Genomic DNA, 225951 nt, shown 5'->3' on the forward strand with positions numbered 1-225951 from the left:
ATCAGGGCGGCAATGGCAAGGCGGCCAAGCTGGCCGGTGGCTGCGGTCACGGCGATGGTGGTCATGGAGATCTCCTGAAATTGCGACACGACCGAAGTACCGCCTTTACTTCCTTATCGTAAGTACATACATTTTTGTTAGTATACCGCAGAGGCGCACATGACCCCTTCCACCACAGCACACAACCTGATCGACCAGTGGCGCAGGGGCGATGTTCTGGCAGCGAACTGCCCTTCGCGCGGCATCCTGCAGCACCTGACCAGCAAATGGGGCACGCTTGTCATGGTGACCCTTGCCACCGGCCCGCACCGCTTTGCCCAGTTGCGCCGCCGGATCGACGGGGTCAGCGAACGGATGCTGGCGCAAACCCTGCAACAGCTTGAGGCGGATGGTTTTATCCTGCGCGTGGCCCGCGATGTGGTGCCGCCGCATGTCAGCTACAGCCTGACGCCCTTGGGGACCGAAGCCGCGGCGCATGTCATCGCGCTGACCGCGTGGATCGAAAGCAATCTGCCCAGAATGGGTGCCACCCCGGCCCAGCCAGAACCGGAAGCGGCCCTCTAAGGGTCTTCACCCCGCCGCCGCCCCTTCGGTCGGCGCGCCAAAGCGGCCAATCATCCGCTCGCGGATCTGGTCGCGCGCCTGCCGGTAGGCCGACAGCTTGTGTTCGCGCGACTCCCCCAGACCGGTTGGGTCGAGGACAGGCCAATACTCGATATCCAGATGGAAATGCCGCGTCAGCTCCAGCGCCATCCGCTGGCTGGCGGGCGACAGTGCGATGATCAGGTCGAACTGCGACAGATCATCGCCCCATTCCTGCATCTCCTCAAAGCTGCGGCTGCGATGGCGCGACAGCTCGATCCCCAGCTCTTGGCAGACGGCGACCGAAAACCCGTCCACCTCCATGTCATTCCTGACACCGGCCGACTGCACATAGGCGCGCTGACCGTAGAACTTCTTCATCAGCCCCTCGGCCATCGGCGAGCGGACAGCGTTGTGATCGCAGCAAAACAGCACCGATTGGGGAAACGCAGCCAAAACCCTACCGCCAGTGCAGGACGCAGATCAACGTGAACAGCCGTCGGGCCGTATCGGTGTCCACCCCGGCCTTGCCCTCCAGCCGTTCCTGCAGAATGCGCGCGCCCTCGTTGTGGATACCACGCCGCGCCATGTCGATCGCCTCGATCTGGCTGGGGGGCAGGCGCTTCACGGCCTCGAAGTAGCTTTCGCAGATCTGGAAGTAATCCTTCACCACCTGCCGGAACGGCCCGAGTGACAGGTGGAACGCCCCCACCGCCGCCCCGTCCTCGGCAGCCACATCAAACACCAGCCGCCCTTCACGGATCGCCAGCCCCAGCCTGTACGGCCCCGCAGGCACCGCCCGCCCGTCGCGCGGCGGCAGATCGAACGAGTTCTCTTCCAGCAGATCAAAGATCGCGACCCGCCGCTCCTGCTCGATCTCCGCCGTGGGGCGGGCCAGGCCCTTGTCGTCGATCTCGATGTGGCAGATGCGGTTCGTCATGGGTTTGGGCCTTGCGCGGGGATACACAGGTGATGCCTGACAGTAGGGTGCTGTGCAAGAGACTTGACCGGCTCAGAATCAGGCAGCACAATTTCACAATGCAAAACTGTTGAGGGAAGCCGATATGCTATTTTTGCGCGCCGCCGCTGCATGTTTTCTCATCTCGCTCTGCATCATCCCGCCCGCCACGGCCCAAACCGACGTGACAAGTAGAGCCACCGTCTTTGCTGGTCCCTATGCAGCAACCGTTGTCCGGGTCATCGACGGCGATACTCTTCAAGTCAACGTCGCACTCTGGCCCGGCCTGCGCGCAGAATATGCTGTGCGGGTCAGGGATATAGGTGCGCCGGAACTCTTCCGGCCAGATTGCGAAAAGGAACTCGACAACGCCATAGCGGCCAAAGCTCAGGTCGAAAAACTCTATCCCACCGGGCTAGACGTTCAGCTCAGACAGGTCAGCTATGATGCGTTTTCAGGCCGCGTTGTCGCAGATGTCCGGCGCTGGGTCAGTGACCGCTGGCTGCCGTTGTCCAAGGAGTTGCTGGACCGGCAGCTCGCGGTTGAATGGTCACCACATCAGTCAGCGTTCAATTGGTGCCTCGACTGACAATCACCCGTTCAACCGGTCCAGCCGCGCCCGCACGCTCAACCCATGCGCCTCAAGGCTTTCGCTGATCGCCAGCCGCTCCGCCGCGGGACCAATCGCCTTCAACGCCTCTGGCGTCATCCGCGCCATCGTGGTGCGCTTCATGAAGTCGAGCACGTTCAACCCCGATGAGAACCGCGCCGACCGCGCGGTGGGCAGCACATGGTTCGGCCCGCCGACATAATCGCCGATGGCTTCTGGCGTCCACGGCCCAAGGAAGATCGCCCCCGCATGCGGGATCATCGCGGCCAAAGCCTCGCAATCCTCCACCATGATCTCCAGATGTTCGGGCGCAATCCGGTTGGCCAGTGCCGCCGCCTGCACCAGATCCCTCACCACAATCACCGCACCATTGTCACGCCAGCTGGCCCCGGCAATCTCGCGCCGCTCCAGCGTCTGCAACCGCACCTCGACCGCCGCCGCCACGGCCTTTCCCAAAGCGGCATCGGTGGTGATCAGAATGGCCTGCGCGCTCTGGTCATGCTCGGCCTGGCTCAGCAGATCCAGCGCGATCCAGTCCGGATCGTTGCCTGCATCCGCAATCACCAGAATTTCCGACGGCCCGGCAATCATGTCGATGCCCACCCGGCCAAACACCCGCCGCTTGGCCGCCGCCACGAATGCATTGCCCGGCCCAGTGATCTTGTCCACCGGCGCAATCGTATCGGTGCCATAGGCCAGCGCCGCAATCGCCTGCGCCCCGCCGATGCGGTACACCTCATCCACCCCGGCAATCTGCGCGGCCAACAGCACCAGAGGGTTCACCACCCCGTCCGGCGTCGGGCAGGTCACCACCAGCCGCCCCACGCCCGCCACCTTGGCAGGAATCGCATTCATCAGCACCGATGACGGATAAGACGCGAGCCCCCCCGGCACATACAGCCCCGCCGCCGATACCGGCGTCCAGCGCCAGCCAAGGCTCGCCCCTGCCGCATCGACCCAACTTGCATCCTCGGGCCGCTGCGGCGCGTGATAGGCCCGGATGCGCTCTGCCGCCAGTTCCAGTGCTGCCCGGTCCTCCGGCGAAACCCTGGCCACCTCTGCCGCAATCTCGGCCGCCGAAAACGCCATCCCCGCCGCCGTCAGCTCCAGCCGGTCATACCGCGCCGTCAGCTCCAGCACGGCGTCGTCCCCCCGCGCCCGCACATCGGCGATGATCCCGGCCACCGCCTGATCCACGTCCTCGGCCTCTTCGCGCTTCATCCCCAGAAGCTGCGCAAAGCGCGCCTCGAAATCCGCCTCATCAAAGCTCAGAAACACAGGCATGGCAGCACCCTTTCCACAATCCCGCCCCAGATAGCGCGCCCCCGCCCCCCCCTCAACCCGGCAATTGCGATTGCACCCTTTCCGATTGCTCCGGGGGAGCGCGGCACGCGTGGGGGGCAGCGCCCCCCTCCGCCCTCAGACAGCAGGTGCCGCAGGCAGCCGCGACCAGAACCGCGCCATCAGGCTCACCGCCGCACAGGCAAGCCCGATCACCAGCCCGATCCACAGCCCGACCGCGCCATAGCCCATCGGGAACGCCAGAATATAGCTGGCCGGTATCCCGATCAGCCAATAGCTGATCGCGGCATAGATCATCGGCACCTTTGTGTCCTGCACCCCCGCCAGCAGCCCCAGCGCCATCACCTGCATCGAATCTGCCATCTGGAACACCGCCGCACAGGCCAGCAGCGATGCCCCCACCGCCAGAATCACCCCCCGCGTAGGCTCGTCGGGGCTGATGAATACCGAAATCAGCGGCTCGGGCAGCGTCAGGAACAGCACCATCGTCAGCCCCGCCACCACGACCGACAGCATGATGGCGACCTTGGCCCCCAGCCGCATCGCCGCGTAATTCCTGGCCCCGGCAAAGCCGCCTGTCCGCACCGTCACCGCGTTCGACAGGCCCACATGCACCATGAAGGTCAGCGCGGTAATCTCCAGCGCAATCCCGTGGGCCGCCAGTTCAACCGTCCCGATCCACCCCATCATCAAGGCCGACGCGTGAAACAACCCGCTTTCCGCCAGCCCGGTCAGCCCCATCGGCCAGCCCAGACGGAACACGGCGGCAAAGGCAGACCAGTCCGGCCGCCAGAACCGCAAAAACAGCTGATAGCGCCGCAAGCTGGGCAACAGCGCCGCATAGAGGCACAAAAACAGCAGCGACAGGATCTGAATGGTCACCGTCGCAATCGCCGCCCCCATCACCCCCAACTCCGGCGCGCCCCAGTTGCCAAAGATCAGCGCCCAGTTGATCGCCACGTTCAACGGCACCGCCGCCACCGTGATCCACAGCACCACCTGCGTCCGTTGCAGCGCCGACAGATAGCTTTTGAGCACCATCACCAGCAGCGCCGGGATCATCCCCAGCCCCACAACGCGCAGATAATCCTGTGCCAGCGCCGACACATCCGGGGCCTGCCCCAGCGCCAGCAGAATGGCCTCCGACCACCAGAACACCGGATAGATCAGCACCCCGAATAGGATTGACAGCCACAGCCCCATCCGCGCCACCCGGCGCACCTGCACCTCATCGCCCTGCGACTGTGCATTGGCCACCATCGGCATCACGGCTTTCGCAAAGCCCGAACCCATGATGAACAGCACGAAAAAGCTCGACGCGCCCAGCACCCCCGCCGCCAGCGGCACCACGCCATACCAACCCAGCATGATGGTATCGGTCACATGCAGCCCGAATTGCGCGACATGGCTGCCGATCAACGGCAGCCCCAGCGCCAGCGTGGCGCGGACATGATCCGTCGCAGTTTGCGACGCAGGGGGGGAAACAGGCGCTGAATTCATGGGCAAACCGATACGACGCCCCTTGCCCTTAGGCAAGCGTCAGAACGACCCCGCCAGCAAAGCCAACGACAGGGCAGCAATCACCGCGCCCGCCACCAGTTCCACCCCCGGCAGCACCCGCGCCAGCCCCGCCCCGGGCAGGGTGGCAAAGGCCCCCTCGCGCGCCCAGACCGCCAGGCCCGCCACCAGAATGGTCACCGATGCCGTGCCCAACCCCATGGCAAAGGTGCCCGCCACCCCGGCCCAGCCAATGCCCATGGCGAATGTCAGGATCAGCAGAAACAACGCCCCCGAACAGGGCCTGAGCGCAATCGCCCCGATCAGCAGCGCCGCATCGCGGGCACTCGTGACCTGCGCCACCTGCTCCACACTCGGCCCATGCGCGTGCCCGCAGCCACAGTCCTCGTGGCTGTGATGCTCATGCTCATGCGCCACCTCGGTCACACGCCGACCCGCCCACAACCCCCGCGCCCCCCGCCACACCAGCCACAGCCCCAGCCCGGCGATCAGCCCATGCGACACCGGCACCATCGCGGTCTCGGCAAAGCCCTCCATCCGCACCCGGGTCCAGCCCAGCGCAAAGGCCCCACCCGCCACCAGCACCACCGCGACCAAAGCCTGCGCCAGCGATGACGCCAGCGCCAGCCCGGCCAGCGGCACCAACCGCACCCGCCGCGCCAGCCCGTAACCACCAATCACCGCCTTGCCATGCCCCGGCCCGACCGCGTGAAAGAACCCATAGGCAAAACACACCGCCAGCAGCGCCGACCACGCCCCCGGCTGCCCGGCCCGCAAGGCGCGCACCGCCACGGCCAGCCCCTCCTGCACCGCGCGCTGCTGGCCGGCCGCCCAGCGCGCCACCGGCTCCAACCAGCCAAAGCCCCACAGCGCCGCCAGCACAAGCGCCACCGCCAGCCCCGCCAGCGCAAACACCCCGCCTACGGCGCGCATGAAATCCGCGCCTCCTCGGCATAGGCGCTGCCAATCGCCGGAAACTCGGTTTCGGCATCGGCACTGCCCGCCAGCTCCTGCAGCGCCGCCTCCAGCCGCGCGTCCGCCGCCGCCCGGTCCGGCTCGTACACCTGTACCCGGCAGCCCGTCCGCCCGGTCAGCACCGGCGTTCCGGCAATCAGATAGGATGTGTAAAACGACGGATCATAGACCTGCACCACCAACTCACCCTCCCCCAACGCCACAGGCTCCGACAACCGCCGCAGATGGGTCGACACCAAGGATCCGTCTTGATAGGCCGCCGTCGACTCAACCGGCTGCGACAGCCCCAGCGGCACATCACCCAGCAAGGCATAGGTGTCGCCCGCAAACTCCGCATGCCACTCCATGTCAAACCCCGCCAGCGCCGCCTCTTCCTCCGGCGTCAGCACCCCGTCAAAATCCGGATCTAGCCCCTGCTCGGCCACATAGGTCATCGAAAACAGCGAATCATAGGTCCAACCGATCCGCACCGCCTCGGCCCGGCCCTCCGCGTCGAAAATCACCTCGATGGTGGCATCGATAAACACATGCGGATGCGCCGCCGCCCCGACAGGAGCAGACAGGATCACCGCAACACAGACCGCTCTCAGGGTTCTCATGCCATATGATTAGCCCAAAGCCGCCCGCGCCGCCATGCCCGCAAACGGCCCGAACGCAGCCCCCGGCACAGAATTGCCAGCCCGCCCCGGCTGTCTCTGGCAACGGCCAGCGCCCAAACCCCGCATTCCCCCCTTGCTCGCCCCCCGCGCCCGTGCTGCACTCACATCATCCACAAAAGGACAGACCCCGATGCTGACCATTTACGGCGTATACCGATCCCGCGCGATCAGGCCCCTCTGGGTGCTAGAGGAATGCAAGGCTCCCTTCAGCCATATCCCCGTCATTCAGGCTTACCGACTGACCGATGCCACGGCGGCCAGCGCCGCGCTGAACACCGCCATGCCGGATTACCTCGCCATCAACCCGCTGGGGCAAGTCCCCGCCATGCGCGATGGGGCACTGCTGCTGACTGAATCCCTTGCCATATGCCTGCACATCGCCCGCAAATATGGCGGCACGCTTGGCCCCGCGTCGGATGACGAGGCATCCTTGATGGAACAATGGGCGCTGTTCGCCGCCACCGCAGTCGAACCCGCTGCCATCGAAATCCTCTACACCACCCGCGACGGTCAGGCCGACTCGCCCACCGGTCAGGGCATCATCCGCCTAGCCGCCGAAAAGCTCAAACGTCCTCTGTCGCGGCTGGAACAGCATCTGGCACACCATGACTGGCTCATGAACCGCTTCACCGTCGCCGACATCATGGTGGCCGAATGCCTGCGCTACGGCCAGTCCTACGCGCCCCTGCTCACCGATTTCCCCAAAACCGCCCGCTGGCTCAGCGCCGCCCAAAGCCGCCCCGCGTTCAACACGGTATGGTCCCGGCGCGCAGCCGAACCCGAATAGGGGGGCCAGCCCCCCGGCTTCGCCTCCGCGCGTCCCCGAGGAGACGCGGCGCAGCCGCGCGACGAGGCAAAAACCGCGCGGCGCAGCCGCTCCTTCAGATCAACTCTGGCCCGCAGATCAGCCGTGGCCGGGCAGAATGTCCCGCCAGTCATGCGCGTCCTCAAACCCCAGCACATCGCGGATCTTGCGGTTCGACATCAGGCTGTCCCATGGTCCCAGTTCTTCCGTCACCGGCACGCCCGGAAAATACCGCGCCAGCAACTCCGCATTGGGAATGTTCATGCCATTGGTCGAATTGCAGGCGTTGAACACCTCAAACCCCAGCCCATCCTTCTTCAGGCACAGATCCACGATCTGCCCCAGATCCCGCGCGTCGACATAGTTGAACGCATTCCTGCGCCGCACTTCGGGGTTCGCGAAATACTGCGGAAACAGCGTCTCATACTCTTGCGGTTCCACCACATTGCCGATCCGCAGCGCATAGATATCGGCGCCAGATCGCTGCGCAAAACTGCGCGCCGTCACCTCGTTCACCTTTTTCGAGGTGCCATAGGTGTCCATCGGGTCGATGTCATAGTCCTCATTCAGCGGCAGGGAATGCGGATCGGTCACCCCATCGGCAAAGCAGATGCCATAGGTTGTTTCCGAGGATGCGATGATCACCTTGCGGATGCCCAGCTTCACCGCCGCCTCGATCACGTTATAGGTGCCGACCACATTGACCCGCCAGGTCTCGGTATCCGGGCACATCATCATGCGCGGGATGGCGGCAAAATGCACCACCGCGTCAAACGCCCTTGCCCCCTGCCCGGTTTCCAGCTCGTCATACCCGGCGTGGGAATGCATCGCCGAATAGACCTGCCCCGCATCGGCTATATCGCCCAACAGGTCATGCACCCCCGCGCCGCCCAGCGGCACCCGGTCAAAGTTCAGCACCCTGTGCCCCTGCGCCACCAGATACGGGATCACATGTTTGCCCGCCTTGCCCGATCCGCCTGTGAAAAACACCCGCATGCCCGTTCCTCCCTGTTAGGCCCCCAGACCTAGGGCACGCAGCCAGCCGCGGCAATGCCCCCATATCTTGCGCCTCCACGTCTTGCGCCCCCGGCCCCTTGGGTGATCTAATGCGCGCCAGCCCTGACCCAGAACAAGAATCGAGCATGCCATGGCCAATGACCTCCTTTCCGGCACCACGCCCGTCTACGACGCCTCCTCCATCGAGGTGCTCGAAGGGCTGGAACCGGTCCGCAAGCGCCCGGGCATGTATATCGGCGGCACCGACGAGCGTGCCCTGCACCACCTCGTCGCCGAAATCCTCGACAACGCGATGGACGAGGCGGTGGCCGGCCATGCCACCCGGATCGAGATCGAACTCCACGCCGGCAACACCGTCACCATCCGCGACAACGGCCGTGGCATCCCCATCGACCCGCACCCGAAATTCCCCGGCAAATCCGCGCTCGAAGTCATCCTGTGCACCCTCCACGCTGGCGGCAAATTCGGCGGCGACGCCTACGCCACCTCCGGCGGTCTGCACGGCGTCGGCGCCTCCGTCGTCAATGCACTCTCCGACCACATGCGCGTCGAAGTCGCCCGCAACCGCGAGCTTTACGTACAGGAATTCTCCCGCGGCATCCCGCAAGGCCCGGTCCAAAAGGTCGGCCCCGCCCCCAACCGGCGCGGCACCTCCGTCACCTTCCACCCCGACCCGGAAATCTTCGGCTCCCTCACCCTCAAACCCGCCCGCATGCTCAAGGCCGCGCGGTCAAAGGCCTACCTGTTCTCGGGCGTGGAAATCCGCTGGAAAACCGCCGTCAACGATGGCGAGACCCCGCTGGAAGCCACCTTCCACTTCCCCGGCGGCCTCGCCGATTACCTCACCGACACGCTCGCCAAATCCACCACCTATGCCGACCGCCCCTTCGCCGGCAAAGTCGCCTTCACCGAGAAGTTCCAGGTCCCCGGCTCCGTCGAATGGGCGATCAACTGGACGCCCGCGCGCGATGGCTTCATCCAGTCCTATTGCAACACCGTCCCTACGCCAGAGGGCGGCACGCACGAATCCGGCTTCTGGGCCGCCATCCTCAAGGGCATCCGCGCTTACGGCGAGCGGGTGAAGAACCGCAAGGCCGACCAGATCACCCGCGAAGACCTCCTCACCGGCGGCTGCGCCCTCGTCTCCTGCTTCATCCGCGAACCGCAATTCGTCGGCCAGACCAAGGACCGTCTGGCAACCGAGGAAGCCGCCCGCTATGTCGAACTCGCCGTGCGCGACCACTTCGACACCTGGCTCGCCGCCGACCCCAAATCGGCAGGCAGCATCCTCGATTTCCTGATCCTGCGCGCCGATGAACGCCTCCGCCGCCGGATGGAAAAGGAAACGCAGCGCAAATCCGCCACCAAGAAACTGCGCCTCCCCGGCAAGCTGACCGATTGCACCGCGAAAAACCGCGAAGGCACCGAACTGTTCATTGTTGAGGGCGACAGCGCCGGCGGCTCCGCCAAGGGCGCCCGCTCGCGCGAAACCCAAGCCCTCCTCCCCCTCAAGGGCAAGATCCTCAACGTGCTCGGCGCGGCCTCCAACAAGCTCAACGACAACTCCGAAATCCGCGACATCTGCGAGGCGCTCGGCGTCTCGATGGGCACCCGCTTCAACGTCGATGACCTGCGCTATGACAAGATCATCATCATGACCGACGCCGATGTCGACGGCGCCCATATCGCCAGCCTGCTGATGACCTTCTTTTTCACCCAGATGCGCCCGCTGATCGACAAAGGGCATTTGTACCTCGCCTGCCCCCCCCTCTACCGCCTGACCCAAGGCGCGCGCCGCATGTACGTGGCCGACGACGCCGAAAAAGAGCTGTGGCTGGCCAAGGGCTTGGGCGGCAAAGGCAAAATCGACGTGCAACGCTTCAAGGGTCTGGGCGAGATGGACGCCAAGGACCTGAAAGAAACCACCATGAACCCCGCGTCGCGCAAACTGATCCGCGTCACGATTGACGAGGACGAACCGGGCATGACCGGCGATCTGGTGGAACGGCTGATGGGCAAGAAACCGGAACTGCGGTTCCAGTACATTCAGGAAAACGCGCGGTTTGTGGAGGAGTTGGATGTGTGATGGAAACGGATGGAAAAGCCTAAACGCCGCCATACAATTCATCGGATATATCTAGGGTCAGGACCCATCCGCACAAAACAAAAATTCTCATACGATTGAGTGACTGCAGCAAGAACATATATGCGAGCGTAGGGCGGGGTTCACCCCGCCACCCCGCGCCACATTGGCGGGGTGAACCCCGCCCTACCGCATGCCCCTCGTCCGGGAGTGCCCCGATCAAACGATCCACCCAACTGCCCACCCCCACCCCTTGCCTTCCCCTCGCCAAACGCCCATCTTCGCTCTACAGGCTCCGCCCCCATCGAGGGCCGCCCCTGATGCCTGCCGCTCTGTGGCGCAAAGCCCTCTGGCAGGCAGCGATCCCTCTGGCATGGGCTGGCGGGAACCCTCATCACAAAGGACTGCGCCATGGGCAAGGAAAAGAACAAGGGCGGCAAGGAAGCCAAGAAGCCCAAGAAGGAAGTCGTCAAGGTTCTGGCCACCGCCAACTCGGGGCTGTCCAAGGATGGCACCACGATTGCCGGAAAACGGGTCAAGTAACAGCGTTTGTGCCCCGGCGGGGGGCTTCCCCGCCAGCGGCGCCAGCGTCATGACGTAAGCCATACGTGCGCCATACGCGGGCCACACCCAGACCAGACCCGTTTTGCGCCGGTTGACGCCAAAATCACCCACGCCATCGTGATCGCACCCGCCCGCCATCCGCGCTAGGCTTTGCCATGCGATGGATCATGCCCCTGCTGTTCCTCCCCCTGCCCGCCCTCGCGCAAGAGGTGGATCTGGAACTGGTGCTTTTGGCCGATGCCTCTGGCTCGATTGATCAGGAGGAGGTAGAGTTCCAGCGGCAGGGCTACGCCACCGCCATCACGCATCCCGATGTTTTATATGCGATTTCTTCCACCCTCACCGGCACCATTGCGGTGACTTACGTGGAATGGGCCGCCAATCAGGTGGTGGTGGTCGACTGGGCGGTGATCGACGGACCCGAGGCCGCGCAGGCCTTTGCCGCCCGCCTGCTGATCCCGCCCCGCCTCGCCACCGGGCGCAATGCCATCGGCGCGGCGCTCCTGGAAGGCAAGCGGCTGATCGAGGACAACCAGATCACTAGCCTGCGGCAGGTCATTGATTTTTCAGGGGATTCCATCGGAAACTTCTCTGGCCCCCGCATCAGTGATGCCCGTGCCGAGGTGCTGGCGGCGGGCATCACCATCAACGGCCTGCCCATCCTGCGCGATGCCCGGGCGCAGGATCTGGCACAGGCCTATGCCGATCAGATCATCGGCGGCCCGGGCGCCTTCGTGGTCGCCGCCACCAGCCGCGACACCTTTGCCAGTGCGGTGCGCCGCAAGCTGGTGCTGGAAATCGCCGGCATGCCCGAGGGCCAGGTTATCGCACAGGCCATAAGCCCGTAACTACCTGATCTGAATGGATTTCAAATGCTCGGCAATCTGCACCAACCGCACCGGCGTTGGCGTCATGATCCCGTCGCCGCCATCATAGGGAACCAGCTCACTGTCCAGCAGCGGGCCGAAATTCGGCATCACATCGCTGCCCTTGCCACCGGTATAGCCCCAGATCTTGGCCATCACCTGCGTCGTCGGGAATGTCCCGCCATTGCGCCGCGCCAGCAGGGTAAGATCGGCGGGGCGGCGGGCAAGCGTGCCTGCCAGCTCTCCGGCACCCTTTCCACTAAGCCCATGACAGCCCGCACAAAAATCGGCAAAGTCCTCCGCCCCGGTTGGCACCGGCTCGGGCGTGGTGCCAAGCACGCAGGCCCCCAGACCAAGGGCTGCAAACAGGGATAGTATCGGCAACGGCTGCGCCATGGCGGCCTCCTTTGGGACTTTTGCCGCATGGTGACAGGGCCACAGGCTCGGCACAAGCCCTCAGGCAACGCGCCCCTGATCCAGCCGCACGATCCGGTCCATCCGGGCCGCAAGTTCCATGTTGTGCGTGGCGATCAGTGCGGCCAGCCCGGTGGCCCGCACCAGATCCATCAGCGCGCCAAACACCTGGTCCGACGTGGCGGGGTCAAGGTTGCCCGTCGGCTCATCGGCCAGCAACAGGCGCGGTGCGTTGGCCATCGCCCGGCAAAACGCCACCCGCTGCTGCTCCCCCCCCGACAGCGCGGCGGGGCGGTGATCTGCCCGCGGCCCCACGCCCACACGGGCCAGCAAATCCATCGCGCGGGCCTGCGCCGTGGCCGCATCTGACCCATTAGCCAGTTGGGGAATAACGATATTTTCCAGCGCCGAGAACTCTGGCAGCAGATGGTGGAACTGGTAGATGAAGCCCACATCCGCGCGCCGCACTTCTGTCCGCGCCGTGTCGGCCAGCCCGTTCATGTCACGCCCGTTCAGCCGCACAGTGCCCACATCGGGCGTGTCCAGCAGCCCGGCAATGTGCAGCAACGTCGATTTGCCCGCCCCCGAAGGTGCCACCAAAGCCACCACCTCGCCCGGCTTTACCGACAGTGTCACGCCGCGCAGCACCATCACTTCCGACGGCTTGCCCTTGTTGTAGGTCTTCTCAACCCCCTGCAGGTCCAGTGCCAGATCACTCATAGCGCAACGCCTCCACCGGGTTCATCCGCGCCGCGCGCCGGGCCGGGAAGATCGTCACGACGAACGACAGCCCCAGAGACAGCGACACCGCCGACAACACATCCACCCATTGCAGCTTTGCCGGCAGCGCATAGATGCCCCGGATCGACGGGTCCCAGACCCCGCCCCCGGCAAGATAGTTCACCGCCGAGAACAGCGGGTCGATGTACAGCGCAAACAGGCAGCCCAGCACCACTCCCAGCACAGTGCCGACAATCCCGGTAAAGGCCCCGCACATAAAGAAAATCCGCAGGACTGACCCCTCGGTCAGGCCAATCGTGCGCAAGATGCCTATATCGCGGCCCTTGTTCTTCACCAGCATGATCAGGCCGGAAATGATGTTCATCGTGGCGATCAGCACCAAGATCGACAAGATCACGAACATGATGTTGTCCTCGACATCCAGCGCCCGCAGGAACGCCCCCGAGGAGTCTCGCCACGTCCACAGGATCGCATCATCGCCGCCGGCCTGCAGCAAGGGCGCTGCGTAGCGGTCGACATCATCGGGCTGGTCGACCATCACCTCGAATTCATCGGCCAGCCCTTCGCGGTTGAAATAGCTCTGCGCCTCGGTGAACGGCAAGTAAAGCCGCGTGCGATCAATGTCATAGCGCCCGGCGGTAAAGATATAGACCACCTCATAGGCGTTCACGCGTGGGCTGGTGCCAAAGGCTGTCCTGACCCCATCGGGCGAGATCACGCGGATACGGTCCCCCACCGTCACCCCCAGTTCCCGCGCCAGAACCGAGCCGATGGCCACGCCCTCGTCAAACCGGTCAATATCGCCCTCGGCCTGCGCGCCAAGGCCGACGCGCGGGATGGATTTCAGATCGTCTTCCGACAACCCGTACACCTCGGCCCCGTTGGTCGCCCCCTGGCTGGATACCATCACCTGCCCGCGGATCATCGGGGCGGCCCGGGTCACCCCCGGCACGGCGGCAAGAGCCTGCGACAGCGCCTCGTATTCGGTGAACCCCTTGACCAGATTGCCATTCTCATCCGCCCGCCCGGCGGAATAGACCGTGACATGGGCGTTGGCCCCCAGGATGGTATCAACAAACTCCGCCCGGAACCCCGCCCGCACCGCCAGCGTCGCGATCAGCGCAAATACCGCCAGCGTGATGCCGATCAGGCTGATCCATGTCATTACACTGACCCCGCCCTCGGCCCGTTTGGCGCGCAGATAGCGCCAGGCGATCATCCGTTCAAAGCGGGAAAAGGGGGCTGTCTGGGGCATGTCTGCTCTTTATGTCTTTTGCGCGGACAGTGTCGGTTGCAGCACGTCGCGTCAAGTCAGGCCGGACCACCCTGGCGTCACTTTGGCGGGATCACCCGTGCCCGACAGCAATCGCGATGGCTGTAAAATGCAGGCCAGCGGCAATCGCCACGCACAGGTGCCAGATCGCATTGTGAAACCGCAGCCGATGCCATTTGTAGAACGCCACACCGCTGACATAGGTGACGCCGCCCAGCACGATCAGCCACAGCGACGCATCCGGCAATGACGCACTGGCAGGGCCGATGGCCAGAACCCCCACCCCGCCAAGCGCGATATAAGCGATGACAGCCAGCCCGTCATAGCGCCCCGGCAGTGCCAACTTGACCACCACCCCCAGCACGGCCCCGGCCCAGACCACCGCCCCCAGCAGCCATACAGTCATCCCGGGGTCGAACTGCGCCAGAATGGCCGTGTAGGTGCCTGCGATCATGACATAAATCGCCGAATGGTCGAACCGCCGCAGCAACCATTTCGCCGCAGAAGGCGGGGCCATGTTATAGGCGAGCGAAAAGCCGAACATGAGGAAAAACCCTGCGGCATAGATAGACAGCGCTGCAAAAAGCCCGAAATCAGCCCGCACCAGCACATGATACAGCAGTGCCGAAAAGGCCATGACCCCGACAAGCAGTGCCAAAGCATGCACCACCCCGTCCGCCACCAGCTCACCCAGCGTGAAAGGGCGCTTCATCAGTCGGGGATGTTCGGTCGGCAGGGTCATCATGGGTCCGGATCAAGGGGCAATGCTCAAAGATCGCGTTGCAGCACCAAAGGTCAATCTGTGCCGGGTCTGACGTTGCGTCAGCGCGCGGCCCAGAGCAGGCCGCGCTTCATCAGCTCTGCCGCCGGGCCATGGTCGATGACATTGGCCTGATGCCCCAGCGCATTGTAATACACGCGCCCCTGGCCCCAGCGCTTGGTGTAGACCACCGGCATCGCCACCGGCCCGTTCGGCGCGTGTGGCCCGTCGACCTGTGGAAAGTCGCAGACGGCATGCACTTTCACGGCCGGGTCGATGTGCAGATAGTATTGCTCCGTCTCCACCTCGAAATCCGCGATTCCCTGCACCAGCGGGTCATCGCTGACCGTCCGCACCGTATAGCGCACCCCGTCATCGCCCGGATGCGCCACCCATTGCGCCCCGGTCATGAATTGCCAGGTCACGGATGTGCGGAACGCGTCGCACATGCCACCATGACAGCCTGCCAGGCCCGCGCCCCCCGCGACCGCCGCCGCCACATGGTCGGCCTGTTGCTTGCCAATCTCTGACATGGTCCAGACCGGCACGATCAGGCTCAGATCGGTCAGGGCAGCGGGGTCGTCAAAGCAGGACAGGCTGTCGGTGACCTGAACCGCCATCCCCGCCTCGCGCAACCATCCTGCGATGAGGCCTGCCACAACATCGGGCTGATGCCCGTCCCATCCGCCCCAAGTGATCAATGCGCGTACCACGGCCTGCTCCATTTTCGGTCTTCAAACACCTCTGGGGGTATGCCGTTGGTTCAAGGGACCAAAGGCATGGGGGGCGCGAAGCCCCCGGCCTGTCCCCTAGCGATGACCCTCGTAGATCTGCACAACACGGTCAACGGCGGCTTCTGCCGACATCTCCACGGACTCGCCCGTGCGGCGGCTGGTCAGCTCCACCACCCCGTTTGCCAGCCCGCGCGGGCCAACGGTGATGCGCCAAGGCAGACCGATCAGGTCCATGGTGGCGAACTTGGCGCCCGCACGTTCCTCACGGTCATCATACAGCGCCTCCAGCCCCTTGGCCTTCAGCGCTTTGTACAGCCCGTCGCAGGCGGCATCGGTGCCCGTGTCACCCTGCTTGAGGTTCACGATCCCGACCGGGAAGGGCGTGACACCTTCGGGCCAGATGATGCCCTTGTCATCATGACTGGCCTCGATGATCGCGCCCAGCAGACGGCTGACGCCGATGCCGTGCGACCCCATCTCGACCGGCACTTTCGACCCGTCAGGCGTGACCACGGTGGCGCCCATGGCTTCGGAATACTTGGTGCCGAAGTAGAAGATCTGGCCAACCTCAATCCCGCGACCGACGCGGCGGCGGTTTTCGGGGATCTGGTCGAACAGGGCGGCGTCGTGGGTCTCGTCGGTGCGAGCGTAAAGGGTGGTGAATTCTTTGCAGATGCCCGCCACTTCCTCGCGGTTGTCGAAATCAACGTCGCGCGCGCCCAGTTTCAGGTCGGTCACGGCGGCATCATAGAACACCTCGGATTCCCCGGTGCTGGCGAGCACCAGGAATTCATGGGTGTTGTCGCCACCGATCGGGCCGGAAGCGGCGCGCATCGGAATGGCGGTCAGGCCCATGCGTTCATAGGTGCGCAGATAGCTGACCATGTGGCGATTGTAGGCGTGCAGCGCCGCGTCGCGGTCGATGTCGAAGTTGTAGCCGTCCTTCATCAGGAACTCGCGGCCCCGCATTACGCCGAAACGGGGGCGCATCTCATCGCGGAACTTCCACTGGATATGATACAGCGTCATCGGTAGGTCTTTGTAGCTGCCGACATGGGCGCGGAAGATGTCGGTGATCATCTCTTCATTGGTCGGCCCGAACAGCATGTCACGGTCGTGGCGGTCCTTGATGCGCAGCATTTCCTGCCCATAGTCATCATAGCGGCCGCTTTCGCGCCACAGGTCGGCGGGTTGCAGGGTAGGCATCAGCAGGGGAATGTGACCCGCGCGGGCCTGTTCCTCGTGCACGATCTGCTCGATCCGCTTCAGCACCCGGTAGCCCAGCGGCAACCAGGAATAGATCCCCGCCGCCTGCTGCTTGATCATGCCCGCGCGCAGCATATAGCGGTGGCTGACGATCTGCGCCTCGGACGGGTTTTCCTTGAGGACGGGGAGGAAGTATCGGGAGAGACGCATTTGGGGCGGCCTATCGCTAAAAAGGGGGTCGCAAGGTTCCTACCCGCTTCACTGGGATCAGGCAAGGCTGCTGAGGGTTTCCCCTTGTGTAACAGGGATATCGGGCAATTGATTTCAATGGTTTATGCTTTTTGATTGCATCGATTGATAAGATTTTGGCGCGGTTGGCGCGCCCAACGTGGCGCATTTGCGGGACAACCTGCCCGTGCCGGGCCGAACGTCCCACCCTACGCATGAGTGGGCACGCTACGGGTCTTGCGGTAGGGCGGGGTTCACCCCGCCGCAGGGGTGGCGACAGGGGCCTTTCCCCTCTCTCCCCTTGCACTGCATCGCCCCAGCGGCAATATCAGGGCCGGGCTTACACAGGGCGGCGTCATGGCACTTCCGATCACACAGCAGGCGAAATACTGGGGGATCGCGGCTGCGGTTTTCCTGATCCTTATGTATCTGATGGGGAATGTGCTGGTGCCGTTCCTTGTCGGCGGGGCAATGGCCTATTTCCTTGACCCGGTGGCGGACCGGCTGGAGCGGCTGGGGTTGAGCCGGGTGACGGCGACGGCGGTGATCACGCTGATGATGTTTCTGGTGGTGGTGCTTTTGGTGCTGGCGGTCATTCCGTCGCTGATCCAGCAGACCAGCGCGCTGGTCAACGCAGCCCCCGAGATTTCGCGCAACCTGCAGGCATTCCTGACCGAGCGATTTCCCGCGCTGTCGGACGAGACCAGCATCATGCGCCAGACCCTCGCCGATATCGGTAATTTCATCCAGTCCAAGGGCGGCGATCTGGCGCAAGGCGTGCTGACCTCGGCCATGTCGGTGCTGTCGGCGGTGGTGTTCATCGTGGTGGTGCCCGTGGTGGCCTTCTATCTGCTGCTCGACTGGGACAAGATGGTGGCGCGGGTCGATGCGATGATCCCGCGCGATCATGTGACCACGGTGCGGCGGCTGGCGCGCGAGATCGACGGCGTGCTGGCGGGGTTCGTGCGCGGGCAACTGACGGTCTGTCTGATCCTGGGGGCGTATTACTCGGTGGCGCTGATGCTAGCCGGGCTGCAGTTCGGCCTTGTGGTGGGGGCGATTGCCGGGGCGGTGACGTTCATCCCTTACGTGGGGGCGATCATCGGCGGGATTCTGGCGATTGGCCTGGCGCTGTTCCAGTTCTGGGGCGACTGGGTAGCCATCGGGATCGTGGCGGCAATCTTCGCCTTTGGCCAGTTCATCGAAGGCAATGTGCTGACACCAAAGCTGGTGGGCAGTTCGGTGGGGCTGCATCCGGTGTGGCTCTTGCTGGCACTGTCGGCCTTTGGGTCTTTGCTGGGCTTTGCCGGCATGCTGATCGCGGTGCCGGTGGCGGCCTCGTTGGGGGTCTTGTTGCGCTTTGCGATCAGCCAGTATCAGAACAGCGTGCTGTATCGCGGGGTGGACCCGGTTCATCCGGCCCCGGTTCAGGTTTCTGCCCCGGCCCCGGTGCCGGTGTCTGACCGCGCGCTGCGCGATGAGGATGCGGTGTGACGCGGCAACTGGCCTTCGACCTGCCCGCACGTCAGGCGTTCCGGCGTGCGGATTTCTTTGAATCGGTGGCCAATGCCCATGCCTTGGCGGCGGTGGACGGCTGGCGCGACTGGCCCGGCGGCAAGATGCTGCTGGTGGGGCCTCCCGGGGCGGGCAAGACCCATCTGGCGCATCTGTGGGCCGATATGGCGGGGGCGGTGATGGTGGCGGGCACCGCTCTGGCGGGGGCGGATCTGCTTGCATTGGCACAGGCGGGCACGGTGGTGGTCGAGGATGCCGACGCGGTGGCGGGGGTTCCGGAGGCCGAGGTGGCCCTGTTCCACCTGCACAATCTGGTGGTGCCGCGCGGGTCTTTGCTGCTGACCGCGCGGGGGCCAGTGCGGGACTGGGGATTGGCGCTGCCCGACCTGAAAAGCCGGATGGAGGCAGCGCCGGTGGCGCGGCTGGAGGCCCCGGATGATGCGCTGTTGTCTGCGGTGCTGGTCAAGCTGTTCACCGACCGGCAGACCGTGGTGCCGCCTGCGCTGATCCCCTGGCTGGTGGCGCGGATGGAACGGTCGATTGATGCCGCGCGCGCGCTGGTGGCGGCAATGGATGCGCGGGCGCTGGCGCAGGGCCGCCCGATCACACGGGCGACGGCGCAGGGCTTGCTGGACAGGGATGATTCAGAGTGAGACAGTGGCATAAAACCGCAAGAGTTCCGCAGGATAACACCCGGTCATGACACAGGCAGATTTCCTCAAGGCCCCGTTCCCAGACCCCATTTCGCTGCCCGAGGCCGAAATTACCGGGCCGGGGCGCTTCTTTAACCGTGAGCTGAGCTGGCTGGCCTTCAACTGGCGCGTTCTGGATGAGGCGGCAAACCCCAATGTGCCGCTGCTGGAGCGTTTGCGGTTCCTGTCGATTTCCGCCACCAATCTGGATGAGTTCTTTACCGTGCGGGTGGCGGGCTTGCGCGCGCTGGTACGGGCCAAGAACGCCGGGCTGTCGGAAGACGGCTGCACCCCGGCGGATCAACTGGTGATGATCCAGGCCGATGCGCGCAAACTGATGCAGCGCCAGCAGACGGTGCTGAACTGCCTGAAAAAAGAGATGGAGGCCGAGGGGATCAGCATTGTCACCCGGTCAAAACTGACAGCGGCAGATCTGCGGCATCTGGAGGCGCATTTCCTGCACAAGGTGTTTCCGGTGCTTTCACCGCTGGCGATCGACCCGGCGCATCCGTTTCCGTTCATCCCGAACACCGGGTTCTCGCTTGCGCTGGAGCTGGAGCGGCTGACCGATCACCGCACGCTCAAGGCGCTGTTGCCAATTCCGCAGCAGATTGCGCGCTTTGTGCCCTTGCCAGGCAAGCCGGGGATCCACCGGTTTTTGCCGCTGGAAGAACTGTTGCTGTTGCATCTGAACATGCTGTTTCCGGGCTATACCGACCGGGGACACTGTGCGTTCCGGGTGCTGCGCGACAGCGATCTGGAGGTCGAGGATGAGGCCGAAGATCTGGTGCGCGAGTTCGAGACCGCGCTGAAGCGGCGGCGGCGGGGCGAGGTGATCCGGCTGAAGATGACGGCGGGGGCACCGGCCGATCTGCGCGCGCTGATCATGGAAGAGCTGTCGGTCACCGAGCCCGAGGTGGTCGAGGTCAAGGGTCTGCTGGGGGTTGCCGATCTGAAGGAGCTGGTGCTGTCCAGTCGGCCAGACCTGTTGTGGCCACCCTTTGCCCCGCGCGTGCCCGAACGGGTACAGGACCATGAGGGCGATCTGTTCGCCGCGATCCGGCAAAAGGATATGTTGCTGCACCACCCGTATGAGACCTTTGATCTGGTGATCCGGTTTCTGGAACAGGCGGCGCGCGATCCCGATGTGCTGGCGATCAAGCAGACGCTGTACCGCACCAGTTGGGACAGTCCGGTGGTGAGTGCGTTGTGCGAGGCGGCGGAGGCGGGCAAATCGGTGACGGCGCTGGTTGAGCTGAAAGCCCGGTTTGATGAGGCCGCGAACATCCGCCAGTCGCGACGGCTGGAACGGTCGGGCGCGCATGTGGTGTACGGGTTTATCCACTACAAGACCCATGCCAAGATCAGCACCGTGGTGCGGCGCGAGGGTGAAAACCTTGTGACCTATACCCATTACGGCACCGGCAATTATCACCCGATCACTGCGCGGATTTATACCGATCTGTCGTTCTTTACCTGCGACGCGGCGCTGGGGCGCGATGCGACCAAGGTGTTCAACTACCTGTCGGGCTATGTGCAACCCGAGGGCCTGGAGAATCTGGCGATTTCGCCGATCAGCCTGAAGCCGCGCCTTCTGGGCCTGATCGCGGCAGAGGCGGATCATGCCCGTGCCGGGCGGCCTGCGGAAATCTGGGCCAAGATGAACAGCGTGATCGACCCCGAGGTGATTGACGCGCTCTATGCGGCGTCACAGGCCGGGGTGAAGATCAGTCTGGTGATCCGCGGCATCTGCGGATTGCGCCCCGGCATCAAGGGGTTAAGCGAGAACATCCGCGTCAAGTCCATCGTCGGGCGGTTTCTGGAACACAGCCGGATTGTCTGTTTCGGGTCGGGCCACGGGTTGCCCAGCAAGCAGGCGCGGGTGTTTTTCTCCAGCGCCGACTGGATGGGCCGCAACCTGACGCGGCGGGTCGAAACGCTGGTCGAGGTGCATAATGACACCGTGAAGGCGCAGATCGTCAGCCAGATCATGGCCGCCAATCTGGCCGACGAGGCGCAGAGCTGGGTTTTGAACCCTGATGGCACCTGCGCGCGCGAGTTGCAGCCCAAAGATGGCAAGCTGTTCGCCTGTCACACGTTCTTCATGGAAAACCCGTCTTTGTCGGGCCGGGGCACCGCCGGGGCCAAGGATGTGCCAAAGCTGGCAGCCCTGAAAGACTGACGCGCGTGGTGGATCACATGTGGCACGATATGGCCGCAGCCCGGTTCACCCTGCACAACAACAAGGCGGCGCTTCGCTTGACGCCGCCCCGGACCTTGCGCCAAGGTCCGGCTCATACTGCACTGGGGATCATATGATACGCGACCAGAACCAGACTGCGCCCGACGCAGAGGATGAAGATTTCGGCCCCTTTGGCCGGTCGCTGTTTGAAGACCCTTCGGTGCGGGCGCTGTCCCGCGTGGGTGTGGTCGATGTGGGGTCAAACTCGGTCCGCATGGTGGTGTTTGACGGCGCGGCGCGGTCACCCGCGTATTTTTACAACGAAAAAATCCTGTGCGGCCTTGGCAAGGGTCTGGGCGAGACGGGAATGTTGAACGCGCAAGGCAAGGTGCGGGCGCTGGCCGCGCTCAAGCGGTTTTCGTTGCTGGCGAGCGGCATGGGGGCCGCCCCCCTGACCGTGGTGGCCACCGCCGCCACGCGCGAAGCCAAGGACGGGCCGGCGTTTTCGGCGCAGGTGCTGGAAGAAACCGGCCTGCGGCTGCATGTGATCGACGGGGATGAGGAGGCGCGGCTGTCGGCGCAGGGCGTGCTGCTGGGCTGGCCCGAGGCCAAGGGCGTGGTCTGCGACATCGGCGGCAACTCTATGGAACTGGCCCGCGTGGGCGATGGCAAGGTCGGCAAGCGGGTATCGACCCAGCTTGGACCGTTCCGCCTGCAACAGGTGGAAGGCGGGGTAGAAAAGCGCCGGGCTCTGATTCAGCGGGTGCTGAACAGTGCGCAGGACAAGATCAAGTCCGAAGGCGAGCGGTTTTATATGGTGGGCGGGTCGTGGCGGGTGATTGCCCGGCTGGACATGGAGCGGCGGAATTATCCGCTGACGGTGCTGCACGAATACCGGATGCCAACCAAATCGGCCCTCGATACGCTGGACTGGCTGGAGACCGCCGATCTGACCATGCTGCGCAGCCGCACCGGCACATCGCAGGAACGGATGGAGCTGGTGCCGCTGGCCTGCGAGGTGCTGCGCGAGCTGATCCGGGTGTTCAAACCATCGGAAATCGACATCTCGTCTTACGGGATACGCGAGGGGCTGCTCTATGAACAGATGCCCGACAAACTGCGGCAGCGCGACCCGCTGATCGAGGCAGCGCGGATGGCGGAACTGACCGGTGCCCGCCTGCCCGGCACCGGCAAGACGCTGTTCACCTTTCTGATGCCCCTGTTCAAGGACCACCCCAAGGAGCGTCTGCGCCTGATCAAGGCGGCGTGCCTGCTGCATGACACCACATGGCGGGCGCATCCCGATTACCGCGCCGATGTGTGTTTCGACAATGCGACGCGGGCCAACCTTGGGGGCCTGGATCATCCGGGGCGGGTGTTTCTGGGCCTGTCGCTCTTGCACCGCTACAAGAACAACCGATCCGGGTCGCGGCTAGAGCCGCTGTTCCGGCTGCTGTCGGAAGACGAGATTCAGGAGGCCGAGGTGCTGGGCAAGGCGATGCGCTTTGGTGCCATGTTCGCCGCAGGCGATCCGGCCGAGGCCGGGGCACTGGTGTGGAAGCCGAAAAAGCGCACGCTGGATCTGCAGCTGACCGAACTGGGTGTCGGGCTGTATGGCGAGGTGGCAAAGGCGCGCTTTTCCTCGCTGACACAGGCGCTGCGGGCCAAGGGGCGTGTGCTGCAGCCGGGCGAAGATGATGCTGAGGTTTGATCATCTGGCGGTCAGCTGCACAGCGCTGGACGAAGGGGCTGGGGCAGTCGAGGCAGCACTTGGCCTGCCGCTGGTTCCGGGGGGCAAGCACGCGCATATGGGCACGCACAACCGGCTGCTGCGGCTGGGGGATGCCTATCTGGAGGTGATTGCGATTGATCCGGCGGCCCCTGCACCGGCATGGCCACGCTGGTTTGCCTTGGATGATTTTGCGGGGGCTGCGCGTCTGACCAATTGGGTGGTGGCCTGCGATGATCTGGATGCCGGGCTGGCGCAGGCCCCGGCGGGGGCGGGCGTGGCGGTTGATCTGGCGCGCGGCGATCTTCGCTGGCGGATGGGGGTGCCAACTGACGGGCAGCTGCCGTTCGGCGGGGCGTTTCCGGCGCTGATCCAGTGGCAAGGGCCGCATCCGGCCCCCCGCCTGCCCGACAGCGGGGCACGGCTGGCGCGGCTGGTGGTGACGCATCCCGAGGCGGCGGGCTTGCGCGCGGCGCTGTCCGGGCTGTCCGACGCGCGGGTGGTGGTGGAGACCGGGGCGCTGGCCCTGCGGGCCGAGATCGACACGCCGCACGGGCGGCGCGTGCTGGCATGATCCGCAACGCCACGTCGGGCGACGCCGAAGCGGTGGCCGCGATCTGGAACCACTATATCCGCGACACGGTGGCCACCTTCAATTCGGCCGAAAAGACGGTGGCAGAGGTGATCGCCACCATCTCCACCCGTCAGGTGCAACGTTGTTTTCTGGTGGCCGAGGCGCAGGGCCGTGTGCAGGGCTTTGCCACCTATGACCAGTTTCGCGGCGGCATCGGCTATGCCCATAGCATGGAGCATACCGTGCTGCTGGCACCAGAGGCAGGGGGCCATGGCTTTGGCCGCGCGCTGATGCGGGCGGTAGAGGCGCATGCAACATCTGCTGGCGCACATGTGATGGTGGCCGGGGTGACGGCGGAAAATGCGGCTGGGCAGGACTTTCATACGAAACTGGGCTATGTTCAGACTGGGCTGATGCCGCAGGTGGGCCGGAAATTCGGGCGCTGGATGGATCTTGTGCTGATGCAGAAAATCCTCTCCTGACAACCCGCGCAGTGCGCGCTATCCTGATGCCATGTCGATCTGGACCCGCATTGCCGACGCCCTGTCTGCCCTAGCCACCGGCGAAGGGTTGTCAGTGGTGTTCGACCGGCTGCGCGGCGTGGAAACCGCCCCGGATAAATCGGTCGCCTTTACGATCGCCGTGATCGCCCTTGGGGCCAAGATGGCCAAGGCCGACGGCCATGTCACCCGGCATGAGGTGAACGCCTTTCGTCAGATCTTTGCGATCCCTGATGAGGAAGCGGCCAATGCTGCGCGCGTGTTCAATCTGGCGCGGCAGGATGTGGCGGGGTTCGATGCCTATGCCCGCAAAGTGGCGGCGATGTTCCGCGCCGAGGGGCAGGCGCTGTGCGCTGACGACCGCAATGTGCTGATCGACCTGCTGGAAGGGCTGTTCCACATCGCGATGGCGGATGGTGATTTCCACCCCGCCGAAGATGCGTTTTTGCATGAGGTGGCGCGGATCTTTGGGTTGGATGACCGTTGCTATGGCACGATGCGGGCGCGATTTGTCGAAGGCGCGCCGCGCGACCCCTATGATGTGCTGGGCGTGGCGGCCAACGCCCCGATGAATCAGGTGCGCGCGGCGTGGCGGCAGGCGGTCAAGGACAGCCACCCCGATGCGATGATCGCACGCGGGGTGCCGGCCGAGGCGGTAAAGCTTGCCGAACGCCGCCTGATCGCCATCAATGCCGCCTGGGATGAGATTTCCGGGCAGCGGGCCGCCTGATGGCCCCGCCGGAGCGGCTGCGCATCGCCACCTATAACGTCGAATGGTTCAACGCGCTGTTTGATGATGACGGGCGGCTGTTGGCCGATGCTGCCCCGTCCGCCCGCCACAAGATCAGCCGCGCCGTGCAGGCCGGGGCGCTGGGGATTGTCTTCACCGCAATGGATGCCGATGCGGTGATGGTGATCGAGGCCCCCGATACCGGGTCAAAGCGCAGCTCTGCGCGCGCGCTGGAAACCTTTGCCCGTGCCTTCGGTCTGCGAACCAGCCGCGCCATCACGGGCTTCATGTCGGAAACCGAGCAGGAGATCACCCTGCTGTATGATCCCACCCGGCTGACCCCCCGGCATGATCCGGTCGGTGATCCGGTTGGAAAGAAGGGCAGCCGCGATGCGCCGCGATTTGACGGCACGTTCCGCTATGACCTGAACGCCGATGCCACACCCGATCTGATCCGCTTTTCCAAACCCCCTCTGGAACTGGCGGTGGAAACGGCGGGCGGGCGGGCGCTGCGGATGATCGGGGTGCATGCGAAATCCAAAGCCCCCCATGGCGCGCGCACGCCTGAGGAAATCACCCGCCTGTCGATTGCAAACCGTCGCAAGCAACTGGCAGAATGCATCTGGCTGCGCGCCCGGGTCGAATGGCACCTGGCGCGCAAGGATGACCTGCTGGTGATGGGCGATTTCAACGATGGTCCGGGGCTGGACGAGTTTGAAAAGCTGTTCGGCCATTCCGGGGTGGAAATCGTGCTTGGCGTCGATGTGCCGCCCGAGGCGCGACTGTACGATCCGCATGCCGCCATGGCCCTGACCGGGCGCATGAACCTGACCCCCACCACGGCGCGGTTCTGGCTGAACCCGCAAAAGCGCTATTTCGAGGCGCTTTTGGATTTCATCATGGTCTCGCCCCGGCTGGCCGCCACCCACCCGGCCTGGCGGATCTGGCATCCGTGGAACGATCCGGCCTGCCTGAACACGCCCGAACTCCATGAGGCGCTGTTGCAGGCCTCAGACCATTTTCCGGTGACAATCGACCTGACGCTGGCGTGACCCCACCCCGCGCCGCAGACGTGAATTGCCATCGATTGCACTCTGCGGCATCATTGGGGAATGAAACATCTGGTTATCGCCCTCGCCCTGCCCCTTGCCCTGCTGGTTGCCCCGCCTTTCCATGCGCAAACGCTGCCTGCCCCGCAGGTCGAGGAGGAGGAAGGCTTTGACCTTATGCAGGAAGGCGCAAAGCTGCTGTTCCGTGGCCTTATGCGCGAGATGGAACCGACGCTGAATGAAATGGGCAAAGCGCTGTCCGAGATGGAACCCGCCCTCCAGAACCTGATGGCGCTTGTCGATGACATTCGCAATTACGATGCGCCACGCATGCTCGACAACGGTGATATCCTGATCCCGCGCCGCAAAGATGCGCCAATGCCCCTGCCGTCCACCCCCCTGCCGATGCCCGAGGGCGAAATCGAGCTGTAAGAAGGGGGGCCAGCCCCCCGGCCAGCCGGGGCGCGCGCTTGCCGGATCAGCGCCGTGTCTGGCGGATCAGGCTCAGGATGTCCTTGGCGGCACTGGGGATATTAGTGCCGGGGCCAAAGATCGCCTTGACGCCGTTGTCATACAAAAACTGGTAATCCTGCTGCGGGATCACGCCGCCGCAGATCACCAGAATATCGCCCGCGCCCGCCGCCTGCAACGCCTGCACCAGTTTGGGCGCAAGCGTCTTGTGCCCCGCGGCCTGTGACGAGATGCCGATGACATGCACGTCATTGTCGATGGCATCCTGCGCGGCCTCTTCCGGGGTCTGGAACAGGGGGCCCACGTCGACATCAAAACCGATATCGGCAAAGGCGGTCGCGATGACCTTGGCCCCCCGGTCGTGCCCGTCCTGCCCCATCTTTACCACAAGCATGCGCGGGCGGCGGCCTTCTTCGGCGGCGAAGGCCTCGACATCGGCCTGAATCGCCTCGAACCCGGCATCGCCCTCATAGGCGGCACCGTAAACCCCGGCGAGGGTTTTGACCTCGGCCCGGTGGCGGCCGAAGACCGCTTCCATGGCGTCTGAAATCTCCCCTACGGTGGCACGGGCACGGGCGGCGGTCACGGCGGCGTCCAGCAGGTTGCCGCCTTCGCCCGCGCGGCGGGTCAGTTCGGCAAGGGCGGCCTGACAGGCAGCCTCGTCGCGGGCAGCGCGGGTGGCTTTCAGCCGGGCGATCTGGCTGTCGCGCACGGCGACATTGTCGATATCAAGGATATCTATCGCATCCTCGCTGGCCTTGCGGTATTTGTTGACCCCCACGATGACATCCTCGGCCCGGTCAATCGCGGCCTGACGGCGAGCGGCGGATTCTTCGATCCGCAGCTTGGGCATGCCGGTGGCGACGGCCTTGGTCATGCCGCCCATGGCCTCGACCTCTTCGATCAGCTTCCACGCCTCTTCCGCCAGCTGATGCGTCAGGGTTTCCACGTAATAGCTGCCCGCCAGCGGGTCGACGACATGGGTGATGCCGGTTTCTTCCTGCAAGATCAGCTGGGTATTGCGGGCGATGCGCGCGCTGAATTCGGTGGGCAGGGCAATCGCCTCGTCCAGCGCATTGGTGTGCAGGCTTTGCGTGCCGCCCAGCACCGCCGACATCGCCTCATAGGCGGTGCGGATCACATTGTTGTAGGGGTCCGCCTCTTGCAGACTGACGCCGGAGGTCTGGCAATGGGTGCGCAGCATCAGCGAACCCTCTTTTTTCGGCGCGAATTCCGACATGATGCGGTGCCACAACAGGCGGGCAGCGCGCAGCTTGGCGGCCTCCATGAAGAAGTTCATGCCGATGGCGAAGAAGAACGACAGCCTTCCTGCAAAGGCATCGACATCCATGCCGCGCGCAATCGCGGTGCGCACATATTCCCGGCCATCCGCAAGGGTGAAGGCCAGTTCCTGCACCAGATTGGCCCCGGCTTCCTGCATGTGATAGCCGGAGATCGAGATCGAGTTGAACTTCGGCATGTGCGCGGACGTGTATTCGATGATGTCCGCGATGATCCGCATCGAGGGTTCGGGCGGGTAGACATAGGTGTTGCGGACCATGAATTCCTTCAGAATGTCATTCTGAATGGTCCCCGACAGCAGGCTGCGGTCAACGCCCTGCTCTTCCCCCGTCACGATGAAACTGGCCAGAATCGGGATCACGGCGCCGTTCATGGTCATGGAAACGCTGACCTTTTCCAGCGGGATGCCGTCGAACAGGATTTTCATGTCCTCGACCGAGTCAATCGCCACCCCGGCCTTGCCGACATCGCCCACCACGCGCGGATGATCAGAATCGTAGCCGCGGTGGGTGGCCAGATCGAAAGCGACCGACACGCCCTGCTGCCCGGCGGCAAGCGCCTTGCGGTAAAAGTCGTTTGAAGCCTCTGCGGTGGAAAAGCCCGCATATTGCCGGATGGTCCAGGGGCGGCCTGCATACATGGTCGCCTTCACGCCCCTCGTGAAGGGGGCGGCCCCCGGCACGCCGCCCATATGCGGCAGGTTGGCGGTGTCTTCGGCGGTGTACAGCGGCTTGACCGCGATCCCTTCCAGCGTGTTCCAGATCAGGCTTTCGGGGTCTTTGCCCTTCAGCTCTTTGCTGGCGAGGGTGGCCCAATGTTTCAGCGCGTCGGTCATCTGTTTACTCCGTCCATGCAGGTGGCATCTGCTCTTGGGTTTCCGGCCGCGCCGCCCTATGTTCTGTCACATGGGGAAATGCATGAAACCGCTTTATACTCTTGGTCTTGCAGCACTGCTGCCATTCGTTGCCTTCGCACAAGAGGCGCAGGCGATTGATCCGTCAGTTCAGGTCGAGGTGGAGACCGAAGCCGTCGTGGTGCCGTATGGCCCGCGGGACGCTGCGGATGTGGTTTTTGACGATCTTATGTACAAACAGCGCCCCGTGGTGGTGTTTGGCGATGGGCCGGATGATCCGAATTTCCTGCGCCAGATGGAATTGCTGCAGCGCGATCTGCCTGCGCTGGAACAGCGCGATGTGGCGCTGATCATCGACACCGACCCCGAGGCGCGGGGCGAGTGGCGGATGCGTCTGCGGCCGCGCGGGTTCTCCTTGGTGCTTATGGACAAGGATCTGCGCCCGGTGATCCGCAAACCCCTGCCTTGGGAGGTGCGAGAAATTGTCGCGGCGATCGACAAGTTCCCGTTGCGTCGGCAGGAAATGCTGGAGCGAAACCCGGCGGGACGGCGCTAAATCCCGCTGCTGCGTCGCAGCGGGCATCATTCAAACTCCATGATGATTTCGTCGACCTTGAGGCTGGCCCCGGTGCTGGCGGTGATCTTCTTGACCACGCCCCTGCGTTCGGCCTTGAGGATGTTTTCCATCTTCATCGCCTCGACCGTGGCCAGCGGCTGGCCTTCCTGCACCTCGTCGCCTTCTGCCACGGTGATCGACACGATCAGGCCGGGCATCGGGCAAAGCAGGAATTTCGACGTGTCGGGCGGCAGTTTCTCCGGCATCAGCGCATACAGCTCGGCCTGACGCGGCGATTGCACCAGCACCTTGAGGTCAGCCCCGCGCAGGCGGATGCGGAAGCCCATCGGAATTTTGGTGGTCTTCAGCACCACCAAGCTGCCGTCAACCGTCACGCGGGCCAGGCTTTCGCCCGGCGACCAGTCAGACTGGACCCGCAGTTGTTCGCCATCGTTGAAGGTGACGGTCGATCCGGTCTTGTCGGCGGCAATGGTGACGTGGTGCTGGCTGCCTTGGAGGCTGACAACCCAGGCGTCGCCAACCCGGCGCTGATGATTGTCCATCGTGCCGGAAATGCGGGTGCGGCGGATTTCGGCGACGCGGTTCATCGCGGCGCAGGCGGCGGCAACACGGCGCAGCATCTGCGGATCAAGCGTGGTGCCGTGGAATCCATCGGGGAATTCTTCGGCGATGAAGGCGGTGGTGATATTGCCGCTGGTGAAGCGCGGGTGGTCCATCACCGCCGAGCAGAACGGCAGGTTGTGGCCGATGCCTTCGACCTCGAACGTGTCGAGCGCCAGGCGCATTTCATTGATGGCATCGGCGCGGGTCGGACCCCAGGTGCACAGCTTGGCGATCATCGGATCGTAGAACATGCTAATCTCGCCGCCCTCGAACACGCCGGTGTCGTTGCGCACGATGCCGGTGGCGGTGGGGCCCTCAACTGGCGGACGGTAACGGGTCAGGCGACCGATCGAGGGCAGGAAGTTGCGGTACGGGTCTTCGGCATACAGGCGGCTTTCCATCGCCCAGCCGTTGATTTTCAGGTCATCCTGCGCAAACGGCAGCGGCTCGCCTGCGGCAACGCGGATCATCTGTTCGACCAGATCAACGCCGGTGATCAGTTCGGTCACCGGGTGTTCGACCTGCAGGCGCGTGTTCATTTCCAGGAAATAGAAATTCCGCTCGCCATCGACAATGAATTCCACCGTGCCCGCCGAGGTGTACCCTACGGCGCGGGCCAAAGCGCAGGCCTGTTCGCCCATGGCCTTGCGGGTAGCGGCATCCAGAAACGGCGACGGGGCCTCTTCGATGACCTTCTGATTGCGACGCTGAATGCTGCATTCGCGTTCGTGCAGGTAAACCGTGTTGCCATGCTGGTCAGCAAGCACCTGAATTTCGATGTGGCGCGGTTGGGTCACGAATTTTTCGATGAAGATGCGGTCGTCGCCAAAGCTGGCGGCGGCCTCGTTTTTCGACGACTGGAAGCCTTCGCGCACTTCCGATTCGGACCATGCGATGCGCATGCCCTTGCCGCCGCCGCCGGCGCTGGCCTTGATCATCACCGGATAGCCGATTTCGCCCGAAATCCTGATCGCCTCATCCCCATCCGCGATCAGGCCCATATAGCCCGGAACGGTGGAAACCCCCGCCGCCATCGCCAGCTTTTTCGAGGTGATCTTGTCGCCCATGGCCTCAATCGCCGGGGATGGCGGGCCGATGAAGACGACCCCGATCTGTTCCAGCGCGGCGGCGAAGGTCTTGTTTTCCGACAGGAAGCCATAGCCGGGATGTACCGCTTCGGCTCCGGTCTGGCGCACTGCGTCGAGGATCTTGTCGATCACGATATAGGATTGGTTGGCAGGCGACGGGCCGATGTGTACGGCTTCATCCGCCATGCGGACATGCAGCGCGTTGCGGTCGGCGTCGGAATAGACGGCGACAGTCTTGATCCCCATCTTTTGGGCGGATTTAATCACCCGGCAGGCAATTTCCCCCCGGTTGGCAATCAGGATTTTCTTGAACATCGGCGCGTCCTCCCCTCGGGCAAGGCCGGGCCGGACCTTGCGCCGCAAATGAAAAGGGTCCTCCAGCCGGTATGGCTGAAAGACCCCGTTTTCGAATGATCTGTGCTCAGGCGATCTGCTGCAACACTGGGCCGCGATGCGGCGGGCAGGTCAGTAGCAGTTGTTGGTGCCCGGAATGATGCACGAGCCGCCGCCCGCAACCGCGCCGATAAGCGCTCCTTGCGTGCGCGAGCCGCCGGTTGCGCCTGCGACGAGGGCACCGGTTGCAGCACCACCGACGGTGCGCACGGCTGCGCTGTTGAGTGGCGATGAATTGCCATAGCCGCCCTGCTGAACGCAGCCAGCAAGCGAGAGGGCAAGAAGAGATGCGATGATAGTGTGTTTCGTAACCATTTGTGACTGCCTCGTGTCAGGGTTTTTATTAACGCTGACTCTACTGCATCCATGGCGCTGGAAAAGGGGAATTTTCTGCACCCTGCCCCATCGGCAAGGCTTTGCCGGTGGCGAAAGGACGGTCCGGCCCCGAAAGGACCGGACCGCAAGGCAAAAGAAAGGGTCGTCATGTGGAAGCCGGACCGGGCAGGAAAGCCCCGGGCCGGATACCCGGCAAGGTGCCGGGTGTCCGCGTTGAAATCAAACGCAATTCCGCCGCATGCCGCGCAATGCGCGGGCCTTTGCCAGAGCGGCCGAAAGGTCGGCGGAAGGGCGCGCATCAATCGTCATCCCCATCGTCTTCATCATCCCACATCACGTCTTCGGCATCGGCTGCGAAAACGGCCGGGAAAGACACTTGCGCGATCTTTACGTTTACCCGCAGCAGGGCGTCATAGCTTTCCGGATCGAAGGGATCTTCGGCGGGAATGACCTCGCGCCCCAACAGCCATGACAGGCGACCGGCGTCCAGATTTCCCCGTTCGAACGGTTCTTCGCCAAAGCATTGCCAAAGCGCGGCCATGAAGCCTTCATCCGCCTTGCGGTCAGCCAGCTTGCGGTCGCGATAGCGTTCGCGCTTGATCAGCTTGGCTGGGCCATCCTTTTTATTGGCGCGGCGGATGGTGAACTGAAAATCAGTGCCCGGAAGGCGGCCGGGAAAGCCGCGGTGTTTCAGCATGAGGTGCCCCCTGTGAATGGATGGGCACAGCCATAGGCGCAAGCGGGCAGAACGCCAAGGGGCGCTGCGGCAAAGAGCCGGGGGGTGGCGTGAACCTGTTCAGGGAAAAGCCCGGAAAAGACTGCGCGCTGCAAGGCAGTGCCGCGTGACCGTGGGGCTGAATTTGCGCGGAGGCGCGGGGCAGGCAAAGGGTGAAGGGATGGGGCGGGCCTGGCCAAAAAACCTTTGGCAGCCCGCCCGACCGACTTATTTGTATTTGCCGGTGTAGACAGGCTCAGACGAAACTGGCTGGTCCACATAAACGACTTCAGATTCTTTGGGGGCACAGGCAGCAGCAAAGGCCACAACACATAGCGCCAGGAAAGTTTTCGTGCTCTTCGACATCCTCGTCTCCTATATTCTTGGAAGGTTGCATCGGGATATCCGATAGCACACCGTTCATCTGAGGCAAAGGCCGCTTGGGTCCGGCCTGCTACGACTGTAGCGGATTGCCGCCACGTTTGACATGGGGTCTGCGCCAAGTTTGGCGCCTGTGACTCTGCTACATCAGGAGCGGTTTCGGGCACCTGGACCGCAACCATATCTTGTGGGATCATCAGAACATCTCCCATATGCAGTGGCCATCCTGATGGCTGAAGGATTCAAAAAACTGCGTCGCCTCGGGCGCGCTTTCGCCGAAGGGCAGCGCCTTATCGGACAGCGAGATGATGATCTGGGTCGGCTGCGGGCCAAAGTCGGCCAGCCTTGGCAGGGCATAGGTCTGGCACAGATGAACAATGTCGCCAGCCGCCACCTCATAGGCCACGGAACCGCTGTCGCGCGCGATCTGCGGGGCCACAAAGCGGAAGCGCACGGCAAGCCCTTCGGGACCGGGGGCGTTCCAGATCACATCCTGCAGCACCACCGGCTGGCCCGAGGGCACCGGAATAAACTCCGCCTCCGCGCCTGTCGGACCGGCCGGTTGGGCAACCGGGTCAGTCATGCCTGCCCCGCCCTGCCGTGCCGGAATTTGCCCCACTGATATGTGCCACTGATCCACCCCTTTGCCCTGCCGTGTTCAAAGGGGAATGTTATCGTGCTTTTTCCACGGGTTCGCCAACTTCTTCGTGCGCAGCGAAGCAAAGGCGCGGCAAATGCGGCGGCGGGTCGACGACGGCATGATCACCTCGTCGATAAAGCCCTTTTCAGCGGTCACGAACGGGTTGGCAAAGCGGTCCTCATAGTCGCGCACACGGGCGGCGATCTTGTCCTTGTCGCCAAGTTCGCTGCGATACAGAATTTCCACCGCGCCCTTGGCCCCCATCACCGCGATTTCGGCGGTGGGCCAGGCATAGTTGAAATCGCCGCGCAGATGCTTGGACGCCATCACCACATAGGCCCCGCCATAGGCCTTGCGGGTGATGACGGTGACCTTGGGCACCGTCGCCTCGCCATAGGCGAACAGCAGCTTTGCGCCATGCTTGATCACGCCGCTATGTTCCTGGCTGGTGCCGGGCATGAAGCCGGGCACATCGACCAGGGTCAGGATCGGGATTTCGAAGGCATCGCAGAACCGCACGAACCGCGCGGCCTTGCGACTGGAATCGATATCCAGACACCCGGCCAGCACCATGGGCTGGTTGGCCACCACGCCAACCGACTGGCCTTCCAGCCGAATGAATCCAGTGATGATATTGGCGGCATAGGCGGCCTGAATCTCAAAGAAATCGCCTTCATCCGCGATCTTGGCAATCAGCTCTTTCATGTCATAGGGTTGGTTCGGGTTGTCGGGGATCAACGTATCAAGGCTTTTGTCCACCCGCGCCGGATCATCAAAGAAAGGGCGGACCGGAGCCTTTTCGCGGTTGTTCAACGGCAGAAAGTCAATGAGGCGACGTGTTTCGGCCAAAGCCTCGACATCGTTTTCAAAGGCTCCGTCGACGACCCCGGATTTCTTGGTATGGGTGGCGGCACCGCCCAGGTCTTCCGCCGTGACCATTTCATTGGTGACCGTTTTCACCACATCAGGGCCGGTGACAAACATGTAGCTGGAGTCTTTGACCATAAAGATGAAATCAGTCATCGCAGGGGAATAGACCGCCCCCCCGGCGCAAGGCCCCATGATCAGGCTGATCTGCGGCACCACGCCGCTCGCCATGATATTGCGCTGAAACACCTCGCCATAGGCAGCAAGGCTTGCGACGCCTTCCTGAATCCGGGCCCCACCGGAATCGTTCATGCCGATGACCGGTGCACCGTTCTGGATCGCCATATCCATGATTTTGCAGATCTTGGCGGCATGGGTTTCAGAAACCGAGCCGCCCATCACGGTGAAATCCTGCGAAAACACATAGACCATGCGGCCATTCACCGTGCCCCAGCCGGTGACCACGCCATCGCCTGCGGGGCGGTCTTCCTGCATGTCAAAATCAGTGCAGCGATGGGCGACGAACATGTCGAACTCTTCAAAGCTGCCCTCGTCCAGCAGCAGGTCGATGCGTTCGCGGGCGGTCAGCTTGCCCTTGGCATGCTGCGCGTCAATCCGGCGCGGCCCACCCCCCTGACGTGCGGTGTCGCGGCGGCTTTCGAGCTGGGCCAGAATATCCTTCATCACGAGTCCCCCCTAGGATCTGCGCGAAGCATAGGGGGCAATGCTGCAGGCGCAAAGCAGAATTGGGAAAATTTGCATAATTTGCGGCAACGAACTTTTGCGAATTGCAAATTTGAATAATCAGCGGGATTTGCGCGGTGATGTTTGTGTCGGACCTGCCACGGTACCGGACGATAAAACCGATCAACATGCCGAACAGCAGGGGAGGGCCGAAGCTCAGCCATTCGCAGGCGGAGACGCCCCTTCTAACCTGAAAAGATCTCGCACAGGCGCTTGGTATCCATTGCGGGACAGATGCGACCGGCCGGTTTGACCGTTTCCACGTCCTCTCCCGCGACGAGGGCGTTGATCACCGCTTCCTCGATGGCCTCGACGGCGGCCAGATACAGCGGGTCAAGACGCTCAATGTTCAGTTCTTGTTTGGTCAGCATGGCTGGCGCGCATTGGGGCATCGGACCCTGGTTGGCGGTCGAGAAGGCCAGAAAGATGTCACCCGAGTTGTTGCCGCCGGGCGTGCCGCCGCGGCCGATCCCGATGGCTGCACGTTTGGCCAGTTGTCGCAGGGACAGACCGGACAATGGCGCATCGGTGGCAAGGATGACGATGATCGACCCCATTTCGGCAGACTGCAGCGCGCCGTCCGGCATAAGGTGACCGATGGGGCGGCCCAGTATTGTCAGCCAGGGCCGGATGCCATGGTTCGCCTGCACGAGCGCCGCAACGGTGTAGGCCTGCCCGCTGATGGGAACCCGGCGGGACGAGGTTCCGGTGCCGCCCTTGAACTCGTAGGCAATCATGCCGTTGCCGCCGCCTGTCGAGCCTTCGGCAACTGGTCCCGACGTGCGGGCGCTCAAGGCCGCGATCGCATGGTCGGGCGTAACATGCAGCGCGTTGATGTCGTTCAGCACGCCGTCATAGGTTTCGGCCACAACCGGCATCGCCCAGGCGTGTTCCTTGCGGAAGTAATCGGCGTAGTGGTCGATCATCCACCGCGTCGCCCCGTGATGTGCCGCACCGACACCGTGGGTGTTGGTGATCAGAATCGGTCCCATGAAATAGCCCGCATCGTTGATCCAGTGTGAGCCGGTCATTTCGCCATTGCCGTTCAGGGCGTATTGCCCGGCCCAGACTGGCTGCGGCGTGGTGCCGGGGCGCGGCAAGATGGCGGTGACACCGGTACGCATCTTCCGTGCCGGATCGGTCAGGGTGCAAAAGCCGACCTCTACCCCCGGCACATCGGTGATGGCGTTGAAGCGTCCCGGCGTGCCGGGGAAGGGCAGTCCGAGGTCGCGGGCGCGGGGCTTTGGGGCGGCGGTCATATCAGTCAATCTTTCTGGAACGCAGCCACAGGCCAAGAGCGGCAATGATCACCGATGCAAGAATGATCAGCGTGGCAATGGCATTGATCTCGGGCTTTACGCCCCGTCGGATCATGCCGAAGATGAAAACCGGCAGGGTCGTGTCCCCGACGCCGGAAATGAAATAGGTGATCACCAGATCATCCATCGAAATGACAAAGGCCAGAAGCGCCCCACCCATGATGCCGGGGGCAAGCTGGGGCAACAGCACCTTGCGCAGGGTCGTCCACTCGCTGGCGCCAAGATCCGCTGACGCCTCTTCCAGCGCGGGGTCAAGGCCCGCCATGCGGGCCTGCACGATGATGAAGACGTAGGACGTCAGAAAGGTGCAGTGCCCGATGATGATGGTCAGAAGCGACAACTGCATTCCCAGCGTCACGAAAAAGATCAACAGGCCAATGCCCAGCACGATGTCGGGCATCATCATTGGCATCATCAGAAACCCGTTATAAGCCCCCCGCCCCCGGAACCGGTAACGGGCCAGCGCGATCGCGGTGGCGGTACCGATCACCGTCGAGATCGTGGTTGTGAACAGCGCCACGGTCAGCGAGGTGCGCAGCGCCGCCAGCATCTGGTCGGTGCTTTCGATATAGGCGGCACGGTTGCCCACGCCGGTCGCGCGGTCCGACAGGCCGAAAAGCCCAGTGTACCAGTCAAACGTGAAGCCTTCCCAGATCATCATGTTGACCGGGTTCGAATTAAAGGAATACCCGATGATCACGAAGAGCGGCGCATAGATAAAGGTGAAAAACAGCAGCGAGAAGGCGGTCAGGGCGACCCATCCCCAAGGGTTACGCATGGCCGCCCACCTTTCTTGCCCGCGCGACGGCAATCAGCAGAACCGTCAGGACGACCGCCATGATGATCATTGAAAGCGCCGACCCAAAGGGCCAGTTGCGTGACGACAGGAACTGTTGTTCGACCAGATTTCCGACCATCAACCCCTTCGCCCCGCCCAGCACATCCGGCACGATGAAATTGCCGACCGAAGGGATGAAGACGATCACCGCGCCGCCCAGAATGCCCGGCAGGGTCTGCGGCAGGATGACCTTGACCAAGGTCTGGATCCGGTTGGCACCAAGATCGAGCGACGCCTCGACCTGCGCACGGTCAAGGTTATCAACCGAAGCATAGAGCGGCAGAAACATGAAGGGGATCATGACATAGACCATGCCCAGCACCACCGCCGTCGGGGTGTAAAGAATTTCCAGCGGCTGCCCGATCAGTCCAAGGTTCATCAGAACCGTGTTGAAAAGGCCCGTCGGCTTCAGGATCAGCAGCCAGGCGTAAAGCCGCACGATCAGGCTGGAAAAAAACGGCAGGGTGATCAGGAACAGGAACACCAGCCGCCAGCGGTCCGGCAGGCCGCTGACCCAGAAGGCCACCGGATAGCACAGGATCAGCGTCACGATCACCGTCAGCGCAGCAAAGATCAGCGACCGCAGCAGAATGCGCAGGTAGATCGGCTCGTAAACCTCCATGATCCCGTCTGCCCAGCCGAAGATGCGACCGTAATTCCAGTGATAGAAGGCCCATTCAACCCCGCCATAAAGACCCGGCGTCAGAAACGAGAAGACCGCGATGATAAGCAGCGGCAGCACGAAGAACACGCCGAGGAACAGCGTGACCGGCGCAAGCAAGGCCCCAAGGATCACCGATTGGCGGCGCAGGGCCATCAGGCATCCTCCAGCACATGCACGCGGGCCGGATCATGGGCAAGATGCAGGCGCGTACCTTCGCCAACCCCCAGACCGTCTCGGATGGCAACGCTTATATCCGGCCCCCCTGCCTCTGGCGCAACGCTCAGATGCAGGTCAGACCCAAGATAAACCGCGCGGGTGACAGTGCCGGGTATACCTTGCGCCGCGATGGTAAAGTCGGCGGGCCGCAGGATCGCAGTCAGCCGTTCACCGGCCTTGCGGCCATCCGCGGGCAGCAACACCTCCACCCCTTCGGCCGTGCGGGCCAGGGCGGTGTCGCCCTCCAGCCGGTCCACGGTCACGGCAAAAAGGTTGGTCTCGCCGATGAACTCGGCCACAAAGCGGTTGCGGGGATGGCGATAGATGTCGCGCGGGGTGCCGATCTGTTCGATCGCTCCGGCGCGCATGACCACGATCCGGTCGGACATGGTCAAGGCCTCTTCCTGATCATGGGTCACAAAGATGAAGGCGATGCCAAGCCGGTGTTGCAGGTTCTTGAGTTCGATCTGCATCTGCTGGCGCAGATTGCGGTCGAGCGCAGAAAGGGGTTCGTCCAGAAGCAACAGCTTGGGCTTGGCGATGATGGCGCGGGCCAGTGCCACACGCTGGCGCTGCCCCCCCGAAAGCTGGCTGGGCCTGCGCGTTCCCATGCCGGCAAGGCCCACCTTTTCCAGCGTTTCGGCCACCTCCACGTCACGCTGCGCCTTTGCCACGCCCGCCACTTCCAGCGCATAGCCCACGTTGCGCGCCACAGTTATGTGGCCAAAGAGGGCGTAGCTTTGAAAGACGGTGTTCACCGGGCGGCGGAACGGGGGCAGCGCCGTCAGGTCCGCGCCCCCAAGCTGTATCGTGCCACTGTCCAGCATCTCGAACCCCGAAATGGCGCGCAAAAGCGTGGTCTTGCCGCAGCCGGATGGCCCCAGAAGCGTCACGAACTCGTTTGCGCCGACGTCAAGATCGACGCCATCGAGTGCGCAGATCTTGCCGCCTTCGGGCGTCGCGAAGTCGCGCCGCGCCGCCCGGATTTCCAGAAGCGGTGCCATTTACTGCGCGGTGCGGATCGTGTTCCACGCGCGGTCATAAACCCGCAGCGCAGCGCCGATGTCCTCAAATATCTGCAGCCGTGCCATGGTTTCGGCGGGCACATTGATGTTTGGATTGGCTTTGATGAAGTCAGGCGTCAGCTCGTTTGCGGGCAGGTTCGGGGTGCCGTTGAACTGCTGGGCCACGTTCAAGGCCGCGATGTCGGGACGCAGATAGAATTCCATGAACGTCCGGGCGTTTTCCTTGTTCGGCGCACTGGCCAGAACGCAGATGTTTTCCTGATACATCGTGCCGCCTTCGGCGGGGATGATGTATTTGATGTTCGGCGTTTCGGTGAAGAACACGTTGCCGCCGACAAAGAACTGCCCGGCGGCAATGTCGCCCGAGGACAGGAGTGGTGGCACTTCGTAGGTAAAGGCCGAGATCGCGGCCTTGTGCGACAGCACATAATCGGTCGCCGCCTGCAGCTCGGCCGGATCGGCACTGTTGACCGACGCGCCGGTCATGATGCTGCCAATGGCGATGACCTCGCGCATGTCATCCAGCAGCGTGATCTTGGCTCCGGTCTTTTCCGGGACGGCAAAGAAATCGGCCCAGCCTGTGATGGGGCCGGTCACGTCTTCGTTGTAGAAAATGCCCACCGTGCCCCAGGCATAGGGCAGGCAGTATTCCGAAGCCGGGTCTTCCTTGGCACGCAGGAATGTAGGGTCGATGCGCGCAAAGTCCGGATGCGCGTTGATCCCGGTCTTTTCCAGCAGGTTCAGCTTGATCATGATGTCGTTCATGTGGACGGACGGGAACACAATGTCATAGCCCGTCGCACCTGCCTGAATCTTGGCCAGCATTTCCTCGTTCGAGGAATACGTGTCCAGGGTCACGGCGATGCCGGTTTCTTTGGTGAACGCCGTCAGCACGTCGGGGTTGATGTAGTCACCCCAGTTATACAGCGCCAACGACCCTTCCGCGCCCGCTGCACCCGCCAAAAGCGAAACGGATATCGCAAGACCTGTCACTTTGGTATTCATCGCATATCTCCCTGGTGCTGCCTCTTTGCGTCGGCGCATCGGATTTGTTTGCGGCGGCGACTCGGGCGTGTTAAATTATGACAGAAGGCTAACATTCACAAATAATGCTGTAAACATTGTCATGCACGAAGCGGCCCAAGATCCCGACGAAACCGCACTTGCCGCAAGATTGCGCAGTGTGCAGGCTGATCTGACCAAATCCGAGGCGATGATCGCCCAGTGGCTGCTGTTGAATGAGGCGACGCTGCCGATGGAAACCGGCGCATCCCTTGCTGCCAAGACCGGGGTCAGCGAGATCACCGTCAGCCGGTTCCTGCGCCGGATCGGCTTTCGCGGCATGGCCGAGCTGAAAGCCGAGATCGGCTCGCCTGCGGCCCGGATGCACCTGCATGCGGCAGACCGCTACATGCGGCTGCTGGAAGGAGAGCTTGGCACCCTGTTGCGGCGGGATGCCGATGCCATCCTCAGCCTCGGGGCTCAGATCGGGCGGAGCGAATGGGACGCGGCGATCACGGCGATAGACAGCGCCGACGAAGTTTTCGTCACCGGATTTCAGACGGTGCGGGGCCTGGCCGAGGACTTTGCGCGGCGCCTTGGCATCGTGCGCGGATCTGTCAGGTATGTATCGGCCCATGATGGCGGGCTGGTTGAATGGGTTCCGTCGCGCCGCAGAGACGGCGAGGCAAGGACGCTGGTCCTGGTGGATATGGTTCCCTACGCGCGTGAGGCTGAAATCGTGGTGCGCATGGCGCGAGGCCTTGGCATGGAGGTGGTGGTGATCACGGACGAGCTCAACACCTGGGCGCAGGCGCACACGCCTCTTGTCTTTCACGCTTCCACCAAGGCCGGCGCATTTCTGGAAAGCACCGGCCCGCTGGCCACACTTTTGAATCTGGTCACCCATGCTGTGGCAGCGCGAGACCCGGACAAGGTCCGGCAGCGCATATCTGCATGGCCTGCCGTCCTGCGGGATCTGGGGCTTTACTGACAAGGTGGCTTTGTGTGAAGCCGCATGCGTTGCAGGTTTCAGTCATTTTCGCCCCGGCCCCCCCCAAAAAGTCAGAGGCAGGGTCGCCGGTCGCAAGGGGCCGAAGGCCGCGTGCGGAATGACGGATGAAACGGCATGCCGCCCCAGAGTTCAAAGGCCGACGCTTGCTGCCACAGTGTCCGCATCTTTGAAGGCAGACTCCAGTCAATTGAAACGGGCCTTCGGAAAGGCCTGCGGTTGATCACGCCGCAAAGATGTCAGCAACGCCTCGCGGATCTCGCAGCGTAGATCAAAGGCAAAACTGGCCGACCGGGCACTGGCCACAACCCGCACCTCCACCTGCGTTGCGGTAAAATCGGTAACCTGCACGACAAAACCGGCCTCCCTTTGGCCGTTTCCCGGTTCCCACTCTTGTCTGTCAATGTCCGCTCATCACAGGGTCGCCATGCCTGAGGTCGAGATCTATCAGTCTTCGCCCGGCGGGCGCAGATGAGCCACTTCTGCCGGGGTGATCGGGTCAGGGTAGTCGTTCCCGAAATGGGTCCGCACATAGTTCGTGACAGCGGCGACCTGCGCATCCGACATCATCGGCCCGAACCGCGGCATTCCGTGATACCCGGTCAGGATGACCCCGGCGAGAAAGTGCCGCGAGTTCAGTTTGGGGTTGCCAGCCAAGGGCGGGTGCGCGCCCGCACCCGCATCGCCCGTGCCGTCTTCCATATGGCAGGCCTGACAGGTGGTCTGATACAGCGCCGCGCCATCCGTCTGCGTGAAGTGGTCCGGGCTTTCGGAAAATCGCTGCAGAAGAGCGTCCAGCGCGGCGCCGGGTTGCGGTTGCGCCGTGGGCGCGCTGTCCTGTGCCGTCGCATTTGTGACCGCAAGGCAAAGGAAAACGCCAGTACAAAGGATTGTGCGGAGCATCACGCATTCTCCCTTTGATCCAGACGCTTGATCGCATCCAGCGCCGACAGCAGCGCCCCTTCCAGCCATGCCGGAATGTGCGAGCAGTGCTCGCCCGCCAGCACCAGCCGATTGTCGATCTCGCACAAGGTCTTGTAGTGCGTGTCGCGCAGGTCGTCGGTCCATTGGCCATAGCAGCCAAGCGACCAATCGACCCGGTGCCAGACCCAGGATGTGCCGGACATGAATTCGGCATCATATTGCGGATGAATCTGCCGGCCAAAGGCAAGGGCGGCGTCGATCCGTTCCTGTGGGGTCATGCTGGACCACGAATAGGTAAAGTTCCGCCCCCCCGTGGCCGTATCATAGGCGGCCTGCAGAACGGCAGGGCCCTCGCTCAGGAATCCGTAGCTGGGATAGGCGATCTGCACCAGTGGCAGGTCGGTATAGCTGACCCCGCCCATGATCTGGTCATCTTGTTCCCAGAACCGGCGCCGGAATTCCAATGCGACCTTGAAGGCCGATGCATAGGGGACCGCCCCGATCGCCTGACGCATCTCGTCCGAGCAATCGACCTCAAGCTGCACCAGCACCGACAGCGGAATCGTGCAGATGCACCAGTCTGCGGTTTCCTCCTGCACCAAGCCGCGATTGCCATCCTCATAGGTGACGGTCACGCCGCCATCACCCTGCGCAATGCGGGTGACACGGGCGTTGAACTGGATCACATCTGACACTTCGCGCGCAAAAGCGTCGGTGATCGCATCCATGCCCCCCACCGGCTCGAACATCGGCGGCTCGAAGGAATAGCTGTTGAAATTGAAAAGCTGGTTCCACAGACCCGATTGCAACAAGGGGGACAGATCAATTGGTTGCGATGGCGATTTCTCGGCCATCAGCCCGCCACCCGGGCGGGTATCCCAGCCGCGCACGCCGCCCAGATCATTGCTGGCGCGATAGCGGTGGTGGCGGTCCAGAACGCCCCAGTCCCGCAGCCCCTCCAGCAGCTTGTCGCGATCTTCGGCGCTGACCGTTTCGTCAAGACTGCCCTGATGCAGCGATTTCGCCAGAAGCTCCGATACATGGCCCCGCATGTCTTTTTCGACATGGCCGATCCGCTGTGGCTTGCCGTCAAAGGCGCGCGACGAATGCAGGTACGCCCGGTTGTTCTTGATGATGAACGGCTGCAGCGGCACGCCCAGCTTGCGGCAATAGTCGAACACCGCACGATGATGCACCGGCAAACGCCATGGGCCGGGGTTGAAGAACCCGTCGCCTTCGAAATCACAGGTGATTTCATGGCCACCCATCTCGGTATGGCGATCACCGCCCCGGATGGTCAGACAGCGCCCGCCGTGCCGGTTCTGATATTCCAGGATCTTCACCTCATATCCCGCCCGACGCATCTCATACGCCGCCGCCATGCCCGCGATCCCCGCGCCAAGGATCAGCACGCGCCGCCCTTGGCGCGGGCCTTGCAGCCCGGGTTCGGCCGTGTAGCCGGATTCGGCGGCGAACCCCAGACTGGTCATCGCCTGATACATCGCCCCCGCCCCGGCGACCTGCCCGATCATGGCCAGCAACTGGCGACGCGTGGGGGTATAAGGTATCTTGGTCATGATCTTGGTCCTCCTGCCGTTCTGGCGCGCTGCCGCCGTGCCACCACCCACCAGACAAGCAACGTCAGAACCAGCCCCGCCCCGGCCAAGCCGACCCAAGCCAGTATCTGCAGCAGACGCAGCGGCGCGGGCATCTCGGTTTCGGGCGACACAACAAGCCTGACATCCTGCGCCGTCACGGCGCTGTCCGGACGCCCGCCAAAGGTGGTTCGGGTATAGTTGGCCAGCAGGGCGATCTCGTCGGCGCCCAACTCATCGGCAAAGCCCGGCATGGCGGGGGCGCGGTACAATTTGCCCGGCTCCACGCCATACAAAAGCACCTGCAAAAGATTGGTCGGGTCGGTGCGGCGCAGCGCGGCATTCTGGATCAGCGGCGGGTAGAAGGCTTGCGGCTGCCCTTGCCCGGTGACGCCATGGCAGGCAGCGCAGTGACCGACATACAACCGTTCCGGCTCTGACAGGTCCGTCCGCGCCAGCGCCGTCACCAACTCTTTACGGATCTGGCTAAAGCGGTGCTGCGGGTTGGCACGCTCGGCCTCGGACGGGATGATGGGGATGTCCTGCACCCCGCTGGTGATGGCGGGAAGTGTCCGCAGGTAGGCGGCAATGGCCACAAGGTCGCCCTCCTCCAGATGGCTTGTGCTATGCCGCACCACGTCGGCCATCGGCCCGGCAGCCTGAACGACATTGCCGGCAAATCCGGTGCGCAGATAGTCCACCATATCCTTTTCAGACCAGACGCCGACACCTGTCACCGCGTCCGGCGTCAGGTTCGGGGCAAGCCAGCCCGCCATTTCCTCACCTGAAAGGTAGCTGTCATCCTGCACGGCAAAAAAGTCGTTGCGGGGCGTGTGGCATTCGCCGCAATGGCCCAGATGATTGACAAGGTAGGCTCCACGGCTCAGCACCGGGTCGTCGGCGGGCGGCAGGTCGCGGTCGGTCAGGTACAGCCAGTTCCACGCCATAACTCCGGTGCGGATGTTGAACGGAAACGGCAGATCGGTTTCCTGTTCAGGCGGCTCGTCGACCGGGTCCTGATCCTGTAGCCACGCGTGAAGCGCGTCAATATCGGGGTCGGTCATGCCCCGGTATGAGGCATAGGGCATGGCTGGATAAAGGCGCCGGTCGGGGGCGACACCGCGGCGCAGCACCCGCTCCAGATCATCCCGACTGTAGCCGCCGATGCCATATTGGTCCGATGGACTGATGTTGCTTGCAACGATCGTGCCCATCGGGGTTTCAACCTGGTACCCACCGGAAAGATCTTCCTGATGGCAAGACATGCACCCCGCCGCCCGCGCGACATATTCGCCGCGCGCGATCAGATCATCAGACGCGGCTTCGGTCTGCGCGACGGCCAGCGATGCACTCAAAGCGACAGGCAATGCGACCAAAGAGACCAGAAGCCGGTTATGAAACTGTGTTTCCGTGGTTCTGTCATTACCGATCTGTGTCATCATCAGAAAAATCCCCCCTGCCCCGCCAGACCCGGTGGCCCAACTTGGCGCAAATACACTGTGCGCAACCCAGGCGCGGCGCAGGTGCCTTTACGTGCAGCATTTTGCGCTTTGTCGGGCGTGCGTCACTTTGGTTAACCCTGTGCGGCGCAATTTGTTCCGGTCATGCATCCGGAACCGGGCCGATCAGCCGATTTCCGGGTTCAGGTCAATGCGCGCGCAAGACCCCGCTCTGGAACTGGGGCGTCACGGGCTAAGGCCGCGAGGGGCCGGTTTGCTTGCAGCAAAAGCGGCAAAGGTCGCGCTCTGCACTGCCACCGCAGGTCCACAGCCGACGGCACAGAGCCCTGAGTCTGGCCAATGGATGCATCTTCAAGTCCGTCCGCGCGCAGCAAGATGCGCCGTCAGGGCGCGCACATTCGGCGCGATCTCATCACCCTGCAACGGTGGCGTCGGGCAGGATCGCATCACCTGCCGGCACAACAGGCCGCAGTCCCGAAGCCTCAGGCCAGCGCCAGAACCGGACCGTCAAGCAGGCGCATCAGATCGCCGAAATAGCCCCCGGACCGGGCGGCCTGCGTCGGGTCTGATGTGATGGCAACGGCAAGCGACCGCGCGGGATGGCTTGCGATGATCTGGCCGCCATACCCGCGCGCGATGACCCAGCCGGAAGCGCTGATGAACCAGCCCAGACCATAGCCCAGCCCGGAATAGGGCGAGGCGGTCTGCGCCACCTGCGAGGCGCTGACCCAGTCCGCATCGATCACCTGCGCGCCATCATAAAGCCCGCCATCGCGCATCATCAGCGCCACGCGCAGCATCGCCTCTGGCGACAGCGCCATTTCATTGCCGCCAAAGTAATAGCCCTGCGGATCGCGGGTCCACGACGCCACATCAATGTCCAGCGGCGCCCCCAGCCTTTCGCGCGCAAGTGCGCGCAGGCTTTTGCCGGTTGCCACGGCAATGGCCGCCCCCAGCACATGGGTGGTGCCGGTCGAATAGATCATCCGCCCGCCCTTCGGCGCAATCCGGGGCTGGCGCAGGGCATAGGCAACCCAGTTCGACGACCCGACCCAGGCCCCGTAGCTGCCGCCCGAGGTGCCCTGCAGCCCGGCACGCAGGGTCACCAGATCTTCCATCGTCAGATCGGCCACCCCTTCGGTCGCATCAGCGGGGATCAGGCGCGGGGCCACATCGCCCAGACGAGCGTCCAACCCGGCAATCTCGCCCCGCGCAAGGGCGGTGCCAAGCAGCAGCGCCAGAATGCTTTTGGAACAGGATTTGATGTTGGCAGCCGCCGTCAGCCCCCGGCCCCGCGGCGCTTCGGCCAGCAGTTGCTCATCGCCGCGCTGGACCAGAATGGCGTGCAGTTGTGGCAACCCGGTGGCAGTGTCACGCAAGTCGGACAACGTTGGTGCCTGCGCCCGCAACAGCGCAGGCGCGCACTGGGCACCGGCACAGACCAGAGAGGCGGAAAACTGACGACGAGAGAGCATGTGGCCTCGGGCTTGCGCAGGAACTGGCAGTCGCACTTGACATTGGGCAAACACCGCCGAAAACGCAAAGCACGTGCGTTCACAAGGCCGGGATCGCGGGGCCACAGCCGGATATGGCAGCCCGAAACCAGATCGGCTAACGCTCCGGACAACGTCGATTTTCCCGATCAGGCCCCCCAACCATGCCCTTGCCGCTTTCCGTTCCGGGGCTGACCATCGGCCTGTTGCTGCTGTCGAATATCTTCATGACGTTTGCCTGGTATGGCCATCTGAAGTTCAAGGACACCCCGATCATCGCGGTGATCTTCATCAGCTGGAGGATCACCTTCTTTGAATATGTGCTGATGGTGCCCGCCAACCGCATCGGCCATGGGCAGTTCAGCGCGGCCGAGCTTAAGACCATTCAGGAAGTGATTACGCTGTCGGTTTTTGCCGTGTTTTCGGTGTTTTACCTAAAGGAGCCGCTCAGCTGGAACCATCTTCTGGGCTTTGCGTTCATCGGGCTGGGAGCATTTTTCATTTTTCACAAATGGGCGTAGACGCACAACTCGCCCTGCCCGAACGGCATGGACAGGGTGCGTAGGCCCGTCTAGCAAGGCGATATGGCTGACAGCACATTTTTGAACCGCGGTACACCGCCGCATATCGCGACCCTGATCTTGCTTGCCGGGCTTTCCGCCCTGACCATGAACATCTTCCTGCCATCTCTGCCCGGAATGGCGGCGTGGTTCGAGGTGCCCTATGCGCTGATGCAGTTGTCAGTGGCGCTGTATCTGGGTCTGTCGGCGGTGTTGCAGATTCTGATCGGGCCGATTTCCGACCGCTACGGGCGGCGCAAGGTGCTGCTCTGGTCGCTGGTCCTGTTCCTGATTGCCACCGTGGGCACGCTGCTGGCACCGAATGCGACCGCGTTTCTGGTGTTCCGCATGGCGCAGGCGGTGATTGCGGCGGGCATGGTGCTGAGCCGCGCCGTGGTGCGCGACATGGTGCCCGATGATGCGCAGGCCGCCAGCATGATCGGCTATGTCACCATGGGCATGAGCATCGTGCCGATGATCGGCCCGGTCATCGGCGGCGTGCTGGAGGAAGCCATCGGCTGGCAGGCCAATTTCGGGCTGCTGCTGGTGCTGGGGCTGGTCACGCTGTGGCTGACATGGGCCGATCTGGGGGAAACCGCAACGATCCGCCCGGTCACCTTGGGCGCGCAGATGCGGCAATACCCGCAACTGCTGCGGTCGCAGCGGTTCTGGGGCTATGCGCTCTGCGCGGCCTTTGCGTCGGGGTCGTTCTTTGCCTACTTGGGGGGGGCACCCTACGTCGGGACCGAGGTATTCGGTCTGTCGGCATCGGGCGTGGGGGCGCTGTTTGCGCTGACGGCGGTGGGCTATGCGGCGGGCAACTTCGTGGCCGGTCGGTTTTCGGTGCGGATCGGGATGAACCGCATGGTGTTCATCGGCGCGCTGGTCACATTGGGCGGTCTGGGCACCCTTGCGGTGCTGACACTGGCGGGCCTGCATTCGGCCTTTGTGTTCTTTGGCTTCACCACCTTTGTCGGCTTTGGCAACGGCATGACCCTGCCCAATGCCAATGCCGGGTTGTTGTCGATCCAACCTGAACTCGCCGGCACCGCCTCGGGCTTGGGCGGGGCGATCATGATCGGTGGCGGCGCGGCGCTGGCAGCGCTTGCCGGGGCTTTGCTGGGGCCGGGCGCGTCCGAGACGCCGCTGGTACTTCTGATGCTGGCCTCTTCTGTCGGGGCGCTGCTGTCGATCCTTTGGGTGATGCGGCGGGCGCGGTCTTTGGGTCTGTCGGCCTGACCCCGTGGTGGCTTGACGGAACCTTTGCAAAGGCGACAATGGCTTTGCAAAGCGGGGGGACAGCATGGCAACGCAAAAGCTTTATGCCGGGGCAAAGCTGCGGGAAATCCGCGGGCGGCTGGGCCTGACGCAGAAACTGTTTGCCGACCGGCTGTCGGTATCCTTGCCCTACCTGAACCAGATGGAAAACAACCACCGCCCGGTCTCGGCCGGCGTGGTGCTGGCACTGGCGCAGGAATTTGGTCTGGATGTCACCGAACTGACGGTGGGCGAAAGCGAACGGCTGGTCAGCGACATGAAAGAGGCGCTGGCCGATCCGGTGTTCAGCGGGGCCAGCCCGCCGCTGGCCGATCTGCGGCTGGTGGCATCAAACGCGCCCGCTCTGGCCCGCACCCTGCTGGACCTGCATCGCGCTTACCGCCAGACCCATGAACGCCTGGCCTCGCTGGACGAAGCGCTGGGGCGTGAAGATGCAGCATTACGGCCGTCGCCCTGGGAAGAAGTGCGCGATTTCTTTCACTATTGCGACAATTACCTTGATGCGGTGGACCGCGCCGCAGAACATTTCATCACCGGCCCGCAGGGTCGCCGTGATGTGATCGCAGCCGCGCGCGAGGCACTGGACCGGCGCGGGATCAGCCTGCACTTCGGCGACACGGGCGCCATGCGCCGCTATGATCCGGCCACCCGGCAGTTGCACATCTCGGCCCGCAGCGCAGAGCCGACGCAGCGGTTTCAAGTGTTGCATCAGGTGGCGCTGCTCACCCAGAACGACCTGCTGGATGCCACACTGGACCTTGCGCGCTTTCACACGCCCGAGGCACGCGAGATCGCCAAGATCGGGCTGGCCAACTACTTCGCGGGGGCCGCCCTGCTGCCCTACCGCGCCTTTCTCGACGCGGCAGGCACCACCCGGCATGATCTGGAACGGCTGGCCGATCTGTTCGGGGCCAGCATCGAACAGGTCGCGCACCGGCTGTCCACCCTGCAACGCCCGGGGGCCAAGGGCATTCCGTTCTTTTTCGTGCGGGTCGATCAGGCAGGCACCATCACCAAACGCCATTCGGCCACCCGGCTGCAATTTGCGCGCTTCGGCGGGGCCTGTCCGCTGTGGAACGTGCATCAGGCTTTTGAAACCCCGGGCCGTTTCCTGCGTCAGCTGGCGGAAACGCCCGATGGCGTGCGCTACCTGTGCCTGTCGCGCGACGTGTCAAAACCGGGCGGCGCGTTCCACGCCCCGACCCGGCGCTATGCCATCGGGCTGGGCTGCGAGGTGCAGCACGCATCGGCGCTGGTCTATTCCGACGGGCTGGACCTGAAAGGCAGGTTCGAGCCCATCGGCATTTCCTGCCGGATCTGCGAACGCCCCGATTGCCACCAACGCTCGGTCCCGCCGCTGGAACGCCGGTTGCGCGTCAACCCCGACCGGCGCGATGTGCTGCCGTATGAGATCTTGTCCTGATCCGTGAAACGCCCGTGGCCGAGTTGGGTCAGGCGGCACCGCCCCCTGACCCGGCAAAGTCAGCCGTGACTGTCGGCACCATGCGCCAGATGATGCGCGATGTGGTCCTTGAGATGCAGGCGCTGACGGCGCAAGGCGGCCTCGGCCTCTTCCGACAGCGTGTCGACGCGGGTTTCGGCCCGGTGCACGGCGCGGTTGATGTCGGTGTATTGCACCAGCAATCCGGCAAAATGCGGATCTGCCAGTTTCAGCGCGTGAATCTTGTCGGTTTGACCCGGGAATTCCTCGGCCAGTTCGTGCGGGGTGTTGGACATCTGCGCCTCCTGTTGCTTGTGTCGGGGCCAGTTTAGCAAGGCAGCGCGCCGCGTGCCTTGACCCTGATCAAATCAACGGCGCGCGGGACGGAAGCCTGCGGCCCTTGCCTCGGCCTCGGTGCAGAACCATGCCTCGCCCTTGCGGGTGTCGATGCGGGTCGCGGCATAATCGCGCTGGCCGGGGCGGTGGTAGATGCGGCCTGACTGGCCGATGTTGCCCTTGATGGCACAACCGCCGGGGGCTGTCTGTGCGGCGGGGGCCACAGCGCGCCGGTGCGCTTCCGGCGTGGTCATCCGCCCTGCCCACAAGCCAAGGCCCGACGATCTGGCGGCAGCCTCGTCCCGGACATAGCGGTCGGAATAGCGCGGATAGGCCTGCGCCGCCCCGGCCAGCACCATCGCACGCGACAGGTCCATGCCGCCCGCCGTGCAGGTGGCGACCATACGGCCATAACGGTCGGTGTCTTCGCGCATGCAGGTTACTTTACGGTTGCCGATCGTGCGGGCCAGCATTTTGGCCGACCATGCGCCACAGTCCCAGCTTTGCCCCGCACGCACGCAGCTTTGCCCCCGCTCCGGTGCGTCGATGCCGAACAGGCGCACGCGCTGGCCCTGCAGGTCCAGCGTATCGCCGTCAATCACCCGCGCTGCGCCATCGCGGGTGACGGCAAGGGCGTGAGGGGCCAGCGAGAGGGCCAGCAGAACGAGAAGGGAACGAAAAATTAACATGGCCCAGAGTTCGGGCCATTCCCTCAGCGTCGCAAGCTAAAAGTTAACAGATGGTTAACGCGCGTTAAGCTTGTTGCCCGAAGCCATCACCGCTGCGCCACCTGCCAAGCCGGATTGATCCACGGGCCAAGGTTCATCGGGGCCAGCGGCGTGCGGCCCAGAATGTGATCTGCCGCCTTTTCCCCCACCATGATCGACGGCGCGTTCAGGTTGCCATTGGTCACCTGCGGGAACACCGAACTGTCCGCCAGACGCAAGCCATCGACCCCGATCACCCGGCATTCGGGATCGACCACCGCCATCGGGTCGCTGCGCCGCCCCATCCGGGCGGTGCCGCAGGGGTGGTAGGCAGATTCGACATGCTCGCGCAGGAACGCGTCGATCTCATCATCGGTCTGCACCTGCAACCCCGGCTGGATCTCGGATTTGACAAAGGGGGCCATGGCGGGTTGGGCGAACACCTCGCGCGTCAGGCGGATGGCGGCGCGGAATTCAGCCCAGTCGTCGGGATGCGACATATAGTTGAACCGGATCACCGGGTTGTCCTTGGGATCGGCAGACCGCAGCGTGACCGACCCGCGCGATTTCGACCGCATCGGCCCGACATGGGCCTGAAACCCGTGCCCCCCCGCCGCGACCTTGCCATCATAGCGCACCGCAATCGGCAGGAAATGATACTGAATATCGGGATACTCGATCCCCGCGCGCGACCGGATGAAGGCACAGGCTTCGAACTGGTTGCTGGCCCCCAGCCCCTTGCCGGTAAACAGCCATTGCGCCCCGATCAGCGCCTTGCTCCAGATATTCCAGTGCTTGTAGAGGGTTATCGGCTGCGACGCGGCGAACTGGAAATAGATTTCCAGATGGTCCTGAAGATTGGCCCCCACGCCGGATCGGTCCGCGATCAGCGGGATGCCGTGGCGCGCCAGCTCTGCTGCCGGGCCAATGCCGGACAGCATCAAGAGTTTCGGGCTGTTGAGCGAGGAGGCGGCGATGATCACCTCACGCCCCGCCTGCACCACAAAGGGCGTGCCGCCCTGATCCACCTCGACCCCGGTGGCGCGGCCATTCTCGATCACCACGCGGCGGGCGTTGCCGCGCAACAGCTGCACATTGCCCCCCGCCATCGCGGGCTTGAGGTAGGCATTGGCGGCAGACCAGCGACGCCCCTTGTAGATCGTGGCCTCCATCGGGCCAAAGCCCTCTTGTTGCTGGCCATTGTAATCGTCGGTCACCGGATAGCCCGCTTGCGCCCCCGCTTCGATGAAAGCGTTGAACAGCGGGTTGTCGCGCGGGCCACGGGTGATGTGCAGCGGCCCATCGGTGCCGCGATATTCGGGCCCCGATCCACCGTGCGACTGCTCCATCCGCCGGAAATAGGGCAGCACATCGGCATAGCCCCAGCCATCGGCCCCCATTTCGGCCCAGGTGTCATAATCGCGGGCGTGGCCGCGCACATAGACCATGCCGTTGATGCTGCTGGACCCGCCGATGACCTTGCCGCGCGGCGTGGCCAACCTGCGCCCGCCAAGATGCGGCTCAGGCTCCGACTGCAGACCCCAATCGTAGATTCCCATGTTCATCGGGTAAGACAGCGCCGCCGGCATCTGGATGAAGGGGCCGGCGTCCGACCCGCCCGCTTCGATCATCGTGACGCGCCGGCCGGCCTCGGCCAACCGATACGCCATGGCGCAACCGGCAGAGCCTGCCCCGATGATGATGTAATCCGCATGCATGTGTTTGTTTCTTCAGTGAAAGGCTTCAGTAAGGCGCATCGACCGGGCCCATGCCGACATAGACCGACTTGACCTGCGTATAATGCTGCACCGCCGCATGGCCGTTTTCACGACCCACGCCTGAGGCTTTCATGCCGCCGAACGGGGCCTCTACGGGCGTCAGGTTATAGGCGTTGATCCAGCAGGTTCCGGCTTGCAACTGGCCGATCACCCGGTGGGCGCGGGTGATGTCGGCGGTGAACACCCCCGCCGCCAGCCCGAATTCGGTGGCATTGGCACGGGTGATCGCCTCTTCCTCGGTGTCGAAATCCAGCACGGCCATGACCGGGCCGAACACCTCTTCCCGCGCAAGTGTCATGTCATCGGTGACATCGGCAAACACCGTCGGCTGCACGAAATAGCCGGTGTTCAGCGCCGCGCGCGCCCCACCGGTGACCAGACGCGCGCCCTCAGTCTTGGCGGTGTCGATGTAGCCCATGACCTTGGCAAGCTGCACGTCAGACACCAGCGGCCCCATCTGGGTGGCATCGTCCAGCGGGTCGCCCAGCACCATCGCCTCTGCCCGCACTTTCAGCCGGGACAGGAAGGCATCCTTGATACCCTTTTGCACGAACACCCTTGTGCCATTGCTGCACACCTGCCCGGCGGAATAGAAATTCGCCATCATCGCGGCGCCCACCGCATCCTCAAGGCTGGCGTCATCAAAGATGATCAGCGGCGACTTGCCGCCCAACTCCATCGTCACATGGCGCATCCCCTCGGCCGCAGCGGCATAAACCTTGCGCCCCGTCGGCACCGATCCGGTCAGCGACACCTTGGCCACGCGCGGATCGGTGACCAGTGCACCACCGACCGCCCCCCTGCCCTGCACCACATTGAACAGACCCGCAGGCAGACCCGCCTCGATATAGATCTCCGCCAGTTTTAACGCGCCCAAGGGGGTCACTTCGGACGGTTTGAACACCATCGCATTGCCAAATGCCAAGGCCGGCGCCGATTTCCAGCAGGCGATCTGGCTGGGGTAGTTCCACGCGCCAATACCGACGCACACCCCCAAAGGCTCGCGCAGTGTATAGACGAAATCACCGCCCAGCGGAATCGTCTCACCCGTTACAGTCGGCGCCAGCCCCGCGAAATATTCCAGCGCATCGGCCCCCGAGGGCCAGTCGGCGACGCGGGTTTCCTGAACAGGTTTCCCGGTATCCAGCGTTTCCAGCTGCGCCAGTTCCTCGCCCCGGTCGCGGATCATGTCGGCAGCACGGCGCAGGATGCGGGCGCGCTCCACCGGGCGGGTGGCGGCCCATTGGCCTTGCGCACGGGTGGCCGCGGCCAGGGCACGGTCGATCAGCGCCGGTGTCGCCTCATGCAACCGGGCGATGACCGCGCCGGTGGCGGGATAGATCACGTCAATCACTGCGCCTGCGGTGTCTTCGACATAAGCGCCATCAATGAAATGGCTGGCGGTTGGTTGCGCTTTCATGCGTCATCCCCCGTTAGGTGTGAATTCAGATAGTTCAGCGCGGTCGCCACTGCCGCCTCGCCATCGGGCGGGCCGGATTTCAGCACCTCGCGCAGGTAAAGACCGTCAATCAGCGCGCCCAGACCATCGGCCAGGGCCGGCGCTTTTGCCCCGGCCAACGGGCGCAGGCAGGTCATCAGGTTGGATCGCAACCGCCGCTGGTAAATCGCCAGCAACCGCCGCGCCTGTGGAACGGTCTGCGCCAGCACCCAGAAGTTCAGCCAGGCCCCCACCGCCTCGCGCCGGAAGTTGCCGGGGCTGAAACTGGCGCGCAGAATGGCGCCAAGCCGCGCCTCCGGCCCCTGCGACGCGGCCAGGGCACCACGCACCTCGGCCCCGTACAGCGACAGGATATGGCGCATTGCCGCCAGAAACATCTCTTCCTTCGATCCGAAATAATGGTGCGCCAGTGCCGGTGACATGCCTGCCCGACGGGCAATCTGGCTTACCGTCACGTCCAGAGACCCGGCCCGCCCGATCTCAACGATCGTGGCTTTGACCAGCGCGTCCTTTCGGATAGGCTCCATCCCGAGTTTGGGCATTTTGGTGTGGCCTTGTGGAAATTGCTTGCCAAACCGAGTAAGCTTGAAGTTCATTGACTCGTCAATCAACAAAAAACAGGGAATGCCGCATGACCCTCCGTTCCGCTCTTCTGGCCACCACCGTCACCTTTGCTTTCGCTGGCAGCGCCTTCGCCGCCAGCTGCGACAAGGTCATCTTTTCCGATGTTGGCTGGACCGACATCACCGCCACCACCGCCGCCACGACGGTGGTTCTTGATGCCTTGGGCTATCAGACCGAGATCAAGCTGCTGTCGGTGCCGGTGACCTATACCGGGCTGGCGGGCAATGACATCGACGTCTTCCTTGGCAACTGGATGCCCACGATGGAGGCCGATATCGCTCCGTACCGCGAGGCGGGCACGGTCGACACGGTGCGCACCAATCTGGAAGGCGCGAAATACACTCTTGCCACCAATGCCGCGGGGGCAGCGCTTGGCATCGCCGATTTCAACGACATCGCCGCGCACAAAGACGCGCTGGACGGCCAGATCTATGGCATCGAGCCGGGCAATGACGGCAACCGGCTGATCCTTGACATGATCGAGAGCGGACCCTTCGGTCTGGACGGTTTCAAGATCGTCGAATCCTCTGAACAGGGGATGCTGTCGGCGGTGACGCGAGCCGACCGTGACAGCAAGCCGATCATCTTTCTGGGCTGGGAACCGCACCCGATGAACGCCAATTTCGAGCTGACCTATCTGACCGGCGGCGATGACTATTTCGGCCCCGATTTTGGCGGTGCCGTGGTGGCAACCAACACCCGCGCCGGCTATGCCGCGGAATGCCCGAACACCGGCAAACTGCTTCAGAACCTGTCCTTCACGCTGGCCATGGAAAACGAGATCATGGGCGCGATCCTGAACGACGGCACCGATCCGGCAGAGGCGGCAAAGACATGGCTGGCCGCCAATCCCGCCGCATGGGAGGCGTGGCTGGACGGCGTGACCACCAACGATGGCGGCGACGCCAAGGCCGCCGTGGCCGCCGCGCTGAACTGAGCGGCGACAGTGACCTGACGGGGACGCTTGACGAAAGCGCGGGGGCGTCGCGCCCCCCTGGCCGCCGGTCCTCGGGCCGGTGGCGGACCCGCGGTTAACCCCGCGGAGTATTTCAAAAAGATACAAGGGGCGGGCCGCGGTCATGGACTGGCTGACAGATCACAAGCTGCCGGTGGGCAGAACGGCGAAAGCGGTGTTCGACTGGATGAATGCCAATCTGGGCGGCGTGTTCGATGCCATCTCGGATGCGATGGAAGCGATGATCGACGCGATCCTGTGGTGTCTGGAAACGCCGCACCCGCTGGTCATCGTCGGGCTGTTCGTGGCGCTGACCTGGGCGCTGCAACGGCGCTGGACAATCTGTCTGGGGGTGCTCGCAGGGTTCCTGTTCATCCTCAATCAGGGCTACTGGGACGAGACGATGGAAAGCCTGACCCTGATCCTGTCGGCCTGTGTGGTCTGCATGGGAATCGGCGTGCCCATCGGCATCGCCACCGCGCACCGGCCCCGGCTTTATGCCGCCATGTCGCCGGTGCTCGACCTGATGCAGACCTTGCCCACCTTTGTTTACCTGATCCCCGCCATCGTGTTCTTCGGCCTTGGCATGGTGCCCGGCCTGATTGCCACGGTGATCTTCGTGCTGCCCGCCCCGATCCGGCTGACCCATCTGGGCGTGTCGTCCACCCCCACGCCGCTGCTTGAGGCCGCCACCGCCTTTGGGGCGACCCCCAGCCAGCGGTTGTGGAAGGTGGAATTGCCCTATGCCCTGCCGCAGATCATGGCGGGACTGAACCAGACCATCATGCTGTCGCTGTCGATGGTGGTGATCGCGGCGCTGGTGGGCGCGAACGGGTTGGGCGTGCCGGTGGTGCGGGCGCTGAATTCGGTGAACACCTCGCTGGGGTTCGAATCGGGTTTCATCATCGTGGTCGTGGCCATCATGCTGGACCGGATGCTGCGGGTGCGGTCATGAATGCCGTTGAATTCGACCGGGTGTCGATTGTCTTTGGTGACCACCCGGACCGCGCCCTGCCCCTGATGGATCAGGGGCTCAGCCGCGCCGAAGTACAGGCAAAGACCGGGCAGGTGCTGGGGGTGCATGATTGCAGCCTGACCGTGGCGACGGGAGAGATTCTGGTGCTGATGGGCCTGTCAGGCTCGGGCAAATCCACCCTGCTGCGGGCGGTTAACGGGCTGAACCCAGTCGTGCGGGGCCGGGTGCTGGTGCGCGATGGCGACTGGACCTGTGATGTCGCCAGCGCCCCGCCGTCCGAGTTGCTGAAGGTGCGGCGCGAGTGCATTGCCATGGTGTTTCAGGCCTTTGGCCTGCTGCCTTGGCGCACGGTGCGCGAAAATGTCGGGCTGGGGCTGGAACTTGCGGGACAAAACGCGGCACAGCGGCGCGCCAAGGTCGATGAACAACTGGAGCTTGTGAACCTGACGCAATGGGCCGACCGCAAGGTGGGCGAGCTGTCGGGCGGCATGCAGCAGCGCGTGGGCCTTGCGCGCGCCTTCGTGACCGAAGCCCCGATCCTTCTGATGGACGAGCCGTTTTCGGCGCTCGACCCGCTGATCCGCGCAAAACTGCAGGATGAACTCCTTGACCTGCAGGCCAAACTGAAACGCACGATCATCTTCGTCAGCCATGATCTGGACGAGGCGTTCAAGATCGGCAACCGGATCGCGCTGATGGAGGGCGGGCGGATCGTACAGACCGGCACAGCGCGCGAAATCATCGCCAATCCGGTCGATGACTATGTGCAGGACTTTGTGGCCCACATGAACCCGCTATCCGTGCTGACCGCGCGCGATGTGATGGTGGCGGGGGAAACCGCCTCTGCCCACGCGGTGGGTGCAGAAACCCCTGTGCGCGAGATCATGGCCATGATCCGCGATGGCGCGGGCGAGATGGCGGTGACGGAACACGGCGCGCGCATCGGGGTGCTGCGCGCCGGGGCCGTGATGGGGCGGCTGATCAACCCGCGAACGGGCTGATCATTCGGCGGCCTTGGGGACCGCCTTTTTTGCAGCGGGCTTCTTGGCCGCCGGTTTTTTGGCCGCCGGTTTTGCCGCGGCCTTGGCCGGAGCTTTCTTTGCCGCCGGTTTTGCCGCCTTTTCCGCTGCTGGCGCCACTTTTTTGGCCGCAGCCTTCTTCGGCGCAGCTTTCTTCTTGCCCGGCGATTTCGCCACCTTTTCCGCAATCAGCTCCAGCGCCTGATCCAGATTGATGTCTTCGGGCGCAATCTCTTTGGGGATGGTCGCATTGACCTTTTCCCATTTGATATAAGGCCCATAGCGCCCCGGCATCACCGTGATCGACCCGCCATCCGGGTGGTCGCCCAGCGCCTTGATGGGTTCCGCCGGGGCCGCCGCGCCACGCCCGCGCGTGGCCTTTTGTGCCAGCACTTCCATCGCGCGGTTCATGCCGATGGTGAACACCTCTTCCACGTCCGGAATGTTGGCATAAACCTTGCCGTGCTTGACATAGGGTCCATAGCGCCCGATCGCCGCCTCCACCGGTTCACCATCCTCGGGGTGCAGCCCGATCTGGCGCGGCAAGGACAACAGCTCCAGCGCACGCTCCAGCGTCAGGCTGTCGGCACCCCACCCCTTGGGCAGGCTGGCGCGGTCGGGCTTGGGCTGCTCTTCCGTCGCCTCGCCGCGCTGCACATAAGGACCAAAGCGACCCGCGCGCAGCGAAATCGGCAGGCCGTTTTCATCATTGCCCAAAATGCGGCCATCGGCCCCACCGGCATCCTCCCCGCCCGAGATCGGGCGGGTGTAGCGGCATTCGGGGTAGTTCTTGCAGCCAATGAAAGCAGACCCCGACCGCGCCGTTTTCAGGTGCAGCCGCCCGGTACCGCAGGTCGGGCAGGAACGTGGGTCAGACCCATCCTCGCGCAGCGGGTACAGATGCGGCGACAGGAAATCATCAATCTTTTCCAGCACCTCACCAATCCGCAGATCAGCGGTTTCGGCCACGGCGGCGGAAAAATCACGCCAGAACCGTTCCAGCACGTCCTTGTAATCCATCGTGCCAGCCGACACGTCATCCAGCTGGTTTTCCAGATCGGCGGTGAAATCATATTCCACATAGCGGCGGAAATAGTTGGTCAGGAACGCCGTGACCAACCGACCCTTGTCTTCGGGGATCAGACGGTTCTTGTCCTTGCGCACATATTCGCGGTCCTGAATCGTGGACAGCACTGACGCATAGGTCGAGGGCCGCCCGATGCCCAACTCTTCCATGCGCTTGACCAGCGTTGCCTCGGTATAGCGCGGTGGGGGCTGGGTGAAGTGCTGTTCGGGCGAGATGTCGCGTTTTTCCGCCGGCTCGCCCTGCATGATCTGCGGCAGGCGGCCACCTTCTTCATCCTCGTCATCCCGGCCTTCGTCATAGACCTTGAGGAAACCGTCAAACTGCACCACCTGACCGGTGGCGCGCAGGGTCACCTGCCCATCGGCACTGCCCACATCCACCGTGGTGCGTTCTAACCGCGCCGCCGCCATCTGGCTGGCAATCGTGCGCTTCCAGATCAGGTCATACAGGTTCGCCTGATCCTTTTCCGACAGCTTCAGCTTTTCCGGGGCCGCCGCCATTTCGGTCGGGCGGATACATTCATGCGCTTCCTGCGCGTTCTTGGCCTTGTTCTTGTAGATGCGTGGCTGGTCAGGCACATAGGCCGCGCCAAAGCGGTCCTTGATCGCGTCACGTGCCTGCGTCACCGCCTCGGGCGCCATGTCGATGCCATCGGTCCGCATATAGGTGATGTGACCGGCCTCATACAGCCGCTGCGCCGTGCTCATGCACTGCTTGGCGCCCATGCCCAGCTTGCGGCTGGCTTCTTGCTGCAGGGTCGATGTCATGAAGGGCGGGTACGGGTTGCGGGTGGCGGGCTTGGCCTCCACGCTTTGCACGCTCAAGGTTCGGGAAGTGACAGCCTGCACCGCCAATTCGGCGGCTTCACTGGTCGTAATGTCGAATTTGTCCAGTTTCTTGCCGCCCAGCACGGTCAGCCGCGCCTCAAACTCCTGGCCGCGCGGGGTGACCAGAACCGCCCGCACCGACCAGTATTCGCGGGCGCGGAACGCCTCGATCTCCATCTCGCGCTCGACGATCAGCCGCAGACAGACCGATTGCACCCGCCCCGCCGATTTCGACCCCGGCAGCTTGCGCCACAGCACCGGCGACAGCGTGAAGCCCACCAGATAATCCAACGCGCGGCGGGCCAGGTAGGCCTCGACCAGTGGCGTGTCGATCTCGCGCGGGTTCTTCATCGCCAGCGTCACCGCATCCTTGGTGATGGCGTTGAAGGTGACGCGCGACACCTTCTTGCCCTTTTTCAGGCTGCTGGCCAGCGCCTCGCGCAGGTGCCACGAAATCGCCTCGCCCTCGCGATCAGGGTCGGTCGCAAGGATCAGCGTATCGTCGGTTTTCAGGGCTTCCGTGATGGCGCGGATGTGCTTTTTGCTGTCCGCAGCCACCTCCCATGTCATCGCAAAATCATGCTCGGTGTCGACCGACCCATCCTTTGGCGGCAGGTCGCGGACATGGCCGTAAGAGGCCAGAACCGTATAGTCAGAGCCAAGATATTTGTTGATTGTCTTGGCCTTGGCAGGAGATTCGACTACGACAACGGCCATGAAATTCCCTTTATGCACGAAAGCCCCGAGAGGCGCGGCAAGATGTGGGCGAAGTGGTGCGAATGTCAATGCAACAATCGGGGGGCAACAATCGGGGGGCAACAATCGGGGGGCAACAATCGGGGGGCAACACTCCGGGCGGGCAACTGTGAGCAGCACTCCGGCCCCCTCGCTCCGGGGCAACCCTCCGGCAGGCACGCCGGGGCCCGGCGGATCAGTCGATCCGGCTGAGCAGCCCGCCGGGGGCGCGATGTACGCGGCCATCCAGTTCCAGCGTCAACAGATGCTGCGCCACCGTGGCGGGCGGCATCGACAGATCGCGGATCAGCTGATCTTCGGCCAGCGGGCTGGGGCCAAGCCGCGCAAGGATCTGGCCGTGCACCGCCGCGATATCGGCCAGCGGGCGGCGGGCCGGGGTGGGGCCGGGAACCGGGTCAGCCACCGGTTCGGGCGGGGGCGCGGGGAAATCGACCACCGTGCCGCCGACCACCTCCAGCACATCGGCCGGCCCCCGGATCAGCGTCGCCCCGTCGCGCAGCAGCGCGTTACAGCCCGCCGCGCGGGCGTCAAACGGATGCCCCGGCACCACCAGCACATCGCGCCCCTGATCCAGCGCGGTTTTCGCAGTGATGATCGAGCCAGAGCGGGAGGCCGCCTCCACCACCACCACCGCGCGCGACAGGCCCGACACGATGCGGTTGCGCTGCGGGAAATGCCGGGCCTGTGGTTGCAGGCCCATGGGTTGTTCCGACACGAGGCACCCTTGTTCGGTGATCTGCGCCATCAGCCGGGCGTTTTCTTCGGGGTAGGCCACATCAACCCCGCCCGCCTGCACCGCTACCGTGCCAGTCAGCAGCGTCGCCTCATGCACCGCCGTGTCAATGCCGCGCGCCAGACCCGACACGGTGACAAAGCCTGCCTGCGCCACGCCATCAGCTAAACGCCGCGCCATGCGCAGCCCCAGCGAGGATGCATTGCGCGCGCCCACCAGCGCCAGCAGCGGGCGGTGCAACAGGGCGGCATCGCCCATCACCCAAAGCACCGGCGGCGCATCGGGCAGGTCGCACAGCGGCAGCGGATAGGCCCCGGCACCCCAGACAATCAGCTGCGCCCCGGCAGCACGGCCCTGCGCCAGTTCATGCCGGGCGACCTCAACCGGGCAGACCGCATAATTCTCAACTCCCGCCGCACGCGCCACATCGGGCAAGGCCGCCAGTGCCGCGCGCGCAGACCCATGTTCCGACAGCAACCGGTGCCAGGTGACCGGCCCGACTTTGCGGGAACGAATGAGGCGCAGGCAATCCACCGGGTCATCGTCCAGGGGTGTGGGGTGGGGTGTGGGTTTGGATGTCAGTCCCATGTCCGCCTCGCCTCATTCGCAGGGTCAGACTGCACCGGGTAAGGTTAACAGCTGGTGAATCAACTGACTCAATCCATGGAACGATGATTTCAAGCCTGCACGCCCCGTACCGCCCTTGGCCCGGCGGTTTCCGGCAGGTCTGGCGAAAACAGGCTGGCAAGTGTCGGGAAGATGATGGACGCCGTGTCAAAAGTTTGATCAAATGTCGCGCAACGGCCCATACCGGGCCAGATGGGAGCGCCAAGCCATGATGAACGCCGAAGTTGCCCTGCGCCGGGAGGATGCCATCTCACGCGGGGTGGGCATGATGACCCAGATCTATGCCGACCGCGCGCTGAACGCCGAGGTCTGGGATATCGAAGGCAACCGATACATCGACTTTGCCGCGGGCATCGCGGTGGTCAACACCGGGCATTGCCATCCGCGTGTCATGGCCGCAGTGACCGAACAGCTGGGCCGCTTCACCCACACCTGCCATCAGGTGATGCCTTATGAAAATTACATCCGTCTGGCCGAACGGCTGAACGACAAGGTGCCGGGCGATTTCAAGAAAAAGACCATCTTCGTCACGACCGGCGCCGAGGCTTGCGAGAATGCGGTGAAGATCGCCCGTATCGCCACCGGGCGCAATGCGGTGATCGCCTTTGGCGGCGGCTTCCATGGGCGTACCTTCATGGGCATGTCGCTGACCGGCAAGGTAGAGCCCTACAAGAAGGGCTTCGGCGCGATGATGCCCGATGTGTTCCACGTCCCCTTCCCGATGGAGCCGCATGGCATTTCCACCAAGGATGCGATGGCCGGGATTGAAAAGCTGTTCAAATCCGATCTGGACCCGGCGCGCGTGGCCGCCATCATCTTTGAACCGGTGCAGGGCGAAGGCGGGTTCTATCCCGCGCCCGCCGACCTGATCAAAGCCATCCGCGCGCTGTGCGACACCCATGGCATCGTGATGATCGCCGATGAGGTGCAGACCGGCTTTGCCCGCACCGGCCATCTGTTCGCGATGGAGGCTTACGGCGTCGCCGCCGACCTTACCACGATGGCCAAGGGGCTGGCGGGCGGCCTGCCGCTGGCCGCTGTCACCGGGCGCGCCGAGCTGATGGACGCCGCCAACCCCGGGGGCTTGGGCGGCACCTATGCCGGCAATCCGCTGGGCATCGCCGCCGCCAATGCGGTGCTGGATGTGATCGAGGACGAAGATCTGTGCGCCCGGGCCAATGAACTGGGCAGCCGGTTGAAACAACGACTGGAATCGATCCGCGCCACCGCGCCCGAGATTATCGACATCCGTGGCCCCGGTTTCATGGTCGCGGTGGAATTCGCCAATCCCGGCACCCACGCCCCCGATGCGGGCTTTACCGCCCGGGTCCGGGCCGAGGCGCAGAAGCGCGGGCTGATCCTGCTGACCTGCGGGGTTTACGGCAATGTGGTGCGCTTCCTTGCCCCGATCACCATTCCCGATGCCCATTTCGCCGAAGGGCTGGATATTCTGGAAGCCTCGGTCATCGCCGCGCGCAACGGCTGATCTTTAGGGCAAACGCCCCGCCTGACAGCCCTGCGCTGTCGGGCGGGGCGCAGAACGCGGGTTCCGCCCCTGCCCGCAAAGATGACGCTACGGCAAGCAGCGGGTACGACCCTGACATCACGACACCAAAGCCACCAGCCATAAGCAAATGCTAACTTTTGGTTGAGAAAGCAGTGACAACTGCTCGCGAATGGGTTGTAGATGATTCGGCATCGCGCCCTCACAGCTGATACCGGAAGACTGTCAAACCTGATGTCATTCACCGCTGATCAATTCCACATTCTGGAAGATTTTGCCGATCAGGACAGAATAGAATCTGTTCTGGCCGGGGTTGTCCGACACTGCGGTGCATCTGCGGGGCTGTTGCTGGTCGGCCCGCCCGACATCACGGCTGCGGTCCGGGTCGCCCATCCCGACTCGGCGATGGCAGAGCTGTGTGCGGCAGTGGCGGCAGGCAAGATCTCGGATGATCTGACAAAAGGCCCCCGGCGCAGGCTGGATCTGGGCACCATCTGCGGGCAACCCGCCGCGCTGGTGCTGAACCTTGGGAAAAAGCCGCTGCCGCCCGAAAGCGTGGCCACGCTGGAAAAGCTGCGCACCTCCCTGCGCGTGGCACTGGACCGCTGGTGTTCGGGCAACAACGCGGCCCGTCTGGCCGGGCTGGCGTCGCTGTTCGATATGTGGATCTGGGAAACCGATTCGCAGGGCGAGCTTAGCTACCTGTGCCCCCCCGCGCCGGACGACAGCAACGCGACACCCAAGGCAGATCACCTGCATTCCGACGACTGGGCCGGCGTCGACTGGTGCAGCCTGCGGGCTCGCATGGCGCAGCATGTGCCGATCCGCAATCATATCCATGCGATGAAAATGCCCGACGGAACGCAGCGCTGGCTGCGCAGCAACGGCACGCCAAGGCGCGATGCGGCGGGCAGGTTTCTGGGCTATACCGGGCTGAGCTCGGAACGGCCCGAACCGTCTGCAGACGAGTATAACGCCATCGCCGCCTATGACCGGCTGACGGCCATCCTGGCCGTCGTGCCGAATCTGATTTTCGAAATCACGGCGGACGGGCGCTATACCGATTTCATCGCTGGCCCGTCAGACCAGCTGGCGGACGCGCGCGAAACCCTGCCCGGCCGCCAGTTCGAGGATATCTTGCCGCCGGACATTGCCGCCAAAAACCGCCTGGCGCTGCAAGAGGCGCTGGAAACGGGCCGCAGCACGCCGATCCGGTACAAACTGGACTCGCACTGGTATGAATCCGTCGGTGCGCGGAAACTGGGCGACAAGCGCGATGAAGAGCCGACCGTCATCTTTGTGGTCCGCGATGTCACCCGCGACATGCAGAAATCCGACGACCTGAGCCGTCTGAACCGCGTCGTCGAAAACATGTCCAACCTAGTGGTGGTTGTCGATCGCGAAAAGCGGATCACCTGGGCCAACCAGGCCTGGGAACGCCGCACCGGCTGGGCGCTCGCCGAAGTGGCGGGGCGCGATCTGTCCAATCTGGTGCGCGGGGCCAATCCTGACCCGGAAAACAAAAAAGCGGTCGATCAGGCCATTGCGCGGGCCGAGCATTATCATGGCGACGCAATCAATTTTGATCGACAAGGTGACGCATATTGGATCGATTTCAATATCCTGCCCCTGTTCGACAGGGACGGCAACGTCACCGGCCATGTCTCGATCGAAACCGATATTACCGCCCAAAAGGCCAGCGAGGCAAAGACGGTACAACTGGCCGAAGAGGCGGACCGTCTGCGCGACCGGCTGCACAATGCCATCGAAACCCTGCCGGACGGCGTCCTGATCTGGGATGCCGACGAACGGCTGGTCTTCGCCAACTCGGCCTACAAGCGGATGCATCCCGCAGTGGCCGACATCCTGCTTCCGGGTGTGCACCAGCAAGAGGTGCTGGATCTTGGCATCAAAAAAGGGATCTTTCTCGACGCCATCGGCCGGGTCGACGCGTGGTTGGCCGAACAGTGGCAACGCTACAAGAACCCCAACATCGACGAGGTGCTGGCATCCGATGACCGCTGGATCCGGCGAGTCGATCTGCGCACGTCCGACGGCGGGCGGATCGCGGTGCGGATCGACACCACCGAACGGCACCGCCAGCTTCAGGCGCTGGACGAGGCGCACCGGTCCCTCGCCGAAGCGCGCGACTCGCTGGCGCAGATTATCGAAAGCGCGGATGTCGGAACCTGGGACTGGCGCGTTGACACCGGCGCTTTGCGGATCGGCGGGCGCTATGCCCAGATGCTGGGCTATACCCCCGAAGAACTGGGCGAGCCGTCGGATGCCATGTTCCGCGCCCTTGTGCATCCCACTGATCTGCTGCGTCTGGACCATTCGGAACGGCAGGATTTTGCCCCCCTGCCCGACGGGCGCGAAGTGGTGCGCGAGCATCAGTTGCGCATGCGCCGCAAGGATGGCAGCTGGGCCTGGATCATGTCGCGCTCTGCCGTCACCGAGCGGGCCCCCGATGGCACGCACAGGGCTGTCGTCGGCATTCACCTCGACATCACCGAGCGCAAGAATCTGGAAGATCTGGTGCTGAGCAATCAGGCCTTCCTGACCGAGGTGATGGATACCTCTATTTCGGCCATCATTGTGATGGATAGCCAAGACCGCATCACCTATGCCAATGCCGAGGCAGAACGCATCCTGGGCCGCGACCGGAACACCATCGAAGGCTTGACCTATTGCGATCCGATCTGGCGCATCACCGATGCAGACGGCAACCCATTGCCCGCCGAAGCCCTGCCGGGCCGCCGGGCGCAGGTGGAAAATACCATTGTACGCGACGCGCGCATCGGCATCGAATGGCCGGACGGCACCCGTCGCATCCTGTCGGTCAATGCCGTGCCGCACCACGGGATTGACCAGAACACCTCTGAAAAGCTCACGATCGCGTCTTTCGTCGACATCACCGATGACCTGAACAAGGCGGCCCGGCTGGAGCACGCGCTGCTAGAAGCGCAGGCCGCCAGCCAGTCGAAATCGACCTTCCTTGCGAATATGAGCCATGAAATCCGCACCCCCCTAAACGGAGTCCTTGGCATGGCCGAATTGCTTGACGGACTTATCAAGGATCCGCGCGAAAAAGACATGATCGGAACCATCCGGCGCTCTGGCGAATTATTATTGAATGTCTTGAACGAGGTGCTGGACATGTCAAAAATCGAAGCAGGGAAGATGGTCATCGAACAGATCCCGTTCATACCGGCAGAAATCGCACGGCAGGTCGAGCCGCTTCACGGGCTGCGGGCTGAAGAAAAGGGTCTGGACTTCGAGGTTCTCACAAACTCCGGCTCTGAAAAGCCCCGATTGGGCGACTCGTTCCGCATCCAGCAAATTCTGAACAACCTGCTCAGCAACGCAATCAAGTTCACGGACAGCGGCTCGGTGTCGCTGACCATGTCGGCCCGCCCCGGCAAGGCCCTGATCATCGAGGTGCGTGACACCGGCATCGGCATGTCGTCCGATCAGGTCAGGCGCATCTTCGACAACTTCGAACAGGCCGAAGGTGGCACCACACGCCGGTTCGGTGGCACCGGGCTTGGCATGCCGATCGTGCGCAATCTGGTCGAACTGATGGGCGGCACCATCGAGGTAGACAGCCAGCTGGGAGAGTGGACCCAGGTAAAAATCTCGCTTCCGCTGGCCGAAACGGTCGAGGCCGCATTGGTGCAGGACATCAAAAGGCCGGACAGAACCCGGCTGGTGTCGCTGTCCGGGGTGTCCTTGCTGATCGCCGACGATTCGGCGACCAACCGCATCGTGATCACCGAAATGCTGAAAGACACCGGGGCAGAGGTCGTTCTGGCCAACAACGGGGCCGAGGCCATCGAACTTTGGCGCAACCGGTCAGAGTCCGGCATGCCCTTTGACATGCTGATCCTCGACATCGCCATGCCGGTGCTGGACGGCACCGGCGCGCTGCAGGCCATCCGCAAAACCGGTCTGCCGGGATCGCAGGTGCCGGCCATCGCGGTCACCGCCAATGCCATGTCGCATCAGGTGTCGGAATACATCATGGCAGGCTTCGATTCGCACGTGCCCAAGCCCTTCCGTCAGGCCGAGCTGATCCATGCGGTTTCAATCCTGTTAACAAGGGCATAACACAACCAAGGCTTGAATCGCACAACGCCAGATTGCCCCCCCTGTGCACAAGTCATCGCATCCTGAGATCTGCCTGTGTTCGACACGAGACTTCCATTGTGCAGCCACAATTTGATGCACTATGGTGCGCAGACGCTAAGTTAGCCACTGCCTGTTCTGGAGGGATTTGTGTGGATATGAGTTCGTGGGGTATTGCGCAGATGACGACAGAAGACGCTGGCCAGCTTCCTGCGGTTGTTTTGCTTGCCGAAGATGACGAGATAAATCAGCAGATCGTTCGCCACCTGCTGTCGGATTATCCGTTCATCGAGCTTGTGATTACCGCCGACGGCAAGGCAGCGCTGGAAGCCGCAATGTCACAGCGGTTTGATCTGATGATCTTTGATCGCCACATGCCGCTGATCACGGGCGACCGTGTGATCCGTCATCTGAAAGCCGCAAGCACCATCAACACGCGGACCCCGATGATCCAGTTCACCGCCGATATCGACCACGCCAGCACTCCGGGCGTCGGGGATCAGGCCGATGCGATGATCCCGAAACCGATCCAGAGCGACGTTTTCCGCAACACCGTCCTGCGTTTGCTGGGCCGTTTGCAAGACCCGTCGTGACCCTTTGATTGGGTCGCAAGACTGATCTAATCGTGAACAAATACTTAAATTCCGCCCAAATTATGCCTCAAAGGCCAGCTTAGATAAGGCGAGTAGCCAAAGGTGGTAATTACGATGGGCAATATGCGTTATCTTGCAGTTGATGATGATCCGGCGTTTCATTATGTTCTGACCAAGATGATGAGCCAGCTTGGATATCAGCCCCCCGTCTGCGTCACCTCTGCTGCCGAAGCGCTGACCCGCCTGTCCAATCCGCATGAACAGTTTGACGCGATCCTGCTCGATATCCAGATGCCGGAAATGGACGGAATCGAAGCCTGTCAGCACATCCGCGCCATGGCCCATCACAGCACCACGCCGATCATGATGGTCACCACCATGGTCGGGCGCGATTATGTCGATCAGGCCTTTGCCGTCGGTGCCACCGACTATCTGACCAAACCGATCAACCGGATCGAGCTGCAGGCCCGGCTGGGCATGCTTGACCGTCTGGTGCAGGAACACAATCTGACCCGGTCACTGCAATTTGCCATGGAATCGATGGATGATGTTCCGGGCATGCGCTTTGCCTTCGAAGAACCGGTCGCCCTGCCGAAATGCGGGTCGCTGATCGAATATCTCGCGCTGGAAAACCACCTGCTGACCCTCAGCCGTCTGAAGCTGCACAGCCACACGGCGGTGGCCTTTCAGGTCGTCGGCGGGGCCAGCCTGTTCCGCCGCCTGAACCGGATGGAGTTTCTGGACTGCATGGCCGATGTCGGATCGGCCATTGCCGCCTGCATGAAGCGCCAGACCTTTCTGCTGGCCTATGCCGGCAGCGCTGAATTTGTCTGCATCCTGAACCGGGCGCAACCGCTCGACACCCAGGAAATCGAACACGAACTGGCTGCCGAGCTGATGACCTATGATGCTGTGTATGAAAGCCTGGGCATGCCCATGCTGGAAGCGCGGGTGGGGGCTACGGTGCATTCGGGGCTGTTCTCGACCTCGGCGGTCAAGACGATGCTGGGCCGCGCCCGGGCCTCGGTGCGCGGACAGTCAGCCCATCAGCTTCAATTTATGGCAGGGTAAGGCACAGACCAATGGCACAACCGGCAGACTCCTGGGCGCGCGCATTGCTGCCGCAGTTCCTGGACATGACCGCCTCACGGCAGATCGAAATTGATATCGAGCGTGGCGCACTGGAAGCGGGTGATGACCCGGAAACGGCGGCGCGCGAAATCTGCAAGGTCGCGCACAAGATCGCCGGAACGGCGGCAAGTTTTGGCTTTGCCGCGCTTGGCAGTCAGGCCCAGCGGATCGAAGAACTGTGCAACCGGGTCTGCGACCTGTCCGGCCCCGCCCAGACCGAAGCCGTGCAGCAGCAACTGCTGCCCGCCCTGGATGACCTGCGCCGGGAACTGGACAACGCATTGGCGGGTGCCGGATAAATCGCCGCCCAGCCCGGCAAAGCCGGTCTCCGGAAAGGAATTGGTCCTCTCGCCGGAATGTTTGGAACTTATCCTGCCCCGCCGCGTTGTAAGACATAGAAACCATCCAATGATCACCCAAAGAGGCTGCCACATGAAAAAATTTATCCTTATGTCCGCCCTTGCCCTGTCGCTGGCCGCTTGCCAGACCACTGACCAGAATGCCGCCCTCGGCGCACTGGGGGGTGCCGCCGTCGGTGCCGCAGTGACAGACAGCACCCAAGGCGCGCTGATCGGTGCCGCTGTCGGCGTCGCCGCATCCACCCTGATCGGTCCGGCCCCACAGCGCGGCCAGTGCTATTACCGCGACCAGAACGGCAACCGCTTCATCGCAAATTGCTGATCTGACACCGCTGGTTTGACCCGCTACGGGTCTGCCACCGGATTCACACCAAGGGCGGCACCGGACTCCGGTGCCGCCTTTTTCATGCCGTCGCCCGTTCCCCTGCGCCAACCGCCACAGCGGCGGGCTTTCCACGCGCCGCCACAGCCGGTATGACCGGGGCCACGCGCAGCCAAGGCCCCTGATGACCCAAGCTCCTTCCCTGACCCCTGATGGCACCGCTCCCGCCGGCATCGTGCTGGCCGGTGCCGCGATTACGCTGTCGGGCCGCCCTGTCCTGCGCGACCTGTCGCTGCACCTGTCGCAGCAGCGCATCGGCATCATCGGGCGCAATGGATCGGGCAAATCCACCCTGTTGCGGCTGATGGCCGGGCTGATCACCCCTGACAACGGCACCGTACGGGTGGAAGGCTGCGATCCCGCCCGCGACCGCAAGGCGATGCTTGCCCATCTGGGCATCCTGTTCCAGAATCCCGATCACCAGATCCTGTTTCCCACCGTGGATGAGGAACTGGCCTTCGGCCTGATCCAGATGGGTGTGCCGAAGGCAGGGGCGCACTCCCGCGTCACCGCTCATCTGGCCCAGCATGGCCGCAGCCACTGGCTTGGCGCCTCGGTCGCCACCCTGTCGCAGGGGCAGCGCCACTGGCTTTGCCTGCAATCGGTCCTGCTGATGCAGCCGCGCACCATTTTGCTCGACGAACCCCTTGCCGGGCTGGACCTGCCCACCCAAACCCGGCTGGCGCGCAGCTTTGCCGCCCTGCCGCAGCGGCTGATCACCATCACCCATGACCCGGCCAGCCTGTCCAGCTGTGACCGGGTGATCTGGCTGGAGGGCGGCACCGTCGCCGCCGATGGCCCACCCGCGAAAGTGCTGCCGCTGTTCGACGCCGAGATGCAGCGGCTGGGGGGGCTTGATGCTGACGCTGACCTCCCCGGTTGAAACCCCGCTGCACCGTGTGGCGGCGGGCGCAAAGCTGGCCGCGCTGGCGCTGTTCACGCTTGTCCTGTTCCAACTCACCACACCACTGGCGCTTGGCCTCGCGCTCATCGCCATCGCCGCCCTGTACCTGACAGGCGGCGCGCGCTTTGCCCGCCATGGCGCGCGCATGCTGCGCCCGCTCTGGCCCTTCGTGGCTCTGATCGCCCTGTGGCACCTGTGGCGGGATGACCTGACGGCGGGCGGTGTCATTCTGCTGCGCATGACGGCGGCCGTCGCGGCGGCCAATCTTGTGACCATGACCACCCGCCTGTCCGACATGATCACCGTTCTGGAACGCCTCGCCCGCCCGCTGTCGCCCGTTCTGCCGCCCCGCAGGCTGGCGCTCGCCATCGCACTGGTGATCCGCTTCATCCCGGTCCTGTCCGACCGGACGGCCCTGCTGTCACAGGCCTGGCGCGCCCGCTCCGCCCGCAAGCCCGGCTGGCGGCTGGCCGCCCCCGCCGCCCTCGCCGCGCTTGATGATGCCGAACAGGTCGCACAGGCCTTGCGCGCCCGTGGCGGCACAGGCTAAGACCCTGCAAAACACCGAGGATCCGATGGAACGCAGCCTAACCCATATTGCCCTGTTCGCCGCCCTGATCGCCGTGCTGGGGCTTGTGCCGCCGCTCTATCTGGCCGGCGCCGTGCCGATCACCGCACAAACGCTGGGCGTCATGCTCTGCGGCACCGTCCTGGGGGCAAAGCGCGGCCTGCTGGCGGTCCTTCTGTTCCTGCTGCTCGTCGCCCTCGGCCTGCCGCTGCTGTCAGGCGGGCGCGGCGGCCTTGGCGTCTTCGTTGGCCCCTCGGCTGGGTTCCTTGTGGGGTTCCCCCTCGCCGCCTTCACCGCTGGCTGGATCATGGAACGCACCACGCTGCCCCCGTTCTGGGCCGCCACCGCAGGCGGGGTCATCGGCGGCATCGGGGTGATGTATCTCTGCGGCATCACCGGCATGGCCATCGTGCTGAACAAGACATGGGCCGAAGCGTCGCTGCTGGCGCTGGCCTTCCTGCCCGGCGATGTGATCAAGGCGGTGCTGACCGGGCTTGTCACCCAATCCATCGCCCGCGCCCGCCCCGCCGCCCTGCTGGCCCGCGCCTGAAACAGCTCAGCGCTGCACCACCAGCGCCGAGCCGATCCCGCCAGCCGATGCAATCGCCGCAAGGCCAATGCCTCGGCCAGGGCTGTGAAACAGCCGCACCGCCAGCACCGCACCTGACGCGCCAATCGGATGCCCGCGCGCCAGCGCACCGCCCTGGCAATTCACCCGCGCCGGGTTCAACCCGGCGCGCTCCACACAGGCCATCGCTTGCGCTGCATAGGCCTCCATCACCTCGCTTTGCGAGACATCGGTCGCTGACAGCCCCAGCCCCCGCAACGCCGCCGCAATCGCCGGCACCGGGGCCAGCCCCGGCTGCTCGGGGTCCGCGCCCAACGTGCGCCCACCCAGAATGCGCAAGGCCCCCGGCCCGGCAAACCGATCCGCCGCCACCACGCAGAACGCCGCCCCATCCGCCGCCACCGCCGCTGTCGCCCGCGTGACCGTGCCCGCCACCAGCGGTGCCCGCGCCAGCAGCGCGGGCGTCAGCCGTCGCGCAAACACATCGCGCGACACCCCCGCCAGCGGCACAATCTCGGGCCAGTCCGTCACCGCCAAAGCCTTCGCATGGCTGCCCGCCGCCCAGTCCTCCTGCACCGCACGCCCATACCCGCAGGCCAGCGCCAAAGCCGCCGCCGCATCGGCCATCGCCGGATTGCGCGCAGGCCAGGGCGTGAACGGCGCCTCGTCATAGCCCACCGCAGGCCCGCCATCCGGGTTCGTCACAAACCGCAATGGCCGGCGCGAGAAACTCTCCACCCCGCCCGCCAGCACGAAATCCGCCCGGCCCCCGTCCACCAGCGCCGCCGCCAGCAGCAGCGCATCAAGGCCCCCCGCACATTGCCGGTCAATGGTCAGCCCCGCCACCGCCTCGGGCAGCCCCGCCGCCAGCGCAATCCGCCGCGCGGGGTTGCCGCCCGGCCCGATCGCATTGGCGCAGATCACCTCATCCACCGCCGCCAGCCCCGCATCCGCCAGACAGGCGCGCAGCACCGGCACCGCCAGTTCCTCCAGCGACAGCCGCGCAAAGGCCCCGCCCTTGGGCACGATCCCCGTGCGCCGCGCCGACAGGATCACCGCCATGCATCCACCCCGCGTTGCAATGCCGCAAGGTCAGTCTTGCCCGATGCCAGCACCGGCCAGTCCTGCCGCCAGATCACCCCACGCGGGGCCACCATTGCCCCCAGCCGCGCCCGCGCCGCCGCCAGAACCGCGCCCTCACGCGCAGGCTCTCCCATCAGCACCGCCACCAGAACATGCCCCCGCACCGCATCCCCGCGCGCCAGCACGGCCGCCCGCTCAACCCCCGGCAAAGCGCACAAAAACCGCTCGATCTCTTCGGGAAACACATTTTGCCCGGCCACCGTCACCATCCGCCCGGCCCGCCCGCGCAACACCAGCCCGGCTGGCGTCAGCGCCCCCATTTCGCCCACGCACAACCACCCGTCACGCCACCGCGCCGACCCAGGGTCATCCCCGGCATAGCGCTGAAACACATACGGGCTGCGCAGCCAGACCTCCCCAACCGCCCCCGCAGGCACCTCTTCCCCATCGCCGTCACAGATCCGCAGCTCCACCCCCGGATAGGGCCGCCCCACCGTCTCCGGCCCGTCTTCCGGCCCGCTCAAGGTGATGAAACTCGCCTCCGCCGCGCCATAAAACTCCCGCACCTCCGCGCCGGGGGCCACCGCGCGCAACGCCGCGCGCAGCCCCGGCTCCAGCTTGGCCCCGCCCACCAGCACCAGCCGCAAACCGGGCCACATCACCCCACACGCCGCCATCTGCGCCAGATGCACCGGCGTCGCATAAATCACATGGGTCCCGCGCGCCGCCACCGCTTGCCCCATCCGGTCCGGCCGCAACCCGTCCAGCAGATGCACCTCGGCCCCCAGCGCCAACCCCTCCAGCGCCGCGTACAGCGCCAGCGACTGCGACAACCGCCCCGGCACCGCCACCCGCACGCCCGGCCCGATGCCGAACAGCCGCGCATTCACCGCAAAACTCGCCAGCCACGACGCCTGAGACCGCACCACCCGCCGCGACCCGCCCAAAGACCCGCCGGTCAGCGTCTCGAACCCGCCAGGGCCCGCTGCAACCTCGCCCTCGCCGCCAACCCGAAACGCGCAGCCCCGCCCCGCCAAAGCCGCCGCCAGCGCCGCGCCCCCCGGCCGGTCCGCCAACACCGGCGCAAACACCCCCGCGCGCGAAACCTCGCCTCCGTCAGGCCCGATCAGCCGCGCCGCCTCATGCCAGCAGAACCAGGAATTTGCAGCGTTCCCAGATACTTCCTGCACGGCGCGCATTTGCCGCTCTCCCCGCGCGACCGCGCTCAGGACGCAACCAGCGTCCGCATCCGCCGCAACGCCAGCAGATAGCCCTCGGTCCCGAACCCGGCGATCACCCCTTCCGCCCGCAAACTGACATAGGAATGATGCCGGAACGCCTCGCGCTTGTGAACATTCGAGATATGAACCTCCAGCACCGGCCCGTCAAAAGCGTTCAGCGCGTCCAGAATGGCAACCGAAGTATGGGTGAACGCGCCAGGATTGATGATGATCCCCGCCCCCGCCCCCCGCGCCTCGTGAATCCAGTCGATCAGCGCGCCCTCGTGGTTAGACTGCTCGAACCGCACCGCCAACCCCAGCTCCCCGGCCAGCGCCGCACAGGCCGCCGCCACATCGTCAAGCGTCTCGCGCCCGTAAATCTCGGGCTGGCGCAGGCCCAGCAGGTTCAGGTTGGGACCGTTCAGAATATAGACGGGCTTGGTAGGGTCAGACTGGGCCATGGCGTCCTCTTTGCAACTCATCCCATGCTATCCACAGGACGCGCCGCAGGAAACCCGCATTTGCACAGGCTGCTCTGCAGCCGGTGCAAACAGGGCGGTCGCCCCACGCCAAAAAAAGAGGCCCAAGCCACAACGGGCAAGGGCCTCAGGGAGACGCCGTAAATCCGGTCATGGGCAGCCTGCTCTCAGGCAACCTTTTCCAGCACCAGTTCCGGCACCAGCTCCGGCTGGATGCCCAGCGCACGCACCACTTCGCGGGTCAGGTGCGGGCGGTTCAGGGTGTAGAAATGCAGATCCTCCACCCCGCCCTGCAGCAGGTTGTCGCAAAGCTGGGTGCAATGGGCCAGTGCGTACAGCTCTTCCCGGCCATCGCGCGCCGCGGTGGTAAAGGCCTCGTCCAGCCGCGCCGGCACATCCGACCCGCACCGCAGGGCAAATTTCTTCGCCCCCGCCCAGCTGGTGATCGGCAGGATGCCCGGAATGATCGGCGCGGTAATCCCCTCTTTCACGCACAGATCGCGGAAGCGGAAAAACGTATCGGCGTCAAAGAAGAACTGGGTGATCGCACTGGTCGCCCCCGCATCGATCTTGCGCTTCAGCCAGCGCACATCGGCCAGCGTATCGGCGGCATCCGGGTGCGGCTCAGGATAAGCCCCCACCCGCAGCTTGAACTTGCCGGTGGCCGCCAGCGCCTCGATCAGCTCCACCGACGACGCAAAACCGTCGGGGTGCGCGGTAAACCGCTCCGCCCCTTTGGGCGCATCGCCGCGCAGCGCCACAATCTCGGTCACCCCGGCATCCGCATAGGCGGCGGCAATCTCCATGGTTTCGGCCCGCGTGGCATCAACGCAGGTCAGATGCGCCGCCACGTTCAGCCCGTAATTCTTGCCGATCGCCGTCACCGCTTCATGCGTCAGCTTGCGGGTGGTGCCGCCCGCGCCATAGGTGACCGACACAAACTCCGGCTGCATCGGGGCCAGCGCCTGAACGGTTTCCCAAAGACGGAACGATGCGTCCAGCGTCTGGGGTGGGAAAAACTCGAACGAAATGCGCGGCGTGGCCATGATTAGCTCCTTGTGATGCCCCCTTGTCGCAGATTCGCAGATGTGAGACAAATTCATAATCTTCACGATCATCTTGTGGTGAACCTCATGTACATCGAACTCCGCCACCTGCGCACCATCCGCGCGATCCATCAGGCCGGCGGCCTCGCCCGCGCCGCCGACCTTCTGAACATGACGCAATCAGCCCTGTCGCATCAGGTCGCCAACCTTGAAGATCAGGCCGGGATGGAGCTGTTCGTGCGCCGCTCCAAACCCATGCGCCTGTCGGCAGCAGGCATCCGCATGCTGCGCGCCGCAGACCGCATCCTGCCGGAAATCGAGCAGATGGAGGAAGAATTCAGCGCGCTCCGCTCGGGCAAGACCGGGCGGCTGCACATCGCCATCCAGTGCCACGCCTGTTTCGACTGGCTGTTCCCGGTGCTGGAGCAATTCCGCCAGGCCTGGCCCGAGGTCGATGTCGACATCCGCGCCGGTCTGGCCTTCGACAGCTTCCCGGCCCTGCTGCGCGAAGAGGTCGATCTGGTGATCTCCTCCAACCCCGAACCGCTGGCCGGCATCACCTACAACCCGCTGTTCGATTACCACCCGGTCTTTGTGGCCTCGGCCCAGAACCCGCTGGCCGCCAAACCCTTCATCGCGGCGGAAGATTTCCGCGATCAGGTGCTGATCACTTATCCCGTGGGCCGCGACAAACTTGATGTCTTCACCGAACTCCTGACCCCCGCCAAGGTCGAACCCCGCGGCCAGCGCCCGGTGGAACTGACCGCCGTCATCCTGATGCTGGTCGGCTCCAACCGCGGCGTGTCCGTGCTGCCCGACTGGGTGCTGCGCGACATCAAAAGCCATGCCGATTACGTCACCCGCCCGCTTGGCCCCCAGACGGTGACCAAACGCCTGTTCGCCGCCACCCGCGATGAGGATGCGGCCAAACCCTTCATGGCCCATTTCCTGCGCCTGTGCCGGTCCGAACCGGTCAAACTGCAACGCGGCTGACCGCGCCACCTCTGCACCGTTTCACCCAACAGGGCGCACAAACGCCCGTCCCCCCTTCCCTTGCGCAGCCGTCCGCCCTATACGCGGGCGCTGATGCGGAACGGAGTCCAAGATGCAAGGCAGCGCCAACCTCAACCTGATGATCAAGGCCGCGCGCCGCGCGGGCCGCTCTCTGGTCAAAGACTTCCGCGAGGTTGAAAACCTTCAGGTCTCCACCAAGGGCCCCGGCGACTTTGTCTCCAAGGCCGACCGCGAGGCCGAGCGGATGATCCGCGAAGACCTGATGGGCGGCCGCCCCACCTATGGCTGGCTGGGCGAGGAAACCGGGGCTGCCGCCGGGGCCGACCCCACCCGCCGCTGGATCGTCGATCCCTTGGACGGCACCACCAACTTTCTGCACGGCATGCCGCATTGGGCGGTGTCGATCGGGCTGGAGCACAAGGGCGAGATCATCTCGTCGGTGGTCTATGACGCTGCCAAGGATGAAATGTTCTGGGCCGAAAAAGGCTCGGGCGCCTGGCTCAATGACAGCCGCCGCATCCGCGTCTCGGGCCGCCGCACCATGTCCGAGGCGGTGTTTGCCACCGGCGTGCCGTTCGGCGCCAAGAAAACCCTGCCCGCCACATTGCAAGACCTCGCCCGCCTGATGCCCGCCTGCGCCGGGGTCCGCCGCTGGGGGGCCGCAGCCCTCGATCTGGCCTATGTCGCCGCCGGCCGCTTCGACGGCTACTGGGAACGCGAACTGTCGCCCTGGGACGTGGCCGGCGGCATCCTGCTGGTGAAAGAGGCCGGCGGCATGGTCACCGGCATCCGCGAAACGCAAGACCCGCTCGAAGACGGCAGCCTGATCGCCGGGAATGAGGCGCTGTTCGAATCGTTCCGCAAGATCATCCGCAACGACGGCTGACGCGCCCTTGATCTGGCCCTATCGCGGTCGCCGGGGTACCTGTGGCACCCGCGACCGTGCATAGCTTGCCTCCGGATGCGGCGGCGCGCCATGGGTGCGGTTCCAGAACCCTATGCCGCCGCGCCGCAGCCAAATCGGCAGCGTCATCAGCGCCCCGGCCACAAAGCCGCCGACATGCGCCCAATAGGCCACGCCGCCGCCGTCCAGCGGCGCCATCGCGCCGTTTACCAGCTGCAGCCCGAACCACAGGCCCAGAACCAGCCAGGCCGGAATCGGCACGATGCGGAAAAAGATCACGATGATGATCAGCACATCGACCCGCGCCTTGGGAAACAGCAAAAGATAGCCCCCCATCACCCCGGCAATTGCCCCCGATGCGCCCACCATGGGAATATCCGACGCAGGGTCCGCCCCATATTGCAACCCGACCGCCGCCAGCCCGGCCAAAGCATAAAACAGCGCAAAGCCCGCATGTCCCATCTCATCTTCCAGATTGTCGCCGAAGATGAACAAAAACAGCATATTGCCCAGCAAATGCATCCAGCCGCCATGCAGGAACATATGGGTGACAATGCCCTGCAGGCTCAGGCCTTCCGTCACAAACCGCGGCACAAACCCCCAGTCGTAAAAGAAATAGGCCAGCTCCCGCTCGCCCATGCTCAGGTTGAACAGCGCGAACACCGCCACATTCGCGGCGATCAGCACATAGGTGACAAAGGGCCAGCGCCCTGACGGGTTGTGATCGCGAATGGGAAACATGGCCGCCAACCTTTCCCATCACCCTGGCCCCGTCAAGCCCGCGCAGGGACACAATCGTGCAACCCCGCACGACCTCTCCCCCCGCGCGGGACGCGCAAACCTGAGGAGACGCGCGGCACGCGCAAACCCGAGGAGACGCGCGGAACGCGCGCGACGAGGCAAAAACAACGCGGCGCAGCCGCTCCGTCAGATCCGCCGCCTCAGCCCGCGACCTCTGCCAGCAGTTGTGCATTGCCGCCCGACGCCGTGGTGTCGATGCAGGCATGGCGCTCCAGCACCACATGCGCCGCGTCGGGCATTCCCGTGATCAGCGGCAAGATCGGGCCGCGCCGCGCCGCCAGCGCCTGCGCGCAGGCGCGCGCCACGCCCGCATCGCCCCACCAGATCGCCGCCGAAACCCCCTCCGCCCGGGTCAGCGCCGCCGGGTCAAGCCCCGGCACCTCCACCGCGACCCCGCCAAGGGTCCGCACCGCCACCGCCTGCGCCATCGCCTGCGCCGCCGTCGGCCCAAGGCACAGCACCGGCGCGCGCGCCACGCTCGTCAGCCGGTTCGACTCCCCCGTCGGCCCCGGCAGATCAATCGTCACCGGCGCAGGCACCGCCTGCGCAGCACCCAGCGCCGCGCGCAAACCTGCGGCACTGGTGCTGACACGCTCTCCCCCTGCCACGACCGGCGCAAGCGCGCCGGTAAACCGGTGCAGGTAATGCGGCCCGCCCGCCTTTGGCCCGGTGCCCGACAGCCCTTCGCCACCAAAGGGTTGGCTGCCCACCACCGCGCCAATCTGGTTGCGGTTGACATAGATGTTGCCCACCCGCAGTGCGCCGACAATCTGCTGCACCCGGTCGTCGATCCGCGTGTGCAAGCCAAAGGTCAGCCCATACCCGGTCGCGTTCACCGCCTGGATCACCTGGGAAAGATCCGCCGCGCGGAACGTCGCCACATGCAGCACCGGCCCGAATATCTCGCGCGGCATCGCCGCAATCCCCGGCACCTTGATCACCACCAGCCCCACGAATGTCCCACCCGCCGGTGCCGCGATCTCCTTCAGCACCTGCCCCTCGGCGCGCGCGTGGCCCACATACTCGGCAATCCCCGCTTGCGCCTCGCCGTCAATCACCGGCCCCACATCGGTTGCCAGATCCCACGGATCGCCCAGCGCCAGATCGTCCATCGCGCCAAACAGCATCTCCAGCACCGGGCCCGCGATGTCTTCCTGCACATACAGACACCGCAGCGCCGAGCATCTTTGCCCCGCCGACTGGAAGCTCGACGCCAGAATGTCGCGCACCGCCTGCTCTGGCAGCGCGGTGCTGTCCACCACCATCGCATTCAGCCCCCCCGTCTCCGCAATCAGCGGCGCGCCCGGGTCCAGATGGTCTGCCATGCTGGCGCGGATCTTCAGCGCCGTATCGGTGCCGCCGGTAAAGGCCACCCCCGCCACCCGCGCATCCCGCGTCAGCATCGCCCCCACCGCGCCATCGCCCGGCAGCAGCTGCAAGGCACTCACCGGCACCCCGGCCCTGTGCAGCAACCCCAACGCAAGGCCCGCAATCAGCGGCGTTTGTTCCGCAGGCTTTGCCAGCACCGCATTGCCCGCCGCCAACGCCGCCGCGATCTGCCCGGTGAAAATCGCCAGCGGAAAGTTCCACGGGCTGATGCAGGCAAATACCCCGCGCGCGCCATGCACCAAGGCCCCCGCCCCATCGGCATAGTAGCGCAGGAAATCCACCGCCTCGCGCAGCTCCGCCACCGCATCGGCTTGGGTCTTTCCTGCCTCGCGCGCCAGCAGCGCAAAGATCGCCCCGAATTCCGCCTCATACAGATCCGCCGCGCGCTTCAGCACCTCGGCCCGCACCTGCGCCTCTGCCGCCCAGGGCTCGGCCAGCCGCAGCGCTGTATCCACATCCGGTGCGCCCGCATCGGTGACAAAGCCCACCCGCGCGCCCGTCGCGGGGTTCACCACCTCATGCCGCAATCCGCCCACCGCGCGCCCCGCCAGCATCGGCCCCGCCTCGAACACCTTATCCTTATACGGCCCCCGTGCCGCCTCGATCGCCTCAAGGTCCGGCCCCGCCGTCAGATCAAACCCCCGCGCATTGCGCCGCGCGCCAAACAGATCCACCCCGGTCAGCAGCGCCTTGTTGGGCAAGGCCACCCCCTCAACAGCCGTCAACGGGCAGGCCGCCACCCGCGCGGGCGGCACATCCTCGTCAACAATCTGGTTCACAAAGCTGGAATTCGCCCCGTTCTCCAGCAGCCGCCGCACAAGGTATGCCAGCAAATCCCGATGCGCCCCCACCGGCGCATAAATCCGGCAGCGTGTGCCCCGGTCCGTCAGCACAATGTCATGCAACCGCTCGCCCATGCCGTGCAGGCGCTGGAACTCATAGGCCATCGCATCCACACCCATCTCCCCCGCCATATGCAGCACCGCCGCGACCGTATGGGCGTTGTGCGTGGCAAACTGCGGATAAATCCGGTCCGTCATCCCCAGCAGCTTGCGGGCATTGGCGATGAACGACACATCCGTCGCCTCTTTGCGGGTAAACACCGGAAACGACTCCAGCCCCAGCACCTGCCCCCGCTTCACCTCGGCGTCCCAATAGGCGCCCTTCACCAGCCGCACCATCAGCCGGGCGTCCAGCCGCACCGCCGTGTCATGCAGCCAGTCGATCACCGCCCCCGCGCGGCGGCCATAAGCCTGCACCACCACGCCGAACCCGTCCCAGCCCGCCAGCGACGCATCCGCCAGCACAGCCTCGATCACCTCCAGCGACAATTCCAGCCGGTCGGCCTCCTCGGCGTCGATGTTAAACCCCAGCCCCGCCGCCCGCGCCAGACCGGCCAGCGCGCGCACCCGCGGCACCAGCTCCGCCATCACCCGGTCGCGCTTGGCCACCTCATAGCGCGGATGCAGCGCCGACAGCTTCACCGAAATCCCCGGATTGGCGCGGATGTCATTGCCCTTTGCCGCCCCGGCAATCGCCGAAATCGCTTTTGAGTAGGCCAGATGATACCGCCGCGCATCGTCTTCGGTGCGCGCAGCCTCCCCCAGCATGTCATAGCTGTAGGTGTAGCCCTTGCCCTCCAACTCGCGCGCGCGCTCCATCGCCCGGTCGATCGTCTCGCCCAGCACGAAGTTGCGGCCCATTTCCTTCATCGCCTGCGCCACGGCGCGCCTTATCACCGGCTCGCCCAGCCGCTTCACGGCGGCGCGCAAATGCCCCGCCACCCCCGGCTCGCGCTCTTCCAGCACCTTGCCGGTCAGCATCAAGGCCCATGTGGACGCATTCACCAAAGACGACGCCGACCGCCCCAGATGCCGCCCCCAGTCGCTTGGCGCGATCTTGTCCTCGATCAGCGCATCCATGGTGTCGGCATCAGGCACCCGCAGCAGCGCTTCGGCCAGACACATCAGCGCGATGCCCTCATCGGTCGAAAGCCCGTATTCGGCCAGAAACACCTCCATCAGCCCCGGCTTGGCGCTGCGGCGGATGCGCGTCACCAGATCGGCCCCTTCGCCCGAAATCGCCGCCCGCGCCGGTGCGGCCAGACCGGCCTCGGCGATCAGCGCGGCCACCAGCGCCGCCTCATCCCGCAGCGCCTCGTTCCGGATGATGGTCATGGGGGCAATTTGGCTGGCGTGCGACATGGGGCTTCTCCTGTTCAGACCATGATACCGCGCTATTCAAAGGCTGTTCACCCGATTATCATGACCTCAAAAGCCATTCCGCCCGCAAATCAAGGCAAAGCCCATGTCAACTGCCCAAGCCCCTCTGGACCGTTTCGACCACGCCATCCTGCGCATCCTGTCCTCCGAAGGCCGGATCAGCGCCGTCGAACTCGCCCGCCGAATCGGCCTGTCCAAAAGCCCGACACAGGCCCGCATGAAACGGCTGGAAGAGGCGGGCGTGATCACCGGCTACCGCGCGGGCCTCGACCCGATCAAGATGGGTCAGGCCCATGTGGCCTTTGTCGAGGTCAAGCTGTCCGACACCCGCGAAGCCGCATTGCAAGCGTTCAACCGCGCGGTGATGACGGTGCCCGAGGTCGAACAATGCCACATGATCGCCAGCCGGTTTGACTACCTCTTGAAGGTGCGCACGGCGGATATTCAGGCCTACCGCCGCGTGCTGGCCGAACGCATCTCGGCCCTGCCCCATGTGGCGAACACCTCGACCTATGTGGCGATGGAATCGGTGAAAGAGGGCCCGATCTGAAAGCGCACAGACGTCATGACGTAAGACTTACGCAAATCATACGCGGACCACACCCAAATCATACCCAAAATTTCCAGCATTTTCAGTGCCTTGCCACGCAACACCTGGACCGGCCCTTCATCCCGGCGGCGGCTCGTCGCCCGACAGGAAAATCCGGATGGTGCCCGCGGCCGGACTTGAACCGGCATGACCTTGCGATCGGGAGATTTTAAGTCTCATGTGTCTACCATTTCACCACGCGGGCAGCGCAGCGCCAGCATAGCGAAGCGGGCGGCGGGGAAAAGGGGGGGCAACGCGAAACCCGCGTCATCAGACTGCGCCCGGGTTTCTGCTGCCCTGCAGCAATTGACACCGCCCCGGTTCCCCCGCTTTATGACAGCACCAATAGTGCGAGAAGGGTCAGCATGAAAAAGGTCTATTCGGATGCCAGATCGGCGCTCGACGGGGTGCTGTTTGACGGAATGCTCATCGCGGCGGGGGGGTTTGGCCTGTGCGGCATACCCGAACTGCTGATCGCCGCGATCCGCGACGCGGGGACAAAGGATCTGACCGTCGCGTCAAACAACGCGGGGGTAGACGGCTTTGGCCTTGGCGTCCTGCTGGAAACGCGTCAGGTGAAGAAGATGATCTCGTCCTACGTCGGCGAAAACGCTGAATTCATGCGACAATATCTGAGTGGCGAGCTGGAGCTGGAGTTCAATCCGCAAGGCACATTGGCCGAACGCATGCGCGCGGGCGGTGCCGGAATTCCCGGGTTCTACACCAAAACCGGCGTCGGCACCGTGATCGCCGAAGGCAAGCCGGTGATGAATTTCGATGGTCAGGACTACATCATGGAACGCGGCATCATCGCCGACCTGTCCATCGTCAAGGCGTGGAAGGCCGACCCGTCAGGCAACCTCGTGTTCCGCAAGACCGCCCGCAACTTCAACCCGCCCGCCGCCACCTGCGGCAAAATCTGCGTGGTGGAAGTCGAAGAAATCGTGCCACTTGGCGCACTTGACCCCGACACCATCCACCTGCCCGGCATCTATGTGCACCGCATCATTCAGGGCCAGCACGAAAAACGCATCGAACAGCGCACCGTGCGCAAGAAGGAGTCCGCATAATGCCTTGGGACCGCAACCAAATGGCCGCCCGCGCGGCACAGGAACTGCAGGACGGCTGGTATGTGAACCTCGGTATCGGCATCCCGACGCTGGTGTCGAACTACATTCCGCCGGGCGTCAACGTGACCCTGCAATCGGAAAACGGCATGCTCGGCATGGGCCCGTTTCCGTTCGAGGGCGAAGAAGACGCCGATCTGATCAACGCCGGCAAGCAGACCATCACCGAACTGCCGCAGACCGCGTTTTTCGACTCTGCCCAATCCTTTGCCATGATCCGCGGCGGCAAGATCGCCATGGCCATCCTTGGCGCGATGGAGGTGGCCGAAAACGGCGATCTGGCCAACTGGATGATCCCGGGCAAACTGGTCAAGGGCATGGGCGGCGCGATGGACCTTGTGGCCGGGGTGGGCCGCGTCGTGGTGGTGATGGACCACACCAGCAAACACGGCGAGTCCAAAGTATTGAAATCCTGCACTTTGCCGCTGACCGGCAAGGCGGTGGTCGACCGCATCATCACCAACCTTGGCGTGCTCGATGTCGTCCCCGGTGGCCTCAAGCTCGTTGAACTTGCGGGTGGCGTGACCGAAGCCGAACTGCGCGCCGCGACAGAGGCAACCCTTGTCGACTGACACCGCCCTCCGCACCGAACACACCGCCAGCAAGGGCCGCTACGTGCTGTCAAAAGATGGGATGGAGGCCGAGATCACCTTTTCGGTCACCACCCCCACCCTGATCATCGCCGACCACACCGGCGTACCCGATGGCCTGCGCGGCACCGGGGCGGGGGTGGCGCTGGTGGCATTCATGGTCAATGACGTGCGGGCGCGCGGCATCAAAATCGTGCCGCTCTGCCCCTTTGTGAACGCCCAACGCCGCAAACACCCCGACTGGGCCGACGCCTTCGCAACCTGACCCCGTTTTCAGTCCGAAAATATCCTCAGGGGGGGAGCGAAGCGACGAGGGGGCAGACAACCCCCTTTTGCAACGCCAAACTCACAGGCCCCGTCATCCGCCCGCCGAGATCACCTTGAACACACAAGGGTCGGTCACCAGTTCCGGCGGCGTCAGGCACAGCCCCTGTGACACCTGCCAGGCCGCCAGCACCTTGGGCACATAGTCGCGCGTTTCGGCATAGGGGGGGATGCCGTCATTGGCCCGCACCGCGCCCTCACCGGCGTTATATGCAGCCAGCACCATCAGAGGGTCGCGGTTGAACTCTTTCAGCAGCCAGTTCAGATAGGCCACCCCGCCCTTGATGTTCTGCGCCGGATCGGTCGAATCCGCGACCCCGAACCGCGCCGCCGTGGCGGGGATCAGCTGCATCAACCCCTGCGCTCCGGCAGAGGATACCGCATCGGCGCGCCCGGCACTTTCCACCCCGATCACCGCCAGCACCAGCGCAGGCGACACATCGGTGCCGATGGTGGCCATCAGGATGTGCTTGCCGTATTTCTCGGCAATGCCCTGCATGTGCTGCAACCTCGGCGCCGTCACACCGCTGCCCCTCGGCCCTTTCGACAGCGTGGCCATCGCCAGCGGAAAACGGTCCGCCACCGCCGCCCGGCTGGTGGGCACCGTCTGCCAGAACCAGTCATAGCTTGCCGTGCGCGGCGCCACCTGCGTCAGCGCGCCGGGCGGGGCCAGCGCCGCAGCCCCCGCCACCGCCGTCACCGCATCCGGGTCCGGCGTCGGTTCGCGGGGTATCACCTTGGGGGCAAGTGCCAGCAGCCGCGCCTGCTCGACCGGGTCGATCTGCACGATCCGGCCCTTGCCCACCGCTTCGCCGACCTTGACCCGCTTGAACGAGAAGTCGCGCTCGCCGCTCAGTCCCTGCGCCATGCCCCCCAGGGGCGCGACACCCAGTCCCGCGGCCAATAATCCTGCCATGAATCGCATCGCTGCTCGATGCCTGTCTGTTGTTTTTGTTGGTGCCAGATTGGCACGACTCCGCGTTTCAGGCCATCCACTTGCACAAATCCATCCGCAAATCTGGCCAATTTGCCGCATTTGCCCGGTAGGCCCCCCGAAACGACCGCCCACGCAAAAATAAATTTGTATTATTTCAAGCGATTGCCACTGAATTTCCAGAAAAGTTCAAAAAGCCTAAAAACACCCGATCCATGCCCAGATGTTGCCACCGTTACAGATCAAAACAAGGTCATACCGAACGGAAGACGGAACGGAACAGAGGCCAGACCGACAAAAATGCCGCGCGGTGCAACCAACCAAAGCAACACGTGAAAGAGAGATCCACCATGCTGAACATGATCAAAAACTTCAAGAACGACGAATCCGGCGCAGTGACCGTTGACTGGGTCGTTCTGACCGCCGCCGTTGTGGGCCTGGGCCTGCTGGTGGTCAGCCAGCTGCGCGAACCAATTACGCAAGCGGGCGGCGCAATCGGCACCCAGCTGACCTCCGCTGCCGGTGTCGTTGCAGGCGAAGGCGAAGAATAATAGTATCAGACAAGGACAACCTTTTGTTGTCCGGTTAAGCCTCAGGGCGCAGACCGGTGACCCGGTTTGCGCTCTTTCTCGTCCTCGAAGCTGTCAATTTGCACGAGCGGGGCAAACAATCGATGAATAGGCCAACTTTACTACAAGGCGGGGCGACCACAGTGGCCGATCATAAACCACTGTTCAATCAACACGGGACCAGAGTCATGACGTTACTCCCAAACCAGCCCAGCCACAGTCCATTTCTCTGGTTTTGGAACGACGAGTCCGGTGCCGTCACAATTGACTGGGTGGTTCTGACCGCTGGTGTGGTCGGCCTGGTGCTGCTCGTCTTTACAGTCTTCACCCCCGAAGTGTTCGATGCGGCAATCACCGCGATCAACGGGGCCATGAGACAGCCGTAAGGCATACGAATTAATGAGTGGCGGAGCGGGCCTCCCACTCATCGCTGGAAAGGATTTTTGAATGCGCGGCATGTTTGGACTGGTGCTTATAGCAGGTGTGGCCCTCGCGGGCAGCGCTGTTTATTTGGCAAAGGGCTATATCGGCCAGACCCAAACGCAGCTTGAACAGGAGCGCGCGTTGCGGGCCAAGGTTGGCCCGATTGTTCAGGTCTACGTGGTAACCAAGACCAAGAATTACGGCGAAGAGCTGACCGCCGAAGATGTGCAGCTGGTCTACTGGCCGCAAAATTCCTTGCCGAAAGGCGTGTTCAGCGAAGAGGCAAAACTGTTTCCGGCCGGGGGAAAAGACCGCCGCTATATCCTGCGCCCGATGGATAGATTTGAACCCATCCTCGCCACCAAGGTCACCGAACCGGGTCAGGGGGCCGGCCTGACCGGCCAGATCGCCAAGGGCATGCGCGCCTTTGCAATCAAAGTCGACGTCGCCTCGGGGGTGTCGGGCTTTGTGCAGCCCGGCGACCGGGTCGATGTCTACTGGACCGGCGCTGTTGACGGCACCGGCGGGGAGTTGACCCGGCTGATCGAAAGCTCCACCCGGATCATCGCTGTTGACCAGCAAGCCGATGCGAATGCCGGTGCCGTTGTCGCCCGCACCGTCACCGTTCTGGCCACACCGTCGCAGGTTGCCCGTCTGGCGCAGGCGCAGGCCACCGGCCGTCTGGCCCTGTCGCTCGTCGGGTCCGGCGATGACAGCATCAGCGAAACCATCGAGGTGAACAGCCGCGAATTGCTGGACATCCAGAAGAAAGAAGTGGTGCAGATCGAAGCTGCAAAGGTCTGTACGGTGATCCAGCGCAACGGCAGCGAACGGGTCGAAGTGCCGATTCCCTGCACAAACTGACCTTGGCAACGGCTACGGGCGGCACCTTATCTGGTGGCCGCCCTTTCACTTTGGCCGATCTGTTGCGCGCTGTTGCAACTTATCCACATAAGCTTTGGCGAATAAGCGTTTGATTCTTGCAAAAAAACGGCTTTGCAGGCATCTTCGTTAAAAATACGGGCAAAAAGACCCGGAAAGAGGCGTGATCGAAAGGGCAGGTCACATGAGCATGAATATTCTTTTCAAGGCGGGCCTGATGGCCGCGGCCTTGGCCACCACAGTACTTTCGGGTGCCGTTTCGGCCGAAACGCTGCGGGTGATGCGCGGATCTGTGTCGGCACCGCTTCAGGTGCCGATGAACCGTGCCGTGGTGGTCGAAAGCGACACGCCCTTTGCCGAACTGTCCATCGCCAACCCCGGCATCGCCGATATCTCCACCCTGTCGGACCGGTCGATCTATGTGCTGGGCAAGACGCCGGGCCGGACCACGCTGACGCTTCTGGCCCCCGACGGGCGGCTGATTTCCAACGTCGATGTGCATGTCACCCCCGATATCGCCGAATTCAAGGAACGCCTGCAGCAGATTCTGCCCGGCGAGCCGATAGAGGTGCGCACCGCCAATGACGGCATCGTGCTGTCTGGTGTGGTGTCTTCCATCGCCAAACTCGACCGCGCGCTGGATCTGGCCAACCGCTACGCGCCCGAGCGCGTGTCCAATCTGATGAGCGTGGGCGGCACCCAGCAGGTGATGCTCAAGGTCCGCTTTGCCGAAATGCAACGGTCGGTTTCGAAGAACCTTGGTGTCTCACTGGCAGCACAGGGCGGCGGCCGGAACACCATCGGCGCCCAAACCGGCTCTTTGCTGGGAGGAAGCGTCACCAACCCCGTCAGCTCGGCAACCGGCAACAGTGGTGCGCTTGGCCTTGGCTTCACCGCCGGATCGGTGCAATTCGCCGTGCTGCTCGAAGCCCTGGAAACAAAAGGCGTGGTGCGCACGCTGGCCGAACCGAACTTGACCGCGCTGTCGGGACAAGAGGCGCGGTTTCTGGGCGGTGGCGAATACCCGGTTCCGGTCTCAAGCTCCGATGGCGTGACGATTCAGTATAAGCCTTTCGGGGTCGAACTGAGCTTTACGCCTACGGTTGTCGATGGTGATATTATCAACCTGCAGCTCAACGCGGCCGTGTCCTCGATTGACAACACCGTCACCATCGAAGCCGGTGGTTTTTCGATCAACGCCTTCAGACGCCGCGAGACATCTACAACTGTGGAAATGCGCGATGGCGAAAGTTTTGCCATCGCCGGTCTGTTGCAGGACGATTTCCGCAACCTGAACAACCAGTTGCCATGGATCGGCGATGTGCCGATCCTCGGCGCGCTGTTCCGCAGCTCGGATTATCAGCGCAACCAGTCGGAACTTGTGATCATCATCACCCCGCATCTGGTCACGCCGACGCGCGGCGATGTCTATGCCCTGCCAACCGATCGCGTCCGCCTGCCGACAGAACGGGAGTTCTTCCTCAACGGTTCTGTTGTCGGTTCCCAACGCGGGGCCGCAGGCGAAGTGGCGCGGCAGGATTTCAGCACCTCTTACGGCTATGTGATGGAGTAAGACCCATGCTCAGACCCTCCACAGCCCTGATTACCCTCCTGCTGGCCACGGCACTGGCATCCTGCACCGCCCAGCCCGGGTTTGACAAGCAGCTGGGGCATGAAATTGACGAGGGCGGCTATGGCTCTGTCACCCGCAACAACACCGCCATCATGTCGGGCGAAATCGATGCGACCCAGCAGCTCAACGTCCGGTTCCGGGCCGAAGTGCCCAGCACGGTCACCTTCGCCTTCAACAGCGCCCAGCTGACCCCCGAGGCGCGGCAGGTGCTGGCCCGTCAGGCCGACTGGATCCGCCAGTTCCCCGAACTGCGGTTCTCGGTCTATGGCCACACCGATCTGGTCGGCTCGAACAGCTACAATCAGACGCTTGGCAAGCGCCGCGCACAAGCTGTGGTGGCGTTCTTTGCCAGCCAGGGCATCAGCACCCACCGGCTGGAGGCTTTGGTGTCCTACGGCAAGACCCGCCCGGTCGTCGCCACCCAAGGCCCGGAAGAGGCAAACCGCCGCACCGTGACCGAAGTGGCCGGGTTCCACAAACGTCAAAGCGGGCCGCTGAACGGCAAATATGCCGAAGTGATCTTCCGCGAATATGTCGCAAGCGCTGTCCGGCCAATTCCCGAAGCCACGCGGGTCGTCACCCAGCTCAATCCGGGCAACTGATCTGCCGATAAAGACGGACGGTGCTGGTCATGGCACTGTTGCAGATGTGAAAACAGTGAAAAAAGGGGGCCAAACCGTGCCCCCTTTTTTACTGACCTAGGGTCAAGCAGCATTCCTTGCCGCTGCCCCCACCAAATATCAAAGAATCACGATCTTTTAGCCCCATTCCTGCCACCATTCTCAAGCATTCTTATGGGCAATGGAAACAGTCGCGGGCGAAGTCCCGCACGGCTTCGGGGCAGATCTGGGTTGATGTCGCATCTGAGCGAACGCCTTGCAACGGCTCCGTCTTCTGGAAGGACAAGAGGCGAGATGACGAGCGTGGCAACCCTTCAACCAGATCCCGCACCGATCAAGGCCTGCACCATTTCGCGGGACGTGCAGAATTTCGAGTTGCTGATCGACGACATGGAAAATGCCCTTGGCGAAAGCTGGGGCGATCTGTCGTTTGACGATGCCGTGCAATTCATGGGTCAGCCCGAAGCAAGCACCCTGGAATTCGTGGCCATCGCCGTCGATGCCGAAGACGAGGACGACCTGACCCGCATTGCAGAGATCATCCACAGTGCAAAGGCACAGGATATCAAGGTGATGCTGATCGCCGATCAGCTCAGCCCCATTGCCTTGCATCAGCTGCTGCGTCTGGGGGCCGATGATTTCCTGCCCTACCCGCTGCCCGACGGGGCCCTGCAAGACGCTATCGAACGCCTGCGGCAGGCCGCTGCCCCGGCCCCGGTCGCCGCCCCCCCCAGCGCTGCCCCGACCATATCACTGGTGCCTGATCCGGAACCCGAAGTGGTGGCCTCGCCAAAGTTCAAGGCCAAGGGGGACCGCGAAGGCGTGGTGCTGCCCGTCCATGGCCTTGCCGGTGGCACCGGGTCTTCGACATTTGCCGTCAACCTCGCGTGGGAGTTGGCAACCCTGTCAAAAACCGATGCGCCACGCGTCTGCCTGCTGGATTTCGATTTTCAATATGGTTCGGCAGCCACATATCTGGACTTGCCGCGCAAGGAAATCGTGTTCGAAGTGCTGTCCGACACCGCCAGCGTCGACAGCGACACTTTCCTGCAATCCATGCTTACCTTCAACGACCGCCTGCACGTCTTTACCGCCCCGGCCGATATGTTGCCGCTCGACATCATCGGACCAGAGGACATTGGCCGGATCGTCGACATGGCGGCGGCGAATTTCGACTACGTCATCATCGACATGCCCAAGACCATCGTGGTCTGGACCGAATCCATCCTGACCCGCGCGCATGTCTATTTCGCGCTGCTGGAGCTTGATCTGCGCTCGGCCCAGAACATCCTCCGCCTGATCCGCGCGCTCAAGGCCGAAGCCTTGCCGCATGAAAAGCTGCGCTACGTGCTGAACCGCGCGCCAAAGTTCACTGACCTTTCGGGCAAAAGCCGGGTCAAGCGCATGGCCGAAAGCCTTGATATCACCATCGAGCTGCAATTGCCCGATGGCAGTGTGCAGGTCACGCAGGCCAACGACCACGGCCTGCCGCTTGCCGAAACCGCGGCAAAGAATCCGCTGCGCAAGGAAATCCAGAAACTCGCCAAATCGCTGCACGACCTGAACAAGGGCGTGGAGTCTGGCAAGGCCTGATCGGGCCAAGGGGGCATACCGATGTTTTCGCGATTCAAGAAGCCCGAAACCGGCCCGGCATCCACCGGGCTGAAGCCCGTCACATCTTCGGGCCCGGTGGCCCCGACTGCCGCTGCGCCCAAGCCCATCTCCATCTCCTCGCGCCCGGTCCCTGCGGCCCCGCCGCCGAAAACCGCCGCCGAGGCGATGGCATCGGACAAGGAAAAGAAGCGCAAAGACAAGATCATGGAGCTCAAGGTTGAGCTGCACAAGCGCCTGCTGGACAACCTGAACCTGTCGGCACTGGAAAAGGCGTCCGAAGCCAGCCTGAAACTTGAAATTGCCTCGATCACTGCCGAAGCGCTGGACGAGATGAGCGTCGCCCTGAATGCGCAAGACCGGCAGATCCTGCATCAGGAACTTTACGACGAAGTCATGGGTCTTGGCCCATTGGAGGCGCTGCTGAAGGATGAGACGGTCAACGACATCCTGGTCAACGGCCCTAAGCGCATCTTTGTCGAACGCGGCGGCAAGCTGTCGCTGACAGACATCACCTTCAAGGATGAACGCCATCTGCTGCGGATCATCGACAAGATCGTGTCGGCCGTGGGCCGCCGGGTCGACGAGTCCAACCCCTATTGCGACGCGCGCCTTGCCGATGGGTCGCGCTTCAACTGCATGGTGCCGCCGGTGGCGGTGGACGGGTCGCTGGTGTCGATCCGCAAATTCAAGAAAGACAAGCTGGGCATCCCCGATCTGGTGCGCTTTGGTGCGTTTACCGAGGAAATGGCGGCCTATCTGCAGGCTGCCGTCGCCACCCGGCTGAACGTGATCGTCTCGGGCGGGACCGGGTCGGGCAAGACCACCACGCTCAACGCGCTGTCGTCCTTCATCGCCAACGACGAACGCATCCTGACCATCGAAGACACCGCCGAACTTCAGCTGCAACAGGTCCATGTGGGCCGGATGGAAAGCCGCCCGCCCAACGTCGAAGGCAAGGGCGCCGTCACGCAGCGGGACTGTCTGCGCAACGCGCTGCGGATGCGGCCTGACCGGATCATCGTGGGTGAAACCCGCGGCGAGGAAGTTATCGACATGCTGCAGGCCATGAACACCGGCCATGACGGATCAATGACCACCATCCACGCAAACTCGGCCCGCGACGGCATCAGCCGTCTGGAAAACATGATCGCCATGTCCGGCATCGAAATGCCGACCAAGGCGATGCGCAGCCAGATCTCGTCGGCTGTGAACCTGATCGTGCAGGCCAGCCGTCTGCAGGACGGGTCACGCCGCATGGTCAGCATCACCGAAATCACCGGCATGGAGGGCGAGGTGATCTCGATGCAGGAAATCTTCCGCTACGAACGCCTTGGCACTGAATCAAACGGCAAGATCATCGGGCGCTTCAACGCCACCGGCATCCGCTCGGCCTATTCCGACCGCTTCCGCCAATGGGGTTATGATCTGCCCGCGTCCATCTACGAACCGATCGCCTGAGGGGGCTGCACCATGGAAATTTCAGCAGCACCGCTGATCTACATTCTGATTTTCGTCGCGGTCGTGGTTCTGGTCGAAGGCCTGTATCTGACCGTTTTTGGCAAATCCATCAGCATGGACAGCCGCGTCAGCCGCCGGCTGGCCCTGATGCAGAAGAACGGCAACCGCGAACAGGTTCTGGAACAGCTGCGCAAGGAAATGAGCCAGCACCTGTCGTCGCGCGGTATTCCGCTGTATTCTCTGCTGGCCGACAAGGCGCAAAAGGCCAATATCGCCTTTTCCCCCAAACAGCTGATCGGCATCATGGCGCTGGTCTCGGTCTTTGCCTTTGCCGGGCTGACCGTCGGGACTGCCGTCGACACGCCGATCCGCATCGCCATCGCGGTCATCATGGGCGTGGGCGGCGTGTATTTCTGGGTCAACAAGAAGGCCAAGACCCGCATCAACAAGATGGAAGAGCAACTGGCCGAAGCGATCGAGCTGATGGTGCGGTCCTTGCGCGTCGGCCATCCATTTGCCTCGGCCATCGGGATCGTGGCGAAAGAAGTGTCTGATCCGCTTGGCACCGAATTCGGCATGATCGCGGACGAAGCCGCCTATGGTCGCAATGTCGCCGACAGTCTCAAGGCTTTTGCCGAGCGGATGGACAACCAGGATCTGCGTTTTCTGGCGGTCGCGGTTGCGATCCAGCAGCAGGCAGGCGGCAACCTCGCCGAAATTCTGGAAGGTCTGGGCAAGGTGGTGCGGGCACGCTACAAGCTGTTCCGTCGCGTCAAGGCCATCACCGCCGAAGCGAAATGGTCAGGCACGTTCCTCTCCGCCTTCCCGCTGGCGGCTCTGGTCGCCATCAACATGCTTGACCCGAATTACTACGCAGATGTCAAAGATACACCGGCCTTCGTGCCGGCTGGCATCTTTGTCGGCGTGATGCTGACCATCAACGTCTTTTACATGAAAATCATGACGACGATCAAAGTCTAGGGGCAGGCCATGGAAATCTTCAGTCAAATCAACACGCTGCTGACCGATCTTCTGGGTCCGATGGGGCCGCTGCTGGCCCTTGGCGGTGTCGGGCTTTTGCTGATCATCGTGGCCCTGCCCACGATGCTGCAAAAGAAGAAAGACCCGCTGGACAACATCCGCGCCCTGCGCACCGGCAAGGCGGTGGACACCGTCGAAAAGCTGCGCCGGGGCGGTCCGTCCAAGGCCGACAAGCTGGAGCGGTTTGCCACCTACCTTGAACCGCAAACCGCCGAGGAACTGTCCGCCACCCGCATGAAATTGCTGCGCGCGGGTTACCGCGGCAAAGGTGCCGTGCGGGTGTTCCACTTTTCACAATTCGCCCTGGGCCTTGGCATTCTGGTGCTGGGCTTGCTTTACACCCTGCTCAAATCGACACAGACCGAGCTGACCACCCAGACGATGGTGCTGTATACCATCCTGCCTGCCGCCGTCGGCTATTATGCGCCAGTCTACTGGGTCACCCGCCGCATTGCCGAGCGGCAGCAGCAGATCACCGAAGGCTTTCCCGACGCGCTTGACATGATGCTGGTTTGTGTCGAGGCCGGGCAGTCGCTGGATCAATCGATCATCCGCGTCGGAAATGAGGCCCGCAATGGCTATCCCGCGCTGGCCGAGGAATTTGAAACCGTCGCGCAAGAGGTCAAGGCCGGCAAGGAACGTATCGCCGTTCTGCGTGACATGTCCGAGCGCGTCGGTCTGTCCGACATTACCTCTTTCGTGACCACCCTGATCCAGTCTGCCAGCTTCGGCACCTCGATCGCCGATGCGCTGCGGGTCTATTCGGCGGAAATGCGCGACAAACGCATCATGCGTGCCGAAGAAAAGGCCAACACCATCCCCACCAAGCTGACGTTGGGAACAATGCTCTTCACCCTGCCACCGCTTCTGGTTATCCTGATCGGGCCGTCTTTGGCGGGCTTTGCCGGCAAGATGGGGGGTGGAGGTTGATATTTCGCGCATCCGTGTTCTTGCCAGCCCCGCGCTGGCGCTGACCCTTGCCCTCGCCGCCTGTGGCACAACAGGCGGCGGTGGTCTGTTTGGTGCGCGCGATGTGGGCTACGGGGTCAATCCGGATGAGGAGTCAATCGACGGGCTGATCGTCGGCCACCGCCTGATGGCCGCTTCGGAATACGATCTGGCGCTCCGGGCCTATCTGCGGGCCGCCGGTCAACAGGGCTTTACGGCCGATGTCCTGTCGGCCCTTGGCTCTGCCAACCTGCACCTTGGCCGGTTGAACCAGTCCGAAGACCTGTTGCGCAAAGCCGTGATCGAGGACCCGAACTTCGTCCCCGCGCTGAACAACCTTGGCGTCGTGTTGATGGAACGCGGCAATTACGGCGAGGCGCGGCTGTTCTTCCAACGTGCATTCGCGGCAGATAGTGGCCAAACAGACATGATCCGCGAAAACCTGATGCGTGCCATCGCAAAAAGTGAAGATGCCGTGTATGTTGAGCCCGAGGAAACATCACGGTTCACCCTCGTTCGGCGCGGATACAGCACCTATGAGCTGTTGTCCGAGTTGTAACGCGGGCCAAGGGCCGGAGCAGTCAAAGAGGACGCATAAATGCGCCGACCGATCGTTGTGGCACTGTGCCTTTCGGGCGCGGTCGCCCTGAGTGCATGCCAAAGATCTCCCGATGCCGAAGTGCAACGCGCGTTGAAAGACGTGAACGTCATCGACGAATCCAACCTGTCCGACATCATGCTGACCGTGGGCGACCCCGAAGAAGCCGTGTCCTACTTCCAGCGCACCGCCGACCAGAACCCTGACCGGATCGACCTGAAACGCGGGCTTGGCAAATCGTTGGTCCGTGCCGGCCGCCCGGCCGAGGCGGCAGTCGCCTGGCGCACCGTCACCGCCCATCCGCAGGCCACCAACGAAGATCGCGTGTGGCTGGCCGACGCCCTGATCCGCGCCAATGAATGGCCCGCCGCCGAGGCAGAGCTGAACAAGGTGCCGCCCACCCATGAAACCTTTGAACGCTACCGGCTGGAAGCGATGATCGCCGACAGCAAGAAGAACTGGGCCAAGGCCGACAGCTTTTATGAAATCGCCGCCGGGCTGACAACCAAGCCGTCAGGCGTACTGAACAACTGGGGCTTTTCCAAGCTGACCCGGGGCGATGCACCGGGGGCCGAGCGGCTGTTCGTGCAGGCCCTGACCTTTGACCCCAACACCTTCACCACCAAGAACAATCTGGTGCTGGCCCGCGGTGCGCAGCGCAAATACGAACTGCCCGTGGTGAAGATGAGCCAAGCCGAAAAAGCCGAGCTTCTATACACCATGGCGCTGACCGCCATCAAGCAGGGCGATGTCAGCACCGGGCGGCAGTTGCTGCGCGAAGCGGTGGAGACCCATCCGCAGCATTTTGAAACCGCCGCCCGCGCGCTGGCAGCCCTTGAGGCATAAGGCATGTTTCCGACCCTTGCCCCGCTGACGCCCGGTGCCGCCATCGCCTTTCTGCCCTTTGCCCTTTTCATCGGGGGGTGGGTGGCATGGTCAGACATGAAACTTATGAAGATCCCCAACAAGACCATGATCGCTCTGCTGGCGGTCTGGCTGGTGGTGGGCTTGGCGGCAGTCTTTCTGACCGGGTTCCCGCTGCAATCCTGGGCCTGGGGCTGGGTGCTGGCCATCATCACACTGGTGATCGGCTTTCTGGCCAATGCCTTGCGTCTGGTCGGCGGCGGCGACGCCAAGTTTGCCACTGCCATGGCCCCGTTCTTTGTGGCGGCAGACTGGCGCTATGTTTTCATCCTTGCCGCAAGCTGCCTGATCGGTGCCTTCATCGTGCACCGCATCATCCGCCGCATCGGCTTTGTGCGCCGCGCCACGCCCGATTGGGTCAGCTGGACCAGCCGTGACTTCCCCATGGGCCTCGCCCTTGCCGGGACACTGATTTTCCATCTTTTGCTCACAATTCCGGGCGCATTCTAGGGCAGGCTTCGGCCAAAGCGGCGGTTGCCACGCAGTCCGCCGCTCCCCGTCCTTTGAACCTGAGTGTCTGCGCATGAACATGCCGATCACCCCGCCCATGAATACCTCGACTGTGACCGCGCCGCCCACGCCAAAAACGCTGGCCCAGACCGGTTTGTCGCTGGTGATGATGCGGGACATCCTGCTCAAGACCATCTTTAGGATGAACATCGACCTGGTGTCCGACATCAGCCGCGTCATCGCCCTGTCGCCGCCCCTGACGCAGGAACTTGTCGATATCGCGCGTGGCCAGAAACTGCTGGAGGCGACGGGTACGCTGCACGCCACCTCCGGCAATGAAATGGGCTATCAATTGACCGACAGCGGCAAGGCCCGCGCGCTGGATGCCCTGTCACAATCCGAGTATTACGGCGCGCTGCCGGTGCCGCTGGCCACCTATGCCGAACAGATGAAACGCCAGTCGGTGCGCGATATCCGCCTGACCCGCGACCAGCTGATGGCGGCCATGGGTCACCTGATCCTGCCGCCAGACCTGCTCGGCAACCTTGGCCCCGCCATCACGTCCGGCAGGTCGATCCTGCTCTATGGCCCGCCCGGCAACGGGAAATCCTCGATCTCGAACGGCATCCGCGCCGCCATGGGCGACAAGATCTATATCCCGCGCGCCATCGAATATTCCGGGCAGGTCATCACCGTCTATGACCCCATCGTGCATTCAGCAGCCGAGGAATCGGTCGATGACCCCAATGCCCTGCGCCGCTCCTCGGGCCGGTTCGACACCCGCTATGTCTATTGCGAACGCCCGACCGTGATCACCGGGGGCGAACTGACGCTCGACATGCTGGATCTGAAATACAACCCCGTCGCCCGTACCTATCAGGCCCCCCTGCAGCTCAAGGCGTCGGGCGGAATCTTCATCGTCGACGACCTTGGCCGTCAGGCAGAACCGCCGCAAAAGCTGGTCAACCGCTGGATCGTGCCCTTGGAAGAGGCGCGCGATATCCTGTCGCTGCAGTCGGGTGAAAAGTTCACCGTGCCGTTCGACACGCTGGTGATCTTTTCCACCAACTTCCACCCGAACGAGATTTTCGACGGGGCCGCCCTGCGCCGGATCTTCTTCAAGATCAAGGTCGATGGCCCTAATCAGGAAATGTTCCTGAAAATCTTCGCCATGGTCGCGCGCAAGAAAAAGATGGCGCTGGACGAGGCCACCTTGCTGCACCTGCTCAAGACCAAGTACCCGACCATCGAGAACAACTTCGCCAATTATCAGCCGACCTTCCTGATCGACCAGATGATCGCGATCTGCGAGTTCGAGGGCATCCCCTATCAGATGCGCCCCGATCTGGTTGACCGGGCCTGGGGCAACATGTTCGTGCGCGACGAAAAGATCGCGAAGTAGCGGTTCAGAACCGCCGCACCCCCTGCTCGGTCACGATCATGTCCAGCGGCTGATCGGTGGCGTCAATCGGCACCGCGTCCACCTCTTGCGCGGCAAAGGCAAAGCCCACCGCCAGCACCGGGCCGCGCGCCCGCAACCCCTCCAGTGTGCGGTCATAAAACCCGCCGCCGTAGCCCAGCCGGTACCCCCGCGCATCAAAGGCCAGCAGCGGCACGATGAGCACCGCAGGCTCCAGCCAGCCGCCTTCCTGCGGGATCAGCGCGCCGAAGTCTCCCGCCACCATTGCACTTCCCGGCGACCATTCGCGAAACCGCAGGGCTTGTGCGGGGCCAATGATCACCGGCACCCCGACCGGCCCCTGATGTGCCGCCATTGCGGGCAGCGGGTCAATCTCGGTCCGCATCGGCATGTAACCGGCCAGTGCCAAGCCCCGGTGCGCAGCCAGCACATCGGCCAGCAATTCCGCCGCCTGCCCCTGCCCCGCCGCAAAAGCCGCCTTGCGCGCGGCAAAGGCCACCTGCCGCGCTGCCGCCTTCACAGCAGGATCCACGACGCCAACCCTAGAAAGGCAAAGAACCCAACCACATCCGTCACCGTCGTCACGAACGGGCCAGAGGCCAGCGCCGGGTCCACGCCTGCGCGCTCCAGCGCCATCGGAATCGCGATGCCGCCAAAGGCCGCCGCGATCAGCGTCAGCACCATGGCCAGCCCGATCACAACCGCCAGCATCGGCACCCCGAACCAGACCCCGGCCACCAGCGCCATCAACACACCGAATACCGCGCCGTTGATCGCCCCCACCGCCACCTCGCGCCTTATCACCCGTGCCGCGTTGCGCGGGGTCAGATCGCGCGTGGCCAGCGCCCGCACCGCCACCGTCATCGACTGGGTGCCGGCATTGCCGCCCATGCTTGCCACGATCGGCATCAGGACAGCCAAGGCCACCATCTGCTCGATCGTCTCGGCAAAGGCGCTGATCACCACCGACGCAAGGATCGCCGTCAGCAGGTTCACAAACAGCCACAGCGCCCGGCCCTTTGTCGCCTCCCACACCGTATCGGCCAGCGTCGCCTCGTCATCCACACCGGCCATACGCAACATGTCTTCCTGATGTTCCTCATCCAGCACGTTCATCGCGTCATCAATCGTGATCACACCCACGAGCCGCCCATGCCTGTCGACCACCGGGCAAGAGATCAGGTGGTACTGGTTGAACAGATAGGCCACATCCGCCTCGGGCTCGTTTGCTTCGATGATGCGGAAACTGTCCTCGACAATGGATTTCAGCGTCACATCCCGCCGCGCCGACAGCATCCGCCCCAGCGTCACGTAAGACACCGGCTTCATCCGCGGATCGACAAGGATCACGTGGTAGAACTGGTCCGGCAGCCAGTCGACGCTGCGCATATGGTCAATCATCTCGCCCACGGTCCAGTGCTCGGGCGCTGTCACCACCTCGCGCTGCATCAGGCGCCCGGCGGAATACTCCGGATAGGCCAGCGCCTGCTCCACCGCCACCCGGTCCGCCTGATCCAGCGTCGACAGGATCGCCTCCTGCGCAGGCTCCTCCAGATCCTCAAGGATATCGACCACATCGTCGGTATCCAGATCGCGCATCGCCTCGGCCACCACCTCTGGCGGCAAGGATTCGATCACCTCTTCGCGGATCGAATCCGAGATTTCGGACAGAATGTCGCCGTCAATCTCGCCCGACCACATCGCCAGCAGATTGCGGCGCTGTTCGCCGCTGATCTGTTCCAGCAAGTCGGCCACATCGGCCGCATGCAGCGGCTCCAGCAGCCGGGTCAGCTCGGCTGTGTTGCCAGCCTCGACCGCGTCCAAAATCCGGGCCACGCGGCGCGTGTCCAATGCGGTGTCGTCATCCGTGCGCGCGTCATCTGCCATGCCAACCCCATCCGATTACCCCAACACTAGCGAAAGCTGTTTCCGGCAAACAGGGGGCAGGTCACAAATTTACCCAAAGCGGGAAAGACGATAGGGTGCCCTCAACCAAAGAGGATAACCGATGACCGATCTGTTGCTGGGCCAGGTGCTGCACTTCACCGCCGATCCTTTCGACCATGGCACAACCGCCGCCAAGGTGGATGAGGCGCTGGTGATCGACGGCGGAAAGATCATTGCCGTCGGCTCCGCAGATGCGCTGCGCCGCGCCCATCCGCAGGCCCGAGTGACCGATTACGGCACGGCCCTGATCAGTGCCGGCTTTGTCGATGCCCATGTGCACTACCCGCAAACCGCCATCATCGCCTCCTGGGGAAAGCGGCTGATCGACTGGCTGAACAGCTATACCTTCCCCGAGGAAATGCGCTTTTCGAACCTACCTTACGCTCAGGAGGTGGCAAACCGCTACTTCGACCTGACCATTTCGAACGGAACCACCTCGGTCTGCTCGTACTGCACCATCCACCCCGAAAGCGTCGATGCCTTCTTTACCGCCGCCGCCATCCGTAACCAGCGCGTCTGGGCCGGCAAGACCTGCATGGACCGCAACGCGCCCGAGCCCTTACGCGACACGCCGCAATCCGCCTATGACGACAGCAAGCGCCTGCTGAACAAATGGCACGCCCAAGGCCGCGCGTCCTACGTCATCACGCCCCGCTTCTCGCCCACGTCAACCCCCGAACAGCTTCACGCTCTTGGCGCGCTGTGGGGCGAGCATCCGGATTGCCTGATGCAAACCCACCTGTCGGAACAAACCGATGAAATCGCCTGGGTCAAAGAGCTGTTCCCGCAGTCGCGCGACTATCTTGATACCTACGAATCCCACGGCCTGCTGCGCGAAGGTGCCATCTATGGCCATGCCATCCACCTGACCGAACGGGAAAAATCCCGGCTAAAGGAAGCCGGAGCCAGCCTGATCCACTGCCCCACCTCCAACACCTTCATCGGGTCTGGCCTGTTCGACATGGGGGGGCTGAAAGCCGCAGGTCAACGCATCGGCCTTGCCACCGACACCGGCGGCGGCTCGTCGTTTTCCATGCTGCGCACCATGGCGGCAGCCTATGAGGTCGGCCAACTGGCCGGCCGCGCCCTGCACCCGGCAGAGCTGTGGTGGCTGGCCACGCAGGGCTCTGCCCGCGCCCTGCAAGCCGATCACCAGATCGGCAACATCGGGCCAGGGATGGAGGCAGATCTGGTGGTGGTCGATCTCGCCTCTACCCCTGCCATCGAACAGGCGGCCCGGCGCGCAGATGACATCTGGCAGAGCATTTTCCCGACCATCATGATGGGCGACGACCGCGCCATCCGCGCCACATGGGTGGCAGGGGTTTGCGTTCACGGGGCCTGAAACAGGGCAGGCCCCGAAAACTCCGAGGGCCGAAACCGCTCAGTCGAAGCCGAATTCCCAGCCATCGGGCAGAAAATCATAGGCGACGCCGATCTCGCTCACCTTGCGCTCTTCCTCCCACAAAATCTCGGGGGTGATGCGCAGCGGGGTCTTGGTGGTCACGATCAGCGTGTCTTCGTCCTGATCGCGCTGGGTCGAAAATCCCTTGGCCTGCAAGGCTTTTTCGCACACCTTCCAGTTCGCCTCATCGCTTTCCGCCAGCAGATAGAATTCCACCAGCGACATCTGCGGCAAGGTCGCGCCGCCCTTTTTCATCTCGGCGAAACTGTCAAAGGTCTCGCGCTTCTGCGCTTCGAAATCATGTGCCATGTCAGCCCCTCAGCTTGTGCGCCAAAGCGGTCTGCCGCTCGACGATCAGGGGAAGGTCTACCGTAACCATCTGCCCGCCCGCAACCACCCTGCGCCCGTCGACAAACAGATCACGCACCCGCCCCGGCCCGCACAAGACCAGCGCCGCCACCGGGTCCCATGATCCTGCCGACTCGATCCCCGAAATATCCCAGATCGCCACATCCGCCCGCTTGCCGGGCTGCAAAGACCCGCAGTCGGGTTGCCCCAGCACCTGCGCCCCGCCCAGCGTGGCAATCTCCAGCGCCTCGCGTGCGCTCATCGCATCGGCCCCGCGTGCCACCCGCTGCAGCAGCAGCGCCTGCCGCGCTTCGCCAATCAGATTGCCCGCGTCATTGCTGGCCGACCCGTCCACGCCCAACCCCAACGGCACCCCGGCATCCCGCATCGCCCGCACCGGCGCGATGCCAGACCCCAACCGGCAGTTGGAGCATGGGCAATGCGCCACCCCGGTGCGCGTGCGCGCGAAAAGGTCGATCTCCGCGCCATCCAGCTTCACACAATGCGCATGCCAGACATCGGGGCCGGTCCAGCCCAGATCTTCGGCATATTGCCCGGGCCGAACGCCGAACTTCGCCAGCGAATAGGCGATATCTTCGTCATTCTCCGCCAGATGGGTGTGCAGCATCACCCCTTTGTCACGCGCGAGCAGTGCCGCCTCGCGCATCAGATCCCGGCTCACCGAAAAGGGCGAGCAAGGTGCCAGCCCCACCCGCACCATCGCCCCCTCGGCAGGGTCATGGAACGCATCGACCACCCGGATCATATCTTCCAGAATATCCGCCTCGCGCTCCACCAGCGCATCGGGTGGCAGGCCTCCATCCGACACGCCGATGCTCATGGCCCCCCGCGTCGGGTGAAACCGCAGGCCTATGGTGCGCGCCGCCTCAATCGTATCCTCCAGCCGCGCGCCGTTGGGGTAAAGATAAAGGTGGTCTGATGACAGGCTGCACCCGGTCAGCGCCAGTTCCGCCAAACCCACCTGTGCCGACACAAACATCTCCTCGGGCCCGAACCGTGCCCAGATCGGGTACAGCGTCTGCAGCCAGCCGAACAACAGCGCATCCTGCCCGCCCGGCACCGCCCGCGTCAGGGTCTGATACAGGTGGTGATGGGTGTTCACCAACCCCGGCGTCACCACACAGTCGCGCGCCTCCACCACCTCGGCCCCCGGTGCCTCCAGCCCCGGCCCCACGGCGGCAATCACGCCTCCACGCAACAACACATCCGCCCCCGCCAGCTCACGGCGGGTTGCATCCATCGTCACCACGACATCGGCGTTTCTGATCAGAATTTCACGCAAGACAGGTTCCTCCGCCCCTTCGGTGGAACCTATGGCGGGCCGACAGAAGGGGAAAGGACTCGGTCACCGCTCGGAAACCCTAGCAAAACCCGTCCAAAGAACGCAAGCCGCCCATTTTTCCGTCGACAAATATCCTCGGGGTCAGGGGCCAGACAGCCCCCTGTCAACCGTTCAGCAGCGCAAGTGCCTCGGCATGCACGGCCCGGTTCGCTGCCGCCAGCACCTGCCCGCCCTGATGGCATGCATTGCCCTGCCAGTCGGTCACCACGCCCCCCGCTGCCTCGATCACCGCGATCGGGGCCTGCACGTCATAGGCCTGCAACCCGGCCTCGATCACCAGATCGACCTGGCCCGCCGCCAGCAGCGCATAGCCATAGCAATCCATGCCATAGCGCACCAGCCGCACCCGGTCTGCCACCCGGCGAAACGCTGCGTGCTCTGCCACTGTGCCCACTTCGGGAAAGGTCGACAGCAGGATCGCCTCTGCCAACGGCCGCGCGGCGCGGCATTCCAGCGCAAACTCCCCCGACGGTCCGACCGTCCGCGCCAGGCCAAAGCCGCCCTCAAACCGTTCACGGATAAACGGCTGGTCGATCAGCCCATAAACCGGCCCGCTGTCATCCGCGACCGAGATCAGCACCCCCCAGATCGGCGTGCCCGACAGATAGCCGCGCGTGCCGTCAATCGGGTCCAGCACCCAGGTCAGCCCCGATGTGCCGGCAAGTGCCCCGTATTCTTCGCCCAGCACCGCGTCTTGCGGGCGCCGCTGCGCCAGAATGGCGCGCATCCGCTCTTCCGCCAGCCGGTCTGCCACCGTCACCGGGTCAAACCGCGCGGTTTCCTTGCTGTCGGCCAGCAACCCGGGCTTGCGGAAATGCAAAAGCGTCGCCTCCCGTGCGGCATCGGCCAGCGCATGGGCGGTCGCCATCAATTCGGCACGGGTTTCAAATGTCAGGTTCGCGGTCAGCTCTGCCATGGTTTTCCCCTGCGGCAGGGGTCATCCACACCCCAGCCCTAAGCAGCGCTAGCGCCGCCCGGGGCCGGGGTCAAGATCACCTGGCCTGGACAGACCCTGTCAGGGCAAGGGGTAGGGGCCACAAATCGCCCGGCCTTCAGGCGGCTTCGCTCAGCACACGGGCCAGATCGAACAACCGGCGGCGCTGCGCTTCGGGGATGGCGTAATAGGAGCGCACCAGGTCCAATGCTTCCTTGTCGGCAAGAAAATCACTGGGCGCGGCCGTCACCGGCGCATCACCATCCGCCGCCAGCCCGTCAAAAAAGAACGCAATCTGAACGCCCAGCGTTTCCGCGATATCCCAAAGGCGGGATGCGCTGACCCGGTTCATGCCGGTTTCATACTTCTGGATCTGCTGGAATTTGATCCCGACCTTGTCCGCGAGTTGCTGCTGGGTCATCCCCACCATCCAACGGCGATGGCGGATCCGCTTCCCAACATGAGCGTCGACTGGGTGTTTCATCTAAATCTCCGAACCTGTAAGTCCCCTACGTTAACATAAGCCACTCTCATGCCAAAGTAAGGATATTTCCCATATTGGTGAGATTCTTACACAGTCGCTCAGTTCTGACAGGGATTATGCAGGATCAATTCCACAACTGACCAAAACTTCCCCAGCCTTACCTTTGGAAGAATCAGCCGGGGGAACACTCGCGCGCAGCGTGTTTTGCATTTTCATTCGCATTTCGCAACATATTCGCAAATCAATCACACCGCCAACCGGCCATGGCCCGACGGATCAGATTTCTCCCGCCGCTGCCCCCGCCTCAGACCCGACCCCGCGCCGCATTTTCCGGCATCCCTTCGGTATGCCCTCTGGCTCTGCTTCCGACCCCGCACTAAGCTGCGCTCAAAACCACAGGATACCCCGCATGCGCGCCTGGCAGATCGACAGCCTTTCCACCCCCGCCCGCCTGATCACCCTGCCCCTCCCGGTTCCGGCGGCGGGGCAGGCGCTGGTGCGTATCCATGCCTGCGCGCTGAACTTCGCCGATCTGCTGATGGTGGAGGGCAAGTATCAGTCCAAGCCCCCCCTGCCCTTCACCCCCGGCCTTGAACTGGCGGGTGAGGTGGTTGCGCTGGGACCCGACACGGCGGGCCCTGCCCCCGGCACCCGCGTTGCCTGCTACGCCGGGCACGGCGGGCTGGCGGAGTATGGGACCTTTCCCACTGACAGGCTGATCCCGATCCCCGATGCCCTGCCTTACACACATGCATCGGCCTTTCTGATCGCCTATGGTACCTCGCATCTGGCGCTCTGGCACAAGGCCCGGCTGCAACCAGGAGAGACGCTGCTGGTCACCGGGGCTGCAGGCGGTGTCGGGCTGACAGCGGTCGAGGTGGGCAAGCGCATGGGGGCGCGCGTCATCGCAACCGCACGCGGGGCGGAAAAGCTGGCCGTGGCCCGCGCTGCCGGGGCCGACCATCTGATCGACAGCGATGCGCCCGATCTGAAAGACCAGCTCAAGACCCTTGGCGGCGTTGACGTGATCTATGACACCGTCGGCGGCGCAGGCTTTGACGCCGCCCTACGCGCTACCCGGCCCGATGGCCGCATCCTGTGCATCGGCTTTGCCGGGGGTGACGTCCCCAAACCCGCCGCCAATATCCTCCTCGTCAAGAACGTCACCGTCATCGGCTTCTGGTGGGGCGCCTACATCGACTTCGCCCCGCATCTGGTCACGCAAAGCCTGTCCACCCTGATGGGCTGGTACACACAAGGCGGCCTGCGCCCCCACATCTCCCACCATCTGCCGCTGGCGTCCCTGCCCGAAGGGCTGGCCCTCCTGCGCGACCGCAAGGCAACGGGCAAGGTGGTGGTGCAGATCGCGTGAGCCCACCATGGTTGATTGGAGCCCATATCCACCGTCAAGCGATGTGGTAAGCTCGTCATATGTGCGCAACCCGACATTGTTTCTGCAACGTGACTCTGGATGACCATGATCTGCTCAAGACATGGCAATCAACCCCTCATGTCCAGGAGTGGTGGGGCGCACAAAAACCCTTTGACGAAGAGGATCTCGCGGATCCCCGGGTCGCACGCTGGATCGTATCCTATGCAAAACGCCCCTTTGCGTTCATGCAGGACTACACGGTTCACGGATGGGATGATCACCATTTTGCTCATCTTCCTAAGGGCGCAAGGGGAATCGACCAATATATCGGAGACCCCGGGATGATCGGTGCTGGGCACGGTTCAGCCTTTATCAGCGCTAGAATGCAGGTGCTTTTTGATGAGGGCGCACCTGTGATCGCGACCGATCCACATCCTGAGAACCACCGCGCGATAGCAGTTTACAGGAAGCTGGGCTTTGAACCCTTCGGCCCCCCACAAGAGACTCGGTGGGGTCTGATCGTTCCTATGTTGGCGAAGCGGTAGGCGGCGCGCGATGATCGGCAGCTTTGTCCGCAAAGCTCCCCCTCACCCCACCGCCCGCACCACGCCCCGCGCCTGATAGGCGCGCTGAATCATCGCCGCCATCTCCAGCACCGCCGGGCTGTGCGCCGGGTCTGCGACATACAGGTTCACCTTCATCCGTTTCAGGTCAGGCAAGGCTCCGCCATGGCTGATCCGCTCCACATAGGGCGGCTCTGACCCGGCCAGCACGGTGTGCACGGCAAGGTCAGCGCTTACACTGGCCTCGATCGTGCGGGTGCTGTCGCTTTCCACCGCCATCTGCCAGGGCACTCCGGCCTTGTCCAAGGCCGCCTGCACCCCTTGCCGGAAAATACAGTTGTGCTCATAAGCCAGCTTCAAGGGCCGCCCCTTCCACGCAACACCCCCCGGCGCGCCGACCCAGACCAGCGGCAACTCGGCCAGCGTCACCCCACCCGGGTCCACCGTGTCTTCGGTGGTCAGGATGATGTCGCACTCCCCCCGCCCGAACTGCGCCTTGAGCACACGGGTAAAGGACGAAATCAGCGACACCTTCATCCGTGGAAACGTCCGCGCAAAATGCTGCAGCACCTGCGGGATCACCGGATAGACGATGTCATGCGGCACCCCCAGCACCACTTCGCCCTCATGCGGGTCACGGGTCAGCCGCCCCATCACCTCGTCGTTCAGGGCCAGCATCCGCCGCGCATAGCCCAGCAATTGCTCTCCCGCCGCCGTCAGCGCCACCTGCCGGCCCGACCGGTCCAGCACATCAACGCCCAGCATGTCCTCCAGCCGCTTGATCTGCATCGACACCGCTGATTGCGTCAGGTTCAGAAAGCCCGAGGCCCGTGTCACCCCACCGGCATCGGCCACCGCCACAAAAGACCGCAAGGCGGTCAGGTCCAGATTGCGCGCCATATCACAAATCCTGATGCGAGAGTTCAAAAGCATTCACTTTCCTAATGTCCGCGATTCGACTATTTCAAGCAAGCGATTTGAAGACGGCTTCCGCCCGCTCGCATTTGATGATGACCCTGAAAGGAAAGACCATGTTTGCCTCGCTCCACACCGCCACGCTCGCCACCCGGCGCGTGCAGACGGCTGGCAGCGCCCCGCGCCTTTGGACGCTCGTGCGCTCGGCCCTTGCCGCGCACCGCCAGCGCCAGTTTCTCGCCCGGCTCGATGACCGCACCCTCGCCGATATCGGCCTCACCCGCGATCAGGCCGTGTCCGAAGCGCAGCGCCCGATGTGGGACATTCCGGCCAACTGGAACGGCCGCATTCTGGCCTGAAACCCGCATGACACCGGCCCGATGCAGGCCATACCGGCCTGCATCGCGGAAATGTCAGAGTTTAAGCAGTGCGCCGGTCCGGAAATCCTTGAAATCAGCCGCAACCTTCCCGATATTGTGACTATAAATCTTGTGCGGACAAACCGCGCAGGGCACGGGGTAATTTTTCGGAGGCTTTCACATGGCTGACTATACAACGATCCGTACAGCCGGCGCAGGTGCACGCGCCGCTCAGATCGACGAGGGCCTTCGCGCCCATATGAACAAGGTTTACGGGCTGATGTCCGTCGGCATGGTGCTGACGGGTGGCGTGGCCTGGGCTGTCGGCACCAATGACGCGATGCTCGGGGCCATCTTCGGCACGCCGCTGAAATGGGTCGTGATGTTCGCGCCGCTGATCATGGTCTTTGCCTTCAGCGCGATGATCAACAAGCTGTCAGCAGCCGCCGCACAACTGTTCTTCTACACCTTCGCCGCGCTGATGGGCTTGTCGATCAGCTTCATCTTTGCCGTCTACACCGGCGTGTCGATCGCGCAGACCTTCTTCGCCACCGCCATCGCCTTCGCCAGCCTGTCGCTTTATGGCTACACCACGAAGCGTGATCTGTCGGGCATGGGGACCTTCCTGATGATGGGCCTGATCGGCCTGATCGTCGCCTCGATCGTCAACATCTTCATGGGCTCGTCCGCGCTGCAATTCGCCATCTCCGTGATCGGCATCCTGATCTTTGCAGGTCTTACCGCCTATGACACGCAAAGCATCAAGAACGAATATGTGCAGCATGCGGCGTCGATGGACGAAGAATGGCTCGGCAAGTCGGCCATCATGGGCGCACTGCGGCTGTATCTCGACTTCATCAACATGTTCATGTTCCTGCTGTCGTTCATGGGCAACCGCGAATAACGTTTTGGGTTCAGAACCATGACAGGGCCGCCTTCGGGCGGCCCTTTTGTTTTGGCCCGCCTTGCGCAATGCTGCCGCAAAGGAACACCCGCCATGCCCCACTTCCCCCTCGACCAGGCCCTGACCGACAGCGCTGACGGAGCGGAGTCCGCCACCGGCCCCTACCGCGCGCTGCTTCTGTCCGACACCGGCGGCCTGACCAAGTTCGGGGCCTTTATCGAGATCCTGCCCCCCCGGCTCTGCCTCCTCGATCAAACACTGGCACGCGCATGAGGATGAGATGATCCACGTGCTGGCGGGCGAGGTCACATTGGTTGAAGGCGACAGCACCACCCTCCTGCACCCCGGCGACACCGCCACTTTCAAGGCAGGCACAGCCCTCGGCCACTGCCTGCAAAACCACTCGGCGGCAGAGGCGCGCTATCTGGTGATCGGCACCCGTGGCCCGTCGGATGTGATCACCTACCCCGACCACGACCGCGTGCTGCATGTCACCCGCAGCCCGGTGCAGCGCCGCTACACCGATCTGCAAGGCAAGCCCGCAGACTCGCCCTACCGCAAACCAGACTGATCACCAAAGCCGCGCACGAACCGCCGCACCTGCCGCCGCGAGGTCAACCGCACCAGCCGCTTCCCTTCCGGAGCGCTGTCCCACAGCCGTTGAACCCCCGCACGCGCGGTTTGCCGTGTGCGCCAGATAAACCGCCAGAACGGCAGCGTCTCGCGGTGAAAATCGAGGCCTCCCCCGCCTCGACCGCGTGACACAGCAGGGTCTTCTCGTCGCGCTGCCGCTCGCGGCAGCGCGGCATCCAGTGGATATGATCGACATGCACCACCGGCAACCCGGTCACCTTGCCCAGCCCCCGCGCCAGCGTCGACTTGCCGGACCCCGGCTGCCCGACGATCATGACGCGCTGCATGATAAACGCCTTAGCGACACATGCAAAAGACCGCCCGAAGGCGGCCGTTTACGGTAAGGTAGCAGGATCAGATCACCTCCGGACCTGCCGCAAGATCCTACTTGATCTTGCCTTCTTTGTACTCGACATGTTCCCGCTTAACGGGGTCGTATTTACGGACCGTCATCTTTTCGGTCATGGTCCGGGCATTCTTTTTGGTGACATAGAAATGCCCGGTGCCAGCCGTCGAGTTCAGACGGATCTTGATCGTCGCCGGTTTGGCCATAGTCGTCTCTCCTGCATCGGGGAAACACCGTTGCCCCGCGAAATCCTTGAAGCCCGCCTTTTACCCGTGCGCACCGCAGAGTCAACAGCCAAACGCCGCGCGGGTTGATCTTATTGAGCGCGCTGTGCGCGCAAGCGGTTTTCTCGCCTCTGCGGCAAGCCGCAACCGGCTCGGACGACGCCTCCGGCGGGGATATTTAGAAACAGATGATGGGCATTCATCTGTTCTTAAATATCCTGGGGGTGAGGCGAAGCCGAGGGGGCAAAGCCCCCTGGCACCACTGACAAACATTGCGCGGATGGCCTGTAAGCCGGATTCTGTCCAAGGCTTTCGCCTCTGGATGACCATTCCTCTGCCGCACCTGTTACCAGATGCAGTCAAGCTGCCAACCCGGGCCTCTGGGCTGAAGCGTCCCTGTGGAGGTCTCTGCTGGCGCCGCGGGCTTGCACCTTTGGCAGTCGCAGACCTTTCCACACAAGGCCCCTATTCGGCATTGCTCCGGGTGGGGCTTGCCGTGCCGGTCCTGTTGCCAGTCCCGCGGTGGGCTTTTACCCCACCGTTTCACCTGTTCCCTGCCACGCAAGAGGCGAACCTCTCAAACAACAGGGAAGTCTCTTCTCTGTGGCGCTTTCCCTGGGGTTGCCCCCGCCGGGGGTTACCCGGCACCCTTGCTTCATGGAGTCCGGACTTTCCTCGAAGGGTCTCCCCCTCGCGGTCATCCAGCCATCCGCGCGAGCCGGGGCTTACGCTTATGCGAAGGGGGCGTCAACGCCAAAGCGTGTGGCAAGGTCAGCCGCCATGGCGGCATCGGTGGCTGTGACAGGGCCGGTGGCAAAGGGCCGGAAGCGCCAGCGAAAGGCGCGCAGCAGGGTGGCCTCGTCCGATGCGGGGTAGCCGAAGCGGCGGGCGAGCGGGACAAAGTCGGGTGCCCGACCAGCCCCGGCCGGTTCCGGCCAGACCGACAGGCCCTGATGCGCCAGCCTGCGCCAGTCAAAGCGCGGACCGGGGTCCGATTTACGGTCGGGGGCCATGTCGGAATGGCCGATCACCCGCTGCGGCGGAATGGACCAGCGCGCCATGATGCCCCCCAGCAGCTGTTCCAGCGCCGCCATCTGCGGCTCGGCAAAGGGGTGATCGCCGCGATTGTCCAGCTCGATTCCGATGGACTGGCTGTTCACATCCGCAACGCCCGCCCATTCGCCGGCCCCCGCATGCCAGGCGCGCTGCGCCTCGTCCACCAGCGCCTCTGCCGCGCCTTGGCGCGAGATCAGCCAATGGGCCGAGACTTCGGCCGCAGGGTCACAGAGCCGCGCACGCGCGGCCTCATGGCTGTCCATCGCGGTGTAGTGGATCACGATCAGCGACGGACGCACCCCGCCGCGCCGCGCGCCGAAGTTCGGCGAGGGTGTCACCGCAGCCGGTACGGGCTCGGGTCCCAGGTGCAGGCATAGCCGTCGCCGTCCGGGTCAAGGCCCAGACGGTCACGCTCTGGCCCGCCCCGCTCCAGAAACGCCTGCTGCGCGAGATCGGGTGAGGCGTAGCCCGCGCATTTTGCCGCCGTGTTCCCCACGCCAAAGCCGGACCGCCGATACAACTGTGTGCCGCGCGGGTGGCTGGTCGCCAGCGCGTAATCCACGATGTTCGGCCCCGCAGCGCCCGACCGCACCGGCAAGGCACCGGGCTGAATCACCTGATACTGGGCGCGGTTGCGGTCGATCCGGGCCCGGTCGCTTTCAATCGTCTCGCGGCTGGCGACCGCGTCAAAGTCGTTCTCGTCCGAAATCGTGGCCCCCCCGCCAAGGCTGGCAATCCGCGCAGCCTCACCGGTTTCTTCGCGGATGCCGGCGGGCGCATTGCCGCGTGGCCGGATCTCACCGCTCACAATCGGGGCACCGATCACCGCGCCGGTCGAAGACCCACCCGAAGGCACGATCCCGCCACGGCCATCGGCCCGGTCAATCGCCGCCCCGATTTGATCGGTCGAAAACCCCGGCGTGACAACCGGTTGCGGACGCCCCGCCGCCGCATCGCGGTCGCGCACATAAGAATTGTAGTCCTGAAACCCAACCCCGGCCCCGCTGTCCGGCACGGCGCTTGCGCAGGCCGCAAGAGTCAAAGGCAAAAGCAAAAGCAGCGACACACGCATGATCAGTCAGACCCGAATTGAAGTTCAAATGCCGCAATTACCACCATTTGGCCGGCTTGGCCACAAAGCCCGCCGCACGCTCCAGCACATAGGCGTGATTGAGCAGCTCCGCCTCTTCCCAAGGCCGCCCGATCAACTGCAACCCCAAGGGCAGCCCCTTGGCGTCCAGCCCCACCGGCACGGCAATCCCCGGCAGACCCGCAAGGTTGAGCGTGACGGTAAAGACATCGTTCAGATACATCTCCACCGGGTCTGCCCCGCCCTGCTCGCCCAGCCCAAAGGCCGAAGACGGCGTGGCCGGGGCCAGGATCGCATCGATCCCCGCCGCGAAAGCCTGCTCAAAGTCGCACTTGATCAGCGCCCGCACCTTGCGCGCCCGGTTGTAATAGGCGTCGTAAAACCCGGCTGACAGCACATAGGTGCCCGCCATGATCCGGCGCTGCACCTCTGGCCCGAACCCCTCGGCGCGGGTCTTTTCATACATCTCGGTGATGCCATCGCCCTGCGCCAGTTTCGCGCGGTGCCCATAGCGCACCCCGTCATAGCGGGCGAGGTTGGACGACGCCTCGGCGGGCGCAATGATGTAATAGGTCGGCAGCGCATATTTCGCGTGCGGCAGCGAGATATCCACAATCTCGGCCCCGGCGTCGCGCATCATCTCCATGCCACGATCCCACAGCGCCGCAATCTCCGTTGGCATCCCGTCCAGCCGGTATTCGCGCGCAATCCCGATCTTCTTGCCGCGAATGTCGCCGGTCAGCGCCGCCTCAAAATCCGGCACCGCCAGCTCGGCGCTGGTCGAATCCTTTGCGTCATGCCCGGAAATCGCGCCCAGCATGATCGCCGCATCGCGCACCGTACGGGTCATCGGTCCCGCCTGATCGAGGCTGGAAGCGTAAGCTACAATCCCCCAACGCGACACCCGGCCATAGGTCGGCTTGATCCCGGTGATGCCGCAGAACGCCGCCGGCTGGCGGATCGACCCGCCGGTATCGGTACCCAGCGCCGCCAGACACAGATCTGCCGCCACCGCCGCCGCCGACCCGCCCGAAGATCCGCCCGGCGTCAGCCGCCGGTCATCCACCTTCCACGGGTTCACGGCCGGGCCGTAGCAAGACGATTCGTTCGACGATCCCATCGCGAATTCGTCCATGTTCAGCTTGCCAAGGCAGACGGCCCCCGCCTCCCACAGCTTGGTGGTCACGGTCGATTCGTATTCGGGCCGGAACCCGCGCAGAATGTTCGACCCCGCCTGTGTGGGCACGCCCTTGACCGCGAACAGATCCTTCACCCCAACCGGAATGCCGCACAGGCTGGGCGCATCGCCGCCCGCCAGCCGCGCATCCGCCGCCCGCGCCTGTTCCAGCGCCAGTTCCGGCGTCTTGTGCACGAAGGCGTTCAGCACATCGCCCGCATCCATCGCGGTCAGGCAAGCCATGGTCAGATCGACCGCCGTCACCTCACCCTTGCGCAGCGCATCGCGTGCGCCTGCTACCGTCCAGCCGTTGGCTCCGCCCATATCCGCGCTCATTCCACCACCTTCGGCACCGCAAAGAACCCCTCACGCGCATCGGGCGCGTTCTTCAGCACGGCAGCCTGCTGATTGCCATCGCTGATCACATCCACCCGGCGCTTCAACCGCATCGGCGTAACCGAGGTCATCGGTTCCACCCCCGTCACATCCACATCCTTCAGCTGCTCCATGAAACCAAGGATCGACGACAGCTTCTCGGCCAGATCGGGCAGATCGCCCTCCTCTACCCGGATACGGGACAATTTCGCCACCTTGCGGGCAGTATCGATGTCGATGGACATTTTGGGCCCTTTCCCTGCAATAACCCGCATTGTTTAGCCCCCCGCCTTTCGGGCTGCAAGCCCGCGCTTCCAAGCCCAGCCTTGCCAAATCGCCGCCCAGCGCTCAATTTCACCTCACAACAACACCAAGGAACATCTTCCATGCAGATAACCTGGCTTGGCCATTCCGGCTTTCGGATCGAGATTGAAAACGCGGTCCTGCTGATCGACCCATGGCTGGACGGCAACCCGATGTTTCCCGCAGACAAGCGCGCCGATGCGCTGGCGGGTGTCACCCATATCTTCCTGACGCATGCCCATGGCGACCATGCCTCGGGCGCGCTGGCGATTGCACAGGAAACCGGGGCCACCATCGCCGCCATTCATGAACTGGCCGCGTATCTGACCCGCGAAGGCGCAAAGGACGTGATCGGCTTTGGCAAGGGCGGCACCATTGACGCGAACGGGGCCAAGGTCACCATGGTCAATGCCTCGCATTCCTCCAGCATCGACTTTGCGGGCGGCAACGCCATTGCCGGCGGGTCAGAGGCGGGGTTCATGATCGCCGGTGAAGGTCAGGTGATCTATGTCTCGGGCGACACCGACATCATGGCCGATATGGACTGGATGGCCGATTACCACAAACCGAACATCGGCATCCTGTCTTGCGGCGGGCACTACACCATGGACATGGCCCGCGCCGCCTATGCCGCCCGGCGCTATTTCAACTTCAAGACCGTGATCCCCTGCCATTACAAGACCTTCGGCCTGCTGGCGCAAGACGCGTCCGAGCTGAAGGCCGGCCTGCCCCCGGGTGTCACCCTGATCGAACCGCAGGTGATGGAGCCGATCCGGCTCTGACCCGCCTGCCCGGGTGATCCTTGCGGGTGGCGGGCAAACCCCGCCGCCTGCACATCCGCCCTTGCGCGGCGGCGCAAGGCCGCATAGTCGCCCCGGCCAACGGCGGCAAAGTGTAAAAAATCCCTTGCCGCCATGACATCAAGTCCTTGTTTTAAAACATCTCCCCAAGCTGAAACACAGTGGTCACGCCCCCCGCCGCCCCGCAAAAAATGCCCGCAGCATCGCCTCGGCCTCTGCCGCTCCGATACCATCATAAACCTCGGGCACGTGGTGGCACTGGGGGTGGGCAAACACCCGTGCCCCCACCGCCACACCGCCGCTTTTCGGGTCCGCTGCACCGTAATACAGCCGCCCCACCCTTGCTGCCGCAATCGCTGCGGCACACATCGGGCAAGGCTCCAGCGTCACGTACAGATCATACCCCACCAGCCGCTCCGACCGCGCAAGCCTGCACCCCTCGCGGATCACCAGCACCTCGGCATGGGCCGTCGGATCGCATAGCTCCCGCGTCCGGTTCCCCGCCCGCGCCACGATGCGCCCGCCGGGTGCCACCAGCACCGCCCCCACCGGAACCTCATCGCGCAACGCCGCCGCCCGCGCCTCCTCCAGCGCCACTTCCATAAAGGACACGAACCCGCGTTGCTCTTTCATCTGTTCCCAAATATCCTTGGATGTCCGGGGGCAGACAGCCGCCGGGGCTGGCCACCCGGCGCCAAGGATGACAGTCATGCCTGCAAATGAAAAGCCACCCCGCCCGAAAGCGGCCCCCAAAGCCGCCGCACCGGAAGGCGAACGCATCGCCAAGGTGCTGTCGCGCGCCGGTATTTCGTCGCGTCGCGAGGCAGAGCGGCTGATCGAGGCGGGCGAAGTCACCGTCAATGGCAAGGTCATCTCCTCCCCCGCCCTCAACGTCACCGCGGCCGACCGCATCAGCGTGTCCGGCCAGCCCGTAGGTGCCCCCGAACCGGCGCGGCTGTGGCTGTATTACAAGCCCGAGGGCCTGGTGACCTCTGCTTCCGACGAAAAGGGACGCGACACCGTATTCGACAACCTGCCCGAAGACATGCCCCGCGTCATGTCCATCGGCCGGCTTGACCTCAATTCCGAAGGCCTGCTGCTGCTCACCAACGATGGCGCGCTCAAACGCCAGCTGGAACTGCCCTCCACCGGCTGGCTGCGCAAGTACCGGGTGCGGGTCAAGGGCAACCCCACCGAACCCGAAATCGAGCCGCTGCGCAAAGGCATCACCATCGACGGCGAGCGGTTCCAGCCGATGGAGGTCAAGATCGACCGCCATCAGGGGGCCAACGCCTGGCTGACCATCGGCTTGCGCGAAGGCAAGAACCGCGAGATCCGCCGCGCCATGTTTGCCATCGGCATGACCGTGAACCGGCTGATCCGCGTCAGCTACGGCCCGTTCCGCCTGAACGAGATGGAACCGGGCGATGTCGAGGAAATCAAGGCCCGCGTGTTGCGCGACCAGCTGGGTGCCCTGCTGTCAGGCCAGATCGAAGACGCGTCCGAAATCCCGACCAAAGCCAAATCCCGCGTCCGCACCACCAGCCGCACCGCAGGCGATGACGACCGCCCGGCGCGCAGCAGCACCCCCCGCCCCACCCGAGCGGCACCCGGCGACAGGCCCGTCCGCAGCGCCGCAGCGCCCTCGCGCGACGAGGCACCAAAGCCCGGCCGCACCACCACCGGCAGACAGCCCCGCAGCGGCACCGCCGCGAAGGCACCCGGCACCGTTACCTCGACCCGTGGCCGGAAGGCTTTGGGTCAACTGGCTGATAGCTGGGGCACGGCCACCAAACTCGCCGCAAAACCTGCCCCCAAGCCAGAGGCCAAATCCACCCGCCGCCCCGCCCCCTTGCAGATCGAAGGCGACACCGCCGCCCCAAGACCGCGAAGCCGCACCAAGACCGCCGCCAAGCCCAGCACCCGCAACGCTGGCCCCGAAGCACCCCGCAGCGGTGGCCCGAAACCACCGCCGCGCCGGAAATGAGCCCCCAAGGCGGCAAACGGCAAGAGACTGCCTTGTGCGCCCTCCTCGCCGCGTCACCACTGGCAAGCGATTGATGCATACCCTATACTAAACAAACAGGCCCGCCCGTCGCCGTGCCGCTGCCGCCAGAATGAGGCTGATATGTCCGGAAACGGGATGCAAACCCTGTCTTTCATCCTGCTGATCGGCCTAGTCGGCTATGTTGCCTTTGGCGGGGGGTTGTAGATGGCACAGCGTTTTGGTGGCCGGTTCAGCCCGGGGGCTTCGCCCGATGCCAAGGGCACGCCACCACCGGCCCACCCCTTTGATGGCAAACAACCGCTCAAAGGTGCCGGTCGCGCCCGGTTTCTGGGTATCGCGGCACTGCTGTTCCTGCCCGCCGCCTTCACCGGCAGCCCAGATGCACTGCTGTTTGGGCTGGCCGCCACGGCCCTGATGCTCGCCGCCGCTTTCCTTACGCGGGAAGGGCTGAAGGCCCATGCCGCCTTTGACGCGCGCAAGATTGCCCGCCGCCCGGCCTTTCCGCGCAAGATCTTCGGATCGGTGCTGACCGGGGCCGCCCTGGTGGCCGGCGGGTTGATGAGCCATGATGGCGTGCTTTATCCGCTGCTGTTCGGCTTTGCCGGGGCTGCGCTGCATTTCAACACCTTCGGCCCCGATCCGCTGCGCGACAAGGGCAGCGAGGGGATTGATACCTTCCAGACCGACCGCGTCGCCCGCGCCGTGGATGAGGCGGAAAAGCATCTGACCGCGATGCGTGATGCCATCCTGCGCGCGAATGACCGCCAGCTGGAGATGCGGGTCGACCGCTTCATCGCCGCCGCCCGCCAACTGTTCCGCACGGTCGAGGACGATCCGCGCGATCTGACCGCCGCCCGCAAGTACCTGTCGGTCTACCTGATGGGCGCGCGTGACGCGACGGTCAAGTTCGCCGACCTGTATGCACGGTCACGCGATGCGCAAGCCCGCAGCGAATACATCGCGCTGCTGGATGACCTTGAAACCACCTTCGCCGACCGCTCGCGCCGCCTGCTCAACGACAATCGCAGCGATCTGGATGTCGAGATTTCCGTGCTGCGCGACCGGCTGAAAACCGAAGCATAAACGCCCCACCCCATTGACCGACACTCCATTGAAAGTAGCGCCATGAAAACCACCACCCGCGAACAGGCCGCCCAGACCCTGACCCAGATCGAGGAAGTCACCGCCGTTGTCCTGCCCGAACCGGGAACCGAGATCGTGCCGCTGACCACTGCCACCGGCAACAAGGCGACAGAGATCCGCACACGCATGGCCGAGCTTGAGATGGACAATACCCAGTCGATCATCTCGTTCGGGTCGAAAGCACAGGCCGAGCTGCAGGTGATTTCGCAGGAAATGCTGGCCGATGTGAAGAACAAGGATGCCGGCCCCGCAGGCGACAGCTTGCGCCAGATCGTCACCACCATCCGGGGGTTCGGGGCCGAAGAGCTGGACCTGCGCCGTGACCGCAGCTGGTGGGAAAAGCTGCTGGGCCGCGCCGCGCCCTTTGCCAAGTTCGTCTCGCGTTACGAAACCGTGCAGGGTCAGATCGACAAGGTCACCGAAGACCTGCTGCGCCATGAACACACGCTTCTGAAAGACATCCGCTCGCTGGATGTGCTCTATGAAAAGACCCTGAACTTCTACGACGAACTCGCGCTCTATATCGCGGCGGGTGAGGCGAAGATGGCCGATCTTGACGCAACCACCATCCCCGCCAAAGAGGCAGAAGTCGCCGCAGCCCCCGAAAATGATCAGGTGAAAACAGCGCAGGAACTGCGCGACCTGCGCGCCGCGCGCGATGATCTGGAACGCCGGGTGCACGACCTGAAACTGACCCGTCAGGTCACCATGCAATCACTGCCCTCGATCCGTCTGGTGCAGGAAAACGACAAATCTCTGGTCACCAAGATCAACTCGACGCTGGTGAACACCGTGCCCCTGTGGGAAACCCAGCTGGCGCAGGCCGTCACCATCCAGCGGTCGCGCGAGGCGGCGGACGCCGTGCGCGGCGCCAATGACCTGACCAACGAGCTCTTGACCAAAAACGCCGACAACCTGCGCGAAACCAACCGCGTCGTGCGGACAGAAATGGAACGGGGCGTCTTCGACATCGCTTCGGTCAAGCAGGCGAACGATCAGCTGATCGCCACCATCAACGACAGCCTGCAGATCGCCGATGAAGGCAAGGCCCGTCGCGCCGCCGCCGAAGTCGAGCTGCAGAAGATGGAGTCCGAACTGCGCGATACGCTTGCCTCGGCCACCGCGCGCCGCCCTGCCCCGCAGACCCAAGGATAAGCCCCACCCTATGCGCGTTTCCGCTGTTTTCCGTAGTACCGTGTCCGCCCTGTGCGGTCTGGCGCTTGTGGGCTGCGTGGCCAGCCCACAGGCGCCGCGCACATCACCCAACGCACCCGCGCGCCCTGCGGCGGTGGTGGTGCCGCAAATGCCGCCCTCGGCCGCAAGTCAGGCCGTGCGTCTGCATTTCGCCCGGGTGCAGGCAGATCTTTTGTCCAACGGGTTGCTGCGCACCGATGGCGGCGGGCGCGACACGCCCTTTACCGACCGGATGCTGGCGGAAAACTTCATCCGCATCGCCCTTTACGACGAATATGTGCGCGGCAATGCGGGTCCGGTCCAGCGCGAGGCTCCCAGCCGGTTGCGCCGCTGGGAAACCCCGGTGCGGGTCGGCCTGCGTTTTGGTGCCTCGGTCAGCCCCAGCGCCCGCGCTACCGATACCGCGCGTGTGCGGTCCTACCTCGCCCGCCTCAGCCGCCTGACCGGCCACCCCATTGCGTTGAACGATGCAGCCCCGAACTTCTACGTGTACATCGTGAACGAAGACGAACGCCGCGCGCTTGGCCCGGTCGCATCCGCCGCCCTGCCCGGCCTGTCGGCGGGTGAGGTTGCGGGCATCACCAACATGCCGATATCCACCTATTGTCTGGTCTATGCCATGTCCGAAGGCAACTCGGGCCGCTATACCCGCGCCTTCGCGGTGATCCGGGCCGAACATCCCGACCTGTTGCGCCTGTCCTGCATGCATGAAGAAATCGCGCAAGCCATGGGCCTTGCCAATGACAGCCCGCGCGCGCGTCCGTCGATCTTCAACGATGACGAGGAATTTGCCCTGCTGACCGGGCAGGACGAGCTGATGCTGCGCATGCTCTACAACCCCGCCCTGCGCACCGGCATGGCCGAGGCAGAGGCGCGGCCCATTGTCGAATCCCTTGCGCGCGCGCTGATGGGCGGCGAAAGTTGACCCCACCCCCGGCATGACGATCAGACCGGACCCAACGGAGAAGTGCCATGGTATTCGATTTCCTCAAAGGCGAATTCATCGACGTCATTTCCTTTCTGGATGACACCCGCGACACGATGGTCTGGCGGTTTGAACGCCGGGGGCAGGCCATCAAATACGGGGCCAAGCTGACCGTGCGCGAAGGTCAGGCGGCGGTCTTCGTGCATGAAGGGCAGCTGGCCGATGTCTTCGGCCCCGGCCTCTACATGCTGGAAACCAACAACATGCCGGTGATGACCACCCTGCAGCACTGGGATCACGGCTTTTCCAGCCCGTTCAAGTCCGAGGTGTATTTCATCAACACCACCCGCTTCAACGACCAGAAGTGGGGCACCAAGAACCCGATCATGACCCGCGACCCGGAATTCGGGCCCGTGCGGATCCGCGCCTTTGGCACCTATTCCATGCGCGTCAGCGATCCGGCGGTGTTTCTGCGCGAAATCGTCGGCACCGATGGCGAATTCACCGCCGATGAAGTGTCCTACCAGATCCGCAACATCATCGTGCAGGAGTTCAGCCGGACCATCGCATCCTCCGGCATTCCGGTGCTCGACATGGCGGCCAACACCGCCGATATGGGCAAGATCATCACCACCGCGATCAACCCGCTGGTGGCCGAATACGGCCTGACCCTGCCGGAATTCTACATCGAAAACATCAGCCTGCCGGAAGAGGTCGAAAAGGTGCTCGACAAGCGCACCTCGGTCGGCATCGCAGGGGATCTGAACAAATACATGCAGTTCAACGCCGCCGAAGGCATCGCCAACCCCGCATCGGGCGCAGGCGCGATGATAGGCGCGGGCATGGCTGCCGGAATGGGCGCGGCAATGGCGCAAGCCGCCGGCCCATGGGGTGCCCCACCCGCCACCATCCCGGCCGCAGCGGCACCGCCGCCGCCACCGCCGGCCGCCGCAGCGGTCTGGCATCTGGCCGAAAACGGCGCGACCAAAGGCCCGTTTGACGAAGCCACCCTTTCCGCCATGGCCGCCACAGGCCAGATCACCCGCGCCAGCATGGTCTGGACCGCCGGGCAGGACGGCTGGAAAACGGCCAGCGACACCCCGCTGAGCCGCCTGTTCGACTCTGTCCCGCCCCCCCCGCCCGCGCCGTAAAGCATGCCCGACCAAGACCACCGCTGGCCCTGCGAAAGCTGCGGCGCAGACCTGCGTTTTTCGCCCGGCGATACCGCGCTGAAATGCGATCATTGCGGCCATGTGCAGGCCCTGCCCGACGCGCCCGCCGCCCGGCAGACCGCACTGGCAGAGCTTGATCTGAACCGCGCCCTGCAAGACGACCTGCCCCCTGCCGATATGGAAGAGGTGCGCATCACCCCCTGCCCCTCCTGCGGCGCGCAGGTGGAATTCCACGGGGCCGAACACGCCACCGAATGCCCGTTCTGCGCCACCCCGGTGGCCATCGGCACCGGCACAGAGCGCCTGATCAAACCGCAGGCCGTGCTGCCCTTTGCCCTGACCGAACGGCAGGGACGCGAGGCGATGGTGAACTGGCTGGGCAGCCTGTGGTTTGCCCCGAACAGCCTGGTGGAATACGCGCGTAAGGGCCGCACTCTTTCGGGCCTCTACGTTCCCTACTGGACCTATGATGCCGCCACCCGCAGCCGCTATTCCGGCGCGCGCGGCACCCATTACTATGAAACCCGCACCGTGACCGTGCAGGTCAACGGCAAGAACCAGCGGCAGCAACAGCAGGTGCGCAAGACCCGCTGGCAATCCGCCTCGGGCTGGGTCTCGCGCCGGTTCGATGATGTGCTGGTGCTGGCCAGCGCCTCGCTGCCGCGCCGCTATACCGATGCGCTGGCCCCGTGGGATCTGGGCGCGCTGGTGCCCTATTCGCCCGATTACCTCGCAGGCTTCACGTCTGAGGGCTACACCGTCAGCCTCGGCGATGGCCAGACCATCGCGCATCAGGTGATGGCCGCCCAGATCGCGCAGGACATCCGCCACGACATCGGCGGCGATGAACAGCGCATCGACCGGGTCGACACCGCCTATTCGGCCGAGACGTTCAAGCACATCCTGCTGCCGATCTGGATGGCCGCCTATAAATACAACGGCAAGACCTACCGCTTTGTCGTGAACGGCCAGACCGGCAAGGTGCAGGGCGAACGCCCCTATTCGGCGTGGAAGATCGCCTTCGCCGTCATCGCCGCCGCCATCCTCATCGGCGGGTTCGCGTATCTGAGCGAGATGTAGGATAGGCCCGCCCTTTCCGACCCCGCCACATTCGTCTAGAATCATGCGACAATAAGAAATCAAAGGGCAGGCCATGCAGATGAACAGACGCGCAGTTGTTTTGGGCCTCGGGGCCCTGTGGCTTTCCGGCTGCGTCGGTGGTGGCGGTACGGGTTCCGTCGTCTCGCGCGGGCCGGACCCCGGCATGTCGCCGGTGCCCAATGCGGGCTTTGACGCCTGGGTCACCAGCTACAAATCCCGCGCCGCCAGCCGGGGCCTGTCGCAATCCACCATCGACACCGCCTTCCGCAGTGCAGGCTTCCTGCCCGGCGTGGTGGAGCGTGACCGCAACCAGACCGAATTCACCCGCACGCTGGAAGATTACCTCGCCATCGCCGCCAGCCCCGACCGTATCGCCAAGGGCCGCGCCGCATTGGCCCGCCATCGCGGCACCTTGGCCGCAATCGAGGCCCGCTACGGGGTCGAGGCCGAAGTAGTCACCGCCGTCTGGGGTCTGGAAAGCCAGTATGGCGAACGGCGCGGCACCGTGCCGGTGATCTCGGCGCTCGCAACCCTCGCCTATGACGGGCGACGCGGCGCGTTCTTTGAACAACAGCTCACCGCCGCCCTGCGCATCCTGCAAAACGGCGACACCACCCCCGCCAACATGACCGGCAGCTGGGCGGGTGCCATGGGCCACACCCAGTTCATCCCGACCAGCTATCTGGAATTCGCCGTCGATTTCACCGGCGACGGGCGGCGCGACATCTGGGCCGATGACCCGACCGATGCGCTGGCCTCTGCCGCCGCGTACCTGTCACGCTCCGGCTGGCGCAAGGGCCAACCCTGGGGGGTCGAGGTGCGCCTGCCATCTGGCTTCAACACCGCCGTCACCGGGCGCGGCAAGGGCCGCAACCCGGCGGACTGGTCGGCGATGGGCGTGACCACCGCCGACGGCGGCCGCCTGCCCAACCACGGCGCAGGCTCCATCCTCATCCCGCAGGGGGCGGGTGGCCCGGCCTTCCTGATCTTCAACAATTTCAACGCCATCGCCCGCTACAACAACGCGGTCAACTACGTCATCGGCGTCGGCCACCTGTCAGACCGGCTGCGCGGCGGCGGGCCCATCCGGGGCAACTTCCCGCCAGATGCCACCGGCATGACCATTGCCGACCGCCAGGATCTGCAACGCCGCCTGACCGCCGCAGGCTTTGACACCGAAGGCAGCGACGGCGTCATCGGTGCCAAGACCCGCGCCGCAATCGAAGGCTTTCAGCGCGCCCGCGGCCTGCCCGTCACCGGCGAACCCTCGCGCAGCCTCTTGCAAACCCTCGGCGGCTGAACCGGCGCACGGGGGGCTTTCCGCTCCCCGCACCCCCAGCGCATATTTGCGAAGCAGTCATGCCAACGGTGTGTTCTAATGATTGCTGCTTTCCCACCTCCCCCGCGCGGGGTGCGCGCACCCGAGGAGACGCGCGGCACGCGCGCGACGAGACAAAAACAACGCGGCGCAGCCGCTCCTTCAGATCCACCATGGCCCCGCGTACCCCGCCGGGGCGTTGACTCCGCCGCCCCACCCGCGCAATAGCGCTCTATCCCCGACCGGAGGCTCTGATGCTTGATCTGTCCCGCGTTCTGCCCCACGCCCGTATCCCCGAACTTCCCAAGCCCTATTTCGGCAAGGTGCGCGATTGCTACGATCTGCCGCCCACAGCAGACCATCCGGGCGGACGCCGCATCCTGATCTCTTCCGACCGGATTTCCGCCTTCGACCGCATCCTCGCCGCCATCCCCTACAAGGGGCAGGTGCTGACCCAGACCGCGCGCTTCTGGTTCGACCATACCGCCGATATCTGCCCCAATCACGTGCTGGGCTATCCCGATCCGAACGTGGTGATCGGCAGCCACGTCACCATCCTGCCGGTGGAAATCGTGGTGCGCGGCTATCTGGCCGGCACCACCTCCACTTCGGTGCTCACCCAATACCGTGCCGGGCATCGCAAGCTTTACGGCCACACCCTGCCCGACGGGATGCGCGACAACCAGCCGCTGGCACAGCCGATCATCACCCCCACCTCCAAGGCCTTTGACGGCGGCCATGACGAACCGCTCACCGCAGACGAGATCCTGGCACAGGGCCTGCTGACCCCCGCGCAATGGGACGAGGTTTCGGCCCATGCCCTCGCCCTCTTTGCGCGCGGTCAGAAGATGGCGGCAGAGCGCGGGCTGATCCTTGCCGATACCAAATACGAATTCGGCACCGACTCCGAAGGCCGCATCCTGCTTGCCGACGAAATCCACACCCCCGATTCCAGCCGCTACTGGCGCGCCGACGGCTATGCCGCGGCGTTTGAGGCGGGCACCCGCCCGCCCAGCTTTGACAAGGATGTCATCCGGTCCTGGGTCGCCGCGCGCTGCGATCCCTACACCGACCCGATCCCCGATATCCCCGCCGAGATCATCGCGCATACCGCCCAGGTCTATGTCGAAGCCTATGAGGCGATCACCGGCCACACCTTCCACGGCGACACCTCCGGCCCGACCCCGCTCGACCGGATCCGCGCCAATCTGTCGCCATGGTTTGTCTGACGTCATCCGCCTTGCAAAGACCGGTGCAGTGCCTAATCTGAACCGGAATTAACAGACCTTAACAAATCGGGATATGATGATCGAACGGAGTGTCATGCCGGAAACCGGCGATCGTCTATCCCTGACCGTCATGGGCGGGAGGGAGGCAGATTTCCTGCTGTCCATCCTCAACACCTCGCAGGACTGCCTTAAACTGCTTGAACCTGACGGCGTCCTGACCTTCATGAACGAAAACGGCATGCACGCGTTGGAGATTGACGCGTTCGACGCGGTCGGCGGTCGGTTCTGGCCCGACATGTGGCCTGCCCCCCTGCGTCCCACCCTCGAAGACGCGCTCTGCCGCGCCCGCAAGGGCGAGCGGGTGGTGTTCGAGGCCGAATGCCCCACCGTAAAAGGCACCGTGAAATGGTGGAACGTCTCGGTGCTGCCGATCCGCGGGGCAGATGGCGGGGTTCACAAACTGCTGGCCGCCTCGCGCGACATCACCGAACGGGTGCTGCGTGAACGCGAACAGATCGCCTATGCCAAGGATCTGGAACGCGAACTGGCCGAAAAATCCGAAATCCTGATCCAGCGTGACTTTCTGATGCGCGAAGTCGATCACCGGGTCAAGAACAGCCTGTCGCAGGTCGCGGCGATCCTGCGCCTGCAGGCCCGGCGCTCGTCCGACAGCGTGCGCGCCGCGCTGGACGAGGCGGCGCGTCGCGTGGCCTCCATCGCGCGGGTGCATGAACAGCTGCAATCCAGCAGCGATTTGCGTTCAATTGCCGTCGTGCCCCTGTTGCAGCGGCTTTGCGCCGAGTTTTCCTTGTCCTACGACCGTCAGGTCCACTTCAGCGCCGCCACCGATGATGATCTGACCATGCTGTCCGAACGCGCCGCGGCCCTGTGCATCATCGTCAGCGAGCTGGTGGCCAACGCCGTGCGCCACGGCAGCGGGGCGGGCCCGGTAACCGTCCATCTGCAGCAAACCGGGCCTGCCGCCGTCCTGCGTGTTGTCAATGCCGCCAGCCAAGCCCGCCCGCCCGCTGGCAATGCCGCCTCCGGCCTTGGCACGATGATCTGCGAAACCTATGCCTCCACGCTGGCGGGCGGGCTGGACTGGCAGTTTGCGGCGCAAACCATGACCGCAACCTTGACCTTCTCGCCCCAGACATAACCAGTGTTTGCGCTAACACCGCCTTAGCGGATATGATGCCCGCCAACATATGCCCTAATGACCCCCGCCGGAGGCCCCGATGATTCTCAGCTGTGGCGAAGCCCTGATCGACATGCTGCCCCGCACCGCCACCAGCGGCGAGGCCTGCTTTGCCCCCTATGCCGGCGGGGCCGTGTTCAACACCGCCATCGCCCTTGGCCGTCTGGGCGCGCCTTCGGCTTTCTTCTCGGGTGTCTCCACCGACATGCTGGGCGAAATTCTGGCCGAGACGCTCACCGCCTCGCAGGTCGATATCCGGTATCTCGCCCGGTCCGGGCGGCCCACCACGGTGGCCTTTGTAAAGCTGGTAGAGGGTCAGGCGACCTATGCCTTCTATGACGAAGGCACCGCCGGGCGCATGCTGTCGCAGGGACAGCTGCCCAGCCTGCCCGATACCGTCAGCACCCTGTTCTTCGGTGGCATCTCGCTGGTGAACGACCCCGCCGCCAGCACCTACGAGGCGTTGCAGGCGCGCGAATCCGCCACCCGCATCACCATGATCGACCCCAACATCCGCCCCGGCTTCATCGCCGGTCAGGAAGACACCTACCGCGCCCGCGTCACCCGGATGATCGCCCGAGCCGATATCGTCAAGCTGTCGGACGAAGACCTGCACTGGCTGATGGGCGCGGGTGATATCGCCACGCTCGCGCGGCAGATCATCGCGACCGGGCCAAAGTTGGTGTTCATCACCGAAGGGGCCGCCGGTGCCCGCGCCCTGACCGCCACGCAAAACCGCTTCGTCGCCGCAACCCCTGTCACCGTCGCCGATACCGTCGGCGCTGGTGATACCTTCAACGCGGGCGCACTGGCTGCGCTGCACAGCGCCGGCGCGCTGACCAAAACCGCCATCGCCAGCCTGACGGACGCCACGCTTGACGCCGCCCTGTCGCTCGGCACCCGTGCCGCCGCCATCACCGTCAGCCGCCCCGGGGCCAACCCGCCCTGGGCCAATGAGCTGTGAGGGGGCTCGTCCAGCGGGTCAGCCACGCCTCGGTCAGCGTTGACGGCGCGGTCACCGGCGAGATCGGTCCGGGCCTTCTTATCCTGATCTGCGCCATGGCGGGCGATACCGAGGCGCAGGCCGATGCCATGGCCGCCAAGATCGCCAAGCTGCGCATCTTCAAGGATGATCAGGGCAAGATGAACCGCTCGGTCACCGACATCGCAGGTTCCGCGCTGATCGTGTCGCAATTCACCCTCGCCGCCGATCTGCGCGGCAACCGTCCCGGCTTTTCCACCGCCGCCGCCCCTGATGATGGCAAACGCCTCTATGAGCATTTCACGAACCGCCTCAAAGCCCTCGGCATCCCCACCGCCAACGGCATCTTTGGCGCCGACATGGCGGTCAGCCTGATCAACGACGGCCCGGTCACCATCTGGCTCGACCTGTAAGCCCCGCGGCCCTTGGTCATTATCTGTTCATAAATATCCCGGGTAAGCCCATTGGTTTCGCCATCGGTCCGAGAAACCGATGGGCTTGGGGGCAGAGCCCCGGAGTTTCCGCAAGCACCACGCGTAAATCCTACCGCATAATCAGCTCCAGCGGATCATACAGGCTCTCGCCACTCCCCCAGGCCGCATCGGGCAGGCTGTCGGGCTTGAACCTGATCCCGCGCAATTCTTCCCGGCTGAAAAACCGCCGCTCGGTCACCACACCCTCGGGGTCGCGCCACAACTCGCTGATCTGCCCGCCCACAACCTCACAGCGGAAATACAGATCCACCTGATGAAACCCGCGCTTCGGGTCGTGGAATTCGTTCACCAGACAGGGCGCGCCGACCGCAACCGTCAACCCGGTCTCTTCCCAGATCTCGCGCTTCAGGTTGTCATGCAGCGACTGGCCCACCACCGCGCCACCGCCCGGCGCGCACCATAGGTCCGAGATCCCGCCGCGATAGGCGTTCACCAAAAGCAGCCGGTCATCGGCAAGGATCAGCGCGCGGGTGGCAAGGCGGGGCGTGCGGTGTGACATGGCCGCAGCCTGTGACGTTGCGCTCCGTTTGTCCACTCCCCCTTGGCATCGCGCCGCCCAAGGGTCATGTTCACTGCATGATCCGTATCCTTGGCCTGTCCCTCCTGCTTGCCGCGCCCGCAGCCCTGCCCGCGCAGGCCGATTGCGTGGTGCTCCTGCACGGGCTGGCGCGCTCTGATGCCTCGTTCATGCTGATGGCACAGGCGCTCAACGGGGCGGGGTTTCGCACCGTCAACCAGTCCTATCCCTCGACTTCGGCCCCGATTTCCGATCTGGCCACCTTTGTCGGCGACGGCGTCACGGCCTGCGCCCTGACCGAAGGCGAAGCGGTGCATTTCGTCACCCATTCGATGGGCGGCATTCTGGTGCGGCAGTATCTGTCAGACACCCGCCCCGAGGCCCTTGGCCGCGTGGTGATGCTGGCCCCGCCCAATCAGGGGTCTGAACTGGTGGATGCGTTTGGCGGCATTGCCCCCTTCGGCTGGCTCAACGGCCCGGCAGGCGCACAGCTTGGCACCGACGCGGGGTCCATCCCACTGACCCTGCCCGCGCCCGACTATCCGCTGGGCATCATCGCGGGCAACCAGTCGCTCAACCCGGTCTATTCCAGCCTGATCCCCGGCCCCGATGATGGCAAGGTCAGCGTGGCCTCCACCCGCCTCGATGGCATGACCGCCCACCTGACCCTTCCCGCCACCCATACCTTCTTGATGATGAACCCGGTCGTGCTGCGCGAAACCATCCTGTTTCTGCGCACTGGCGCCTTTGATCCGGGGCTGACCTATGCGCGGGCGGTGGAAGACCTGTTTTCACAGGACTAGCTTGACTTCACCCGCGCGGAAGGGTGTATCGGCGCAAAGATCTGAACCCTTGAAAGGGGAATACCGATGCACGCCTATCGCAGCCATACCTGCGCCGCCCTGAACACCGCCCATGTCGGTGACACCATCCGCCTGTCGGGCTGGGTGCACCGGGTGCGCGATCATGGTGGCGTGCTGTTCATCGACCTGCGCGATCATTACGGCATCACCCAGATCATCGCCGACAGCGACAGCCCGGCCTTTTCCGCCATTGAAAAAGTGCGGGCCGAATGGGTCATTCAGGTCGAAGGCCGGGTCAAGGCCCGCGACGCCACGCTGATCAACCCCAAGCTGCCCACAGGCGAGATTGAGGTTTACGCCACCGGCATCACCGTGCTGGGCGAGGCGGCAGAGCTGCCGATGCCGGTGTTCGGCGAAACCGAATACCCCGAGGAAACCCGCCTCACCTACCGCTTCCTCGATCTGCGCCGCGACGGCATGCACCGCAACATGATGCTGCGCTCTAACGTGGTGCGCAGCTTGCGCAACCGCATGTGGGACATGGGGTTCAACGAATTCCAGACGCCGATCATCACCGCCAGCAGCCCCGAAGGCGCGCGCGATTTCCTCGTGCCGTCGCGCCTGCATCCGGGCAAGTTTTACGCCCTGCCCCAAGCCCCGCAGCAGTTCAAACAGCTGATCATGGTCGCCGGTTTCGACCGCTATTTCCAGATCGCGCCCTGCTTCCGCGACGAAGACCCCCGCGCCGACCGCTCGCCCACCGATTTCTACCAGCTCGACATCGAGATGAGCTTTGTCGAACAGGAAGACGTGTTCGCCGTGGTCCAGCCGGTGATCCAAGGGTTGTTCCAGGAATTCGCCCCCGAAAAGCCGGTCGATGCCAACTGGCCCCGCATCGCCTATCGCGACTCGCTGCTGTGGTACGGCTCCGACAAACCCGACCTGCGCAACCCGATCAAGATGCAGGTGGTGTCCGACCATTTCGCAGGCTCCGGCTTCGCCGTCTTCGCCAAACTGCTGGAGCAGGACGGCACCCAGATCCGCGCCATCCCCGCCCCCAAAGGCGGCAGCCGCAAATTCTGCGACCGCATGAATGCCTTTGCTCAGCAACAGGGGTTGCCGGGCATGGGGTATATCTTCTGGCGTGAAGCCGAAGACAAATCCGGCATGGAAGCCGCAGGCCCCCTTGCGAAAAACATCGGCCCAGAACGCACCGAAGCCATCCGCCAGCAGCTTGGCCTCGGCCTTGGCGACGCCGCCTTCTTCCTCGGCGGCAAGCCCGACGCCTTCGAGTCCGTCGCCGGCCGCGCCCGCAATGTGATCGGTGAAGAACTCGGCCTGACCGAGAAAGACACCTTCCGCTTCGCCTGGATCGTCGATTTCCCGATGTATGAGAAGACCGACGACGGCAAGATCGACTTCAGCCACAACCCGTTCTCGATGCCGCAAGGCGGGATGGACGCGCTGATGGGCAACCCGCTCGACGTTTACGCCTACCAGTATGACCTTGCCTGCAACGGGTATGAGCTGCTGTCGGGCGGCATCCGCAACCACAAGCCGGAAATCATGTTCAAGGCGTTTGAACTGGCGGGCTACCCGAACTCCGAAGTGGAAAAGCGCTTTGGCGGCATGGTCAAGGCGTTCAAATACGGTGCCCCGCCCCACGGCGGCTGTGCGGCGGGCATTGACCGCATCGTAATGCTGCTGGCCGACACCACCAACATCCGCGAGGTCATCATGTTCCCGATGAACCAGCGCGCCGAAGACCTGCTGATGAACGCGCCGTCTGACCCGACAAACGACCAGCTGCGCGAACTGCGCCTGCGCGTGCTGCCGAAAGACGCCTGATGTATCACGCCACCGTCCCCGTCTTTCGCCACTACCTCGCCCAGATGGGCGGGATCGTGGACAAGGCGGGGCGCGCGGCGATGACGGCGCAGATCGGCGACAGCTTTACCGCCAGCCAGCATTTCGCCACCGCCGCAGGGTTTACCCTGCGCATCGCCTGCCCCCTTGCGGGCCGCCCGGTGCCCGACCTTCCCACCGCCCTTGCGCCCCGCATGGCGGTGGCCCGCGCCACCCTTGGCGCGATGAAACTGGCCGAATTCGACGGCGCGGCAGACCGGATCATCAGCCATCGCGCAGGTTTTACCGATCTGGAACAACCCGCGCATGACTTTGTGTTTCTTTACGGCCTTCCGAACTTTTTCTTTCATATGACAATGGGTTACGCCTCGCTCCGCGCCTCTGGCGTTCTCTTGGGCAAAGGCGATTTTGACGGGTTTCACGCCTATCCGGATGATTTCCGGTTTGACTGACCGCTGCAGCGCACCGACAGACGGTGCAATGGCGCGCGTTTCAGCCTATGATCCCCCGACCTTCAGGACGGCCCGATGACTCAGGACAGCACCACCGCAGCATTCCGCTTTGGCTACGGCCTGCCGCTGCCCGCCAACGCGCCATCCGAACCGGCATCGATGCTGGCCGTGCTGCGCGGTGCCGATACCATGGCCACCAAATACCCCGGCCCGCAACTGGCGGACCTGACCGAAACCCTTCTGCGCGCCGATACCATGCTGCGCACCTCGCGCCGCGCGACGGGCGAGGCGGCAAAAACCGCCCGGCAAGATTATCGTCAGGCCATCGCCCGGCTGGAAGGCGTCACCCTGCTGGCCGCCAAAACCACCATCGCCCGGGCGCTGGATGCACCCGACGGGTTCCGCGAACGCCTCGTGCAGTTCTGGGCCGATCATTTCACGACCGTGGCCCGCTCGCGCCGCGACAGCCCGCTGCCCGCCACGCTGGTGGAAGAGGCGATCCGCCCCTATGTCACCGACCGCTTTGCCGATATGCTCAAGGCCGTGATCCAGCACCCGGCGATGCTGGGCTATCTGGACCAATCGGCCAGCTTTGGCCCCAACTCGCGCATCGGGCAGCGCCGCACCAAGGGGCTGAACGAAAACCTCGCCCGCGAACTCCTCGAACTGCACACCGTCGGCAGCGGCTATGGGCAGGATGATGTGACGCAGATGGCCGAACTGCTGACCGGCCTGACCGTCGGCAAAAAGGGCCCCACCTTCGACCCCCGCCGCGCCGAACCGGGCCCTGAAACCGTGCTGGGCAAAATCTATGACGGCGACAAGCTGGAAACCGTGCTCAAGGCGCTGGAAGATCTGGCCGAACACCCCGCCACCGCCGCCCATGTCGCGCGCAAGCTGGCAGTGCATTTCGTGGCAGACCAGCCGAACGAGGGTCTGGTGCAGGCGCTCACCGATGCGTGGCGCAATTCCGGCGGCGATCTGCTGGCGGTGGCAGAATCGCTGCTGACCCAGCCCGCCTCATGGTCCAGGCTGCAGGAAAAGGCCCGCCAACCCTTTGATTTCACAATCGCCGCCCTGCGCGCGCTTGGGCTGGACGGGGCCGATGTCATGCGCATGGCCGATGATGCGTTCCGGCAGATGATCCTGCACCCGCTGGCCGCCATGGGCCAGCCGTGGCAGCGCCCCCCCGGCCCCGATGGCTGGCCCGAAGCGGCAGAGGTCTGGATCACACCCGAGGCGATGGCCGCCCGCATCACCTGGGCGATGGACATGCCGTCGCGGCTGGTCAACCCGCTGCCCGACCCCGCCGCCCTGATGACCACCGCTCTGGGCACCCATCTGGGCGAGCGGCTTGCCTGGGCGGTACCAAGGTCGGAAACCATCCGCGAAGCCGTCGGTCTGGTGCTGGCCAGCCCCGAATTCAACCGGAGGTAATTCATGGATCGCCGCCTGTTCCTCAAATCCCTCACCGGCACCGCCTGCTCGCTGGCCGCGCATCCGATGATGACGACCGTGACACTGGCCGCATCGGATGGCAGCGCGCCCTTGGGCGATCACCGGCTGGTTGTGGTCATCCTGCGCGGCGCGATGGACGGGCTCGATCTGGTCCGCCCCACCGGCGACCCGCTGTTTGCGCGCTACCGCCCGACGCTGTCCACCACCCAAGGCCCTGACCTGACCGGCTATTTCAGCCTGAACCCCACGCTAGAGGGCCTGATGCCGCTGTGGCAGGCAGGCCAGCTTGGCTTTGTGCAGGCCACCTCCACCCCCTACCGCGACCAGCGCAGCCATTTCGACGGGCAGGATATTCTGGAGGCCGGGACCGGCCTTGACCTGCCCGATGGCACAGTGCGCGATGGCTGGCTGAACCGGATGCTGCAGGCAGTGCCCGGCCTGCGCGCCCAGACCGCCTTTGCCATCGGCACCTCCTCTGCCCCGCTGCTGCAAGGCCCCGCCCCGGTCAGCAACTGGCAACCCGACCTGCGGCTGGATCTGTCGGCGCAAAGCCGTCTGCTGCTGGACCACATCTACCACGACGACACCCTGTTCCGCGAGGCGGCGACAGAGGCCTTGTCGCTCACCGAAAACATCGACCTGTCCCGGACAAACGGCAGGACCAGCCCGCCCACCGGTGGCCCGCTGGCCGATACCGACCGGCTGACCGATTTCGCCGCCGACCGTCTGGGCCAGGACACCCGCATCGCCGCCTTTTCGCTGAGCGGCTGGGACACCCACCGCAACCAGCAGGGCGGCATCACCCCGCCGCTGCGGCGGCTGGAACGGGTGGTGCTGCGGCTGGCCGACCGCCTTGGCCCGCAGATCTGGGACAAGACCCTGCTGCTGGCGATGACCGAATTCGGCCGCACCGTGGCCGAAAACGGCTCCAAGGGAACCGACCACGGCACCGGGGGCGCGATGCTGATGGCGGGGGGGGCTCTGCGTGGCGGGCGGATCATGGGTCAGTGGCCGGGGCTGGACGAAGCCGCGCTCTACCAACGCCGCGACCTGATGCCCACATCCGACGTGCGGGCCTGGGCGGCGCATGCGATGCGCGGGATGTATGGCTTTGACCGCGCCCTGCTGGAATCCAACATCTTCCCCGGCCTGACCATGGGCGACGACCCCGGGCTTCTGGCCTGATCCGGCAGCAAAATCCCCATTGCGCCCTGCCGCACCAACAGGACATAACCTCCGCAGGATCAGCAGGGACACGGCAATGCATACACCGGCACCACAGGGGAAACTGCTCACCGCTTGGACCCCGCCGCCGCATCCCCCCGCCGGTCTGACGCTGGAAGGCAAGCATATCCGGCTCGACCCGCTGGAGGCGGATGACCACGCCGCCGACCTGTTCACCGCCTTTTCCGGCCACGATGCCCTCTGGGATTACATGCCCTACGGCCCGTTCCATTCGGCCTCGGCCTATCACCGCTGGGTCAAGGATCATCAGGGCCGCGAAGACCCGGTGTTCTTTGCCCTGCGCGATGCGGCCACGGGGCATGCCGCAGGCGTTGCCTCTTACCTGCGCATCACCCCCCATTCCGGCAGCATCGAGGTTGGCCACATCTGCCTGTCCCCCGCCCTGCAACGCACCCCCGCCGCGACCGAGGCGATGTTTCTGATGATGGACTGGGCCTTCACCGCAGGCTACCGCCGCTATGAATGGAAATGCAACGCCTTGAACCTGCCGTCGCGCCGCGCGGCGCAACGGCTTGGGTTCAGTTATGAAGGCATCTTCCGCAACCACACCGTCAGCAAAGGCCGCAACCGCGACACGGCATGGTTCTCGGTGATCGACAGCGAATGGCCCGCCCTGCGCGAAGCCTTTGCCGCCTGGCTCTCCCCTGTCAATTTCGATGCCACCGGCAAACAGCGTGAACGGCTGTCCGACCTGTCGCGGCTGGTGCGCGCGGGGTCTGACCCCGGGCTGTAGCAGCATTCAGAACCGCGCCCCCTCCCCCAACCGGCGCTGCACCATGCGGTGCAGACGCGGCAAAGCCTCGGCCCGCAGGGCGGCCGCCCCGGCGGCTTCGGCCAGATCTGTGTCCCCGGCACTGCGCGCGATCCCCGCCACAAACCGCGCCAGATAGCCACGCGCCGCCGCATCCGGCCCTTGTGCCAGCAGCCCCGCCGCATGCGCCAGATCATCGCGCAGCGCCAATGGGTCGGTCAAAAACGCCTCCCGGTCATCGGCCTCCGGCGCGGCTTGGCCAAAGCGCCACACACGACGCCCCCGGCCCGGCAGATGCCGCAGGATTGCAATCTGAAACGACGCCAAACCATCCACCGGCTTTGCCAGAAACCCTTGCGCCCCGGCGGCAAGTGCCAGCCTTTTCCCCTCCGGATCACCGGACAGGCCCAGCACCACCACATCGCGCCGGGCCCCGGTCAGATCACGGATCAGCTGATCGCCACAGCCATCGGGCAGGCCAAGGTCGACAATCACCACATCCGGGCAATAGGTGCGCAGATGCGACCGCGCCTGTTCCAGGCTTTCAGCACGGCGCAACCGCGCGCCCGACCGCTGGCACATCATCCGCAGCATATCCGACGCCGCCCGGCTGTCCTCCACCAGCAGGATGGTAACGCCGGACAGCGGCAACCCGCCCGATGCCGGCGATCCGACCCCATGGGGCAGAAAGCTGGGCACCGGGGCGCTGACGCGTTGGTCTGGCACAGGCATGGCATTCCCCCAAAATGAAACGTGACCCCGCGATCAGACGCCGAGTCTGGCTAACAGACGATTAAGGCCCACCGCATTTTACCGGCCCCGCAGCCCCGTTTCCGCACTGGACGGCACCCCTTCCCCTCCATCCCGTTCGGCGGCTGGGCAGGCCACCTGCGCGCCTGACGCGCACAAACCCTCCCTGCGACCGATGCGCCCCTTGCCTCGCCCCTCGCCGCTGCCCATAAACACATGAACCGCCAAACCGGAGACACCCATGATCGGCCGCCTGAACCATGTTGCCATCGCCGTGCCCGACCTTGCCGCCGCCACCGCGCAATATGCGGGCACGCTGGGGGCCTCGGTCCGCCCACCGCAGGATGAACCTGACCACGGCGTGACCGTGGTCTTCATCGATCTGCCGAACACCAAGATCGAACTGCTGTACCCTTTGGGCGAAAATTCCCCCATTCAGGGCTTTCTCGACAAGAACCCCTCGGGCGGCATCCATCACATCTGCTATGAGGTGGATGATATCCTTGCCGCCCGCGACCGCCTGCAAGCCGCAGGCGCGCGGGTGCTGGGCAGCGGCGAGCCAAAGATCGGCGCCCATGGCAAGCCCGTGCTGTTCCTGCACCCCAAGGATTTCAACGGCTGCCTGATCGAGTTGGAGCAAGCATGACCATCACCGCTGCCTTCGTCCTGTTCGCCGTGGTCTGGTTCATGGTGTTCTTCATCGTGCTGCCCCTGCGGCTGACCACCCAGGGCGATGCGGGTTCCGTCGTCCCCGGCACCCCCCGAAGCGCCCCGCGTGATGAACTGGTGGGCCGCAAGGCCAAGATCACCACATTGTTTGCCATCATCGTCTGGGGGCTTCTGGCGGGCATCATCACCTCGGGCACCATCTCGGTGCGCGATTTCGACTGGATGGGCCGCATGCCGCCGGTCACCGCCACCCCATGATCCGCGCGCTCGACCCGGCCGCCGACCGCCCGGCGGTCGCCGCCCTGCTCACCCGCGCGCAGGATTACTACCAGTTGTGGCTTGGCCGACCTCCCGGCCCGGCCGAGGTCGAGGACGTTTTCACCAATGGCCCGCCCGGCTGCGACCCAGCCGCCTCGCAGCGGCTTGGCCTGTTCCTTGACGGCACGCTCAATGGCGTCGCCGAACTCTCCTTCGGCTTCCCCGAACCCGATGATGCCTACCTTGGCCTGATGATCCTCGCCCCCGCCGCCCGGTCGCAAGGCCATGGCGCCGCCTTCCTCGCAGATATCGAATCCCGCGTCCGCGCCGCCCATGCCCCGCAGCTCTACCTCGCCGTGCTGCAGGCCAACCCGCGCGGTGCCGCCTTCTGGGCGCGCATGGGGTTCAAGCCCACCGGCGTCAGCCGGTTCGACGCCGACACCGGCCACACCAGTCACCGCCTCGTCAAACCGCTCTGAATGCTGGCAATCGCCACCCCGCCCAGAATCACGACCGACGCCGCCCAGAACCGCCAGCCCACGCCCTCACCCATCACCACCGCGCCGCCCAGCGCCGCCAGCACCGGCACCGTCAGCTGTGCCACCGCCGCCCGCGCTGCCCCAAGGGCGGGCAGCACCGCATACCACAGCGCATAGCCCATCCCGCTTGTCACCGCCCCCGACAGCACCGCCAACCAGATCCCCTGCACCTCCCAGCGCATCCCGCCCCAGATCAGCGCAATTCCCAGCATCACCGGCACCGCCAGCACAAAATTCCACGCGGTCGCCGCCAGCGCATCCGTGGCCCCCCGCCCGGCCAGCGAATAAATCCCCCAGCCGAACCCCGCAGCCCCCATCGCCACCGCCCCGGCAACCGGCACCTCGGCACCGCCCGGGGCCACCAGCCAGATCAGCCCCCCAAAGGCGAGAGCCGCCCCCAGCCAGCGCCGCCCCGGCACCGCCTCCCCCGACAGAACCGCGCCGCCGAACATCGTCACCTGCACCGACCCGAACAATATCAGCGCGCCCACCCCGGCCCCCAGCGCCAGATAAGCGACCGAGAATCCCACCAGATACACCACCAGCCCGAACACCCCCGGTGCCCGCCCGCGCCACCCGGCCCAGACCACACCCCGCCGCAGCCAGACCAGCAGCCCCAGCACCATCGCCCCCGCCACCACCCGCACAGACGCAAAGGCCAGCGGGTCCATCCCGCCCTCCCCCACCGCCATCCGGTTCAGCACCGAATTGGCCGCAAAGGCCAGCATCGCCAGCGCTGTCCAGCCAAACAACCGCGCCGCGCTCATGGCCTGCCCCTTTTGAAAATACTCCCGCCAGAGGAGTCCGCACGATGCCCCCGGTGCCATCGCCCGGCAGTGCGGCTGGCGCAAAACCTTCCCGCGCGGCGCACGCCGGGCCTATCCAACCCACACCGCCTCAGACATTCCACGCAGCGCGTTGCCCACCCACAACCGCACATGCGGCAGGTCATGGCCCATCAACACCTCTTGCGCACATGCCACCTCCGCCCGCAACACCCCCGGCAACAGCCCGCTGGTCAAAGGCGGCGTCCGCAGCCCTGCCCCGCGATCAAAGAACAGCGTGGTGATCGTCCCGTCACAAACCTCGCCCCGCTCATTCACAAAAACCAGCTCATCAAGGCCCGCAGGCAACCCCGCCCGCGCCCGGTCATACACCGCGCGCCGCGTTGATTTCACCCGCAACCACGGATCACCCGACGCCAACCGCTCGCCCGCCAGCCCCAGCCGCCAGACCGCCATCGGCGCGGGCACCGCCCCCACCTCAACCTCAACCGCCCCATGCGCATCCAGCGTCAGCCGCAGCCGCGCCGCCTGCCCCGCTGGCCCCACCACCCGCACCTCAGGCACCGCCCAGCCAAGCGCCGCCGCCCCTGCCGTCAACCGCGCGACATGCAGCGGCCAGCGCGGCACGCAAACCCCGTCCCACAGCATCGTCTCGATCAACTTCAGCCCCGGCGTGTCAGCCCCGTCGCAAAGCGCGTTTTCCAAAGCGCCTCCTCCCATTCCCCATCCGCCGTGGAATCGTATACCACCCCGCCGCCGACATTCAGCCGCACCTCGCCATCCGGCCAGACCCGCGCGGTGCGAATGGCCACCGACCAACCCTGATCACCATCCGGCGCCGCCCAGCCCACCGCCCCGCAATACACCCCGCGCGGCTCGGCCTCGACTTGCGCGATAATCTCCATCGCCCGGATCTTCGGCGCCCCCGTGACCGACCCGCAGGGAAACAACGCCGCCATCAGCCCCGGCAAGCCCGCGCCGGGCAAGAGCCGCCCCTGCACCCGGCTGCTCATCTGATGCACCGTGGCAAAACTTTCCACCGCATACAGCTCCGGCACCTTGACCGATCCGACCTGCGACATCCGCGCTATATCGTTGCGCAAAAGGTCCACAATCATCAGGTTCTCGGCCCGGTCCTTCTCGCTGGCCTGCAACGCCGCCGCGAGGCCCGCATCCTCCACCGGGTCATCACTGCGCGGAGCCGTCCCCTTCATCGGGCGGCTCTCGATCACCCCGCCCGTGACCCGGAAAAACAACTCCGGGCTGCGCGACACCACCACCGGCCCCACCCCCAGATCGACAAAAGCCCCATAGCCCACCGGCTGCCCCACCCGCAGCGCACCATAAAGGCCCAGCGCCGTACCGCCCGACAGGCGCGAGGCAATCGGAAACGTCAGGTTGATCTGATAGCAATCGCCAGCCGCAATATACCCCTGCACCCGCGCAAAGGCCTTCCCATAGGCCTCCCGCGTCACACAAGGCTGCAACGGCTCCAGCCGCACCCCCCGCCCCGCTTCCGTCGCCTGCGTCAGGGCAGCCCCCGCCTCCTCCGGCCCCTCAAAGGCCGCCAGACACACCAGCGGCCCCCGCCGCCCCTCCGGCATCCGCGCGGCCAGTCGCGGCTCCAAAGCATAGCCCGCCTCATAGGCGATATACCCCGCAATCCACGCGCCCGCCGCCCGCGCGCTTTCCGCTGCCGCAAGGCAAGCCTCTACCTCATCCGCCTCATGCGCCACGAACAGCGCCCAGGGCTGCGCAAACACCGCCGCCCGCCCGCCCGGCCCATGTTCAATGACAATCATCGCCCGAAGTCCCCCGGCATTGCCCGAAATCCGCTCCTTGCCCATCCGTCGCATCTAGCACGCACCCCCGCTTTGGAACAGGCGGCAAGCGACCCATTCCGGCGTCAGAGATCCACCCATAACCCTGTCATCGCCGCCTTTGCAGCCCCGGTAGGGCGGGGTTCACCCCGCCTGTCCCTGGCAATGGCGGGGTGAACCCCGCCCTACCCCATCCTCCTTGATCATCACGCCTCCAACCACCCCCTTCGCAAAGGGTTGCGCCCCGCCCCGCAACCCCCTAAACCCCCGTCAATTTGCGCAGACCGCACGAATCCGAGACCCGGTGCCACCGTGGCCCGGGTTCAGCCATGGACAGGGGCCACCGAAATGCCGAAAAGAACCGACATCAAATCCATCATGATCATCGGTGCAGGCCCCATCGTCATCGGACAGGCCTGCGAATTCGACTACTCGGGCGCGCAAGCCTGCAAGGCGCTGCGCGAAGAAGGTTACCGCGTCATTTTGGTCAACTCGAACCCCGCCACGATCATGACTGATCCGGGGCTGGCAGATGCGACGTATATCGAGCCGATCACCCCCGAAGTCGTCGCCAAGATCATCGAAAAAGAACGCCCCGACGCGCTTCTGCCCACCATGGGCGGCCAGACCGGCCTGAACACGGCACTGGCGCTGGCCGACCTCGGCGTGCTCGAAAAGTTCAACGTCGAACTCATCGGGGCCAAGCGCGAAGCCATCGAAATGGCAGAAGACCGCAAGCTGTTCCGCGAAGCGATGGACCGCATCGGGTTGGAAAACCCAAAGGCCACCATCATCGCCGCCCCCAAGCTGCCCAATGGCAAATACGACATCAACGCCGCCATCACGGAGGCCATCGCCACGCTCGACTACGTGGGCCTCCCCGCCATCATCCGCCCCGCCTTCACCCTTGGCGGAACGGGGGGCGGCGTCGCCTACAACCGCGACGATTACGAGGCGATCTGCCGCTCGGGCCTTGAGGCGTCGCCGATGGCGCAAATCCTCGTCGACGAATCCCTGCTCGGCTGGAAGGAATTCGAGATGGAGGTGGTGCGCGACACCGCCGACAACGCCATCATCGTCTGCGCGATCGAAAACATCGACCCGATGGGCGTGCACACCGGCGACTCCATCACCGTCGCCCCCGCGCTCACGCTGACCGACAAGGAATACCAGATCATGCGCAACGGCTCCATCGCCGTGCTGCGCGAAATCGGGGTCGAAACCGGCGGCTCGAACGTGCAATGGGCGATCAATCCCGCCGATGGCCGCATGGTCGTGATCGAGATGAATCCCCGCGTCTCGCGTTCTTCCGCGCTCGCCTCCAAAGCCACCGGCTTCCCCATCGCCAAGATCGCCGCCAAACTCGCCGTCGGCTACACGCTGGACGAGCTGGACAACGACATCACCAAGGTCACCCCGGCGTCCTTCGAGCCGTCCATCGACTATGTCGTGACAAAAATCCCCCGCTTCGCCTTCGAGAAATTCCCCGGTTCGGAAAACAACCTGACCACCGCGATGAAATCGGTGGGCGAGGTGATGGCCATCGGCCGCACCATCCACGAATCGATGCAAAAGGCCCTCGCCAGCCTTGAGACCGGCCTCACCGGCTTTGACGAAATCGCGATTCCCGGCGGCCCCGACCGCGCCGCCGTCTCCAAGGCGCTCAGCTTGCAAACCCCTGACCGGCTGCGCGTCATCGCCCAGGCCATGCGCGAAGGCTTCACCGACGACCAGATCAACGCCATCACCTCGTTCGATCCGTGGTTCCTTGCCCGCATCCGCGAAATCATCGACACTGAGGCCCGCATCCGCCACGATGGCCTGCCGCTCGACGCCCCCTCCTTGCGCAAGCTGAAAATGATGGGCTTCACCGACGCCCGCCTCGCCACCCTGACAGGCCGCGATGAAGCGCAGGTGCGCCGCGCCCGCCGCAACCTCGGCGTCACCGCCGTCTTCAAACGCATCGACACCTGCGCCGCGGAATTCGAGGCGCAGACGCCTTACATGTACTCCACCTACGAATCCCCGGTCATGGGCGACGTGGAATGCGAAGCCCGCCCATCAAACGCCAAAAAGGTCGTCATCCTCGGCGGCGGCCCCAACCGGATCGGCCAGGGGATCGAGTTCGACTATTGCTGCTGCCACGCCTGCTACGCGCTCACCGCAGCGGGCTATGAAACCATCATGGTCAACTGCAACCCCGAAACCGTCTCCACCGATTACGACACTTCGGATCGCCTGTATTTCGAGCCGCTCACCTTGGAGCACGTCCTCGAAATCCTGCGGGTGGAACAAGACAACGGCACGCTCCACGGCGTCATCGTGCAGTTCGGCGGCCAGACCCCGCTGAAACTGGCCCAAGCCCTGGCGAACGAAGGCATCCCGATCCTTGGCACCACCCCCGACGCCATCGACCTCGCCGAAGACCGCGAGCGGTTCCAGCAACTGCTGAACACCCTGAACCTCAAGCAACCCGTAAACGGCACCGCCCGTTCGCGCGACGAGGCCTTTGCGGTGGCCGCACAGGTCGGCTACCCCCTCGTCATCCGCCCCTCCTTCGTGCTGGGCGGCCGCGCGATGGAAATCATCCGCGACGACGCCCAGCTCGAACGCTACATCCGCGAGGCGGTGCAGGTCTCCGGCAACAACCCGGTCCTCTTGGACAGCTACCTGTCCGGCGCGATCGAGGTTGATGTCGATGCCCTGTCAGACGGCCACAACGTCCACGTCGCGGGCATCATGGAACATATCGAAGAAGCCGGCGTGCACTCCGGCGACTCCGCCTGCTGCCTGCCGCCGCACTCCCTTTCCGCCGACACCATTGCCGAGCTGAAAACCCAGACCGTCGCCATGGCCCGCGCGCTGAACGTGGTCGGCCTGATGAACGTGCAATTCGCGATCAAGGACGGCACCATCTACGTGCTGGAGGTGAACCCCCGCGCCTCCCGCACCGTGCCCTTCGTCGCCAAGGCCACAGACTCCGCCATCGCCGCCATCGCCGCCCGGCTGATGGCCGGCGAGCCGATGTCGAACTTCCCCCAGCGCGCGCCATACGAGGCCGGCGTCGGCCCCGACACCGCCCTGCCGCTCGCCAACCCCTTCACCCTCGCCGACCCGATCACCCCGTGGTTCAGCGTCAAAGAGGCGGTGCTGCCCTTCGCCCGCTTCCCCGGCGTCGACCCGGTGCTTGGGCCTGAAATGCGCTCCACCGGCGAAGTCATGGGCTGGGACCGCACCTTTGCGCTGGCCTTCCTCAAGGCGCAGATGGGCGCAGGCACCATCCTGCCCGAACAGGGCCGCGTCTTCCTGTCGGTCAAGGACATGGACAAGACGGAAGGGCTCGCCAGCGCCGCCCGCGACCTCATCGCCATGGGCTTCGAAATCGTCGCCACCAAAGGCACCGCCACCTGGCTGGCGTCTGTCGGCGTCGCCACCACCCCCGTCGCCAAAGTCTATGAGGGCCGCCCCAACATCGTGGACCGGCTCAAAAACAACGACATCGCTCTGGTCCTGAACACCACCGAAGGCACCCAGGCCATCAACGACAGCCGCGACATCCGCCGTGTCGCCCTGATGGACAAGATCCCCTACTTCACGACCGCAGCCGCCAGCATCGCCGCCGTGTCGGCAATGAAGGCCCGGGGTGAGGGGTACGGGGTGAGGACGTTGCAGGGGTGACCGCGACCCCGGCTCTGCCGGGGTCAAAACGCCCCGGTGAAGCGTTTTGAGCGGGCAACGGGCGCGCAAACCTGCGCGCGCGCCCCGGGCGTGCCATTCTCAGGCCGGTGTAGGGCGGGGTTCACCCCGCCTTACCGACACAATGGCGGGGTGAACCCCGCCCTACGGAGTCATGCGCAACCCCTCCTCTGGAACCGAGGCCGATTGGCCACATCGCAGACGGCGTTCAAGCAATCCTACACCGGCGACGGAACACAGGGCCAAGGAAAGAGCGGTGGAGTGGCTCCCTCCACCTCCCCCGGGCGGGTTGCCCCACCACAAACCCCTCACCCCCCGCGTGTCACCCGCTTCAGCGTCTGCAGATCCGCCTCCAGCAGCGCATCATACTTCCGCTTGCGTTCCGCCAGCGCCGCCTGCTCCTCCTCGGTGCGGTAGGGCGCAGAATAATCCACGTCCTCCGGCCCCTTCACCACCCCCGCCAGCCGCGCGTGCATGAAGGTGGACAGCACCTCGGCCATCCGCGTGGTGTGGCCCTTGCCCAGACTGCGAAAGAAGCGCAGCACATCGGCCTCCACCCACAGCGTCAGCTTCACCTTGCGGCCCGCGCCCACGCCTTGGGCAATCGCGTGCCACTCGTCGGGCACTGCCCCGGCCCCGCGGGCAGCCCCGTGCAGCGTGCGTTCCAGATCGCGCAGGCTCTCGGCCATCCGGTGATAGCTGGCCTTGCGGGTGTCATCGGCTTTGGTCATGTCGCACCTCCTGCTGCCAGACTGCCAGAGGCGCCCGAAAACCCGGTTAAAGCGCCGCGCGCAGACGTCATGACGTCAGCCATACGCCGCCCATACGCAAACCATACCCAAAGCAGACGCTTGACTTCCGCGCCAAAACCCCCCATCTCCGGTCTGTCCGAAGCCCGTGCCGCGTGAGCACCGAAAGGCCCGGACACAGGTTCCCACCATCACGCAGGGGCGCCGACGGCGCGCACGGTCTCTCAAGTTATTGGGGGACGAGGACCGCCGTTTTCTTGTTTGATGGAACGACCCAATGACCACCTTTGCTGACCTCGGGCTAAGCCCGAAGCTTTTGAAAGCGCTTGAAAAAACCAATCTTCAGACGCCCACGCCCATTCAGGCGCAGGCGATCCCCCATATCATGGCGGGCCGCGACCTGATGGGTCTGGCCCAAACCGGCACCGGCAAGACGGCGGCCTTCGGCCTGCCGCTCCTGCACCGCCTGCTCGACATCGGCCACCCACCGGGCCCCAAGAACGTGCGCGCCCTGATCCTGGCGCCGACGCGCGAATTAACCTTGCAAATCAAGGACAACCTCGAAGTCTTCACCAAGGGAACCCCTGTCAAGGTGACCATGGTTGTGGGCGGCGCATCGCTGTTCCGTCAGGCGCAGGCGCTGTCCAAGGGCAGCGACGTTCTCGTCGCCACCCCGGGCCGCCTGATCGACCTGCTGGAGCGTGGCGATGTCAAGCTGGACCAGTGCGGTTATCTGGTGCTGGACGAGGCTGACCACATGCTCGACATGGGCTTCATCCACTCGCTTCGCAAGATCGCCAAGCACATCCCCTTGAAGCGTCAGACCATGCTGTTCTCGGCGACGATGCCCAAGGATATCTCTGAAATCGCAGACACTTACCTGCGCGACCCGGTCCGGGTTCAGGTCACCACGGCGGGCAAAACCGCCGACAAGGTGACCCAAGGCGTGCACTTCCTGCCCAACGGCGACAAGGCCCGCGTGCTGGAAGACTACCTGAAAAAACACCCCACAGAACAGGCACTTGTCTTCGGCCGCACCAAGCATGGCTCGGAAAAGCTGATGAAATTGCTGGCAGGCTGGGGCTTCAAGGCAGGCTCCATCCACGGCAACAAGTCGCAATCGCAGCGTGACCGCACCCTGACCGAGTTCCGCAATGGCGAGCTTGATGTGCTGGTGGCTACCGATGTGGCCGCGCGGGGCATTGATATTCCGACAGTGCGTCACGTGTATAACTTCGACATGCCCAACGTGCCGGAAAATTACGTTCACCGCATCGGCCGGACCGCGCGCGCGGGGGCCGAGGGCACCTCGGTCAGCTTCTGCGCCCCGGCCGAGATGGGAGAGCTGCAAGCGATTGAAAAGCTGCTGAAAAAGCCGCTGCCGATTCTGGGTGGCGCGCCATGGTCCGCCGATATGGTGGCCGCTGCCCCCAAGCCCGGCCAGAACCGCGGCCAACGCCCGGCCCGCCCGCAAGGTGGTCGCCCGCAGGGTGGCAAGCCTGCCGGGGCCGGGTCAAAACCGCAGCAGGGACGCCCGGCTGCCAAGGCCAAACCAATGGGCGGCGGCAACGCGCCGCGCCGCGCCGAGGGCGGCAAGCCCGCTGGCCAACGCCGCACAAGCTGACCCCGACCGTGTGAAGATTTGATGAAAACGCCTGACCCTGTCTGAGTATTAATAAATTGGAAACCATTTTCCAAGAATAAGACGATGCCGGGTGTTTTCCGGATTTGTACCGAGTGACCGATGTCCCCAGCATTGGTGTGAGTGGGGGCCTGCCGTACCCAGACCTTTTTCAAAAGGTGGTCGCAAGACCGTAGGGCAGGCCCGTCTTTTTCTGTCACCCCCTTGCGCCAGGCACGCACCGGGGCATCTGGTTTATCTGTTCTCGCCTGTGCTTGCAGGCTGCGGCGGAAATCGGATAGGTGCTTTGCCATGGCAAAGCTCTATTTCAACTATTCCACGATGAATGCCGGCAAATCGACCCTGCTGCTGCAGGCCGCGCACAACTACCGCGAACGCGGGATGGACACCTATCTGATCACGGCACAATTCGACAATCGCGCCGGGGAAGGCCGCATTGCGAGCCGCATCGGCATCGGCGATCCGGCCGATACTTTCGGCCCCGCCGAGGATATGTTGGCCAAGCTTAAGGCAAGGCTCGCGCTTGGCCCGGTCTCCTGTGTGTTCATTGATGAAGCGCAGTTCTTGTCCAAAGAGCAGGTCTGGCAACTGGCCTGTGCGGTCGATGATCTGTCGGTGCCGGTGATGTGCTATGGGTTGCGCGTTGATTTCCAAGGACAATTGTTTCCCGGCTCAGCCGCTTTACTGGCCTGGGCCGACGAAATGCGCGAAGTGCGCACCATCTGCCACTGCGGAAAAAAGGCCACGATGGTGGTGCGCAAAGGGCCGGATGGCCGGGCGCTGCGCGATGGTGATCAGGTGGTTATCGGCGGAAACGAAACCTATGTCAGCCTGTGCCGCAGGCACTGGCGTGAGGCGGTTGCCGACTGAAGCGGTGCTTTCCATCAAGGCACAACCGGTTCACCCACCCGCGCCCGCAGTGCAATCATGCTGCCCGCCGCCACGATCAGCACCATGCCCCCGACGGCCATCGGGGCCAATAGCTCGCCCCACAGGGCCCAGGACCAGAAGGCCGACGCCGGCAGAATGACATATTCGATCACCGACGCCCGCCCCGCATCGGTAAGCTGATAGGCGCGGATCATCATTCCGACACCCAGCAGGGACCCAGCCGCCTGAACAAAGGTCCAAGTCAGGAACGGCCCCGTCGGCCAGACCCAGCCCCGCAACAGAAACCCGTCGGGGCCAGGCGGCGCGATCAGCGGCATGAGGGTCAGCAGACCCAGCCCCACCGCCCCGAACACCCCCAGAATGCCGAAAAATCCCGCCACCAGCGTCTCGGCAGACTCATGCGGGCACCATTCGCGCGTCGCCACATTGCCAAGCGCATACAGCGCCCCCGCCAACACGGGCAGCATCGCAGCCGCCGATGCCCCCGACATCGCCTCTGGTCCCAGCACAAGGATAACCCCGACAAACCCCAAGGCGACCGCCAGAATCCGCACCGGGCCAATCGCATGGCCATAGGCAAAGCGCGAGATCAGCAGCACGAAGATCGGCGCGGTGAACAGACCCGCCGCAACAATGGCCACCGGCAGAAAGGCCAGCGCACCAAAATAGATCAGCATGGCCAGCCCGTGGATCAGACTGCGCGCCAGAACCGCCCGCGGGTTGACCGCCCGCAGCCGCAACCCCAGCAGCGGCACCGCCAGCCCCAGCAGGACAAGCGCCATCACCGTCCGGGTCAGGTGAAACTGCCAAAGCCCATGTGCCTGCGCGATGACCCGCACATAATTGTCGGTAAAGCCGATCAGCATCGCGTAGCCGCACAGCAGCGCGGCAGCGGCAAGGGTTCGGTCCTGGGGCATCGTGACATCCTTCTTTGTCCTGTTGAACCCTGCCGCACACGCCCCTGCGCGCCGAAAAGCGACACGACCGGTCCTTTCCGGGGCATCTCGCAGAGGGGTGTGGCATGCAGGCGGGTGATTGTGGCCCGAACGGCCTTGGTCTAGTGTCGCCCCATGACAGGCAAGGCACCGCGCGCCATGACGGCTTTGAAAAGATATTCCCGGCTGGAAAGCAGCGGGCTTTGGCGCGACAGCCCGCTGGCACAACGGCGAGAGGTCATCGTGGCATTCCGCGAGGCGACGCTGGTTCTGTCTGATCCCAAAAGCGAAACCGCCCTCAGCCACTGGTCCCTTCCGGCCATCGAGCGCCTGAACCCGGGCGAAGTGCCGGCCGTTTTTGCGCCGGGAACCGAAGCCATTGAAACGCTGGAGCTTGATGACGGCGACATGATTGCCGCCCTGGAAACCGTTCGCAACGCCATTGCCGGTCAACGGCCCAAACCCGGGCGGCTGCGCGGGGTCTTGCTTGGGTCAGGCACGTTTCTGGTGCTGGCGCTGGGGGTCTTCTGGCTGCCGGACGCCCTGATCAAACACACCGCGTCGGTCCTGCCCGCAGCAACGCGGGCGGCAATCGGTCAGGCAGCGCTGGCCGATGTGCAACGGCTGACCGGCTCGCCCTGCGCCAGTCCGCTGGGCACCTTTGCCCTTACCACGCTGGGCGACAAACTCTTCGGGCCGCACCGGGCGCAGATCCTGATCCTGCGCGACGGGCTGTCGGGGGCGGCGCATCTGCCCGGCGGCATCATCCTGATCGGACGCGATGTGGTGGAAGATCAGGGCGGGCCCGAGGTTCTGGCAGGACTGGCCTTGATGGAACGCGTGAAGGCCGATGCGCGCGACCCGATCCTGCCGGTGCTGCAGCATGCCGGGCTGACCGCGACCTTCCGTCTGCTCACCTCGGGCATTCTGCCCGACACGGCTGTGGCGGGCTATGGCGAGGTGCTGTTGCAGGGCCCTGGCGTTGCCGTTCCCGACGCTGTAGCGCTGGCCCGGTTCGGGGCCGCAGGCCTGTCGTCGGCTCCCTATGCCTATGCCATCGACCCCAGCGGCGAGACGACCATCGGCCTGATCGAGGCGGACCCCTTGGCCGGGCTGATCCCCGAACCGCTGATGGCCGATGGCGATTGGGTCAGCCTGCAGGACATGTGCGCCACAGGCTAAGGCAGCGCTGCAGCCTCAACGGATAAAGGCGTCGCCAAACCCGGCACGCCGCGCGGCGGATAAGGCCGCCTGCGCTTCGGCCCGCGATCCGAACGGTCCGGCAAACACGATCTGCATAGGCTTACCCTTGCTGGAGATGTTGGACCGCGCCACCGGCAAGCCAAGCCGGGCCAGTCGCGACGACGCGCCATCTGCATTCGACACCTGACCAAAGGTGCCGACCTGCACATAACTGCGCCCGGAAGCAGGTGGCTGCGGCGCAGGTTGCGCTTTGCTTGACGCATATACATTGCGCGTGGCAACCGGCTCACCTTTGGCCCTGGTCGCATCCGCAACCAGCCGGGCGGGAACCTCGCGCGTCCAGATCTGGTCCTGTTGCGCCCAGCCCTGCTGCCTGCCCTTGGCGCGGTTGGGGTTCAGGCGGTCATCGGTAAAGGCCGCGCGGTAGCCTTTGGGAATAACATGCGGCTCTGCCACAGCGGCTTTGCGCTGCACCTGATGCACGCCGACATGGGCAGCAGGATCTGGCCCCTCCAGATAGCCTGACGGGGCAATCGCCGCGACCCCGGCCAGCACACGCGGGGCCCGGGCATGCGCAACATCGCCGTCGCCGCGGGTGCACAGCACAATGCTGCCGCCGTTCTGCAAACGGAAACGTTCGGCCACCGGCGCATTGGTGTAGCAGCCGATCCTGCCTGAACCAACGGTCGTCGCCACCCGCTCTGCGATCTGGCGCTGGGGCTGTGGTCTGGCCTGCGGCACCGGCGCCGCCCGCACGGGCGCGGGCATAACGACCGGTGCGGCCATAGTGCGGGCAGCAGGCGGCACTGCATTCGTTGCAGTTTGCACCGGGGCAGGCACCACCACTTGTACGGCAGGCACCGGAACGGTGCTCGGCGCAGGCTCTACAATCGCCACCTGATTGTTCCCGAACGTCGGCGGGTAACCGCACAACGGCGCGCGGTTACGGCTCACACGCGGCACCCAGTTGGTGCGCCCCGACAGCCCGGCACGCAGGAACACGCAACCCCGGCTGTCTACATATTGCTGCCCTGTAAAGGACGCAGGCGGCAGTTCACGCGGGCCACCAAAATCACCGGCCGATTGAGCATTGGCAACACTCAACCCGGCCACGACCGCCAGAACAGCGGCCGGAACCAATCTAAACACCATGACTACCCCCAAGTAGCTTATAGGGGATACTGGAATAATATTGTTTCCGAGTAAAGCGATTTACCCGCTATTTTGTGCCAAACATCCGGTCACCCGCATCCCCTAGCCCGGGGACAATATAGCCATGATCATTCAAATGGCTATCGACCGAAGCGGTCACGATGGGCACATCAGGATGCGCCTCCTGCATCCGCGCGATGCCTTCTGGCGCGGCCAGCAGGCACAAGAAGCGCAGGTTTTTCGCGCCATTGTCTTTCAACAGCTGCACCGCCGCGACCGAGGAATTGCCCGTGGCCAGCATCGGATCGACCACGATGCACACCCGGTCTTCCAGCTGCGTCGGAACCTTGTAGTAATACTGCACCGGCTGCAGCGTTTCGGGGTCGCGGTACAGGCCCACAAAGCCCACCCGCGCCGCCGGGATCAGCTCCAGAATACCATCCAACAGCCCGTTGCCCGCCCGCAGGATAGAGATCAGCGCCAGCTTCTTGCCCTCGATCACCGGCGCGTCCATCGGCTCCAGCGGGGTTTCGATGCGCTTGGTGGTCATCGGCAGTTCGCGCGTGACCTCATAGGCCAGCAGCAGGGAAATCTCGCGCAGCAATTGCCGGAACGACGCGGTAGAGGTGTCCTTTTCCCGCATTAGGGTCAGCTTGTGCTGGACCAGCGGGTGCGAAACGACGGTCAGATGGTCCAGCATGGTCAGGCCTCCAGAAGTTTGGCGATACGTGCGCGTGTATCGGCATCACAGAAGGCGGCGTCAAGCGCGGTGCGGTTCAGGCTGGCGAAAACACCGTCATCCCAGTCGAAGGCCCGGTGCAGTTCCTCGAACTCCCGCTCCATGGTGGTGTGGAAAAACGGCGGGTCGTCGGTGCTGACGGTGACCTTGACGCCCCGGTCATACAGCTGGCCGATGGGGTGGCTGCGCCAGTCGGGGTAGACGCCCAGTGCCACGTTCGATCCGGGGCACACCTCCAGCACGATGCCACGTTCGGCCAACTCGTCCACCAGCGCCAGATCTTCAATCGCGCGCACCCCATGCCCGATCCGCTCGACTCCCAGATCGTTCACCGCATCGCGCACCGATTGCGGCCCGCCCCATTCCCCGGCATGGGCGGTCAGGCGCAAGCCCGCCTCGCGCGCGCAGTCAAACGACCACAGGTAATCCTTTGGCGTCAGCACCTTTTCATCGCCGGCAATGCCGAACCCCACGATCCAGTCCCCCGCCGTATCGGCCGCACAACGCGCGGTCTCGCGCGCCTTTTCCGGGCCAAAATGGCGGATACAGGTGACAATGCCGCGCAGGGTTATCCCCATGCTGCGCTCTGCCTGATCCGCCGCCTCACGGATGGCGTGCAGGTATTCGCGCCACGCGCCCACATCACGCCCGCCGCAGAAATCGGGGGACAGGAAGGTTTCGGAATAAACCACACCGCTGGCCGCACTTTCCTCCAGCACCGCCAGCGTCAGCCGGGCGTAATCCTCTGGCGATTTGAGCGCAGAGGTTGCGGCTTCATACACCTTCAGGAAATCCCAGAAATCGGTGTATTTGTAGTTGCCGCGCTCATCAAACACGCCCGCAATGTCCAGCCGCTTTTCCTTTGCCAGTCCCCGGATGAACGAAGGGGGCGCAGCCCCTTCCAGATGCAGGTGAAGTTCGATTTTCGGGGTCACAGGAAAGATACTCCGGGGTTGTGAGGAGGAACGCCAAGATGATGCGCGACGCTTGCACCCACATCGGCAAAGGCGCGCAGACCGATGGGCCGCACCCCAAGGCCATAACCGGTCACCGGCACCCGTTCGCGCGTATGCTCGGTGCCGGGGAAGGTCGGGTCGTTGCCATGGTCGGCGGTGAAGATCGCCAGATCGCCGGGGCCAAGGGTGGCCAAAAAGCGCGGCAGGTTTGCGTCAAACCATTCCAGCGCACGGGCGTAACCTGCCACGTCACGCGGGTGGCCATAAAGGCTGTCAAACTCGACAAAGTTGGCAAAGGTCAGGGAACCGGGCTCCGCCTCCGCCCCCAACCGCACCAGATGTTCGAAAAGGTCAGCATCGGACTTGCCCTTGTGCAACGCCTGTATGCCGCGCATCGAAAAGATATCGCCGATCTTGCCAACCGCATGGGTCATCCGCCCCTGCCCTGCCACCCAGTCCAGCAGCGTCGGCGCAGGTGGGGCGATCGCATAATCGCGGCGGTTTGCGGTGCGTGTGAAATCCCCACACCCGCCGGTAAAGGGCCGCGCGATGACCCGCCCGACCCGCATCGCGTGCAAGGTGGGGGCCAGTTCGGCGCAGAGCTTCAGCAGGCGGTCCAGCCCGAACGCCTCTTCATGCGCGGCGATCTGGAACACGGAATCGGCAGAGGTGTAGCAGATCGGCCAGCCGGTGCGCAGATGCGCCTCGCACTGCGCAGCGATGATCGGCACGCCCGAGGCATGGCAGTTGCCCAAAATACCGTCGGTCCCCGCCAGACGGCACACCTCGGCCACCAGATCGGGCGCAAACGCAGGGCCTTCGGTGGGAAAATAGGTCCAGTCCCAGGGCACCGGCACCCCCGCCAATTCCCAATGCCCCGAGGGCGTGTCCTTGCCGCGCGACACCTCGGTCGCCGCCCCCCACAACCCGGTGGGCGCAGCCCCCAGACCCGGCGCCTCCATTCCAGAGGCCAGCCGGATCGCCGCCCCCAGGCCAAGCCCGTCAAGATTGGGCATCCGCAGCACACCGCTTCGGCCCGTCTCGGCCCGGCCATCGGCACAGGCTTGTGCTATATGGGCCAAGGTATTGGCCCCTGCATCGCCAAACTCGGCGGCATCCGGCGCGCCGCCGCAGCCCACCGAATCCAGCACAACCAGAAACGCGCGGGCCATCAGGTGATCCGCTTCATCACAAGCGGCCCTTCGTCCAGCACAGAGGTGCCGACGCGGTACGCCGCCTGCACTGCCCGCACCGCCGCATCTGCCGCATCCTCGGTTGCCGCATGAACCATGGCCAAAGGCACGCCCGCGCCGATCTCTTCTCCCAACCCGATCAGGTCGGACAGACCCACCGCCGGGTGCACCTTGTCGCCCTCGCGCAACCGCCCAGCCCCCAGATGCACAACCGCATGGCCCAATGCCTCGCCATCAATATGCGCGATGAAACCATCATCCAGCGATGGCACCTCGCGCACAACGGGCGCCGCCGGCAGCCGGTCGGGCCAGCGTTCGACAAAATCCGCAGGCCCGCCCTGCGCCGCGACCATGCGGCCAAACACCTCTGCCGCCGCGCCAGACTCCAGCGCCTGCGCAATGCGCCCTGCCCCGTCTTCGGCATCCGCCGCCAGCCCGCCAAGCGCCAAAGCCTCGCCGCCCAAGGCGCAGGTCAGATCCCACAGCGCCGCGTTCACCGATGTGCCGGTCAGCGTCTCCATCACCTCGATCACTTCCAGCGCATTGCCCGCCGCCGTGGCCAAGGGCTGCGACATATCGGTGATCAGCGCGGTGGTCATGCAGCCCGCCCCCTGCGCCGTGCTGACCAGCGCGCGCGCCAAAGCCTCGGCCCGTTCGGGCGTTTTCATGAACGCGCCCGAGCCGCATTTGACATCCAGCACCAGCCCCTCCAACCCCGCCGCCAGCTTTTTTGACAGGATCGACGCGGTGATCAGGTCGATGCTTTCCACCGTGCCGCTGATATCGCGGATCGCGTACAGCCGCCTGTCAGCCGGGGCAAGGTCGGCACTGGCCGCCACGATGGCGCAGTGCACGCGGCCCAACTGGGCGCGGAACTGGTCCTCACTCAACCCGGTGCGGAACCCGGGGATCGCCTCCAGCTTGTCCAGCGTGCCCCCCGTGTGCCCCAGACCGCGCCCCGAGATCATCGGCACATAGGCCCCGCAGACCGCCAAGGCCGGGGCCAGCAGCAGCGACACGCAATCGCCGATCCCGCCGGTCGAATGCTTGTCCAGCACCGGGCCGGGCAGATCCCATGACATCACCCTGCCGCTATCACGCATGCCGCGCGTCAGCGCCACCCGCCCCTCATCCGACAAGCCGCGCAACAGCACCGCCATGGCAAAAGCCCCGGCCTGCGCATCGGTGACCGTGCCCGAGGCCAGCCCTTGCGCAAACCACGCAAGCGCATCAGCCGAAGGCGAGTCGCCGTCGCGCACTTGCGCTATGATGCTGCGCGCATCCATCAGGCGCGGTCCATATGGGCGGCGGTGAACACGCCGGGCAGCAATTCCCCCACCGTCAGCGTGCGCTGCTTGCCATCGGTGGTGCACAGCGTGACCTTGACCTCTGGATCAGCAAACTCCGCGATCTTCTGGCGGCACCCGCCACAGGGCGGCACAGGGTCTGGGCTGTCGGCGATCACGAACACCTCGGCAATGCGGGTATCGCCCCCGGCAATCATCGCGGCAATCGCCCCCGCCTCGGCACAGGTGCCTTCGGGATAAGCCACGTTTTCCACGTTGCACCCAACATAGGTTGACCCCGATGTGGTCCGCAAAGCCGCCCCCACCAGAAACCGCGAATAGGGCGCATAGGCGCGCAGGCGAACATCGGTGGCAGCTTGCAAAAGAGTCATCTCAGCCTCGGTTCTTGACCAATTGGTCGGGAATTGTGGGCGCATGCCCGCTAAAGCGCAAGGGTATCAGACAAAATGGGGTCACAGAACGCTGGTCGCAGGATTGCCCGGCAATGACACCTCCAGCAGTTCCAGATCCCCGGTCGGATCAGCATACCGCGTCGCCATGCCCGGCGGTATGACAAAGGCATCCCCGGGCGACAGGCGGAACGGATCTTTCCCCTCTCCCTCCAGCGTCATTTCTCCGGCCATGACAAAGGTGAACAGAATATCCCCCGCATGCCGGGCCATCGGCGCGGCCACGCCATCAGGCCGCAGCACCATGACGCTCGCCACGCCCTTGGTGTTGGCGTTGATCGTGGTGTCACGCGCCACAAACCCCGGCAGACGCGATGGCTCGAACACCCCGTCGCTGCCCCGGTTGAACACGAACCGCTGGCCTTGCCATTCGCGGTCGGGGCGTAGCTGCGGGGTGGGCAGGGTCATGTCGTGGTCAATCTCCGTCACATGCTCGGCGGGCACGCCGATCTCGATCACCTCGATCCCGTCACTGGCCTCCAGCACCCGGTGGCGGATTTCCGGCGGCTGGATGAAACAATCGCCCGCCTGCAACCGGATCGGCCCGCCCTGATCTTCATAGACCACATCCACCCAGCCCTTGATGCAGAAGATCAGCTGGAAGCCGACCCGGTGGAAATGCACCATATCGGGCACCGGCCCCCCATCAGGAATGCGGATATGGCTGGCAATCATCGCCCCGCCCAACCGGCTGGGCACCAGATCGCGGTAGTGCATCCCGGCGCGGCCAATCACCCAAGGGGCCTGATCGGCCAGACGGCGCACCACAAAGGCGTGTTCGGTCTGCGGCAGAACCAGGGCTGGGTTGATCTCGTCAATCTCCACCCGCGTGCCGTTGGGCGCGGTCAGAACGCGCTGCCCCCCGGCAAAGCCATCGGGGTCTTCGGTCAGGATGCGCAGGACGCCCGGCGGCACCTCGGCCCCCTTTCGGATGCGCAACCGCAGCCCATGGCCCGACAGCACCGCCACCTCGGGGTCGTCGGCGGGATAGATCATATCCAGCCGCATCCCCAGCACCTTGGTGTAAAACGGCAGGTCATGGCGCAGTTCCTGCGTGGACAGAAGAATTTCGGCGCGCGTCTCGGTCATGGATTTCCCCGGAGTTTGTCGCCATGCTGGGACTCGGACAAAAAATTTGCAAGCCACAGCGGCGGCGTTAGCGCACTCAGCCGGTTGGCGGATCAAAATAAATGGTTTAAGGCTAAACCAAATTTTCCGGGAGGCGAAAATGGAAGAAGTGCGTCAGGACAATGCCCGTCAGGCGGCGCTGGATTATCATGAATTCCCCAAGCCGGGAAAGCTGGAGATCCGCGCGACCAAGCCACTGGCCAATGGACGCGACCTGTCGCGCGCCTATTCCCCCGGCGTGGCCGAGGCCTGTCTTGAAATCAGGGCCGACCCGTCCACCGCGTCGCGCTACACCTCGCGCGGGAACCTTGTGGCGGTAGTCACCAACGGCACGGCGGTGCTGGGCCTTGGCAACATCGGGGCGCTGGCGTCCAAACCGGTGATGGAGGGCAAGGCGGTTCTGTTCAAGAAATTCGCCAACATCGACTGCTTTGACATCGAGCTGAACGAAGCCGACCCCGAAAAGCTGGCCGATATCGTCTGCGCGCTGGAGCCGACCTTCGGCGCCATCAATCTGGAAGACATCAAGGCCCCCGACTGTTTCATCGTCGAACAGCTGTGCCGCGAGCGGATGAACATCCCTGTATTCCACGACGACCAGCACGGCACCGCCATTGTGGTCGGCGCTGCCGCCACCAATGCGATGATCATCGCGGGCAAGAGTTTTGACCAGATCCGGATCGTCTCCACCGGTGGGGGGGCTGCGGGCATCGCCTGCCTTGAGATGCTGGTCAAACTGGGCGTCCGGCGCGAGAATATCTGGCTCTGCGATCTGGAAGGGCTGGTCTACAAGGGCCGCACCGCGCAGATGTCCCCGCAGAAAGAGGCGTTTGCCCAAGGCACCACCCCCGCCACACTTGGCGATGTGATCGCGGGCGCAGACCTGTTCCTTGGCCTGTCCGGGCCCGGCGTGCTGACGCAGGACATGGTGGCCCGGATGGCCCCCAATCCGATCATCTTCGCGCTGGCCAACCCGAACCCGGAAATCCAGCCCGACCTTGCGCGCGAGGTTGCCCCCGGCGCCATCATCGCCACAGGCCGGTCTGACTTTCCCAATCAGGTCAACAATGTGCTGTGCTTTCCCTTCATCTTCCGCGGTGCGCTGGACGTGGGGGCCACCACGATCAACGACGAGATGAAGATCGCCTGCATCGAAGGCATCGCCGCCCTCGCGCGCGCCACGACAAGCGCAGAGGCGGCGGCGGCCTACAGCGGCGAAAAGCTGTCGTTCGGGGCCGACTACCTGATTCCCAAGCCGTTCGACCCGCGGCTGATGGGCGTTGTGGCCAGTGCGGTGGCACGCGCCGCGATGGAAACCGGCGTGGCCACGCGGCCCCTGGCCGATCTGGAGGCCTACAAGGCAACGCTGGACGGATCGGTGTTCAAATCCGCCCTGCTGATGCGCCCGGTGTTCGAGGCCGCGCGGCACGCCGAGCGCAAGATCGTCTTTGCCGAAGGCGAGGATGAACGGGTGCTGCGCACCGCCAATGCGATGCTGGAAGAAACCACCGACCTGCCAATCCTGATCGGGCGGCCCGAAGTGGTGGAGGCGCGGTGTGAACGCGCCGGCCTGCCAATCCGTCCGGGCCGCGATTTCCATCTGGTGAACCCGGAAAACGACCCGCGCTACCGCGACTATTGGGGCACCTATGCCGAGCTGATGGCGCGGCGCGGCGTGACGCCCGATATTGCCCGCGCGATCATGCGGACCAACACCACCGCGATTGCGGCGGTGATGGTGCACCGAGGCGAGGCCGACAGCATGATCTGCGGCACCTTCGGGCAGTATCTGTGGCATCTGGGCTATGTCCGTCAGGTGCTGGCGCGCAACGGCTTGCAGCCCGTCGCAGCGCTGTCGATGATGATTCTGGAAGACGGCCCGCTGTTCATCGCCGACACCCATGTGAATGCCGAGCCGACGCCAGAGCAGATCATGCAGACGGTGCTGGGGGCGGCGCGGCACGTGAAGCGCTTCGGTCTGGCCCCCAAGATCGCGCTGTGTACGCAAAGTCAGTTCGGCAACATGGACAATGAAAAGGCCCATCGGATGCGGGCGGCGCTGGAACTGCTGGACGCGCGCGAGCCGGATTTTGCCTATGAGGGCGAGATGAACATCGACGCCGCCCTCGACCAGTCCCTGCGCGACCGGCTTCTGGCGGGCGGGCGGTTTGATGGCCCGGCAAACGTGCTGGTCTTTGCTTCCGCCGACGCCGCCTCGGGCGTGCGCAACATCCTGAAAATGAAGGCCGGCGGGCTGGAGGTCGGGCCAATCCTGATGGGGATGGGCAACAAGGCCCATATCGTGACCCCGTCGATCACCGCCCGCGGCCTGCTGAACGTGTCCGCCATCGCAGGCACCCCTGTGGCGCATTACGGATAACACAGACTTCCCCCTGCGTAACAGCGGGGGGAGGTATTTTGGGTCAATCGGTTCACTCTTCAGTTGTAACCGTTCTTTACCCTCTGATCCCCCGCTCATCGGTCTTCCGCCCTCCTGCGCTGTGCCCGGGCGGCACCCCAGGAAGCTGTAGGTGGAACCATAGTTAGCCCACTCCAGCCGCGACTCTCTTCACAACACACTGAAATACATATACTTTTCTGACGGCTAAACCCAATCTGTCCAAACTTTTGCCATTCTGGCCATTAAAGTTTTACCATCGAAAGTTCGAAGCCAAGGCAAGAAAAAAGCCGCCCAATCGGGCGGCTTCATAGCGTATAGGTCTGAATTATCTCGGTATTTTCAGGTCAGCGGTGCTCTTTTGTAGAATATCGCGGGCGGTTTGTGTTCGGCAAAAATCGGATGGATCCCCGTCTCTGACAGCTTCCGAAAGGTATCGGTTGGCCGGCGTCCTTCTGAGCGGCTGATCTCATCGATACTGACGTGATCACGCGTGAATTGCCGCACGTCGTTCAGGCTGACCAGCCAAGTCACTTTCCTGCCCTTCCGACGAAAGGAGCGCCGCAGCAGAAAGTCACCGTTTGCATCTGGATACCGGGACAGCAGGTCGATGTAGCTCGTCGGCGCATCGATGATCTTTGCTGCCTGGCTGGCAAAGATCGCCTCTGCACGATCCGTCTTGGTCGTAAGCTTGCCGACTTCACGTGGAGACGCTTTGACAGCCTGGAGACCGCTTTCCGACAGAACGCGCTCCACGCACTTGATCCTTTCAGACAAAATCAACTGGAGAAGGGCGGCAACAGGCAGGTCAAACTCATGCGCAATTGACCAAAGGTCGGACATTTCATCGCCCATCGTCGCAACGGGATCGGCCTTTTCGTAAATGTCAGACAGAAAGCTAAACAAGTTGCGAGGCCCCGAAAGAGCGGCCGAAGTTGTGTCATCACTCAACTTGGCGCTAAGGCACAGCATGCCGGACCGAAGAAGCTCAAGGGCAACCCGCGACGAACAAGAAAGGGCGCGTGCGACATCAGATGGGTCTTCAGGCAGACTTTCCTCTGACATCAGAATGGCCATTTCTGCGGCCTTGCTGTTCAGCGCGACCGCCTGAGGCAATGTATTGAGGATCTCCGCCTCAACCAAGCCAGACCCTTCCAGAGATCCCCGAACCGCATCACGGCTCAAGCCCGTCGCAAGTGCGAGCGACTTGATGCTGTGCACCCGGCGAACAGTGACCTTCTCCCCCAAAACAACGGCGCCGGGATCGATAGGCATTGTCTCAAGAATGAAATCGCGCACGATACCTGCAATCTCTACACATTCCGGCTGAGTTACTCGGTCATTCAGCCATTTGTAGAGGATCCCAAATTTTGCAGTCGGGGTGGGTTCGCAGTTTTTGTCACGGCTTGCTGATAGAATTTCGGTCAACCCTGCGCGGATGCCGGCTGGTCCGCCTGCGATGAAAGGGAAGCCGACGCTTCCTGCGACAAAGAGATCGCACCGTGAGAGGCTTTTCATCGATGTATACTGACCGAACTTGAGGATTGCGCCGATGATTTCCGAAACCCGCGAGATGACGTCGATTTGCTGGCCATCGATCCAACCAGAAGATGACGCCCCGGCCGCCCGCTGACGAAGGTGGTCCTCGAGAGGAGAGACATCCTCAATTTTTGACGCGTAGGCCTTTTTCACCGTTGGGAAGTCTTGCGAAACCCCAGCGGAAGAAATGACAGAATGGGGGAGCAAAAAGACCGAGTGATCTACGCATGTCCGCACGGACGCCATCTGCCAGACCACCTTAGTGACTGGGTTGCCGTAGGGATCCCGGTTTTCTTGAGCGCAGATGGGGCAGTAGCCCCACTCACCAGGCCCAAAGAACGCCTTGTCGGTAGGCTCGCCACGAAACAACACCGTCGCGCTATCAGGCTGAATCAGCACGCCGGTTTTCAGATCATCCGGCACGGCGCCAGTGATGTCCGAAAGCTGTTGAATATCGATGTCGTCAGCCACTACGAGCCCGCTTGGGGCAATTTTGATGATCCTCAGAAATTCCACCGCACCCATGTTTCCATGGGTGCGGGCGATCCGTTCGATGTAGGAGTAGAGGGACTCCCCGGGGGTAAATGGAAGGTGCGGAAGCAATGCCATATCTGCCCCTCCTTCACGCAGCACGGCGCTTCTTGCGACGCCGACCGTCGGGCTCTTCTTCCAAGCGCTTGGAACCATTCAGAGGCACAATCCGCCAGTCTGCGGCTGCAAACACGTTCAGGTCCCATTTGACACCTTCGCGAATGCCCCACACTTCCGCAAAATGGTCGCGGGAAAGCTGGTCGTCTTCGAGGGAAAGCGCGAGATCAATTGCTTGAATGGTGGTCTCAGCAACGAGACCAAAACGACCGCGCGAGCCGTAAATCAAGCGTTCCCAGACGGATGAATTTGAAAATAGGGCGATGTCGCGATGTAGCGCTGGTCTCCGAGACGCGGATGCCCAGAAACTTGCCCGAAAAGGTGAGGATATGCGCCCAGATGAACAGCGCACCATTCAGAAAGAACTGGTGCATCTTCGAGGATCGATTCCGTCGGCAAAATCGAGCTGAGGCCCTTAACATGTGCAAGAAATTCTTCAAGCTGTTCGTGCCAGTCTGGGCGATGGGTCTGCAGCCATGTAAGAGCCATTTCCTGCTGAAATTGGCGAAACATGCCGGTCATAGCTCGATCGGCGTCAAGCGCTGCCAGCAGGTCATCGTCGCCTCTTGATCGCCCCAGAAGTTCCTTAAGGTTTTCGCTGCGTCCAAGGAAAGGTCTGCGGGGATCCTGATAGGACATCGAATTCATCATAGTCTTCCTCACTGAAAAATTGGTCTGCTCTCTAGGTCCTGAGCCCGGGCCAACATCCGCGAGACGTCGCGCAAACTGATGCGGCGGTTCAAGCGGTCTTGTGCATGGATCAAAGCGACGATGATCGCCTCAATCGATGCGTCGGAAAGAGAAAGCTCTCTGCCGCGGCGGATCGCAAAGTCTTGGAGCTCGAGGGGTGTCAACGCGCGGACGTGCACCACAGTGCAGCGGCTTTTGACTGTCGGCTGCACCAGATCGACGTCGTTGGATGTGAAAATCCAAGACAAGTGCGACATGTCGAAAGAGACGCGGTAGAACGGGCATTCCCACCGCCGCGCGGACTCTGGCTCAAGCAGCGAGAGCAGCGCATCGTAGAATGAAAAGGCCGTGCCCTTTTTCGACTCCGCTGACTTTGCTTTGCAGATCTCGTCGACGACGACGATGCCGTTCGCCATCCGACTTTCCAAGATCATCTCAACGGGACGGCCAGGTTGTGCTGATCCCCATCCCCGTTCAAGGCCGACTATGCTGAAGCCGGGGCTTCCAGTGGATGCGTCTAGTCCAACAGAGGGGACTGAAACAAGCTCAGCAAAACGCTTTGCCAAGCGGGTCTTCCCAACCCCAGGTGGGCCGTTGATGATAAGTGGGGAAATCTTGATAGGCTCCCCCAGACGTGCAGATCTCCGCAGTGAATGCCAAAGAACCTCTGTCGCTGAAGCCAGCCATGGCGCCTCTTGATGGAGGCGCGCGGCCACTTCATCTGCCCAGGCTTCGCTCTTTGCCACGGCAACAGGGATGTCTCCCCGTGCAGCCTGAAGCTTTGTGATTTCGGTTTTGCTCAGGTGCGAAGTTGCGGACGCGGCAGCGCGCCGTGAGAACAGTTTTTCAACGCGCGCACGGATACGCTCTTCATCTACTCTCTTGAGAAGGGCTTCATGTTCGAGACGAGCGATTTCGTCGCCATTTGCAACAGTTGACACCTCTGAAAAGCGCTTCCCGTGGGCAGCGCGCGCCAGCCTATCAATCCGACGGTCAAACAGAAAATCTCGTAATCTGCGGCGGACCTTCTCGGGATCCCCGATCTCCTTCTGCTCAATGAGCTGGATCACTTTCAGTCTTTTCACAATGCGTCTCCTTCCGGTGCGAGCTGGGCTCGACGGGTGTTGGGGTTCCATTTCGATGGCTGAAACCCCGGACCGCTGATGCCGATCTTCCTCTGATCGGGTGTCATCATCAGAGTCGCGCTTCTTCGCATCCAATTCTGCTGAACAGCGAAAAGGCGGCGCGATAGAGCATCGTGGCTCGGGCGCGGATCGAGAAGGTGAGCATTCATGAACTTGAACGATGGCATAACAGGTCCTTTCACCAAAGCCTGACCGCCAAGGTGGCGCGAGCTATGATGCTGTTTTCATTGTGGAAAAATTTGACGTGAGGGGAGGATGCCTGAGCCAAAATGCTCCGTCAACCGGCCCAGAACGACCCAAACGGGTCATCATCCTGAGTTCGTGGCCGAAAATGGCGCTCTCACAGACCTAATGAAAACAATGGCTTGACGGTCTCTGGCAAATTTATGCGTCCAGAATGGCACCAATTTGCCCCGAAATGGGATAACTATGCTTCCACCTACAGAAGCGCCGGGCAGCGGTGCGGCAGAAGATTCGCAAGCGGCAACTGCACTAATTTGCAAAGCTGACTGGGATTGTCGGTTTTATTGCCATATTCCCGCTGTTTGCAAAACTTTGCACCCCAAACTGGCCCATTTCTGCAAACATAATGTCGCACCCCGCCCACTGTCCGGCGGTAACATTGTTGCGTGCTTGGCCCGCGATGCCGTAACACAAACCCCAAGCGTTGGGAGGAGGCGCGCAGAATGGGTTATTCCGAAATCTACGCAAAGTGGCAGGCCGACCCCGAGGGCTTCTGGATGGAGGCTGCGGGGGCCATTGACTGGGCGCGCAAGCCCAGCCATGCCCTGAACGACAGCCGCGCGCCGTTGTATGAGTGGTTCACCGATGGCATGGTGAACACCTGCTGGAACGCGGTGGACCGGCATGTGCTGGCCGGGCGCGGCCACCAGCCTGCCATCATCCACGACAGCCCGGTCACCGGCACCAAGCATGTGATCACCTATGCCGAACTGCTGGACCGCGTCTCGCGCCTTGCCGGGGCGCTGAAGGCCAAAGGGGTCACCAAGGGCGACCGGGTGATCATCTACATGCCGATGGTGCCCGAAGCGCTGGAGGCGATGCTGGCCTGCGCCCGGCTGGGGGCGATCCATTCCGTGGTGTTCGGCGGCTTTGCGGCAGCCGAACTGGCGGTGCGGATTGACGATTGCACCCCAAAGGCAATCATCGCGGCCAGCTGCGGCGTCGAACCCTCGCGCGTGGTGCATTACAAACCGCTTCTGGATGGCGCGATCGAGATGGCCAGCCACAAGCCCGATTTCTGCGTGATCCTGCAACGCGAACAAGAGGTGGCCAAGCTGATCGACGGTCGCGATCTGGCGTGGCACACGTTCCAGTATGGTGTGGAACCGGCAGACTGTGTGCCGGTCGAAGGCAACCATCCGGCCTACATCCTGTATACCTCTGGCACCACGGGCGCGCCCAAGGGCGTGGTGCGCCCGACGGGCGGGCATCTGGTGGCGCTGAACTGGACCATGCGGGCGATCTACAATTGCGGGGTCGGTGATGTGTTCTGGGCGGCGTCGGATGTGGGCTGGGTCGTGGGGCACAGCTATATCTGCTATGCGCCGCTGATTGCGGGCTGCACCACAGTGGTGTTCGAGGGCAAGCCGGTGGGCACCCCGGATGCGGGCACCTTCTGGCGGGTGATTCAAGAGCATAAGGTGAAAACCTTCTTCACCGCCCCCACCGCGCTGCGCGCAATCAAGCGGGATGATCCGACCGGCGCGCTGATCAAGGATTACGACACCTCCAGCATGCAGGCGCTGTTTCTGGCGGGGGAACGGGCCGACCCCGACACGGTCGACTGGGCCGGGCGGCATCTGAACGTGCCGGTGATCGACCATTGGTGGCAGACCGAAACCGGCTATGCGATTGCCGCCAACCCGCTGGGCCTTGGGCTGGTGCCGGTCAAAATCGGCAGCCCCGCGATGGCGATGCCGGGCTATGACGTGCGGGTGCTGGATGAAGGCGGGCATGAGGTGTCGCCGGGCACGCTGGGCGCGATTGCCATAAAACTGCCGCTGCCACCCGGCACAGTGCCCACGCTGTGGAATGCCGAAGAGCGCTTCGTGAAATCGTACCTGTCGCATTTCCCCGGATATTACGAGACCGGGGATGCCGGCTATGTCGATGCCAAGGGCTATCTCTACATCATGGCGCGCACGGATGACGTGATCAACGTGGCCGGTCACAGGCTCAGCACCGGGGCGATGGAAGAGGTTCTGGCCGGGCACCGGGATGTGGCCGAATGTGCCGTCATCGGGGTGGCCGATGCGCTGAAGGGCCAGTCGCCGCTGGGGTTCTTGTGCCTCAACAAGGGCGTGGACCGCGCGCCCGCCGATGTGGTGGCCGAATGTGTGGCGCTGATGCGCGAAAAGATCGGCCCGGTGGCCGACTTCAAACGCGCCGTGGTGGTGGACCGGTTGCCCAAGACCCGGTCGGGCAAGATCCTGCGGGCGACCATGGTCAGCATCGCCGATGGCAAGACGTGGAAGATGCCCGCCACCATCGACGACCCGGCGATCCTGGATGAGATCAAGGTAGCGCTGCAGGGCCTTGGTCTGGCCAAGGGCTGATGGCTGGGGGCTGATGAATGGGGGCTGAGGCCTGCAGGCGCGACGCGGGCGCCCGCAAAGATGCTGGACAGATGCAAGCCTTGAGGTAGGTTTGAATCATGGTTGACTCCAGTGTCGCGCACCGCTCTGCCCTGAACCTGCGTGACACGGGCCCGCAGCTGGCGGTGTTGCGCGCGGCGCTGACCCGGCTTGCCGGATGCGCCCTGCCCGGCCCCGCCCGGCTGGCGCTGGCCGAGGCGCATCAGGCGCTGACCGCGCTGGAAGCCATTCAGCCCGGGGCTGTGGATGATGGCGTGTTTGCGGCATTGCTGGCACTGGCCGGGCCCGAGGTGGCAGCCGAGCTGACCCTGCAGATGTCCGTCGACCTGCGCCGGGTTCTGACAGCCCTTGCGCAGGGGCTGGCGCAATCGGACGCGCGCGTGGTGGACGCGCAGACCCATGTGCTGGTGATGCTGGCCGGGACGGCCGGGGCGCGCGGGCTGCAACAGGGCGCGCAAGCGCTGAACCGGGCGGCCTTGGCCGGGGATACGGCGCAGATGCACGACATGGGACCGGCGGTTCTGGCCGGGCTGGCGGCGCTGATCGGCTTTGTCGAGGCTGCGGCCGAAGGCTTGCCGCGATGACTGCGGCGCGGCTGCCGCTGCTCATGATCGCAGATATGCCATCGGTGCAGGTGGCCTGTCGCTCGGTGCTGCAACCGGCGGGCTACAGTCTGCGCATCGCAGCCACGGCAACCGAGGGGATGGCGCTGTTTCAGGAAACCGAGGCGCAGACGGTGCTGCTGGATCTGGGGCTGGAGAGCGGCGGGGGTCTGGCGGTGCTGCGCGACATGGTGGCCCTGCGGCCAGAGGCGCGGATCATCGTGATCACCGCCACCGCCAGCCTGCCCCGCGCCGTCGAGGCGATGCAGGCCGGGGCGCAGGATGTGCTGACCCGCAGGCCGTTCGACGCGGCGCGGCTGCTGGCAGCGGTAGAGCGTGCCGTCGAGGCCACCCTCGCCCCCGCACATGACGGTCACAAAGCAGCGGTCAGGCGCGGGGCCAAGGCCGAACCCGAAACGGCGGGCGATGTGTTCATCGGCTCCTCTGCCGCCATGCGCGCAGTGCAGGATATGATCCGGTCGGTGGCCGGGTCGATGGCGACGGTGTTCATCACCGGCGAAAGCGGCACCGGCAAAGAGCTTTGCGCGCTGGCCGTGCATGCAGGCAGCCCGCGTGCGCATGGGCCTTTCATCGCGCTGAACTGCGGGGCGATTCCGCAACATCTGCTGGAATCGGAAGTCTTCGGCCATATGAAAGGCAGCTTCACGGGCGCGATTTCCGACAAGCAGGGGGCGGCGGCGGCGGCGGACGGCGGCACGCTGTTTCTGGACGAGGTCTGCGAGATGGCCCCGGCCTTGCAGACAAAACTGCTCAGATTTCTGCAAACCTCGACCGTGCAGCCGGTGGGGGCGGTACGGCCGCGCAGGGTGGATGTGCGCATCATCTGCGCCACCAACCGCGACCCGGCAGACGCCGTGCGCCGGGGCGAATTCCGTGAGGATCTGTACTACCGGCTGTTTGTGGTGCCGATCCACATGCCGCCTTTGCGCGCGCGCAACGGGGATGTAGCGGAAATTGCACAAACCGTACTGGACCGCTTTGCCCGCGAAGAGGGGCGGCAGTTTGACGGGTTTGCCCCCGAGGTGCTGGCCCTGTTCCGCAGGCACAGCTGGCCGGGAAATGTGCGCCAGCTGCTGAATGTGATCCGCAATGTCGTTGTGCTGCATCCGGGCGGGCGGGTGACACTGGACATGCTGCCCGCATCACTGCACCGCGCGGTGCGGGTCGCGCGCCCCGACAGCACCCGCGTGCCGGTGCCGGTTGCGGTGTCCGATGATGCCGCACGCGATGGTCTGGACGGCCTGATCGGGCGCAGCATGGCCGAAATCGAGCGGATGGTGATCGAGCAAACCATCGCCCGCAACGGTGGATCGGTGCCAAAGGCGGCGCGGGTGCTGGACCTGTCGCCCTCCACGATCTATCGCAAGCTGGAAGGCTGGGGCGGCAAACCCTGACGGCCCGCGCCGAAGGGCCTCACCGCGATGGCGCCACCCCGGTCGGCAGTGCCTGATGCCCCAGACGGCAGGATCAGGCGAATTGTTCGACCAGCAGCCGTTCTTCCAGCCCATGGCCGGGGTCGAACAGGATGCGGTGACGGATCTCGGGTTCAGACCGGATCTCGACCGAGATCACATCGCGTACCGACCGGCCATCGGCATCGGCCATCACCGGGCGTTTGTCCGGCTGGGTGACCTCGAACCGCACCACAGCGGTTTTCGGCAAGAGCGCCCCGCGCCAGCGCCGGGGGCGGAAGGCGGCAACGGCGGTCAGCGCCAGCACATCCGACCCGATGGGCAGAATCGGGCCATGCGCCGAATAGTTATAGGCGGTGGACCCGGCGGGCGTGCACAGCAAGACCCCGTCGCAGACCAGTTCTTCCAGCCGCAGCCTGCCATCGACATAGATCGCAAGTTTCGCCGCCTGCGGCCCGGCACGCAGCATCGACACTTCGTTGATCGCCAACGCCTCGACCACCCGGCCCGTGGCCGTGGTGGCGCGCATGTGCAGCGGGTTGATCACGGTTTCCTCGGCAAGACTCAGGCGGTCGGCAAGACCGTCCAGATCAAACGCGTTCATCAAAAAGCCGACAGTGCCGCAATTCATTCCATACACCGGCAGACCCGCACTTTGGGTATCGTGCAGGGTCTGCAGCATGAAGCCGTCGCCCCCAAGGGCAACCACCGCGCTGGCCTGCCCCAGCGGGGTCTGGCCGTGCCGGGCGGTCAGCCCGGCAAGCGCCGCCTGTGCAACGGGCGTGGAGCTGGCACGGAAGGCAATTCTGGATGTGGGCACGGCGGTTCTCCCTTGCGCACAGTCTTGACGGGCTGCGGGCAGGAACTCAACCCTTGCCGCACCGGTCGCCCGAACCGGGCAGGACCGGCGCAGGTCAGGCACCGGGGCCGACCCCAGCCCCCCACCAACTGCCAAATTTCGCACCCATCCGGGGATGCGTCGTTTTCCTCCCTTTCCCGGGGGCGATGCTTGGTCTAAATGAGCGCTATCCCGACCCCCGGATCTGGCAGGAGACGCCCATGAACGCCCCGCACCGTGACAACGGCTTTTTCACCGAAACTCTGTCCTCCCGCGACCCCGAACTGTTCGGCGCGATGACGCAGGAACTGGGGCGTCAGCGCCATGAGATCGAGCTGATCGCATCGGAAAACATCGTCAGCCGCGCCGTGATGGAGGCGCAGGGCTCGGTGATGACCAACAAATACGCCGAAGGCTATCCGGGCAAGCGCTATTACGGCGGCTGCCAGTATGTCGACATCGCCGAAAATCTGGCGATCGAGCGGGCCTGCCAGCTGTTCGGCTGCGGCTTTGCCAATGTGCAGCCCAACTCCGGCAGCCAGGCCAATCAGGGCGTGTTCCAGGCACTGCTGCAACCCGGCGACACCATTCTGGGCATGTCACTGGACGCAGGCGGCCACCTGACTCATGGCGCGGCCCCCAACCAGTCGGGCAAGTGGTTCAAGGCCGTGCAATACGGCGTGCGCAAGCAGGACCTTTTGCTGGATTATGATCAGGTCGCGGAACTGGCGACCGAGCACAAGCCAAAGATGATCATCGCCGGCGGCTCCGCCATTCCGCGCATCATCGACTTTGCCCGCATGCGCGAAATTGCCGACAGCGTGGGTGCCTACCTGCTGGTCGACATGGCGCATTTCGCCGGGCTGGTGGCCGCGGGGCTGTACCCCAGCCCCTTCCCGCACGCCCATGTGGCGACCACCACCACCCACAAAACCCTGCGTGGCCCGCGCGGCGGGATGATCCTGACCAATGACGAGGCCTTGGCGAAAAAGTTCAACTCGGCCATCTTCCCCGGCATTCAGGGCGGCCCGCTGATGCATGTGATCGCGGCGAAAGCGGTGGCCTTTGGCGAGGCACTGCGGCCCGAGTTCAAGACCTATCAGGCGCAGGTCATCAAGAACGCGCAGGCGCTGGCCGATCAGCTGATGCAGGGCGGGCTTGATATCGTGACCGGCGGCACCGACAGCCACCTGATGCTGGTCGATCTGCGGCCCAAGGGCGTAAAGGGCAACGCCACCGAAAAGGCCCTGGGCCGGGCGCATATCACCTGCAACAAGAACGGCATCCCGTTCGACACCGAAAAGCCCACCATCACCTCTGGCGTGCGTCTGGGCACCCCGGCAGGCACCACGCGCGGCTTCGGCGAGGCAGAGTTCCGCCAGATCGGCGACTGGATCACGCAAGTGGTCGACGGGCTGGCCGCCAATGGCGAAGAGGGCAATGCAGCGGTGGAAGAGCGCGTGAAGGCCGAGGTCGAGGCGCTGTGCAAGCGCTTCCCGATCTACCCGGACCTGTGATCCGCATCAGCTGAGCCATTGCCAGCACCGGCCCTTGCGGCCCCTTCGGGGACAGCAGGGGCCGTTTTGCGTTGCGGGGTCAGATCCGGCCCTGCAGCCGCTGCACAAGCAGCACCAGCACAGCCACAGCCAGCAGCCCCAGCGCCACCGTGGTGCCGATGCGCACCAGCGCCCGCAGCGCGGCCGATCCTGCGCGTTGCGCCGACAGGTGGCGCAGGCAGCTGTCATAACAGCTTGCCACGCGGGCCGGGTCGATCTGCCCCAGCAGCTTGGGGTTCTGTGCCTTTTCGGCAAGAACGGCCAGCTCCTGCGCCTGTGCCCGCACGCTGCGCGGCAACAGCCGCCCGCCCCGGCGCAGCTTTTCAGACAGACCTGTGCCCCGGACGCCCAGACGTTCCTCCATCAACCCGGCGACCCGGTCCGCCATTTGCTGGATTGTGACTGCGCTCATCGCCTGCCCCTTTTTCCGGCGAAGCTTAAGCCGGGGCCGCAAAATCCTCAATGCCTCTGGCAGGGCTGGCGAACTGGCGGTAGACAGGTGGCATGCTTGCCACGATCCATCACCCCGCCGCCACCCCGTCTGATGCCCCCCCACTGGTCATTGCCCATGGTCTTTATGGCTCGGCCCGCAACTGGGGCGTCATCGCGCGGCGTCTGGCCGATGTGCGCGATGTGGTGGCGGTCGATATGCGCAACCATGGCGACAGCCCGCAGGTGCCGGTGCATGGCTATCCCGAAATGGCGGCCGATCTGGCCGAGGTGATCCACAGCCTTGGCGGCAAGGTCGACCTGCTGGGTCATTCCATGGGCGGCAAGGCGGCGATGCAACTGGCGCTGACGGGTGGCGCGCAGGTCGGCCGTCTTGTGGTGGCCGATATCGCCCCCGTGGCCTACAGCCACGACCAGTCACACCATGCGCAGGCGATGCAGGCGCTTGACCTGACAGGCATCACCACGCGCGGCGAGGCTGACAAGCGGCTGGCGCAAACAATAGAAGATGCCAGCCTGCGGGCATTTTTCCTGCAGTCACTGGACATGAAGGCGACGGGCGGGCCGCGCTGGCGCTTGAACCTGCCGGTACTGGAATCCGAGATGCCGAAAATCGTCGGCTGGCCCGGTACAACCGGCCAGTTCGACGGCCCCACCCTGTTCCTGACCGGGGCGGACAGCCATTACGTCAAACCCGAATACCGCGACACTATCCGCGCGCTGTTCCCAAGCGCACGCTTTGCCAAGATCCCCGGCACCGGCCATTGGCTGCACGCCGAAAAGCCGCGCGAATTTGAAGACACCGTGCGGGTGTTCCTGACCGCGTGATCAGGCCAGTTGCCTGGCCACCAGCCAGCTGACCGGCAGGCCCGCCACAAAGCCGATCGCGGCGGCAAGGATGATCGGGCTCAGGGTATCGTTCCCCGTGGTCAGGGCAACAATCACGGCCACCCCCATCAGCGAGGGGGCGATGATGGAAAAAAGCAGGGCTGTCAGTCGGGTCATCGCAAAGTCCGTTCCTAATGTGTTTCCACATCGATATCACCGCCCCCACCCCGCCACCTTGACGCAGATCAACCGCCTGTGTCTGATTGGCCTGCGACAATCGCATCGCCTGCAGGGAACCCGACTGCCATGCCGGGGTTAAAGCCGTAGAAAAGCGTGCTGTGACCGCACAGACCCGTTTTCCACACCTATGGATGCCTCTTTGCCGGGCGCATCCGCGCTTGCACTGTTATCCGGGGACATCTTTTTCATGAAACTTTTTCACTGCCAGTGCTGTGGCGCAATCCTGTATTTCGAAAATACCGTCTGCCTGAAATGCGGCCATATGCTGGGCTATCTGCCGGACGCCGACCGCATGCTGGCCGTTGTCGCCGATGGCCCGGTCTGGCGGGCCTTGCCAGACAGCGCCGCGCCTGCGGATCAAGCCACAGACCCCGGCCCCTTGCGCTTTTGCCGCAATTGGGAACGCTCTGCCTGCAACTGGATGCATCGCAGCGCGGCGGGTGATGGCGACGGGCCGGCGGGCTATTGCCTTGCCTGCCTGCACAACCGCACCGTGCCCGATCTGTCCACCCCCGCGCATGTGAAACTGTGGACCAAGATGGAAGCCGCCAAGCGACGGCTGATGTATTCCGTCTTGCGGCTGAACCTGCCCCGCCCCCTGCCCGATTCCGGCCACCCGGAACCGCTGGTGTTCGAATTTCTGGCCGATGATCCGGGCAGCACGGAAAAGGTGCTGACCGGCCATTCCGACGGGGTGATCACCATTGCCCTGATCGAGGCTGACGACACTGCCCGCGAAACCCGGCGCAGCCAGATGGGCGAAGCCTACCGCACCCTGCTCGGCCATTTCCGGCACGAGGTCGGGCATTACTACTGGGATCTTCTGGTGCGCGATGGCGATGCGCTGGAAGACTGCCGCGCCCTGTTTGGCGATGAGCGGGCCGATTACGCCGAAGCGATGAAAAAGCACTACGACATGGGCGCGCCCGAAGGCTGGGAAAACCGTTTCGTGTCCGCCTATGCCACCATGCACCCCTGGGAAGACTGGGCCGAAACCTGGGCGCATTACCTGCACATGGTAGACACGCTGGAAACGGCATCGGCGCTGGGGCTGCGGGTGGATGCCGGGCAGTCGCTGGCCGCAAAGGTCGATGCCGACCCCCATCACAGCCGCGATGCAGGCCAGCTGATCGGCAACTGGGTGCCCCTGACACTGGCGCTCAACAGCCTGAACCGGTCGATGGGGCAAAGTGATCTGTACCCGTTCTCCCTGCCCGCCGATGTGCAGACCAAGCTGCGCTTTGTGCATGATCTGGTGCAACGGTGCCATCCTGAACCCGCGGCCTGACACCGGCCGCGTTTGCCATCTGTTTGACACCCTTTTCCCGGCAGGAGCACCGGCCCAAAATGCGCGAACCCATCTGTGTGCTGGCCAATGCCGGGTCTGGAAAGAAATCCGCCGCGCGGATCGACCATCTGACCGCCCCCTTGCGGGCGGCCGGGCTGGTGCATGAGGTGCGACTGATCCGCAAGGGCGCGCTGATTCCGGCAGCCGCCCGCAAGGCGCGGGCCGATGGCTTTGCCACCGTGATCGCCGCCGGGGGTGATGGCACGGTCTGCAGTGTCGCCACCGAATTGGCCGGAACGGGCACAGCACTTGGCATTCTGCCGCTGGGCACCTTCAACTTTTTCGCCCGCTCTCTGGGCATCGAGAACGACCCCGAGGCCGCGATGCAACAACTGCTGACCGGGGTGGAAACCATGGCGGCGGCGGGTGAGGTGAATGGCAAGCTGTTCCTGAACAACGCCAGCCTGGGCCTGTATCCGGCCCTGCTGGAACGGCGCGAGGCGGCCTATGCCAAATGGGGCCGGTCGCGATGGGCCGCTTATTGGTCGGGCCTGCAGGTGCTGGCCACCTATAACCGCCCCAGCCGGATGACGCTGACAATCGACGGCGTGGTGCAGGTCCGGCACTCGCCGATGATCTTCGTGGCGCAAAACGCCTATCAGCTGGAAGAATACGGCATGCTCGAAGGGGTAGACCTGATCCGCGCCGGGCAGCTGGCGGTCTATATCGCGCCCGAACTGCGGCGCTGGCAGCTCCTGGGCTTTGCCTTGCGCATTGCGGTGCGGATGGCCCTGCCCTACCGCGATTTCACCCTGATCGGTGCCGAGGCGGTACAGATCGAAACCCGCGCCCGCCGCCGCACCATCGCCCGCGACGGCGAGCGTGAAAAGATGGCCGCCCCCTTTGCCTTCCGCACCCTTCCCGATGTGCTGACGGTGATCCTGCCGGTGCCTCCTACAATTCCGGAGGAGGCGTGATGGGCCGCCTTCTGCACCTGTCGGACCTGCATTTCGGCACCGAACGGGCCGGGCTGGTGAAACCGCTGATTGCCCTTGCCCATCGGTTGCGGCCCGATGTGGTGGTGATCTCGGGCGATCTGACGCAGCGCGCCCTGCCCGCGCAATGGGCGGCTGCGGCAAAGCTGATGGCCGCCCTGCCGCAGCCGGTGCTGTGCATCCCCGGCAACCACGACGTGCCGCTCTACAACCCGCTGGCCCGGATGCTCTGGCCCTGGCACGGCTATCGCCGCGTCGCAGGCCCGGATCTGGAGCCGGTGGTGGATGCGCCTGACCTGCTGGTGGTGGGCGTCAACACCACCGATCCTTATGTCTGGCAACGCGGCACACTGCGGCCCGCCTCGCTGCGCCATGTGGCCCAGGTGTTCGCCGCCGCCCGCCCCGGCCAGCTGCGCGTGGCGGCCCTGCACCACCCGCTGACCACGCCCGCCGCCACCGGCAAGACCCCGATGAAGGGGGCCAATGCCGGGGCCGAGGCCCTCGCCCGCGCCGGCGCCGATGTGGTGCTGAGCGGCCACCTCCACCTCTGGGCCGCCGCCCCCTTTGCCCTGCACAAAGGCGCGCGGTCCATGCTCTGCGTGCAGGCCGGCACCACCCTGTCCTCCCGCCTGCGCGGCGAGGACAACGACCTGAACGTGATCGACTTCGATCAGGGTCTGGTCACGGTAACCCGCTGGCGCACGGTGGGGGATGCGCTGGACTACACGCCGGACAACGTGACGCGCTATCAGCAGGACTGCGCGGATACGGGGTGGGGGAGGCAAGGGGATATCTAGAGTCTGGTCGCCTTGAGTTCTTAGCGGTCACTCGAGATGATCTAACAGAGCGGCTGTAGCCCGGGCTTCTTCCATCTTCTCACCAACGATGCGATGCATTTCACCACCTATTTTCATAGCAAGAATTTGATAGAAAAAGATGATCTCTGACAAATCTGTCTGAGAGAACTTAATACGATCCCCCTCCGCGTAATCACGCTTTCGAACTACTTCCTCGACACTTAGCTGCGATCCAATATCTTCTTGACGAGTTTTTAAACTGCGATCTAGTGGAAGAACCGAGCGGCGACCATTTTGATCAATTTTTACCATGTCGCGACCGGGCCAACGAACTGCCATTGTTGATCTGCCATCAACCATTCCCCGTCTAGTAACCGTGCCACTGTCGTGCGCGAGACAGTTTCGCGCATTGCCCAAACTACGCAAGTAACCGGACTCATCCTCATGCTTGGCCGACTGCTGGCCAACCTTTGCGTAGAACTGTTCGTGAACGTTCCATGTGTTCGCGCGATTGGGCTTTCGATGGTCTCTTAGGGTCTTGTCTCGAAGAAAACTCTCAAGATCGGTGAGTGTATCGAGCGCAGATACGACGTAACGATGATAGCTCTGATCGATTTCCATCAGCCCTTGACCGATTGCCCACTGCGTGAATTCAGTTTGATAGCGCTTTCGATCAGCAGGTGGGACCGAGTCTGGCACACCGACGTCCAGAATTATAGGCCCATTTAGCCTCACGGACTTTAGAGGAGCGACCTCCGAGGTGTGGAAAGCATAGCCAAGAAAGACGGTCACGCGGCGCAGGGCCTCCTTCATCGGGGCCTCGAAAATGGCTAGGTCAACATGAAGACCGGTCTTTCCATCCGGGCCCGTAGTCTGAGTCAAAATTGATGACATACTATATCTCAGGATGTTGTTGAGTCTCGTTTATTATCATATTGCCCCGAACAACCCCCTCACAGCAGATCTTCCTCCTCACCCGTCACATCGACCCCCATGGCTTCCAGCCCAGCCTCAAGGTTCTCGGCCAGATGCGGCATGCCGGTCAGGTAGCTGGCCGTGGGGGTGGTGGCCTGGGTATAGGCGGTGGTCAGCGCCTCGGCGAAATCCTCCGGCTCGAACGCGCCGCGCCCGACCCAGGCAAGGGCGGTCAGGTGGGCCTTTTCATCCTCGTTCAGGTTTTCGATGAAGGCGTGCAACTCGGCCGCGGCGACCGGGCCTTCGCGGTGCTGAAAAATGATCTGAACAACTTTGGACGCGCTGATCTGCAACATGGCGGTTCCCCCTGTGGCCCATGCTGCGCCGATGTGGCACCATGTGCAAGGTCAGGCAACACCTGCCGGCAGGAAAACCGGGTGTCGCGGGCACCTGTCAGTCAGGCACCCGCGTCATGCTGTTTGCCATACGTCAGCCATACCCGGGCCATACGCGCATCATATGCTGTTCACTCTGCCGCTTCGGCGTAGCTTTCCACCGGCGGGCAGGTGCAGATCAGGTTGCGGTCGCCATAGACATTGTCGACCCGGCCCACCGGCGGCCAGTATTTGTCCACCCGGAACGCCCCCGGCGGAAAGCACCCGGCCTCGCGGCTGTATTTGCGGTCCCAGTCCGCCACAAGGTCGTTGACCGTATGGGGTGCGTGGCGCAAGGGGCTGTCTTCGCAGGATATTTCCCCGTTTTCCACCGCGCGAATTTCCTCGCGGATCGCCAGAAGCGCTGTGATGAAGCGGTCAATCTCGGCCTTGGTCTCGCTCTCGGTGGGTTCCACCATCAACGTGCCCGACACCGGCCAGCTCATCGTGGGCGCATGAAAACCGTTGTCAATCAACCGCTTGGCGATATCATCGACGGTGACGCCCACCTCGGCAAAGGGGCGGGTGTCAAGGATGCATTCATGCGCCACCCGCCCCTTGTTGCCCATGAACAAGATGGGGTAGGCCCCCGCCACCCGCGCCGCGATATAGTTCGCGTTCAAAATTGCCACGCGGGTCGCCTGCGTCAGCCCCTCGCCGCCCATCATCAGGCAATATGCCCATGAAATCAGCAGGATAGAGGCAGAGCCATAAGGTGCTGCCGACACCGGGCCTTCCTCGCCCCCGGTCTCGACATGGCCGGGCAAGTAGGGTGCCAGATGCGCGCCCACCCCGATCGGCCCCATGCCCGGCCCGCCGCCACCATGCGGGATGGCAAAGGTCTTGTGCAGGTTCAGGTGGCTGACATCGCCGCCGATCTTGCCGGGCTTGACCAGTCCGACCAGCGCATTCATGTTCGCGCCGTCGATATAGACCTGACCCCCGTGATCATGGGTGATCTGGCACACTTCGCGCACGGTTTCTTCAAACACACCATGGGTAGAGGGATAGGTGATCATGCAGGCGGCCAGACGGTCGCCTGCGGCAGCGGCCTTGGCGCGGAAATCTTCCACATCAATGTCGCCGTTGGGCGCGGTTTTCACCACCACCACCTCCATCCCCACCATCTGGGCCGATGCCGGGTTGGTGCCATGCGCCGAGGTGGGAATCAGGCAGACCTTACGCTGCGCATCACCGCGCGCGCGGTGATAGGCCTGAATGGTCAACAGCCCCGCATATTCGCCCTGCGCGCCCGAATTGGGCTGCATGGACATGGCGTCATAGCCGGTGATCTCGCACAGCTTGGCCGACAGATCGTCGATGGCTTCCTTGTAGCCAAGTGCCTGATCTGCCGGGGCAAACGGATGAAGGCTGCCGAACTCCGGCCAGGTGATCGGCATCATCTCGGCCGCCGCGTTCAGCTTCATCGTACACGACCCCAGCGGGATCATCGCCCGGTCCAGCGCCAGATCGCGGTCGGACAGGCGGCGCATGTAGCGCATCATTTCCGACTCCGCCCGGTTCATGTGGAACACCGGATGGGTCATAAATTCTGTCGTGCGCGCCATCGCTTCGGGGAAGCCCAGCTGCGCCCGGTGGGGCGGCACGCCCTCGATCCCAAAGGCGCGCAGGATGCGTTGCAGAACCCGTTCGTCGGTGGTTTCGTCCAAAGCGATGCCCACCCGATCTGTGCCGATCTTGCGGAAATTCAGCCCTTCGTGCCGGGCGGCGGCCAGGATGCCGGTCTGGCCCACGCCAACCTCGACCGTGATGGTGTCGAAGAACGCGGCGGGGGAAACCTTTGCCCCGGCGGCTTTGAGCGCGCGGGCCAGACGGTTGGTCAGGAAATGTACGCGTTCCGCAATGGCGCGCAGGCCAAGCGGACCGTGAAACACGGCATACATCGACGCCATCACCGCCAGCAGCGCCTGCGCGGTGCAGACGTTCGACGTGGCCTTTTCGCGGCGGATATGCTGCTCGCGGGTCTGCAGCGACAGGCGATAGGCCTTGTTGCCATGGCTGTCGATGGACACGCCCACGATGCGCCCCGGCATCGACCGTTTCAGATCATCGCGGCAGGACATGAAGGCGGCATGCGGCCCGCCATAGCCCATCGGCACGCCAAAGCGCTGCGCCGATCCGACGGCAATATCCGCCCCCATCGCGCCCGGTTCTTTCAGCATGCACAAGGCCAGAAGGTCGGTCGCCACGATAGCAAGCGCCTTAGCACCATGCAGGGCAGCGATCTGGTCGGTGAAGTCGGTCACATGGCCATAGGTGCCGGGATACTGGAAGATCGCGGCGAAAACGGCCGAGGGGTCCAGCTTGGCCGGATCGCCGATGATCACCTCGATCCCCAGCGGTTCTGCCCGGGTCTTGATCACGCCGATGGTCTGCGGGTGGCAGTTTCGGTCAACGAAAAAGCCGCGCGCCTTGGATTTGGCGCTGCGTTCGGCCATCGTCATCGCCTCGGCCGCCGCCGTCGCCTCGTCCAGCAGGGACGCGTTGGCCACCGGCAGGCCGGTCAGATCGGCCACCATGGTCTGATAATTCAGCAAAGCCTCAAGGCGCCCCTGAGCGATTTCGGGCTGATAGGGGGTATAGGCAGTATACCACGCCGGATTTTCCAGAATGTTGCGCTGAATCGCGGGCGGCGTCACCGTGCCGTAATACCCCTGCCCGATCAGGCTGGTCATCACCGTGTTGCGTTTGCCCACGGCGCGCATCTTGTCCAGCAGCTCGTGTTCGGCCAGCGGAGCCCATGACAAGGGCGTGTTCTGCCGGATCGACTTCGGCACCGTCTCGTCGATCAGCGCGTCCAGCGTGGGCACACCGACCGCTTTCAGCATCGCCTCCATCTCGGCGGGCGACGGGCCTATGTGGCGGCGGTTGGCGAAATCATAGGGGTCATAGGCGACGGGGGTATAGGTCATGGCTTGCCTGCGAATATCAGCGCGCGGGCGGGCGCGGGATAGCGCCCACCGTCTGTTATCAAAGCGGGGAAGGGTCAGCCGATGAAATCGGCGTATTCGTCTTCATCCATGTAGTCATCAAGGGCAGCCAGATCGTCGATCTTCATCTTGAAGAACCACGCCTCGCCGGTCGGGTCTTCGTTCACCAGCGCGGGTTTATCGACCAGCTTGGTGTTCACCTCGACAATTTCACCATCTAGCGGGGCCAGAATATCCGACGCGGCCTTGACGCTTTCGATCACGCAGACCTCATCGCCCTCGGCCACCATGGTTTCGGTTTCGGGCAGTTCCACGAACACCACATCGCCCAACTGGGTGGCGGCATGTTCGGTGATGCCGACGACGACCAGATCGCCCTCAACGCGCATCCATTCGTGTTCCTTGGTATATTTCATCGCAAAGCCTCAGCGTTTGTAGGTGGTGGGGTGGAAAGGAAGCGGGGTGACGGTGACGGCCATGCGCTTGCCGCGCACCTCGCCTTCCAGCGCCGTGCCGGGAGTGGCGTGGCTGGCCGCGACATACCCCATGGCGATGGGTGCCTGAACCGAAGGGCCAAAGCCGCCGGAGGTGACCTCACCCAAAGGCGTGCCGTCGGGGTCGAAGAGCTGTGTACCTTCGCGCATGGGCGCGCGGGTTTGCGGGGACAGGCCGACGCGCAGGCGTTCGGGGCCATGGTCCATCTCGCGCAGGATGCGGGCAGCCCCGGGAAAGTCGCCGGCGCGGGCCCCGCCGGTGCGGCGCACCTTCTGGATCGCCCAGGTCAGCCCGGCCTCTACTGGCGAGGTGGTGGTGTCGATGTCATGGCCATAGAGGCACAGCCCCGCCTCCAGCCGCAGAGAATCGCGTGCGCCAAGGCCGATGGGCATGACGCCTTCGGTGGACAGCAGCGCGCGGGCGAGGTCCATCGCGCCCGACTCGGGCACCGAAATCTCGAACCCGTCTTCGCCGGTATAGCCCGACCGGCTGACCCACATCGGGCCAAAGCCGGTGTCAAACACCCGCACATCCATGAAGCGCATCTCGGCCACGCCCGGCACCCATGCGGCAAGGGCGGCTTCGGCCATTGGCCCTTGCAGCGCCAGCAGCGCGCGGTCGGTGATGTGCTCGACCTCTGCCACGGCGGAGAGATGGGCGGTCATGTGGGCGACATCGGCCTCTTTGCAGGCGGCGTTGACCACAACAAACAGATGGTCGCCCCGGTTGGCGAACATCAGATCATCCAGAATGCCCCCCGTCTCATTGGTGAACAGGCCATAACGCTGGCGGCCTTCGGCCAACCCGGCCACATCGACCGGCATCAGCGCCTCGAACGCGGCGACCAGCGCGGCCATGTCCCCATGTGGACGCAGGATCACCTGTCCCATGTGGCTCACATCGAACAGCCCGGCGGCGGCCCGCGTGTGCAGATGTTCGGTCATCACTCCGGCGGGATATTGCACCGGCATGTCATAGCCAGCAAAGGGCACCATCTTGCCGCCCAGCGACACATGCAGATCGTGCAGGACAAGCCGTTTCAAGTCAGACTGTGCAAGGTCGGTCATTCCGCCCCCTTTTCTTCCGCCGGACAAGACATTCCGGCACCGTTCGGACAGACTGATCCCTGTCCTGCGATGCCCCCTCTGTCCTTGCCCGGGCCTTTCAGCCGGCGAGCGCCTGAGATCATTATCCCTTCGGCGGGCCGCCCCATCACAGGGCCAGCCACTCTCCAGAGTTCCGGTGCCAAGAACGGTCCCTTGCGCCTGAGAGTTTACCGGGGCGGTTGCTCCTTCGGCACCGGAGGCCCTGCTTGCGCGCGGCACCCGGATTCTCCCGAACCTGACAAGATTGATCTAGCGCGGCCCCGCGCCCGCTGGCAAGGGGGAAAACGGAAACGACCTGTCGAGTAGCAAATACGACCGATATGCCGCCTAAGCCCTGTGCGGATCGCCGGTGGTGTTGCCGTGCTGGTCGATCACCCGGAACACCAGCAAAAGCGAGACGATGCCAAAGATCACCCCACCGGCGGCCTGCCCGATCAGCACGCCTTCGGCCCCCCAGACCCCGGCAAACCACAAGGCAAAGGGGATGGTGCCAAGCGTATGGCGGCCCCAGTTCAGCAGGGTCGACAGGAAGGGACGGCCAAGGTTGTTGCAGGCGGCATTCGAGATGAACAGCAACCCGTTGAAAAAGAACAGCAGGGCCAGCGGCCCGCAGAACAGGAAGACCAGATCCCGGGTCACCCCTTCGGCATGGAACAGATCGGCAGTCGGCCCGCGCAAGCCAAACAGCACCAGCGTGACCAGACTGATCACCACGGCCGTAAAGATCACCGAATCCCAGACAGTGCGCCGCACCCGGTCCATCCGCCCCGCCCCGGCGTTCTGACCGACAATCGGCCCGACGGCACCGGCAAGCGCAAAGATCACCCCAAGCGCCACCGGCGTCAGCCGCCCGGTGATTGCCATGCCCGCCACCGCCGCCTCGCCATAAGGGGCGATCATCCGGGTGACAAAGGCCTGCCCTACAGGGGTTGCCACCTGCGTCAGCACGGCCGATCCGGCAATGCCCGCCATGGCCCGGATGTCCTCGGCCAGACCGGCAGCGGTCACCCGGGTGAACCCGCCATGGCGCCGCCACAGCGGCCAAATTGCCATGCCGGCAATCACCAGCCGCGACAGGTTGGCAGCCCACGCCGCACCCGGCAGGCCCCAGCCAAAGCCGAAGATCAGGATCGGGTCGGCAATGGCCAGCACCACAGCGCCCCAGACCGTCACCATCATCGCCCTCCGGGCATCGCCATGGCTGCGCAGGACACCTGCCCCGGTGATGCCAAGCATCAGAAAGGGCTGCCCCAGCATCGACAGGCTCAGGTAGTGCACGGTCGCCTCGGCGGTCGGGCCCGTGGCCCCGAGCAGGCCCACAATCGGCCCCAACAGCACCCAGACCACGGCGGTAAACCCGATCCCCAGCCCCAGCCCCAACATCAGCCCGTTGGTCGCCCGCCGCCGCGCCAGCATCACATCACGCTGCCCCAGCGCCCGCGCCACCACCGCCGAGACCGCGATGGAGATGCCGATGCCGAAACTGGTGGTAAAGAACAGGACCGCCCCGGCATAGCCCACGGCGGCGGTGGCCACCGGGTCCTGTAGCCACGAGATGTACAGGATATTGATCAGATCGACGCTGAAAATTGCCATCAGCCCGACAGAAGAGGTCAGCGACATGACCACCACATGCCGCATCAGATTGCCGGTTACAAACCGTGGTGCCGCCCCTGCTGTCCCGACCGCCGCACCTACACCGCCGCTCATTCCCGCACCGTTCTTATTTATTCCTCTGTACTTAAATAGTCTGGGGTCCGGGGGCATTGTCCCCGGGGCCAGCATCAACCACGCCCTTTGCGCCTAGCGTTCCGTCAGCTTCAGCTCGATCCGCCGGTTTTGCTGCCGGGCGGATTCCGTGTCGCCCATCACCACCGGGCGGTACTCTCCGAACCCGGTTGCGGCAAGCCTGTCAGGCGGGAAGCCCAGCCCGTCCTGCATGAAGCGCACCACCGACAGTGCGCGCGCCTGGCTCAGCTCCCAGTTGTCGGCAAAGGCCCCAAACCCGGACAGCGGCACGTTGTCGGTGTGGCCATCAACACGGATGATCCAGTCGATCCCATCCGGAATCTCGGCCCGCACCTCGTTGAGGATTTCGACCACCCCCGCAATCTGCGCGCGGCCTTCGGGGGCCAGATCGGCGGCGCCGGCCTGAAACAGCACCTCGCTGGAAAACACAAACCGGTCGCCCACCACCCGAACGCCTTCGCGCCCGGCAAGCAGGCGGCTCAGTTGGCCGAAAAATTCGCTGCGGAAGCGTTCAAGATCGGCGTTTTCCGCCTCCAGTCGCAGGCGTTCCGCTTCTTCCAACGCGGCGCGGCGGCGTTGTTCGGAAGCCACCTGCGCCAGGGCTGCATTGAGCTGTGTCCCCAGCGCATCAAGCTGCACCTGTGCGGAAGCGTCTTTCTCCTGCGCTTCATTCAGCACCGCCTGCAAACTGCCCAACTGGCCACGCAAGGCCGCAAGCTGTTCGTTCAGCAGGGCCACGCGCTGCGCTTCGGCAATCGTCGCGGCCTCTTGTTCGGTCAGCGCCCGCTCTGCCGCCGCCAAGGCCGCCGCGCGCTGATCCACAGTCTGCGCCGCCTGCGCCGCCTTGGTCTGCGCGGCGGCAAGCAGCAGCAGGGTTTCCTCGGCCCGCTTGCGCTGTTCTTCCAGCGCCAAAGTCATCGCGGCCATCGCCTCATTCGACCCTTCCATCCGCGCCCGCAATGCCTCCAGCGCAGCAGCATCCACCAGCCGCGCGGCTTCGGCCTCGGAAACAGCGGTCTGCGCGGCTGTCAGCGCCGCCGCATCTTCGGTCACCTTGGACCGCAGATCGGCAACCAGCGCTTCCAGTGCCTCACGCTGGGCAGCGGCAAGGCGCGCCGCTTCGGCCTCTGCATCAACCTCTTCCCGCGCCCGCGCCAAGGCCAGTTGCAGCGCGTCACGTTCAGTCAGAAGGGTGGCGCGCGCGGCTTCCACTTCCTCGTTGCTCACCTTCAGGTCTGCCACCTGCCCGCGCGCAGCATCCCGTTCCGCCAGCAGGGTTGCGACCTGCGCTTCGAAACTTGCCACGCGCGCCTGCGCCGTCTGCAAATCCGCCTCGGCCATCGCCAGCCGCCCCGTCAGCCCGGCCACAAGCGCCGCCTGCCGCGCGCCTTCAGCCTCGCTTGCGGCAAGGTCAGACCGCAGGGTGCCCACCTCGGTCTGCAGGTCACCGACCCGCACCCGCTCCAGCCCCAGCGCATCGGCCAAGGCGGCGATCTGATCGGTCAACGAATTCAGCTCACCATCCTGCGTGCTGATGGTTTCCTGCAGCACCGACTGCATGACGGTAAAGATCGTCAGAACAAACATCAGCACCATCACCAGCGTGGTAACGGCATCGACGAAACCCGGCCAGATGATCGACGCGTCCCGCCGCCGCGACAGGCCCATGGCTTACCGCCCCACACCCGTGCGTGACAATTGCCGGACCGCCGCCGTCAGTGCCGAAATCTCGCCGCGCAGATCGGCCACGCTTTCTTGCCGCCCGGCGGATATTTCTTCTAGAATGCGCAGCATCTGCACGTCAATCGACCGCAGCCGCATCCGGGTTTCGGCGTCGGATTGTGTGCCACCCTCGGCCCCGGTCAGCGCCGTGATCAGCCGCTCCTGCCCTTCGGCGATGCGTTCCAGCGCCGCCGTCTGACCAGTGTCTTCCCCCATCCGCTGCGTCAGCGCACCAATGGCCAGCGACAGATCGGCGACACGCTGGTCAAAGGCATCGCGGCTGGCATCCGATTGCGCCTGAAGCCCCTGCAGGCCTTCCATCTGGCTGACCAGCTGGTCCAGTACCAAGGCCACAGCGCCGCCGTCAGCGTCGCCATCTGCCTCGCCGCTGGAATAGCCCAGACGGGTGATCGACGACAGCCACTCTTCCAACTCGCGGTAAAAGCGGTTCTGGCCGTGGCCCGCGAACAGTTCAAGCAAACCCACCACCAGCGACCCGGCCAACCCCAGCAGCGAGGATGAAAACGCCGTGCCCATGCCGCCAAGCTGTGCTTCCAAGCCCCCCATCAGCTTGGCAAACACCGCCGTGCCATCCTCGCCCGGCTGGGGCGATAGGGACCGGATGGTTTCCACGATCGCCGGAACGGATGTCGCCAGCCCATAAAACGTGCCCAGAAGGCCCAGAAAGATCAACAGGTTGGTCAGATAGCGCGTGATATCGCGCGCCTCGTCTATCCGCGTGGCCACCGATTCAAGGATGGACCGCGAGCTGGAAGAGGAGATTTGCATCTGCTGCCCGCGCGCGCGCAACAAGGATGCCAGCGGTGCCAGCAAGCGCGGTGCCCGGTGGGTTTCGGCCGCCGGGCCGTGGCGGACAAAGTCCTCGATCCAGCTGACCGACTGGATCAGGATCAGCACCTGCCAGAAGCAGGTGAACACACCCAGCACAAAGATAAAGGCGATAAAACCGTTCAGCCACAGGTTCGACCGGAACACCTCGGCCACCTGTCCATGGATCAGCCATGCGCCCGCTGCCACCAGACCGATGATCACCAGCATTGTCACAATCTGCTGAATCGGCTGAGTAAATGTCGCAACCCTGCGCTCTCGCACAGCGCGGCGATCTCCGGTTCTTTCCCCGGCTTTGGTCTGTTGCATCAGACGCTGCCCGCCCGTTTGTTCTGCCCTATGGGCATAGGTTACGCCACGAAAGCCTTGGTGCCAAAGAAATTCTCCGTGTTTTTAGGGTGTCTTTAACCAATCAGCGCACGGACCCGGCCTGCCAGCCATTCCAGTTCCGGGTCGGAAATCCCAAGCTCAGCCAGATGTGCGGCTGTCGACCACAGGTAATCGCGGTTCGGCCCACGCCCACCCGCAGCACGTGCGATGATCTGCGCCTGATCCTCCAACGCGATGCCGCCGCAATATTGCCAGTGGTCAGGATCGATCACATAGACCAGCGCCGTGCAGCGCCCGCCCTCCGGCCAATCTGCCTGCACCTGTGTTTCCAGATAGGCCGACGATATCAGCTCGCGCTCGCGCAACAGGGCCAGCGTGTCCGCTTCGGCCCCCGAGGTTACGCGGAAGGTGACTCCGTCGCAATGATGCCCAGCTGCGGCATCCAGCGCCAGAACCAGCCCGGGGTCGGCTTCACTGCCGCGATGATGGATCGACCGCATGCAGAATGACCGCCGCCACCCCTGTACCCGGGCGATGCGCGTCTCTGCCACCGGAAATTCCGGGTTCCAGATCAGCGATCCATAGCCAAAGACCCACATTGTCTCGGTCAAGTGACTGGCCCTCCCTGCATCCTGCCTCTAAACAACAGCTTTTGATGAATGAAAAGGGCCGATGATGCGCGCATTGCTTTGGATCGCTACCGCGTTGGTCGTGCTGTGGTCAGGTTACTGGTTTGTCGGCAAATCCACCGTCGAACGCGGCTTCGAGGCGTTTGTCTTGGCCGCCCCCGGCAACGGGCTGACGGTGTCGCAAACGGGTTACCGCGTGGCGGGCTTTCCCAACCGGTTTGACCTGACACTGACCGAGCCGCGCGTGACGGATCAGCGCAGCGAGATCCGCTGGGAGGCACCGTTTGTGCAGGTCTTCTCGCTCAGCTACCGCCCCTGGCATGTGATCGCCGCCTTTGCGCCAGAACAGGTGATCCGCACCCCGGCCGAAGACATCACTTTGCAGTCGGAAAAGCTGCAGGCCAGTGTGGTGGTGTCGCCCAGCAGCGCATTGACACTGGACCGCACGACCTTTGTGGGCGATGCCATCCGTGCCTCGTCCAGCCTTGGCTGGATGCTTGCGGCCGACACGCTGCGCTTTGCCACCCGCAGCGATCCCAGCCAGACCAATGCCTATGACATCGGGCTGGAAGTGTTGGGCCTGTCGCCAGACCCCGCGCTTGCCGCCCGCATGCCGGATCTGCCTCCGCAGATTGCCTTTGCCCGGATTGATGCGAATGCCACCCTATCGGCCCCGCTCGACCGTTTTGCCGCCGGGTCCCGGCCCGGCCTGACCGCGCTGTCGCTGCGCGAGGCTGTGCTGACATGGGGCGATCTGTCGCTGTCGGCGAAGGGCGACCTGCAGGTAATCAACGGGTTGCCTGAGGGCCGGATCGCGCTGCGCGCCACCGGTTGGCGCAATCTGGTTGTGCTGGCCACCAGCATGGGGCTGATCACGCCAGAATTCGCGCCGACCCTGACCAACATGATGCAAGCGGTGGCGGGCAGTTCGGGCGACCCTGAGGTGCTGGAAATGCCGCTGATCTTTGCGGCAGGTCAGATGCTGCTGGGCCCGCTGCCGCTGGGGCCGGCCCCCCGGCTGAATTGACGTTGGCTAACGGCAGTACGTGCTGCCGCGCTGCGCGGTGTCAAAATGCAGATGGTCTTCGTGCATGCCATCCGACCCGGGGCCAAGCGTTGTGGTAAATATCCCGCAGGCCGCCTTGTGGGCTTTGCGCATTTTGCTATCAAAGTTCCGCAGCACTGGCTGGGTCTTGCCGTTCGAAAAGGTAAAACCGGAAATGTCGATGGCCCGGCCCCGGCCGTGTTCGCTGACCTTGGCCCCGGCACGATGGTTGCGGGTGCGGCAGACGTAATGCCCGGCAACCTGCAACTGCACGACGCGGCCCTTGCCATAGGCCGGCTCGACTCCCCGTTCGATCCATGTCTTCAGGGCGCGGGCGGTGTCGCAATCTACCGTCGCCGCCTGGCTAAGCCGCACCCCCGCCACGCTGGTGATCCGAACCGGGTCGGCAATGCCGCATCCCTGCACACGCGAGGCTATGGGAGCAAGCGCCTCACCCTTGATCGACGGATCGCCACAGACCGCGCCCTTGCGGGACACCACGCCCTGCTTGCCCGGAGCCAGCGGTGCTACCCTCGCCGCGACCTGTTGCTGTCGTCCCAGCCCATCGGGCCGCTTTGACGGGCGCAGCAGGCCGAACAACCCTATCCGTTCCGGCGGCACCGCTACCGCAGTGGCAACCGTCTGAGGCGCAACCGCCGCAACCGGAACCGCCGCAACAAACTCTGTTCCAAGTCCTGCAGGTCTCGGCATGGGCCGCAAGGACCGCGCCATGGCCGGGCGTGCCGCTGTCTGAGCCGTCACCCTGATCGTTTGCGCATCGGTCACAGCCACCATTCCGGGCCGGGCCAGCGGGCGCGGTGAGGTGCCGGGCGCGTCGGCAAGGGCGACGCCTGTCGCGACCAAAGCCATCACCGCCGCCATCACCGCCTGTCGCATCAGCCTTTGCCCTTTTCTCCGCCCTGCGGAACCCGTCCGAAATCTGGAGCCGCAGTATCCTGCCCTGCTTCGATAATGCCACGCCTGATGGCGCGGGTGCGGGTGAAATAGGCGTGAAGATGCTCACCATCCCCCATGCGGATGGCGCGCTGTAGGGTGAACAGCTCTTCGGTGAAGCGACCAAGAATATCCAGCACCGCATCCTTGTTGGTCAGGAACACGTCTCGCCACATCACCGGATCGCTGGCAGCAATCCGGGTCAGGTCGCGGAAGCCGCCCGCCGAGTATTTGATGACTTCCGAATTCGACACCCGCCGCATGTGTTCGGCCACGCCGACCATGGTATAGGCAATCAGGTGCGGCGTATGGCTGGTCACGGCCAGCACAAGGTCGTGGTGGGCCACGTCCATCTCATCAACATTGGCCCCCATGCCTTCGCACAAGGCGCGCAACCGGGCCACCGCCGCGCGGTCCGCGCCGTCCAGCGGGGTCAGCAGCCACCAGCGGTTCTGGAACAACGTGGCAAAGCCGGAGCGCGGGCCGGAATGTTCGGTGCCCGCGATCGGGTGGCCGGGAATGAAATGAACGCCGCCGGGCATGTGGGGGGCCACAGCCTCGACCACCGCGCCCTTGACCGACCCCACATCGGTGACCGTGGCCCCGGGGGCCAGATGCGGCCCGATTTCGGCACCAATATCGCCCATCACGCCGACCGGCACACAAAGCACCACCAGATCCGCACCCTGCACTGCCTCGGCGGCCGTGGTATAAACAGCGTCGCACAACCCGATCTGCAGGGCGATGTCCCGGGTCTCGGCAGATTTGGCGTGGCCCACAATCTGTTCCGCCAGCCCGTATTGCCGCATCGCATGCGCCATGGACGATGCGATCAGCCCCAGCCCGATCAGCGCGACCCGCTGGTACAGCACCGTCATTTCAGCCCCTTGAACTGCCCCACCGCATGCGCAATGCGGCGGCAACCCGCCTCGTCGCCCACGGTGATGCGCAGGCATTGCGGCAGCTTGTAGCTGGCCACCCGCCGCACGATCAGCCCCTGCGACTGCAGGAACGTATCGCAGGCCTCAGCCTCGTCGACACTGGCAAAACGGGCCAGCACAAAATTCGCCATGCTGGTATCGGATGGCACACCCACCTCGGCCAAAGCTTCGGCCAGCCAGTGCCGCATCCGCGCATTTTCCGACCGGCACTTGTTGACCCATTCCTGATCGCGCATTGCCGCCTCGGCCACTTCCAGCTGGGTCGTCGACAGGTTGAAAGGCCCGCGGATGCGGTTGAGCACATCAATGATGTGCTTTGGCCCATAGCCCCAGCCGATGCGCAGCCCGCCAAGTCCGTAGATCTTGGAGAAGGTCCGCGTCATGAACACGTTTTCGCGCGCACCGGCCAGACCCGACCCGCCGTCATAGCCATCAACATATTCGGCATAGGCCCCGTCGATCACCAGAATGGCCTGCGGCGGAAGCCCCGCCGCCAGCCGCTCCATCTCGGCGGGCGAGATCATGGTGCCGGTCGGGTTGTTGGGGTTGGCGATGAACACCAGCTTGGTGCGCTTGTTGCAGGCGCGCAGGATGGCATCGACATCGGCCATGCGCTCGCGCTCGGGCACTTCCACCGGGGTGGCCCCGACCGACAGCGCCGAAATGCGGTACATCAGAAAGCCGTGCTCGGTGAACACCACCTCATCCTTGGGCCCGGCATAGGCCTGGCACAGGAAGGTGATGATCTCATCCGAGCCAACGCCGCAGATGATCTGCTCCGGGTCCAGCCCGTGCACGTCGCCGATCGCCTGCCGCAGGGCGGCGTGATCTGTGCCCGGATAGCGGTGCAACGTGTGAACCGTTTTGCCAAACACCTCTTTCGCCCGGTCGCCGGGGCCAAAGGGGTTTTCATTGGACGACAGCTTCAGCGCATTGGACATGCCCGGAAGATGCGCCTTGCCGCCTTCGTAAAGCGCAATGTCCAGTATGCCGGGCTGCGGTCGAATGGTGTCGTGCATGGTGGCCTCCAACTCACCAGCGGGTTCTAGCGGGCAAGGGGCGGTTAGACCAGTGCGATTATGGGACGCAGGACGGGGCAGACCATCCCTATTTGCTGGCGTAGGATTTGGCCTGCAGCCAATCCATCACCGCCAACAGCACACCCGAGACCACAAAGGTCAGATGGATCACCACCAGCCAGAACAACTCGGTCTCGCCAAATTTGGCAGCTGCCACCGATTCCCCGATTTCCATGAAACGCTTGAGCAGATGAATGCCGGAAATTGCCACGATGCTGGCCACCAGCTTCATCTTGAGCCCACCGAAATCGACTTTTCCCATCCAGTCGGGACGGTCCTGACCGGCATCGAAATCGAACTTCGACACGAAATTTTCGTAACCGGAAAAGATGACAATCAACAGCAGATTGGCCGCCAGCGTCAGGTCGATCAGCGTCAGACAGACCAGAATGACCTCTTCCGCCGTCATGCTCATCACCTGCGGCACATAATAGGCCAGATCGCGCAGGAAAATGACCATCAGCATGCCAAGGCTGACCACAAGGCCCAGATACATCGGTGCCATCAGCCAGCGGCTGGCAAACAATCCTGCCTCGAAACGTCCTTCCAATGTCTTGCGGTCCATGTTGCCTACCGGATCCTCACTGAGATTTCCCTGCTTCGATAGCGCAGGTCAGGCGTCAAGCATAGACCCGGCACAATGGCCCCGGCACCCCAGGTCTGTGCAAAGCAAAAAGGGCCGCCCGAACGGACAGCCCCTTGTAAAAATTCTGCTAATCTGCGCGACAGATCAGTTCTTTGCGTAGTATTCCACGACCAGGTTCGGTTCCATCACGACCGGATACGGCACATCGCCCAGACCCGGGGTGCGCACGAAGGTTGCCACCAGTTTGTTGTGGTCCACTTCCAGATAGTCGGGCACGTCACGCTCGGACGACTGCACGGCTTCCAGAATGATCGCCAGCTGGCGCGACTTTTCACGGACCGAGATCACGTCGCCTTCGGACACGCGATAGGACGCGATGTTCACCCGCTTGCCGTTCACCTGCACGTGGCCGTGGTTTACGAACTGACGGGCGGCAAAGATCGTTGGCACCAGCTTGGCGCGGTAGACCACGGCATCCAGACGACGCTCCAGCAGACCGATCAGCATCTCACCGGTATCGCCGCGCACGCGTTCTGCTTCGCCATAGATCTTGCGGAACTGCTTTTCGGTCAGGTCACCGTAGTAACCCTTCAGCTTTTGCTTGGCGCGCAGCTGGGTGCCGAAATCCGACAGTTTGTTCTTGCGGCGCTGACCGTGCTGGCCCGGGCCATATTCGCGCTTGTTGACCGGCGATTTGGCGCGACCCCAGATATTCTCGCCCATGCGGCGGTCAATTTTGTACTTGGCAGACGTGCGTTTGGTCACGGCTGATCTCCTTCGTTCGATATGAAGGGCGTTGTCCTTTGACCCGAAGGTCCGACAGGCATCCCCTTGCGGGGTCCACCAACACCAATGAAAAGCCCCGGAGGATATCCACCGGGACAGAGCGCGCTTATACGCGGCAGAACCACAGTGTCAACAGCAGCCCCTCATCAGTTCCCAAATATCCTTGGAAGGAGGGGAGCAGACAGCCCCCCTGCAACCTTGGCGCGAGGCACCTAGGCCGCCGTGTCATGCCGCAGGATCGCCACCTCTGAAGATGACAGGTTACGCCGGGCATAGTCACCATAGCTGGCGGGGTTCACCGCAATCTCTGGCAAAACCGCCATCAACGCCCGGCGCTGGTCCGGGTCGATGGTATCGAGCGCGGTGTTTGATGGGTGGAAACTCTCAGTCTCCATGCCGTTGGCCCAGACAATGTTGTGCCGGTCCAGCAGGATGTGGATATACCTCACCTCGCGCAGCCCATGATCAATGCAGATCGTGACATCGTTCATCAGATCCTCGGCCTTGACCAGCACCTCGTGCGCATTGAACAGCGCCCGCGCCGCAGGCCCGTTCAGCACCATCCGGTGCTGGGGCGACACCACCAGATCGCCGTCAGGCCGGTCAAGCCCCAGCGCGCCGGAGCGGAACCGCACGGGGCGCAGATGCGGCATGGCGTAGAGCCGCGCGCCGCTCATCCGGCGGCTGCCGGTCCACAGGATATCTTGTGGGCCATTGTCCTTGGTCAGGATGCGGTCGCCGGGGCGCAGATCCTGAATCAGCCGTGTCCCGCCCGGCGTGGCAATGCGGGTGTCGGGCGTGAAGCAAATCACCCCGCCCGCCACCCGTGCCCCCGCACCCGAGTGGGTCCGGTCGATCGCGGTGCGCACCACCCACAGATCCTGCCCCGGCGGCGGCAGATCGCCGACGAACATCAGCAGCCGCGCGCCAGTGTCGGGCACCGGCAGAACCGTCACCGACCAGCTTTGATGGCCATCGGTGACGATGAACCCCTGATCGGGCGCCTCATCCTCATCCTCTTTCACCGCACCCGTGCCGACCGTATCGCCCGTCACGGCGACGCCGATCAGGCGCCGCACCATTTTCGCAGCCCGCCTGCGAATGTCCGCACTCCCCTCGGCCCCCTCCAACAAAAGCATCCCGCCCTGACCATCCACGCAGACAGGCTGACCGAACCAGCGCCACGAGGCACCAACGGCAAGACTGTCCAGCGGGGCGGTGCCCAAGCCGTCAATTTCTGTCTGTGACCAGGAGATTACGAACGTGCCTCTGGAGCCCGTTCCCATGCCTGTCCCTATTTTCGTCTGCTCGTGTTTTTATTGTCGAAACGCTGACACTTTTTATTAACGAAACGTTAACAAGGTGGAACCGATCTGGCTATGGCCCAGGCGCAACAGTCGGGCAGGAAGTGTGCGACATGTGCGGAAAACACAACGGGTTGATGACGCTACTTGCCAAAATGCGAGAATCGATAGGGTGAAATCCCGTATTTGACTCGGAAAGACTTGGAAAAATGCGAGCTGCTGGCATAGCCGCAGGCAATCGCCACTTCGGTCACGCTCATGTCGGTTTCGGCCAGCAGGGCACGGCCATGTTGCAACCGCAGATCGTTCATGTAACGCACCGGGGTCACCCCCATGTAGCGGCTGAACAGCCGCTCGATCTGGCGGCGCGACAGCTTCAGCCGTGCTGCGCAGGCGTCAAGATCGAACGGCTCCTCGATCCGCGCCTCAAGAAATGCCACCGCCTCGATCAGCTTTTCATGCCGGGTGCCCAGCCGGGCGGCCAGCGAAGTGGTCTGCTCATCCGCCTCGCGCCGCCGCTGGGTCAGCAGGCACATGTTCATCACCTCCTGGCTGAGCGCGATGCCAAAGCGGTCGTGGATGATCTCCAGCATCAGATCCGCGGCTGCCACGCCGCCGGCGCAGGTGACGATCCGGTCGTCGATGCAAAACACCTGCCGCGTGGCATCCAGATCGGGAAAAGTCTCGGCAAAGCCGGTCAGGTTTTCCCAATGCAGGGTGAACCGCCGTCCCTTGAGGATGCCCGCGCGTGCGAGTGCATAGGCTCCGGTGCATAACCCCCCCACCACGCGGCCACGTCGCCACAGCCCGCGCAGCCAGTCGGCCAGTGCCGCCGACGTCTGGTGTTCGGGTTCAACCCCCGAACAGACCAGCACCACGCCTTCGGGCTGCGTCGCCCCAAACGCGCCATCCACCATGATCGGCACCCCATTGGAACAGGGCACCGCATGCCCGTCCACCGACAGGGTCTGCCAATGGAACAGCGCCTGCCCAGTCAACTGGTTGGCGATGCGCAACGGTTCGATGGCCGAGGCAAAGGCCAGCATGGTGAACTTCGGCAGCAAGACAAAGCTGACCGGCACCGGGCCAGACACGGCGGGCAGGCCCACATGGGCCACCCCCTTGGCAATAAAGCGCGTTGCGTCATCGGTCATCTGCGGCCCCTTTGTCGCATCTTTCTGCCACCAACCTTGGCTCTGCGCCAGAGACCACAGCGTGCCATCTCTGCCTGCCCCGTTGCAGCCCCGGCGCGGCTCGGCTACGGTCACGCGACCCTGACGCGAGGAGCAAAAACATGTCGAAATCCCTGTTGAGCCTTGGCGAATGCATGGTCGAGATGTCGCCCACCGCCACGGGGGACTACGCACGCGGCTTTGCGGGCGATACCTTCAACACCGCCTGGTATGCCCGCCGCCTGCTGCCCGCAGACTGGTCTGTGGCATATGGGTCTTGCATCGGCACCGATACTGTGTCGGATGAAATGTCGGCCTTCATGGCAGGTGAAGGGATCGACACCACCGCCCTGCGCCGCCTTCCCGACCGCACCGTGGGCCTGTACATGATCAGCCTGCGCGACGGCGAGCGCAGCTTTTCCTACTGGCGCGGGCAGTCGGCAGCAAAGCTGCTGGCCGATGATCCGGCGTGGCTGGACGCCACGCTGCAACGGCGCGACATCATTCATTTCTCGGCGATCACGCTTGCGATCCTGTCACGGGACCACCGCATTGCGTTCTGCGCGGCGCTCGGCCGCGCGCGGGTAACGGGCAGCGTAATCGCCTTCGACACCAACCTGCGCCCGCGCCTTTGGGAGGACACGGAGGCGATGCGCGCGGGCGTGATGCTGGGAGCGTCAGTCGCCGATATCGTGCTGCCATCGTTTGACGAAGAAACCGGCCTCTGGGGCGACGCAACCGCCGCAGACACCATCGCGCGCTACAGCACCGCGGGGGCAAAGCGCGTGGTGGTCAAGGATGGCGGCGGCCCCGTCACCCTGTGGTCCGCTGGCCATGGCACCCGTCAGCATACCGCTACAAAGGTAGAGCAGATCGTCGATACCACAGCTGCGGGCGACAGCTTTGCCGGGGGGTTCCTTGCGCATCTGGCCATCGGCCGGACAGAGGATCAGGCCGCACAGGCCGCCATGGCGTTGGCGGCACAGGTCATTCAGGCGCGTGGTGCACTGGTGCCGTCGATCTTTGCCTGAACAACCGCCGCCACTACCAGCGCAATGCGCGGTGCGCGATCAGCGCTGACACGGCAGAAACGCCCAGAATGGCAGTGCCATACCATGTAACGTAGAACAGCGGGCTGTCTTCGGTGCAATGCAGCGCATAAACCGCCGCCGCCAGCCCTCCGCCTGCCAGCCCTGCCACCGCCCCGGCCAACACAGGCCGCACCGGCGCGCCCTGACGCAAGGTGGCCAGCACCGCGGCAGTGGGCAGCACCGCCAGCAGCGGGATCGTGGTCAGGCAGCCCACCATGGTCTTGCCGACAATCGCCATCTGCCGGCCCTCTGCAGGCATCGCGACAAAGGCCCAGAGCCACAGCCCCACCGCCCCCAGTGCCACCGCCGCCAGCGGCCACAGCCGCACCACCGCCCCCGGGTGCGCCAGCCGCACCACAGCCCAAAGTGCCCCGGCCCCCAACCCAAGGCTCAGTACAATGCGCATCGCCGACACCGGGTCTTGCAAGGCCACACCCAAATCGGCGCGCAGGCCCAACCGGCTCCACAACGCCACAAACCCAAGTGCCAGCGCAGGCAACAGCCAGATCAGCCGCCCCTGCGGTGCAGGACCAACAACGGTATCGCCCGCCATGGCCCGGATCAGATCATCCGTCTTCATTCCACATGCCTTTTCCGCAGGACCGCCAGCTGCTTGAACGCCCGGTGCAGGGCCACGCGCACCGCCCCCTCAGACATGTCCAGCTTTGCTCCGGCCTCTGCCATTGTATCGCCCTCTACCCCCACTTGCCGCACCAGCCGCGCCGCACGCGGGTCAAGCATCCCGATCATCTTGTCGATATCCGCTCCTTGCGTCGGGTCCACCCCGGTCTCGGCCGGCAGGACATCGGCAAAATCCTCGATCGGCAGATCAATCCGCCGCCCCCGCGCGCGGAACGCATCGACCACCTTGTAACGCGTGATCGCATAAAGCCAGGGCCGCACCGGGGTGCCGACCTGCCAGGTGTGCCGCTTCAGATGCAGCGCTAGGAGCACCTCTTGCAGCACATCCTCGCATCCCGCCTCGCCCAGGGCCGCACCACGCGCCCGCACCACGCCGCGCAAAACCGGAGTCACCGCGCGCAGAAAATGCGCATAGGCCCGGCTGTCGCCTTCCAGCGCAGCCGTCAGCAGCAGACCCCAGTCATCTGTCTTGTGCGTCATCACTGTTGTCCATTACGCGGGCCGGCATGGCTTTGTTACAGCGGATTTCCATCCAATTGTCACGCCCCACCGTGCGCTATGACAGGGCCATCGGACGAAAACCGTTCTCCGGACAGATCGCCTAAAAAGTAATCGAGAACGTGCATTTATGATGACAAGACAGGCAAACTTATGGCCAACTGCGCCAAAGCCACTGCCGCGCATGGACAGCGGCCCCGGCTTTGTCACCCTGTCACAAAATCAACATGGGAGTGAAAGATGTTCCGCCACGCCGCCGCCAGTTTTGCCGCCACCCTGATGATCGGGTCTGCCGCGACTGCCCAGACCGAGATGCCCTTCGCGCTGGACTGGAAATTCGAAGGACCCGCCGCGCCCTATTTCGTGGCGCTGGACAAAGGCTATTTCGAAGCCGAGGGCCTGACGGTGGAGATCGCCGAAGGTGCCGGCTCGCTGGACGCGATCCCGAAGGTGGCGACAGGGGCCTATCCGGTCGGCTTTGCCGATATCAACAGCCTGATGAAATTCCTTGATCAGAACCCCGGTGCCCCCGTCACAGCGGTGATGATGATCTATGACAAGCCGCCCTTTGCAATGGTGGGCCGCAAATCGCTGGGCATCAACGCGCCGGGGGATATTGCGGGCAAGGTGCTGGGCGCGCCCCCGCCGGATGGGGCATGGGCGCAGTTCCCGATCTTTGCGGCCGAGAATGGCATCGACATGGCGTCGGTAACCGTCGAACCCGTGGGCTTTCCGGTGCGCGAACCGATGCTCGCCGAAGGCAAGGTCGCGGCCGTCACCGGGTTCAGCTTCACCTCCAGCTTGAACGTCAAGCGCCTTGGCGTGCCCGAAGATGACATCTCGGTCATCCTGATGGCCGACCATGGCGTGGCGCTGTATGGCAATGCGGTGATCGTCAACACCGACTTTGCAAGCGCCAACCCTGAAGCCGTCACCGGCTTTTTGCGCGCCGTGGCAATGGGCTGGAAAGACACCGTGGCCGACCCCGATACCGCCATCGCCAGCCTGATCACCCGCAACCCCGCCGCAGATGCGGCCCTGGAAGGCGAGCGTCTGGCCCTGTCGATCCGCGACAATGTGATGACCGACTGGGTCATGGCCAACGGCCTTGGCAACATCGACGCCGCCCGGATGGAAAAGGCGATCGAGCAGACCAAATCGGTTTACACCTTCACCAACGCCCCCGATGCCGCGCTTTACTTTACACCGACCTATCTGCCCACCGATGGCAGCCTGTCGATGAACTAAGGCGCCCGCCGCCCGGGCAAACCGGGCGGCGCACCACATGGCAAACCTCATTGACATCAAGGGCGTCACCCACGCCTACCGCACCAAATCCGGCCTGCTGCCGGTGCTGGACAATCTAAACATTGCCGTACCCGAAGGCGAGTTCGCTGCTGTTGTCGGCCCGTCGGGCTGCGGCAAATCCACCCTCACCCGTCTGGTCGCGGGATTGATGAAGCCCGATCAGGGCGAGGTGTGGCTGCACGGCGAACGCGTCACCAGCCCGCGCAAGACCGTTGGCATGGCGTTTCAGAACCCGGTGCTGCTGGAATGGCGCAGCATCCTTGAAAACGTGATCCTGCCCTTGGAAATCGTCGCCCCCCGCATGCCCCAACAGGACCGCGAGGCGCGCGCCATGCATCTGCTGGAGATGGTCGGGCTGAAAGGGTTCGAGGGCAAACGCCCCAGCGAGCTTTCGGGCGGCATGCGCCAGCGCGCCAGCCTGTGCCGCGCCATCGTGCACAAGCCCGATGTGCTGATCATGGACGAACCCTTTGGCGCGCTGGACAATTTCACCCGCGAAGATCTGTGGCAAACCATGCGCGACCTGCGCGCGGCTGAACCCTTCACCTGCGTGCTGATCACCCACGACCTGCGCGAAAGCGTCTTCTTGGGCGATCAGGTCTTTGTGTTGTCGGGTCGCCCTGCGCGCACCCAGATGGTGCTGGATGTCGATCTGCCTGCCGACCGGACGCTCGACATCCTGTATCAGCCAAAGGCACAAGAGATGCTGCACACACTGCGCGATCAGATCCGCATTGCGCAAGGCCGCGACGGGGACGCCCATTGATGGAAACGCTGCAGAAAATCGCCGTGCCCATCCTCGCCGTTGTCCTGTTCCTGCTGGCGTGGGAGGCGCTGGTCTGGGTCAACGACTGGCCCAATTACAAGATGGCCTCGCCCTCTGACCTGCCGCCGGCGTTCTGGAAATTCCGCTGGCTTTTTCTGGAGATGGGCTGGCAAACCTTGTGGCGCACCGTGTTGGGCCTTGTCCTTGCCGTGCTGTTTGGCACGATGATCGGCATGATCATGGGCTTTTCGCGCATCGCCCGCGACGGGCTTTACCCGCTGCTCGTAGGGTTCAACGCGATTCCAAAGGCCACACTGGTGCCGGTGATCAGCCTGATTTTCATCGGCCAGCATGATTTCAACACCGTGCTGATGGCGTTTCTGATCAGTTTTTTCCCGATTGCCGTCTCGGTCGGCATCGGCCTGTCCACGTTGGAACCGGAATATCGCGATATCCTGCGCAGCCTTGGCGCCTCCCGCCTGACCATCTTTCGCAAGATTGCCCTGCCAAAGACCCTGCCGGAGTTTTTTGGGGCGCTGAAGGTGTCGGTCACGCTGGCCTTTATCGGCACCAATCTGGTCGAGATTGTCGCCCCGCACGGGAGGGGCCTGGGCGCTCTGTTCAAGTCAGGCGAAACCAATGGCGACTACCCGCTGATGTTCGCGGTGCTGATCGCGCTCGCGGCCCTTGGCATCCTGCTGTACTACGCGGTGCTGGTGCTGGAACGCATCTTTGCCGGCTGGGCCGAGCGCCCGCAAAGCTGACGCGTCGATCTGACCGGGGCGCTGCAACCCGCCCCGGTCAGCCGTGTCGGTTCAGCGGTGCTTGCCGCGCAGGTTCTGGATCAGATCCCAGCCCGCCAGAGCCACGGTGACGCTGACCACACCGATCAGGTCCAGCCGGGGCACATGCCACACCAGTATCCCCAGGAACCCAAGGAAGACTGCAAACGCAAACAGCGCCATCACATTGTTCATTGGCTTGCGCCTCCTTCTGCCTGCGTTTCCACATGTGCCATCAGCCAGCGTGCCGTGCGCAACAGGCGCGCATCATCGCCCCGCCGCCCCACCAGTTGCAACCCCATCGGCAAACCGCTGTCTGACCAGAACAGCGGCAGCGTGACTGTTGGAACGCCGGCCAGCGTCCAGACCCCGTTGAAAATCGCTGATCCGGTAAATTCCAGCCCTTCCGGGGCGGGGCCGGGGGCGGCGGGGCACAGGATCGCATCACAGCGGTCAAACACCGGGTCGAGTGCTGCGTTCATCAGCGCGCGCCAGTCCAGCGCCGCAAGGTAATCGCGCGCCAGCACGGCCTTTCCCTCATCCATCGCCGCTTTCAGCACGTCCGACATCTGGTCGCGCCCGCGCCGTTCGATGCCGTAGTAGCACTTCGCCATTTCGGCAAAGTTGATCCGCTGGCGGATCGCCGCCACTTCACCCAGTCCTGGCAGATCGGTCTCGAAGCATTGCTCGCCCAGCAGGGCCGCCACTTCCTCGACCGCCGCCCGCATCTGCGGATCGGCATCTTCCCACCCTGGCGGGCGCAGAAAGGCAAACATGGGCGTCACCGGCACGCGGCTTTGCGCCACGGCAAGCATGCGCGGCACCGGCACGGCTTCGGTGGCGCTGTCTGCCGGGTCATGGCCGGTCAGCACCTCGATCAACAGCGCCGCATCCTCGACAGATCGGGCGAATACCCCGACCGTATCAAGAAACGGCGATTGGGGCAGAATGCCGGTGCGCGGGATCATCCCGAAAGACGGCTTTACCCCCACAACCCCGCAATAAGACGCGGGCCGGATCACCGATCCGCCGGTTTGCGTTCCGATGGCCAAAGGAACCATGCCCGCCGCCACCGCTGCTGCCGACCCTTGCGAAGACCCGCCCGGCGTGTGGGCGGGGTTATGCGGGTTGCAGGTCTTTCCCGCGTGCATATAGGCGCCCTCAGTGGTCACCGTCTTACCCAGAATGATCGCCCCGGCCGCCCGCAGGCGTGCGACGATCCACGCATCCTCGGCCGGCACCCGTCCTGCATCCACCGCCAGACCATTGGCGGTCGGGATGCCCTTGGTGTCGATGATGTCCTTCAACGCCACCGGCACCCCGTGCAGCGGCCCGATGGCGCGCCCTGCAACCCGGCGCGCGTCCAATGCGCGCGCCTGTTCCAGCGCATGATTGCCCTCCAGCCACGCCCAGGCCTGCACCTGCGGCTCGACCTCGGCGATGCGGGCAAGGCAGGCTTCCACCACCTCAACCGCGCGCAGGGCACCGGAAGCCAGACGGTCGCGCAACACAACCGCTCCCAGTCCCGTTACCGCCCCCGGATTATCGCGAGGGGCCATAAAACGCCTCCGGCAGGCTGAACACGATCTGCGGGAAGGCATACAGCAGCGCCATGCAGATCACGACCATGCCGCAATAGGGCAGCACGCCCGAAAATATCTCAGTCAGCTTGATCTGTGGCGGGGCAATCCCCTTCAGATAATACGCACTCATCGCCATAGGCGGAGTGAGGAAGGACGTCTGCAAGTTCAGCGCAACCAATACGCCAAAGAACAACGGATCAATCCCGAACAGCGGCAGCAGCGGCAGGAAGATCGGCACAAAGATGATGATGATCTCCGACCATTCCAGCGGCCAGCCCAACAGGAAGATGATCACCTGTGCCAGAATCAGAAACTGGATCGGGGTCAGATCCAGGCCCATGACAAAATCGGCAATCACATGCTCGCCGCCCAGATAGCTGAACACCGCCGAGAAAGTGTAAGAGCCGACAAACAGCCAGCACACCATCGCCGTGGTCCGCACGGTCAGGTACACGCTTTCGCGCAGGCGCTGGAAGGTCATTGCGCGATAGGCAACTGCAAGCAACATGCCGCCCAATGCGCCGATGGAGGCGGCCTCGGTCGGGGTGGCCAGACCGAACAGGATCGAGCCCAGCACGGAAAAGATCAGAAATGCCAGCGGGAAGAAGCTGGTCATCAACATGACGATCAGCTTGCTCCACGGCACTTCAGGCATTTCTTCCTTGGTCGGCTTGGGGGCCAGCTTCGGGTTCAGCATTGATCGCCCGATGATATAGATCAGATACAGCCCCACCAGCGTGAAGCCCGGCAGCAAGGCACCGGCATAGAGCCGCACAATCGACACGCCCGAAGACGCGGCATAGACGATCAGCATGATCGACGGCGGGATTAGAATGCCCAGGGTGCCACCCGCGCAGATGATGCCGGTGGCAAAGGAATGGTCATAGCGCGCCTTGAGCATCTGCGGCAACGCCAGCAGACCCATCAGCGTAACAACCGCACCCACGATGCCGGTGGCGGTCGCAAACAGCGCACAGGTCGCCAGGGCCGCCACCCCCATCGATCCGGGAATATTGCGCGTGGCAATCGCCAGCGTGCCAAACAGCTTGTCCACGATATTGGCGCGCTCGACGATGTATCCCATGAACAAGAACAGCGGGATCGCGGTCAGCACCTCGTTCGAGATCACCGTATAAGTCTGGTTCACGAACAGGTCGAAGATGCGGTTGTTGTAGAACCCCTCGATCCACAGTCCCGTGCTTTCCCACCAGCTGGCATCCTCGGTCAGCCGATTGTAGCCACGCCACATGCGGCTTGGGTCGAAATAGGCATAATAGCCAAAGGCAATGCCAAGCGCCATCAGGGTAAAGGCAATCGGAAAGCCCAGGAAGACGAAGGCAATGAAAATGCCCAGCATCATGAGGGCGATTTGCGGGTCGGTCACGTGTGCGAACTCCGGAGTGGGGCGGCGGTTGGGCCGATTACCTTTGGGCCTTGGCGGCAGCGTCAGAAGCAGCCTCGGCCGCCTGCTTGATCAGCAATTGTTCGGTTTCCTCGACATCTTCATCGGCCTGCAGCCATTGGCCGGTGCGCATGCAGATGATGCAGCGGAACACCTGCGCCAGCCCCTGGATCAGCAGCAGAATGCCCGCTGCGACGATCACCGATTTGAACTGATAGATCGGGATGCCGGCAGGGCTGTTCACCGACACCTCGGCATAGCCCCACGACCGGCTGGAATATTTCCAGCCCGTAAAGACCAGCGCCAGAATACCGGGAAAGAAGAACAGGATATACAGCACCAGATCGACCAGCGCCTGCGTCTGCGGCCGCCACGTTCGGTACAGGAAATCGCCCCGCACATGCCCGCCGCGTGACAGCGTGTAGGCCCCGCCCATCATGAACAGCGTGCCATACATGATAAAGCTCAGGTCCAGCGCCCAAGGCGTCGGCCTGTTGAACGCATAGCGCACCAACACCTCATAGGCCATGCCGAAGGTCATCAGAATGATGAGCCAGCCAAAGGTCTTGCCAAACCACGCAGACAGCTGGTCGGCAAAGCGAATATACCAGAGCATAGGGGGAAACTCCGTTGATACGGCCCTGCGGGCGATGGGACCCGCAGCAAGGAACACGGCAGAGAGCGCCCGAAGGCGTAGCAAAACCGGGGGCGCGGCAACGCGCGCCCCCGCAACGGGGTTACAGCGACAGCTTGCCGGGGAAGTAATGCTCGTAAGCCAGCCCCAGATCAGGCGCGTTCATCAGCTCGTAATAGGCGACCTTCTCAACCCAGGCCCGCTGGCTGTCCATGACCTTCTTGTTGAACGCATCGCCCTCAAGATCGGCAATCAGCGTATCCCATGCGCCCAGCTGCGCCTCAAGGATTTCGGACGAGGTGCGGCGCACGATAACCCCGGCATCTGCTTGCAGTTCTGCCAGATCCTTGGAGTATTCGCGCTGCGCCAGAGCAAGGTTCGCAGTGGCCGAAGCCTCAACTCCATACTTCAGGATCGCCTGCAGATCGGGCTCCAGATCTTCAAAGAAGTCGCGGTTGAAGGTGAATTCAAACGCCTCCGACGCCTGGTGATAGGACGACAGGTAGTAGTTCTTGGCCACGTCCTGCGCGCCGAACCGGCGGTCGGAGGACGGGTTGTTGAATTCGAACGCGTCGATCACGCCGCGCTCCATCGCCGGCACGATCTCGCCGCCCGGCAGCTGTGCGACCGACATCCCCATCGCCTGCAACAGGTCTGCCGCCAGACCCACGGTGCGGTATTTGAAGCCCTGGATGTCGGCAACCGAGTTCACTTCGGTCTTGAACCAGCCGAACGGCTGTGCAGGCATCGGCATCCCCATGAAGCCGATCACGTTCAGCCCCAGCACATCCTGCGTCAGCTCACGGTAGAATTCAGCGCCGCCACCTTCGTAGAACCAGCCCAGCATGGTCGAAGCCGAACCACCGAACACCGGCCCCGTGCCGAAGAACGAGGCGGCTTTGTGCTTGCCGTACCAATAGACCGGCACGGTGTGCGTGGCGTCGATCACGCCGTCATGCACGGCGTCCATCACCTGAAACGCGCCGACAATGGCACCGGCAGGCAGCAGGTCGATCTTCAGACGCCCGCCCGACATTTCTTCGACCCGAGTCACATACTGCCGCGCGAAATCCATCCAGATGTCAGATGCCGGCCACGAGGTCTGCATCTTCATCACCAGCGGGGCCTGCGCCAGAACTGCGGGGGCCGCCAGCACCGAGGCAGCCGCGGCGGCAGATCCGCCCACTGCACCCTTGCGCAGGAACGAACGACGGGAAAGCCCGGTAGTGCGGGTATCAGTCATATGGTGTCCTCCCAGACGATTGTGGCCGCTCAACACGGCCTGTTATCTCATCGAACTTTAAACCAGGGGCTGCGAAATGCAAGCACTGGTCAGTTTAATTTACCACTATACCCCATCTTCGGTGCGCAAAACCCGGTCACGCCACCCGGTCGCCCGGTTCCACGCCCGCAAAAAACGCGTCCAGGTTGTCCAGCGCCCGAAAACCCATCGCATCGCGGGTTTCTTCGGTCGCAGACCCGATATGCGGCAGCAGGAAAACATTGGGCAATGCCGCCAGTGCCGGGTTGCCGCCCGGTTCGGCCTGAAACACATCCAAGCCCGCCGCGAACAACCGGCCCCCGGTCAGCGCGTCCACCAGCGCCGCCTCGTCCACCAGCCCGCCCCGAGCGGTGTTCACCAGAATCGCCCGCTCCGGCAATTGCGCCAGCGTGGCCGCGTTGATGATGCCCGCATTCTGCGGGGTTGAGGGGCAGTGCAGGGACAAAACATCCGACACCGCGAGCAGCCCCTCCAGCGTCTCGTGGAACACCGCGCCCTTTTCGAGATGGTCCGGCAGGCGACGGCGGTTGTGGTAATGCACTTCCATGCCAAAGCCGCGCGCCCGGTCTGCCGTGACCTGCCCCACCCGGCCCATGCCCAGCACGCCAAAGCGCTTGCCCGTCACCTGCCGCCCCACCATGAAAGCGGGCGACCAGAAATCCCACTTGCCGGCCCGGATCATCGCATCCCCCTCGGCCCCGCGCCGGGCCGCCCCCAGCATGCACAGCATGGCAATTTCGGCGGTGGCATCCGACAGCACGTCGGGCGTGTTCGTCACCACGATCCCCGCAGCCTTGGCCGCAGCCAGATCGACATGATCGGTGCCCACCGAATGATTGGCGATGATCTTCAGCCGCGGCCCCAGTTCGGCGATCACGTCCGCACTGAACCGTTCGGAATGGCAAGGCAGCACGGCGTCGACATCGCGGCAGGTGGCGATCAGTTCGTCGTGCGAAAACAAGCGGTCTTCGGGGTTTAGAATCACCTCATAGTCCCGCGCCGCGCGCGCCTCGACCACGTCGCGCAGCTTTCGCGCAATGAACAGCTTTGGTTTTGTCATGTCTGCCTCCCAGCTTTGGGGGCGACCCTAACCCGTGAGGCGCTGTGCGCAAGCAGGTCGGGCGTCAGGTGCCAGCAAAGGGATCGACAGCATAGCCCACCCCGGTCAGATACAGCCCCTGCGGCGGGCAGACCGGGCCACAGGCGGCCCGGTCCCGCGCCTCCAGCGCCGCTTTCACCGCATCGGGGGCCCATCCGCCCGTCCCCACGCGTTCCAGCGTGCCGACAATCGACCGCACCTGATTGTGCAGGAAACTGCGGGCCCGCAGCACAAAGCGGTACTCGACGCCCCCGGGATAGGCGTGCTCGGTGATGGACACCTCGTCCAGCGTCTTCATCGGCGAGTTCGCCTGACACAGGCTCGAACGGAAAGTCGTGAAATCGTGATGCCCAAGCAAATGCGCCGCTCCTGCCCGCATCGCACCCGTATCCAGGGGGTTCAGCACCTGCCACACCCGCCCCCGGTCATGCGTGACCGGCGCGCGCCGCGCCACCAGCCGGAACAGATAGCGCCGCTCGGTCGCCGAAAACCGCGCGTGAAAATCATCCGCCACCCTTGCCGCCGCGATCACGGCCACCGGGGCGGGCTTCAGATGCCAGTTCAACGCCTCGGACAGCCGGTACGGCTCCCAGTCGCGCACAAGGTCCACCGTTGCCACCTGCCCGGTGCCATGAACGCCTGCATCGGTGCGCCCTGCGGCAGCAATGGTGTGCGGCCCCGGTTGCAGCCGCCCCAGCGCCGCCTCCACCGTCGCCTGCACCGACGGCTGATGCGCAGCCTGCCGTTGCCAGCCCTGGAACGGGCCGCCGTCATAGTCGATTTTCAGCGCAAAGCGGGGCATGGCCGTTCCTTACCCGATTTGTCCCCCGCTGCAAGCCCGGCGCTGGTGACCGGTAGCGCTCGGCGCGGGAGTATTTCAGAAAGGCGCAAGCCATGGCGTGCAGACTTTCTTGTCCGGGCTTTCCCCCTACCCAGCGCGGGCGGGCATGCCTATGTTGGGGGCAAGCATAAGGAAACCCGCAATTGGTCCTGTCCACCCTGACCGACGGCATCAGCCGCAGCCTTGACGGCGTTGCGCGGTCTGTCACCGACATCTTCGAACCAACCCTTCGGCTGGGCGTCACCGGTCTGTCGGGGGCGGGCAAGACCGTGTTCATCACGGCACTGGTGGCCAATCTGCTGGACCGGGGGCGAATGCCGCAACTGGTGGCGCAGGGTCAGGGCCGGATTGAAACGGTGCTGTTGCAGCCGCAGCCCGACCTGACCCTTCCGCGCTTTGACTATGAAACCCACCTGACCGCGCTGATGGGCAGCGATCCGCGCTGGCCGAACTCCACCCGGGCCGTGTCGGAACTGCGGCTGTCGTTCCGGTTGCGGCCGTCGGGCTTTCTCGGGCTGACCGGCAACACCCGACTGCATCTGGACATCGTGGATTACCCCGGCGAATGGCTGCTGGACCTGTCCTTGCTGGACAAGGACTATGCCCGCTGGTCCGACGAAACCTTGGCGCGCATCACCAAACGGCCAGAGGCGGCGGATTTCATGGCGCAGGCCCGCGCCGAGGACGGGTCACTGCCGCTGGAGGAATCGCACGCGCAATCCCTTGCCGCCACCTTCACCGCCTATCTGCACGCCGCGCGCGGTCAGGGCTGGTCTGACCTCACGCCAGGGCGGTTCCTGCTGCCGGGCGATCTGGCAGGCTCGCCGGTGCTGACCTTTGCCCCCTTGCCCCTGCCCGCCTCCACCCCGCGCGGCAGCCTCTGGCGCGAGATGGAGCGGCGTTTTGATGCCTATAAGTCGAGGGTGGTAAAACCGTTCTTCCGCGACCATTTCTCGCGCATCGACCGGCAGGTGGTGCTCATGGATGTGCTGGGGGCCATCCATGCCGGGCCGCGCGCGGTCGAAGACCTGCGCCGCACCATGGCCGAGGTGCTGACCGCCTTTCGCCCCGGCGCCAATGGCTGGCTGACCCGGATTCTGGGCGGCAAGCGGGTGGAAAAGATCCTGTTCGCCGCCACCAAGGCCGACCACCTGCACCACCACCAGCACCCCGCCCTGACCGCAATCACCGAAGCGCTGCTGGCCGACGCCCGCCGACGCGCCGATTTCTCGGGCGCGCGCACCATGGCGCTGTCGCTGGCATCGTTGCGGGCGACGGTCGAAGACAGCGTACAGCGCGATGGGGGAACGCTCGACCTTGTGCGCGGGCGGTTGCTCAGCACCGGCAAACAGGCGGCGATGTATGCGGGCGATCTGCCCAGCGACCCCGCCCGCATCCTCGCCCCCGCCCGCGAAGGGGCGGAGCAGTGGCTGGACGCCGATTTCTCGCTGATGGGCTTTGCGCCGGCGCGCATGACCCTGCAACCGGGCATGGGGCCGCCACACATCCGGCTGGACCGCGCCGCCCAGTTCCTGATCGGAGACCGGCTGTGACCGACCTGCCCCCGCCCCCCCACCGCAAGCCGCTGATCCTAGAGCTGGAGGATGAGCTTGATCCCTCCACCGCCGCCCCGGTGCCCGATGACCTGCCGACAGGGCAGGCCATGCAGCTTGCTGCCCGCATCCGCGCGCCGCGCTCGAAATTGGCGCGCTTTGCGCTTTGGGCCTTCACCGCGTTCTTTACCTTTGCGCTGTCGGTCGCGGCCTATGATTTCGTGACCGGCCTTTTTGCCCGCAATCCGCTGCTGGGCTGGGTCGCCGGAGTGCTGTTGATCGGCGCATTGCTCGCGGCGGCCCTGCTCGCGGGCCGGGAATGGTCGGCCTACATGCGGCTGATGCGGCTGGATCATCTGCGCCGCGACGCCGCCACCGCCCGCCAGACCGCCGACCTGACATCCGCTCGCCGCACCGTGGCCGCGCTCGTCCGCCTTTATGCCGCCCGCCCCGACACCGCCTGGGGCCGCGCGCGGTTCGCCGAGCGCGAGGCCGAGGTGATGGACGCCGACGCCCTGCTGTCACTGGCCGAGGCCGAACTGATGCCCCCGCTTGACGCCCGCGCGCGAGCGGAAGTCGAGGCGGCAGCGCGACAAGTGGCGATGGTCACGGCCCTTGTGCCACTGGCGCTGGCCGATGTGGCCACGGCACTGGTCGCCAACCTGCGGATGATCCGCCGCATCGCCGAAATCTACGGCGGCAGATCGGGCGCGCTGGGGTCGTGGGGCCTGTTGCGCCGGGTGTTCGCGTCACTGCTGGCGGCAGGCGCGCTGGCGCTGACCGACGACCTGATCGGCTCGGTCGCGGGGGGCGGGGTGCTGTCAAAACTCTCGCGTCGCTTTGGCGAAGGCGTGGTCAACGGCGCGCTGACCGCCCGCGTGGGCCTGGCCGCCATCGACCTGTGCCGCCCGATGCCCTTTGTCGCGGTGGAACGCCCCTCCACTTCCGGCACCGTCAGCCGCGCTCTGGCCGGACTACTCCCGCGCAAGACCTGAGGCCGCGCGCCTGGCACCAAGGGGGTCATGCCTCCGGCAGGAGCCGCACCCCCGCCTTACCGCTCCGACCGCGCCCGCAGCCGGGCTTCGATCCGGCGCAGGATCAGGCTCAGCCCGATGGTCATGGTCAGGTAGATCAGCGCCGCCACGTTATAGGTCTCGAAATAGCGGAAATTGCCCGCCGCCGTGACCTTGGCCAGCTGCGCCACATCCGTCACCCCCAGCACCGACACCAAGGAGCTGTCCTTGACCATCGCCACGAAATCATTGCCCAAAGGCGGCAGGATCATGCGAAACGCCTGTGGCATCACGATATGGCGGAACCGTTGCCAGCCCGACAGGCCAAGCGCCTGCGCAGCCTCGATCTGACCCACCGGCACAGCCTGCAATCCGGCGCGGAAGATCTCGGCCAGAAAGGCGGAATAGGCCAGCATCAAGGCCAGCACCGCCCGCGCGATCAGCGGAAAATCCCGCGTGCGCCAAGGCTCCAGCCCCAACGGCTCGATCACCGCATTGACCGCCACCACCAGCATCGGGGCCAGAACGAAGGCGACATAGAGCAGCAGCACGATGATCGGCACGCCCCGCATGACCTCGATGTACAGCCGCGCCGCCTGCCGCAGCACGATGTGCCGCGACAGCCCCATCACCGCCAGCCCCAGCCCGATGGCGCAGGCCCCCAGATACGCCACAACCGCCACCACCACCGTAACCGTGATGCCGCGCGCCAGCGTGTTCAGCACCGCGCCGTAAACCGGGCTTGTCAGCACCTGCCAGAACAGCACGGCGCCGGTGATCCCAAGGATTACCAGCCACCACGGAAAATCCTTGTCAGGCTTGGTCTGCGGGGTCATCGCGGGTTGGCCCCGACGTGGGTGGCTTACTGGCCCATCTTGTACTCGAGGAACCACTTGGTGTTCAACGCCTCCAGCGTGCCATCGGCCCGCAGCGCCGCGATGCCGGCGTTGATCGGTGCCACAAGGTCCGATCCCTTGGGAAAGATGAAGCCGAATTCTTCCGTCCCCAGCTTGTCGCCCACGATCTTCAGCCCGCCTGCGCTGGCCTCCACATAGCCGGCCCCCGCCGTGCCATCGGTCAGCACCAGATCGACATCGCCGGCCCGCAAGGCCTCCACCGTGGCCCCGAAGGTTTCGAACAGCTTGACGCGCGGGTTGGCCTCGTTGCCATCCAGCACCTCATAGACGCCGACATAAAACGGCGTTGTGCCCGGTTGGGCGGCCATCAGCAGATCGTCATCCGCCGCGAAGCCTGCCGCATCGCTGAACCGGGTTTCGTCGCCGCGCACCAGCATCACCATCTCGCTGGTCATGTAGCTGTCGGAAAAGTCGACCGCCGCCTTGCGGTCGTCGCGGATGGTGATACCGGTCATGCCAAGGTCGAACTGGCCTTCCGAAACCGCCGGGATCATCGCATCCCAGCTGATGTTTTCATAGATGACCGTGAAGTTCAGCCGGTCCGCCAGTGCCGTGATTGCATCGTATTCCCAGCCGATCGCAGCACCCGAGGCATCCAGAAACTGCAACGGCGGATAAGCGTTTTCGGTCACCACCACCACCTCGCGCCCGCCCAGATCAGGCAGCGCCTGCGCCAAGGCGGCAGTGGTCGACAGGGCAAGGGCAAGCGTGGCAAGGGTCAGCTTCATTGGGTCAGGCTCCCGGTTGATAGGCCCCGTTCGGGGATGCGTTATGGCGTAAATTATGGGGTGCAGTGTAGGCGGGGGCAAGGGCGGTATGGGCCGCAGCGGGTGATGATCCGGCGTGCAGACTGCCTGCCTCCGCGATCTGCCCGCCATTCCCGCAAAACCCGGGCTATCCGTCGCGCCCGGGTTCATTCGGATTGCAGGAAAACAGGGCGACCTTGTTGCCCTGCGGATCACGAAGATAGGCCACATAAAACTGCGGGCCGTAAGACGTACGGAACCCGGGCTGACCTTCATCCACATCGCCTGCGGCGAGGGCTGCAGCGTGCAAGTCACGGACCTGCTGCTGACTGCCCGCCTGAAAGGCCACCATCGTGCCGTTGCCGACTGAGGCCGGCTGTCCGTTGAAGGGTGATTTGACGTAAAAATCCGGACAAGCGGCAGGCTGACCGTCTGGCCTTGGCAGGGTGTAGCTCAGGTCGCCATGGTCCTCTTCCAGCCGGTATCCGAGCGCGGGCAGGAAGGCCGAATAGAACCGTTTCGCGCGCGAAACATCATCAGCACCAATGGTGACATAGGCAATCATTCTGTAACGTCCGCTTCAAAAATGTTTTCGTTCAACCGGGCGCTTTCTGCCACGTTGACCCTTTCCTACGCCCCGCCACACGCAACACAGCCCGCGCGGCGCTTTACGCCGATCACCCGCGTTTCGGCATAGAGCGCGTCATGGATCACCAGCCGCCCGCGCAAGCCGGTCCCTGCGCTCGTCAGGTGCTTGATTGCTTCCATCGCCATCATCGCGCCGATCACGCCGGGCAAGGGAGCTGCCACCCCTGCCTCGGCGCAGCTGGGCACCAGCCCCTGCGCAGGCCGAACCGGGAAGACGCATTCGAAACACGGCCCGCCGTGGGCCGGATCATACAGGCTGATCTGCCCCTCCCATTGGGTGATCGCCGCCGCAATCAGGGGTTTGCCTGCCGCCGCACAAACCCGGTTCACCAGATAGCGGGTGTCGAAATTGTCGGTGCCGTCCAGCACCAGATCGTAATCCGCCACAAGCTCTGCCGCCAAAGCCTTATCCAGCCGCCGGTGATAGGGCCGCACCTCGATGAACGGGTTCAGCGCCTTCATCGCGATCTCGGCCGAAAACACCTTCGGCATACCGATCCGCGCATCAGCATGGATTATCTGGCGTTGCAGGTTCGACCCTTCGACCGTGTCGCCATCGATCACCCCGATCACCCCCACCCCGCTGCCCGCAAGGTACAGAAGCGCGCCCGATCCAAGCCCCCCCGCCCCCACCACCAGCACGCGTGCGTTCTTGAGGCTTTTCTGCCCCGGTCCGCCGATCTCGCGCAGCATGATGTGGCGTGCGTAGCGGTCCAGCTCCACCGGCGAAAACGCCCCGGACTTTGCCACCTCCGCCACTGTCACCCGCCCGCGCACCCGCCCCAACATCTTGCGGTACGCCAGCACCAGCGCCGCCAGCACGCCCAGCACGAACCAGCCGCGAAACTCTCCCCCGACAAATGCCCCCAGTTGCGGTGGCATGTAAGGCGCATGGGCCAGCAGCAACACCAAGAGCCAGCCCCAGGCCATCAGCCAGACCCAGCGCGCGGGCCAGCCCAGCCAGCGCCCCGCGCCAAACACAGCGATAAAGCCAAGAATGCCGATCATGACATCATGACCGCCCGGTGGAGCCGAACCCGCCCGCCCCGCGTTCAGTGTCGCCCAGCGCCTCCACCACCGCAAACACCGCCTGCACCACCGGGGCCACGATCATCTGCGCCACGCGGTCGCCGTGCTGCACGGTATAGGGCTGATCCGACAGGTTGATCAAAGCCACCCCCAAGGGCCCGCGATAATCGCTGTCGATGGTGCCGGGCGTGTTGGGCAGCGTGATCCCCGATTTGGTCGACAGCCCCGAGCGAGGCCGGATCTGCATCTCATACCCCTTCGGAATCTCGACCCTGAGTCCCGTCGGGCAGATTGCCCGCTGCATCGGGGCAAGCGTGAACCCTGCCACCCGCATCTCGGGTGGCAGATTGGCGCGGATATCGGCCCCCGCAGCACCCGGCGTTTCATAGGCGGGCAGCGGCAGATCGCGGTCGGCCCAGTCCTCGAACACGATCTTCACCACCGGGATCATTGCAACGCCTCCGCAATCTTTTCCGCCAACTTCCGCGCCACAGCCGCCTTGGCCATGCGCGGCCAGACCTCGGCACCGGCGTCAGAAATCACTGTAACCGCATTTTCCACCCCGCCCATGATGCCGGTCGCAGGAGAAACATCATTCGCCACAATCCAGTCACAGCCCTTGCGCAGCCGCTTGGTTGTTGCATGCTCCACCACCCGCTCGGTCTCGGCGGCAAAACCGATGACCAGACGTGGGCGCATAGCCCCCTGCGACACTGTGGCCAGAATGTCGGCATTCTCTGCAAATTCCAGCCTCGGGGTTTGCCCCGCGCCGTCTTTCTTCATCTTCTGCGCGCCCGCATTGGCCACCCGCCAGTCCGCCACTGCCGCCGCCATCACCGCCGCATCGGCGGGCAGGGCCGCCTGAACCGCAGTCTGCATCTGTGCCGCCGTCTCTACCCGCACCACCTCCACACCGCCCGGCGCGGGCACCGTTGCAGGCCCTGTCACAAACGTCACCCGTGCCCCCAGATCGCGCAGCGCCGCCGCTATCGCCGTGCCCTGCGCGCCGGAACTGCGGTTGGCGATGTACCGCACCGGATCAATCGGCTCATGCGTCGGCCCGGAAGTCACAAGCACATGCCGCCCCGCCAGTGGCCCAGCCCCCAGGGCCGCCCCGATAGCCGCCAAAATCTCCACCGGTTCCGCCATCCGGCCCGACCCGTATTCGCCACAAGCCATCTCGCCTTCGTTCGGGCCGACCATCAGCACCCCGTCACCGCGCAACGCCGCAAGATTGCGCTGCGTCGCCGGGTGCTCCCACATGCGCACATTCATGGCCGGGGCCACCAGTACCCGCTTGTCGGTCGCCAGCAGCAGAGTCGAGGCCAGATCATCAGCCCGACCCGTCGCCATCTTGGCCATCAGATCCGCAGTTCCCGGTGCCACCACCAGCAGATCCGCTGCACGGGAAAGCTGGATATGCCCCATCTCTGCCTCATCGGTCAGATCGAACAGCTCTTGATACACCTTATGCCCGCTCAGCGCCGATACACTCAGCAGGGTCACGAACTCCGTCCCCGCCCGGGTCAGAACCGGCACCACAGACGCGCCGGCCCTTTGCAAAAGTCGGATCAGTTCCAGCGACTTATAGGCCGCAATCCCGCCGCCAATGATCAGTAGCACCCGTTTCCCGGCCAGCATGATGCGCCCCTTGTTGTCGCGCGAAGGTTAGGGCGCAAAGCCCGCCAAAGGCAACACCCCGTCAGCGAAACGCCGCACAGGGGTCGTCCCGCTCCACCGGCTCGGTCACCACCCACAGATCAAACGGCGCGTCCGCTGGGGCCGCCCCCTCCATCTGCCCGACCGACAGCACACTTACCCCGGGCGCGGCCTGCGCCAGTACCGCAGGCAGACCCCAGTCCTTGCGGGCATGGCCCGACCCCGTGATCACTGCCACCGGCGGCCCAACCTCTTCCAGCGCCCGCAAAACCGCCCGCGCCAGGTAGGCGTCGCGCAGCCGCTGGGCCTGCACCATGCCGGGCAGCAGGTCGGCGGGCATCGCATTGCAATGCGCCGCCATCTGCTCGGCCTCGCGCGCGGACTGTTCCGCATCAGGCAAGACGCGCGCCAACCCCGGCCCGCCCGGCATCACCGCCAGCGCCCCTTCGCTCACCGACCGCCGCGCCAGTGCGCGCGGCACCTCGGCCCCGTAATGCTGGGCATCACGCGCCGCGACAAAAATTGGATAATACATCGAAAAATCTGGCCAGCCGCTGTCGGCCCAGCCCAGCAGACGGGCCACGGCCGCAGAGTCGCCCCGATCATCCGGCACGCGCGTCGCCGCCTCTGCCGAAAGTTGTTCCCACACCACCGCTCGCGGGGTCAGAGAAAACACCGCCCTAGCCTGATTGATATGGTGCTCGGCGTTGTCATGCACCTCGCCCAGCACCACCACGTCAGCGCGCGCAACAGCGTCCAGCACGTCGGCCTCGATCTCTGCCGCCACGGCAAGGCCCGCGGCACCGATCAGGCCCAGCGTCAAAAAAAGTCTATTCATAGAAGAAAATGATGTACTTCCCGCGACTGGCTTTCAAGGTTCCGCCGCATCTTGGCAAAGGCCGCCGCCTCCAGCTGCCGCACCCGCTCTTTGCTCAGCCCAAGCTCTTCGCCCAAGGATTCCAGTGTGCGTGGCTCCTCACGCAGCTTGCGCTCGGCCACGATGAACCGCTCACGGGGTTTCAGCGCCTGCATCGCCGTCACCAGCCATTCGCGCAGGCGTTCAGAATCATGCGAGAGTTCCACCTGTTCCGCCGCACCTGCAGAGTCGTCTTCCAGCGCGTCAATCCATTCGCGCCCGTCCTCATCGCTCGACTGCGTAGCATTGAGCGAGAAGTCAGACCCCGAAAGACGTCCCTCCATCATCTCGACATCTGCCAGTGGGACGCCAACTTCGGTCGCCACCATCTGCCGCAGTTGAAACTGGTCCAGCGTCTCACCGCGCTGTGCCGCCTCGCGCTCCAGCTTGGCCTGCACCCGGCGCAGATTGAAAAACAAAGCCTTCTGGCTGCTGGTCGACCCGGTGCGCACCATTGACCAGTTGCGCATTACATAGTCCTGAATGCTGGCCTTGATCCACCACACCGCATAGGTCGAGAATCGCACACCGCGATCGGGGTCAAACTTGTCCGCCGCCTTCATGAGGCCGAGTGACGCTTCCTGAATCAGATCGGGCATCGGCGCACCGTAGCGACGGAACTTCGCCGCCATCGAAATCGCCAGCCGCATATAGGCGGTGATCAAGCGGTGCAGCGCCCGCTCATCCCTCTGGTCACGCCAGGCGTAGGCCAGTTTCAGCTCGGTTTCGGCATCCAGCAATTCTGCCCGCATCGCTTGGCGGGACATGGTTTGGTCGTTATATCCGTCCAGTGCCATTTCCGTCTCTCCCGGTTCCCGATACCCTGACGGCGATCCCGGTCGTCGCAACAATCGTGCGAGCCAACCGCCGCTTTTGAAAGGTTATACGCAACGTGTCCGCACCCGGATCACTCCAACCCTCGACTTTTTCATTGCCCGCCCTATCGCTTGTCATCGGCGGCGCGCGGTCTGGCAAATCGCGGCTGGCCGAACGGCTCGTTTCCGCCAGCGGCCGCCCCCGCACCTACATCGCCACCGCACAACCCTTCGATGCCGAGATGCAAGAACGCATCGCCCGCCACCGCGACGACCGTGGCCCGGACTGGACCACGCTTGAGGCCCCGCTTGATATCGCTTCGGCTCTTGCCGCTTGCGACCCCGCCGGGGCCATTCTGCTCGATTGCGCCACGCTCTGGCTGTCCAATGCGCTGCTGGCAGGCCAGAACCTCGACGACGCCACTCAGGCGCTGTTGGATACCCTTGAAACCAGCCCCGCCCCTGTTGTTATTGTCTCAAACGAGGTCGGCTGGGGTATCGTTCCCGAAAACGCGCTCGCCCGCCAGTTCCGCGACGCGCAGGGCCGCCTGAACCAAAAAATTGCCGCACGCGCGCGCCTTGTCATCGGGGTGATGGCTGGCCTGCCCTTCACCCTGAAGGGTAGCCTGCCGGAGGGTATCTTGTGACGCGCCTGCACCTTGTGCGCCACGGCCCGACCCACGCCAAAGCCATGATCGGCTGGACAGACCTGCCCGCCGACCTGTCGGACCATGCCGCCATTGCAAGGCTTTCGGCCCATCTGCCCCCTGATGCCGCGCTGATCTCTTCCGACCTGTCGCGCGCCATCACCACCGCAGATGCGCTGGCGCTGCCCACGCGCAAACGTCTGCCGCACGATCCGGCCCTGCGCGAGTTGCACTTCGGTGCCTGGGAAATGCAGACCTTTGCGCAGGCCGAGGCCGCAGATCCGGCCCATATCCGCGCCTTCTGGGAAACCCCCGGCACCATTCGCGCGCCGGGGGGCGAGGGTTGGGATGACATAAGCACACGCATCGCTGCCGCACTCGACCGCCTGCCGGATCATGCGATCGCCGTGTGCCACTTCGGGGCCATCCTCGCCGCCCTGCAATGCCGGCTTGGCCTGACCGCACAGGACGTGTTTCAGCACAAGATCGACAACCTGTCGGTCACAGAGCTGCACAAAACGCAAGCTGGCTGGGAGGCGGTGCGCATCAATCACATTCCGTGATGAGCCACCCCATAAATCATCGTTTTCCCGGCTGCCTGCTCTGTCGTTAGCTGAACCTACCCAAGCCAAGGAGCGCGACAGATGACCGTCCCCTATGATCTCGTGATCGGCGACCGCGCCTATTCAAGCTGGAGCCTGCGCGGTTGGTTGCTGTTTGACGCCTTCGGCATCCCGTACAAACAGCACAAGGCCCGGCTTTACACGGATGAGCTGCCAACCCTGCTCAAAGCCTTCCACCCCGCCCGCACCGCGCCCACCATCCGCACCCCCGACGGCGTTGTGATCCCCGAAAGTCTGGCGATTGCCGAAGAGCTTGCCGCGCGCCACCCTCAGATGGGCATCTGGCCGGCAGAGCCGAAACCCCGCGCCATCGCCCGGGTGCTGGCAGCGGAAATGCACGCAGGCTTCACCGCCCTGCGGTCGCATTGCCCGATGAACCTGCGCGTCAGCTACACTGATTGCGCCCCGCCGCAAGGCGTGCTGGATGATCTGACCCGGCTGGAAACCATCTGGGCATGGGCATGGCAGGAAACCGGCGCAACCCACTGGCTGTGTGGCGATTACTCCGCCGCCGACGTGTTCTTTGCCCCGGTCGCCAGCCGCATCGCCACCTACAACCTGCCGGTCGGTGCCCGCGCGATGGAATATGTGCAGGCGCATCTGGCGCACCCATCATTCCGCCAATGGCGCGCCATGGGTCTGGTCGATGGCGCAGATCAGGAATTTTACCGCCGCGACTACCCGACACGGCTCTGGCCCGGCCCCACCCCCCTGCCCGCCCGCGCAGTGGATGGGACCGGGGCAGAAAACACCGCCTGCCCCTATTCGGGAAAGCCCATCACCCATGTGATGGAACTGAACAAACGCCGCTTCGGCTTTTGCAACGCCTTTTGTCGCGACAAAACCGTGGCCGATCCGGAAGCCTGGCCGAAATTCATGGCACTTGTTTAACCAAGGCCGTTAACCATTCGCTAACCCCACCCCATTAACCCGTTGGTAAGGGATCGGGGTAAAGCAATGGTGGCCAAAGCCTATACTGTCGCCTTTGAAGGCGTCGAAGCGCGTCTGGTCGAAGTGCAATGTGCCGTTTCGCCCGGCATGCCCGGCTTTACCATCGTCGGCCTGCCCGACAAAGCGGTGTCCGAAGCGAAAGAACGGGTGCGCGCTGCGCTCAGCGCCATGTCCATTGCCCTGCCGACCAAGAAGATCACCGTCAACCTGTCGCCTGCCGACCTGCCGAAGGAAGGCTCGCATTTCGACCTGCCCATCGCATTGGCTCTGCTCGCCGCAATCGACATCATCCCCAAGGATGAGGTGGAAGGCACGGTGGCCTTGGGCGAACTTTCCCTCGACGGTCGGCTGATCGCAGTAATTGGCGCGCTGCCCGCCGCGATGGCCGCCGCCGAAAGCGACCGCGCCCTGCTGTGCCCCCGCGCCTGCGGGGCCGAGGCCGCCTGGGTCGGGGCCACCGAAGTGCTCGCCGCCGCCTCGCTGGACGAAGTGGTGCGCCACTACACCGGCCAATGCCCGCTGCCACCGGCCGAGGCGGGCGAGGTTCTGGCCCGCAGCAGCGGCCGCGATCTGGCCGAGGTCAAAGGTCAGGAACGCGCCAAACGTGCACTGGAAATCGCGGCAGCAGGCCGCCATCATATGCTGATGGTCGGCACGCCGGGCTCGGGCAAATCCATGCTGGCCGCACGCCTGCCCGGCATCCTGCCGCCCCTCTCGGCGGTCGAGGCGCTGGAAACCTCGATGATCCACTCCCTCGCCGGGCTCTTGACCGAAGGCGGCATCTCGCGCGACCGCCCGTTCCGAGAACCGCATCACACAGCGTCGATGGCCGCGATCATCGGCGGCGGCAAAGGCGCGAAGCCGGGCGAGGTCAGCCTTGCCCATAACGGGGTGCTGTTTCTGGACGAGTTCCCGGAATTCCCCCGGCAGGTGTTGGAAACCCTGCGCCAGCCGATTGAAACAGGCGAGGTGATGGTGGCCCGCGCCAATGCCCATATCCGCTATCCGTGCCGGTTTTTGCTGTTGGCCGCAGCCAACCCCTGCCGCTGCGGCTATCTCTCCGATCCGGCCCGCGCCTGCGCCAAAGCGCCGCTTTGCGGCGACGATTATCTGGGCCGGATCTCGGGGCCGCTGATGGACCGCTTTGACCTGCGCGTCGATGTGCCACCCGTCGCCTATACCGACCTTGACCTGCCCGCGACGGGAGACTCCTCCGCCACCATCGCCGCCCGCGTGGCCACGGCCCGCAGCCTGCAATCGGCGCGCTACGCCGATGACGAAGGCCTGCGTGTCAACGCCGATCTGGAAGGCAGACGGCTGGAAGAGGTGGCCACCCCGGATGCCGAGGGCCGCGCCCTGATCTCCCGCGTGGCCGAACGCATGGGGCTGACCGCGCGTGGCTACCACCGCGTGCTGCGCGTCGCCCGCACCATCGCCGATCTGGACAGATCGACCGAGGTACGCCTGCCGCATGTGGCCGAAGCTGTCAGCTACCGCTTTGCGGCGGGCTCAAAATCATAGTCACGGTGAAGGACAAACGTTCTGCGAAAGTTCTCATCGCCAACCCGTCAATCCTTGCCAACATCAGGACGCGCCAGCCCTCACGCCCGCTTGGCCTCGATGACTTCCCAGATCCGCGCCGCCGTATTGGTCCCGTCAAACCGCTCCAGCTCCTGTATCCCGGTGGGAGAGGTCACATTGATCTCGGTCAGCCAGTCGCCGATCACGTCGATGCCCACAAACACCTGTCCGTTGTCGCGCAACACGGGCCCGATCGCGGCACAGATCTCCAGATCGCGCGCTGTCAGCCCCACCTGCTCGGGCCGCCCCCCGGCATGCATGTTCGACCGGGTCTCCCCCTCTTGCGGCACCCGGTTGATCGCCCCCACCGGCTCCCCGTTCACCAGAATCACCCGCTTGTCCCCGGCCGACACTGCAGGCAGAAACTTCTGCACAATCAGCGGCTCCCGGTTCATGCCGGTAAACATCTCGTGCAGGCTGGCCAGATTGCGGTCATTCGGGTCAAGCCGGAACACCCCCGCCCCGCCATTGCCGTAAAGGGGCTTCAAGATGATGTCCCCATGCCGCGCCTTGAACGCCCGGATCGTTTGCAGATCGCGCGCAATCGCCGTCGGCGGGGTCAGGTCCGGAAACCGCAGCACCAGCAGCTTTTCAGGAAAATTCCGAACCCAGAACGGATCGTTCACCACCAACGTTTTCGGATGGATCATCTCCAGCAGATGCGTCGTGGTGATATAGCCCATGTCAAACGGCGGATCCTGCCGCAGCCAGACCACATCCATCTCGGCCAGATCGATCTCGACCTCCGGCCCGAAGCTCACATGATTTCCAATTTCACGCCGCAGCTCGATCCAGAACCCCCGCGCCACCACCCGCCCCTCGACAAAAGCCAGCCGGTCCGGCGTGTAATAGAACAGCGCATGCCCCCGGGCCTGCGCCTCCAGCGCAATCCGAAACGTGCTGTCGGCATTGATGTTGACCGACCCGATCGGGTCCATCTGCAGGGCAACCTTAAGCGGCATGGGCAATCCTCCGTGATTGCGGCAGCATTGGCGCAAAGCGGGGAAAGATGCAAACCGTCACGCGGCGAACGCGTTTTCCAGAACCTCGATCCGGCCCGCTCCGTCGACCAGCGCCACGTCAAACCGCACCGGCGTCAGCGACCCGGCGGGTTCTGTGCCGATAAAGCATTCGGCCGATGCACATATCCGTGCCATCTGCCGGGCTGATACCCTTTCAGCAGCCACCGCAAAGCTGCGCGCCTGCTTGACCTCGATAAAGATTACCTCTGCGCCGTCACGGGCAATCAGGTCAATCTCGCCACCCGGGCCACGCCACCGCCGCGCAATCACCTGCCGTCCGGACCGGTCATAAAATTGCGCAACCTGATCTTCGGCCGAGGTCCCGGCATAATAGCTCGTGCGTCCGCCCATCCCAATTCCTTTCCCGACAAACCCCACGCCTCAGCAAGCGGAGCCTGTTTTCACACATCCTTCGCCGGCCGGGGCCGCGACAGCGCAAGCTGATAGACGTCGCGCCGTGGTACGCCATAGGCATCGGCAATGGCCGCTGCCGCATCCTTGACCGACATGCTGGCCATCGCCTTGTCCAGGGCGGCCTCGACCGTTTCTGCATCGGCCTGCACCACCGCCCCGCGGTCGATAAGCAACACGATTTCTCCTTTCACATCCCGCCCATCATAGGCTGATACCAGATCGGCCAGTGTGCCGCGTGTCACTTCTTCAAACCTTTTCGTCAGCTCCCGGCACACCACCGCCTGTCTCTCTTCTCCGAACACTTGCACACATTCCCCTAATGTTTCTCTAATGCGTTTCGGACTTTCATACAGAATAAGCGTCGCCTGTGTCCGCACCAGCTCGTCCAGGAACCTGCGCCGCGCCGCTTTGGCAGAGGGAGCAAACCCAGCGAACAGGAACCGGTCTGACGGCAATCCCGACACGGTCAGCGCGCACAAAACCGCCGATGCGCCAGGGGCGGCCAGCACCGGCAAACCTTCAGCAATCGCCGCCCGGGCCAGCCCGAACCCAGGGTCTGATATAAGCGGCGTTCCCGCTTCTGACGCATAGACCACCGATTTGCCCTCGCTCAAGGCCCGCATCAGCCTGGGCAGGGCCTGCGCCTCGTTGTGCTCGTGATAGGGCACCAGCGGTCGATCCTTCAGGGCAACCCCATGAATTTCCATCAGATGCCGCAGGCTGCGAGTGTCTTCGGCCGCCAGCACATCGGCCCTGGCCAGCAGATCCAGCGCCCGCAGCGTGATATCGCGCGCAGCACCAATCGGGGTCGACACGAAATGCAGGCCCGGCGGAATGTCGCGCGCCGGAGGCGTATGCAGGTCGATGCGGGCAGAGTCATCACTTTCGGCGGTCATCGGGCTGGTCCTGACAAGTTTACTTCGTCCGTCAATGCCCTTAAGTTCAGCCTTCAAAGCTGCGCCCTTCGGGAAGAGGAAGTCCATATGTTGTCTGTTATACGCCGGGCCCGCAAGTCGCTGGGTCATGCGGCCCTTGCGGTGGCTGCGCTCGCACTTGCCGCCTGCCAGCCTGCTGGCAGCCCCGGAACCGGTTCGGCACTCGATTCGTCGGCCCCGGTGGTCGTGGCGCTGCTGGTGCCCTCGGGCTCGGGGCAGGCCAGTGACGAGCTGCTGGCCCGGTCTCTGCAGAATGCGGCCCGGCTGGCGATTTCCGATCTGGGCACCACCCGGATCGACTTGCGCGTCTACAACACTGCAGGCCAGCCCGCCTCGGCACAGGCCATGGCGACCCGAGCCATCGACGACGGCGCTCAGATCATCCTCGGCCCGGTCTTCGCGCAAGAGGCGAATGCCGCCGGAGCCGCCGCTGCGGCGCGCGGCGTCAATGTGCTGGCGTTTTCCAACAACCCCGACATTGCCGGCGGTAATGTCTTCATCCTTGGCCAGACCTTCGGCAACACAGCCGACCGGCTGGCCGGCTATGCGGTGCGCAATGGCAAGCCACGAATCATGGTGGTCCATGAGCAGAACACCGCCGGCCAGCTGGGCCGTCGGGCCATCGAACAGGGCGTGGCCCGGGCCGGTGGCTCTGTCGTTGCGGTCGGCTCTTATGAATTTTCGCAAAATGGCGTGCTTTCCGCGGCACCGCGCATTGCCGCGACCGCGCGCGACAACAACGCCGATGCCGTCTTCCTGACCGCCGATACGGCGGGGGCGCTGCCCCTGGTCAGCCAGATTCTGAACGACAACGGCCTTGGCCCGGCGGTCACCCAGTTCATCGGTCTGACCCGCTGGGATATTCCGCAGGCCACCCTAGGCCTGCCGGGTGTGCAGGGCGGCTGGTTTGCCCTGCCCGATCCGGGCCGGTATCAGCAATATCAGAACCGCTATCAGGCCGCCTTCGGCGAGCCGCCGCACCCGATCTCGGGCCTTGCCTATGATGGCATCGCCGCGATCGGTGCCTTGCTGAAACAAGGCCGCACAACCACGCTGAACGGGCAGGCGCTGACGCAAGCCGCAGGGTTTGTCGGGGTGAACGGCATCTTCCGCCTGCGCTCTGATGGACAGAACGAACGCGGTCTGGCAGTGGCCCAGATCCGCAACAATCAGGTCGTGATCATTGACCCTGCGCCGCGCAGCTTCGGCGGCTTCGGGTCATAAGGCCGGACCTGTGGCGCGCCCCGCCGCCACCCGGTCACCGCTTTTGGGTGCAGCCGCTGCCACGGCTGCGCCCAAAAGCGCTTCGCCCGACATGCTTTTGTCCCACGACCGGATCATCGACCCTGCCGCCTGTCTGGCGGTCATTGCGCAAGAACTGAGCGCTCATCCCGGCCCTGACAGCCGGGACATGCGCGGTATTGCGGTCCGCCACCTGGCAGAGGTCCGGGCGCGCGGCAATGCCGCCCTCGCCGAGGCCTTCCTCGCGCGCCCACGCGACGCCCGCGCGCTCGTGCTGGGCCAGTCGGTGCTGACCGACGGGCTGGTGCGCATCCTGCTCGATGTGGCCTGCCGCTGGCTGCACCCGCTGTCGAACCCGACCGAATCAGAGCGCATCGCCGTGGTGGCCGTGGGCGGCTATGGCCGCGCTGAAATGGCCCCGGCCTCGGACGTAGACCTGCTGTTCCTGACGCCTTGGAAAACCACGCCCTGGGCCGAAAGTGTGGTCGAATCCATGCTTTACATGCTGTGGGACCTCAAGCTCAAGGTCGGCCACGCCACCCGCACCGTCAAGGATTGCATCCGTCTGGGACGCGAAGACATCACCATCCGCACAGCCCTTTTGGAACACCGCTTCATCGCCGGGTACGAGCCCCTGGCGACCGAGCTTGGTGACCGGCTGTGGGCGGATCTGTTCCGCAACACCGGTCCCGAATTCATCGAATCCAAACTTGCCGAACGGGCCGAACGCCACAAACGGCAGGGCGGCCAGCGCTATCTGCTGGAACCCAATGTCAAAGAAGGCAAGGGCGGCTTGCGCGACCTGCAGACCCTGTACTGGATCGGCAAATACCTGCACCGTGTGCCCGCCGCGCGCGAACTGGTGGCCATCGGCCTGTTCCGCCCCGAAGAATACGACACCTTCCGCACCGCCGAGGAATTCCTCTGGGCTGTCCGCTGCCACCTGCATTACATCACCGGCCGCGCCATGGACCAGCTGACTTTCGACTTGCAGGTCGAGGTCGCCGACCGCATGGGCTACCGTGACGCAAACGGCCGTCGCGCCGTTGAAATCTTCATGCAGGACTATTTCCGCCAAGCCACCCGCGTGGGCGAGTTGACCCGCATTTTCCTGACCGAACTCGAAGCCCGTCACGCCAAGCCCGAAGCCAGCCTGTTCGGCATCTTCAAGCGCAAGAAACGGGTGCGCGAGGGCTATCGTCTGGTGCAGGGCCGTATCGACGTGATCGACGAAGTCGCCTTCCTGACCGACCCGCTGAACCTGCTGCAGATCTTCGAGGAGGCGCTGCGCACCGGGTACTTGTTGCACCCCAATGTCATGCGGATGATCGCAGCCAATCTGGCGCTGATCGACGACACCGTGCGCGACAACCCCGAGGCGGTGCGACTGTTCACCGACATGCTGCTCAAACATGGCAATCCTGAACGCGCCCTGCGCCGGATGAACGAACTGGGCGTCCTGGGGGCCTTCATCCCGGACTTCGAACGCATTGTCGCCATGATGCAGTTCAACGTCTACCACCACTACACGGTGGACGAACACATCATCCAGTGCATCTCTGTGCTGGCCCAGATCGAACGCGGCGAGCTGGTGGAGGAGCTTCCCATAGCCACCGGCATCCTGTCCGCCGGGATCAACCGCAAGGTGCTGTACGTTGCTTTGCTGCTGCATGATATCGGCAAGGGCCGCCCCGAGGATCATTCGATCATCGGCGCTCAAATGGCCCGCCGCATAGCGCCGCGTCTTGGCCTGACCCATGACGAGACGGAAACCGTCGAATGGCTGGTACGCTACCATCTGCTGATGTCCGACATGGCGCAAAAGCGCGATATCGGTGATCCGCGCACATTGCGCGATTTCGCCAAGGCGGTGAAAACCCGCAAGCGGTTGGATCTGCTGACTGTGCTGACCGTCTGCGACATCCGCGGCGTTGGCCCCGGCACCTGGAACAACTGGAAGGCTATGCTGCTGCGCCGTTTGTATAATGAAACGGCCGGGGCGCTGGAAAACGGGCTGGAAAACATCAACCGAACCCAGCGCGAGGATGAAGGCAAAAAAGCCCTGCGCGAGGCGCTGTCCGACTGGCCGCAGGCAGATATCCGCGCCGAACTGGCCCGGCATTACCCACCCTACTGGCAGGGTCTGCCCACCGAGACGCAGGCCGTCTTCGCCCGCCTGCTGCGCGGGCTTGCCGATGACGAAATCCGCATCGATCTGCACCCCGAACCCGACCGCGACGCCACCCGCGCCGCATTTGCGCTGGCCGATCATCCGGGCATCTTCTCGCGTCTGGCTGGAGCCTTGGCCCTTGTCGGGGCCAATGTGGTCGACGCCCGCACCTATACCTCAAAAGACGGCTATGCCACGGCGGTGTTCTGGATGCAGGACTCTGAGGGCAAACCCTATGACGAGGCCCGCCTCCCCCGCCTGCGCGCCATGATCGACAAAACCCTGCGCGGCGAGGTTGTCGCCCGCGACGCGCTCAAAGACCGCGACAAGGTGAAAAAGCGCGACAGCGAATTCCGCTTTCCGACCCATATCATGTTCGACAACGAAGGGTCAGACATCTACACCATCATCGAGGTGGATACCCGCGACCGGCCCGGCCTGCTGTATGATCTGACCCGCACGCTGGCCAATAACAACATCTACATCGCCTCCGCCGTGATCGCGACCTATGGCGCACAGGTGGTGGACAGCTTTTATGTGAAAGACATGTTCGGCCTGAAAATGCATGCCAAACCCAAACAGGACGCGCTGGAAAAAAAGCTGCGTCAGGCCATCCTTGAAGGCCGGGAGCGGGCCACGCAATGAAGCCGATCCGCCTGATCCGCTCGATCATGGTGGTCGGCGGCTGGACGCTGCTGTCGCGCGGTGCCGGTTTCGCCCGCGACATCCTGATGGCCGCGTATCTGGGGTCCGGGCCGGTGGCGCAGGCTTTTCTGATCGCCTTTTCCCTGCCCAACATGTTCCGCCGCTTCTTTGCCGAAGGCGCGTTCAACATGGCCTTCGTGCCGATGTTCGCCAAAAAGCTGGAAGGCGGCGAGGATGCAAAGGGCTTTGCCCGCGATGCCTTCAGTGGTCTGGCCGCCATCCTGCTGGTGTTCTCGCTGCTGGGCACGCTGGCCATGCCGTGGCTGGTCTGGGCCATGGCTTCGGGCTTTGCGGGCGACGAACGCTTTGATCTGGCGGTGGTCTATGGCCGGATAGGATTTTCTTATATCCTGTTCATCAGCCTTGTGGCGCTGCTGTCGGGCGTGCTCAACGCCTTTGGCCGCTTTACCGAAGCGTCCTTTGTGCCGGTGCTGATGAACCTGATGTTCATCGTCGCCATGCTGCTGGCCGATCGTTATGGATGGGATATGGGGCTGACACTGGCATGGACGGTGCCCGTCACCGGTGTGGCGCAACTGGCCTTCACATGGTGGGCCACTGCGCGTGTGGGCTTTGCGCCAAAGCCCGCATGGCCGAAGATGACGCCGGAACTGAAACACCTGTTCATCGTCGCGGCCCCCGCCGTTCTGGCGGGCGGGGTCATCCAGATCAACCTGCTGGTGGGCCGTCAGGTCGCCAGCTTTACCGATGGCGCGGTGGCCTGGCTGTCCTATGCCGACCGGCTGTATCAGCTGCCCCTGGGCGTGGTGGGCATCGCCATCGGCACCGTGCTCTTGCCCGACCTCTCACGCCGCCTGCGCGCGGGCGATGCGCAGGGCGGGCGCGACAGCTTCAACCGGGGCAGCGAATTTGCGATGGCGCTGACCATTCCGGCGGCGGTGGCGCTGGTGGTGATCGCCATGCCGCTTTGTGCCGTGCTGTACCAACGCGGCGCCTTTGGCGCGGATGACACCGCCAATACCGCCATGGCACTGGCGGCCTATGGTCTGGGCCTGCCCGCCTTCATGCTGCAAAAAATGCTGCAACCTCTGTATTACGCGCGCGAAGACACCAAGCGCCCGTTCCGCTATGCGGTGATCTGCATGATCGTGAATGCGGTCATCGCCATCGGGCTGATGCCGCTGATCGGCTTTGTCGCGGCGGCACTGGCCACCACCCTTTCCGCTTGGGTCATGGTCTGGCAACTCTGGCGCGGCAGCCGCGGCATGGGGCCAGCGGCGCAGTTCGACGACCGGTTCCGCGCCCGCGCATGGCGCATTCTGCTTGCCGCCTTTGGCATGGGCGCAGTGCTGTTTGGCGCGATGACCGCCCTTGGCCCGATGCTGGGCACTGCCGGATTGCGCTATGCCGGGCTGGCCCTGCTGATCGGCGCGGGCATTGTCAGCTACTTCGCCTTCGGCGCGCTGATCGGTGCCTTCCGGCTGTCGGATTTCAGATCGGCCCTGCGCCGCCCGCGCGGCTGAGGCGGCTCGAAAGCTGAAAGTGTCTTACCGGACAGTTTCACGGCATTGTTATTAAAAGGTTTCGACTCTTGCAGAACAGCGGACAGCTACCGCTGCCGCACCTTCTCCAGCACCCGCGCCCAGCCCCCCGGGCTGACCACGAA

The 225951-nt window shown here is 64.2% G+C and carries 221 protein-coding genes, 1 tRNA gene, 1 other RNA gene, 1 pseudogene and 1 riboswitch (2 of these 225 cut by a window edge); of the genes and pseudogenes, 106 read left to right on the plus strand and 118 right to left on the minus strand.

The features are described 5' to 3' along the window. A protein-coding gene (locus EEB11_RS05390) for an SDR family oxidoreductase (protein ID WP_135429396.1) crosses the window boundary here: on the minus strand, positions 1-65 show its 5' end (the start). Its footprint begins 778 nt before the window's first position; only the first 65 of its 843 coding nucleotides appear in the window; its start codon is at positions 63-65; its stop codon lies off the left edge, out of view. A gap of 94 nt (positions 66-159) precedes the next feature. Between EEB11_RS05390 and EEB11_RS05395 the strand changes: the two genes are divergently transcribed. Beyond that, positions 160-564: a winged helix-turn-helix transcriptional regulator gene (locus EEB11_RS05395; RefSeq protein ID WP_135429397.1), complete on the plus strand. Its 405-nt coding sequence runs from the start codon at positions 160-162 to the stop codon at positions 562-564. A 6-nt stretch (positions 565-570) separates the two neighbouring features. On the opposite strand, the gene EEB11_RS05400 is transcribed toward EEB11_RS05395, so the two are convergent. After that, positions 571-1038, minus strand: a complete 468-nt coding sequence (locus tag EEB11_RS05400) for an arsenate-mycothiol transferase ArsC (protein ID WP_135429398.1) — start codon at positions 1036-1038, stop codon at positions 571-573. Between the two features lie 4 nt (positions 1039-1042). After that, a complete protein-coding gene (locus EEB11_RS05405) occupies positions 1043-1522 on the minus strand; it encodes a UPF0262 family protein (RefSeq protein WP_135429399.1) in 480 nt (159 codons plus the stop codon). A 124-nt stretch (positions 1523-1646) separates the two neighbouring features. Here EEB11_RS05405 and EEB11_RS05410 point away from each other — a divergent pair, with 124 nt between their 5' ends. Further along, positions 1647-2129: a thermonuclease family protein gene (locus tag EEB11_RS05410; RefSeq protein WP_167852661.1), complete on the plus strand. Its 483-nt coding sequence runs from the start codon at positions 1647-1649 to the stop codon at positions 2127-2129. Between the two features lie 3 nt (positions 2130-2132). On the opposite strand, the gene hisD is transcribed toward EEB11_RS05410, so the two are convergent. The 4 genes from hisD to EEB11_RS05430 all read right to left on the minus strand — a co-directional run bounded on the left by hisD (position 2133) and on the right by EEB11_RS05430 (position 6544). Further along, positions 2133-3434: a histidinol dehydrogenase gene (gene hisD, locus EEB11_RS05415; RefSeq protein ID WP_135429401.1), complete on the minus strand. Its 1302-nt coding sequence runs from the start codon at positions 3432-3434 to the stop codon at positions 2133-2135. A gap of 135 nt (positions 3435-3569) precedes the next feature. After that, positions 3570-4952: an MATE family efflux transporter gene (locus EEB11_RS05420; RefSeq protein WP_135429402.1), complete on the minus strand. Its 1383-nt coding sequence runs from the start codon at positions 4950-4952 to the stop codon at positions 3570-3572. A gap of 39 nt (positions 4953-4991) precedes the next feature. Continuing rightward, positions 4992-5903 (minus strand): nickel/cobalt transporter, encoded by a 912-nt coding sequence (locus EEB11_RS05425; RefSeq protein ID WP_135429403.1) that lies wholly within the window; start codon positions 5901-5903, stop codon positions 4992-4994. Next, on the minus strand, positions 5891-6544 hold the full coding sequence (locus EEB11_RS05430; protein ID WP_135429404.1) for a DUF1007 family protein: 654 nt from the start codon (positions 6542-6544) through the stop codon (positions 5891-5893). Before EEB11_RS05430 ends, EEB11_RS05425 begins: the two co-directional genes overlap by 13 nt. Positions 6545-6734: 190 nt before the next feature. Here EEB11_RS05430 and EEB11_RS05435 point away from each other — a divergent pair, with 190 nt between their 5' ends. After that, complete coding sequence (locus EEB11_RS05435; RefSeq protein ID WP_135429405.1) at positions 6735-7391, plus strand: glutathione S-transferase family protein; 657 nt, start codon at positions 6735-6737, stop codon at positions 7389-7391. 117 nt (positions 7392-7508) lie between these two features. Here EEB11_RS05435 and EEB11_RS05440 read toward each other — a convergent pair whose 3' ends face one another. Beyond that, entirely contained in the window at positions 7509-8405 is an 897-nt protein-coding gene (locus EEB11_RS05440) for an NAD-dependent epimerase/dehydratase family protein (protein WP_135429406.1), read from the minus strand. Between the two features lie 151 nt (positions 8406-8556). On the opposite strand from EEB11_RS05440, the gene parE reads away from it, so the two are divergent. The 3 genes from parE to EEB11_RS05450 all read left to right on the plus strand — a co-directional run bounded on the left by parE (position 8557) and on the right by EEB11_RS05450 (position 11921). Then, a complete protein-coding gene (parE, locus tag EEB11_RS05445) occupies positions 8557-10512 on the plus strand; it encodes a DNA topoisomerase IV subunit B (RefSeq protein WP_135429407.1) in 1956 nt (651 codons plus the stop codon). A gap of 408 nt (positions 10513-10920) precedes the next feature. Then, the gene (locus EEB11_RS20230; protein WP_256370725.1) at positions 10921-11052 is read left to right on the plus strand and encodes a hypothetical protein; all 132 of its coding nucleotides are present in this window, start codon (positions 10921-10923) and stop codon (positions 11050-11052) included. Positions 11053-11228: 176 nt separating this feature from the next. Then, positions 11229-11921, plus strand: a complete 693-nt coding sequence (locus tag EEB11_RS05450) for a DUF1194 domain-containing protein (RefSeq protein ID WP_135429408.1) — start codon at positions 11229-11231, stop codon at positions 11919-11921. On the opposite strand, the gene EEB11_RS05455 is transcribed toward EEB11_RS05450, so the two are convergent. The 6 genes from EEB11_RS05455 to proS all read right to left on the minus strand — a co-directional run bounded on the left by EEB11_RS05455 (position 11922) and on the right by proS (position 17277). Further along, entirely contained in the window at positions 11922-12335 is a 414-nt protein-coding gene (locus EEB11_RS05455; protein WP_135429409.1) for a c-type cytochrome, read from the minus strand. Between the two features lie 60 nt (positions 12336-12395). Further along, positions 12396-13073, minus strand: coding sequence for an ABC transporter ATP-binding protein (locus tag EEB11_RS05460; RefSeq protein WP_135429410.1), 678 nt, complete (start codon positions 13071-13073; stop codon positions 12396-12398). Next, positions 13066-14349, minus strand: a complete 1284-nt coding sequence (locus tag EEB11_RS05465) for a lipoprotein-releasing ABC transporter permease subunit (protein ID WP_135429411.1) — start codon at positions 14347-14349, stop codon at positions 13066-13068. The genes EEB11_RS05460 and EEB11_RS05465 overlap by 8 nt, the downstream gene beginning before the upstream one ends. A 91-nt stretch (positions 14350-14440) precedes the next feature. Next, positions 14441-15109, minus strand: coding sequence for a PAQR family membrane homeostasis protein TrhA (gene trhA, locus EEB11_RS05470; protein ID WP_167852662.1), 669 nt, complete (start codon positions 15107-15109; stop codon positions 14441-14443). An 80-nt stretch (positions 15110-15189) separates the two neighbouring features. After that, on the minus strand, positions 15190-15840 hold the full coding sequence (locus tag EEB11_RS05475) for a ThuA domain-containing protein (RefSeq protein WP_135429413.1): 651 nt from the start codon (positions 15838-15840) through the stop codon (positions 15190-15192). Positions 15841-15936: 96 nt separating this feature from the next. Further along, complete coding sequence (proS, locus tag EEB11_RS05480; protein WP_135429414.1) at positions 15937-17277, minus strand: proline--tRNA ligase; 1341 nt, start codon at positions 17275-17277, stop codon at positions 15937-15939. A 375-nt stretch (positions 17278-17652) separates the two neighbouring features. Between proS and EEB11_RS05485 the strand changes: the two genes are divergently transcribed. The 9 genes from EEB11_RS05485 to EEB11_RS05525 all read left to right on the plus strand — a co-directional run bounded on the left by EEB11_RS05485 (position 17653) and on the right by EEB11_RS05525 (position 26698). Continuing rightward, positions 17653-18789, plus strand: coding sequence for an AI-2E family transporter (locus EEB11_RS05485; RefSeq protein ID WP_135429415.1), 1137 nt, complete (start codon positions 17653-17655; stop codon positions 18787-18789). After that, positions 18786-19463 (plus strand): P-loop NTPase family protein, encoded by a 678-nt coding sequence (locus tag EEB11_RS05490; protein ID WP_135429416.1) that lies wholly within the window; start codon positions 18786-18788, stop codon positions 19461-19463. The genes EEB11_RS05485 and EEB11_RS05490 overlap by 4 nt, the downstream gene beginning before the upstream one ends. 46 nt (positions 19464-19509) lie before the next feature. Further along, the gene (locus tag EEB11_RS05495) at positions 19510-21684 is read left to right on the plus strand and encodes an RNA degradosome polyphosphate kinase (RefSeq protein WP_135429417.1); all 2175 of its coding nucleotides are present in this window, start codon (positions 19510-19512) and stop codon (positions 21682-21684) included. 133 nt (positions 21685-21817) lie between these two features. Beyond that, entirely contained in the window at positions 21818-23395 is a 1578-nt protein-coding gene (locus EEB11_RS05500; protein WP_135429418.1) for a Ppx/GppA family phosphatase, read from the plus strand. Continuing rightward, entirely contained in the window at positions 23382-23987 is a 606-nt protein-coding gene (locus tag EEB11_RS05505; RefSeq protein WP_135429700.1) for a VOC family protein, read from the plus strand. The genes EEB11_RS05500 and EEB11_RS05505 overlap by 14 nt, the downstream gene beginning before the upstream one ends. Further along, positions 23984-24469, plus strand: coding sequence for a GNAT family N-acetyltransferase (locus EEB11_RS05510; protein ID WP_135429419.1), 486 nt, complete (start codon positions 23984-23986; stop codon positions 24467-24469). The genes EEB11_RS05505 and EEB11_RS05510 overlap by 4 nt, the downstream gene beginning before the upstream one ends. A 31-nt stretch (positions 24470-24500) precedes the next feature. Then, a complete protein-coding gene (locus EEB11_RS05515; RefSeq protein WP_135429420.1) occupies positions 24501-25217 on the plus strand; it encodes a molecular chaperone DjiA in 717 nt (238 codons plus the stop codon). Next, positions 25217-26269, plus strand: coding sequence for an endonuclease/exonuclease/phosphatase family protein (locus EEB11_RS05520; RefSeq protein ID WP_135429421.1), 1053 nt, complete (start codon positions 25217-25219; stop codon positions 26267-26269). Before EEB11_RS05515 ends, EEB11_RS05520 begins: the two co-directional genes overlap by 1 nt. A gap of 60 nt (positions 26270-26329) precedes the next feature. Beyond that, positions 26330-26698, plus strand: a complete 369-nt coding sequence (locus EEB11_RS05525) for an AAA+ family ATPase (protein ID WP_135429422.1) — start codon at positions 26330-26332, stop codon at positions 26696-26698. Between the two features lie 46 nt (positions 26699-26744). Here EEB11_RS05525 and scpA read toward each other — a convergent pair whose 3' ends face one another. Then, complete coding sequence (scpA, locus tag EEB11_RS05530) at positions 26745-28874, minus strand: methylmalonyl-CoA mutase (protein ID WP_135429423.1); 2130 nt, start codon at positions 28872-28874, stop codon at positions 26745-26747. An 82-nt stretch (positions 28875-28956) separates the two neighbouring features. Here scpA and EEB11_RS05535 point away from each other — a divergent pair, with 82 nt between their 5' ends. Beyond that, on the plus strand, positions 28957-29448 hold the full coding sequence (locus EEB11_RS05535; RefSeq protein ID WP_135429424.1) for a DUF4174 domain-containing protein: 492 nt from the start codon (positions 28957-28959) through the stop codon (positions 29446-29448). Between the two features lie 26 nt (positions 29449-29474). Here the strand turns inward: EEB11_RS05535 and EEB11_RS05540 are convergent, their stop codons facing one another. From EEB11_RS05540 to EEB11_RS05590, 10 genes are all read right to left on the minus strand, one after another. Continuing rightward, on the minus strand, positions 29475-31475 hold the full coding sequence (locus EEB11_RS05540) for an acetyl-CoA carboxylase biotin carboxylase subunit (protein WP_135429425.1): 2001 nt from the start codon (positions 31473-31475) through the stop codon (positions 29475-29477). Positions 31476-31625: 150 nt separating this feature from the next. Next, positions 31626-31868 (minus strand): YMGG-like glycine zipper-containing protein, encoded by a 243-nt coding sequence (locus EEB11_RS05545; RefSeq protein WP_135429426.1) that lies wholly within the window; start codon positions 31866-31868, stop codon positions 31626-31628. Positions 31869-32187: 319 nt separating this feature from the next. Next, on the minus strand, positions 32188-32586 hold the full coding sequence (locus EEB11_RS05550) for a hypothetical protein (RefSeq protein ID WP_135429427.1): 399 nt from the start codon (positions 32584-32586) through the stop codon (positions 32188-32190). Between the two features lie 595 nt (positions 32587-33181). Then, positions 33182-33568, minus strand: coding sequence for a DUF6497 family protein (locus tag EEB11_RS05560; protein ID WP_135429429.1), 387 nt, complete (start codon positions 33566-33568; stop codon positions 33182-33184). A 75-nt stretch (positions 33569-33643) separates the two neighbouring features. Next, positions 33644-35176 carry an acyl-CoA carboxylase subunit beta gene (locus EEB11_RS05565; RefSeq protein WP_135429430.1) on the minus strand — a complete coding sequence of 511 codons (1533 nt, stop codon included), beginning with the start codon at positions 35174-35176 and terminating at the stop codon, positions 33644-33646. Positions 35177-35421: 245 nt separating this feature from the next. After that, positions 35422-36495, minus strand: a complete 1074-nt coding sequence (locus EEB11_RS05570; RefSeq protein ID WP_135429431.1) for a DmpA family aminopeptidase — start codon at positions 36493-36495, stop codon at positions 35422-35424. 1 nt (position 36496) lies between these two features. Next, the gene (locus tag EEB11_RS05575; RefSeq protein ID WP_135429432.1) at positions 36497-37333 is read right to left on the minus strand and encodes an ABC transporter permease; all 837 of its coding nucleotides are present in this window, start codon (positions 37331-37333) and stop codon (positions 36497-36499) included. Continuing rightward, positions 37326-38210: an ABC transporter permease gene (locus EEB11_RS05580; protein ID WP_135429433.1), complete on the minus strand. Its 885-nt coding sequence runs from the start codon at positions 38208-38210 to the stop codon at positions 37326-37328. The genes EEB11_RS05575 and EEB11_RS05580 overlap by 8 nt, the downstream gene beginning before the upstream one ends. Then, entirely contained in the window at positions 38210-39277 is a 1068-nt protein-coding gene (locus EEB11_RS05585) for an ABC transporter ATP-binding protein (RefSeq protein WP_135429434.1), read from the minus strand. The genes EEB11_RS05580 and EEB11_RS05585 overlap by 1 nt, the downstream gene beginning before the upstream one ends. After that, positions 39278-40303 (minus strand): polyamine ABC transporter substrate-binding protein, encoded by a 1026-nt coding sequence (locus EEB11_RS05590; RefSeq protein WP_135429435.1) that lies wholly within the window; start codon positions 40301-40303, stop codon positions 39278-39280. 121 nt (positions 40304-40424) lie between these two features. On the opposite strand from EEB11_RS05590, the gene EEB11_RS05595 reads away from it, so the two are divergent. Beyond that, the gene (locus EEB11_RS05595; RefSeq protein ID WP_135429436.1) at positions 40425-41291 is read left to right on the plus strand and encodes a MurR/RpiR family transcriptional regulator; all 867 of its coding nucleotides are present in this window, start codon (positions 40425-40427) and stop codon (positions 41289-41291) included. A 204-nt stretch (positions 41292-41495) separates the two neighbouring features. On the opposite strand, the gene EEB11_RS19500 is transcribed toward EEB11_RS05595, so the two are convergent. The 5 genes from EEB11_RS19500 to EEB11_RS05615 form a co-directional block, all read right to left on the minus strand. Further along, positions 41496-41660 (minus strand): hypothetical protein, encoded by a 165-nt coding sequence (locus EEB11_RS19500; protein WP_167852663.1) that lies wholly within the window; start codon positions 41658-41660, stop codon positions 41496-41498. A gap of 96 nt (positions 41661-41756) precedes the next feature. Then, positions 41757-42212 carry a c-type cytochrome gene (locus EEB11_RS05600; protein ID WP_167852664.1) on the minus strand — a complete coding sequence of 152 codons (456 nt, stop codon included), beginning with the start codon at positions 42210-42212 and terminating at the stop codon, positions 41757-41759. Beyond that, positions 42212-43810 (minus strand): flavin monoamine oxidase family protein, encoded by a 1599-nt coding sequence (locus EEB11_RS05605; protein ID WP_135429438.1) that lies wholly within the window; start codon positions 43808-43810, stop codon positions 42212-42214. Before EEB11_RS05605 ends, EEB11_RS05600 begins: the two co-directional genes overlap by 1 nt. Continuing rightward, the gene (locus EEB11_RS05610) at positions 43807-45270 is read right to left on the minus strand and encodes a cytochrome c (RefSeq protein ID WP_135429439.1); all 1464 of its coding nucleotides are present in this window, start codon (positions 45268-45270) and stop codon (positions 43807-43809) included. Before EEB11_RS05610 ends, EEB11_RS05605 begins: the two co-directional genes overlap by 4 nt. 500 nt (positions 45271-45770) lie before the next feature. Then, on the minus strand, positions 45771-46763 hold the full coding sequence (locus tag EEB11_RS05615) for a serine hydrolase domain-containing protein (RefSeq protein ID WP_135429440.1): 993 nt from the start codon (positions 46761-46763) through the stop codon (positions 45771-45773). A 182-nt stretch (positions 46764-46945) separates the two neighbouring features. Here EEB11_RS05615 and EEB11_RS05620 point away from each other — a divergent pair, with 182 nt between their 5' ends. From EEB11_RS05620 to EEB11_RS05630, 3 genes are all read left to right on the plus strand, one after another. After that, positions 46946-47302 (plus strand): DMT family protein, encoded by a 357-nt coding sequence (locus tag EEB11_RS05620; RefSeq protein ID WP_135429441.1) that lies wholly within the window; start codon positions 46946-46948, stop codon positions 47300-47302. Between the two features lie 63 nt (positions 47303-47365). Then, on the plus strand, positions 47366-48580 hold the full coding sequence (locus tag EEB11_RS05625) for a multidrug effflux MFS transporter (protein ID WP_135429442.1): 1215 nt from the start codon (positions 47366-47368) through the stop codon (positions 48578-48580). A 64-nt stretch (positions 48581-48644) separates the two neighbouring features. Beyond that, complete coding sequence (locus EEB11_RS05630; RefSeq protein ID WP_135429443.1) at positions 48645-50042, plus strand: helix-turn-helix domain-containing protein; 1398 nt, start codon at positions 48645-48647, stop codon at positions 50040-50042. 59 nt (positions 50043-50101) lie between these two features. On the opposite strand, the gene EEB11_RS05635 is transcribed toward EEB11_RS05630, so the two are convergent. From EEB11_RS05635 to betI, 5 genes are all read right to left on the minus strand, one after another. Then, positions 50102-50356: an HP1242/YdcH family protein gene (locus tag EEB11_RS05635; protein ID WP_135429444.1), complete on the minus strand. Its 255-nt coding sequence runs from the start codon at positions 50354-50356 to the stop codon at positions 50102-50104. Between the two features lie 72 nt (positions 50357-50428). Then, positions 50429-51085 carry a thermonuclease family protein gene (locus EEB11_RS05640; RefSeq protein ID WP_135429445.1) on the minus strand — a complete coding sequence of 219 codons (657 nt, stop codon included), beginning with the start codon at positions 51083-51085 and terminating at the stop codon, positions 50429-50431. An 86-nt stretch (positions 51086-51171) separates the two neighbouring features. Continuing rightward, the gene (gene betA / locus EEB11_RS05645; RefSeq protein WP_135429446.1) at positions 51172-52821 is read right to left on the minus strand and encodes a choline dehydrogenase; all 1650 of its coding nucleotides are present in this window, start codon (positions 52819-52821) and stop codon (positions 51172-51174) included. Between the two features lie 25 nt (positions 52822-52846). Then, positions 52847-54301 (minus strand): betaine-aldehyde dehydrogenase, encoded by a 1455-nt coding sequence (gene betB / locus EEB11_RS05650; RefSeq protein WP_135429447.1) that lies wholly within the window; start codon positions 54299-54301, stop codon positions 52847-52849. After that, complete coding sequence (gene betI, locus EEB11_RS05655; RefSeq protein ID WP_135429448.1) at positions 54298-54882, minus strand: transcriptional regulator BetI; 585 nt, start codon at positions 54880-54882, stop codon at positions 54298-54300. The genes betB and betI overlap by 4 nt, the downstream gene beginning before the upstream one ends. 89 nt (positions 54883-54971) lie before the next feature. Here betI and choX point away from each other — a divergent pair, with 89 nt between their 5' ends. The 3 genes from choX (at position 54972) to choV (ending at position 57896) form a co-directional block, all read left to right on the plus strand. Next, positions 54972-55901 (plus strand): choline ABC transporter substrate-binding protein, encoded by a 930-nt coding sequence (gene choX, locus EEB11_RS05660; protein WP_135429449.1) that lies wholly within the window; start codon positions 54972-54974, stop codon positions 55899-55901. 142 nt (positions 55902-56043) lie between these two features. Next, on the plus strand, positions 56044-56874 hold the full coding sequence (choW, locus tag EEB11_RS05665) for a choline ABC transporter permease subunit (protein ID WP_135429450.1): 831 nt from the start codon (positions 56044-56046) through the stop codon (positions 56872-56874). Further along, complete coding sequence (gene choV, locus EEB11_RS05670; RefSeq protein ID WP_135429451.1) at positions 56871-57896, plus strand: choline ABC transporter ATP-binding protein; 1026 nt, start codon at positions 56871-56873, stop codon at positions 57894-57896. The genes choW and choV overlap by 4 nt, the downstream gene beginning before the upstream one ends. Here choV and topA read toward each other — a convergent pair whose 3' ends face one another. Both topA and dprA read right to left on the minus strand, forming a co-directional pair. Beyond that, positions 57897-60545: a type I DNA topoisomerase gene (gene topA, locus EEB11_RS05675; RefSeq protein WP_135429452.1), complete on the minus strand. Its 2649-nt coding sequence runs from the start codon at positions 60543-60545 to the stop codon at positions 57897-57899. A 214-nt stretch (positions 60546-60759) separates the two neighbouring features. Continuing rightward, on the minus strand, positions 60760-61905 hold the full coding sequence (gene dprA / locus EEB11_RS05680) for a DNA-processing protein DprA (RefSeq protein ID WP_135429453.1): 1146 nt from the start codon (positions 61903-61905) through the stop codon (positions 60760-60762). Positions 61906-62152: 247 nt separating this feature from the next. Between dprA and EEB11_RS05685 the strand changes: the two genes are divergently transcribed. The 9 genes from EEB11_RS05685 to EEB11_RS05725 all read left to right on the plus strand — a co-directional run bounded on the left by EEB11_RS05685 (position 62153) and on the right by EEB11_RS05725 (position 72063). Then, on the plus strand, positions 62153-63430 hold the full coding sequence (locus EEB11_RS05685) for a 4-aminobutyrate--2-oxoglutarate transaminase (protein ID WP_135429454.1): 1278 nt from the start codon (positions 62153-62155) through the stop codon (positions 63428-63430). 252 nt (positions 63431-63682) lie between these two features. Continuing rightward, positions 63683-67558 (plus strand): PAS domain S-box protein, encoded by a 3876-nt coding sequence (locus EEB11_RS05690; protein ID WP_167852665.1) that lies wholly within the window; start codon positions 63683-63685, stop codon positions 67556-67558. Positions 67559-67734: 176 nt separating this feature from the next. Next, complete coding sequence (locus tag EEB11_RS05695) at positions 67735-68169, plus strand: response regulator (RefSeq protein ID WP_135512554.1); 435 nt, start codon at positions 67735-67737, stop codon at positions 68167-68169. A 123-nt stretch (positions 68170-68292) separates the two neighbouring features. Next, positions 68293-69240 carry a response regulator gene (locus EEB11_RS05700; RefSeq protein ID WP_167852666.1) on the plus strand — a complete coding sequence of 316 codons (948 nt, stop codon included), beginning with the start codon at positions 68293-68295 and terminating at the stop codon, positions 69238-69240. Between the two features lie 11 nt (positions 69241-69251). Then, the gene (locus EEB11_RS05705) at positions 69252-69599 is read left to right on the plus strand and encodes an Hpt domain-containing protein (protein ID WP_135429458.1); all 348 of its coding nucleotides are present in this window, start codon (positions 69252-69254) and stop codon (positions 69597-69599) included. 133 nt (positions 69600-69732) lie between these two features. Next, positions 69733-69981 (plus strand): YMGG-like glycine zipper-containing protein, encoded by a 249-nt coding sequence (locus tag EEB11_RS05710; RefSeq protein ID WP_135429459.1) that lies wholly within the window; start codon positions 69733-69735, stop codon positions 69979-69981. A 184-nt stretch (positions 69982-70165) separates the two neighbouring features. Then, a complete protein-coding gene (locus tag EEB11_RS05715; RefSeq protein WP_135429460.1) occupies positions 70166-70924 on the plus strand; it encodes an energy-coupling factor ABC transporter ATP-binding protein in 759 nt (252 codons plus the stop codon). Further along, positions 70899-71495 carry an energy-coupling factor transporter transmembrane component T gene (locus EEB11_RS05720; protein ID WP_135429461.1) on the plus strand — a complete coding sequence of 199 codons (597 nt, stop codon included), beginning with the start codon at positions 70899-70901 and terminating at the stop codon, positions 71493-71495. The genes EEB11_RS05715 and EEB11_RS05720 overlap by 26 nt, the downstream gene beginning before the upstream one ends. Positions 71496-71520: 25 nt before the next feature. After that, a complete protein-coding gene (locus tag EEB11_RS05725; RefSeq protein ID WP_135429462.1) occupies positions 71521-72063 on the plus strand; it encodes a biotin transporter BioY in 543 nt (180 codons plus the stop codon). Positions 72064-72069: 6 nt separating this feature from the next. Here the strand turns inward: EEB11_RS05725 and EEB11_RS05730 are convergent, their stop codons facing one another. The 4 genes from EEB11_RS05730 to metF form a co-directional block, all read right to left on the minus strand. Next, positions 72070-73143, minus strand: coding sequence for a thiolase family protein (locus EEB11_RS05730; RefSeq protein ID WP_135429463.1), 1074 nt, complete (start codon positions 73141-73143; stop codon positions 72070-72072). After that, the gene (locus EEB11_RS05735) at positions 73134-74363 is read right to left on the minus strand and encodes an AMP-binding protein (RefSeq protein ID WP_135429464.1); all 1230 of its coding nucleotides are present in this window, start codon (positions 74361-74363) and stop codon (positions 73134-73136) included. Before EEB11_RS05735 ends, EEB11_RS05730 begins: the two co-directional genes overlap by 10 nt. 26 nt (positions 74364-74389) lie before the next feature. After that, the gene (gene aroQ / locus EEB11_RS05740) at positions 74390-74845 is read right to left on the minus strand and encodes a type II 3-dehydroquinate dehydratase (protein WP_135429465.1); all 456 of its coding nucleotides are present in this window, start codon (positions 74843-74845) and stop codon (positions 74390-74392) included. Positions 74846-75030: 185 nt separating this feature from the next. Then, positions 75031-75909 (minus strand): methylenetetrahydrofolate reductase [NAD(P)H], encoded by an 879-nt coding sequence (gene metF / locus EEB11_RS05745; RefSeq protein WP_135429466.1) that lies wholly within the window; start codon positions 75907-75909, stop codon positions 75031-75033. 87 nt (positions 75910-75996) lie between these two features. Here metF and EEB11_RS05750 point away from each other — a divergent pair, with 87 nt between their 5' ends. Both EEB11_RS05750 and EEB11_RS05755 read left to right on the plus strand, forming a co-directional pair. After that, positions 75997-76902, plus strand: coding sequence for a LysR family transcriptional regulator (locus EEB11_RS05750; RefSeq protein WP_135429467.1), 906 nt, complete (start codon positions 75997-75999; stop codon positions 76900-76902). Positions 76903-77014: 112 nt separating this feature from the next. Then, positions 77015-77809 carry an inositol monophosphatase family protein gene (locus tag EEB11_RS05755; protein ID WP_135429468.1) on the plus strand — a complete coding sequence of 265 codons (795 nt, stop codon included), beginning with the start codon at positions 77015-77017 and terminating at the stop codon, positions 77807-77809. A gap of 18 nt (positions 77810-77827) precedes the next feature. Here the strand turns inward: EEB11_RS05755 and EEB11_RS05760 are convergent, their stop codons facing one another. Both EEB11_RS05760 and putA read right to left on the minus strand, forming a co-directional pair. Next, entirely contained in the window at positions 77828-78568 is a 741-nt protein-coding gene (locus EEB11_RS05760; RefSeq protein WP_135429469.1) for a rhomboid family intramembrane serine protease, read from the minus strand. A gap of 200 nt (positions 78569-78768) precedes the next feature. Further along, the gene (gene putA / locus EEB11_RS05765) at positions 78769-82221 is read right to left on the minus strand and encodes a bifunctional proline dehydrogenase/L-glutamate gamma-semialdehyde dehydrogenase PutA (RefSeq protein WP_135429470.1); all 3453 of its coding nucleotides are present in this window, start codon (positions 82219-82221) and stop codon (positions 78769-78771) included. A 103-nt stretch (positions 82222-82324) separates the two neighbouring features. Between putA and EEB11_RS05770 the strand changes: the two genes are divergently transcribed. Continuing rightward, complete coding sequence (locus tag EEB11_RS05770; protein ID WP_135429471.1) at positions 82325-82789, plus strand: Lrp/AsnC family transcriptional regulator; 465 nt, start codon at positions 82325-82327, stop codon at positions 82787-82789. A gap of 158 nt (positions 82790-82947) precedes the next feature. On the opposite strand, the gene EEB11_RS05775 is transcribed toward EEB11_RS05770, so the two are convergent. Then, positions 82948-83033, minus strand: a tRNA-Leu gene (locus EEB11_RS05775). A gap of 160 nt (positions 83034-83193) precedes the next feature. Here EEB11_RS05775 and EEB11_RS05780 point away from each other — a divergent pair. From EEB11_RS05780 to EEB11_RS05790, 3 genes are read left to right on the plus strand one after another with little or no spacing between them, the layout of a single operon-like run. After that, complete coding sequence (locus EEB11_RS05780; protein ID WP_135429472.1) at positions 83194-83898, plus strand: CoA transferase subunit A; 705 nt, start codon at positions 83194-83196, stop codon at positions 83896-83898. Beyond that, the gene (locus EEB11_RS05785) at positions 83898-84527 is read left to right on the plus strand and encodes a 3-oxoacid CoA-transferase subunit B (RefSeq protein ID WP_135429473.1); all 630 of its coding nucleotides are present in this window, start codon (positions 83898-83900) and stop codon (positions 84525-84527) included. The genes EEB11_RS05780 and EEB11_RS05785 overlap by 1 nt, the downstream gene beginning before the upstream one ends. Beyond that, positions 84517-84810, plus strand: a complete 294-nt coding sequence (locus tag EEB11_RS05790; RefSeq protein ID WP_135429474.1) for a GNAT family N-acetyltransferase — start codon at positions 84517-84519, stop codon at positions 84808-84810. Before EEB11_RS05785 ends, EEB11_RS05790 begins: the two co-directional genes overlap by 11 nt. A gap of 93 nt (positions 84811-84903) precedes the next feature. On the opposite strand, the gene EEB11_RS05795 is transcribed toward EEB11_RS05790, so the two are convergent. Then, on the minus strand, positions 84904-85794 hold the full coding sequence (locus tag EEB11_RS05795; protein WP_135429475.1) for a lytic transglycosylase domain-containing protein: 891 nt from the start codon (positions 85792-85794) through the stop codon (positions 84904-84906). Between the two features lie 359 nt (positions 85795-86153). On the opposite strand from EEB11_RS05795, the gene EEB11_RS05800 reads away from it, so the two are divergent. The 13 genes and pseudogenes from EEB11_RS05800 (at position 86154) to EEB11_RS05860 (ending at position 98365) form a co-directional block, all read left to right on the plus strand. Further along, positions 86154-86354 (plus strand): Flp family type IVb pilin, encoded by a 201-nt coding sequence (locus EEB11_RS05800; RefSeq protein WP_135429476.1) that lies wholly within the window; start codon positions 86154-86156, stop codon positions 86352-86354. Positions 86355-86410: 56 nt separating this feature from the next. Further along, a complete protein-coding gene (locus tag EEB11_RS19925; RefSeq protein WP_135429477.1) occupies positions 86411-86758 on the plus strand; it encodes a Flp family type IVb pilin in 348 nt (115 codons plus the stop codon). A gap of 61 nt (positions 86759-86819) precedes the next feature. Further along, on the plus strand, positions 86820-87659 hold the full coding sequence (gene cpaB, locus EEB11_RS05810) for a Flp pilus assembly protein CpaB (protein WP_135429478.1): 840 nt from the start codon (positions 86820-86822) through the stop codon (positions 87657-87659). A 202-nt stretch (positions 87660-87861) separates the two neighbouring features. Beyond that, positions 87862-89250: a type II and III secretion system protein family protein gene (locus EEB11_RS05815; RefSeq protein WP_135429479.1), complete on the plus strand. Its 1389-nt coding sequence runs from the start codon at positions 87862-87864 to the stop codon at positions 89248-89250. A 5-nt stretch (positions 89251-89255) separates the two neighbouring features. Further along, on the plus strand, positions 89256-89912 hold the full coding sequence (locus tag EEB11_RS05820) for an OmpA family protein (protein WP_135429480.1): 657 nt from the start codon (positions 89256-89258) through the stop codon (positions 89910-89912). A 312-nt stretch (positions 89913-90224) separates the two neighbouring features. Beyond that, positions 90225-91523, plus strand: a complete 1299-nt coding sequence (locus tag EEB11_RS05825) for a CpaE/TadZ family protein (protein ID WP_135429481.1) — start codon at positions 90225-90227, stop codon at positions 91521-91523. A 21-nt stretch (positions 91524-91544) separates the two neighbouring features. Continuing rightward, the gene (locus tag EEB11_RS05830) at positions 91545-93002 is read left to right on the plus strand and encodes a TadA family conjugal transfer-associated ATPase (RefSeq protein WP_135429482.1); all 1458 of its coding nucleotides are present in this window, start codon (positions 91545-91547) and stop codon (positions 93000-93002) included. Between the two features lie 12 nt (positions 93003-93014). Continuing rightward, entirely contained in the window at positions 93015-93983 is a 969-nt protein-coding gene (locus EEB11_RS05835) for a type II secretion system F family protein (protein WP_135429483.1), read from the plus strand. Between the two features lie 9 nt (positions 93984-93992). Continuing rightward, positions 93993-94973: a type II secretion system F family protein gene (locus EEB11_RS05840; protein WP_135429484.1), complete on the plus strand. Its 981-nt coding sequence runs from the start codon at positions 93993-93995 to the stop codon at positions 94971-94973. A gap of 85 nt (positions 94974-95058) precedes the next feature. Next, positions 95059-95550: a tetratricopeptide repeat protein gene (locus EEB11_RS05845; protein WP_245298798.1), complete on the plus strand. Its 492-nt coding sequence runs from the start codon at positions 95059-95061 to the stop codon at positions 95548-95550. A gap of 39 nt (positions 95551-95589) precedes the next feature. Continuing rightward, a complete protein-coding gene (locus EEB11_RS05850) occupies positions 95590-96435 on the plus strand; it encodes a tetratricopeptide repeat protein (RefSeq protein WP_135429485.1) in 846 nt (281 codons plus the stop codon). Positions 96436-96480: 45 nt separating this feature from the next. Next, positions 96481-96963: pseudogene (locus tag EEB11_RS05855) on the plus strand (prepilin peptidase); the annotation flags it as partial. Between the two features lie 73 nt (positions 96964-97036). Beyond that, positions 97037-98365 (plus strand): DUF8689 domain-containing protein, encoded by a 1329-nt coding sequence (locus EEB11_RS05860; RefSeq protein ID WP_210134381.1) that lies wholly within the window; start codon positions 97037-97039, stop codon positions 98363-98365. A gap of 4 nt (positions 98366-98369) precedes the next feature. Here the strand turns inward: EEB11_RS05860 and EEB11_RS05865 are convergent, their stop codons facing one another. Next, positions 98370-98915: a 5-formyltetrahydrofolate cyclo-ligase gene (locus EEB11_RS05865; protein WP_135429487.1), complete on the minus strand. Its 546-nt coding sequence runs from the start codon at positions 98913-98915 to the stop codon at positions 98370-98372. Then, positions 98900-100270, minus strand: coding sequence for a magnesium transporter (gene mgtE, locus EEB11_RS05870; protein WP_135429488.1), 1371 nt, complete (start codon positions 100268-100270; stop codon positions 98900-98902). The genes EEB11_RS05865 and mgtE overlap by 16 nt, the downstream gene beginning before the upstream one ends. Positions 100271-100391: 121 nt before the next feature. On the opposite strand from mgtE, the gene guaD reads away from it, so the two are divergent. Then, the gene (gene guaD / locus EEB11_RS05875; protein WP_135429489.1) at positions 100392-101675 is read left to right on the plus strand and encodes a guanine deaminase; all 1284 of its coding nucleotides are present in this window, start codon (positions 100392-100394) and stop codon (positions 101673-101675) included. 39 nt (positions 101676-101714) lie between these two features. Here guaD and EEB11_RS05880 read toward each other — a convergent pair whose 3' ends face one another. The 4 genes from EEB11_RS05880 to EEB11_RS05895 form a co-directional block, all read right to left on the minus strand. Continuing rightward, positions 101715-102044 carry a ribonuclease E inhibitor RraB gene (locus EEB11_RS05880; protein ID WP_135429490.1) on the minus strand — a complete coding sequence of 110 codons (330 nt, stop codon included), beginning with the start codon at positions 102042-102044 and terminating at the stop codon, positions 101715-101717. 1 nt (position 102045) lies between these two features. Next, positions 102046-103386, minus strand: coding sequence for an 8-oxoguanine deaminase (locus EEB11_RS05885; RefSeq protein ID WP_135429491.1), 1341 nt, complete (start codon positions 103384-103386; stop codon positions 102046-102048). 163 nt (positions 103387-103549) lie between these two features. Further along, positions 103550-104362, minus strand: coding sequence for an inositol monophosphatase family protein (locus EEB11_RS05890; protein WP_135429492.1), 813 nt, complete (start codon positions 104360-104362; stop codon positions 103550-103552). 136 nt (positions 104363-104498) lie between these two features. Then, positions 104499-104864, minus strand: a complete 366-nt coding sequence (locus tag EEB11_RS05895; RefSeq protein ID WP_135429493.1) for a helix-turn-helix domain-containing protein — start codon at positions 104862-104864, stop codon at positions 104499-104501. 409 nt (positions 104865-105273) lie between these two features. Here EEB11_RS05895 and EEB11_RS05900 point away from each other — a divergent pair, with 409 nt between their 5' ends. Together EEB11_RS05900 and EEB11_RS05905 are read left to right on the plus strand one after the other, a co-directional pair. Beyond that, a complete protein-coding gene (locus tag EEB11_RS05900; RefSeq protein ID WP_135429494.1) occupies positions 105274-106236 on the plus strand; it encodes an NADPH:quinone oxidoreductase family protein in 963 nt (320 codons plus the stop codon). An 89-nt stretch (positions 106237-106325) separates the two neighbouring features. Beyond that, complete coding sequence (locus EEB11_RS05905; protein ID WP_245298781.1) at positions 106326-106781, plus strand: GNAT family N-acetyltransferase; 456 nt, start codon at positions 106326-106328, stop codon at positions 106779-106781. 42 nt (positions 106782-106823) lie between these two features. On the opposite strand, the gene EEB11_RS05910 is transcribed toward EEB11_RS05905, so the two are convergent. After that, on the minus strand, positions 106824-107699 hold the full coding sequence (locus tag EEB11_RS05910) for a LysR family transcriptional regulator (RefSeq protein ID WP_135429496.1): 876 nt from the start codon (positions 107697-107699) through the stop codon (positions 106824-106826). Positions 107700-107830: 131 nt separating this feature from the next. Here EEB11_RS05910 and EEB11_RS05915 point away from each other — a divergent pair, with 131 nt between their 5' ends. From EEB11_RS05915 to EEB11_RS19935, 4 genes are all read left to right on the plus strand, one after another. Continuing rightward, complete coding sequence (locus EEB11_RS05915) at positions 107831-108073, plus strand: DUF1127 domain-containing protein (RefSeq protein ID WP_135429497.1); 243 nt, start codon at positions 107831-107833, stop codon at positions 108071-108073. Positions 108074-108254: 181 nt separating this feature from the next. Continuing rightward, positions 108255-108977, plus strand: coding sequence for a Bax inhibitor-1/YccA family protein (locus EEB11_RS05920; protein ID WP_135429498.1), 723 nt, complete (start codon positions 108255-108257; stop codon positions 108975-108977). Between the two features lie 93 nt (positions 108978-109070). After that, complete coding sequence (locus tag EEB11_RS19930; protein WP_245298782.1) at positions 109071-109250, plus strand: hypothetical protein; 180 nt, start codon at positions 109071-109073, stop codon at positions 109248-109250. A 7-nt stretch (positions 109251-109257) separates the two neighbouring features. Next, positions 109258-109548 (plus strand): cupin domain-containing protein, encoded by a 291-nt coding sequence (locus EEB11_RS19935; RefSeq protein WP_245298783.1) that lies wholly within the window; start codon positions 109258-109260, stop codon positions 109546-109548. Positions 109549-109591: 43 nt separating this feature from the next. Here EEB11_RS19935 and EEB11_RS05930 read toward each other — a convergent pair whose 3' ends face one another. The 7 genes from EEB11_RS05930 to gatC all read right to left on the minus strand — a co-directional run bounded on the left by EEB11_RS05930 (position 109592) and on the right by gatC (position 114123). Beyond that, positions 109592-109897 (minus strand): P-loop NTPase family protein, encoded by a 306-nt coding sequence (locus EEB11_RS05930; RefSeq protein WP_245298784.1) that lies wholly within the window; start codon positions 109895-109897, stop codon positions 109592-109594. Positions 109898-109994: 97 nt separating this feature from the next. After that, positions 109995-110162 (minus strand): 50S ribosomal protein L33, encoded by a 168-nt coding sequence (rpmG, locus tag EEB11_RS05935; RefSeq protein ID WP_100197186.1) that lies wholly within the window; start codon positions 110160-110162, stop codon positions 109995-109997. Between the two features lie 290 nt (positions 110163-110452). Beyond that, positions 110453-110893: RNase P RNA component class A (gene rnpB / locus EEB11_RS05940), an RNA gene on the minus strand. Positions 110894-110911: 18 nt separating this feature from the next. Further along, positions 110912-111574, minus strand: coding sequence for an N-acetylmuramoyl-L-alanine amidase (locus EEB11_RS05945; RefSeq protein ID WP_135429499.1), 663 nt, complete (start codon positions 111572-111574; stop codon positions 110912-110914). Further along, positions 111571-112308 (minus strand): hypothetical protein, encoded by a 738-nt coding sequence (locus EEB11_RS05950; protein ID WP_135429500.1) that lies wholly within the window; start codon positions 112306-112308, stop codon positions 111571-111573. Before EEB11_RS05950 ends, EEB11_RS05945 begins: the two co-directional genes overlap by 4 nt. A gap of 37 nt (positions 112309-112345) precedes the next feature. After that, complete coding sequence (gene gatA, locus EEB11_RS05955) at positions 112346-113827, minus strand: Asp-tRNA(Asn)/Glu-tRNA(Gln) amidotransferase subunit GatA (protein WP_135429703.1); 1482 nt, start codon at positions 113825-113827, stop codon at positions 112346-112348. Between the two features lie 8 nt (positions 113828-113835). Then, positions 113836-114123 (minus strand): Asp-tRNA(Asn)/Glu-tRNA(Gln) amidotransferase subunit GatC, encoded by a 288-nt coding sequence (gene gatC / locus EEB11_RS05960; RefSeq protein WP_135429501.1) that lies wholly within the window; start codon positions 114121-114123, stop codon positions 113836-113838. 141 nt (positions 114124-114264) lie between these two features. On the opposite strand from gatC, the gene EEB11_RS05965 reads away from it, so the two are divergent. Continuing rightward, on the plus strand, positions 114265-114963 hold the full coding sequence (locus EEB11_RS05965) for a metal-dependent hydrolase (protein ID WP_135429502.1): 699 nt from the start codon (positions 114265-114267) through the stop codon (positions 114961-114963). Between the two features lie 183 nt (positions 114964-115146). Here the strand turns inward: EEB11_RS05965 and EEB11_RS05970 are convergent, their stop codons facing one another. Further along, on the minus strand, positions 115147-115614 hold the full coding sequence (locus tag EEB11_RS05970; RefSeq protein ID WP_245298785.1) for a nucleoside deaminase: 468 nt from the start codon (positions 115612-115614) through the stop codon (positions 115147-115149). Between the two features lie 76 nt (positions 115615-115690). On the opposite strand from EEB11_RS05970, the gene EEB11_RS05975 reads away from it, so the two are divergent. From EEB11_RS05975 to dtd, 11 genes are all read left to right on the plus strand, one after another. Then, positions 115691-116968: a pseudouridine synthase gene (locus EEB11_RS05975; protein WP_245298786.1), complete on the plus strand. Its 1278-nt coding sequence runs from the start codon at positions 115691-115693 to the stop codon at positions 116966-116968. Between the two features lie 225 nt (positions 116969-117193). After that, positions 117194-118072 carry a 5-bromo-4-chloroindolyl phosphate hydrolysis family protein gene (locus EEB11_RS05980; protein WP_135429504.1) on the plus strand — a complete coding sequence of 293 codons (879 nt, stop codon included), beginning with the start codon at positions 117194-117196 and terminating at the stop codon, positions 118070-118072. 42 nt (positions 118073-118114) lie between these two features. Continuing rightward, positions 118115-119287, plus strand: coding sequence for a toxic anion resistance protein (locus EEB11_RS05985; protein WP_135429505.1), 1173 nt, complete (start codon positions 118115-118117; stop codon positions 119285-119287). A gap of 10 nt (positions 119288-119297) precedes the next feature. Continuing rightward, the gene (locus EEB11_RS05990) at positions 119298-120251 is read left to right on the plus strand and encodes a DUF2927 domain-containing protein (RefSeq protein ID WP_135429506.1); all 954 of its coding nucleotides are present in this window, start codon (positions 119298-119300) and stop codon (positions 120249-120251) included. 47 nt (positions 120252-120298) lie between these two features. Further along, entirely contained in the window at positions 120299-121402 is a 1104-nt protein-coding gene (locus tag EEB11_RS05995; RefSeq protein WP_135429507.1) for an SPFH domain-containing protein, read from the plus strand. A gap of 3 nt (positions 121403-121405) precedes the next feature. Beyond that, positions 121406-122503: a TFIIB-type zinc ribbon-containing protein gene (locus EEB11_RS06000; protein ID WP_135429508.1), complete on the plus strand. Its 1098-nt coding sequence runs from the start codon at positions 121406-121408 to the stop codon at positions 122501-122503. Between the two features lie 73 nt (positions 122504-122576). Continuing rightward, positions 122577-123824, plus strand: coding sequence for a lytic murein transglycosylase (locus EEB11_RS06005; RefSeq protein WP_135429509.1), 1248 nt, complete (start codon positions 122577-122579; stop codon positions 123822-123824). Between the two features lie 272 nt (positions 123825-124096). Further along, a complete protein-coding gene (locus EEB11_RS06010) occupies positions 124097-125071 on the plus strand; it encodes a phosphoribosylaminoimidazolesuccinocarboxamide synthase (protein WP_135429510.1) in 975 nt (324 codons plus the stop codon). A gap of 73 nt (positions 125072-125144) precedes the next feature. After that, complete coding sequence (locus EEB11_RS06015; RefSeq protein ID WP_135429511.1) at positions 125145-126230, plus strand: sensor histidine kinase; 1086 nt, start codon at positions 125145-125147, stop codon at positions 126228-126230. Between the two features lie 79 nt (positions 126231-126309). Next, positions 126310-127233 (plus strand): carbohydrate kinase family protein, encoded by a 924-nt coding sequence (locus EEB11_RS06020; protein WP_135429512.1) that lies wholly within the window; start codon positions 126310-126312, stop codon positions 127231-127233. After that, on the plus strand, positions 127230-127664 hold the full coding sequence (gene dtd / locus EEB11_RS06025; RefSeq protein ID WP_135429513.1) for a D-aminoacyl-tRNA deacylase: 435 nt from the start codon (positions 127230-127232) through the stop codon (positions 127662-127664). Before EEB11_RS06020 ends, dtd begins: the two co-directional genes overlap by 4 nt. A gap of 130 nt (positions 127665-127794) precedes the next feature. Here dtd and EEB11_RS06030 read toward each other — a convergent pair whose 3' ends face one another. After that, positions 127795-128244, minus strand: coding sequence for an NUDIX domain-containing protein (locus tag EEB11_RS06030; RefSeq protein ID WP_135429514.1), 450 nt, complete (start codon positions 128242-128244; stop codon positions 127795-127797). Positions 128245-128321: 77 nt separating this feature from the next. Here EEB11_RS06030 and EEB11_RS06035 point away from each other — a divergent pair, with 77 nt between their 5' ends. The 6 genes from EEB11_RS06035 to EEB11_RS06060 all read left to right on the plus strand — a co-directional run bounded on the left by EEB11_RS06035 (position 128322) and on the right by EEB11_RS06060 (position 134819). Beyond that, positions 128322-129065 (plus strand): esterase/lipase family protein, encoded by a 744-nt coding sequence (locus EEB11_RS06035; protein WP_135429515.1) that lies wholly within the window; start codon positions 128322-128324, stop codon positions 129063-129065. 66 nt (positions 129066-129131) lie between these two features. Continuing rightward, positions 129132-130913: an aspartate--tRNA ligase gene (aspS, locus tag EEB11_RS06040; protein ID WP_135429516.1), complete on the plus strand. Its 1782-nt coding sequence runs from the start codon at positions 129132-129134 to the stop codon at positions 130911-130913. Further along, the gene (locus EEB11_RS06045; protein WP_135429517.1) at positions 130913-131383 is read left to right on the plus strand and encodes a DUF1993 family protein; all 471 of its coding nucleotides are present in this window, start codon (positions 130913-130915) and stop codon (positions 131381-131383) included. Before aspS ends, EEB11_RS06045 begins: the two co-directional genes overlap by 1 nt. 75 nt (positions 131384-131458) lie before the next feature. After that, entirely contained in the window at positions 131459-132820 is a 1362-nt protein-coding gene (locus EEB11_RS06050) for a DUF1800 domain-containing protein (RefSeq protein WP_245298787.1), read from the plus strand. A 3-nt stretch (positions 132821-132823) separates the two neighbouring features. Next, positions 132824-134026 (plus strand): DUF1501 domain-containing protein, encoded by a 1203-nt coding sequence (locus tag EEB11_RS06055; RefSeq protein WP_135429518.1) that lies wholly within the window; start codon positions 132824-132826, stop codon positions 134024-134026. A gap of 76 nt (positions 134027-134102) precedes the next feature. Then, positions 134103-134819: a GNAT family N-acetyltransferase gene (locus EEB11_RS06060; RefSeq protein ID WP_135429519.1), complete on the plus strand. Its 717-nt coding sequence runs from the start codon at positions 134103-134105 to the stop codon at positions 134817-134819. A 6-nt stretch (positions 134820-134825) separates the two neighbouring features. Here the strand turns inward: EEB11_RS06060 and EEB11_RS06065 are convergent, their stop codons facing one another. Next, positions 134826-135569: a response regulator gene (locus EEB11_RS06065; protein WP_135429520.1), complete on the minus strand. Its 744-nt coding sequence runs from the start codon at positions 135567-135569 to the stop codon at positions 134826-134828. Positions 135570-135828: 259 nt separating this feature from the next. On the opposite strand from EEB11_RS06065, the gene mce reads away from it, so the two are divergent. Genes mce through EEB11_RS06080 form a run of 3 tightly spaced genes read left to right on the plus strand, consistent with a single transcriptional unit; the run spans position 135829 to position 136993 of the window. After that, entirely contained in the window at positions 135829-136233 is a 405-nt protein-coding gene (mce, locus tag EEB11_RS06070) for a methylmalonyl-CoA epimerase (RefSeq protein ID WP_135429521.1), read from the plus strand. Beyond that, entirely contained in the window at positions 136230-136514 is a 285-nt protein-coding gene (locus EEB11_RS06075) for a DUF1467 family protein (protein ID WP_135429522.1), read from the plus strand. Before mce ends, EEB11_RS06075 begins: the two co-directional genes overlap by 4 nt. Continuing rightward, a complete protein-coding gene (locus EEB11_RS06080; RefSeq protein WP_135429523.1) occupies positions 136511-136993 on the plus strand; it encodes a GNAT family N-acetyltransferase in 483 nt (160 codons plus the stop codon). The genes EEB11_RS06075 and EEB11_RS06080 overlap by 4 nt, the downstream gene beginning before the upstream one ends. Here the strand turns inward: EEB11_RS06080 and EEB11_RS06085 are convergent. From EEB11_RS06085 to EEB11_RS06095, 3 genes are all read right to left on the minus strand, one after another. Beyond that, entirely contained in the window at positions 136969-137820 is an 852-nt protein-coding gene (locus tag EEB11_RS06085) for a DMT family transporter (RefSeq protein WP_135429524.1), read from the minus strand. The two genes, EEB11_RS06080 and EEB11_RS06085, sit on opposite strands and share 25 nt — an antisense overlap. A 111-nt stretch (positions 137821-137931) precedes the next feature. Beyond that, the gene (locus EEB11_RS06090) at positions 137932-138543 is read right to left on the minus strand and encodes an aminotransferase class IV family protein (protein ID WP_167852668.1); all 612 of its coding nucleotides are present in this window, start codon (positions 138541-138543) and stop codon (positions 137932-137934) included. After that, positions 138501-139640, minus strand: coding sequence for an aminodeoxychorismate synthase component I (locus tag EEB11_RS06095; protein WP_135429706.1), 1140 nt, complete (start codon positions 139638-139640; stop codon positions 138501-138503). The genes EEB11_RS06090 and EEB11_RS06095 overlap by 43 nt, the downstream gene beginning before the upstream one ends. 366 nt (positions 139641-140006) lie before the next feature. On the opposite strand from EEB11_RS06095, the gene carB reads away from it, so the two are divergent. Continuing rightward, the gene (gene carB / locus EEB11_RS06100) at positions 140007-143336 is read left to right on the plus strand and encodes a carbamoyl-phosphate synthase large subunit (RefSeq protein ID WP_135429525.1); all 3330 of its coding nucleotides are present in this window, start codon (positions 140007-140009) and stop codon (positions 143334-143336) included. 326 nt (positions 143337-143662) lie between these two features. On the opposite strand, the gene EEB11_RS06105 is transcribed toward carB, so the two are convergent. Then, positions 143663-144085, minus strand: a complete 423-nt coding sequence (locus EEB11_RS06105; RefSeq protein ID WP_135429526.1) for a BrnA antitoxin family protein — start codon at positions 144083-144085, stop codon at positions 143663-143665. Positions 144086-144380: 295 nt separating this feature from the next. Between EEB11_RS06105 and EEB11_RS06110 the strand changes: the two genes are divergently transcribed. Both EEB11_RS06110 and EEB11_RS06115 read left to right on the plus strand, forming a co-directional pair. After that, positions 144381-145727 carry a DEAD/DEAH box helicase gene (locus EEB11_RS06110; RefSeq protein ID WP_135429527.1) on the plus strand — a complete coding sequence of 449 codons (1347 nt, stop codon included), beginning with the start codon at positions 144381-144383 and terminating at the stop codon, positions 145725-145727. Positions 145728-146036: 309 nt separating this feature from the next. Then, entirely contained in the window at positions 146037-146615 is a 579-nt protein-coding gene (locus tag EEB11_RS06115; protein WP_135429528.1) for a thymidine kinase, read from the plus strand. A gap of 14 nt (positions 146616-146629) precedes the next feature. Here EEB11_RS06115 and EEB11_RS06120 read toward each other — a convergent pair whose 3' ends face one another. Beyond that, positions 146630-147553, minus strand: a complete 924-nt coding sequence (locus tag EEB11_RS06120; RefSeq protein WP_135429529.1) for a DMT family transporter — start codon at positions 147551-147553, stop codon at positions 146630-146632. 177 nt (positions 147554-147730) lie between these two features. On the opposite strand from EEB11_RS06120, the gene EEB11_RS06125 reads away from it, so the two are divergent. Next, positions 147731-148753, plus strand: a complete 1023-nt coding sequence (locus tag EEB11_RS06125; RefSeq protein ID WP_135429530.1) for a hypothetical protein — start codon at positions 147731-147733, stop codon at positions 148751-148753. A gap of 15 nt (positions 148754-148768) precedes the next feature. Here the strand turns inward: EEB11_RS06125 and EEB11_RS06130 are convergent, their stop codons facing one another. The 7 genes from EEB11_RS06130 to EEB11_RS06160 all read right to left on the minus strand — a co-directional run bounded on the left by EEB11_RS06130 (position 148769) and on the right by EEB11_RS06160 (position 155659). Continuing rightward, on the minus strand, positions 148769-149926 hold the full coding sequence (locus EEB11_RS06130) for an SPOR domain-containing protein (protein ID WP_135429531.1): 1158 nt from the start codon (positions 149924-149926) through the stop codon (positions 148769-148771). A gap of 67 nt (positions 149927-149993) precedes the next feature. Then, positions 149994-150626, minus strand: a complete 633-nt coding sequence (upp, locus tag EEB11_RS06135) for a uracil phosphoribosyltransferase (protein ID WP_135429532.1) — start codon at positions 150624-150626, stop codon at positions 149994-149996. A gap of 2 nt (positions 150627-150628) precedes the next feature. Then, on the minus strand, positions 150629-151600 hold the full coding sequence (locus tag EEB11_RS06140; RefSeq protein ID WP_245298788.1) for an adenosine deaminase: 972 nt from the start codon (positions 151598-151600) through the stop codon (positions 150629-150631). After that, entirely contained in the window at positions 151597-152793 is a 1197-nt protein-coding gene (locus EEB11_RS06145) for a phosphopentomutase (protein WP_135429534.1), read from the minus strand. Before EEB11_RS06145 ends, EEB11_RS06140 begins: the two co-directional genes overlap by 4 nt. Continuing rightward, positions 152793-154100, minus strand: coding sequence for a thymidine phosphorylase (locus EEB11_RS06150; protein WP_135429535.1), 1308 nt, complete (start codon positions 154098-154100; stop codon positions 152793-152795). The genes EEB11_RS06145 and EEB11_RS06150 overlap by 1 nt, the downstream gene beginning before the upstream one ends. After that, on the minus strand, positions 154100-154492 hold the full coding sequence (locus tag EEB11_RS06155; RefSeq protein WP_135429536.1) for a cytidine deaminase: 393 nt from the start codon (positions 154490-154492) through the stop codon (positions 154100-154102). Before EEB11_RS06155 ends, EEB11_RS06150 begins: the two co-directional genes overlap by 1 nt. An 81-nt stretch (positions 154493-154573) precedes the next feature. Then, positions 154574-155659, minus strand: a complete 1086-nt coding sequence (locus EEB11_RS06160; protein ID WP_135429537.1) for a cupin domain-containing protein — start codon at positions 155657-155659, stop codon at positions 154574-154576. 139 nt (positions 155660-155798) lie between these two features. On the opposite strand from EEB11_RS06160, the gene EEB11_RS06165 reads away from it, so the two are divergent. Next, positions 155799-158078: an NADP-dependent malic enzyme gene (locus EEB11_RS06165; protein WP_135429538.1), complete on the plus strand. Its 2280-nt coding sequence runs from the start codon at positions 155799-155801 to the stop codon at positions 158076-158078. A 360-nt stretch (positions 158079-158438) separates the two neighbouring features. Here the strand turns inward: EEB11_RS06165 and EEB11_RS06170 are convergent, their stop codons facing one another. From EEB11_RS06170 to EEB11_RS06180, 4 genes are read right to left on the minus strand one after another with little or no spacing between them, the layout of a single operon-like run. Next, positions 158439-160244, minus strand: a complete 1806-nt coding sequence (locus EEB11_RS06170; protein ID WP_167852669.1) for a TniQ family protein — start codon at positions 160242-160244, stop codon at positions 158439-158441. A 13-nt stretch (positions 160245-160257) separates the two neighbouring features. Then, a complete protein-coding gene (locus EEB11_RS19510; RefSeq protein ID WP_167852670.1) occupies positions 160258-160512 on the minus strand; it encodes a hypothetical protein in 255 nt (84 codons plus the stop codon). Beyond that, positions 160509-160934, minus strand: coding sequence for a hypothetical protein (locus tag EEB11_RS06175; protein ID WP_135429540.1), 426 nt, complete (start codon positions 160932-160934; stop codon positions 160509-160511). Before EEB11_RS06175 ends, EEB11_RS19510 begins: the two co-directional genes overlap by 4 nt. Before the next feature lie 8 nt (positions 160935-160942). After that, entirely contained in the window at positions 160943-162058 is a 1116-nt protein-coding gene (locus EEB11_RS06180) for an AAA family ATPase (protein WP_167852671.1), read from the minus strand. A gap of 746 nt (positions 162059-162804) precedes the next feature. Between EEB11_RS06180 and EEB11_RS06190 the strand changes: the two genes are divergently transcribed. The 3 genes from EEB11_RS06190 (at position 162805) to EEB11_RS06200 (ending at position 166753) form a co-directional block, all read left to right on the plus strand. Then, on the plus strand, positions 162805-164697 hold the full coding sequence (locus EEB11_RS06190) for a propionyl-CoA synthetase (RefSeq protein WP_135429543.1): 1893 nt from the start codon (positions 162805-162807) through the stop codon (positions 164695-164697). 98 nt (positions 164698-164795) lie between these two features. Then, the gene (locus EEB11_RS06195; protein WP_135429544.1) at positions 164796-165320 is read left to right on the plus strand and encodes a hypothetical protein; all 525 of its coding nucleotides are present in this window, start codon (positions 164796-164798) and stop codon (positions 165318-165320) included. Continuing rightward, positions 165317-166753 (plus strand): sigma-54-dependent transcriptional regulator, encoded by a 1437-nt coding sequence (locus tag EEB11_RS06200; RefSeq protein WP_135429545.1) that lies wholly within the window; start codon positions 165317-165319, stop codon positions 166751-166753. The genes EEB11_RS06195 and EEB11_RS06200 overlap by 4 nt, the downstream gene beginning before the upstream one ends. 73 nt (positions 166754-166826) lie before the next feature. On the opposite strand, the gene EEB11_RS06205 is transcribed toward EEB11_RS06200, so the two are convergent. Next, complete coding sequence (locus EEB11_RS06205) at positions 166827-167591, minus strand: NAD kinase (RefSeq protein WP_135429546.1); 765 nt, start codon at positions 167589-167591, stop codon at positions 166827-166829. A 239-nt stretch (positions 167592-167830) separates the two neighbouring features. On the opposite strand from EEB11_RS06205, the gene glyA reads away from it, so the two are divergent. Beyond that, positions 167831-169126, plus strand: coding sequence for a serine hydroxymethyltransferase (glyA, locus tag EEB11_RS06210; RefSeq protein WP_135429547.1), 1296 nt, complete (start codon positions 167831-167833; stop codon positions 169124-169126). 79 nt (positions 169127-169205) lie between these two features. Here the strand turns inward: glyA and EEB11_RS06215 are convergent, their stop codons facing one another. Next, positions 169206-169577, minus strand: coding sequence for a hypothetical protein (locus EEB11_RS06215; protein WP_135429548.1), 372 nt, complete (start codon positions 169575-169577; stop codon positions 169206-169208). Positions 169578-169669: 92 nt separating this feature from the next. Here EEB11_RS06215 and EEB11_RS06220 point away from each other — a divergent pair, with 92 nt between their 5' ends. After that, a complete protein-coding gene (locus EEB11_RS06220) occupies positions 169670-170443 on the plus strand; it encodes an alpha/beta fold hydrolase (RefSeq protein ID WP_135429549.1) in 774 nt (257 codons plus the stop codon). Here EEB11_RS06220 and EEB11_RS06225 read toward each other — a convergent pair whose 3' ends face one another. Further along, a complete protein-coding gene (locus EEB11_RS06225; RefSeq protein ID WP_135429550.1) occupies positions 170444-170620 on the minus strand; it encodes a CTP synthetase in 177 nt (58 codons plus the stop codon). A 250-nt stretch (positions 170621-170870) separates the two neighbouring features. Here EEB11_RS06225 and EEB11_RS06230 point away from each other — a divergent pair, with 250 nt between their 5' ends. Genes EEB11_RS06230 through EEB11_RS06240 form a run of 3 tightly spaced genes read left to right on the plus strand, consistent with a single transcriptional unit; the run spans position 170871 to position 173763 of the window. Next, positions 170871-171971 (plus strand): zinc-binding metallopeptidase family protein, encoded by a 1101-nt coding sequence (locus tag EEB11_RS06230; protein ID WP_135429551.1) that lies wholly within the window; start codon positions 170871-170873, stop codon positions 171969-171971. 59 nt (positions 171972-172030) lie between these two features. Further along, positions 172031-172948 carry a diacylglycerol/lipid kinase family protein gene (locus EEB11_RS06235; RefSeq protein WP_135429552.1) on the plus strand — a complete coding sequence of 306 codons (918 nt, stop codon included), beginning with the start codon at positions 172031-172033 and terminating at the stop codon, positions 172946-172948. After that, positions 172948-173763 carry a metallophosphoesterase family protein gene (locus EEB11_RS06240; RefSeq protein ID WP_135429553.1) on the plus strand — a complete coding sequence of 272 codons (816 nt, stop codon included), beginning with the start codon at positions 172948-172950 and terminating at the stop codon, positions 173761-173763. The genes EEB11_RS06235 and EEB11_RS06240 overlap by 1 nt, the downstream gene beginning before the upstream one ends. 27 nt (positions 173764-173790) lie before the next feature. On the opposite strand, the gene EEB11_RS06245 is transcribed toward EEB11_RS06240, so the two are convergent. From EEB11_RS06245 to EEB11_RS06285, 9 genes are all read right to left on the minus strand, one after another. Further along, entirely contained in the window at positions 173791-174576 is a 786-nt protein-coding gene (locus EEB11_RS06245) for a hypothetical protein (RefSeq protein WP_135429554.1), read from the minus strand. Between the two features lie 140 nt (positions 174577-174716). Continuing rightward, positions 174717-175034 (minus strand): DUF3775 domain-containing protein, encoded by a 318-nt coding sequence (locus EEB11_RS06250; RefSeq protein WP_135429555.1) that lies wholly within the window; start codon positions 175032-175034, stop codon positions 174717-174719. 170 nt (positions 175035-175204) lie between these two features. Continuing rightward, positions 175205-178045, minus strand: coding sequence for an aminomethyl-transferring glycine dehydrogenase (gcvP, locus tag EEB11_RS06255; protein WP_135429556.1), 2841 nt, complete (start codon positions 178043-178045; stop codon positions 175205-175207). Between the two features lie 74 nt (positions 178046-178119). Next, the gene (gene gcvH, locus EEB11_RS06260; RefSeq protein ID WP_100197238.1) at positions 178120-178479 is read right to left on the minus strand and encodes a glycine cleavage system protein GcvH; all 360 of its coding nucleotides are present in this window, start codon (positions 178477-178479) and stop codon (positions 178120-178122) included. A gap of 9 nt (positions 178480-178488) precedes the next feature. After that, positions 178489-179625 carry a glycine cleavage system aminomethyltransferase GcvT gene (gcvT, locus tag EEB11_RS06265; protein WP_135429557.1) on the minus strand — a complete coding sequence of 379 codons (1137 nt, stop codon included), beginning with the start codon at positions 179623-179625 and terminating at the stop codon, positions 178489-178491. Positions 179626-179800: 175 nt separating this feature from the next. After that, positions 179801-179906: riboswitch (glycine riboswitch) on the minus strand. 85 nt (positions 179907-179991) lie between these two features. Continuing rightward, positions 179992-181374, minus strand: coding sequence for an MATE family efflux transporter (locus EEB11_RS06270; protein WP_135429558.1), 1383 nt, complete (start codon positions 181372-181374; stop codon positions 179992-179994). Between the two features lie 93 nt (positions 181375-181467). Further along, positions 181468-183081 (minus strand): peptidoglycan -binding protein, encoded by a 1614-nt coding sequence (locus EEB11_RS06275; protein ID WP_135429559.1) that lies wholly within the window; start codon positions 183079-183081, stop codon positions 181468-181470. A gap of 3 nt (positions 183082-183084) precedes the next feature. After that, the gene (locus tag EEB11_RS06280; protein ID WP_245298789.1) at positions 183085-184194 is read right to left on the minus strand and encodes a biopolymer transporter ExbB; all 1110 of its coding nucleotides are present in this window, start codon (positions 184192-184194) and stop codon (positions 183085-183087) included. A gap of 194 nt (positions 184195-184388) precedes the next feature. Further along, positions 184389-184913 carry a gamma-glutamylcyclotransferase gene (locus EEB11_RS06285; protein ID WP_167852681.1) on the minus strand — a complete coding sequence of 175 codons (525 nt, stop codon included), beginning with the start codon at positions 184911-184913 and terminating at the stop codon, positions 184389-184391. A 76-nt stretch (positions 184914-184989) separates the two neighbouring features. On the opposite strand from EEB11_RS06285, the gene EEB11_RS06290 reads away from it, so the two are divergent. Next, on the plus strand, positions 184990-185970 hold the full coding sequence (locus tag EEB11_RS06290) for a DUF2125 domain-containing protein (protein ID WP_167852672.1): 981 nt from the start codon (positions 184990-184992) through the stop codon (positions 185968-185970). Between the two features lie 6 nt (positions 185971-185976). Here EEB11_RS06290 and EEB11_RS06295 read toward each other — a convergent pair whose 3' ends face one another. The 7 genes from EEB11_RS06295 to EEB11_RS06325 all read right to left on the minus strand — a co-directional run bounded on the left by EEB11_RS06295 (position 185977) and on the right by EEB11_RS06325 (position 192792). After that, a complete protein-coding gene (locus EEB11_RS06295) occupies positions 185977-186885 on the minus strand; it encodes an extensin-like domain-containing protein (protein ID WP_135429562.1) in 909 nt (302 codons plus the stop codon). Then, a complete protein-coding gene (locus EEB11_RS06300) occupies positions 186885-187820 on the minus strand; it encodes a prephenate/arogenate dehydrogenase family protein (protein ID WP_135429563.1) in 936 nt (311 codons plus the stop codon). Before EEB11_RS06300 ends, EEB11_RS06295 begins: the two co-directional genes overlap by 1 nt. Continuing rightward, positions 187817-188902, minus strand: a complete 1086-nt coding sequence (gene hisC / locus EEB11_RS06305) for a histidinol-phosphate transaminase (RefSeq protein WP_135429564.1) — start codon at positions 188900-188902, stop codon at positions 187817-187819. Before hisC ends, EEB11_RS06300 begins: the two co-directional genes overlap by 4 nt. Before the next feature lie 88 nt (positions 188903-188990). Beyond that, entirely contained in the window at positions 188991-189527 is a 537-nt protein-coding gene (locus EEB11_RS06310) for a TIGR00645 family protein (RefSeq protein ID WP_135429565.1), read from the minus strand. 165 nt (positions 189528-189692) lie between these two features. Continuing rightward, complete coding sequence (rpsD, locus tag EEB11_RS06315) at positions 189693-190313, minus strand: 30S ribosomal protein S4 (RefSeq protein WP_135429566.1); 621 nt, start codon at positions 190311-190313, stop codon at positions 189693-189695. A gap of 233 nt (positions 190314-190546) precedes the next feature. Then, the gene (locus EEB11_RS06320) at positions 190547-191620 is read right to left on the minus strand and encodes a Hint domain-containing protein (RefSeq protein WP_135429567.1); all 1074 of its coding nucleotides are present in this window, start codon (positions 191618-191620) and stop codon (positions 190547-190549) included. A gap of 161 nt (positions 191621-191781) precedes the next feature. Next, complete coding sequence (locus tag EEB11_RS06325; RefSeq protein ID WP_135429568.1) at positions 191782-192792, minus strand: GlxA family transcriptional regulator; 1011 nt, start codon at positions 192790-192792, stop codon at positions 191782-191784. A 140-nt stretch (positions 192793-192932) separates the two neighbouring features. Here EEB11_RS06325 and EEB11_RS06330 point away from each other — a divergent pair, with 140 nt between their 5' ends. Then, positions 192933-193841 (plus strand): sugar kinase, encoded by a 909-nt coding sequence (locus tag EEB11_RS06330; protein WP_135429569.1) that lies wholly within the window; start codon positions 192933-192935, stop codon positions 193839-193841. Between the two features lie 13 nt (positions 193842-193854). Here EEB11_RS06330 and EEB11_RS06335 read toward each other — a convergent pair whose 3' ends face one another. Together EEB11_RS06335 and EEB11_RS06340 are read right to left on the minus strand one after the other, a co-directional pair. Beyond that, complete coding sequence (locus EEB11_RS06335; protein ID WP_135429570.1) at positions 193855-194481, minus strand: NrsF family protein; 627 nt, start codon at positions 194479-194481, stop codon at positions 193855-193857. After that, positions 194478-195023, minus strand: coding sequence for a sigma factor (locus EEB11_RS06340; RefSeq protein WP_135429571.1), 546 nt, complete (start codon positions 195021-195023; stop codon positions 194478-194480). The genes EEB11_RS06335 and EEB11_RS06340 overlap by 4 nt, the downstream gene beginning before the upstream one ends. A 258-nt stretch (positions 195024-195281) precedes the next feature. On the opposite strand from EEB11_RS06340, the gene EEB11_RS06345 reads away from it, so the two are divergent. From EEB11_RS06345 to EEB11_RS06355, 3 genes are read left to right on the plus strand one after another with little or no spacing between them, the layout of a single operon-like run. Continuing rightward, positions 195282-196289: an ABC transporter substrate-binding protein gene (locus tag EEB11_RS06345; protein WP_135429572.1), complete on the plus strand. Its 1008-nt coding sequence runs from the start codon at positions 195282-195284 to the stop codon at positions 196287-196289. A gap of 37 nt (positions 196290-196326) precedes the next feature. Further along, positions 196327-197115: an ABC transporter ATP-binding protein gene (locus EEB11_RS06350; protein ID WP_135429573.1), complete on the plus strand. Its 789-nt coding sequence runs from the start codon at positions 196327-196329 to the stop codon at positions 197113-197115. Then, positions 197115-197879 carry an ABC transporter permease gene (locus EEB11_RS06355; RefSeq protein ID WP_135429574.1) on the plus strand — a complete coding sequence of 255 codons (765 nt, stop codon included), beginning with the start codon at positions 197115-197117 and terminating at the stop codon, positions 197877-197879. Before EEB11_RS06350 ends, EEB11_RS06355 begins: the two co-directional genes overlap by 1 nt. 51 nt (positions 197880-197930) lie before the next feature. On the opposite strand, the gene EEB11_RS19515 is transcribed toward EEB11_RS06355, so the two are convergent. From EEB11_RS19515 to truA, 7 genes are all read right to left on the minus strand, one after another. Beyond that, positions 197931-198092, minus strand: a complete 162-nt coding sequence (locus tag EEB11_RS19515) for a hypothetical protein (RefSeq protein ID WP_167852673.1) — start codon at positions 198090-198092, stop codon at positions 197931-197933. Beyond that, the gene (locus EEB11_RS06360) at positions 198089-199456 is read right to left on the minus strand and encodes an amidase (protein WP_135429575.1); all 1368 of its coding nucleotides are present in this window, start codon (positions 199454-199456) and stop codon (positions 198089-198091) included. Before EEB11_RS06360 ends, EEB11_RS19515 begins: the two co-directional genes overlap by 4 nt. After that, positions 199440-200864 carry a TRAP transporter large permease gene (locus EEB11_RS06365; RefSeq protein ID WP_135429576.1) on the minus strand — a complete coding sequence of 475 codons (1425 nt, stop codon included), beginning with the start codon at positions 200862-200864 and terminating at the stop codon, positions 199440-199442. Before EEB11_RS06365 ends, EEB11_RS06360 begins: the two co-directional genes overlap by 17 nt. 37 nt (positions 200865-200901) lie before the next feature. Continuing rightward, a complete protein-coding gene (locus EEB11_RS06370; protein WP_135429577.1) occupies positions 200902-201498 on the minus strand; it encodes a TRAP transporter small permease subunit in 597 nt (198 codons plus the stop codon). Between the two features lie 121 nt (positions 201499-201619). Further along, a complete protein-coding gene (locus tag EEB11_RS06375; protein WP_135429578.1) occupies positions 201620-202759 on the minus strand; it encodes a TRAP transporter substrate-binding protein in 1140 nt (379 codons plus the stop codon). Between the two features lie 136 nt (positions 202760-202895). Next, entirely contained in the window at positions 202896-203858 is a 963-nt protein-coding gene (locus tag EEB11_RS06380; RefSeq protein WP_135429579.1) for a 2-hydroxyacid dehydrogenase, read from the minus strand. A gap of 64 nt (positions 203859-203922) precedes the next feature. Then, positions 203923-204699 (minus strand): tRNA pseudouridine(38-40) synthase TruA, encoded by a 777-nt coding sequence (gene truA / locus EEB11_RS06385; protein WP_135429580.1) that lies wholly within the window; start codon positions 204697-204699, stop codon positions 203923-203925. Positions 204700-204881: 182 nt separating this feature from the next. Here truA and EEB11_RS06390 point away from each other — a divergent pair, with 182 nt between their 5' ends. Both EEB11_RS06390 and EEB11_RS06395 read left to right on the plus strand, forming a co-directional pair. Then, positions 204882-206291 carry a YcjX family GTP-binding protein gene (locus EEB11_RS06390; protein WP_135429581.1) on the plus strand — a complete coding sequence of 470 codons (1410 nt, stop codon included), beginning with the start codon at positions 204882-204884 and terminating at the stop codon, positions 206289-206291. Positions 206292-206296: 5 nt separating this feature from the next. Next, entirely contained in the window at positions 206297-207286 is a 990-nt protein-coding gene (locus tag EEB11_RS06395; RefSeq protein WP_435531097.1) for a YcjF family protein, read from the plus strand. A gap of 56 nt (positions 207287-207342) precedes the next feature. Here the strand turns inward: EEB11_RS06395 and EEB11_RS06400 are convergent, their stop codons facing one another. The 8 genes from EEB11_RS06400 to EEB11_RS06435 all read right to left on the minus strand — a co-directional run bounded on the left by EEB11_RS06400 (position 207343) and on the right by EEB11_RS06435 (position 214016). Continuing rightward, the gene (locus EEB11_RS06400; protein WP_135429583.1) at positions 207343-208140 is read right to left on the minus strand and encodes an amino acid ABC transporter permease; all 798 of its coding nucleotides are present in this window, start codon (positions 208138-208140) and stop codon (positions 207343-207345) included. A 26-nt stretch (positions 208141-208166) separates the two neighbouring features. Continuing rightward, complete coding sequence (locus EEB11_RS06405; RefSeq protein ID WP_135429584.1) at positions 208167-208949, minus strand: transporter substrate-binding domain-containing protein; 783 nt, start codon at positions 208947-208949, stop codon at positions 208167-208169. 166 nt (positions 208950-209115) lie between these two features. Next, the gene (locus EEB11_RS06410; RefSeq protein WP_135429585.1) at positions 209116-209532 is read right to left on the minus strand and encodes a VOC family protein; all 417 of its coding nucleotides are present in this window, start codon (positions 209530-209532) and stop codon (positions 209116-209118) included. A gap of 65 nt (positions 209533-209597) precedes the next feature. After that, the gene (locus EEB11_RS06415; protein ID WP_135429586.1) at positions 209598-210623 is read right to left on the minus strand and encodes a HesA/MoeB/ThiF family protein; all 1026 of its coding nucleotides are present in this window, start codon (positions 210621-210623) and stop codon (positions 209598-209600) included. 4 nt (positions 210624-210627) lie between these two features. Further along, positions 210628-211095, minus strand: a complete 468-nt coding sequence (dut, locus tag EEB11_RS06420; RefSeq protein ID WP_135429587.1) for a dUTP diphosphatase — start codon at positions 211093-211095, stop codon at positions 210628-210630. Further along, positions 211092-212285 carry a bifunctional phosphopantothenoylcysteine decarboxylase/phosphopantothenate--cysteine ligase CoaBC gene (gene coaBC, locus EEB11_RS06425; protein WP_135429588.1) on the minus strand — a complete coding sequence of 398 codons (1194 nt, stop codon included), beginning with the start codon at positions 212283-212285 and terminating at the stop codon, positions 211092-211094. The genes dut and coaBC overlap by 4 nt, the downstream gene beginning before the upstream one ends. Before the next feature lie 61 nt (positions 212286-212346). Beyond that, complete coding sequence (locus EEB11_RS06430) at positions 212347-213141, minus strand: ChaN family lipoprotein (protein WP_135429589.1); 795 nt, start codon at positions 213139-213141, stop codon at positions 212347-212349. Further along, entirely contained in the window at positions 213138-214016 is an 879-nt protein-coding gene (locus EEB11_RS06435; protein ID WP_135429590.1) for an RNA polymerase factor sigma-32, read from the minus strand. Before EEB11_RS06435 ends, EEB11_RS06430 begins: the two co-directional genes overlap by 4 nt. Positions 214017-214150: 134 nt before the next feature. Here EEB11_RS06435 and cobU point away from each other — a divergent pair, with 134 nt between their 5' ends. The 4 genes from cobU to EEB11_RS06455 all read left to right on the plus strand — a co-directional run bounded on the left by cobU (position 214151) and on the right by EEB11_RS06455 (position 217776). Continuing rightward, positions 214151-214681 carry a bifunctional adenosylcobinamide kinase/adenosylcobinamide-phosphate guanylyltransferase gene (gene cobU / locus EEB11_RS06440; RefSeq protein ID WP_245298790.1) on the plus strand — a complete coding sequence of 177 codons (531 nt, stop codon included), beginning with the start codon at positions 214151-214153 and terminating at the stop codon, positions 214679-214681. Further along, entirely contained in the window at positions 214678-215244 is a 567-nt protein-coding gene (locus EEB11_RS06445; RefSeq protein WP_135429592.1) for a histidine phosphatase family protein, read from the plus strand. The genes cobU and EEB11_RS06445 overlap by 4 nt, the downstream gene beginning before the upstream one ends. 81 nt (positions 215245-215325) lie before the next feature. Then, complete coding sequence (locus tag EEB11_RS06450) at positions 215326-216195, plus strand: glutathione S-transferase (RefSeq protein WP_135429593.1); 870 nt, start codon at positions 215326-215328, stop codon at positions 216193-216195. A 66-nt stretch (positions 216196-216261) separates the two neighbouring features. Further along, entirely contained in the window at positions 216262-217776 is a 1515-nt protein-coding gene (locus EEB11_RS06455) for a YifB family Mg chelatase-like AAA ATPase (RefSeq protein WP_135429594.1), read from the plus strand. A gap of 80 nt (positions 217777-217856) precedes the next feature. Here EEB11_RS06455 and gshB read toward each other — a convergent pair whose 3' ends face one another. From gshB to rsmI, 3 genes are read right to left on the minus strand one after another with little or no spacing between them, the layout of a single operon-like run. Then, positions 217857-218798: a glutathione synthase gene (gshB, locus tag EEB11_RS06460; protein WP_135429595.1), complete on the minus strand. Its 942-nt coding sequence runs from the start codon at positions 218796-218798 to the stop codon at positions 217857-217859. Between the two features lie 57 nt (positions 218799-218855). Continuing rightward, positions 218856-219209: a YraN family protein gene (locus EEB11_RS06465; RefSeq protein WP_135429596.1), complete on the minus strand. Its 354-nt coding sequence runs from the start codon at positions 219207-219209 to the stop codon at positions 218856-218858. A gap of 50 nt (positions 219210-219259) precedes the next feature. Continuing rightward, on the minus strand, positions 219260-220168 hold the full coding sequence (rsmI, locus tag EEB11_RS06470) for a 16S rRNA (cytidine(1402)-2'-O)-methyltransferase (protein ID WP_135429597.1): 909 nt from the start codon (positions 220166-220168) through the stop codon (positions 219260-219262). Positions 220169-220255: 87 nt separating this feature from the next. Between rsmI and EEB11_RS06475 the strand changes: the two genes are divergently transcribed. The 3 genes from EEB11_RS06475 (at position 220256) to murJ (ending at position 225808) form a co-directional block, all read left to right on the plus strand. Next, complete coding sequence (locus EEB11_RS06475) at positions 220256-221431, plus strand: penicillin-binding protein activator (protein ID WP_135429598.1); 1176 nt, start codon at positions 220256-220258, stop codon at positions 221429-221431. A gap of 91 nt (positions 221432-221522) precedes the next feature. Further along, positions 221523-224264 (plus strand): [protein-PII] uridylyltransferase, encoded by a 2742-nt coding sequence (locus EEB11_RS06480; RefSeq protein ID WP_135429709.1) that lies wholly within the window; start codon positions 221523-221525, stop codon positions 224262-224264. Then, positions 224261-225808: a murein biosynthesis integral membrane protein MurJ gene (gene murJ / locus EEB11_RS06485; RefSeq protein WP_135429599.1), complete on the plus strand. Its 1548-nt coding sequence runs from the start codon at positions 224261-224263 to the stop codon at positions 225806-225808. Before EEB11_RS06480 ends, murJ begins: the two co-directional genes overlap by 4 nt. A gap of 86 nt (positions 225809-225894) precedes the next feature. Here the strand turns inward: murJ and EEB11_RS06490 are convergent, their stop codons facing one another. Next, positions 225895-225951, minus strand: partial view of a rhomboid family intramembrane serine protease gene (locus EEB11_RS06490; RefSeq protein WP_135429600.1) — the 3' portion only. It continues 630 nt past the right edge of the window; 57 of the gene's 687 nt are visible here — the last part of the coding sequence; its start codon lies beyond the right edge, outside the window — the gene reads right to left on this strand; its stop codon occupies positions 225895-225897.

The organism is Pseudotabrizicola sediminis (assembly GCF_004745575.1).
Taxonomy (GTDB): domain Bacteria; phylum Pseudomonadota; class Alphaproteobacteria; order Rhodobacterales; family Rhodobacteraceae; genus Pseudotabrizicola; species Pseudotabrizicola sediminis.

Excerpts from the sequence above, each read along its gene's own strand:
- gshB (WP_135429595.1), bottom strand. The coding sequence starts at position 218,798 with ATGCCGCTTAAGGTTGCCCTGCAGATGGACCCGATCGGGTCGGTCAAC.
- EEB11_RS06225 (WP_135429550.1), bottom strand. The coding sequence starts at position 170,620 with ATGACCCGACTGACAGCCCTGCTTTTTTCCATCATCGCCCCCTCGCTG.
- EEB11_RS06370 (WP_135429577.1), bottom strand. The coding sequence starts at position 201,498 with ATGCTCTGGTATATTCGCTTTGCCGACCAGCTGTCTGCGTGGTTTGGC.
- EEB11_RS05725 (WP_135429462.1), top strand. The coding sequence starts at position 71,521 with ATGGAACGCAGCCTAACCCATATTGCCCTGTTCGCCGCCCTGATCGCC.
- EEB11_RS05500 (WP_135429418.1), top strand. The coding sequence starts at position 21,818 with ATGATACGCGACCAGAACCAGACTGCGCCCGACGCAGAGGATGAAGAT.
- EEB11_RS06190 (WP_135429543.1), top strand. The coding sequence starts at position 162,805 with ATGGGTTATTCCGAAATCTACGCAAAGTGGCAGGCCGACCCCGAGGGC.
- EEB11_RS06005 (WP_135429509.1), top strand. The coding sequence starts at position 122,577 with ATGCAGATGAACAGACGCGCAGTTGTTTTGGGCCTCGGGGCCCTGTGG.
- EEB11_RS06465 (WP_135429596.1), bottom strand. The coding sequence starts at position 219,209 with ATGGGCGGACGCACGAGCTATTATGCCGGGACCTCGGCCGAAGATCAG.
- EEB11_RS05510 (WP_135429419.1), top strand. The coding sequence starts at position 23,984 with ATGATCCGCAACGCCACGTCGGGCGACGCCGAAGCGGTGGCCGCGATC.
- EEB11_RS05820 (WP_135429480.1), top strand. The coding sequence starts at position 89,256 with ATGCTCAGACCCTCCACAGCCCTGATTACCCTCCTGCTGGCCACGGCA.
- EEB11_RS06095 (WP_135429706.1), bottom strand. The coding sequence starts at position 139,640 with ATGATTGTCATTGAACATGGGCCGGGCGGGCGGGCGGCGGTGTTTGCG.
- upp (WP_135429532.1), bottom strand. The coding sequence starts at position 150,626 with ATGCTGGACCATCTGACCGTCGTTTCGCACCCGCTGGTCCAGCACAAG.
- EEB11_RS06055 (WP_135429518.1), top strand. The coding sequence starts at position 132,824 with ATGGATCGCCGCCTGTTCCTCAAATCCCTCACCGGCACCGCCTGCTCG.
- murJ (WP_135429599.1), top strand. The coding sequence starts at position 224,261 with ATGAAGCCGATCCGCCTGATCCGCTCGATCATGGTGGTCGGCGGCTGG.
- cpaB (WP_135429478.1), top strand. The coding sequence starts at position 86,820 with ATGCGCGGCATGTTTGGACTGGTGCTTATAGCAGGTGTGGCCCTCGCG.
- EEB11_RS05440 (WP_135429406.1), bottom strand. The coding sequence starts at position 8,405 with ATGCGGGTGTTTTTCACAGGCGGATCGGGCAAGGCGGGCAAACATGTG.
- EEB11_RS05545 (WP_135429426.1), bottom strand. The coding sequence starts at position 31,868 with ATGGTTACGAAACACACTATCATCGCATCTCTTCTTGCCCTCTCGCTT.
- EEB11_RS05795 (WP_135429475.1), bottom strand. The coding sequence starts at position 85,794 with ATGCGATTCATGGCAGGATTATTGGCCGCGGGACTGGGTGTCGCGCCC.
- EEB11_RS05785 (WP_135429473.1), top strand. The coding sequence starts at position 83,898 with ATGCCTTGGGACCGCAACCAAATGGCCGCCCGCGCGGCACAGGAACTG.
- EEB11_RS05550 (WP_135429427.1), bottom strand. The coding sequence starts at position 32,586 with ATGCTGAAACACCGCGGCTTTCCCGGCCGCCTTCCGGGCACTGATTTT.
- EEB11_RS05710 (WP_135429459.1), top strand. The coding sequence starts at position 69,733 with ATGAAAAAATTTATCCTTATGTCCGCCCTTGCCCTGTCGCTGGCCGCT.
- EEB11_RS05980 (WP_135429504.1), top strand. The coding sequence starts at position 117,194 with ATGGCACAGCGTTTTGGTGGCCGGTTCAGCCCGGGGGCTTCGCCCGAT.
- EEB11_RS06050 (WP_245298787.1), top strand. The coding sequence starts at position 131,459 with ATGACTCAGGACAGCACCACCGCAGCATTCCGCTTTGGCTACGGCCTG.
- EEB11_RS05485 (WP_135429415.1), top strand. The coding sequence starts at position 17,653 with ATGGCACTTCCGATCACACAGCAGGCGAAATACTGGGGGATCGCGGCT.
- EEB11_RS05965 (WP_135429502.1), top strand. The coding sequence starts at position 114,265 with ATGCAGATAACCTGGCTTGGCCATTCCGGCTTTCGGATCGAGATTGAA.
- EEB11_RS05465 (WP_135429411.1), bottom strand. The coding sequence starts at position 14,349 with ATGCCCCAGACAGCCCCCTTTTCCCGCTTTGAACGGATGATCGCCTGG.
- EEB11_RS06300 (WP_135429563.1), bottom strand. The coding sequence starts at position 187,820 with ATGACGGTGCTGTACCAGCGGGTCGCGCTGATCGGGCTGGGGCTGATC.
- EEB11_RS06150 (WP_135429535.1), bottom strand. The coding sequence starts at position 154,100 with ATGGATGCGCGCAGCATCATAGCGCAAGTGCGCGACGGCGACTCGCCT.
- EEB11_RS05780 (WP_135429472.1), top strand. The coding sequence starts at position 83,194 with ATGAAAAAGGTCTATTCGGATGCCAGATCGGCGCTCGACGGGGTGCTG.
- EEB11_RS05590 (WP_135429435.1), bottom strand. The coding sequence starts at position 40,303 with ATGAATACCAAAGTGACAGGTCTTGCGATATCCGTTTCGCTTTTGGCG.
- EEB11_RS06020 (WP_135429512.1), top strand. The coding sequence starts at position 126,310 with ATGATTCTCAGCTGTGGCGAAGCCCTGATCGACATGCTGCCCCGCACC.
- EEB11_RS06475 (WP_135429598.1), top strand. The coding sequence starts at position 220,256 with ATGTTGTCTGTTATACGCCGGGCCCGCAAGTCGCTGGGTCATGCGGCC.
- EEB11_RS06290 (WP_167852672.1), top strand. The coding sequence starts at position 184,990 with ATGCGCGCATTGCTTTGGATCGCTACCGCGTTGGTCGTGCTGTGGTCA.
- EEB11_RS06165 (WP_135429538.1), top strand. The coding sequence starts at position 155,799 with ATGGAAGAAGTGCGTCAGGACAATGCCCGTCAGGCGGCGCTGGATTAT.
- trhA (WP_167852662.1), bottom strand. The coding sequence starts at position 15,109 with ATGACCCTGCCGACCGAACATCCCCGACTGATGAAGCGCCCTTTCACG.
- gatA (WP_135429703.1), bottom strand. The coding sequence starts at position 113,827 with ATGGGCGGAGCCAACGGCTGGACGGTAGCAGGCGCACGCGATGCGCTG.
- EEB11_RS05620 (WP_135429441.1), top strand. The coding sequence starts at position 46,946 with ATGCCCTTGCCGCTTTCCGTTCCGGGGCTGACCATCGGCCTGTTGCTG.
- truA (WP_135429580.1), bottom strand. The coding sequence starts at position 204,699 with ATGCCCCGCTTTGCGCTGAAAATCGACTATGACGGCGGCCCGTTCCAG.
- EEB11_RS05950 (WP_135429500.1), bottom strand. The coding sequence starts at position 112,308 with ATGCGTGTGTCGCTGCTTTTGCTTTTGCCTTTGACTCTTGCGGCCTGC.
- EEB11_RS05405 (WP_135429399.1), bottom strand. The coding sequence starts at position 1,522 with ATGACGAACCGCATCTGCCACATCGAGATCGACGACAAGGGCCTGGCC.
- EEB11_RS05900 (WP_135429494.1), top strand. The coding sequence starts at position 105,274 with ATGCGCGCCTGGCAGATCGACAGCCTTTCCACCCCCGCCCGCCTGATC.
- EEB11_RS05770 (WP_135429471.1), top strand. The coding sequence starts at position 82,325 with ATGTCAACTGCCCAAGCCCCTCTGGACCGTTTCGACCACGCCATCCTG.
- EEB11_RS06105 (WP_135429526.1), bottom strand. The coding sequence starts at position 144,085 with ATGACCAAAGCCGATGACACCCGCAAGGCCAGCTATCACCGGATGGCC.
- EEB11_RS06330 (WP_135429569.1), top strand. The coding sequence starts at position 192,933 with ATGTCGAAATCCCTGTTGAGCCTTGGCGAATGCATGGTCGAGATGTCG.
- EEB11_RS05640 (WP_135429445.1), bottom strand. The coding sequence starts at position 51,085 with ATGTTAATTTTTCGTTCCCTTCTCGTTCTGCTGGCCCTCTCGCTGGCC.
- EEB11_RS05755 (WP_135429468.1), top strand. The coding sequence starts at position 77,015 with ATGCAAGGCAGCGCCAACCTCAACCTGATGATCAAGGCCGCGCGCCGC.
- EEB11_RS05570 (WP_135429431.1), bottom strand. The coding sequence starts at position 36,495 with ATGACCGCCGCCCCAAAGCCCCGCGCCCGCGACCTCGGACTGCCCTTC.
- EEB11_RS19930 (WP_245298782.1), top strand. The coding sequence starts at position 109,071 with ATGCCCCACTTCCCCCTCGACCAGGCCCTGACCGACAGCGCTGACGGA.
- glyA (WP_135429547.1), top strand. The coding sequence starts at position 167,831 with ATGAACGCCCCGCACCGTGACAACGGCTTTTTCACCGAAACTCTGTCC.
- EEB11_RS06085 (WP_135429524.1), bottom strand. The coding sequence starts at position 137,820 with ATGAGCGCGGCGCGGTTGTTTGGCTGGACAGCGCTGGCGATGCTGGCC.
- EEB11_RS05610 (WP_135429439.1), bottom strand. The coding sequence starts at position 45,270 with ATGATGACACAGATCGGTAATGACAGAACCACGGAAACACAGTTTCAT.
- rpmG (WP_100197186.1), bottom strand. The coding sequence starts at position 110,162 with ATGGCCAAACCGGCGACGATCAAGATCCGTCTGAACTCGACGGCTGGC.
- EEB11_RS06245 (WP_135429554.1), bottom strand. The coding sequence starts at position 174,576 with ATGAAGGAGGCCCTGCGCCGCGTGACCGTCTTTCTTGGCTATGCTTTC.
- mce (WP_135429521.1), top strand. The coding sequence starts at position 135,829 with ATGATCGGCCGCCTGAACCATGTTGCCATCGCCGTGCCCGACCTTGCC.
- EEB11_RS05975 (WP_245298786.1), top strand. The coding sequence starts at position 115,691 with ATGCCTGCAAATGAAAAGCCACCCCGCCCGAAAGCGGCCCCCAAAGCC.
- EEB11_RS05840 (WP_135429484.1), top strand. The coding sequence starts at position 93,993 with ATGGAAATCTTCAGTCAAATCAACACGCTGCTGACCGATCTTCTGGGT.
- choV (WP_135429451.1), top strand. The coding sequence starts at position 56,871 with ATGAATGCCGTTGAATTCGACCGGGTGTCGATTGTCTTTGGTGACCAC.
- EEB11_RS05695 (WP_135512554.1), top strand. The coding sequence starts at position 67,735 with ATGAGTTCGTGGGGTATTGCGCAGATGACGACAGAAGACGCTGGCCAG.
- EEB11_RS06250 (WP_135429555.1), bottom strand. The coding sequence starts at position 175,034 with ATGTTGCAGATCAGCGCGTCCAAAGTTGTTCAGATCATTTTTCAGCAC.
- EEB11_RS06355 (WP_135429574.1), top strand. The coding sequence starts at position 197,115 with ATGGAAACGCTGCAGAAAATCGCCGTGCCCATCCTCGCCGTTGTCCTG.
- topA (WP_135429452.1), bottom strand. The coding sequence starts at position 60,545 with ATGGCCGTTGTCGTAGTCGAATCTCCTGCCAAGGCCAAGACAATCAAC.
- EEB11_RS06275 (WP_135429559.1), bottom strand. The coding sequence starts at position 183,081 with ATGGGCCTGTCGCGGCGGCGGGACGCGTCGATCATCTGGCCGGGTTTC.
- guaD (WP_135429489.1), top strand. The coding sequence starts at position 100,392 with ATGACCGATCTGTTGCTGGGCCAGGTGCTGCACTTCACCGCCGATCCT.
- EEB11_RS05735 (WP_135429464.1), bottom strand. The coding sequence starts at position 74,363 with ATGCGCGCCGTGCAGGAAGTATCTGGGAACGCTGCAAATTCCTGGTTC.
- mgtE (WP_135429488.1), bottom strand. The coding sequence starts at position 100,270 with ATGGCAGATGACGCGCGCACGGATGACGACACCGCATTGGACACGCGC.
- proS (WP_135429414.1), bottom strand. The coding sequence starts at position 17,277 with ATGCGTCTCTCCCGATACTTCCTCCCCGTCCTCAAGGAAAACCCGTCC.
- EEB11_RS06405 (WP_135429584.1), bottom strand. The coding sequence starts at position 208,949 with ATGAAGCTGACCCTTGCCACGCTTGCCCTTGCCCTGTCGACCACTGCC.
- EEB11_RS05410 (WP_167852661.1), top strand. The coding sequence starts at position 1,647 with ATGCTATTTTTGCGCGCCGCCGCTGCATGTTTTCTCATCTCGCTCTGC.
- EEB11_RS05425 (WP_135429403.1), bottom strand. The coding sequence starts at position 5,903 with ATGCGCGCCGTAGGCGGGGTGTTTGCGCTGGCGGGGCTGGCGGTGGCG.
- EEB11_RS06285 (WP_167852681.1), bottom strand. The coding sequence starts at position 184,913 with ATGTGGGTCTTTGGCTATGGATCGCTGATCTGGAACCCGGAATTTCCG.
- EEB11_RS19935 (WP_245298783.1), top strand. The coding sequence starts at position 109,258 with ATGATCCACGTGCTGGCGGGCGAGGTCACATTGGTTGAAGGCGACAGC.
- EEB11_RS06340 (WP_135429571.1), bottom strand. The coding sequence starts at position 195,023 with ATGACGCACAAGACAGATGACTGGGGTCTGCTGCTGACGGCTGCGCTG.
- EEB11_RS05525 (WP_135429422.1), top strand. The coding sequence starts at position 26,330 with ATGAAACATCTGGTTATCGCCCTCGCCCTGCCCCTTGCCCTGCTGGTT.
- EEB11_RS05605 (WP_135429438.1), bottom strand. The coding sequence starts at position 43,810 with ATGACCAAGATACCTTATACCCCCACGCGTCGCCAGTTGCTGGCCATG.
- hisD (WP_135429401.1), bottom strand. The coding sequence starts at position 3,434 with ATGCCTGTGTTTCTGAGCTTTGATGAGGCGGATTTCGAGGCGCGCTTT.
- EEB11_RS20230 (WP_256370725.1), top strand. The coding sequence starts at position 10,921 with ATGGGCAAGGAAAAGAACAAGGGCGGCAAGGAAGCCAAGAAGCCCAAG.
- EEB11_RS06295 (WP_135429562.1), bottom strand. The coding sequence starts at position 186,885 with ATGCGACAGGCGGTGATGGCGGCGGTGATGGCTTTGGTCGCGACAGGC.
- EEB11_RS06350 (WP_135429573.1), top strand. The coding sequence starts at position 196,327 with ATGGCAAACCTCATTGACATCAAGGGCGTCACCCACGCCTACCGCACC.
- EEB11_RS06015 (WP_135429511.1), top strand. The coding sequence starts at position 125,145 with ATGATGATCGAACGGAGTGTCATGCCGGAAACCGGCGATCGTCTATCC.
- EEB11_RS05420 (WP_135429402.1), bottom strand. The coding sequence starts at position 4,952 with ATGAATTCAGCGCCTGTTTCCCCCCCTGCGTCGCAAACTGCGACGGAT.
- EEB11_RS05690 (WP_167852665.1), top strand. The coding sequence starts at position 63,683 with ATGTCATTCACCGCTGATCAATTCCACATTCTGGAAGATTTTGCCGAT.
- EEB11_RS06045 (WP_135429517.1), top strand. The coding sequence starts at position 130,913 with ATGTATCACGCCACCGTCCCCGTCTTTCGCCACTACCTCGCCCAGATG.
- EEB11_RS06125 (WP_135429530.1), top strand. The coding sequence starts at position 147,731 with ATGACGGCTTTGAAAAGATATTCCCGGCTGGAAAGCAGCGGGCTTTGG.
- EEB11_RS05750 (WP_135429467.1), top strand. The coding sequence starts at position 75,997 with ATGTACATCGAACTCCGCCACCTGCGCACCATCCGCGCGATCCATCAG.
- metF (WP_135429466.1), bottom strand. The coding sequence starts at position 75,909 with ATGGCCACGCCGCGCATTTCGTTCGAGTTTTTCCCACCCCAGACGCTG.
- EEB11_RS06375 (WP_135429578.1), bottom strand. The coding sequence starts at position 202,759 with ATGACTGATACCCGCACTACCGGGCTTTCCCGTCGTTCGTTCCTGCGC.
- EEB11_RS06200 (WP_135429545.1), top strand. The coding sequence starts at position 165,317 with ATGACTGCGGCGCGGCTGCCGCTGCTCATGATCGCAGATATGCCATCG.
- EEB11_RS06415 (WP_135429586.1), bottom strand. The coding sequence starts at position 210,623 with ATGATCGGCATTCTTGGCTTTATCGCTGTGTTTGGCGCGGGGCGCTGG.
- EEB11_RS05450 (WP_135429408.1), top strand. The coding sequence starts at position 11,229 with ATGCGATGGATCATGCCCCTGCTGTTCCTCCCCCTGCCCGCCCTCGCG.
- EEB11_RS05615 (WP_135429440.1), bottom strand. The coding sequence starts at position 46,763 with ATGCTCTCTCGTCGTCAGTTTTCCGCCTCTCTGGTCTGTGCCGGTGCC.
- EEB11_RS06455 (WP_135429594.1), top strand. The coding sequence starts at position 216,262 with ATGGTGGCCAAAGCCTATACTGTCGCCTTTGAAGGCGTCGAAGCGCGT.
- EEB11_RS05395 (WP_135429397.1), top strand. The coding sequence starts at position 160 with ATGACCCCTTCCACCACAGCACACAACCTGATCGACCAGTGGCGCAGG.
- EEB11_RS06380 (WP_135429579.1), bottom strand. The coding sequence starts at position 203,858 with ATGACAAAACCAAAGCTGTTCATTGCGCGAAAGCTGCGCGACGTGGTC.
- EEB11_RS05685 (WP_135429454.1), top strand. The coding sequence starts at position 62,153 with ATGATGAACGCCGAAGTTGCCCTGCGCCGGGAGGATGCCATCTCACGC.
- EEB11_RS05895 (WP_135429493.1), bottom strand. The coding sequence starts at position 104,864 with ATGAAACACCCAGTCGACGCTCATGTTGGGAAGCGGATCCGCCATCGC.
- EEB11_RS06035 (WP_135429515.1), top strand. The coding sequence starts at position 128,322 with ATGATCCGTATCCTTGGCCTGTCCCTCCTGCTTGCCGCGCCCGCAGCC.
- EEB11_RS05970 (WP_245298785.1), bottom strand. The coding sequence starts at position 115,614 with ATGAAAGAGCAACGCGGGTTCGTGTCCTTTATGGAAGTGGCGCTGGAG.
- EEB11_RS06400 (WP_135429583.1), bottom strand. The coding sequence starts at position 208,140 with ATGACCCCGCAGACCAAGCCTGACAAGGATTTTCCGTGGTGGCTGGTA.
- EEB11_RS06435 (WP_135429590.1), bottom strand. The coding sequence starts at position 214,016 with ATGGCACTGGACGGATATAACGACCAAACCATGTCCCGCCAAGCGATG.
- aroQ (WP_135429465.1), bottom strand. The coding sequence starts at position 74,845 with ATGGCCCAGTCTGACCCTACCAAGCCCGTCTATATTCTGAACGGTCCC.
- EEB11_RS05520 (WP_135429421.1), top strand. The coding sequence starts at position 25,217 with ATGGCCCCGCCGGAGCGGCTGCGCATCGCCACCTATAACGTCGAATGG.
- gcvH (WP_100197238.1), bottom strand. The coding sequence starts at position 178,479 with ATGAAATATACCAAGGAACACGAATGGATGCGCGTTGAGGGCGATCTG.
- EEB11_RS05720 (WP_135429461.1), top strand. The coding sequence starts at position 70,899 with ATGCTGACGCTGACCTCCCCGGTTGAAACCCCGCTGCACCGTGTGGCG.
- EEB11_RS06080 (WP_135429523.1), top strand. The coding sequence starts at position 136,511 with ATGATCCGCGCGCTCGACCCGGCCGCCGACCGCCCGGCGGTCGCCGCC.
- EEB11_RS06345 (WP_135429572.1), top strand. The coding sequence starts at position 195,282 with ATGTTCCGCCACGCCGCCGCCAGTTTTGCCGCCACCCTGATGATCGGG.
- EEB11_RS05890 (WP_135429492.1), bottom strand. The coding sequence starts at position 104,362 with ATGGCAGAGCTGACCGCGAACCTGACATTTGAAACCCGTGCCGAATTG.
- coaBC (WP_135429588.1), bottom strand. The coding sequence starts at position 212,285 with ATGCTGGCCGGGAAACGGGTGCTACTGATCATTGGCGGCGGGATTGCG.
- betB (WP_135429447.1), bottom strand. The coding sequence starts at position 54,301 with ATGAAAGCGCAACCAACCGCCAGCCATTTCATTGATGGCGCTTATGTC.
- EEB11_RS05830 (WP_135429482.1), top strand. The coding sequence starts at position 91,545 with ATGTTTTCGCGATTCAAGAAGCCCGAAACCGGCCCGGCATCCACCGGG.
- EEB11_RS05715 (WP_135429460.1), top strand. The coding sequence starts at position 70,166 with ATGACCCAAGCTCCTTCCCTGACCCCTGATGGCACCGCTCCCGCCGGC.
- EEB11_RS05495 (WP_135429417.1), top strand. The coding sequence starts at position 19,510 with ATGACACAGGCAGATTTCCTCAAGGCCCCGTTCCCAGACCCCATTTCG.
- EEB11_RS05585 (WP_135429434.1), bottom strand. The coding sequence starts at position 39,277 with ATGGCACCGCTTCTGGAAATCCGGGCGGCGCGGCGCGACTTCGCGACG.
- EEB11_RS05565 (WP_135429430.1), bottom strand. The coding sequence starts at position 35,176 with ATGAAGGATATTCTGGCCCAGCTCGAAAGCCGCCGCGACACCGCACGT.
- EEB11_RS05455 (WP_135429409.1), bottom strand. The coding sequence starts at position 12,335 with ATGGCGCAGCCGTTGCCGATACTATCCCTGTTTGCAGCCCTTGGTCTG.
- EEB11_RS19515 (WP_167852673.1), bottom strand. The coding sequence starts at position 198,092 with ATGAACAATGTGATGGCGCTGTTTGCGTTTGCAGTCTTCCTTGGGTTC.
- EEB11_RS06195 (WP_135429544.1), top strand. The coding sequence starts at position 164,796 with ATGGTTGACTCCAGTGTCGCGCACCGCTCTGCCCTGAACCTGCGTGAC.
- parE (WP_135429407.1), top strand. The coding sequence starts at position 8,557 with ATGGCCAATGACCTCCTTTCCGGCACCACGCCCGTCTACGACGCCTCC.
- EEB11_RS05600 (WP_167852664.1), bottom strand. The coding sequence starts at position 42,212 with ATGCTCCGCACAATCCTTTGTACTGGCGTTTTCCTTTGCCTTGCGGTC.
- EEB11_RS05760 (WP_135429469.1), bottom strand. The coding sequence starts at position 78,568 with ATGTTTCCCATTCGCGATCACAACCCGTCAGGGCGCTGGCCCTTTGTC.
- EEB11_RS05595 (WP_135429436.1), top strand. The coding sequence starts at position 40,425 with ATGCACGAAGCGGCCCAAGATCCCGACGAAACCGCACTTGCCGCAAGA.
- scpA (WP_135429423.1), bottom strand. The coding sequence starts at position 28,874 with ATGACCGACGCGCTGAAACATTGGGCCACCCTCGCCAGCAAAGAGCTG.
- dprA (WP_135429453.1), bottom strand. The coding sequence starts at position 61,905 with ATGGGACTGACATCCAAACCCACACCCCACCCCACACCCCTGGACGAT.
- EEB11_RS05910 (WP_135429496.1), bottom strand. The coding sequence starts at position 107,699 with ATGGCGCGCAATCTGGACCTGACCGCCTTGCGGTCTTTTGTGGCGGTG.
- EEB11_RS05515 (WP_135429420.1), top strand. The coding sequence starts at position 24,501 with ATGTCGATCTGGACCCGCATTGCCGACGCCCTGTCTGCCCTAGCCACC.
- EEB11_RS05850 (WP_135429485.1), top strand. The coding sequence starts at position 95,590 with ATGCGCCGACCGATCGTTGTGGCACTGTGCCTTTCGGGCGCGGTCGCC.
- choX (WP_135429449.1), top strand. The coding sequence starts at position 54,972 with ATGACCCTCCGTTCCGCTCTTCTGGCCACCACCGTCACCTTTGCTTTC.
- aspS (WP_135429516.1), top strand. The coding sequence starts at position 129,132 with ATGCACGCCTATCGCAGCCATACCTGCGCCGCCCTGAACACCGCCCAT.
- EEB11_RS05985 (WP_135429505.1), top strand. The coding sequence starts at position 118,115 with ATGAAAACCACCACCCGCGAACAGGCCGCCCAGACCCTGACCCAGATC.
- EEB11_RS06155 (WP_135429536.1), bottom strand. The coding sequence starts at position 154,492 with ATGACTCTTTTGCAAGCTGCCACCGATGTTCGCCTGCGCGCCTATGCG.
- betA (WP_135429446.1), bottom strand. The coding sequence starts at position 52,821 with ATGCATGCGGATTACATCATCATCGGGGCAGGCTCTGCCGGTTGCGCC.
- EEB11_RS05930 (WP_245298784.1), bottom strand. The coding sequence starts at position 109,897 with ATGCAGCGCGTCATGATCGTCGGGCAGCCGGGGTCCGGCAAGTCGACG.
- EEB11_RS05705 (WP_135429458.1), top strand. The coding sequence starts at position 69,252 with ATGGCACAACCGGCAGACTCCTGGGCGCGCGCATTGCTGCCGCAGTTC.
- EEB11_RS05505 (WP_135429700.1), top strand. The coding sequence starts at position 23,382 with ATGCTGAGGTTTGATCATCTGGCGGTCAGCTGCACAGCGCTGGACGAA.
- EEB11_RS06360 (WP_135429575.1), bottom strand. The coding sequence starts at position 199,456 with ATGGCCCCTCGCGATAATCCGGGGGCGGTAACGGGACTGGGAGCGGTT.
- EEB11_RS06010 (WP_135429510.1), top strand. The coding sequence starts at position 124,097 with ATGCTTGATCTGTCCCGCGTTCTGCCCCACGCCCGTATCCCCGAACTT.
- EEB11_RS06000 (WP_135429508.1), top strand. The coding sequence starts at position 121,406 with ATGCCCGACCAAGACCACCGCTGGCCCTGCGAAAGCTGCGGCGCAGAC.
- EEB11_RS05815 (WP_135429479.1), top strand. The coding sequence starts at position 87,862 with ATGAGCATGAATATTCTTTTCAAGGCGGGCCTGATGGCCGCGGCCTTG.
- EEB11_RS06060 (WP_135429519.1), top strand. The coding sequence starts at position 134,103 with ATGCATACACCGGCACCACAGGGGAAACTGCTCACCGCTTGGACCCCG.
- EEB11_RS06335 (WP_135429570.1), bottom strand. The coding sequence starts at position 194,481 with ATGAAGACGGATGATCTGATCCGGGCCATGGCGGGCGATACCGTTGTT.
- EEB11_RS06320 (WP_135429567.1), bottom strand. The coding sequence starts at position 191,620 with ATGGGAACGGGCTCCAGAGGCACGTTCGTAATCTCCTGGTCACAGACA.
- EEB11_RS05860 (WP_210134381.1), top strand. The coding sequence starts at position 97,037 with ATGAACATGCCGATCACCCCGCCCATGAATACCTCGACTGTGACCGCG.
- EEB11_RS05730 (WP_135429463.1), bottom strand. The coding sequence starts at position 73,143 with ATGGCGGTGATCCTGTCGGCGCGGCGCACGGGGATCGTGCCCAAGGGC.
- EEB11_RS06075 (WP_135429522.1), top strand. The coding sequence starts at position 136,230 with ATGACCATCACCGCTGCCTTCGTCCTGTTCGCCGTGGTCTGGTTCATG.
- gcvT (WP_135429557.1), bottom strand. The coding sequence starts at position 179,625 with ATGACCGACCTTGCACAGTCTGACTTGAAACGGCTTGTCCTGCACGAT.
- EEB11_RS05540 (WP_135429425.1), bottom strand. The coding sequence starts at position 31,475 with ATGTTCAAGAAAATCCTGATTGCCAACCGGGGGGAAATTGCCTGCCGG.
- EEB11_RS06145 (WP_135429534.1), bottom strand. The coding sequence starts at position 152,793 with ATGGCCCGCGCGTTTCTGGTTGTGCTGGATTCGGTGGGCTGCGGCGGC.
- gcvP (WP_135429556.1), bottom strand. The coding sequence starts at position 178,045 with ATGACCTATACCCCCGTCGCCTATGACCCCTATGATTTCGCCAACCGC.
- EEB11_RS06175 (WP_135429540.1), bottom strand. The coding sequence starts at position 160,934 with ATGATGAATTCGATGTCCTATCAGGATCCCCGCAGACCTTTCCTTGGA.
- EEB11_RS05880 (WP_135429490.1), bottom strand. The coding sequence starts at position 102,044 with ATGGCACATGATTTCGAAGCGCAGAAGCGCGAGACCTTTGACAGTTTC.
- dut (WP_135429587.1), bottom strand. The coding sequence starts at position 211,095 with ATGATCCCGGTGGTGAAGATCGTGTTCGAGGACTGGGCCGACCGCGAT.
- EEB11_RS06235 (WP_135429552.1), top strand. The coding sequence starts at position 172,031 with ATGCGCGAACCCATCTGTGTGCTGGCCAATGCCGGGTCTGGAAAGAAA.
- EEB11_RS06325 (WP_135429568.1), bottom strand. The coding sequence starts at position 192,792 with ATGACCGATGACGCAACGCGCTTTATTGCCAAGGGGGTGGCCCATGTG.
- EEB11_RS05535 (WP_135429424.1), top strand. The coding sequence starts at position 28,957 with ATGAAACCGCTTTATACTCTTGGTCTTGCAGCACTGCTGCCATTCGTT.
- EEB11_RS05995 (WP_135429507.1), top strand. The coding sequence starts at position 120,299 with ATGGTATTCGATTTCCTCAAAGGCGAATTCATCGACGTCATTTCCTTT.
- EEB11_RS05835 (WP_135429483.1), top strand. The coding sequence starts at position 93,015 with ATGGAAATTTCAGCAGCACCGCTGATCTACATTCTGATTTTCGTCGCG.
- choW (WP_135429450.1), top strand. The coding sequence starts at position 56,044 with ATGGACTGGCTGACAGATCACAAGCTGCCGGTGGGCAGAACGGCGAAA.
- EEB11_RS05825 (WP_135429481.1), top strand. The coding sequence starts at position 90,225 with ATGACGAGCGTGGCAACCCTTCAACCAGATCCCGCACCGATCAAGGCC.
- EEB11_RS06450 (WP_135429593.1), top strand. The coding sequence starts at position 215,326 with ATGACCGTCCCCTATGATCTCGTGATCGGCGACCGCGCCTATTCAAGC.
- EEB11_RS06220 (WP_135429549.1), top strand. The coding sequence starts at position 169,670 with ATGCTTGCCACGATCCATCACCCCGCCGCCACCCCGTCTGATGCCCCC.
- EEB11_RS05430 (WP_135429404.1), bottom strand. The coding sequence starts at position 6,544 with ATGAGAACCCTGAGAGCGGTCTGTGTTGCGGTGATCCTGTCTGCTCCT.
- EEB11_RS06280 (WP_245298789.1), bottom strand. The coding sequence starts at position 184,194 with ATGCTGGTGATCATCGGTCTGGTGGCAGCGGGCGCATGGCTGATCCAT.
- EEB11_RS05625 (WP_135429442.1), top strand. The coding sequence starts at position 47,366 with ATGGCTGACAGCACATTTTTGAACCGCGGTACACCGCCGCATATCGCG.
- EEB11_RS05635 (WP_135429444.1), bottom strand. The coding sequence starts at position 50,356 with ATGTCCAACACCCCGCACGAACTGGCCGAGGAATTCCCGGGTCAAACC.
- EEB11_RS05630 (WP_135429443.1), top strand. The coding sequence starts at position 48,645 with ATGGCAACGCAAAAGCTTTATGCCGGGGCAAAGCTGCGGGAAATCCGC.
- EEB11_RS05915 (WP_135429497.1), top strand. The coding sequence starts at position 107,831 with ATGTTTGCCTCGCTCCACACCGCCACGCTCGCCACCCGGCGCGTGCAG.
- EEB11_RS05990 (WP_135429506.1), top strand. The coding sequence starts at position 119,298 with ATGCGCGTTTCCGCTGTTTTCCGTAGTACCGTGTCCGCCCTGTGCGGT.
- EEB11_RS06160 (WP_135429537.1), bottom strand. The coding sequence starts at position 155,659 with ATGACCGAGACGCGCGCCGAAATTCTTCTGTCCACGCAGGAACTGCGC.
- EEB11_RS06170 (WP_167852669.1), bottom strand. The coding sequence starts at position 160,244 with ATGGCATTGCTTCCGCACCTTCCATTTACCCCCGGGGAGTCCCTCTAC.
- EEB11_RS06065 (WP_135429520.1), bottom strand. The coding sequence starts at position 135,569 with ATGCCTGTGCCAGACCAACGCGTCAGCGCCCCGGTGCCCAGCTTTCTG.
- EEB11_RS05575 (WP_135429432.1), bottom strand. The coding sequence starts at position 37,333 with ATGCGTAACCCTTGGGGATGGGTCGCCCTGACCGCCTTCTCGCTGCTG.
- EEB11_RS06110 (WP_135429527.1), top strand. The coding sequence starts at position 144,381 with ATGACCACCTTTGCTGACCTCGGGCTAAGCCCGAAGCTTTTGAAAGCG.
- EEB11_RS05580 (WP_135429433.1), bottom strand. The coding sequence starts at position 38,210 with ATGGCCCTGCGCCGCCAATCGGTGATCCTTGGGGCCTTGCTTGCGCCG.
- EEB11_RS06230 (WP_135429551.1), top strand. The coding sequence starts at position 170,871 with ATGAAACTTTTTCACTGCCAGTGCTGTGGCGCAATCCTGTATTTCGAA.
- EEB11_RS06430 (WP_135429589.1), bottom strand. The coding sequence starts at position 213,141 with ATGAATAGACTTTTTTTGACGCTGGGCCTGATCGGTGCCGCGGGCCTT.
- betI (WP_135429448.1), bottom strand. The coding sequence starts at position 54,882 with ATGCCCAAACTCGGGATGGAGCCTATCCGAAAGGACGCGCTGGTCAAA.
- EEB11_RS05460 (WP_135429410.1), bottom strand. The coding sequence starts at position 13,073 with ATGAGTGATCTGGCACTGGACCTGCAGGGGGTTGAGAAGACCTACAAC.
- EEB11_RS06270 (WP_135429558.1), bottom strand. The coding sequence starts at position 181,374 with ATGAGCGGCGGTGTAGGTGCGGCGGTCGGGACAGCAGGGGCGGCACCA.
- EEB11_RS06030 (WP_135429514.1), bottom strand. The coding sequence starts at position 128,244 with ATGTCACACCGCACGCCCCGCCTTGCCACCCGCGCGCTGATCCTTGCC.
- carB (WP_135429525.1), top strand. The coding sequence starts at position 140,007 with ATGCCGAAAAGAACCGACATCAAATCCATCATGATCATCGGTGCAGGC.
- EEB11_RS06310 (WP_135429565.1), bottom strand. The coding sequence starts at position 189,527 with ATGGACCGCAAGACATTGGAAGGACGTTTCGAGGCAGGATTGTTTGCC.
- hisC (WP_135429564.1), bottom strand. The coding sequence starts at position 188,902 with ATGCACGACACCATTCGACCGCAGCCCGGCATACTGGACATTGCGCTT.
- EEB11_RS06410 (WP_135429585.1), bottom strand. The coding sequence starts at position 209,532 with ATGATTGCCTATGTCACCATTGGTGCTGATGATGTTTCGCGCGCGAAA.
- EEB11_RS06480 (WP_135429709.1), top strand. The coding sequence starts at position 221,523 with ATGCTTTTGTCCCACGACCGGATCATCGACCCTGCCGCCTGTCTGGCG.
- EEB11_RS05920 (WP_135429498.1), top strand. The coding sequence starts at position 108,255 with ATGGCTGACTATACAACGATCCGTACAGCCGGCGCAGGTGCACGCGCC.
- EEB11_RS05435 (WP_135429405.1), top strand. The coding sequence starts at position 6,735 with ATGCTGACCATTTACGGCGTATACCGATCCCGCGCGATCAGGCCCCTC.
- EEB11_RS05800 (WP_135429476.1), top strand. The coding sequence starts at position 86,154 with ATGCTGAACATGATCAAAAACTTCAAGAACGACGAATCCGGCGCAGTG.
- EEB11_RS06130 (WP_135429531.1), bottom strand. The coding sequence starts at position 149,926 with ATGGTGTTTAGATTGGTTCCGGCCGCTGTTCTGGCGGTCGTGGCCGGG.
- rsmI (WP_135429597.1), bottom strand. The coding sequence starts at position 220,168 with ATGACCGCCGAAAGTGATGACTCTGCCCGCATCGACCTGCATACGCCT.
- EEB11_RS06115 (WP_135429528.1), top strand. The coding sequence starts at position 146,037 with ATGGCAAAGCTCTATTTCAACTATTCCACGATGAATGCCGGCAAATCG.
- putA (WP_135429470.1), bottom strand. The coding sequence starts at position 82,221 with ATGTCGCACGCCAGCCAAATTGCCCCCATGACCATCATCCGGAACGAG.
- gatC (WP_135429501.1), bottom strand. The coding sequence starts at position 114,123 with ATGTCCATCGACATCGATACTGCCCGCAAGGTGGCGAAATTGTCCCGT.
- EEB11_RS05700 (WP_167852666.1), top strand. The coding sequence starts at position 68,293 with ATGCGTTATCTTGCAGTTGATGATGATCCGGCGTTTCATTATGTTCTG.
- EEB11_RS06240 (WP_135429553.1), top strand. The coding sequence starts at position 172,948 with ATGGGCCGCCTTCTGCACCTGTCGGACCTGCATTTCGGCACCGAACGG.
- EEB11_RS05560 (WP_135429429.1), bottom strand. The coding sequence starts at position 33,568 with ATGACTGACCCGGTTGCCCAACCGGCCGGTCCGACAGGCGCGGAGGCG.
- EEB11_RS06120 (WP_135429529.1), bottom strand. The coding sequence starts at position 147,553 with ATGCCCCAGGACCGAACCCTTGCCGCTGCCGCGCTGCTGTGCGGCTAC.
- EEB11_RS06215 (WP_135429548.1), bottom strand. The coding sequence starts at position 169,577 with ATGAGCGCAGTCACAATCCAGCAAATGGCGGACCGGGTCGCCGGGTTG.